Consider the following 230,686-nt stretch of genomic DNA (forward strand, 5'->3'; position numbering starts at 1 on the left):
GAAGGGACGCTGACGGGTAATTTGACCAAGGAAACCACGTTCCCGGAGGGAGATTGGCGGGGTACCTACTTTGTCCCGGAAAATCTATATTCTTCCGTTGAACATGCAGATGCCCTAAGGCCCCTTATACCACAAGGTATGACCATGGCGGAGATGGCCCTTCGTTTTATTTTGGAGAACAAACATGTGGGCACCACCATACCGGGTATGCGAAAACAGCGCAATGTTTTGGCCAATACGGCCACCAGTGATGGTAAATCCCTACCAAAGGAATTAATCAAGGAACTTAAAAAACACCGTTGGGACAGGGTCCCCACTTCTTGGTCACAATAGACTATTTGGCGAATAATTGCCCCATGTCCTTGAACGCCTTAAACTCCAAGGCGTTACCGGCAGGGTCCAAAAAGAACATGGTAGCTTGTTCGCCCACTAGGCCCTTGAACCGAATATAAGGCTCAATGACAAACTTTAAGCCTTTCTGTTTTAGTTCTTCGGAAAAGCTTTCAAAGGTGTCCCGGGGCAATACCACACCATAATGTGGAACGGGGACATCGTGTCCGTCCACGGGGTTGTGTTATAGGTATAGCATTTTTCAAGTTTGAATTTAACCGTAATTAACATTTAAGTTATATACTATCAAGGATTTTGGTTTGACATTATTAATCAAGTTCGTTTTAATTAGGGCATGTATAAAAAATTAAACACTTCGAACTTTAACGAGTATTGATGGTAGTTTATCGAAAATCGAATTCTCCAAAAGGTAACATGACAAATATCATAATTGGGCCTTTTAGCTAAAACTATTTTTACGACTAACATTTTGACTGTAAGCTTAGTAATTAGCCAACAACTATGAAAAAAAATCTACCTCAATTCAAATTACTTTATATATTCACGTTTGTTATATTACTCTTTTCCTTTATACCGTACTTTGCGGGACCAGGTTTAACAGATGCTGAGCCAATTGGCAGTTTTTTAAATGGAAATTTTCCAAGTGAACCTCTTGAAGCCAAACCATACAGAAAAGCATTTCCAAACCTGACATTTGATTCACCCATTACCTTTAATGCAGTCCCTAATAGCGACCGTATTATTATCGGGCAGCGCGACGGTAAAATTTTCTCGTTTCAAAATGATGAAACCACTACTATTAAAGAGTTGGTCGCTGATTTCTCATATGATGTGGGAACTCCTTTAGATGGCGGATTTTTAGGCACTGCAATTCATCCTCGTTTTGGGGAATTGGGTAAGAATCATCTGTATATGTGGTATTCCACAAGAGATTCATTAGGAGGTCATCAGCCTCATGGTATGGCCAGTGGATTTGGTTGTGATCAAGAAGAATGGTTTTGGGGAAACCATTTGGTGTTAAAACGCATTGAGCTGGATCCTGTAACTTTTATAATGGTGCCAAATTCAGAATTGACAATGATACAAGTACGTATGTATGGATCAACGCATCGAGGGGGTGGAATGGTATTTGGCGACGATGGCTTTTTATACCTTACGACCGGGGAGCAAACAGGCTATGCCAGAGCTCAAAATCTTGAAAATAATATTGATGGAGGAGTGCTTCGTATTGATGTGGATATGGACCCTGCAAAAAGCCATCCCCCAATACGGAAAATGCAGGATGCCTCCATTTATAATGATGAGTTTTCGGGCGTTGAATATTATATTCCCAACGACAACCCCTTCTTAAGCCCAAATGGCGCAACCTATGAAGAGTACTATACCATTGGTCACAGAAACCCTTATCGAATGACCAAAGACCGTGCCACTGGTACCCTCTACATAGGTGAGGTGGGGGAAAGTAATCATGAAGAAATCAACATTGTACAATCAGGAGCTAATTATGGTTGGCCAGTTTTTGAAGGTAATGACCCGGGTCCAGTAGGTGCTGAGGGTTGTACTACCTTATATAATGATATGGTCGATACCAAACCCCTAGTTTCATTTCCTAGACAAGATGCCAATTCCTTGATTGGCGGCTATGTGTATAATGGCACTGAAGTACCTAGTTTGGTAGGCAAATACGTTTGTGCGGATTTTGGAGTAGGCGAAGAAATCTGGAGCGTAGATACCAACTCTGGGACTTATTCTTTATTAACGCAGTTCTCGCCAACAGATATTATTTCTTTTGGTGAAGATCATTTTGGCGAACTGTATCTGTTAAGTTACGGTGATGGTGTTTCTTTATATAAAATTACTGAACCACAAATTGATTCGAGCCAAATACCCACATTGCTATCAGAAACTGGTATTTTTTCGGATATGATTAATTTAACACCAAGCGATGGAGTTTTGCCCTATAACATGGTAGAGCCTTTTTGGTCTGATGGTGGTCTTAAACGTAGATGGTTTTCTGTACCTAACGACGGAGCTTATGATACACCAGAAGAACAAATTCAATTTACTGAGAATGGTGATTGGGAATTTCCAATAGGTTCTGTACTGGTAAAACATTTCGATTTTGCCATAGATGAAAGGGACCCTACCGTTCTACGAAGATTGGAAACACGTGTTGAAGTAAGGGCCAATGATGGTTCTTATTATTACCTTTTGTACAAATGGAACGAGCAGGGTACGGATGCGGTATTGTTGGATGGGGCATATGAAGAGGATGTTGTAATTACACAGGCCGATGGTAGTACCCGAAACCAAACCTGGTACTACCCCAGTAGACAGCAATGTTATGAGTGTCATGGAAACTTTGGTGTATTAGGTCCGGCAACCCGTTATTTGAATACTGACGAGACTTATAAAACGGGCATTACGGCGAATCAATTGGTTACCTACAGTTATTTAGGATTGATAGAAGAAACAATAACGGATGGGATAGCGGCAACGTACCAAACTCACAAAGCGTCTAACGACCTAACGGCAAGTTTAGAGGAAAGGGCACTATCGTATTTGGATTTGAACTGCGCCTACTGTCACAGACCTGGGCGTTCAGGTGAACGGGCAGCATTCGATTTACGGTTGTTCAATACATTAGAACAGACAGGTTTATTGACAGCGGAAGCTAATACACCAATTTATGGCGTAAACGGTACTAAGATAGTAGAGCCGGGTAATGCGGCGCAATCCATACTGTTTCATAGGACCAATTCGGTAGACCCAACCATAATGATGCCTCCTTTAGGTAAGAGCGTAATTGATGTCCCAGGTGTTGCATTGGTAGAAGAATGGATAAACTCGTTAACCAATCAGACCACTGTAGTTGATATTCCTGAAGCTAATTATATCATTACCAATGTGGGTAGTGGTAAGGTCATGGAAATTGCAGGAGCCTCTCTGGATCCCGTTGCAGACGTTGTTCAAAATACTGCTAACGGTGCGTTAAGTCAAGAATTTACCATTGAAAAGTATGGGGATTACTACGGAATTAAGTCCGCGTACAGTAATTTTTATTTTGATACCGAAGCAGATGGGCAAAGCTCAGGTACCAATGTGATTCAATACTTTGGAAATGGGGAGGATAATCAACGTTGGAAATTTGAAGATGTTGGAAACAATATGTTTGCCATCAAAAACAAATCTAACGGCCATTATTTAGGAGTCCAGAATAATGTTGGTATGGATGGGGCGAGTGTAAGGACCTATTATAACGATGGCTCTGATTATATGCGATGGATCTTGGTACCTGTCTCAGGTGTTGTTAGTGTTACGGGTGTTTCGGTCGATCCTTCAAGTGTAGTTATCGGTGAAGGTGAATCTTTTCAACTTACGGCAATAGTATCACCTTCAAGTGCTACTGATACCAGTGTAGGCTGGTCCTCGAACAATGAAGCCGTGGCCACGGTAGGTCCCATCGGAACGGTTACGGCCGTATCCCCTGGCACGGCCACCATAACGGTCACAACAGTTGATGGCGGTTTCACGGCCACTTCAGAGGTAACGGTCAACGAACCATCTGTAGCGGTCACGGGCGTAAGCCTAGACCCGGCCGCGACTACCCTTCCCGTTGGGCAGTCCGTTGATTTGGTCGCAACGGTCGAACCTACGAACGCCGATGATATTTCGGTGACATGGTCCTCGGACAATGAAGCCGTAGCAACGGTAGGTCCCAACGGAACGGTTACGGCCGTATCTTCCGGCACGGCCACCATAACAGTCACAACAGTTGATGGAGGTTTTACGGCCACTTCAGAGGTAACGGTCAACGAACCATCTGTAGCGGTCACAGGTGTTACGCTAACTCCAGGGATGGCAAGTCTGAATGAAGGAGAAGTTATCAGCTTAATGGCTACAGTCACTCCTGAGGATTCGGATAATACTTCTTTGATATGGTCATCAACAGATGAGACCGTAGCAACTGTCGATCAAAATGGTTTCGTAACTGCAATTGCAGAGGGAAACACTACCGTCACTGTTATGACAAATGACGGAGGATTTGAAGCTTGGACTGTGATTACCGTTCTCTCATTGGGTGAAAGTAACGTTGGTAAGAACCCGGTTGTTTACCCGAACCCTACTAGCGGAATTTTACAATTGGATTTAAGTCCTTACTCAAATAAGGAAACGAATATATTTGTGTTTAACGAATTACAACAGTTGGTTTATACCAAAAAGTTTCCTCAGGACCACTTGGATACTGAAGAAATTGATATTGGGCAGTTTTCCGTAGGAGCTTATTATATGGTTTTTGAAACTGATACGGACAGGGAAGGAAAGATTTTTTTAATAAGAAAGTAAAAAAACATTATCGTGGCTATCTAAAACGTAGCAATGAATGTCTGGTTTAGCTTGTGGAAGTATGCTAACCGACTGAAAGGAAAAAGCGGTTTCAACAAGCTAAACCAGACAACATGGACAAATTAAACTTTTTAGATAGCCTATATATAAGGAAATTATTTAGCAAATAATTGCCCCATGTCCTTGAACGCCTTAAACTCCAAGGCGTTACCGGCAGGGTCCAAAAAGAACATGGTAGCTTGTTCACCAACCAGCCCTTTGAACCGAATATAAGGCTCAATGACAAACTTTACGCCTTTCTGTTTTAGTTCTTCGGAAAAGCTTTCAAAGGTGCCCCAGGGCAATACTACCCCATAATGTGGAACGGGGACATCATGACCGTCCACAGGGTTGTGGTGAAGCGCTTCCATTTCGGATTTAGGTTTGTAGTGGATGACCAATTGGTGCCCAAAGAGGTTAAAGTCGACCCAATGGTCGCTACTTCTTCCTTCTTCGCAATTCAAGACTTCTCCATAGAATTTTCTGCATTCCGCCAGGTTATGCACCGGAATGGCAATGTGAAAGGGTGAAACGTTGTTCATTGTTCAGTTATTTCTTAAGGCCGAAATTAACTCTTTTTTGTTCATTTTGGAACGTCCTTCAATTCCAATTTCGGTGGCTTTTTTATAGAGTTCCTTTTTGGTCCTTTCTTCATACTTGGGGGCTTTTCCGCCTTTCTCTCCAGAATCTGGCGTGTTCGCAATTCTTGCGGCCTTCTCTTTGCTGTACCCTTTTTCTACCAGCGCCTCGTACTGCTCCTCGTTCTTAATCCTTGATGTATTCTTTTCTTCAGCCATTTTTATTTTAAAATTAACCAAAGAAGTGGAGGTAGAAGAGGCTATTGGGCAATTGGGTTAATTAACCTTGTAAAAAAGCAATGATTTTCTTGTTGACCTCCTCTTGGTGCATGGAGTGGCCCAAACCTTCGGTGGAAATAAAAGTACTTTCTTTCCAAACGGCGTGCACCTTTTCTGAAGCGTGGTACGGGGTGATCTTATCCCATCGGTCGTGAAATAGCAATCCTTTTTTGGTGTTCGTCAATACGAATTTGGAAGACGAAAATTCCCGTATGGTAAATCCGAACCGATTTTTGACATACTCTTCAAGAGCCTTTAGCATTCTATCCGAAAGTCCCAAAAGTTCCTTAAAATGGCCAATGATTTCATGGAATTCCGAAGGGGAAGCGATGGTCACTATTTTTTCGATTATGTCGTTGGGATTTTCGTATTCGTTGAAAAGTATGGTCATACCCCCAACCGAGTGCCCAATTAGATGGACCGGTTTATAGGTTTGTATCATATGTTCCAATACTTCGGCATATAGAGGAACATATAGATATTCACCCGATGAATACCCATGTCCGGGGGCATCAAAAGCGATGACATTATAATCGGCCTTCGTCAATTTCTCCAGTAATTTGTGCCATCTCCATGTGTTGCTCTCCCAACCGTGTATCAAAAGAACAGTTTCCTTTTTGCCGGGCCAATTATACGTCTGTATCGAATGGCCGGATACATCTATTCGTTCGTGTTTTACGGGGTCTAGATATTCTTTCTGATGGGGCGAAACCCTGCCTTTTCTGACCTTTGTAAAGATGGTGAAGGCTTTTTGGGCGGCGTTTTTCGGACTTACATACACGTATACATTCAACAAAGCACCGTATAATTTGGGAATGAGCTTTTTATACAAGGCTTTCATGGAATATTTCTTTAAAGTTAGAGGCCGGAGGTTTTTGGCAACCGATACTTAATCCCAACCTACCATAAGGTATTTGATTTTTGCCGCATCGGGGATTTGAACGGCCTCAATGTTCGTATTCGCTTGATAGCGCAGGTTATCCGGCAATTGCGCTTTGTCGATCGTGAAATAGATGTCACTATCCTTAAGCAGGATGATCACATTGTTGATGGAAGAAATTATCTTTTTTATTTCATATTTCTCCTGAATATCCTTGAAGGTGCTTTCAATGCTGATACCTTTATCGGTCTTGAACCGTTTATCGTTGATCAAAACATTTTGGATCGTAGGAATACTATCCGTATTGGGTGTAAGCGTGAGCAGTAAGGCACCTCCTTTTTCATAAATTTTAATTTTACTGGAGCCGTTACCAAAGTTGGACTGTATGGTATCCCTAACCACGGAGTCGTTTTCGTAAATAAGATCTAGATCCCTGGCCAAGCTTGTTTTATCCAATTTGCCCACGGCATCTGTAGAAATCTTAAATGTTTTGTCATCTTCTTTAGTGCACTGCGCGATGATGATTATAGAAAAAAGGATCAGGATGGTTTTGATTGATTTCATGTATTTGTAGATACAGTTTATAGGTCATACTTCAACGTTGCTCATTATTAGGCTTATTATTTTGGGTGTCCCAGGTTAGTGTCATGGTCCTTTCGTATAATTAGCGCATGACTTTTTTTAATACACCCAAGACTCCCCTTATAAATGTTGCACTGGTGAGTACCTTGATTACCGGGTTCTGTCTGGTACTTCTTCTGGTAGGGGTACTTCTTCGTGGGGTCTGGGCTTTTTCTTTTTCCTTTTGGGCAAGTTCCTCCGCTTTTTCAATTTTCTCGTTTAATATTTCGTAGGCACTCTCGCGATCGATTACTTCGCTATATTTTTTTACCAATTTGGAATTGTCGATGAGCTCCTTTAGTTCAGATTCCGATAAGATATCCATCCGGCTCATGGGTGCCCTCAGCAAGGTGGCCGCCAAGGGTGTGGGCCTTCCTTTTTCGTCCAATGCTGAAATCAAGGCTTCCCCGATGCCCAAGGATGTTAGCACTTCCTTGGTGTCGTAATAATCTGAAATAGGATAGTTTTCGGCCGTAAGTTTAATGGCTTTTCGGTCCCTGGCTGTGAAGGCCCGTAGGGCATGTTGTACCTTTAAACCCAATTGTGCCAACACTTCGTTGGGTACGTCCGTTGGGTTTTGGGTCACAAAATACAGCCCGATTCCCTTGGAGCGTATCAGTTTTACGATACTTTCTATCTGATCCAAAAGGGCCTTGGAGGCTTCGTTGAAAATAAGGTGTGCCTCGTCTATGAACAAAATCAGTTCTGGTTTTTCGCTATCGCCAAGTTCTGGGAAGGTATCATATATCTCCGCCAATAAACTCAGCATAAAGGTGGAAAATAGTTTGGGCCTGTCCTGAATATCTGTAAGCCGAATGATATTGATATATCCCCGTCCATTTTCATCGATTCTGGTAAGGTCATTGACTTCAAAGGATTTTTCACCAAAAAACAGGTCGGCTCCCTGTTGTTCCAACTCGATTATTTTTCTTAGGATCGTTCCAGTGGAGCTGGTTGAAATTCGCCCATATTCCTCCGTAAATTCCGATTTGCCCTCGCCCGTAGCATATTGCAATACTTTTTTAAAGTCCTTGAGATCTAATAGCGGTAATTTATTGTCGTCACAGTACTTAAAGATTACCGCAACAATCCCTTCCTGGGTTTCGGAAAGATCCAGAATTCTTGAAAGCAGTATCGGTCCAAATTCCGAAACCGTGGCCCTTAGCTTTACCCCGTCCTGTTCTGAAAGGGATAGAATCTCCACGGGAAATTTTTTGGATTCGAACGGAATTCCAATTTTGGCATGGCGCTCGTCAATTTTTGGATGACCGGGACTTGGTTGGGCCAATCCGCTCAAATCGCCCTTCAAGTCCATCAGGAGAACAGGAATACCCTTGTCCGATAAATTCTCGGCCAATACCTGTAAGGTTTTGGTCTTGCCGGTTCCCGTAGCCCCCGCGATTAGACCGTGTCGGTTCAAGGTTTTCAAGGGAACCTTTACCAAAGCATTGGTCATTGCTTCCCCGTTCAACATTGCGGCACCCATCGTTATATAGTCGCCTTTGGTAGCATATCCGTTTTCAATATGTTCAAAAAATTCCTCTTTGGACGCCATACTCAAAATTTTTGCTAAAAATAGCGGATTTTTGAGCAAAAGAAAAAGGGAATGTATACCTTGAGGCAAAAAGGTGCCACGGTCTCCATTTCTGTCCCTTGTTTTTGGGACGCAATGTGTATCTTAGGGCTTGGGAAGTGTGGCTTTCCTTACCACAGGATTTGTTTAATAGTACTATTCTAGGGAGGGTCAAGGGGGATTTTCCACGGATTACCGATACATCATTTAAAAAGGGATAATGTCATTTTTTATACCAAAAGGCCATGTTTTAATGCTTTTGGGCCTTAGTTTCGCCTTTTTTTCGTGTAAAAGCAATGGTGAAAAGGATATTGCCAATACAGGAGACCAAGGGAACACCTACCGTCAGGATGAACTATCCGTACAGGAAGGCATGCAATTGTTCAATACACATTGTGCCAGTTGTCATGATTTTAATGCAAATAACATAGGACCAAGTTTGGCCGGTGTAACCGGAGAGGTAGATAAGGCCTGGCTTATCGATTTTATAAAAAATCCCAAACATAAAATAGAGGCCGGTGACGTAAGGGGTGTACGACTCTATGAAACCTATGGTACGTATATGCCGGGTTTTGAGTATTTTTCCCAGGATGATTTTGAAGCCCTATTAGGTTTTGTACATAAGTATTCCGAGGCGGAAAAAAAGAGTAAAAGAAAAAGGTCCGGTGCCATTACGGATCCCATTCCTGAAAAAATAACCCAGTCCAATCTCTTGCTGGTTTTGGAAGAGGTGCTTCAAGTACCCGCCAGTACAGATCATCATCCTAAGGCCCGTATCAATAAATTTTTTGCCTTGCCCACACCTGAAGGGGAACGACAGTTTATTGCCGATTTGAACGGTATATTATACGAGGCCAAGGAATCTACGGTCAGCAGCTATCTGGATATGGCCGTGGAACTACCAAATTTCATCAATGTTCCCGGTTTTGGTACGGGTCTTGGCAGTTTTGATTTTCACCCCAATTTTGATGAAAACGGACTACTGTATACAACCCATACTGAACCTGCCCATACGCGAAAGGCAGATTTCCCACTGCCTGATAGCCTAAAGGTTGCATTACAATGGGTACTTACCGAATGGAAGGCAGAAGACCCCTTATCCTCAAAGTTCAAGGGAACAAAAAGGGAACTGCTACGGGTTGATATGATAGGTAGCGCGCACGGATTTCAAGAGGTTTCCTTCAATCCCATGGCAAAAAAGGAGGATGCAGATTATGGACACCTATACCTCGGTGTTGGTGATGGTGGTGCTATTTATGCCGATCAACCTCAATTAGTAGGCCAAAAGGATCAGATATGGGGATCGGTAATCCGAATTGACCCTTTGGGAAGTAACAGCGATAATGGTCAATACGGAATTCCTTCGGATAATCCCTTTGTTGGGAATGGAGAAGGTATTCCGGAAATATGGGCTTATGGTTTCAGAAACCCCCATCGGATTTCGTGGGATGGCAAGGATCCGCGTCGCATGTATGTTTCCAATATAGGCAGGCATAGTATAGAAGAAGTGAACCTTGTGGAAAAAGGACGTCATTATGGTTGGCCTAACAGGGAAGGTACCTTTTTATTTGATTCCAGTGCCAATACGGAGGTCGTATATCCGCTGCCCAAAGATGACGAGGGCTATGACTATCCCATCATACAATATGACCACGATGAGGGCAATGCGGTTTCAGGAGGCTTTGTTTATCACGGTACGTTGGAAAAGCTCGAGGGCAAGTACCTTTTTGGCGATATTCCAAGGGGCACCCTTTTTATTGCAGATGTAGATAATGTCACCAACGGCCATCAGGCAAACATCCAAAAAATGGAATTTCTATTTAACGGGGAGACCACCACCTTTGATGCCTTGTTGGGTGGTGCCCGTGTAGATCTTAGATGGGGTATGGACAGTACGGGGGAACTCTATCTTTTTACCAAATATGACGGCAAGGTTTATAAGGTAGTAAATTGTATCGCCAAAGAGGGGCCTTCAAGCTAAAATTGCTCCCCTTGGCTGAAAACTATGCCCACGTCTTTTCCTATCTTTGCCAGATGCAACCCTCGCTGAGGGATTTTTTATGGCAATCTAAATAGTTCCAATAGTAGAATTCATTGATTGTCATAATAGTAATAAAAAATTAAACACGTGAGAACAAAGGAAACCATGGCATTGGTGGACCAGGGGCTGCTACTACCCTTAATGGAGGAGTTCTATACCATTCAGGGAGAGGGATTTCACAAGGGTACGGCTGCCTATTTCATAAGGGTCGGTGGATGTGATGTTGGATGCCATTGGTGTGATGTGAAGGAGAGTTGGAACGCTGAGACACATCCGCCTACAGATATAGATCACATAGTCGAAAATGCGGCAAAATACTCGGATACCATTGTGGTCACGGGGGGTGAGCCCTTGACGTGGGATATGGGACCTTTGACGGAAAAGTTGAAAGCCCGAAACCTGAAAACCCATATCGAAACTTCGGGGGCATATACACTGACGGGAACTTGGGATTGGATCTGCTTATCGCCCAAAAAGAACAAATTACCTGAGGGGCGGATTTACGATGAAGCCCATGAACTCAAAGTGATCGTTTACAACAAGCACGATCTGATTTTTGCCGAAGAACAGGCCGCCCAAACGAACAAGGAATGTATCCTTTATCTTCAGCCAGAGTGGAGTGTACGGGAGAAGGTGACCCCACTGATTGTTGAATACGTTATGAAAAACCCCAAATGGAAGGTTTCCTTACAGACCCATAAGTATTTGAATATTCCTTAGACAAAGAAACTATCTGGCCCCATTGCCTTGGATATCTTCAATACAAGCGGCATCCAAACCCGGAATTTCAACAGATCTGCCCGTTTTTGAGGGCTGCAAAAGGCGCATCACGGTAGTACCCGATAATACACATGCCGGATTGAGATTCGCAGCATAGGTACTTTTTTTAGGCTCTAAAATAGATTTTCCCGAAAGCGTAAATTGCAGTTCCGCGCGCATTAGGCATCCATCCACATTGCAGTGGTTTTCCGCAGCGGTATCCTCATGGTCTGACAAAGCCGGGGTGCCCAAATCGACCAGACCAAAAAGATGTCCGAATTCATGGTTCAGGGTAGCCGCCTCTACATCGGCATTGCTAACCAAGATACTTTGGGCGGCCAATCGCCGGATGGTGGCTTCATGAATGATCATCGAAGTATTTCTGTACACAGCGCCCAAAGTAACCAAACCCTCCTCCGGCTCGTCATCCTCCGCAGGAGCATCGGAAAAATAAATATAGACAGCCAAAGTAGAGCCATTACTGTAAGCGGTCCTGTTCTCACTTTCTAAATCTGCGATTTCCTGAAGGGTAAGATTTTCCTCATTTGGAGATTCCAATTCTTGGTATATAAATTCAATGTCCTCTTTGAAGGTGTGTAGCCTTAAAAATTTCGTAAAGTCCGAAATAGCCGTAGTCGTCGGCCTAAGCCCGGAAACATAGGCAATCTCTATTTGAAGTTTATCGTATGTGTCATTGGAGAGTATATCATTGGCGGAATCCCCCGTACCCTTTAAATTTAAGGTTTTGTCGATACGTACATCCGGTTCGGTAGTGTCCTTTGAACAGGAACCCAATAGGATAATAAGCACCAAAAGGGACACTATTTTAAACTTTTTCATAATCAACTTTTTCAATAGCACAACGTTAAAGATACTACAGAAGTATCACAAAAAGGTCAAACGGGCCAAATAGTCGTCGCTCTCGCCTTGTTTTACCATTTCGCAATTCAGACCGTTAAACGTAGCCGCTCTTTTTAAGGTATTAAAATCTACGTACAACCAATCAAAAGGTTCACTTTCCTCGTTTTTATAGCGCATCGTAAAAGTCACCTCCCCGTAATAGTCCAGGTGCTGCGGAATCCAGTAGCCTCCATCTTCTTCGTCTGATTCGTACATATATAAAATATCGCTGGAATCCAATAAAACCTGTCCATTGGGCTGGAGCAACCGCTTCATCTGGTTCAAATACGGATTTAGGTTTTTTAGTTTTCCGGTAATCCCGATGCCGTTCATCAATAGCAGAAGCGTATCGTATTTTTGTCCGTCCAAACGTAGAAAATCGGTGTGTATGGTTTTCAATAACCCTCGCTGTTTACAAACGGATATCGCACCGACGGATGCGTCAAGACCGGTTACTTCAAATCCTTTGTCCTGCAAATAGAGGCTATGGTTACCGGCCCCGCAGCCTACATCCAGTACGGTACCTTTGCAATGCCCCAAGGCAACTTGTTCCAAAAGGGGCATTCGTTTAAAATTTCTGAACATGAAAGGAAGTGGTAATTGGTCCTCCTCGTCCAAGGAAGAATAAGTGATGATATCTTCCGTATATTCCAGATTATGGTAATCCAAAAGGGCCCTGCCCAAAATATCCTTTGACAATTTTCTAAATTTTGTCCAACAAAAGTCCCCTTTTAAAAAGTACTTACCTAGTTTTGGAGCGAAAATTTGGATGATGGATAAGGTACTGAAACAACTTCCGCAATGGGCTTCCGATAAAAAGGGCGAGAACAAGAAATTCTTTGCCAAATTAAGGAAGAAACCGCCCAAGAAATTGGATTATGTGATGCAGGAATTGCACGAAACCGAATTTGATCGGACGGATTGTCTTACCTGCGCCAATTGCTGCAAGACCACGGGTCCGTTGTTCACCAATGCCGATATTGAACGGATTGCAAAACATTTTAGGATGAAGCCCCAGCAATTTATCGATGCCTATCTGCAAATTGATGACGAGAATGATTATGTGCTGCAAGAAGTTCCTTGTACTTTTTTGGATGCCGATAATTATTGCGCCATCTACGATGTTCGACCCAAGGCCTGTAGGGAGTTTCCCCACACCGACCGGAAAAAGTTCCAACAAATAAGCCACCTCACTTTAAAGAATGTAGCCATTTGTCCTGCAGCCTTCAATATTGTAGAGGAAATGAAGAAGCGGATTTCCCTATAATCTAGTTTAAAGAAACTGCTTGATTTCTTATATTTAATGCTATGGAACAATTAATTCAATACTTTGAAACGATTCCTTCGGCGCATCGTTCCCTGATTCTCGTAGGAGGTATTACCTTTTTTTGGGTTTTGGAAGGTATTGTTCCGTTATTCACGGTACGCTATAAAAAATGGAAACATGCCGTTCCCAATTTCTTTTTTACCCTTACGACCATCGTCATTAATTTTTTTCTAGCGTTTTTGTTGTTGAAAACTGCAGATTGGACCGTGGGAAATGATTTTGGCATTCTTAATTGGCTTCCGGCCATGCCCTTGTGGTTATACGTACTGCTTGGGGTGATGCTGTTGGATTTAATCGGGGCGTATTTGGCCCATTGGGTGGAGCATAAAGTAAAACCTTTGTGGATGGTCCATTTGGTGCACCATTCCGATCATCACGTGGATACGACCACCGCAAACAGGCACCATCCGTTGGAATCGTTTGTACGTTATCTATTTACGCTGCTTGGAGTGCTTTTGGTAGGGGCGCCTATTGGCATCATCATGTTATATCAAAGCTTGTCGGTCGTACTCTCGCAATTCAACCACGCCAATATCAAACTACCTACAAAATTGGATAAATATCTGAGCTACATCATTGTTTCTCCGGATATGCACAAGGTGCACCATCACTATGTATTACCTTATACGGACAGTAATTACGGAAACATTTTTGCCATTTGGGACCGATTGTTCGGCACCTATATGTATTTGGATAGGGAATCGATCGTGTACGGTGTGGATACCTTCCCAGATGAAAGGGAGAATTCCAGTATATCCGGATTGCTAAAACAGCCTTTTCATAAATACCGTAGGCCCACAACGGTTGGGGAATCCAAGTCTGCATTATAACAAACCCTTGTATTTTATTCTGAGTGGAGCCCTTTCACTTTTTGTTATTCTGAGAGTAGTGTTCTCTCTTTTTTGTCATTCTGAGTGGAGCATAGCGGAACGAAGAATCTATTGCATGTTCGGGGCTATCAACTTAGACTGCGATATCTTCGAGGATTCGTTGCTACAATAGATACTTCACTATGTTCAGTATGACAAAGAAACCAATACTACTCATACATCAAATACTTGGCCCGTATTTTCTTGAATTTCTCCAATTCCGGCTGCCAAGAAGCCTTTATTTCCGCTTCCGTAAGCCCCGACTCAATTTGCTTTTGAAGTACCGGGGTGCCGGCGTGCTTTGTAAATCCATCGGTCAAAAAGAACTTACTTTTATCTAGGGTGTTTTTATAGGCATCCAAAATCCATTGCAAGGAGACTTCGTTTATTCGCGGGGTATTGGAGAGGTCCTTACCATAACACTTCTTTCCTTCTTCCTTGGGATATTTACTACCAAAATTGGGTTCCGGAACATAGGAAAAGCTATAGGCGGTGGAATCCATAAAGGACGCTCCATACCGCTGAAACTGAAATTCCGTACCGCGACCTGCATTGACATTGGTCCCTTCAAAAAGACCGAGACTCGGGTAGAGATTTATGGAAACATCGTTCGGTAAATTGGGGGAGGGACGTATTGGGATTTGGTAAATTCGTTCGTGTGTCCAGTTTTCCAAGGGAATAACCCTTAGGTCACATTTCCTGCCTCCTTCCAACCAACCTTCTTCATTGATCATGTTGGCGTATTCGCCAATGCTCATGCCATACACCAAGGGAATTTCGTTCATGCCCAAGAATCCGGTGTGTTCCTTTTGCATGGTGGGGCCATCTACATAATGGGCGTTCGGGTTAGGTCGGTCCAAAACCAGAACGGGAATAGTATTTTCGGCACAGGCTTCCATAATCAATTGTAGTGTGGCGATATACGTATAGAATCGGGTTCCAACGTCCTGTATGTCGAATAGGACCACATCCAAACCCGCCAATAGTTCCGCCGAAGGTTTTCTGTTTTTTCCATAGAGGGAAACAATGGGAAGCCCCGTCTCCTCATCCGTACCGCTTTCCACTTTTTCGCCGGCATCGGCCTTGCCACGAAAACCGTGTTCCGGTGAAAACACCTTTTTTATATCGACATTTAATTGCAACAAGGAATCGACCAAGTGGGTATATCCGTTTTCCTTAAATATCACCGAGGTCTGGTTTGCCACAATGCCCACCGATTTCCCTGCCAACAGCGGAAGATATGCATCGGTTCTATTGGCCGCTACAATAATGGGTTCGGGTTCCTCAAGCAGCGTCTCCTCGGCCGAAACCTGAGAAGTGTCCGCATCTTTTTTGCCCGAGTTTCCACAGGAAATGCAAATCAAAAAAGATAAAAAAAGGGTATTTTTGAATCGGTATAAAAACAACATCATTTGAACTTAGAATATTTCATTGCCAAACGGCTTATTACGGGCAAGGAACATAAAATTAGTATTTCCGCGCCAATAATAAAAATAGCGATAGCCGCCATAGCCATTGGTGTTGTCATGATGTTGATTGCCATCGCTACGGGAGAAGGGTTAAAATATAAAATTCGGGAAAAGGTTACCGCTTTTAACGGCCACATTCAGATTTCCAACTATGACAATAATCGGTCCGAAGTATCGGTATCACCTGTATCCAAAAAACAGGATTTCTACCCCAGGTTTACAGATGTTGACGGAATTGCCCATGTACAGGCCGTGGCCACCAAGGGAGGGATTATCCGTACGGAGGACACTTTTGAGGGCATCATTGCCAAGGGTGTGGGGGCGGATTACTATTGGACGCCCATCCACGATTTTTTGGTGGCCGGAACCTTGCCGGATTATACAGGCGAACTCAATTCAGATGTGCTTATTTCAAACATTACGGCCAACCGTTTGAAGTTGGGGGTGGGGGATTCCTTTTTTACCTTTTTTCTGCGGGACGACGATACCAACAAAATGCCCAACCAACGTAAGTTCACCATTGTGGGGATCTATGACAGTGGTTTTGAGGAGATTGACGACAAGTATATTTTTGTCGACATTAGGCACATCCAACAGATGAACAAATGGGCCGATGATGAGGTGGGCAATTTTGAGGTGTTGCTGGACAATTTTGACGATATCGATGCCAAGAGCAATGAAATTTTTGGAAAGACCGTCTCCACCTTGGATACAAAATCAATACGGGATAAATATTATAAAATATTCGAGTGGATCGGCCTGTTCGATTTTAATACCGCCCTGATCATAGGAATCATGATTATTGTTGGGGGCATCAATATGATTACAGCCCTTCTGGTGCTTATTTTGGAACGTACGCCCATGATCGGAATCCTAAAGGCCCTGGGCACGACCAATTGGAGTATACGAAAAGTGTTTTTGTACAATGCGGCCTATTTGATCAGCATCGGACTGTTTTGGGGAAATTTGATCGGCTTGGGCTTTATTTGGCTCCAGGGACAATACCGTTTGTTCAAGTTTCCCAATCCGGAAGAATATTACATTGAGTACATTCCCGTGCACATCAATTGGATTACGGTGTTGCTGCTGAATATCGGGGTGCTTTTCCTGTGCCTGTTGATGCTGTTGATTCCCTCGTACATCATCACCAAGATTACGCCGGTGAAGGCCATTCGCTTTGAGTAATTCATAAGACCTCATTGGCAACCTAAACTATGGAGAATAGACCGTTGCACTGCTAGAACATAGAAAATAGACGCTTGAAAGACAGAATGCCGGGCTTTCCTGTTTTGACGGGTCATTGTTATTTTCCTGAATGTATCTTTATTGCAAAAAGTTTAGGTACATCAAAGAGACAAAGTGTTGGTCCGGTGGAAATAATTAAATCTATGTTCTTGGCTCTTAATGCTAAGCGGTGTTTTGTCAAACTTTCGGACACTTGTGATAAGACCTCAAACTTTCGATATTTCATTTTGATTTGGTTTTAGGTACATTTGACTCAAACCAAACGTTATGATTCGAAAAATCCTATTCGTCCTTCTCTTGTTCCCGATTTTCCAAAATGTAGCGGGACAAAAGTTATCCCGCACCGAGAAAAAAATCATCAAAAGTATCGAAGCCAATAATCCCGATGCCATCGGCTTTTTGGAAAAGGTGGTGAACATCAACAGCGGCACCTTGAATCTGGAAGGGGTGAAGAAGGTGGGTGCCGAATTCAATTCGGCTTTTGGCGACATCGGATTTGAAACGAATTGGATTCCAATGCCCGCGGAAATGAACCGAGCGGGACATTTGTTCGCCGAGACCAAAGGTTCCAAGGGTAAAAAGTTACTGTTGATTGGACATCTGGATACCGTTTTTGAGGAGGACAGCCCTTTTCAGACCTTTACCATGGTAAACGACAGTACGGCCCACGCCCCGGGTGGCAATGATATGAAAGGTGGCAATGTCATCATTCTGTATGCCTTAAAAGCCTTGCAAGAAAATAATTTGTTGGGCGATGCCCAGATTATTGTAGCCCTAACGGGCGATGAGGAAAGTGCCGGGGATCCTTTGGAGATAAGTAGGAAGGACTTGATAGATGCCGCCAAAAAAAGCGATATTGCCTTGGGTTTTGAAACGTCCACTGGGTTCAACTACGCTACCGTAGCGCGCCGTGGCTCATCCGGCTGGAAAGTGGAAGTGGAAGGGAAACGGGCCCATTCCTCCGGTATCTTTAGTGAAAATACGGGAGCTGGGGCCATTTTTGAAATGTCCCGAATCCTTCATGGTTTTTATACCGATGTAAAAGGGGAGGAACTTTTGACCTTCAATCCCGGGACGTTGTTGGGAGGTACTTTTGTGACCTTCGATGACATGACAAGCAAAGGCACCGTTTTTGGAAAAACTAACGTAGTCGCCCAACGGGCCGAGGTACGGGGTGGACTGAGGTTTATTTCCGAGGAACAAAAAGAACGAACCCGCGAGAAAATGAGGGCCATCGTTGCGAAAAACCTTCCAAAGACGTCGGCGACTATTTCCTTTTCCGATATGTATCCGGCCATGGCACCGACCGAAGGTAACCATGCCCTCTTGCAAAAATTGAATCAAGTCAGCCTCGATTTAAATCAGGGCGAAGTAGTCGCCTATGATCCCGGTAGAAGAGGTGCTGCGGATACCTCCTTTGTGGCGGAATATGTGGATTGCCTGGACGGATTGGGCACCATGGGCACGGGTGCCCATACACCCCAGGAAACCGTGAACCTGAACACCATTGAAGCGTTGACAAAAAGAACCGCTATTTTGATTTACCGATTGATAAACGAATAACATGACGATACTTACCTTACCTAAACAACAAGTACGGATTGACCAAGGGGAACTGGTGGGCTATCGGGTATATAGCCAGGAATTGATACATCAAAAAGGGAGTCCGGGTTGGCGAAATTCGGATACGGAGATGTTTCCCATCATTGGACCCACAAACGAGGCCGATTTCAAAGTGAAAACCCCAAAAGGGATGGCCGTCCAAGACCAGCATGGACTGCTCCGGGAACTGGAATATCAACTTTTGGAATCCACCGAAACAAAAGCTGTTTTTGAAAAGCGCTATAAGGCGAATACACGTATAAAAAATTCCAAATACCCTGGGAAGTCGGCCGCACCGGAACTTTTTTGGCCCTATGATTTTTCGTTTGTAAAGTCCTACTATTTGAAAGAAGATGGTCTGGAAATCCGTTTTGAAATCAAAGGGGAAGAAGGCATGCCCTTTATGTTAGGATACCACCCGGCCTTCAACCTTGTAACGGAGCAATCAATTATCAAGACCCAGGAAGAACAAATTTCCATCCCGGAAGTTATGGCGGTGGGGAGCAGGGCCCTTCAGGTACCCAAGGAATCCTCGATCATACTCAATGACCAATTGGAACTGACCATCAAGACCGAAGGTTTTGAACACTTTATGCTGTGGACGGAAGTCCCCAATATGGTCTGTATAGAACCCATCACTTTTTACCCCTATGCCGTGGAGCAAGCTAATTTGGATACCGGGTTTTCGTATCTTGAGGGAGGGACGGTCAAGCGTTTTAAAGTGTTTATATATCCTAGTTAGCTAACAAGTTTGAAAAAACAAAATGGATAAAATTAAAAAAGCAGAAAAGCACTTAAAAGAGTCAAAGTATTCCGAACACATAATTAACGGAATTAAGGCTATTCTTGCTAACTTTCCTGTAGGAAGTGGTATAGTATCTTTAATGTCCGATTATATTCCATCACAAAGGGAATTGAGGCTAATGGAGTTTATAGAAACTATAGCGAAAGACTTTTCGAAACTTCAAGACGAAATCAACGAGAATTATTTGAAGTCAGATGAATATGGTTTCATTTTTGAAAAGTGTTTTAAAGGAGCTGTTGAGAATTACCAAAAAGAGAAAATTCTTGCCTTTAGAGCAATTTTAGTGAACTCACTAACCGAATTTGAAATCACTCAAACGGAAAAGGAATACTACCTGAATTTAGTGGATAATTTCTCATCATTGCATATTCAAGTTTTGAGTTTTTTGGCTTACCCAAAAAAATATCTTGAATTGAACGGAATGGACGAATCGATAGTCTCTGGTGGATTTAGTTCTTTCTTCCCAAAAGTAATTCCCAATGCGAATGTGGAGATTATAAAATTAGCTTTTAGAGACTTACATAGTTACGGATTTACAAATACAGACAGTAGTATTTTCAACACTATGACAGCGAGTAGTGGTTGGAGTTTGCTGGGAGATAGAGTTTCAAAAAATGGACGGAATTTCATTCAGTTCATATCATTAAATAATTAAAGAACCTGTAGCTAAAAAGGGCTGCAAATCATGGCCGGACCGTTAGGCAAAATTATGCAAACACAAACAAAGCTACTTGTAATTTTGACTGCATTATGTTCATTTAATAGTGCTCAAGCTCAAATCGATTCAACTAATTTAAAAGAGCTTAAGGACAGAAAAATGAAAAGTAGAGATCCCTTTTGGAGTTATTGTTTTATTGACGGAAAGATTGAATCACAAACCTTAGTCGATTCGATAAACAAATACTCTATAAAAGTTCCTTCTAATTATGATTTAACGGTGTTTGCAAATGAAAAATTTGATACTTACCAACTGAAAAGCCACAAAAAAAAAGTAAAAAACACCTCCCCAATTTTTGAAATTAGAATAGGAAAATCAATCTCTGGGGATTTAGAAAAGTATTTTGATAAGGTTTTAATTAAGGTAATAGGAGAGAAAAGATTAGTCACATTTGGAAAGGAAAACACTAATGAAAATACTAGTTTTTGGATTGAAACATTGTCCCCTAAAAATGATGCAGATGTTAAAAGGGAATTAAACTATTATTCGATAAATCCTGAAAATCGTAAAATTTTTTATATCGCTATTAAATCTTACCAAAAGAAACGGTCCAATCCCGACTTGTGTGTTTTTGGAATGCTCATTAGGAATTTGAAATGGATTAAATAGGGTGATACAAAAAAGAACTGAGTTAAAAAACAAGTTCCTCCTCTTGCGCAAGCATCCGTGCTTGTGCCTTTCCATATACAGTTTAGAACAGAAGTACGAGGTGCTTCCTTATGATGTTATCGAATGGGTGCCTCGCCCTTTCAGGGCTTACTATGTATATGTGTTATTCGGTGGGACTGCTTCTCTAACTTTGGTCTTACCTAATTTTGCCACGTGGGATTTGTTTACTTTTGAAACGTGAAGCGTTTTCTACCATTTTTGGAATGGGCAGCTACCTATAAAAAGGCCTATTTTACAAAAGACCTGATCGCAGGGTTTACCGTGGGCATAGTTTTGGTCCCCCAGGGAATGGCCTACGCCATGATTGCCGGCTTGCCTCCTGTCTATGGTTTGTACACCGCCTTGGTTCCCGTGTTGACCTATGTGTTTATGGGTACCTCGCGCAAAGTAGCCATGGGGCCAGTGGCCATGGATTCCCTATTGGTGGCCGCCGCTTTGGGAACGTTAGCTATAAGCAATGTAGCGGACTATATTGCTTTGGCGGTCGTGTTGGTGTTGATCGTTGGGGCTGTGCAATTGCTGCTAGGTATATTCAGGATGGGCTTTTTGGTCAATTTTTTGTCAAAGCCTGTTATCAGCGGGTTTACTTCGGCTGCCGCAATTATCATTATGGTGAGTCAGTTAAAGCACTTGCTGGGAATCCCTGTCCCGAATAGCAATCATTTTCATGAAATTGTAGCCTTGACATGGCAGCAGCTGGGGAACACCAACCCCTATGATTTGGGATTGGGCATTCTAGGTATTGTACTGATTCTGGGATTTAAAAAATGGAAAAAAAGCTTTCCCGCGGTGCTTTTGGTGGTCGTATTGGGCATTCTAGCCGTTTACTATTTTGGTTTGGGTGTATACGATATGAAGTTAGTAGGCGAAGTTTCCAAAGGCTTGCCCTCCTTTGACCTGCCCAAAATCACCATTGAAACTATAAAAAGCCTTTGGCCCATGGGTGTCGCATTGGCCTTGGTAGGATACTTGGAGACCATATCCATAGGTAAGGCCATGGAAGAGAAAAGCGGGGAAGAGACCATAGATGCCAATCAGGAATTGATTGCCTTGGGGGCATCCAATATCCTAGGTTCTTTTTTTCAATCCTATGCTTCCACGGCCAGTTTTTCCAGGTCGGCCATCAATCAGGAAGCAGGTGCCAAAACCAATTTAGCGGGCTTTTTCAGTGTGGTCTTGGTTGTGCTTACGCTGTTGTTTTTTACACCTGTTTTCCAATACCTGCCCAATACGGTACTGGCAAGTATTATTATGGTTTCCGTTTTTGGGCTAATAGATTTGGACTATGCCAAGTACTTATGGGTAGACCGGAAGGATGAATTCGGGGTGTTGTTGCTTACTTTTTTGATTACGCTTTTTATCGGGATTACCCAAGGAATCGTTGTGGGAACGCTGCTATCATTATTGCTGATGGTGTATCGAACCTCCAAGCCCCACTTTGCGGAGTTGGGGAATCTGAAGGGATCGGATTATTATAAAAACATCAAACGGTTTAACGATGAGGTCATAATCCGTAAGGATTTATTGATTGTTCGGTTCGATTCCCAGCTCTATTTTGGGAATTCAGGCTATTTCAAAAAGAAGATGCTAAAGCAAATCAAAGGAAAGGGGTCCGATTTAAAGGCGGTTATCTTAAATGCCGAGGCCATGACCTACATCGATGCCACGGGTGCGGACGTGCTTTCCAAGCTCATCCATGAAATCCATGAAATGGGGCTGCAATTCTATATTGCAGGCGCTATCGGGCCCATGCGCGACATCATTTTTACCACCAATATCATCAATGAACTTCAAAAGGAATTTCTCTTTGTAACCACCAAGGAGGCTGTCGATTATTTTGATAATGCCAATCAATTGTCCACACTCGGTGCCAGAGTCGCCCATCAGAACAAAAAAGCGCGGTAGAAAATTTCTTTTATATGCCGATGTATATGACGGAAATCATAAAATTCCCTGTTCCTTCCATATATTTTTATTCCAATAATTAATCCACAACAAGGGGAAAGTGGGACCCTTCAAAGAGTAGTGCGAAAACAAAACTTTAAATTTTGGACTTATGAATACCATACTGCCATTAGTAAACTGGAGCAACGGGATTATCATGATCGGCGTTTTTACCGCTGTGGTGATTGCCCTTGTTGTGGTCACCCTTAGCCTTATGAACAGCGGAAAGGGAAAACAGTCTTAGGGTAATCCCTTTGATTGAACACATATTTTCGTACATTTAAATAAACCGGAATCAGGGGAGGGTTAGTTTCTGTTCCCTTTGCTTTCAATTTATTTAAAGTATGCTGAAGAGTTTTATCAAACGTATAGGGGTAATGAATTGTATTATGCTCCTAGTCGTGCTTTCCATTATAGTGGTATCCGAGGTCATGTTCCTGACAGGACAAAAGCTGGAGGCCATATTCATTGCATTTTGGGCACCTACTATCTTGGGCTTTATGAACTATTTAAAGTACAGGAAATAGTGGAGGTAGTATTGATTTATTCCATCATCGTAGGGATTGTTTTTGTCCTTTGGTTGTTTTTTGTGATCAAGATGTATCACAAACTAAAGGACTGACCGTATTCAATAGGTCTCCGCTCTCGTAAAGCTCAGAATGCCTTTCGGACTTTTCCTAACGAAAGCTTCCACGATACGTTGCGTTTCCAAGGTGTTTTTTTGTCTGGTTAGATAGGATTCAAAATCATCTTGGGTACTAAGTGGCGTGTCTTTGGGTATAAAGCCATATCCCGTATATAGGTTTTCCTGTACCAGCACAAAACCGTTCTCTTCCGGGTTTCTCCCTTTAAGTCTAATGGCGAAGTCCGATTTTGTTTCTCCCAGCGATTCTATGGCCTTCCTTACCCGCTGATTGTATACTTCCAAATGATCAATATCGGAACAAATCCCGATGCAATTTTTTATCCTAAAATGCGAACAGGTGTCCACGTTATCCTGGAGGTGGCAATATTTTGGACAGAGCCCAAAGCTTTCGCACAGTGCTTCCAAAAAGGTCCTACATTCAGAAATACTGTATAGCACCAGCAGGGGATTGGGCGCCATATTGATTTTGTTGTAGGCCAAATGCAGGATTCCGTTGCGGTCCTCATAACTAAATAGTGCGTACTGCTGAATTTTTCGTTTCTGGGCGCGATTGAATTTTGGATAGTGCTTCTTGATTTCCGCAGATTCCAGCAAAAGCGCGATTAATTCGTTTCCCGTTTCCTCAAAGTCCAGGTAGGCCGTTTCATTACACAACGCAATTTCCTTGTTGGATTTATCGTAGAAATGCCCCAACACCCTTTTTTTAATGTTGATGGCCTTGCCCACATATATGATATGACCTTTCCCATCCTTAAAATAATAGATGCCCGGAGTGGCGGGTAACTTTTCAAATTCGCTTTTGGGCAGGGAAGGGGGTAGCGTAGCTTCCTGTGATTTGGGGTTCAGGAAGGACTTAAATACTTTTTCGGCATCGTGGGACCGTAACAGTTTGTGGAACAAAAGCATGGTGGCATGGGCGTCACCACGGGCCCGGTGTCTGTTGGAAAGGGGTATCCCCACGGCGGAGCATAATTTCCCAAGACTGTAGGAATTATACCCGGGAAGCAGTTTTCTGGACAACCGCACCGTGCAGAGCTTCCTTCTTGAAAACTCGATTCCAAGGAGCTGCAGCTCGTTTTTGATGACATTGTAATCAAAATTGACGCTGTGCGCCACAAAAATGGCATTGGAAGTAATCTCCAGGATTTTTGGAGCTATTTCGGCCAATTTGGGAGCATTTTGTACCATATCGTTGTCAATACCTGTAAGTCCGGTAATGAAAAAGGGTATCTCACATTCGGGATTTACCAAGGAGGTAAATTCATCCACCACCTCATGCCCATCGTATTTAAAGATGGATATTTCGGTAATCCTGTTACCCTTGATTCCGTTTCCGGTGGTTTCTATGTCTACGATGCAGTACAAAATAGCGATTGAAAAAGGCCACCTTAAAGTTAGTTCAATTTAAGGAAAGGGAAATAGGGCATCATTAAGAAATACTTATTTCGATCGTTCCAAATGCACGATGATCGATTTACTGATGGGGGTGTTGCTTTTATCCGCGTAGTGGTTGTGGGGAACGACCATATTCGCTTCGGGGAAATAGGCTCCCAAATTCCCTTGCGGGATATTATAAGGGACGATTAAAAATTTTTGGGCACGTCGCTCTACCGAATCATAGTTGCTTACCAAATCCACGATATCCAAGCGCTTATAGCCGAATCGCTCCATGTCCTTCGGATTCATAAAAAGTACGCGGCGTTCGTTCTGTATGCCCCTGTACCGGTCGTTTAGGCCGTAAATGGTGGTGTTGAACTGATCGTGAGAACGTATCGTCATCAATAGGAATTCATTGGGCTTACGTTCATGTGACGCCATTTTGCAAATACTGAATTTGGCTTTTCCATGTTCCAATTTACTGAAATCCAGCTCCCTAACATTGTTAGGTAAATAATACCCAGATCCTTTGGAATCTTTTTGAACCGATTCAAAACCTTTCAGGATTTCGGACATTTTTTCACGGATGGTATCATAATCCTTGCCCAAATCTTCCCACGCTACGGGATGCTGGTTTTTAAAATACGCATTTGCAATACCCCCAATAATCTCCGGTTCGCTTTTTAAATGTTCCGATTTCGGTTGTAGCACCCCTTTGGTCCTGTGCACTTTGCCCATACTATTTTCCACGGTCAAGAATCTCTCTTTTCCGTTGGCATTGTCTTTTTCGGACCGACCCAATGTCGGTAAGATCAACGCGGTCTTACCGGTAATCAAATGACTTCGGTTCAGTTTGGTACTGATTTGAACGGTCAAGTCGCAGTTTTGAAGCGCTTCCGCTGCATAGTTGGTATCGGCCACGGCAGATGCAAAATTTCCTCCCAGCCCAATGAACACCTTGGCCCTTCCTTCGTGCATGGCCTCAAGGGCCTTTACCGTATCCAAGCCTTCTTTGTTAGGGGGTGTAAAACCAAATACCTTTTCAATACTTTGGTTCAGTTCCTTGGAAACATGGTGCATGATGCCCACCGTACGGTCTCCCTGGACGTTGCTGTGACCCCTTACCGGACAGGTCCCGGCACCCGGTTTTCCCAGACTTCCTTTTAGGAGAAGGAGGTTCACGCATTCCTTGATGTTGTCCACGCCATTTTTATGCTGGGTAAGACCCATGGCCCAACAGATGATGATTTTATTTTTTTCCGCTAGCAAGCTAACCGCTTCGTCAATCGTTTCTTCAGGAATACCGCAACGTTCCAAAAGTTCGTTTTCGGAGTATCGTTCCAAATCCTTTAGGAGTTGATCAAATTCCTCGGTATAGGTTTTAATGAAGTTGTGGTCGAATACGGATTTGCCACTTCGTTCCAGATGGGCCAACTTTTTCAGTAGTAATTTGAGGAGGGCTACGTCCTCATTGATTTTTACCTGCAGATGGATATCCGTGAGGGAAGTCCCTTTGGTAATCCCAGATAGGGATTGCGGGTCCTTAAACCGAATCAATCCGGCCTCTGCCAAAGGATTGATACTGATGATCTTTCCGCCGTTCTTTTTACATTTTTCCAGTGCGGACAGCATTCGCGGATGGTTTGTACCCGGATTTTGGCCCATAACGATGATTACTTCGGCCTCTTCAAAATCCTCCAATTTTACAGATCCCTTGCCAATGCCCAAGGTTTCGGACAGGGCAACGCCACTACTTTCGTGGCACATATTGGAACAGTCCGGCATGTTGTTGGTGCCAAAGGCCCGGACAAAGAGTCCGTATAGGAAGGCCGCCTCGTTGCTTGACCGTCCCGAGGTGTAAAAAATAGCTTCGTCCGGGGATGCCAATGATTTTAGATGTACGGCAATCGTGTCAAAGGCGGCATCCCAGGAAATAGGCTCGTAATGAATACTTCCTTCCCTTAAAATCATCGGCTGGGTCAACCTGCCACTTTTTCCAATATGGAAGTCGGACCATGTGGAAATTTCCTCAACGCTGTGTTTTTTGAAAAAATCGGCGTCCACCTTTTCGTACGTAGCCTCCTCCGCAAGGGCCTTTGCCCCGTTCTCACAGTATTCGCCAAGCTTGGAAGGTTTTTCCGGATCGGGCCATGCACATCCGGCACAGTCGAATCCGTCCTTTTGGTTCATTTTGGAAAGCGTGCCCAAGGCTTCCAAAGCCCCCATTTCCTTAAAAGTATGCTGAATCGCCACTTTAATCCCTGGAAATCCTGCGGCAAATTCCTTGGAGTCTGTCAGTGAGATACCGGTCAATCGTGTGTCACCGGTAAGTGAAATGTTTCGTTTGAATGGGGAAGGCATAGAAAATGTTTCCCACTAAGGTAATCCAAAGAAAGGAAAAAGAAGTCCGCGAAAAGGACGATTGCTGCACCAAAAAAGTTTCTTGATTAATTGGACTCCTCTACGGTGTCTATTTCTGCTAGCCTACCCGTATCGTTTTGGTCGATTGACGTCGTACTGTCTTTGATAACAAATTCAGAAACCAAGTCCGTTTCCTTGTTGCAGGAGGTTGAAAATATAATTAGAACAAAAGCAAGTAGTGCTAGGGTAGGGAACTTGGAAAGGCGTATTTTCATTTAAATTGCTATCAGTAAATGGGCATTTGGTCAATTGGGTCGGCCAAAAATAGATTTTGAAATTATTTTTACGATTAAAAGAGCAATTTTTTCGATGAAATGCATACATAAAGTTATTAAGATAGATTGTTAATAACTTTTTAAACGAGGTCCAAGACATTTTTTACTCTTCTTTTAAGAAAGTAAGCGGCTCCTGATTATAAAATATCATATCTTTGACAAAATTGTCAAGGTAATTATTTCAAGAAAATGAAGGAAACATTTGGGGAATATATTCACAAACTAAGGACTAATGCCTCTTTAACCTTAACTAAGCTTGCAGCAGCACTTGACATTGATCAATCAACACTATCCAAAATTGAAAACGGAAAAAGAAATATTCCAGAAGACATTCTCCCTAAACTTGCAGCCACTTTCAATTTGGACATTAAGCAATTGGAAAAAGAATATTACAGCGAGAAGATTGCAGAAATAATTTATCCAAGAGAAAATTCCGGTGAATTGCTGAAACTGGCTGAACAAAAGGCAGAGTACATGAAAATCACAAATTTAAAACAAGGAAAAATAGATTTCAATAATGCTTAGATATTCAAAACTTCGTAAGGATTTTAACATCGAAAATATGAATGGGAACGCCGAAGACTTGGCGTTTTTTACTCATTATTTACATAACAAATCAAATGGGATTTCTAAGTCATTTAAAAGTAGAGCTATTGAATATATCCAAAATAATAACTTAAGTAAATTATCCGAACCTGAACTGCAAGCAATGCTGCCGATTGACTGGGATATTCCATTTCCAAGCCCAAAAAATCCTGAATTTACTTTCATAGACTTATTCGCAGGGGTTGGAGGGTTTAGAATTCCAATGCAGGAAATTGGTGGGAAATGTGTTTTTTCATCCGAGTTCAACTATCACGCTCAAAGAGCATATGAGTTAAATTTTGGGGAAGTTCCATTTGGAGATATAACAAAACTCAATTTAGATATAGTTCCTAAACACAATGTTTTGTGTGCTGGCTTTCCCTGCCAACCATTCAGTATTTCTGGGAAAATGAAAGGTTTTGAAGACACCCGAGGAACTTTGATATATCACGTTTTTGAGATAATTGAAAAAAGAAATCCAGAGGTAGTTTTACTTGAGAACGTTAAACACTTGCTATATCACGACAAGCGAAGAACACTTTCAACAATTATTCGACATCTTGAGGGGTTAGGATATAAAGTCTCTCAAAAAGTCCTCAATGCTTCTAATTTTGGAGTTCCCCAAAATCGTGAAAGAATAATAATTATTGGACATAAAAAGAAGAAGTTTGACTTTACAAAACTTAATACTCAAGACAAACCTATTTTAAAAGATTTTCTAGACAAAAAGAATGATTTCGAATTTTTAGATGAGCCATACACCATATTAGACGATATGAAAGTTCAAGATTCAGGTTTAATTTTTGCAGGTTATAGAAACAAAACGATTCGAAAAGCTGGTGTAAGACCTAATACCGAGCATCTGTCAAGAGTCCACAAACAACCTAATAGAATTTATTCTACTGATGGTGTTCACCCAGCATTACCATCTCAAGAATCTTCTGGAAGATTTTGGATTTATCATAACAACCGAGTCAGGAAGTTAACTATACAAGAATGTTATAGAATTATGGGCTTCCCAAAAAAATTTAGGTTAATCAATAATCGTTCAGAACTTTACAAACAAGTTGGTAATTCTGTCGCAATTCCAATGATTAAGGAGGTAGCTTCGCAGATAAAGGAACAATTACTAGAACAAATTAAAATATTAGATGCCGAATTCATTTCTTAAAAAAGCATTTGAAGAATCAATGAAAATAGTTGGTTCTGATGATAAAATTAAATCAGATTTACCAGTTCAAATTACTGAACATTTGGATGTTATTCTTAGTAAATCTGAATCCTCAAAAGGTGTTCTTACAGTTTTATTGACAAGTTTAGTTTATAAATCTTTGAACCCCGAACAAGATATACGAAATCATCAAACTAGTATTGAGAATGGGTATTCGGGCAGGTCTTTCGACACAAAATATATTACACCATTTTTGAAAAGTGTAAAATTTCCTGCAATGGCAGAAAGTGGTTGGTTAACTCGTTCTTTAGAACAAAAAGTGCCGTATGATAAAGATTATTCTGGAGCTATTAAACCAAATGCTTTAAAAACATCTTTCTTAGAGACTATAGACTTTATCCAAAAAGGCAATGATTTAGACAAATGCTTAAGTTACTTAATGCAAGGATTGATTATCAAAAGAAATAGTCAAGAAATCGATCTTGCAAAACCTTTGAACCTTCCGATAGCAACTATAATTGATTTGCTAAAAAATCATTTTAATGCAACGTACGTAGCAGAAGGAGCTTCACGCCTTCCTGTGCTGGCTTTATTTGCGGCCTATGAATGCTTAATGAAAGAAGCAAAAAGATTTGAAGGCAAAGAGCTATTGGAAATAGAAAGCCATACATCTGCGGACATAAGGAGTGGAAGAATTGGGGATATTGACATTGTGGACGAAAGTGGAAGAGAATTTGAGGCGGTGGAAGTTAAACACGGTATACCAATAACATCACAATTAGTCCAGGATGCTTTTGAAAAGTTTAAAACAACTCAGGTAAAAAGATATTACTTGCTATCTACTGCTGATATTGACAAAAATGAATCAGAGAATATTGAAAAAGAAATTGAACGAATAAAGAATATTCACGGATGCCACGTAATTGCAAATGGACTTATTAATTCGCTAAAATATTATCTACGACTTTTATCTGAGACATCTGAATTTATTTCAAATTATGTAGACCTAATTGAAAGTGACACAGCCTTGAAATTTGAACATAAGAAAAAATGGAATGAAATCATTTCCAGTATGTAACTGAAATTTTTTGACATTTCTAGTTTGGTAAAATATTAAAGGAAAGTTCTAAATTGGTATGGAGATATTGTATTAGAAATAAGATTACTTAGAGTTTTACCTCAATATCCCGAACCTTTATGGCTTGTTCCCGCAACAGGTTCTGAAAAATGACCACCGTTCTCTCCTGATATTCCTCCGGAATCCTACCACCGATCATCCAATTCTTTTTGATAAACCGCTTGTCGTTCAATTTGAACTCATTGCAAAGACAGGTAAGGGCTGCCTCGCGGGTGGAGTCGTTCATGTTACTGAACATGGTTTTGATATTTTTTATCATCGGTAGAGATGGTCGGTTTTCAAATATAAATAAATATTGATCCCGTTCGCTTCTTTTTAATCAACAGGTTTTTAACAGTGTACGTTTTTCCCTCGACTCCAAACCGCTGATTTAAAACCATTAAGATTGCTACTTATGGAGACCAAACCTTGCCCCGAAACGTGATTTATTGCTTGAAATTATATTATGTGTTCGAACACATTTTTTGTATCATTGTTCTATTGAAGTTTAATATCGTGGAGAATGGCTTCGGATTTTAGACTTTGCAATGAGCGTAACGTTAAGAAATTGAACCTTGTTGGATACGAGAATACATATTGTGGCCCCCGGGAGGACCTGCCTTTTTGGCGACCATCAGGATTATCTGGGGCTTCCGGTAATTGCCTGTGCCATAAATCGGTATATATTTTTGAAGGCAACACCCAATGAGAATGGGGTTTTTAGAATTCAGATGGAGGATATCGATTCCAAAAGGGTTATCCCCATTTCTCAGGAATTCAAAACATTGGAACCCCGTGATTATTTTGGGTCGGCACTTCGGGTTTTAAAACGGGAAGGCTGTGTTCCTGTCCAAGGGTATAATGTGGAAATTACGGGAAATATTCCCATTAATTCCGGAAATTCCAGTTCCTCGGCGGTCTTGCTGGCGTGGATTTATTTTTTGGTGGAGGCCTTTGGCCTGGATAGACCGGTAACCAAGGAATTTTTGGCGGAATTGGGCTATTGGGCGGAAATTTTGGAACATAAGGAACCGGGCGGAATGATGGACCATTTCAGCATTGGCGTGGGTGGCGTGTTACATATCAAAACAAATCCGCCTTTTGAAAGCCAGACCATCGGTTCTCAACTGCAAGGGATGGTAACGGGCGTATCAGGGGTTCCAAAAGAAACGGTGGGACTTTTGGCAAGGGTAAAGGGGAACGCCCTAAAATCCATTCAACGGGTAACGAATAAATTTCCGGATTTCAATATTCAAAAAGCCACTATTTCGGACCTAAAAAAATATACTTCGATTCTACCAATGGAATTGGTGCCTTATTTTGAAGCGGCCATTGAAAACCATGATATTACCCAAAAGGCATTATTGGAATTTCAAAAACCGAATCTTAACCTACCCGAAATAGGTAGGTTGATGACCGCCCATCATATCATTTTAAGGGATAAATTGAAGATTACCGTACCTAAAATAGATGCCATGATCAATGCCGTTTTACAACATGGTGCTTACGGTGCCAAAATTGTGGGCTCCGGTGGCGGGGGAAGTATCGTTGTTCTTACGGAACCCGGTACCGAAGGTAAAATAGTTGAAGCCCTCCGCTCCGTTGGGGCCAAGGAGGCATACCCGATACAAGTCGATGCCGGATTGCGCATCCAAAATTCGACCCATTTTAAAATCTAAAATCTTATCAAAATGAAATCAAAATCCAGAAGAAATTTTATCAAATCAACGTCCCTTGCGGCCACAAGTGCGGCCCTTTGGCCACAGTTTTCCATGGGAATGAACTTTTCTGCCCAAAAGCTCAGGGTGGGTATGATCGGGGTAGGGCTACGAGGAACCAATCACCTGAGTAACCTATTGCAACGTGACGATGTTTTGGTAACCGCTATTTGTGACATCGACCAAGCCCGTATAAAGATTGCCCTGGACATGATTTCTGAAAAGGGAGATGCCAAACCACAGGTATTCAGTAAGGGCGATTTGGACTATAGAAATCTTTTGGAGCTTAAAGAGGTGGATGCCGTCATCATCGCGACCCCATGGTTGTGGCACACACGAATGGCCAAGGATGCCATGCTGGCCGGAAAGTATGCAGGATTGGAAGTGTCCGCAGCGAACACCATGGAGGAGTGCTGGGATTTGGTAAATACCCATGAGAGTACGGGAACCCATATGATGATTTTGGAGAATGTAAACTATCGTAGGGATATCTTGGCGGTACTGAACATGGTCCGTCAAAATGTATTTGGGGAGCTGGTACATTTTAGATGCGGTTATCAGCATGATTTACGGGGCGTTAAGTTCAACGATGGAAAGGAACCCTACGGTGTAGGGGCCGAATTTGGCGAGAAGGGAATTTCCGAGGCCAGATGGCGTACGCAACATTCCCTGTTGAGAAATGCCGATGTATATCCCACCCACGGTGTGGGACCCATTGCCGCCATGTGCGATATCAATAGGGGGAACAGGTTTGTGTCGCTTACGTCCCATGCCACAAAGGCCATTGGGTTGCATAACTATATCGTGGACAAGGGAGGTGAGGACCATCCAAACGCAAAATTGAAATGGAAGCAGGGCGATGTGATTACCACCACCATCGATACCTCGAACGGGGAGACCATCATCGTTACCCATGACTGCAACCTGCCCAGACCTTATTCCTTGGGCTTTAGGGTACAAGGGGCGAACGGCCTCTGGGAAGTGGACGGAAACCGAATCTATATTGAAGGTCAGTCCGAACCTCACCGCTGGGACGCCGCGGATGCATGGCTAAAAAAGTATGACCATCCACTTTGGGTAAAATATGGGGAATACGCCACCGGCGCAGGCCATGGCGGTATGGACTTTTTTGTAATCAATGCCTTTGTGGAATCCGCCAAGGCCAATATCGCTCCGCCAATGGACGCCTATGACGCTGCGGCCTGGAGTGCCATAACCCCATTGTCAGAACTATCCATCGCCAACAATGGAGAACCCCAGGATTTTCCGGATTTTACCCGTGGAAATTGGGTAAAAAGAAAACCGTACAACTGGATAAAGGATACGTATTAACGGTTATTCCATAATCTTTCACAAGACCGATTAAACACCTTTTTCGGTCCGGATTTTATTTTGGGCAAGCTATGGAAAAAAGAAACTTTACCATAAAGGACATTGCATCCATGGCGGATGTATCCCGTGGAACCGTAGATCGCGTTCTCAACAATCGCGGCAAGGTTTCGGAGAAGGCCAGAAGGAAGGTAGAGGAAGTACTGCAACGTATTGACTACCGTCCCAATTTGATCGCCAGGACCTTAAAGAACCATCGGCCGTTTACCATTTGGCTGCTCATGCCAGACCACACAAGCGATCGGTATTGGCAGCAAATGCATCAAGGTGTGATGGATGCATATGCGGAGTTGGAGCCTTTTGGGATTCGTATTTCGTCCGTTAGCATGGGAAGTACGGCAGATACCTATTACCAAAATTTTAGCTCCGTGCTGCAAAATAGCCCTGATGCCCTGGTCATTGTTCCTTTTTTTACGGATGCCTGTTTCAATCTATACCGAAAACTCGAGGAAAGGAAAATCCCCTTTGTTCTTTTGAATTCCCCAATAAAAGATTTGAATTTTGGCTGCTTTATAGGTCAGGATTACTTCATGAGTGGCCGTACCGCCGCCTATTTTATGGATATATTGACCCGGAGTGTAGCATATAAAAGAACTATTTTGATACTCCATATAGGTGTACAGACAGAAAATGCCACCCATGTAGAGGAAAAGGAAATCGGTTTTTTGGATTATTTCCGTGAAAGGGACGCTTCAAGTACCATTGAGATTATCCGGTTTGAAGCCGAATTGGATATGGGCTTATTAGATCATAAATTAAGCAAGACCGATGGATTGTTCATAACCAATTCAAAGACCCACGTAGCTGAGGACCTCTTAAGAAAACACCCATCGGTCAAAATTATTGGGTATGATATGATTCCAGAAAATATCGAACTTTTAAGGGAAGGCACCATCGATATGCTACTTAACCAAAACCCGAAACTTCAAGGCTATCACGGCATATCGATAGTGACGGAATATTTGCTCTACCAGCGGGAGATGCCCAAAAACAGACTACTGCCCATAGATGTGCTCACTAAAGAAAATGTTTCAGGGTACCTATAGTTTTTTAAACTTTTAAGAGGCGTTTTTGAGTTCCACTTCGTTCAGCAAAAAGCCGATGTTCTCAATATTTGCCACGTGATAACTTATCAATCGGTTTAAGGACATCATATAGCTCAGTTGCTTGGAATCCTTTTTGATTCCGGATTCTGAAAGGATCTCTTGCAAGTTCTCCGTAATCTCCTGTACGATGGAATCCGTCGTATTACCCGGATTTACATTGATGTGCCTAAGTGCTTGGGCAATGTCGTTTTCATATTTACAACTTAGCTTTAGGTACTCTTCCAGCATTGTTTTTCGGCGTTCGTTCAAAAACCCGATTTTGCTACCGTTGAAAAAATTGTTCACCTGTTTTGAAATGGCATAGAGGTTACTCAGTTCTTTCCCTAATAATTCTTCTTTGTCCATTATATTGTCTTTTTTATAAATACAATGTATGGGAAGACGCCGACATTATGTTGTGCAATAGCCAATTTTTATAACCCGAACGTTCCGTTCGTTGGACTGTCCCTAGGCCTCTAGTACATCGACCCGTTTTACCGTACTACCTCTTTTTCTTAGGAGTTTGATGTCTTCCAGAATCAAGTAGAGACAGGGTACTATAACCAATATGATAGCTGTGGCAAAAACAATTCCGAAACCTAATGAAATGGCCATCGGTATCAAGTAAAAAGCCTGACTGGATGTTTCCAGAATAATAGGTGCGAGACCACCAAAAGTTGTCATCGTGGTTAGGATAATGGGTCGGAACCTACGAAGTCCCGCTTCATGGATGGACTCGTAAATGGAGTCTCCGGCCAACCGGCGTTTGTTGGCAAAATCGATCATGATGAGCGAGTCGTTCACTACCACCCCGGAAAGTGCGATAACCCCCATAAGACTTACCAAGGAAAGGTCATAGCCCAACAAAATATGTCCTATGACCGCACCCACGATTCCAAAGGGAATGGCGGTCATCACGATCAAAGGCTGTGAATAACTGCTGAACGCGATGGCCAGTAGCGCATAGATCAAGAGCATGGCAATGGAAAACCCAGCTTTTAAAGTGTTGGTACTTTCGCGCATATCTGCCTGACTGCCTTCAAAGGTCCACGTGGTGCCCGGGAAATCGCTCCGCAGTTGTGGTAGGACTTCCTCTTGCATGGATGCCAATACCCGACTCACGGAATTGGCCGGTTCTACATCCATCCCAACGTTCACGACCCTTCTACCGTCCCGTCGATTGATGCTGGTGAAGGCTTCGCGCTCCTCAACTTCCACGACGTCCATGAGGGGTACTTCAATTCCGTCCGAAGTACGGATAAGAAAATCCTGTAGATTCTTGATGTCCTTGCGCTCCTCCAATGGAAGTTTTACCCGAACCTCGATTTCGTTCATGCCCCGAAGCTGTCGCATGGCCAATGCACCAAAGAATCCATCCCTCACTTGTCTCCCAATCTCATCGGAAGTTAGGCCTAGATTTCGCCCTTGTGGAAGGAGCTTAAAATCATACTGCAGCTTTCCTTTGTTATAATTGTCCGTAACATCACGCGTATTGGAAAATTCTTTCATCCGTTTTACAAAACTGGCACTTGCCCTTTCCAGCACATCGATATCCGAATGACTAAGGTCCACACTGATTGCCTGCCGGGCCCCGCCCGGTCCACGTTCCGCCTCAAAGGTAATTTGGTCCACGCCTTGAATGTCACCAATATTATCCCGCCAAAGGGCGATCATTTCCCCAGCGGTAATATCGCGCTGGTCCGGGGGCAGCATTACAATTTCCACATCGATAAAGTTCTGTCCCCTAACGTTGGTTTTTATTCCCTCGGCTACTTCGTATAGATTATGCTCCTCGAACATTCGCTGTGTAGCATCGGAGATTTCCTTCGCGACCTTGGCCGCTTGATCTGGTGTAGTTCCAACAGGTAACCGTACCCCGCACTCAATTTCATCGGCAGCGACTTCCGGCATCATGATCATTCCCATATGACCACTGTAACCGTATCCACCAACGATCAATAATAAGGTCACGGCCGCGCATAGGGTAATGTAGCGATACTGGAGGCATTTGTCCAAAACGGGTCGGTACTTATTTTCGATAAAATTGTCAAATCCGGTAGCAAAGGTCCGTTGCCAACCTTCCAGTTTACGAACCCATTTATTTTTGTTCTGTTCCTTTTTTAGATGTGCCAAATGGGAGGGAAGGATGAAAAGTGCCTCAATCAAGGAAACCCCAAGAATAACGATTACAACCGCAGGCAAGGGTTGCCAAAATTTGCCCGTTTCCCCTGGCATAAAAAGCAAGGGCACAAAGGCAATAATCGTAGTTACAATACTGAAAGTTACAGGTAGCGATACATCCTTGGTTCCCGCGATTGCCGCTTTCATGGGGCTGAGACCTTTTTGTCTATACTCATAAACATTTTCGCCCACCACGATGGCGTCGTCTACCACAATACCCAAAACGACCAAAAAACCGAACATGGATATCATATTTACGCTTATGCCGATCAATGGTAGTAAAATCATTCCACCAATAAAGGAAACGGTCATTCCCATCATGACCCAAAAGGCCAATCGGTATTCCAGGAACAAGGTCAGTATGACAAGGACGATAAGGATGGCCAACACGCCGTTTTCGGTCAAAAGGGAAAGTCGCTCTTCATAGTCGGCGGCGCGGTTGCTATCCGTTCTATATTTTATACCCGGAGGTAATTGAAAGTGGTCTAGAATACCTTGGACTTCCTCTGCTATCTTTAATGGGGATTGGTCCCCAATCCTAAAAATACGTAACTCCACATAATTTTCTTGGTTGAACTGACCGTGAAAACCTACTTCCTCAAAACCATCTGTAATCGTTGCGATGTCCTTGAGAAGGAGGTTGGCACCGTCTGCAGAGGAAACTATGGTGATGTTCCCATATTCCTCGGCCCATTGCTTTCGTTCCTGCATACGCAGTAAAATCTCTCCACTTTGCGTTTGTACGGCCCCTGCGGGAACGTCGTTGCTACTTTGCCGGATGATATTCGCAATTTGGCCAAGGGTAAGGTTGTACTTTTGAAGATTGCGTCGGGGTACTTCGATACGCGTTTCATATTCGGGCACATTGCCCAATTCCACTTGGGTAATCTCCGGATTGTTCAGTAGAATGGTCCTGAGCCGCTCTGCCAATTGCCGTAAGGTCCAGATATCGGCATTGCCATATAAGCCGATTTGTATAACATCGCGTTGTCTGTTTTGTAAGGTTACTTCGGGTTCTTCGATATCATCAGGAAAGGTGCGGATACGGTTAATGGCCTGATCGATATCCTGAAAGGCCTTCATTCTTTCGGTCCCGGCCACCAACTCTATGGTTACCTGTCCGGACCCCTCCCGGGCCTCCGATACGATTTCCTTGATGCCGTTGACTCCACGGACCGCCTCTTCCACAGGCTGTAGAATTCCCTGTTCCACTTCCGCAGGGGAAGAACCCGGGTAGGCTACCGATACTTCCACAAAATCCAATTGAAACTCCGGGAAAACCTCTTTTTGGATGGTGTACATGGTGAAAATCCCACCGCCCAACAATAGTAACATCAATAAGTTGGTAGCAATGGAGTTACGGGCCATATAGGCTATGGCACCTTCTTTTCTGGGACGCTTCTTTTTCGTTTTTTCTTTTTCTTCCATGAGATTTTATTCTGATGTTTCCTCGGTTTCCTGCCCTTCCGTACGAAGGCCGATGCCATTGCTTACGGTACTTAGATCGGTGGTGACCACCTTGTCACCCGTTTGTAATCCGTTTGATATATAGGCATACCGATCATCCGTGAGGACAACATCCACCTCCCGTATTTCCAATTTACGGTCTTTCATCACCCAAACGGTCTCCCCCGTACGGACAAGACCTTTATCTAAACGGACGACATTCTCAATGGGAGTTGCATTGATATACACTTCTACAAAGGAACCTATGATAAGCATGGGCATGTCTTCAGAAGTGGACTTTTGACCCAGGGGGTCTTCCACACGGACCAAAACCCGAGCCAAGCGTGTCTGACCATCCAAGGCCCCAATTTGTCCGTCCAAATAGCCCTCTCTATAGGAACCGCTGGGCCAGGTTGTTGAATTTTCTATCCGAACTAGGGACCCTTTTTCAGCACTATTCTGTGGAAATTTCAACCATTGTAGTTTGGAAACGGGAACCGTGGCGTTCACCCAATAATAATCGGTGCCAACGATTCTACCTAGATTATCCCCTTGGGAAACTTGCGAACCCGTAGAAACATTTTGGGTAAGGATATGGGCATCAAAAGGTGCTCGTATGGTGGTCCTTTCCAAATTAAGTTGGGCCTGTTTTACCGAAGCCTTGGAAGCCTCAATGGTCGCCTTTACAGCATTTAGCTGCGGTTTTCTAAGTACCAGTTGGCGTTCTTCTTCAGATAAGGGATTACTTCCGAACAAGGAATCGTCCACAATAAGCTGGAGATCTTGGGATGCAATTTGTTGCCGACCCATTTCGGTATCCAAGGATGTTTGGGATTGCATCAGCTCACTTCTTCTAAGCTCAAGTGTGTTTTCATAGTCCGATGGATCTATCTGCAACAATACTTGGTTCTTTTTTACGAAGCCACCAGGTGTGAAGGCAGGATCTCTTCTAATTATTTGACCGGGCACCAGCGGACTCAACTGAACGTCCTCTACGGGCTGCACGGTGCCCGTGGCCACGATAACAGGCTCAAAAGTGCCCTGTTCCACTTCCGTAATATCGACCAACATGGCGGTTTCCACGGTGGCACCTTCAGTTTGGGCCTCAGGTTCCGTTGAGAAAATAAGCGTGGTGATAGCAACACCTGCCAGTAAAATCCCCAAACAAATCCACAGTATTTTTTTGTTGGTCATAATTGTTTTGTTTTTTCCATTTCCATTTCAATGTCCAATTCACGGTCCGTTTCAAACCCTCCGGCCAATGCGCGGTACAGGTCTATTCGAATCTGAATCTGCTGCAATTGTGCGGCCAAGTAGTCCCTTCGCAACTGTTGCTCTGCATCCAGTCCAATGAGTACGTCCAGGTACGGGCTAAAACCGTTCAGGAACTCGACCCGTAGTTGCTTGTTGCTTTTCTCCGCTAGGTCCAATTGCCTTTCGATGTTCTCAAGGCGCTCTTTTTGCATGATGTCCCTAGTGACTCCGTTTTCCACTTCTTGAAAGGCCGTTAGGGTAGCCTGTCCGTATTCATATAATCTTTGACGTTTGATGGCCTCTGTTCGATTCACTTCGGCACTGAGTTGGCCACCATAAAATAAAGGCGCCAATAGATTTCCGGCGATGGAGTAGGCCCAATTTTTAAAGAGATTGTCAAAATTATTGGAACGCAGTTGTCCTCTGGCGCTCAATGAAAGCCTAGGATATTTACTTTTTACTGCGGATGCCATATCGCGATCGGCCGCCAACAACAAGGAATAGGATCTTTGTAAATCTGGCCGTCTTCTAACCATTTCCAGAGGCAGTCCCGTTTCCGGTAATTCATGTAATTGGGGCAATGATGGGGACTCCAGGTCCAAAGGTGACTGTGGCTGTTTTCCGAGCAGTACGGCGAGCTGGTTTTCCAGAAGCTCCACATTGGTCATGAAGATAATTCGCTGTTCCTTGGTGCTTTCCAATAATTGCGCTTGTCGCAAAATATCAACGGCCCTGATTTGGCCGCCAACGAACCTGGAACGAATCAGTTTGATGATGTCCTCGTTGACCGCAATCTGCTCTTCCGTTATTTCCAGTTGTTTTTTAGCGACGAGCAACTGATACCACGTGGAAGCTATTTGGGCGGAGAGCGTAATTGCCGCTGTTCTGTAGTCGTAAAGACTTGCGTCTGCCCGAAGTTTTTCCGCCTGTACCGCTGTACGGATCCTTCCCCATAAATCTACTTCGTATGAAGTGGAAAGTCCCAATTGGGTATTCTCACCACCCACGAAATCCGGTTCCGGAAAATTTCGTGCCGTTTGTGCGGAGGCATCTATCTGTGGCCATTTATTAGACGCCTGTCTACGCACCACTGCTTTGGTTGCCATAAACTGTTGCCAAATGGCCGCCAAGTCCATGTTGGATTGCAAGGCGCTATCCATGAGGACGTTCAATTGTTCATCTTCAAAAGCGGTCCACCACTTGTCTTTCAATACCATGGAGCCTGAAGTTGAAAACTCCTGAACATTTTCAATAGGGAGTGACACATTGGTGAATTTGGGTGAACAGCCAATGAAAATAAGTACAGAAATTAGTACATATGCAAGGGGATTCCCTTTTATGCTTATTTTTTTAAAAGGTGTTTTTTTTTGAAATATGTGGCAAGTTGGTCGCGGTATCTTTACCATATTCCATAAAGTACCTTTTTTACTGGAATTTGTGTACTAACAAAAACTTAAAAATCCGCCAAATACCCATATTGGGTTATATGAGTTAAAGATTCTACGGAAAAAGCACTAAGCGTAATCAGGTAACGGATTTGTAAGGGCATAAAGACTGTTTATGACTTGGAATCTCTATATTGTATCCTATCCCGGATCTCCCCGTTTTCCCTGTGGATAATGACATCTGCATTATATTTTCGTGCCAATCTTTTGGCTTTTTCCAAGGCCGTACTCTGTTTTCGGTGCTTGCTGGTAATACGCTTATTTCCTTCGCGGCGAACGGCCCAACCATCTTCGTAAGGAACCACATGTTGGTGCCAGGTCCTTGTTCTATTTAGGCTTCGGGAGCTATTAAAAAAGACTTCCAGAAGTTCGATTATAGTACGTAGAATGGATTTTTCCGAGGGCATTCTGATTTTTTTGTTTATATCGAAGATAGCATTAATACCTATTGTTACCATTTTTTCCTAGTTACTTTAAGCGTTCCTAAAATGCAGTATAGCAGAAAGCCACCCATAAGGTGGCTTTCAATGTATGGAAGTCAGATTTTTAGTTTTTTATGCTAATACAAAAACAAAAGATTCTGGTCCATTGGTTAAACACTTAATTCTTCATACTTTTTATCCTGTAAGGATGTATTTGCCCCATTTTTCTTTTTCTTGACCCATATCAATTGATCTGGTTTCCAGAGTATCTCATCATTTTTTCCAGGATCCATAATGATGAGGTGGAGCCATTCATTGGCAATCAAGGATTTTAACGATTCGTTATTATCCAATATTTTGTTCACTCTTTTAAGTGGGGCATTGATCACTACGGTTAGCCTTAATGGAGGGTGATACGGGGTATCCTTTTCATCATAAAGGGATTCCCAGGGCAACCCACGTTTAAGATCGCCACCATTGCCCTGCACCACACCGAATTTTCCCGTAACATTATGAGTGGTTTTGGTACCAGCGCCAAAGGCTTCGTTATCCACGGTGGAAAAGTAATAGTGGTTGTTGATCCATTGGGTGACGACCATGGGTCCTTGCATTATAGCTTCTAGGGCCTTTCCTTCAGGATCGGTTTGCCAATCGTAGGAGTGGAGAAAGCACCGCCCGTCCAGATTGTGGTTTTGCGTCAATTTTCTTGGTCCAATCACGAAACTGGCGTTTTTGGCAAGTCCCCATTCCGGCCTTGTTTCCCCCCAATTGCTTGCATTCAATTGTGCTTGGGAGACACTGTTTTTGGTTCGTCCCAATCTTTCCTGCGTCGCAGAAATCTGGGCTTTTTTCAGGTTTATCTTGAGACTTTCCAAGGCTTCTTGGTGCGATTGAGGTGCATCGGCATCAAAAAGTACGATCTCATCGGTGGTAGTATTGTGTTCCGCACCCATAAAATAGGTAGATTCAGGAACTTTCAGCCCATGATGATTCAAAAGTACTTCCCTAACCTCTTTTTCATTGGCGAGTTTTGCCAACATCCGTGCATTGTGCCTTCCCGGCGTTGCCGCGCAGGCACCACAGTCCAAACTGGAACCAAAGGGATTATTGGCAGAATGGCTTCCATGGCCCGCGAAAACTACCAAGGGCGCAAAGTTTTTCCAACCCATTAAATCAAAGGCGGATTTCACAATGGCTACTTTTTCCGTCAAGTCAATGGAAATGGTATGGGAATCCTTTTTGTTGGTATTTTTAATGTCCGGGGTACACACCGTTTCATACGTATTTCCAGTTTTGTTTTTCCATTGGTATATGGAATTAGAAAAAAGGGTGCGTGCCGTAAGGTTAAGTCCGTAAAGAAATCCAGAACCTTCCACAAAACCAAAGGTGGAGGGCAACATATTCTTCATCCGCTTTAGAAAATAGTTCCAAAAGGAACGTATCTCGTTTTTGTTGTCCAGATGATTTTTGGAAGCTTCCTTGTCTTCTTTGGCATTTTCCGAAACCAGATAACAGGATTCCAAAATGGGCGGACAGGCTTTTTGTGACAGGCCGTTCTTTGGGTTTTCGTAATCCATGGCTATACCAAAGAAACCCGCATACCCAAAGGTTTCGTAGTTACCCTGAAATTCCACATGTCTACGGATGAGTTCTGATCTAGTATCTATACAGAATACCATCTGTGCATCGGGCTTCGAATATTCGTTTTTTGAAACGCCGATATCCGACTTTTTTAGGGTCTGTAACAATTCTTTCTGCCAACTTCTTTCCCAAGCCATTAGCCATATATAGTGGAGTTCAGTGGTTTGGTCTTTCGTATTGTTCGATATATCCTTATGTACAAGTCCGAATCCCAACTTTTTATTCGCCCAAAGTCGTACGGCCAAATAGTCCTTAAGGTCGATCGGGGCCTCCTGTTGCCAAGCCTTGAGATTGTTCGCTCTGTGTTTAATGTAACCGGTCCATCCCGGCAAGGCTGCTAGATGTTGGGAAAAGGCTTTCAGGATCACTTCTTCGGGCAATCCATCCAACAACATTTCTAGGGCGTCATCACTGGTTTTGGGAATCATGGTCAACCGAACAATACCTAAACTATCATCGTACGGTGCCAATTTTCTCCAAGCTTGATAAAATCCTTCGGACTTATAGGGCATTTCCCATTCCGCCAGACCTTCGTCCATAAAGGAGGAAAGCCACTTTACCATGTAGCGGTCCAACGCATTTTCCTTAGACTCCGTTCCCTTAGGGGTCTTTTTTGTCATTAGCTCCAAAGAATGCTCAGGAGAATAGGAATACCCTTTCTCCCTTAAAATATCCTTTATTTCGGAAATGGCTATAGCTCCGCTATCCAAGGCTTTTTTGTAAACCGAAGCCTTAGGGAACATTTGCGCCCTTAAGAGGTCCCCGGCTTCTTGGGTTGCCTGTAAAAAATGTCGGCTTTCGAAACCACTTAGGGGATTGGAGGTCACAAACGAATAGAGGGGCCATGTGTTTCCTACGTATTCCGTGGCCCTATCTACTAGTATATCGATGTCCAATTGATTCATGGTGTTAGTTTTTATAATTTAATAAGGATTTTTTGGAGGGTTGGGACAGGCCCAGAAGTTTTACATAAAGCCAAGGGATCTTTCTATAGCTTCCAAGTTTCATGATAAAGAACCCCACTAAGAACACAATACCAAATACAATTTGAAAAGGTGTGATCTGGGTTGGTATAGCAATGATTTCCATCCCGGTCATAAAGGTGGTCACCAATTTATATACGAGGGCATATACCGCGATTCCTGAAATAAAAAGTAACGGGGGCAACACCATTTTCTGCCATCCTTTGAGTGGATTAAGCTTTACGAGATTGTAGGTCATTTGTCCCACGGTGATGGCCGCTATCAGCGTTAAGAATATGCCGCTGTCCCAAGTCAATCCTTTTCCGGTGAGTAGGGCGAAAAGGTAAGCCCCCAGTAAGCTGAATACTAAAACAATCAGCCCTTGGTACCATTTTATACGTATGGACGGCGGGGATTTTGGATGAAGTTTTTCAACCTCTTCCCCGCTGGAGAGAAAAAGGGATGCTTTATAAAACCCATGTAGGATAAGATGCGCGATGGCTGCATTGAAAAAACCAAGGCCGCATTGCATGATCATAAAACCCATCTGCGCAATAGTGGAACACGCCAAACGTTGTTTCACGTTGACTTGGATAAGTTTTGTAAACTGTGCTACGATGGCCGTAAGCCCGCCAATGATGAGCAGTATATCCAAGGTGTTGGATGCAACAATAATGGGCGCCAACAAGGTTAGGATTATTCCAGACCCGTTCACAAAACCTGCATGCATGAGGGCAGATGCAGGAGTAGGGGCCGTCATGGAAGATAGTAACCATTTGTGAAAAGGGAATATGGCAGACTGGATCAAAGCGGCAACAATAATACAAAAAGCTGAAAGCAATAGGATGTATTTTGGAGTTTGTCCAATGGCATCCGTCCAAGCATCCAAGTTGATACTGTTATGGTAGGCGGCGGGCACCAAAAGCCCGACTCCCAACAGAAAACTGCCCAACAAAAAATAGTTTCGGGATAGTTTTTTGGCCTCTTTGGCCTCTCCCCAATCCGCATGGAAGCCAATAAGTCTAGACATGACCAAGCCCATGAGCAACCATCCCAGAAGTAACAGCAGCAAATGTTCCGAAATGATAAAGAAAAGAACTGCAAATGTAAATGCTAGGCAGAGTACCATGAATTTTGACCGCTGCCCCCGTTCCTTAAAATAGAATTTGGCATAGGTACTTATGATGGCACTGAAAAATGATACGGTGGTGAATAGTAGGAGGGTAAAACCATTGGTTCTGAACAAGTCGCCCCATCTCCATTCTGGAATATTCGGGAAATTAACTAGGGTGAAAACTACATTGGCAAGGAATAGGATCCAGAATAAAAAAGGCACCATCCCGGTTACATCGGCTTTGCCTGATTGTCTTTCTGATAAGGTCGGAAAAGTTGTGTATTGTGATGTCATTCTGTTACTTTTTACGATTTCCCTGCGGCCCTCTCATTGTCCTGCTCCATCTTCTTTATGTCCCCCAATAGGTGCACAAGGCCGGTTAAGCCAATAATGAAGGAGCAAACCAATATCTGCTCCAAGAAAATGGACTTGTTTAGATAGGATACCCCAATAAGGATTAGAAGTGCCAGCGCACCAAGCAGCATAAGCGTTGTTTTTTTACTTAATTGCATTTTTTTGTTTTTGAATTCGGATTTTATTTGGTGTTAGTTTATGTGGACAGAAGGAAGGATCAATCCACAAATTTTAGACTTAAGGTACCGTTGATAATGATTTTGGTTCCTTTGGAACGCGCCTCGTTTATGATTTCCCGGGCCAATTGTTTTTCCTTCATCAATTGTTCGATCCTACCGTCGAGCCCATTGGTGTTGCACTTATGATTTCCTTCCCACAATTGTAATCTTTGAATTTTATGAAAATTGATTTTTTCATCGATCAAGGCGGTTATCACATCGGATGCCTCGCTGGGGGTGAACGTTCCGTCCACTAGTTGAATCGTTCTTTGCTCTTTTTTGACTTTGGATAATTCTTTGGTTTCCATGGATTGCGTTTTTAAATTTTACAGTGCAAAGATGTACCATTAAAATCATTAAATTTTATTTATATTTATAATGTTAAACATTAAAATATTTTATGAACTATACGTTGCACCAGCTTCAGATATTCCTAAAAATAGCTGAATTACAAAGCATTACGAAGGCATCGGAAGAATTGCATTTGACCCAACCTGCAGTATCAATACAATTAAAAAACTTTCAAGATCAATTTCCAATTCCATTAACGGAAGTGGTTGGGCGCCGACTTTTTATAACCGATTTTGGAACTGAAATCGCCCAAGCGGCCCAAAGAATCCTGGAACAGGTACAGGAAATTGACCACAGGACGGTGGCCTATCAAGGGAAGCTTTCAGGTAGGTTGAAACTATCTGTCGTATCTACCGGAAAATATGTCATGCCCTATTTTTTGTCGGATTTTATCAAGGAACATGATGGCATTGAGCTGATCATGGACGTGACCAATAAAACCAAGGTCGTACGAAGTTTGGAGGAGAACGAGGTCGATTTCGCCCTGGTGTCCGTACTTCCCGATAAATTAAGTGTTTCCGGAGTGGAGCTAATGCCCAACAAACTGTTCTATGTAAGCAATTATCATCGGGAATTGCCCAAAAAGGTCTCTAAAAAATACCTATTCGAAAAAATTCCCCTTATTTACAGGGAACCTGGATCGGCCACCAGAAATGCTATGGAGTATTTTATTTCCCAAAACCGCTATTCGGTCACCAAAAAATTGGAGCTTACTTCTAACGAAGCGGTAAAACAGGCCGTAATTGCCGGGTTGGGTTGTTCCATAATGCCCTTGATCGGCATCAAGAACGCCTTAAAAAGCAACGAACTCAAGATTGTTCCCGTTCAGGGACTCCCCATCACAACAACATGGAACCTCATTTGGCTCAAATCCAAAAATTTGTCGCCAGTTGCCTTGGCACTTTTGGAGTATTTGGAACAGGAAAAAGATGTCATTATCCAGAAAAAATTCGGGTGGGTGGATGGTTTTTGAACCCCTGTATGAATATCTTCTTATTAACTAAAATTCAAAAAAAAAGCTCCCTGTCTTCTCCTATTTTTGATTTCCCCCGAAACTCAAAATGGTTATCAACAAGGAGCTTTTTAAACTCACCTTTATTTAAGAGGTGCTATTGAAACTAACTCAAATATCCGCCGATAGTATGGACCAAGTTTGGAATTGGCCTTCTTCCTGGGCTTGACCTTGACCAAAAACCACGTAAATCTTGTCGTTAAAAACAGCCATGGAATGAATGGTCTCCAGATTCGGGCTGGAAAGATTGGTCTCCAATTCAGTAAAAACCCCTGTGTTTGTATCGTAGACGCCCAAATAAGGTTCCCGGTCCAATAACATGTTCTCAGGGGACATAGTTTCTATTCTACCTGCCACATATATTAGGTTTTGTGTCTTACCGGTAAAAGTAAAATCGATGGCTGTAGGCAACTGTTCCACTGTCAGTTCAGAAGTGTTTAGATCAAAAATATAAATGGTATCCTTGGCCGGTGGTGTAAAAAAAGCGGTCTGTCCACCAAAAATATAAAGCTTGTCGTTCACAATTTCGGCACGGGCTCCCGATCTAGGTTCTGGCATGGTAGCAAATTCTCCAAGGGTCTGTGTTTCCGTATCAAAAACCAGGATTTTATCTGTCAGGTTATTGTCTAGGTCACCGCCTACGATATAGATTTTGTTGCCAAGGACTGCCGTTCCAAATCGGCTAAGTCCCAAAAATGGAATTCCAAGGGCCGCACCGTAATCCTGTGTGCTTACCGGATCGTTCTGTAATTCCAAATCGTAAATGTTGATTCTTTGACCACCGGCCACATAAATTTTATCGTCAATGATATTTACTTGTTTGGAAACAAAGTCAAGTAGTGGATTAATTCTTTTGCTAAGGGATCCGCTGGAAATATCAAATTTTCTTATTTTTTCGATATTGGCATCAAGTGTAGGATCGTATTCCCTGTTTGCCAAGTAAAAACTATTGCTCGTAAGCGAACCAACCATTCCAGGAGCACCACTATCTATAAAGTTGGAGGCAAAAGTGAACGCTTCGGTAAATTCTAGCATGGAACTGGGCACCTGTTGGTAGTCTGTCGCCAATTTGGGAACCAATGTTAGTTCCATGCTTCTATTGTCACAAAAATCCCAAGTCGCCATTGGGTTTTGGGTTGAAAGATCCAACACAAAGTTGTTGTTAAAGGCCTCAATCTGTGTGGAACTGTTTTCGACGAAATCAAAGGTGCTCTCGGCAGGGCTCGCATAGAGTTCCGTCAATGCGTCCACTTCGCTTAAGGCACCAATATCGAATGCGAAACCAGGATTCCAGACTAAACTACCTTCAAACTCCGATTTACCGGTGGCGTGGACCGTGTTTTTAAATATAAACTCGTCGTCCACTATATTGAAAGCCCCCGTAATATTAAAACTACCATTGGAATTGGTCAGTATTGCCGAGGCTATACGCCACACCTTTTCATTGTCCGCTGTAATTTCGGTAATGATTTCAGCGCGTTCGGCGGACAGAATTTCCTCCGGACTTGGTTGGGGTTCCTGTTCTTCCTCTACTGTTTCCTCCTCGGTTTCTTCCGTAATTTCCTCTATGACACTGGGGGTATCATCATTGTTACAAGCTAAAATAAGAACTGCGGTAAGGGTCATTAGAAATAATCGTTTCATCTTCATTTTTTTGTGTTTTGTGGGTTTTGGATATCATTTTGCCTTTTAAGAGGTGCTGATTTTCCAAAAGCCGGATTTCAACAAAGGTTTATTGTTGGCAAACTAGATAGATGTATTAGGAAAGTAAATACCCAACAATGGGTATTTTAAAGCAATATTCATTTAATATAATAAGGAAAGAGAAAGGGTAAATTCTAAAGGGAAGATGTGGGGACTCCAATATTGGAACTTGAACTGGGGGATTACCTTCGGCTCTCCCTCCTTGCCGTAGTTGAAAATCAAAATTTCAATCCTATGAATCGTAAATGTTTTCGCCCAAAACAGCAAAACCGCACATAAATGTGCGGCTTTTTGCTTAATCGTGGAGCCGGGGACGGCCGAGCGTTAAAAAAAGGTCTTGTAGACCTTTTTTGCGCTTCGGCTACGCTCAGCATAAACTTAGGAGCGAGCTTGCCGCGCTGGCCTTCGGTGCTCGATGGCGTAACGAAAATAGCCACCTAAAATGGTGGCTATTGGAGTGGAGCCGGAGGATTGGCTAAAGCCTTGACCTCCTAACCGTAATTGAAAATCAAAATTTCAATCCTATGGATTGCAAATGCTAATCTCACAAAATGAAAAAGCGAGCTTTTTCATTTGCTCGCTTTCGCATTTAATTCTAAATTTTGACTTTAGTGGAGCCGGAGGGATTCGAACCCTCGTCCAAACAAGCAACGTCAGTGCTTTCTACATGCTTAGTATCTGTTTGGTTTTCGATGTGCACCTGACCAGAAACCGCCTAATGCACACTTATCTTCTTAAGGTTTTAGAGGCACCGCCAAAGCGAGCGGATACCCTTGTGTTGACTTTTCTGGTGCTCCTAAATGAATCGCCGTCAACAAGGGCTATTCAGGAACATCTCGCTTCCCTACCTTGTAGGGACGAGGCATATCTTACTATAATTCAGATTATGCGGCAAGAGCGTAATTATTTTCGCCAATTAAAAGTGTGAAGTATGATATTAACGAGCTGTACCCCAGCGCTCGGCATGCTTACATTGCCATTGGTCTCGCTGTCAAAACCAGTCGGCCCCGTAATGGGATGTCATTCCCGCACCGGCGGGAATCTATCACTTTTTTGTCAAAGAACTATAACGGTACGTAGTACGGTAAAGGGTTGGGCGTTTCCCTTTTCGTGAAACTTCAATGGGTCAGGCTTTCGGCTTTATCTTTTTCTGTTATTTTGAGCGGAGTCGAAAAACAGAAAAAGGATATCGCCTCAATCCTTAACGCAAATTTTCAACCAAGTCATCCTGGGCGTAGTCAAAGGATCTAACGCGCGGGACGCAAAGCTAACAAAAGTTTGGCATACGCTACAATTTTGGGAAAGCCTAATCCCAACTCTCCTTATTTACTTATTTTAGCGCAAAATCCATACCAAGAATATATGAAGTTCGGAATCATCAGAGAGCGTAAGAATCCCCCAGATCGCAGGGTGGTATTGTCACCACAGGCCTGTCAAAAAGTCTTGAGTACCTTTCCTAAAGCAAGGATTTTCGTGGAACCATCGCCCATTAGGGCCTTTGATGATGAATCGTACAGGCAATTGGGGATACCGGTTGAAAACACCATGGAAACTTGTGATGTGCTTTTGGGCGTGAAGGAAGTACCCATCAATGCCCTCATTCCCAACAAAAAATACTTTTTCTTTTCGCATACGATAAAAAAGCAGCCGTATAATCGGGATTTGCTACGGGCCATTTTGGACAGGAATATCGAATTATATGACCATGAGGTCATTACAAATCCCAAGGAACAGCGTTTGGTAGCTTTTGGGCGCTATGCAGGTATTGTTGGGGCCTATAATGGTTTCCGTACCTACGGATTAAAATTTGATCTGTTCAAGTTGCCAAAAGCAAATGCCTTGCCAGACCAGCAAGCATTGATCAGTGAATTGAGAAACATCAAACTGCCCAACATAAAGATACTACTTACGGGTAGGGGCAGGGTAGGGAACGGAGCCCGTGAAATGTTGGATGGCATGGGTCTGCGGCGCGTTAGTGTCGCCGAATATTTGGAGGAAGATTTTAATGAACCGGTCTATTGCCAGATCGATGCTGGGGAATACAACAAACGCAAGGACGGGGTGCGTGGAAACAAGGCCGACTTCTTTGCACACCCCGAAGAATATAAATCCAATTTTTTCCGGTTTGCAAAAGTGACGGACTTTTACATTGCCGGACATTTTTACGGCCAAGGGGCACCCTATCTCTATACCCGCGAGGATGCTAAACACCCTGATTTTAAGATAAAGGTAGTAGCAGATGTAAGTTGCGATATTAACGGTCCCGTGGCTTCCACAATCAGACCATCAACCATTGAAGATCCCATTTATGGGTACGACCCACAAACGGAAAGCGAAACCGATTATAAAAATCCCAATGCCATCGCCGTCATGGCCGTGGACAACCTTCCCTGTGAATTGCCCCGCGATGCTAGCCAGGGTTTTGGGGAGGCTTTCGTAAAAAATGTAATTCCTGCTTTCTTTAATGGGGATGCGGACGGTATTTTACAAAGGGCGCGGATGACGCAAAATGGCAAATTGACATCTCGATATGCCTATTTACAAGACTACGTTTCAAATTGAATTTGGGATTTATTGATAGATATTTAAGGGTAACTTTAGATAAACGACATTAATTCTAAGGATGTGTTCCTAAATTATACCTATTGTAATTGCTAGAAAACTAGGAATTCACTTAAGACTCATGAGTATAATTGACGATAAAAATCCTATTCAATCGATTTACGGAATTAACATTCTACAATAGTTTCTTTAAATCGCCTTCTCTATCTAAAGGAAACCGCGATTCATCGAAACAAATATCCATCTTGGAATTAACGCTCCTACAGGGGTTTTGGAAGGAGGTAATTTTATTCTTCAAATGGAAAGGATATGTTTAAAACCCTCGTTGCAATGGATGTCTTTGAGCTTAAGAGCTCACGTCCTGTTCTTTTGTTAATTTCGCCAGGTCTTTATCTTTATAGCATGGCTATTGGACAGCTAGACCCAGGGCGTGCGGAATTGGATTGGTCACCTGAGATTTTGAGTCTTTTTTTCTTGGGGGTGGGGTTAACCCCTTTTTTCTTTAAATCTTGGTGTCGAAAGTATTATGGATATATCGTTTTCTCCGTCCTATTGTTGTTCGCCCATTATTTGATAATAACCTCTGCCCTGAACCAATTTCATCTTTCCTATCTTTTGGGTACCTATGTGGTCCTTTTTGGAGGTATTCTTCTGCTGAACCATCGGATCTGGATAATTATTTATACATTTTCCTCCTTTGTTCATTTATTGGTTCAATTACGGTCGGCGGACTTTTCCCCATCCGATGGTGGAGCAATTTTGTTGTCGCTGGCGACCATTTTCATTTTTTCCACTTTTATCCAGAACGGTTTTATTCGGTATAAATATAAACTCCGAAAGCAAAATATAGATTTGGAGTTCGAGATAAAACAGCGTACAAAGGCCTTGGAAAAAAGGGCCCGTGAACTATCCGTCAAAAACAAGGAACTGGAGGAATTTGCCTATGTGGTTTCCCATGATATGAAAAGTCCGTTGCGCAATGTACATTCATTGGGCGCTTGGATTTTGGAAGATATAAACGATGGCCGATTGGAACAGGGCAAGGTCAACCTCCAACTTTTAATGGACCAAGTGGCTCAAATGGATATACTTGTAGATGGAATACTTAAATACTCACTAGGAATCGAAAAAAAGACAGTTACAACACTTTTGGATTTAAATGAGGTTTTGGATGGTCTCATTAGGGCCAATTCCTCGGATAAGGTTGTTATTGAAAAAGACAGCTCACTACCCCGCTTAGTGGCAGACCGAAGCCAAATGATACAGGTTTTCCAAAATATGATCCAGAATGCGATTACGTATAATGACAAGCCCATTGCATATATCAATATAGGTGTTATGGACGAAGTAGATCGCTTTACCTTTTATGTACAGGATAACGGAATAGGCATTGCACGCGAGCATTTTGACCGAATTTTTAAACTATTTCAAAAGTTGAACGAAGATAAAAGCGGCGAATCCGGTGGAATAGGGCTGGCACTGGTAAAAAAGATAGTATCCAAAAATGGTGGAGATATCTGGTTGGAAAGCAAAGAAGGAAAAGGAACCACTTTTTTCTTTTCCTTTTTTAAGGAGGATGTGCTTTTTAATTTTGGTAGCAAGAAAAACCTTAAGGAATCATTCGCTTGCGCTGAGGTTCCATGAAATTATGGGGTTCTTTCTGGGTGCTATATAAGCTCCTAGGGCCTTTAGTTTCAGGGTCATTTCTTCCATGCTTTCCAAGGTCTTGATAAGCAGCGTTTCAGAAGTACCGGCCTTCAACGTGAAAATGGCCGGTTTGCTATAAAACGAGTATTCCGTCGCATTCTCGAAAATTAGGTCGCTACTGCTCAAATTTTCCAGCACCACTTCCAATACATAGCTGTCCTTTATATATTTTACGGAGTTGACTTTAACACTATTTTGGATCAGAGGCACAAGATAGGCCTCCCTTCCTACCAAAAGATCATTGTAAATCGCTACGGTCCTTCCGGCAAAAAGGGCTTCCTTGATCGAGGGAAGCGTCTTTTCTTTCGCAAAAACCAAGGTGATGGGGCGGTGGTTTCCCTTTTCGGTATAGTCCCAATCGATGAGTCCGTGCACATCACTTGTTCCCATAATGGTAAGATTGTACTCCAAGGCGAGCGCAAGGGATTCCTCTGCGTAGTCCAAACTGTTAATGACTTCTATGCCATGCAGCTGTCCTTTCTCCACAAGGCTTTTTTGGAAATCGCTCATGATGGGCGTACCTTTTGGGCTTTGTGCATACCACGCTGGATGGTTCCAAAAAACATAGGCACCTTGTTTATTGGCCTCCTTAAAGGCATTTTCCGCTTTTTCCTGAAGAATTGGATTGGCGTCCTCGATGAAAACCGCGTTGTTATGTCCCATAGGTGCGCTTCTGGTTATTTCCGAACCGTGCACGATCAATAGGTCATGGTCCTTGGCTTCCTGAAGTGCAATTTCGTACGAACGGTTTCTGTCCGGATGGGGTATATCTTCAGAATGCGGCTGATACTCCAAATGCTCCGTCAAACTTATCACGTCCAAATTATCCCTGAGGGCTTCTTGCACACGGATATTTGGCCATACATTTCCATCCGAAAATACGGTATGCATGTGTAGATCGGTCTTTACGGTTATATAGTTAGGAATATCTGGGAAAGTTAATGGTCTGGAACTGCGATGCGTGTGTTCTTGTCCCGAAACCAAGAATAGGGAAAATAAAAAGAAGAGAACGGAGTAATTATTTTTCATGGTGTTTAAAAATAGAACTTTTTGTATTTTCAGTGGTTACCTAAGCGTATGCCCAAGATTATTAAATAATTAATTTGAAAATAGTTATTGGTTAGGCTCGAACAGATCTGTATTGGGCCAAGCATCCTGTCGTTCTATCATGTTGTTCATAAATGTATGGATAGCGTCCAAAACCGTGGCAAAATTCGATTCCCCACTATTTACAAGTACAACATAAGAAAATGGATGTCCAACATGCAAAGCTGCCAATGTTCCAGGTAATGCCCCGTTATGTGTCCAACTACTCCTTAAAAGGTAACTTACTCCGTTCCCTGCCGGTAATATATTATTAACATTGAATCTGCCATCTGATTTTACTGCAAGTAGGGCCAAGGATTTTGCATTGGATACCCATCCACCGGCAGCGTCCAATCGTTCTATATTGATGTTGTAAGGAGAAGCCCAAGAAGAATAATATTTGGTTTCATCAGGTAGTTTTCCTTCAAGAGTGCTTTTTCCCATGTAAACCTCATGGATTAAATTGGGTTCCAAAATGTTCTCTTTTACATAGTCTTTATAGCTTTGGCCGCTTTTGGCTTCAAAGATTTTTCCCAATAAGGCGTACCCAAAATTGGAATATTGAAAGCGGAGACCGGGTTCAAAGGTCAATGAGCGCTCATCCAAGACCCTGTCTGCTAGAACGTTAAAATTTAAATCGACTTGCTCAAACATGATATCGGTTGGTTCGTTAGCAAAACCAGCAGTATGTTCCACTAGGTGGTCAACGGTAATCTGCAACTCGTTATTTTCTATGGGAAGGTTGCCGTAAGTGTTTCCTAAGATTGAATTGGCCCCGAAAACACGCTCATCCAAACTGAGTTTTCCATCAAGTATCAATTTTGAGATTGCTAAAAGGGTAATGGGTTTTGATATACTTGAAATCCTGAACAAAGTGGAGTTGGAAACGGGTAAATTTTTCTCGACATCTGAAATCCCAAAAGCTTCGAGGTATACCAATTTTTCATTTCGGATAATGGCCATTTGGGCACCAGGAAAATTGTTTTGGGCCATGAATCTCTCAAAATCGGAAGTTATTTCACTTAGGGAAACCTGAACCGTAGGTGGTTGCCTTTGCTCCTCAATAAAGTCAATAGAAGGGGAAGTCTCTTTGATTTCATTAGTTTCCGGAGTCGCAATGGGCCTATCTGTGCTTTCTTTTTCACAAGAAAATATTAAAAAAGAGAGAAAGCTGAAAAGAAGTATTTTTGTCATTATACCTAGTTTCAATATGATTTAAAGATACTAATAATCTCAATTTGAAGCCAATTGAAACTACCTACAGATTAATTGGTGATTATTATAAATCATAGGTTTAGATAACCTTGGACCCTCAAGAACAATTTTGGAAAATCTTTGGTATACAAAAATTAAAGTATCTACCAAGAGTAAGATTCATTGGTTTTTGGAATAACATTTAGTATTGAACTCGATTTTAATTATGCCTTTCGATTTTTGAGGATTTCAATTTTATTTTCAGAAAATAAAAATATCGATATGTCTGAAAATATCTGGTTAACTTGTAACGGATATGAACCCGGCTGAATACTATATTTTAAACCAACCTGAGCCCTACAGAAGCATTTTGCTCCACATAAAGGCTGTGGTTGAACATTCTATTCCGGCAGCCTCCATGAAATATAAATGGCGTATTCCTTGTTTTTATATTGGAAAGACTCCTTTATGTTATCTGAACGTGTCCCTAAAAAAAGGGTTTGTGGATGTTGGTTTTTGGAACTCGGCCCACCTAAAAAAACATCTGGACAAAATGGTTTCGGAAAAAAGAAAAGTGGTTAAATCCCTTCGTTATAATACTTTGGAAGAAATTGACGAAACCATTCTCAAAGAGGTGCTCTTGGAGGCCGAATCCCTAAAAAGCAAAGGTTTTTATAAAAGGGAGGACTTAACCTAGAACGTATTCACTACCTCCCGTAAGGCTACCAAATCTGTCAGCAATTTTCCCATCAAACTTAAATCCAGCATATTGGCTCCGTCACTTTTGGCATTGGCAGGGTCAAAGTGGGTCTCGATAAAGAGTCCATCGACTCCTGCAGCAATTCCCGCTCTGGCCATGGTCCCTATCAAAGCCGGTCTGCCGCCGGTAACCCCAGAGGATTGGTTGGGCTGTTGTAGGGAGTGGGTAACGTCCAATACCACAGGGGCAAACTGTTTCATGGTGGGAACGCCCCTAAAATCCACAATCATGTCCTGATACCCGAACATAGTACCACGATCGGTTATGATAGCTTGTTGGTTTCCGGTTTCAGTGACTTTGTTTACGGCATGTTTCATGCTTTCCGGACTCATAAACTGTCCTTTTTTGATATTTACCGTTTTGCCGGTTTCCGCTGCGGCCACCACCAAATCGGTTTGGCGGGCCAAGAAGGCAGGAATCTGTAGAACTTCCACGTATTCTGCCGCCATTGCGGCATCCTGTTCCGTGTGAATGTCCGTAATTGTGGGAATCTTAAAGGTTTCGGACACTTTTCTTAGAATTTTTAGGGCCTTTTCATCCCCAATACCCGTAAACGAATCCAGCCGACTCCTATTGGCTTTTTTAAAACTGCCCTTGAAAACATAGGGGATTTTCAGCTTTTCTGAAAGAGAAACAATATGATCGGCTATTCGTAAAGCCATATCTTCACCTTCAATGGCGCAGGGCCCTGATAGCAGAAAGAAATTGTTGGAATCGGTGTATTTTATTTGGGAAATCTTGGACAAATCCATCTTATAAATTTTTCATAAAGATAGTACTATTCCCTGGTATTGTTTTTAGATTTAAATGCAACAACCATCAATCGAAATGTACAAAATTCTCTTTTTTCTACTCGTTTTAGTAGGGTTAACAGTGCAATCCCAAAGTTATGGGGTCACTGAAAAAGGGTTTGGAATTGTAAACCTGGAACGACATCAATTTAGGTTTGATTTGCTATCTCCTGGAATTTCCTATGAATTGGGGCTTTTTAAAAACGTGAGTGCATCGGGTGGCCTGGGATTGGGATATGCCACGTACGAAGAAGGGTATGCGGTTGGAGTAACCTTACATACAAGGGTTCGATATTACCATAATTTTAATAGACGCATCCGAAACAACAAAAATGTTTCTGGTAACTCCGGGGATTATTTTGCCGCTGCGCGAAGCATTTTCTTCTCCCAAGGTAGACTGGCGAGCAATATTGAAGGTCCGGACGATTTTAATTTGGGAGTATTTGGGGCGGTTTATGGCATTCAACGTACGTATCCCAAGGGTTTTAATTTCAATTTGGAGTTGGGAGCGGGTTATTACAGGGGCGATGGGGTTCCCAATGGTTACGGGCCTTTGGTGAACTTTACTTTTGGTTGGGTCGCTACCAAGCGGAAATCCAGAAAACCGACATTTGATTAAAGCATTATTTTTTTAATAGCATCCATATAGCCTCTACTTACCCTTACCACTTCATTGTTTTCCATGGTGATGTCGTAAGATTTACCATACTTGTGAAGCTCTTTCACTTTGTTCAGGTTGATTAAGGATGATCGGTGTACCCTCAGAAAGGATTTTGGATTCAATTTTTCCTCCAAAGCGGAAATACCGTAATTACTTACTAAAACATCCGAAGCGGTATGTAATTTGGAATAATCGCCATACGCTTCGATCCAGATAATATCGGCAACGGCAATGGTAATAAGTTTATCCTTTTTTTCTACCAATACCCGTTCTGGATAATCGGTTTTATCCATCAATAATGATTGAGTAAGCGAACCGACTTTTTCTGTCGTTTGATTCAATTTTTCAATAGCTTTTGTAAACCGTTCCTTGGTATAGGGTTTGAGCAGATAGTCGATTGCATGTACTTCAAAGGCCTGAAGGGCATACTTATCGTACGCCGTAGAAAAAATAATGTTGGGTATTTCCTCTAAGCGTGTTAAAACCTCAAAACCGGTAAATCCCGGCATCTGAACATCTAAGAAGACCAGATCCGGTTTAAACTCGTTAATTTCCTTCACTGCATCCACCCCGTTATTGACCTCGGAAATGAGAATCAAGTCAGGAAAACCTTCTAAATATTCCTTGATCAATTGGCGTCCCGCTTTTTCGTCATCGGCAATCAGCACCTTTTTCATCTTCTTGTCATTAGTTGTTCTTTGTCGGACAGCTGTAATTTGTCATTAACTATTCGTGAACATTCCATCTATTTTAGTTTCCGCGTTTTATATGGAAAACAATATTTTCAGTCCTTGTGGTTTATTATCCAGCAATTCCATCTGGGAATTGTACATTTTTTGGAGCCGTAATCGGGTATTGTTGAGGCCGATACCTTTTTCGAATGCTGCTGTCTTTTCTCGTATTCCAATACCCGTATCGGAAATCTCGAATTTTAATTTACCTTCTGTTTTTTTAATGTTGATGGATATGGTTCCTCCATTGATCAAACTGGCCAGTCCGTGTTTGACCGAATTTTCCACTAAGGGCTGCAATAGCATGGGCGGCACCATTTCATCCAACAGGTTTTCGGGTACGTTGATATCAATTTGCAATCGTTCATCAAACCGGGCCTTTTCCAGGTCTAAATATTTTTTTACAAATTCCAGCTCTTCCCGCAAGGGAACCAGCTCGGTTTGGGAGGCCTGCAATTGGTACCGGAAAAGATCGCTCAATTGTGCGATCATCTGTCTTGTTTTTTCATTTTCAGGGGGGAGCGAGGCATTTATCGTATTGAACACATTATAAAGAAAGTGCGGATTTAATTGCGCTTTTATCGCGGCAAGTTCACTTTTCAACGCGGCCTGCCGTAACTCCCCTTCCAATTTGATCTTTCGTTCGTTCTCCCTGAAATACCGGTAGGCAAAGAAACATCCGAATTGTATAAAAAGAAACAAGAGCGGAATGTACCAGTCCCAAATGGCTCCAGAACCTTCCAGATGATTCATTCCCATAGCCTCAACAATCATGTACCTTATTTCCCTTACGAAGTAGGTCACGATGGGCAATAAAAGTAAAACGGTTAAAATCTGCCATTTTCTGGATTTATTTCGGAAAAGATAATACCCAAAAAACCAAATTAAAACCGACGCCAATAATAGGAAGGCATATTGTTGTCCGGAGGCAAACCAAAATCCCCTCAAGTTTGTCCATCCCCAAATTCCTTCTTCTTCATACCACATCCCGTTATACCATAGTACGATACGGTATAGCCAAGCAAAAAAGAAATAGAAAAGAAAAATGGCCAATATTTCCTTTACTGTGGTATTAAAGAATGTAGTCTTGTTTTTATCGCTCATTTTTAAAAGTTTAATTCACTGGATATCGAAAACGTACCAAAACTCTCCATCGTATGGGTCAAAACTTGCTTTCAGAAGACCATCCGGTGTTTGTACAAGATACTGATTTGTAACCTCAATTTCTTCACTATTAAGCCAAGCCCTAACCACCCCATCCTCATATTTGAATACCAATCCGTTGTTGAATACGGCCAGAAGATTATAACTTTTTGGATTTACTTTCGAAAGCTTAATTTCTTTTCGCTCCAAACCCGGCTTATCTTCATGTTTATCGTACCAAACAATTTGAGAACCGTTTTTAAAATTTTGGGTCCAGTTGCGGCGCTCCGTGGGCAATATGAAAATTTCCAGTTTTCCGCCTTCACTTTTAATGATTTCTGGGGATGATTTCCAAAATGTTTTTATGGATAGGGTATAATCGCCTTCCAGGGTCACGGCTTCGTCCTTTCCTAGTATTTGTTGGCTGCCGCTTTCATTTATCAACGTAAATTCAGCACTCTCGGGATAATTGTACGTGGTGTTCTCATTTTTGACTACGACCGCAAAATAATCTTGGGCAGTTACATATTTGCCAATAAGTAAGGCTAAAATATACAATAAGACTTTCAGCATGAGTTCCAATTTAGGATTCGACCATAAATGTAAACCGGTACTGACACTATTTAAAATACTTTCAGACGAGCTGTCCTATACGCGGATGAATTGCCCAGGGTCCATTTAACGCTACACGGGTCTATTCATCAGTTTTTCCTTGAACTGAGGGAATCAAAGCCTGAATTTTGGATCAAATCAAAAAACGAACGATCATGAGACTTTTTTTCACACTTATGCTATGGACAACCTTTGGATTTGGATATGCACAATCCATAACAGGGAAAGTACTTTCACAGGAACAAGAAGCTATTCCCTATGCCACGGTTACGTTAAATCAACTACAAGATTCTAGTCTGGTAAAGGCTGTTATTACCAATGAACAGGGTTTTTTCGAAATCAAGGATGCATTCAGTGGAACGTACATTCTCAACATTTCCAATATCGGGTTTGTTGGTTATAGTAAGACAATCTTGGTTAATGATACTTCGTTGGACTTAGGCGTCATTATTTTGGAGGCAGCTACGGAAAATTTGGACGAGGTTACGGTCGTTGCCGAAAAACCGATGGTTCAGGTATTGGCCGATAAAACGGTATTCAACGTGGAAAAAACCATAAATGCTACCGGTACCAGTGCGTTTGAACTACTGCGTAAGGCACCTGGGGTTGTAATAGACAATAACGGTGGTCTTATTGTGGAAGGTAAAGCGGGCGTTCAAATTTTTATAGATAACCGGCCATCGGTCCTACAAGGCCAAGACCTGACCAATTATTTGGAAAGCCTGCAATCTACCGATATCGAGGCCATAGAAATCATTACCCAACCCTCGTCCAAATACGATGCTGCCGGTAACGCGGGTATCATCAATATCAAACTCAAGAAGGACAAAAGCCTGGGAACCAATGGTTCCGTAACTTCTGGAATTACTAATGGGGATTTTGCCCGCTACAATTCCAGTATCAATTTTAATTCGAGAGGAAAAAGGGGAAACCTTTATGGGACCTACAGTAACAGGTATGGAAAGAGTAGTAATTTTTTAAACCTTTTACGTACACAGTCCGGTACACAATTCAACGCGCGTACCAATAGTATTTACGACCAAAATAGCAATAACGTGAAACTGGGATATGATTTCTACGCCAACCAAAAAAGTACTATCGGAGCCATTTTTAACGGGAATTTCAACAACGGGTTTGGCAATAATAACTCCAGAACGCCCATTCGACCGGTCGCGAATACGGCAAATGATAGTGTGTTGGTTTCCAATAACCGAACCACCAATACAACCTATAATATCAATGCTAATTTAAATTATAAATATGCGGATACCCTTGGGCATACCCTGAATATGGATTTTGATTATGGGCGGTATTCGAGTGACCGGACAGCCTTGCAACCCAACGTTTATTTTAATGGGGATGAGACCCAGGTTATTCGGGAAAATGCTACAAGCCAGAATACCCCCACCGATATTGCAATTATCACGTACAAGGCAGATTATGAACAGGATTTGTTCAAGGGGAAACTAGGTCTGGGCTTTAAGTTTTCGTACGTAAATACGGCTAATACTTTTGATTTTTTCAATCAGATCAATGGCGAATTTGTTTTGAACACCATGCAAAGCAACCAGTTTGATTACACTGAAAAAATAAATGCCGCCTACATCAATTATAATTATAAATGGGAGAAGTGGAACCTGCAAATGGGGCTTCGGGCGGAGAATACAGTTTCAGATGGCAATCTGGTCAGCAATCAACAAAATGGGGATAGCCGGGTGGAACGCAACTATACCAATTTCTTTCCTTCTGGGGGATTGACCTTTCAACTGAACCAAAAAAATCAACTGGCACTTATCTACAGCAAGCGCATACAACGGCCTAACTATCAATCCCTAAATCCGTTCGAATATGTAATAGACGAGCTTTCCTTTAGCAAAGGAAATCCTTTTTTACAACCTCAGTATACGGACAATATTAAGTTTTCACATACCTATAACTATCGTCTAACGACCTCTTTGAGCTATAGTTACGTTTCGGACTTTTTTGCCCAAGTGACCGTGGCGGAAGGCGAGAGCCGTAACTTTCTTACCACTAGGAATGTGGCGGACCAGGAAATCGTTAATTTGGGAATCTCTTACCCAAAACAAGTGAAGGAATGGTGGAACATTTATTTTAGCCTCAATGCCTACGTGAGCAATTACAAGGCCAATAGTCCGGAGTTTTTGCCGGTGAAACAGGAAACCTTGAGTATATACGCCCAAAATACGTTTAACTTACCCAGGAAGTACACGTTGGAGGTTTCCGGCTGGTACAGTTCGCCCAGTGTTTGGGGAGGCACATACCGGACCAGTGCCTTAGGTTCTTTGAATTTGGCTTTCCAAAAGAGATATTTTAAAGAAAAACTTACGGCAAGGTTGGCCTTTAATGATATTCTATATACGGTTCCCTGGCGGGGAACCACACAATTTGGAGACTTATTTATTGACGGTAGCGGGGGTAGCGACAGTAGGCAAGTAGCTTTTAGTCTAACCTATGACTTTGGCCGGGACGAAATCAAAAAAGCCCGAAATAGAAAGACTGGATTAGAGGATGAAAACGATAGGATTGGAAACTAACAATATTTTTGTTGAAATCCTTCAAAATCAATAAGATAAAAATAACATTTGTTTGGTCGGAGGTACGAAAATTAAGACTATCTTTGCGCGCTTAAAATAAGGCCTTATGTCCAAGACAAAAAATATTGCGATCATCGCACACGTAGACCACGGTAAAACCACTTTGGTTGACAAAATCATGTACCACTGTAGTTTGTTCCGTGAGAACGAAAATGCAGGGGATTTGATTCTTGATAACAACGATTTGGAAAGGGAGCGTGGTATAACCATTGTATCCAAGAATGTATCCGTTGTCTATAAGGACACAAAGATAAATATCATAGATACCCCGGGACACGCGGATTTTGGTGGGGAAGTGGAGCGGGTATTGAACATGGCCGATGGTGTTTTGCTATTGGTAGATGCCTTTGAGGGACCCATGCCTCAGACCCGATTCGTACTTCAAAAAGCCATTGATCTTGGTTTGAAACCTTGTGTGGTCATCAATAAGGTAGATAAGGAAAACTGTACCCCTGAGGAGGTACATGAAAAGGTATTTGACCTAATGTTCGAGTTGGGCGCGGAGGAATGGCAGTTAGATTTTCCAACGGTTTACGGTTCTGCCAAGCAGAATTGGATGAGCGATGATTGGAAGAACCAGACCAATACTATTGAACCCTTATTGGATATGGTCATCGAACATATACCTTCTTTTGAACCCAAGGAAGGCAACACACAGATGTTGATAACATCCCTGGATTTCTCTTCTTTTACAGGTCGTATCGCCATTGGAAGATTGCAACGAGGTATATTGAAGGAGGGTCAGCCTATTTCTCTTGTGAAAAGAAACGGGACCATCGTCAAATCCAAGATCAAGGAATTGTTCACTTTTGAAGGCTTGGGCCGTAAAAAAGTACAATCGGTTGAAGCAGGAGATATATGTGCCCTAGTTGGTGTAGAAGGCTTTGAAATAGGTGATACCGTGGCCGATTTTGAAAATCCGGAAGGTTTGAAGACCATTGCCATTGACGAGCCAACCATGAGTATGTTGTTCACTATTAACGACAGTCCGTTTTTTGGAAAGGACGGTAAGTTCGTTACTTCCCGCCACATCAAGGAACGTTTGGAGCGAGAATTGGAAAAAAACCTGGCACTTCGTGTAAACGAGACCGATAGTGCCGACAAGTTTTTGGTCTTTGGCCGTGGGGTACTTCATTTATCCGTACTGATAGAGACCATGAGAAGGGAAGGTTATGAACTTCAAATTGGCCAACCACAAGTAATCATTAAGGAAATAAACGGCGTGAAATGTGAGCCCATCGAGCATCTGACCATCGATTTGCCCGAGGATGTTTCGGGGAAGGCCGTTGAAATGGTTTCCATCAGAAAAGGGGAGATGACCAGTATGGAGGCAAAGGGCGACAGAATGGTCTGTGAGTTCCAAATTCCTTCTAGGGGCATCATCGGACTTAGAAATCAATTGCTAACGGCAACCGCCGGTGAGGCCATTATGGCACATAGATTTTTGGAGTACCAACCCATGAAAGGCGACATACCACAGCGCCAGAACGGTTCCTTGGTTTCCATGGAAACCGGCAAGGCGATTCCATATTCTATTGACAAATTACAGGAGCGTGGTAAATTCTTTGTGGATCCCGGAGAGGATATTTACGAAGGACAGGTAATTGGCGAGAATTCCCGAGGGGACGATATGACCGTGAATATTACCAAGACAAAAAAACTTTCCAATGTACGTTCCTCCGGTGCAGATGATAAGGCACGGATCGTACCTGCCATCAAATTTTCCTTGGAAGAAGCCTTGGAATATATACAAAAGGACGAATATGTTGAGGTTACCCCTAAGCATCTTAGGTTACGAAAAATATACTTAACGGAAAACGACCGAAAACGGAATAAAATAGCTTAAAACAAAGCCCTGATTTTTCAGGGCTTTTTTTGTTTCTTTATTTTGTGTTCAAATACCTAGTTAATTCTGCACGACTCCGTTTTTAGCTAAAAAATGCTTTTACCAAACTGCTAAATTTTTAATATCTTTTTTCTTATTATCAAATAGAATTTGTTTAAAAAATAACGTTTTCGTAATAATTATATCAAGCCTAATTTTCTTTAATGCTACCGCATTTTTTTTTCTAATTTGAAGTCCCAAAACAACTTAGGCTAACTAACAAAACTCATAGGGACTAACATGCAATTAAAAGGAAAACGGGTACTCATAACAGGGGGTACAAGGGGTATCGGTAGATGTATTGTGCAAGAAATGATTGATGGCGGCGTAACGCACCTGGCCATCATTGCCAGGGACAAGAAAAGCCTAAAAGAATTGTCCGAGACATATCCTGAGGTCAAATTTATGAGGATTTCCGGCGATGTCGCAAATATTGATGTCCTTAGGGAGGCAGCGGCCCGTATCGAGGATAAATGGGGGTATCTGGATATCTTGATAAATAATGCAGGCATCGTTTCGGCGGGGCCTTTGGAAGAATTGCCCGATGAGGAAATCTACGATCAGGTGGCAGTCAACCAAACCGCCATTTTATTATTGACAAAATACTGCGTGCCTTTATTGAAATCGTCTGAGGAAGGGGCCATTCTCAATATTTCATCTGGATTGGGCCTCATAGGGATGCCGTTTTATGCAGTGTATGGCAGTACCAAGGCAGCAGTTAAACAGTTTTCAGATTCCATACGAAGGGAATTGGCTCCGTATAATGTTTCCGTTACGTGCTCCTTTCCTACGGCCACGGCTACGGATATGATGCAGAAGTTTGATGGAATGGAAATGGATTCCCCGGAGTTTGTGGCCAAAAGATCCATCGAAGGCCTGCTGAACAAAGAATTACATGTGATTTTTGGCGGGGAACAGCGAAAAAAGGATAGCGAGGTCAACTTTATGGAGCCCAAAAAATTCGATGCCAAAGTTGCCGAAAGTTACGAAGATTTTAAAGCGTCCAGTGAAGGCCATAAGGCTTTGTAGTATGGAGTATGGAAAGCAATTAAAAAATTAAACCTTGGGAGCCTTGTGGAGACTCGCCACGGCCGCACCTATAATTCCGGCATGGTTTTGCAGTTCTGCAGGTATAACGGGGGTTTCAATTTTAATTTTTTTCTTGAACTGTTTAAAGTCCTTTGAAGCGCCCCCTCCTAGAATGATAAGGTCGGGCGAAATAATCAGTTCCACATACTCCAAAAAAGTATTGAATCTTTTTCCCCATTTTTTATAGGAAAGCTCCTCACGCTCCATGGCGCTCCCCGCGGCCCATAGTTCTATTTTCTCGAATTTTTTATAAGGTATTTGGCCAAGCTCAAAATTGGGAATCAGTTCCCCGTTATAAAAGGCCCCGCTCCCCAGTCCCGTACCAATGGTGATCATAACGACCAGTCCTTCCTTACCTCTTCCTACACCATAGTTAATCGTGGCATATCCAGCGGCATCGGCATCATTTATTACGGTAAAATCCAAGCCTGTCTTTTTCTCCAATAGCTCTTCTACATTGACGCCTAACCAGCTTGGATCTAAATTTCCAGGCGATTTACAGACTCCCTTTTTGATAATGGTAGGAAACCCGCAGCCAACTTTACCGGAGTAGTCGAAATGTTGTACGATTTCTGCAATAACGTCAGACATGGCTTCTGGCGTTCGTGGTTTTGGTGTGGGAATACGGAACCTTTCGGTCAGCATTTCACCACTTTCAGAATCCACCAATGCGCCTTTGATTCCAGAGCCGCCTACATCAATACCAAGTAAAGTCATTACGAAAATTTATAAGAGACCACAAAGAAACAAAAAAGATTCCTTTCCCTGAATTTTCCGCCCTACTACCTTGTTTTTAGGGAAATTGTATAACAAAAAAAGGACCGAGGTCCTTTTTCCAAGAGTTTCGGGAATATGGGTTATTCAATTAATTTCAGGGCGATAATGGTGTTGTATTCCATTTCATCGTCCTCCCCCATTTCCAGGGTAAAGGTGATATTGAACAATTTTCCGATTAGCGCTTCGTCCATAAGGTCAAAAGCTTCAGATGCCTCTTCGGTAATGTCATGAAATTCATAGATTTCTCCCTCATCGCCCATAAAAAAATAAACGCCGTCCTCATGTCTGTCATAAGTACCGTTTACCTTTACGGTGTCCTGAGGAATACTTCCGTAAAATGTGGTCGCGAACATAGCGAACGCGATAAAAAGTGTTTTCATTTTGTATGTTTTTTCTGTTTTTTAATTCTTGTCTTGATTCTATTCCTGCGATGGACAGGATTGGAAATCCAACACAAATGAACTCAATTTTTTTGAATGTTCATTATTTTTTCAGTTTTTTCAAATTCAAGTTTTTTAAAAATGTAATGTACTGTAAAACAATTAGTTGTTATTTAGTTTGTTTTACTTTAGAAAGTATTGGTATTAGAATTTATCATTATCCTTTTATTACTGGGCGTTAGAGCTGGAAATAGAGGGTCGGTTCAAAAAGCTTTCTTTTTCGGATTCTTTCTTTTATATACGTTGCTTAGACATTTTTTTATTAAAAGCCGGTTAATACAACATCCATGAAGCAAGGCCTATATCTTTTGACCTCAAATTAACTTGTGGTTTTGGTAAATTATAATGGATTGTAAGATCAACAAAATAAAAGTCGGCCTACAATAATAGCAATACTTCAATAGTTGTATGCACGTTTAATAGTTGAACAAATAAATTTTATTTTTAACACTTTTATGGGCATCGCCTCTGGGTGTAATACCTAGTGGCCTGCCAACAATTGTTCAGGTGGTTTTGCTACTAAGTTGATAGTATATTTTTTCCGAACATCTAATGGGCTGGCCCCTAGGTTGTTCGATCTCTAACTGAAAGGGCAGGAAACATTTAAAAATAGGAGGTTTGCCAATGTTGTTCCATTTGATAATAAAGAATTCAGATTTATGACCAAAAAAAATGCCGAGCAGCAACGTCTTGCCGTTGGGGACAATTACAAGAATTGGAAACGCTGGGGGCCTTATCTCGCGGATCGCCAGTGGGGTACGGTTCGTGAGGATTACAGCGTAAACGGACAGGCATGGAATTTCGTAGATCATGACAAAGCCCGTAGCAATGCCTACAGATGGGGCGAGGAAGGCATCGGCGGATTCTGCGATTCCAGGGAAATCCTCTGTTTGGCACCGGCGTTTTGGAACGGAAAGGATGCGATACTCAAGGAACGACTCTTCGGTCTCACCAATGGTGAAGGAAATCATGGAGAGGATGTAAAGGAGCTGTACTTTCATCAAGTGTCAACCCCAACACATTCCTATAATAAATTCTTGTACAAATATCCTCAAAAAAAGTTCCCATATTCCGATTTGGTAAAGAAAAATAGGGCCAGAAGCAGGGAAGAAGCGGAGTATGAGATTCTGGATACCAAGGCCTTTAGGAACAATACCTACTTTGATTGCTTTATTGAATATGCCAAGGCAGATGTGGGCGATATCCTAATGAAGGTTACCGTAGTGAACAGGGCATCCAAAAAGGCATCCATCCATGTTTTGCCACATTTGTGGTTCCGTAATTTTTGGAAGCACAACAAGCGGTTTGAAAGACCTAGCATGAAGGCTATTTCGGAAGATTGCGTAATGTCCAGAAGCGTCAGGAACGGCCGTTATTATCTGTACCATGAAAAGGGAAATCAGCTTTTTTGCGATAATGAGACCAACAACAAGCGCATTTATAACGTGGACAACGAGGTTCCCTATGTAAAGGATGGCATTAACAACCACGTTGTAAACGGCATGGATACCGTAAATCCGGATAAAACAGGTTCCAAGTTTGCTGTTTGGCATAAATTGACCTTACGGGCCGGTGAGGAAAAAACGGTTAGGATTCGTTTGAGCAAAGGAAAATTGGACGACCCATGGTCTGGATTCGATGCTATTTTCCAGAACCGGATGCAGGAATGCGATGAATTTTACAACGATATTCTTGCCGATAGGAATTTGCCCAAGGAACATCGGGAAATCGTGGAGAAGGCATTTTCTGGCTTGTTATGGACCAAGCAGTTCTATTATTACGATGTTTATAAATGGCTTTTTGGTGGTCCTGGCGAACCAAAACCTTACAGGGAAAGCCCCCGAAATTTCAGTTGGCAGCATTTGACCAACAGACATGTCATTTCCATGCCCGATAAATGGGAGTACCCGTGGTACGCTGTATGGGACTTGGCCTTTCACATGGCCTCTTTCGTTGAGATTGACCCATATTTTGCCAAGGAACAGCTTATATTGATGTTACGCGAAAGTTACATGCACCCAAATGGGCAGATACCCGCTTATGAATGGAATTTTAGCGATGTGAATCCGCCCGTACATTCTTGGGCCGTTTGGAACGTCTACGAAAAGGACAAACAAAAGACCGGCACTGGCGATATCCATTTTTTGGAAAAGGCCTTTCAGAAGTTGTTAATCAATTTCACTTGGTGGGTCAATCAAAAGGATAAAAGCGGAACGGACCTTTTTGAGGGCGGTTTTTTGGGCCTGGACAACATTGGTGTCTTTGACCGCAACCATATGCCACCGGGAATTACCAGAATGCAGCAAGCCGATGCGACCAGCTGGATGGCCATGTTCACCCTGAACATGCTGAGAATGAGCTTGGAGCTCTCCAAAAGCAACAAATCCTATGAAGACCTGGTCGCTAAGTTCTTTAGGCATTTTTTGAATATTGCTTGGGCCATGCACCACATCGGTAAAAAGGATATTTCCCTTTGGGACGATGAGGATAACTTCTACTATGACGTAGTGGAGATGGATAGCGGTATGACCAATCGATTGAAAGTGAGGTCACTGGTGGGTATAATTCCATTGTTCGCAGTTGAGATCATCCACAAGGACCTTTTTGAGGAACTTAAGGAATTTAGGCGAAGGGCCGCGGATATCGTTAGGACTAGGCCAGATTTGGCATCCCTTATCTCCAATATTGAGGAAACAAATGCTGATGGCAATTACCTATTCTCCATCATGCGCGGATTTCGTCTGGAGCGTTTGTTGAGGCGTATGTTGGATGAGGATGAATTTTTATCGGATTATGGCATTAGGTCCCTTTCAAAATACCATGAGGAACATCCGTTCGTATTCAAACATCACGGTCATCATCAAATTCAGTATGAATCCGGGGAAAGCCGCTCCAACATGTTTGGCGGTAATTCCAACTGGCGCGGACCAATATGGTTGCCGCTGAATTATATGATCATACAATCCTTACGGAAATACTATCTATTTTACGGAGACACCTATCAGTATGAATTTCCATTCGGTTCCGGTAGGAAACTCAATTTGAAGCAGATTGCCAATGAACTGAGCAAAAGGCTATTGAAGCTCTTTGAACGCAATGAGGACGGAAAGTTCCAATATCATTCAGACGATGAAAACAAGTTCTTTACCAATGACCCTCATTTTAGGGACCATCATTTGTTCTATGAGTTTTTTGATGGCGACCATGGAAAAGGTTTGGGAGCGTCACACCAAACAGGTTGGACGGCATTGATCGCCAATTTGATTTTGGAGATGGATTAGGTTCCTTGGTTTTTTAAACCGGTACTGGTTTAGAGGTAGATGGATATTTTTAAAAAATCATCTTTTTGGGGCAATTCGATCTTCGAATTTGGATTATATTCATTCCAATTATTTAGATAAGAGATGGATCTGAAGGATGGTGTAAAAACCTCGGAAAATAAAGTTTCATCAGAGGCTCGTAAATTGAGTGCCTTTGTTCGTGACCGTTCCAAATCGCTCGTAGATCGATTGGAGTGTTATGAGGATATAATCAGTCTGGAGATAGGGGATACGGGGCTCAGCAGGGCAAAAACCTTGGAGAGGGAGTTTGACCTTAGGCAACTTTACATCAAATATGAGGGCGATAATCCAACGGGAACCCAAAAGGATCGGATAGCCTTTGCGCAGTTGTACGATGCCCTCAGAAGGGAATACGATACCGTCTCCTTGGCCACCTGTGGCAATTACGGCGTTGCCGTGGCCCTTGCGGCGAATTTGGCCGGGGTACGCTGTAAAATATACATTCCGGAAACCTATCATACCGATCGCATCACGGAGATGGAGCAGCTGAATGCGGAAATCATCAGATTGCCGGGAAGTTATGAGGACGTGGTTATGGAAAGTTCCAAACTTGCCGAAAAGAACGACTGGTACGATGCCAATCCTGGAGGTTCTAATACGCCTTTGCAAATTACCGCGTATTCACAATTGGCCTTGGAAATTTTTGAGGATTTGGGTGACGCTCCCAAATATTGCGCGGTTCCCGTATCGAATGGGACGCTCATTGCAGGTATTTTCAGGGGCTTTGTAACGTTATATAAACGAGGGAAGACTTCTAGGATTCCCAAAATGATAGCGGCTTCCTCTGCCAATAAAAACCCCATAGTGTATTCATTTTTACAAGGAATGGATCATTGTAAAGATTTAAAACCGGATATGATAAAGGAAACCAAACTCAACGAACCTTTGATAAATTGGCATAGCTTTGACGGTGAAGAGGCACTTTATGCCATAAAGGAGTCCAACGGAGAGGCTTTTAACATAAGTGATAAGAAATTGCGTGATATGACTACCCTTTTGAACAAAAAGGAGGGGTACAAGGTTCTACCTGCCGCGACCGCCGGATTGATAGCCCTATTGGAACTTAATGAAAGAATGAATTTTGATGCGGACCGTTTTGTGGCCGTACTCACTGCAAAAAACTGATTTTGATATGAAGAGAATAATAGATGGAAAGGCCTTGGTTTATTGCCAGGGCGCCTTTAATACGCCAAATGGAAAAACGGCACACGGATTGGTGAGGTTTACGGAACGCTATGAGATTTTAGGGGTGCTGGATTCTAATTATGCCGGGCAGGATGCTGGACACGTGTTGGATGGCAGACCTAACGGAATACCCATTTTTAGGGATTTGCAGGAAGCCATTGCAAATCTGGATGTTACTCCGGAATATTTGGTGGTTGGATTGGCCCCGGATGGTGGCCGATTACCAGTAGAGGCGAAAGGAAGTATAAAATTGGCCCTGGAGCAAGGGATGAACGTCGATAGTGGTCTGCACGATTTTTTAACAAATGATTCCGAGTTGGTTGCGCTTGCCAAAGAAAAGAATGTAACCATTCGGGATATACGAAAGACCCCGGACAGGGATAAACTGCATTTTTTTACGGGCGATATCGAAAAGGTGGATTGTCTTAAATTGGCCATTTTAGGAACGGATTCCGCTTTGGGAAAACGGACCACCGCTTGGATATTGGTACATGCGCTCCGCGAAGCGGGAAAAAAGGCCGAAATGATCGGAACGGGCCAGACCGCTTGGATGCAGGGAGCCAAATACAGTATGGTCATGGATAGTTGTATCAATGATTTTGTTTCCGGGGAAATAGAATATGCGGTGGTCAGTGCCTGGAAAAATGAACATCCGGATGTTATAGTCATTGAAGGACAAGGGAGTTTAATGAATCCCGCGTACCCCGGTGGTTTTGAAATTTTGGCAGCCGGCCGGCCGGATTATGTCATTCTGCAACATGCTCCCAAAAGACTGGAGTACGACGGATTTCCAGGATACCGTCTTCATTCCTTGGAAGAGCAGATCAACGCAATACAGGTAATTTCTGGAAGGGAGGTCATTGCCATTACGGTAAACCATGAAGGAATGGAAAAGAATGAAATACCAGAGGTCTGTAAACGTATCACATTGGAAACAAAGTTACCGTCGTTCGATGTATTGGAGTACGGCGCGAAGGAATTGGTAGACTTGGTAAGGGGTAAATTACAATGAAGATTACCAAGGTTAGCTATGAGCGATTGGACCTGGAACTTGCAGTTTCCTATACCATTGCCTACCAAAGGATTGATGCGACCACCAATTTCATACTAAAACTAGAAACCGATGGCAATTGGGTAGGTTATGGATGTTCCGTACCAGATATGGAGGTAACCCATGAAACTCCTGAGGACGTTCAAAATGCCTTGGACTCTATCATCATACCGTACCTAAAAAACAAAGATCCGTTTACCTTCGCCCTAATACTTTCCGAATTACGAACACTTTTAGGTAAAAAATCGAGTTGCTTGGCCATGGTAGATCTTGCACTATATGACTTAGTGTCCAAAAAGGCTCAGGTTCCATTGTTCAAGTTTTTGGGAGGCTATAGGTCGAGCATACCCACCAGTATAACCATTGGAATCCTGAATATGGGGGAGACCGTTCGACAGGCCTACGAATATACGGCTATGGGCTTCTCGATCCTAAAAATTAAGGGCGGCTTAAATCTCGAGGAGGATATCGCCAAGATGATCCGCTTACATGAGGCATTCCCCCATGTTAAGTTTCGGTTTGACGGTAATCAGGGGTACACCGTACAGGAGTCCATCGCCTTCGTAAGGGCAACGTCGACCATTGGCATCGAAATTTTTGAGCAACCTACCAAACAGGAATCGGACGAACACTTAGGGGAGGTCACCGGGCACGTGGATATTCCCGTTATGGCCGATGAAAGCCTAAAAACCTTGACCGATGCTTTTCGGTTGGCGCAGAATGAACGGGTGGATATGGTGAACATCAAACTTCAAAAAGTAGGCGGAATTCTTACCGCCAACCATATCAGTTCTGTTGCAAAGGCGGCCAAATTGGAGACCATGGTAGGATGTATCGATGAATGCGGATTGGGTATTTCGGCCGGACTGCATTTCGCCCTATCAAGACCTAATATTGTATATGCCGATCTGGATGGCCATCTAGACTTGGTGGGGGATCCTTTTAAAAATATTTTTCGGTTGGAAAAGGGCGTTCTTTATCCAACCGAAAGGTATGGATTGGGATATTCGGAATAATTCACGGAAAGATTAGACCGCCTTTTGGACCACTTCAAAAACTTTATTCGCGTCGCACTTTATGGTCTTTGAAGGATATTTGAGAATCAGTGCATAATCATGGGTCGCCATCAAGATGGTGCGTCCAGATTTGTTGATTTCTTGAAGTACCTTCATTACTTCCACGCTGGTTTGGGGGTCAAGGTTTCCGGTAGGTTCATCCGCCAAAATGAGTTCTGGGTCGTTCAAAAGTGCCCTGGCAATGGCAACGCGCTGCTGTTCCCCGCCCGATAGCTCATGCGGAAACTTGAAGCCTTTGGTCTTCATGCCAACCTTCTCCAAAACCTCCACCACCCGGGCGTCCATTTTGGCCTGGTCCTTCCACCCGGTTGCCTTTAGAACGAACAGCATGTTTTGGTTTATGTTCCGATCCGGCAGGAGCTTAAAGTCCTGAAAAACGATTCCCAGTTTTCTCCGTAGGAAAGGAATATCATTTTCCTTAAGTGTCTTTAAGTTAAAATCCACGATTTTCCCCTCTCCTTTTTGCAAAGGAAGGTCTCCATAAAGGGTTTTCATAAAACTACTTTTGCCACTGCCTGTCTTCCCGATGAGGTATACGAACTCCCCTTTTGCTACATGGATATTTACTTCGCTTAGCACCAGACTTTCCTTTTGGAAAATGGATGCATTCTTTAACTCTAAAACCGTCTCTTCCATAAATGCTCTGTTAATATAAAAGTAATAAGTTCCTTTTGATAACGGCGTACCCTAAAACAAATTCTTTTCTTTTGTAGGCACAACCCACATACTTAGGTACAATATTTGCCGTTATCCTTTGTGATACTTCGGTAATTCAAAATAGTAATAGAACACTATGTTTCATAAAATCACCGCTTTTCTTCCATTGGCCATGGGAGTTATTTGGATGGGAACTGCCCAGGAATCCAAAATCTACACACACGAAAACAAGGACTTTCAAGACGCCTTAACGCTTTATAACAATGAACAGTTTCAGGCGGCCCAAACCATATTCGAAAAAGTAAAATCAACGACCAAGGACGAGGAGATTGCCGCCAATAGTGCCTACTATGCGGCCAATGCTGCGGTTCGATTGAACCAGCCCGGCGCAGACCGAATGATGGAGGAGTTCGTTGAAAACTATCCAACATCCACCAAAACAAATTCCGCCTATGCAGATGTAGCGGAATACTATTTTGATACGGGAAAGTATCCATATGCCCTTAAATGGTACAACAGGGTAGATCAAAGCGCCTTGTCGCGGGGCGAAATGGACAAATTCAACTTTAACTACGGATATTCACTCTTTTCCTCAAGTAAGCCAAAGGAAGCGGAGCGCTATTTGGAAAAGGTGACCACGTCCCCGGTATATGGTTCCCAAGCCAAATATTATTTGGGATACATTTCCTATCAACAGGACGACTACGAGACCGCCAATGAGCGCTTCGACCAGATTACGGACCAGAACGTTCTCGAGGAGAAATTGAGTTATTATCAAGCCGATATGAACTTTAAACTTGGTAAGTTCGAGGAAGCGATCGCTTTGGCCAAGAAGCAACTTCCAAAATCGGACAGAACGGAAGTATCGGAGCTCAATAAAATCATCGGGGAGAGTTATTTTAACCTCGGTCAATATGAAAATGCCATCCCTTATTTGAAGGAATACAATGGCAAGCGTGGCAAATGGAACAATACGGATTATTACCAATTGGGATACTGCTATTACAAACAGGGGGACTATGCCAATGCCATTGCCCAGTTCAACAAAATCATTGGCGGTACGAACAGTGTTTCCCAAAATGCCTACTACCATTTGGCGGAGTGCTATTTGAAACAGGACCAAAAACAGGAAGCGTTGAACGCATTTAGGAATGCCTCTCAAATGGATTTTAATCCAGATATAAAGAAGGATGCCTTTCTCAATTATGCGCGATTGAGTTATGAAGTGGGGAATGCCTACGAGCCTGTTCCACAGGTAATAACGAACTATCTGGATGCCTATCCCAACGACGAAAACAAGGAGGAGATGCAGACCTTGTTGGTGGACTCCTTCATTACATCCAAAAATTTTGCCGGGGCGATGGAACTGTTGGAGCGGAACCAAAATTATGCCACCAAGGAAACCTATCAAAAGGTAGCCTACTACCGGGGTCTGGAATTGTACTTGGAAGGGGATTACACTGCGGCATCGGAAGTTTTGGGAAAATCCTTGGGCAGTGCCGTCAATGACTCCTTTAGGGCACGTGCAACGTATTGGAAGGCCGAAGCGGATTATCTGCTGAATCGGTTTGATGCCGCCGCAATAGGGTTCAGGGAATTCAAACAAAACCCTGCTTCCAGAAATGTAAATGAAGGAAATGACGTGGATTATGATTTGGCCTATGCATACTTTAAACAAAAGGACTACGCCAATGCCATTACCTATTTCAGCGCTTTCACAGATGCCCAAAAGGATGATGTTGAGAAGTTGCACGATGGCTATCTGCGATTGGGCGACAGTTATTTTGCGACCAGCAAATACTGGCCGGCCATAGAGACCTACAACAAGGCCTTGGCCTTGACCGGACCTGAAAAGGATTACGCGGCCTATCAAAAGGCCATGAGCTATGGTTTTGTTGATAGGACAGAAAGTAAAATTGAAAACCTCGAGAATTTCGTGGCACAGTACCCAAGGTCAACATTTAAGGACGATGCCCTGTTTGAACTCGGCAATACCTATGTATCCGCAGGGCAGGAGAACAAAGGGCTCCAGGCCTATGACCGATTGATCAATGATTTTAGGGGAAGTTCCCTTGTGCCTCAGGCCCTTATGAGGCAGGGGCTCGTCTTTTACAATTCCGGAAGGAACAATGAGGCGCTGGGCAAGTTCAAAACCGTGGTACGGGATTTTCCCAATACGCAGGAGGCCATTCAGGCAGTTTCCACGGCCAAGTTGGTATATGTGGATTTGGGAAGGGTGGATGAGTACGCCAGTTGGGTAAACGGACTGGATTTTGTGGAAGTGACCGATGCTGAACTGGACAACGCCACTTTTGAATCGGCCCAAAAACAGAATTTGGAGGGCAAGACCGATGCCGCAATTCGCGCCTACAAAAAATACATCCAGGAATTCCCCAACGGACTACATGCCCTAGACGCAAATTTCAGTTTGGCACAGCTCTATTTTGGTGCCGGGGATAAGGATGCCGCTTTGCCTTATTACAAATATGTGGCCGATAAGACTACCAGCGAATATGCGGAGCAGGCCTTGACCAGGGTCTGCGAGGTATACATCGGAAAAGATGAATATGCTACCGCGCTTCCCTATCTTTTGAAATTGGAGGACCAGGCCAACATCCAACAGAACAGGACCTTCGCGCAGTCCAACTTGATGAAAGGATACTACGAGCAAAAGAACTACCCAAAAACCTTGGAGTATGCGGATAAGGTTTTAGCTACCGCTAGTATTGATGACCGTATCAAAAGCGACGCCCAGATAATGATCGCACGCTCCGCTATAGCTACCGGTAACGAATCCAAGGCAAAATCGGCCTACGCACAAGTTTTGACCATTGCATCCGGGGCAACCGCCGCCGAGGCATTGTACTACGATGCCTACTTTAAGAACAAGGAGGGGGATTATGAATCGTCCAACATCTCCGTGCAGAAATTGGCAAAGGATTACGCCACTTATAAAGAGTGGGGCGGAAAAGGGCTGGTCTTGATGGCCAAAAACTTTTACGCTTTGGGCGACTCGTATCAGGCGACCTATATTTTGGACAGTGTGATATCCAATTTTAGTCAATATCCAGAAATTGTTGCCGAAGCCCAAGGAGAATTGGCCATCATAAAATCAAAGGAGTCCCAGCGCAATTCTTCCGTAGATCCAAATCAAGAGTAAACCCGCATAGCAATAGAACACGTATGTACAAAAGCATCAAAATAGGAATAGGATTGGTAATGTTGATGGTGGCCCCATGGGCCATTGCACAAGAAGAAACCGAGGATTTAGGTACGGAAACCGTTACGGTGACCAAGGCCTATACGCCTACGGTCTCAGATGCCTTCAAAATAAAGTCCATGCCCAATCTAAACGATTCCATCGTTTTGCAGAAAAAGAAAATCAACTACAGCATTTTTTCCGTTCCAGTGGCATCCACCTTTACACCATCCAAAGGAACCGCTTCACGGGTGGAACGAATTCCACCGCCGGAACTTTTCAATACCTATGCTTCGGCCGGGGCCGGCAATTATGGGAATGCAACGGCAGAATTCTATACGACCCGCGAAGTAGATCGGGACGCGACTTTCGACTTGGGTTTTAACCACAATTCTTCCAGGGGTGACATAGAAGGCGTTCAGCTCGACAATATTTTTGCCGATAGCCGTTTGGACGCATCCTTTAAAAAGCGGGACCGCGATTTTGATTGGGGTGCCAATGTTGCTTTCCAGCACCAATTATACAATTGGTACGGTCTTCCCTTAGGTGTTTATGATGAAGCTGCCGTTAACGGAATCAACGAACGTCAAAACTATTATATGGGAGAAGTTGGAGGTCACGTAAATGTTGAGGAGTCCTTTTTCAGGCGTTTGGACCTGAAATACAGAAGGTTTTTTGATGCCGTAAAGTCAGGGGAGAATAGGGCCATCTTGAATACGTCCTTTGAGGCCCCGTTAAATGATGAAGTCTTTGCGATAGGTGCTAAAGTGGATTATGTGGCGGGAAATTTTGAAAATGCCAGTGTCAATAGTGCCACCAACGATGAGGGGATTACATATGGCCATCTACAGGTGGGCGTCAGCCCTGGTCTCGTCATGCGAAGGGACGATTTTTCACTAAACTTGGGCGTGAACCTTGTATATGGAATGAACCTGGAGGCCAATGAGGGAAATTTTTATATCTATCCGGCCGTAAAAGCCTCATACCGCTTGTTGGATGAGACCGTCATCGCTTATGGTGGGGTTGAAGGTGAATTACGGCAAAACTCCTACTATGATTTTGTAGAAGAGAATACCTTTGTCTCGCCTACGTTGACCATTGCTCCAACGGATAGTCAGTACAATGCGTACATTGGATTGCGGGGACAGTTGTTACCTAATTTGAGCTACAATATCAAAGGTTCGTACACGGCCGAAAATAATACACCCTTATTCAAGCTAAATCCCCAGAACAATTTTAGGGACGATGAAAAGGGATATTACTTTGGTAACTCCTTTGAGGTATTTTATGACGATATAAAAACCATTGGAATATTTGGGGAGTTGAATGTGGACGTTAATAGGAATTTTACTTTGGGTATCAATGCCGAAGTATATGATTACAATACGGAAACGGACAACCCTGCTTGGAACCTCCCTAATTTAAAAGGCTCCCTGTTCATGGACTACCAGATAGGCGAAAAATGGTTCGCTGGCGCAAATTTGTTTTATGTAGGGGAAAGGGAGGATTTTTCAACGGTGGTGGTGCAAAATGCTCCCATAGCCGATTTTCCTGCAACCTTGATCAATTTGGATAGCTTTTTTGATGCCAATGCCCATTTAGGATATAGGGTAGACAATCAATTATCCATCTTTTTGAAGGCGGCGAACATTGCCAACAACAACTACCAGCGTTGGGCAAATTATCCCGTTCAAGGCTTGCAGGTTTTGGCAGGTGCTACCTATAAGTTCGATTTGTAGAGGGAATCCCATATAAATAACCCCCTTATTTTCTAAATTAGGGGAGTGGTGTGTCCTTTAAATCCATATTGGCGGTGTATCGTTCCAATTTTCGTTCTGATTATCGGGTGGCGCGGGTTGTATGGACAAAATCTTGTTAAAAATCCCAGTTTTGAGGAGTTTGTAAACTGTCCCAAAAAGTTGGGAAATCTTGAGGAGGATTTGGTCCATTGGAACATTCCAACCTTGGGATCCACGGATTACTTCCACGCCTGTAGTCAGGCTATGGGAACCCCTAAAAATTTTAACGGGGAACAACCGGCGGAATTTGGTGATGGTTATGTTGGGCTCTATCTCTATGCCCCGGATGACTACCGGGAATATCTGCAGGCCAGTCTCACCACAACACTTCAAAAAGATAAGCAGTATAGACTTTCATTTTATGTAAGTTTGGCGGAACTGTCAGATTTTGCGATCAAGGAATTCGGGATTCTCTTCTCTGAAAACCCACTAAAGGTAGCAACGAACAAAGTACTTTCCAGGATGCACCTGTCCAAAGTGCCCGGTGATGTTTCAAATTCCTTTGAGATCAGGTATTCCGATTTCTATTCCGATGATGCTGCTTGGGTGAAGGTAGAAAAGGAATTTGTGGCAAACGGAACGGAGAATTATCTGATTATAGGGAATTTCAAGGACAATAAAAGGACGCAGACCTTTAAGACCAAGCGCAGGGCAACAGAGGGTTCGTATTATTATTTGGATATGATCTCTTTGGTGGGTTCCGGGAGCGAATCCAAAGGGGGAAACCGTACGGTAGCAGGAAATTCGCGGCACTATAGTACGAACGAGGTACACAGGTTCAGCAGCCTACTTTTTGAATTTGACAGTTTTGATATATCCAATGATGCCATAGCTGAGTTGATGCGAATCGTATCCTATTTGAATTCAAATCCCACGGTGTCGATTTCGATTATGGGCCATACCGATGCCATTGGGACAGCAGCCTATAACCAATTTCTTTCAAAAAAGAGGGCTTCGGCCGTTGCCCAATTTCTAATGCAACATGGTATAGAAGCCCATAGAATAGATGATGACGGTTTTGGTAGTTCCCGACCGATAGGTACCAACGATACGAGCGAGGGCCGACATGAAAACCGCAGGGTGGAGTTTGTGTTTACGAAAATCGATCAATAATCGGAATAATCGGTAGGATATAAAAGCCAGATATCGGCCTTGTTCACATTGTTTTTGTATTTTTCCTCCCCTATAAGCTCCTGCCACTTATCCGATGCCACAAAAGCTTTCCAAAGGGCGTCCCTTTTTTCCATATTTTCATAGGTGGTCATGTACATGAGGTTGGGCATACGGTCTCCCGAAAGTACTTCGCCATAAAAAACGGCATTGGCATCTAGGCTTTCGAACAATTCAACCTCCTCGCCCTCGTTGAACATGGACACTTTGTTTATGTAAAAGGCCTCGGTAGGGGACTCATAACTTCGAAGTTCATAGACCCTGTCCTTGCGCGGGGACGCTACCGGGCTTGGTTTCATTTTCGGCATTTTTGAGAACGCCCGCATCAAGGTGGAACTGATACGTTCATAGGGAGGGTTGTCATGTGTTGCCGTGATATAGTCCTCACCGGCGGCTAGATGGGTTTTGTCCACGGCCAGGGAAGCTGCCATTTTCACAAATTCGTCCATGGAGGAAAATGGGATAAGCACAAAGATTTTATCGGCCTTGACGAATTTTCCAGGTCGGATTTTAAAAACGCCTATATTCCCAAAGCCCATTCTCTTTAAAGCTGGTAGATAGGCCTTTTCGAGATAATCATCCACCCTTTTTTCCTGGGCCTCGTTCTTAATGGTATATGTTTTCAGTTCGTAGTACTCCTGTTTTTGGTCCTGTGCAAAAACATTTGCAATACTTGTAAAAAAAAGAAAAAGGATAATGCCTATCGATGTAATTTTATTGTTCATTCCCATGCTTTGGTTTGTTAATTTCAGGGTATAAGTTACTAATTCTATTTAGTTTCGATGTAGGTTCCGATAAATTTTGGTAGTTTGGAATCTATATATCAAAGATGTCCAAAAGCGCACCCATTCTTTTCATAGTTTTCGTCTTTTGTTGGGGAAGTATTTTTTCCCAACAAGTGAATCTTCATATATCGGACAAAAATGCTGTATTCCTGGAAGGAAAGGACAGTGTACTCGTCTTTCAAAAAGAGCCAAAATCCTTGAATGGAAGCTATGAAAGGGCCAATTACATACATCCCTTATTTTCTTTGGACGGTGTTTCTATTACAGAAGATTTCCCGGACGACCATTTGCACCATAGGGGGATTTTTTGGGCGTGGCATCAGTTGTATATCAATGGAAAAAGAATAGGGGACGGTTGGGAACTAAAGGATTTTGAATGGAATGTAATCAATACATCCGAAACTGTAGGACGCAATGGGGCAATCACACTAAAAAATCAGGTGTTTTGGGAATCGGACGTGTATCTTGATGAAGATGGTGCCAGAATACCGTTTGTATCGGAAACAAATTGGATAACCGTCTATCCCAGAAAAGGCAATTATAGGTTGGTGGATATTAAGATTCAACTGTATCCGTTGTTCGATTCTATTTCTATTGGTGGCTCAGAGGATGAAAAGGGATATGGCGGATTTTCGGCCCGGGTACAATTATCGGGGGATGTGATGTTTAAGGATTCTGAAGGAAAAATAATTCCGGAAAACACGCCGGTTCCAGGTGTGAACTGGATAAACATCCTTAGCAGGGTAGGTAAAGACAAAACACCGTATGGTTTAACGATCATTCCTTCAAAGGACAATCCCGGTCATCCAAATCCGTGGATTCTACGAACCAAGGAGAGCATGCAGAACGCAGTGTATCCATTTCCTGGGGCCCACCCCGTACCCTTATCGCGAGAAAGCCCCCTTGTTTTGAAATATAGGTTGGTCGTTCACGATGGTTTTATTCAAAATGAAACCCTTTTCACTATACAGGAAGAATATTTTAATCAATAGATTTCCCCCGATGGCTTGACTCGAATGTCTCGTGAGGATGGTCAGTTTCCTAAAAAAAGAGTCAAGAACATGGAGCCAAGACAGGTAAATGTCTAATCTCTTGGTTCTTGTAGCCTGCCCTTGCCCTTCAGTCGGGCGCAGCGGTCTTGGGTCCGATACGCATACGAATTGCCAAACCTCTCCGCGTTTAGACGTCCCTCTAGGCGGTTCATTATATATGAATAGTCTTACAATTTATTACCCGACCGATGTTCAAACAGCGGGAAAACCCTGTAACTTTACACAAAACAACACAAATGGACTTAAACTTGGCCGTGCTTATCGATGGTGATAATATACCCGCCGGGTATGTTAAGGAAATGATGGAGGAAATCGCGAAATATGGCAATCCTACCATTAAGCGTATATATGGGGATTGGACCAACCCAAGATTGGGAAAATGGAAAAACCTGCTTTTGGAAAATGCCATTACGCCAGTACAACAGTACGGATATACACAAGGTAAAAATGCTACGGATTCTGCCATGATCATCGATGCCATGGATATTTTGTATTCCGGGAAAGTGAACGGTTTTTGTTTGGTAAGCAGTGACAGCGATTTTACACGATTGGCCACCCGTCTTCGGGAAGCCGGTATGCAGGTTTTTGGTATCGGGGAGCGAAAGACCCCCAATCCATTCATTGTAGCTTGTGACCGCTTTATCTATCTGGAAATACTCAAGAGTCAGTCGGAGGATACCACCTCGGCCAAAAACAGTTCAAAAACGGAAAAGAGCAATATTGACAAAATTACACCTAAGGACCTTCGGTTCATAGCGACAACGATTGATGATGTTGCGGACGATGACGGTTGGGCATTCTTGGGAGATGTTGGAAGTTTGCTCCAGAAAAAGCAGCCAAATTTTGATTCAAGAAACTATGGCTTTCAAAAGCTGACCCCTTTGATCAACTCCATACCACATTTTGAAATTGAGCGGCGTGAGGATTCCAAGGGTAGGAACAAGCTCATTTATGTGCGGATAAAGGAAAAGAAACATAAAAAATCGAAATAGAGCTATAGCATCCTAAAAACCACTGACCATGAATTGCAAAGGATTAATTTTAGCAATAATACTATTGCTTGGAGCCTGTACACCAGAGCGTAAAACTACAATAGAGGATACCGGGAACATAGATAGTCTTTTTGTTGCTTTTTACGATTTTCAAAAAGAAATTAATCCCATAGAGGCCACAAAAGCGGGAATTGATATCTATAATGATACTGTTGTCAATTATATTTCGGACGGGCATCAGGAATTTCTTAGGGATTCCTACACCTCGTTTTTATCCGAATTGGAAAAATATCCCGTGTCCGAGCTTTCAACGGAGGATGCCTTGAGTGCCCGGGTCCTGGAATGGGACTGCCGGATGAAATTGGAAGGGCTGAACAACTCCTTGGTAACCATGGCATCTCCCATTTACAACCTCCCCAGTTTTGAACTTATGCCCTTGTTCCAAGTACAGTCGCTCCATCTATATGTGGCCCAATTGGCCGGGGGTACCAGTGTACAGCCCTTCGCCACTAAAGAGGATTATGAAAATTGGTTACACAGATTGGAAGACTACCTTCAGTTTTTGGATACATGTATGGAACATATGCGGGAAGGAATGAAAAAGGAAATCGTTTTACCCAAGGTCCTAACATTAAAAATGCTACCGCAGATTAAGGCATTCATAGATATTCCCCTGGAGGAAAATCTTTTTTATCAGCCAGTGCTCCACTTTCCGGAAGCGATTCAGGAAGATGTTAGGGTAGGCTTGAAAGCCGATTATGAGAGAATAATTACCCAAGAAATCCTTCCCATGTACGAAGAATTGTATCAATTTTTGGAACAGGAATATCTTCCTGTCTGTAGGGAAACGGATGGACTGTCCGCCTTACCAAATGGGCGTGGGACCTATGATTATTTGATCCGTTTGCATACGACCACGAAGATGACTGCAGAAGAAATCCATGCCTTGGGTAAGCAAGAAGTAGAACGCATCACAGGCGAAATGGAAAAAGTTAAGGAAGATTTGGGGTTTGAAGGCGAATTAAATGATTTTTTCAATATGGTTCGAACCAAGAAAGAACTAATGCCATTCGAAAATCCAGAGGAGGTAATAGCGCATTTCAATGGGATACGTGAGCGGTTAAGCCTACGATTGGATAGTGTGTTCAATCTTCGTCCAAAGGCTGATTTTATAGTAAAACGTACTGAAGCCTTCAGGGAGGCATCGGCCAGTGCTGAATACGTTCCGGGTTCTAAGGATGCCAAAAGGCCAGGAACCTTTTATGTTCCAATCCCCGATGTCAAAAGCTACAATGTGGTTCACGATGAGGCCTTGTTCCTGCATGAGGCCATACCAGGTCATCATTATCAATTGAGTTTGCAGCAGGAAAACCAAGGTTTGCCTGAATTTTTGCACCCTGAAAGTATGGGTGTCTTTGTGGAAGGGTGGGCACTTTATGCGGAATCCCTTGGCAAGGAATTGGGGCTTTATGAAGACCCTTACCAATATTTTGGGATGCTCAGTATGGAGATGCACCGCGCAATTCGATTAGTAGTGGACACGGGAATCCATGCAATGGGTTGGACCCGGGAAGACGCCATTGCCTATTCCTTGGCCCATGAGGCGGAGTCCGAGGAAGGTATCATTGCCGAAATTGAAAGATATATGGCCACTCCCGGTCAGGCGCTCTCTTATAAAATTGGTCAATTGAAGATATTGCAATTACGTAATAAAGCCAAAACAGAATTGGGTCCCAAATTTGATTTGAGGGAGTTTCATGACCAAGTGTTGGGTTCGGGTAGTTTGCCTTTAATGCTCTTGGAAGAGAAAATAAATTCTTGGATTGCGAGTTATAAGTAGAAACCTTATCAAAATATTTTGAGGGATATTCCTATTTTACTATTGCTTTCGTTAGTGTTTTTCACAGGAACCGCCCAAGACGGGTTCATAAACACTGCAAATGATAAAACTTTAGAATCCATAGACCTTGTAGGTATTTGGAGTTACCGGGTGGCAGGCGTATATAATGGCTATAGTCGAGGTCTTTTGATAATTGACAAAACGGAAGGTAAACATGATTTGCTTTTTAAGTTGCCTAATGGTGAATCGCTGATTGCGCATGACCTTCTGGTAGCAGGTGACAAACTGCAATTTCATGTAAAACCTGATCGTGTGTAGCGTGTTGCCGTTATTCTTACTATGGAGGGAGACGCGCTTGTGGGGGAGGTTTTTGCAAAGGAGGTCAACTACGCGGTGAACGGAATAAGGAAATTACCGGAAAATTAAAAGTTAAGGACTTTATGCCATTGCCTTAAAATTAAAACAAAAAAAACGGACCTAAGTCCGTTTTTTATTTTTAAAAGTATGGTTACCATGTAATAGGAACCGCCACTCTTGTTTTGTCCCATCCCATGACCATATGAGCTCCTTTGTCCACTTCTTTAAAAGCGATGGAAAACTCTTCCAAGCTGGCAGAATCAGAACCGTTTGGTACGGATACTCTAGCAACATCTGCACTGTCTTCATAGAAATAAGAACCCCATTGATTTAAATTTTTGTTCAGGATGACGGTCCATTCTTCTTCACCGGGAATTGTGAACAAAGAATACGTACCTGCGGAAATGTCCCTACCGCCAAAATTAACATCTTGGTAAAAAGTGATTTCCGCGGCTTCATTGGCACCCGTTCTCCAAACTTCCCCGGCAGGGGCCAGTTCCGCCAAGGAACGATTTTTTAGTTGTGGGCGTCCATATATGATGCGCACTACTTTTTCAGATACTTTGTAATCTGTAGGATAAGAAGCCATATCCATGGGGCTTTTGTCCAATCCAGAGAACTTTTGCGCACTCAGGCTGTTTGAAAATCCTAATACGGCAATGAATAGGAATAGGTAAATAACTTTTTTCATGATTGAATTTAATTTTAGTGTTCCAAAGCTAAGCAGTTCACCTAGCTAATACTTTTAAAAAGTCGTTAAATTTTAACATACTTACAAAATAGTCGCGTAATTTTCATTTTGTGGGAATATGGTTTTTTTTTTATATAGAATATCTTTTATAGGTTTAAAAATGTAACCATATTTACACAAAGTGTTTTATATTATAAACATGTAGTTCATTTTTGTAACCAAATTATTATAAACAGTAGAATATGTGCGGAATTGTTTGTGCGTTTGATGTCAAGGAAAGTACGGAAGTACTAAGACCTCAATTGCTGGAAATGTCTAAGAAGGTACGACATAGAGGTCCTGATTGGAGCGGTATTTATGCAGATGACAAGGCCATTTTGGCCCATGAGCGTTTGGCTATTGTAGACCCTGCTTCAGGGAAGCAACCTCTATTAAGTGAAGATGGTAAATTGATTTTGGCCGCAAATGGCGAAATATACAATCACCGGGAGTTGCGTAAGCAATTTGCCGGTAAATATAATTTTAAGACGGAGTCCGATTGTGAAGTGATTTTGGCACTTTATAAGGAAAAAGGAGCAGACTTCATTGATGAAATGAACGGAATTTTTGGCTTTGCTATTTATGATTCCGAAAAGGACGAATATTTTGTGGCACGGGACCATATGGGAATCATTCCTTTGTATATGGGCTGGGACCAAAACGGCACCTTCTATGTGGCATCTGAGCTTAAGGCCTTGGAGGGTACTTGTACAAAGATAGAACTGTTTCCACCGGGGCATTATTTGCATAGTGCGGACGGGGAATTGAAGCGATGGTACAAAAGGGATTGGATGGAATATGATGCCGTGAAGGAAAACGAAACCAGTATCAAAGCTATAAAAGAGGCCTTGGAAGCCGCGGTACACCGTCAGTTAATGTCCGATGTTCCTTATGGGGTATTGCTTTCTGGCGGACTGGATTCCTCCGTTACTTCGGCCATAGCCAAAAAATATGCCCAGAAGCGAATTGAGTCGGGAGACACGGCAGATGCTTGGTGGCCCCAGCTGCATTCCTTTTCGGTGGGTCTGGAAGGTTCCCCAGATTTGGCCGCCGCCCAAAAGGTTGCGGACCATATCGGCACCGTACATCATGAGATCAAGTTTACCATCCAAGAAGGCTTGGATGCCATCAGAGACGTAATCTATAACCTGGAAACCTATGATATTACCACGATTAGGGCGTCCACGCCAATGTACTTGATGGCCCGTGTTATCAAATCCATGGGGATAAAAATGGTGCTGTCAGGGGAAGGTGCGGACGAGCTTTTTGGAGGCTATCTGTATTTCCACAAAGCTCCAAGCCCAAAGGATTTCCATGAGGAGACCGTTCGTAAGCTGGACAAGCTGCATATGTACGATTGCTTAAGGGCCAACAAATCCTTGGCTGCATGGGGCATAGAGGGCCGCGTACCGTTTTTGGACAAGGAATTTATGGATGTGGCGATGCGTATCAACCCTAAGGACAAAATGATTAACGGGGAGCGCATGGAAAAGTGGGTCGTCCGTAAGGCATTTGAGGATATGCTGCCGGAAAGTGTGGCCTGGAGGCAAAAAGAGCAATTTTCAGATGGAGTAGGCTACAGTTGGATCGATACCCTTAAGGAATTGGTGGCGACCGAGGTAACCGATGACCAATTGGCGAATGCCAAATTTAGGTTCCCGCTACAAACGCCAACTACCAAGGAGGAATTTTATTATCGCTCCATATTTGAGGAACATTTTCCTTCAGATGCGGCCGCATTGTGCGTACCCCAGGAACCATCCGTGGCCTGTAGTACCAAAATCGCATTGGAGTGGGACGAGGCATTTAAAAACATGAACGATCCATCCGGTCGTGCGGTGGCCAAAGTTCATGCTGATGCCTACGTAAAGTAGTTGATTTCATGATAATTCTGTTTACCTGTCTCGGAGAAGAGCAGGGCAGTTTTTATTTTTTAATTAGTCCTTGAGAGGTGCCATCCATTGGCACCTCTTTTGTTTTATCAATTTCTTATTTTTCAGCCCTTCCCTTACCACAATACTGAACCGTTTGTGGGGGTGAAAATAGCCGTAATTTTCCACAATTTTTGTTGATAACTTGACGACCCTAAACTCATAGAAAGGTCCTATTTCATAGGGTATTCCGTATATTTGTAAGATTGCAAAATTTGAAGTAAAAACAACTTTTAACTTATGAGCGAAGAAGCAAATAAAAAGCAATATTCTGCGGACAGTATACAGGCGTTGGAAGGAATGGAGCACGTAAGGATGCGTCCTTCCATGTACATTGGCGATGTAGGTGCCCGCGGTTTGCACCACTTGGTTTATGAGGTAGTGGACAACTCCATTGACGAGGCCATGGGTGGGCATTGCGATACCATCAGCGTGACCATAAATGAGGACAACTCCATTACCACAAAAGATAATGGTAGGGGTATTCCGGTAGATCTGCATAAAAAGGAAGGTGTGTCCGCCTTGGAGGTCGTAATGACCAAAATTGGGGCAGGTGGTAAGTTCGATAAGGATTCCTATAAGGTTTCGGGTGGTTTGCACGGTGTGGGTGTTTCCTGTGTGAACGCGCTCTCAAACCACTTAAAGGCGACCGTACATAGGGACGGAAAAATATGGGAACAGGAATATGAAAGGGGCAAGGCCTTATATCCGGTAAAAAGTGTTGGGGAAACAGATTATAGGGGCACCATCGTCACTTTTAAGCCAGATGATACCATTTTCACCCAGACTATTGAATACAGTTATGAAACACTCTCCAACAGAATGCGGGAGCTTTCCTTTCTGAACAAAGGCGTAACCATCACCATAACGGATAGAAGACGAAAGGACGATAAAGGGGAATTTATTTCAGAAACGTTTTTCTCCAATGACGGACTCAAGGAATTCGTCAAGTTTTTGGATGGTAATCGCGAACCTTTGATCCAAAATGTGATTTCCATGGAAGGGGAGAAGAACGATATTCCCGTAGAAGTGGCCATGATCTACAATACGAGTTATACGGAGAACCTGCATTCCTATGTGAATAATATCAATACGCATGAAGGAGGAACACATTTATCCGGATTTAGAAGAGGTTTGACTACCACGTTGAAGAAATATGCCGACTCCTCCGGAATGTTGGACAAACTCAAGTTCGAGATTCAAGGGGATGACTTTAGGGAAGGATTGACGGCTATTGTATCCGTAAAGGTGGCGGAACCCCAGTTTGAAGGTCAGACAAAAACCAAATTAGGAAACCGGGAGGTATCCTCTGCGGTGAGTCAGGCCGTTTCTGAAATGTTGACGGACTATTTGGAAGAACATCCGGATGATGCCAAGGTAATCGTACAAAAAGTGATATTGGCTGCCCAGGCCAGGCATGCGGCCACCAAGGCCAGGGAAATGGTGCAGCGCAAGACGGTAATGAGTGTGGGTGGATTGCCTGGGAAATTATCCGATTGCTCTGAACAGGATCCTGCACAATGTGAAGTGTTCCTTGTGGAGGGGGATTCTGCCGGTGGTACTGCCAAACAAGGTCGGGATAGAAATTTCCAAGCCATCCTGCCATTAAGGGGTAAAATTCTGAATGTAGAAAAGGCCATGCAGCATAAGGTTTTTGAGAACGAGGAAATCAAGAACATTTATACGGCCCTTGGCGTAACTATTGGTACCGAAGAGGATAGTAAAGCCTTGAACCTTGAAAAATTACGATACCATAAAGTGGTCATCATGTGTGATGCCGATGTGGATGGTAGCCACATTGAAACATTAATTTTGACGTTCTTCTTTCGATATATGCGGGAATTGATCGAAGGAGGCCATGTGTATATAGCAACACCTCCGCTATATTTGGTCAAGAAAGGTCAAAAGAAACAATATGCCTGGACCGATAAGGAGCGTGATGAAATTGCGGCCAGCTACAGCGGTGGTGTAAGTATCCAGCGCTACAAAGGTCTTGGGGAAATGAATGCGGAGCAGTTGTGGGACACCACAATGAATCCAGAGTTCAGGACATTGCGTCAAATCACCATTGAAAATGCGACGGAAACGGACCGCATATTCTCCATGCTCATGGGTGACGAGGTTCCTCCCAGACGGGAATTCATTGAGAAAAATGCCGTCTATGCGAACATTGACACATAGAAAAAGCCCATTACACAACAAAAACCTGCGCCAAAAACGCAGGTTTTTTAGTTTTAGGAAAAATTAAAAAAATGAAGAATTTACTTACTTGTTTTTTGTTGTGCGGTTTTAGTGCCGCTATGGCCCAGGACTTGAACGACCTTTTGGCGGCAGGTGTGGAAGACGCGGAACAATTTACAACGGACTATTTGGAGCCACTTTCAGAAAGTGCCGTATATAATTTTGCGACAGGTTGGTACAATACCGCCGATGCCAAACCCCTTGGGGGATTTGAAATTTCAGTGGTTGGAAACCTTACAAACTTTAAGAACAAAGCCGATAAAAAAGTGTTTGTCCTTGACCCTAATGATTATCAAAATCTAAATTTCGTTGATAATCCAGGAGTAGCCAGGGAGGTTTCCTCAGCTTTGGGAGATATTAGCGGGGTGGAGGTGTTTGTTGAAGGACAGGTTGCCGGTACCACGGTAAGACAAACTTTTGAATTGCCTTCGGGACTTTCTGGGGAAGGCATTGATTTTGTGCCTTCCGGATACTTACAAGGCAGCGTGGGTCTTATCAAGGGAACCGAGATTAAGGCCCGGTTTTTGCCTAAATTGGAGTATGAAGGTGCGGCCGTAGGCTTGATCGGTTTTGGATTGCAGCACGATTTTACTAAACTTCTGCCCGCGGACAAAATATTGCCTGTAGCCATTTCTGCCATTATAGGATATACAAAGGTGAACGGGGATTACGACCTAACGGATATTAACTTGGTACAAGGGAATGATCAGCGCATTGAGGCCGCTATCAGCACCTGGGCCTTCAATGCAGTGGTCTCCACCAAGCTTCCCATCATCAATTTTTATGGGGGACTGGGCTATGTAACGGGAAAATCGGTAACGGATGTTCTGGGAACCTATGAGGTCACTGCTGGTCCATTTGCTTCGGAAACGTACGAAGACCCCTTTTCAATTACCAAAAGAGTAAACGGTGTTACGGGCAATGTAGGTGCAAAATTGAAGTTGGGCTTCTTTAGATTGAATGCGGATTATACCCTTGGCGAGTTCAATACTTGGACCTTTGGCGTCAATTTCGGGTTTAGATAATCATCGGAAAAATACAAATAATGGACCCGGCAAATTGCCGGGTTTTTTGTACCTGTTTGGCAAATTTTGGTTTGGTCTTTTTTCATACATGAAGAGCCTGCCCAGATTTCTCCGAACAGGCTCTTTCCCATGGCCCTGTGAAAATTTTTATTCCCTAATGGCTACGTGTTCACCGTCTACCTTTTCTAAAATAGTACCTTGGTCGGTTTCGATAATTTTCAACCGATCAACAGGTACATTTTCAAGTCCCCTATATTCTATGGTATAAATGTCTCCTTCCTTGGACCACTTAAAATCTGTTTGTAGGGTAATGTTATTTCCGTTGATTTCATGATACCTACCAAGGTAGACATCATTGAAAATCCATTCTTTACGGAGGGTACTTTTGGAAGAACCGTTACTGATTTCCGTTCCGGTCTGAAACCAAATGCCAATAATGGGGTCGTTGTTCTGTTCTACACGGGAACAGTTGGCAGAAAAGATAATGGCACATATGGCCATTAACGAGAGGAACTTTTTCATTATTAAGTAGGTTTTGTTTGGATTTGGGATCCATAGCTATTAACGGGGCTTCTTTAGGGATATTACTAAAAATCGATGTATGGCAACTTTTTTACGATTTCTTCGTTGAAAGGTATCTTTTTTTAACGCGAGCTGCATTTTATCGATGTTTTTAAATGGTGGAAATCGGCATATATTACACCACTCTCGCCTGCTAAATTGTTAATAATTGAGTATTTTTGGCAAGCTTAAAAGGTGTTTTGAACCTTTTATTTTATCATAATCAATTTAAATCATAAAAATATACTAAAATGAAAGTTACAGTAGTTGGAGCTGGAGCGGTAGGGGCCAGTTGTGCGGAGTACATTGCCATTAAGGATTTTGCTTCGGAAGTAGTAATTCTGGATATAAAGGAAGGTTTTGCAGAAGGTAAGGCCATGGATTTAATGCAGACAGCATCATTGAATGGCTTTGATACCAAAATCACCGGAAGTACCAACGATTATTCAAAAACAGCCAATAGCGATATCGCCGTTATCACATCGGGTATTCCAAGAAAACCGGGCATGACACGGGAAGAGTTGATCGGCATCAATGCGGGTATCGTAAAGACGGTCTCCAGTAATCTCATTGAACATTCCCCAAACGTTATCATCATCGTGGTTAGCAATCCTATGGATACCATGACCTATTTGGTGCATAAAACAACGAATCTGCCCAAGAACAAGATAATAGGGATGGGCGGGGCTTTGGACAGCGCTCGTTTCAAATACCGTTTGGCTGAGGCCTTGGATGCGCCAATTTCAGATGTGGACGGAATGGTGATCGGTGGCCATAGTGATACAGGAATGGTTCCCTTGACTTCACATGCTACAAGAAACAGTATAAAAGCCTCTGAATTTTTATCCGATGAAAGATTGCAACAAGTAGCCGAAGATACCAAGGTTGGTGGTGCAACTTTGACCAAATTGTTGGGCACCAGTGCTTGGTACGCTCCCGGTGCAGCGGTTTCCGCTTTGGTACAGGCCATCGCCTGCGACCAAAAGAAAATGTTCCCTTGTTCCACTATGTTGGAAGGGGAATACGGCCTAAACGATATTTGTATAGGCGTTCCGGTCATCTTAGGTAAAAACGGTATCGAGCAGATTGTGGACATTCCTTTAAGCGATGCGGAAAAGGCCAAAATGAAGGAAAGTGCAGAGGGTGTTTCCAAAACGAATGGCTTATTGGAGCTATAGTTTTTAAGCACCTCATAACTTACTATAAAAACCTTTGGAATTTGATTCCAGAGGTTTTCCTTTTTTTAGGAAGGCCGCTCCGTATCATACGTATTGTCAATTATTTACTTTCAACAATAATCTTTCTTTTTATATTTGCGCCATGAATGCAAAATGGTGCATAAGTAGTTTATTGGTCATCTTTGCCCTATTGGGGCTGAGCCAACCGCATAAAAAGATTTCCAACCAGCAGATTTCCCTGCAGTTTGGCGATGTGGAAGTCGCCTCTGAAAACGCTCGTGAGGAGGTTTTATCGAATATCACGAATAAGCTGTTGTTCTTGGGTGTTGAGGGAATCGAGGTCTACGAGGACGTTTCTGGCCAGGTAAACATTCGTTATTACAGCGATATCGATGCGAGCGTTGTAAAGGAATTCCTTTCGGAGGAAAACGCGATGTCATTGGAACATGGGGAGGAACTTCCATCCAAATCACCAAAAGAACCCGTACCGGATAATTACAGTCTGGTAGTTTCAGATTTGCACCAACAAGGGCCCCAAGGTTTAAAAATCAGTGGGGATGTGGTTTCCAATCAGCAGGAAATATTCAGCGGATTTTACAATACCCTGGCGATAAATCCTACTAATACGTTCCATTTACGGCCGGTTTTCGACCAAACGGCTTTTAAGACGTACCATACTATTGCCATAGCCATAGACAACACTTCACGGAATATACCAGAGGGTAGGGCAGGACCTTTCCTACATGGCATTGGCTAATATCCAATTAGAATTTCACAAAGGCTTTCAATTACTTTCTGGCAGAAGTAGTTTGCCTTGTTTCAAATTATAAAATCAAAATCGACATAACTTAAATTAAACATTAAAATGCAAAATAAGGGACTTATAAAGCTGTTCGCTTTATTATTCGGGTTAGTTAGTATCTATCAGCTATCCTATACGTTCATCACCAATAAGGTTGAAAAGGAGGCGGAAGTATTCGCTGCAAGCCGAATTTCTGAGGCGGAAGAGGATTATATCTCAAAAAGGGAGGCCTTGGAAGCCAGTTATTTGGATTCCATTGGCAACAATACCATCTTAGGGTATACCAACTACAACGAGGCCAAAAAGAAGGAGTTGAACAAAGGTCTTGACCTTAAAGGTGGCATCAACGTAACGCTACAGATTTCCGTAAAGGATATCTTGAAAGGTTTGGCCAACAATACAAAAAATCCTGTTTTTAATAAGGCCTTGGCCGATGCGGATACCGCATCAAAGAACAGCGACGACACCTATATTGACTTGTTCTTCGAAGCTTTTGACAACATAAAGGGGGAAACAAAATTGGCTTCACCCGATATTTTCGCGAACAAGGGATTGAGCGATGAAATTAACTTTCAGATGTCTGATGATGAGGTAAAACCTATCATCCGAAGAAAAATCGATGAGTCCGTGGTTTCCGCATTTGAGGTATTGCGTGAGCGTATCGACGGTTTTGGGGTAACTCAGCCCAACATCCAGAGAGAAGGAAATTCCGGTAGGATTTTGGTAGAATTACCAGGAGCCAGGGATATTAACCGTGCCCAGGACTTGTTGTCCAGTACGGCGCAGTTGGAGTTTTGGGAGACGTACAAACAGAGCAACCCTTCCTTTAGTACCTTCCTGATTCAGGCGAATGAAAAGTTGAAGGAAATAGTGGATGTTAAAAAGCCGGAACCCGTAAAGGAAGAATCAGAATTGGATTCGTTATTGTCAGATGTTGCCGCTGATTCCTTGGATTTGGCCACTCAAGTAAACCCGCTTTACGAATTGTTGATTCCTGCAAATCCTGGAACTCATGCCATGTTCAGGGCGGCTATCAAGGATACGGCTACGATTGGTTCTTATTTTAGGATGCCTGAAATTAGAAGGTTATTGCCCGCTGATATCCAATTCGTAAAGTTCGTTTGGGAAAGACCAGCTACCGAGGATACGGAGGTTATCGACTTGTACGCTTTGAAATCGAACCGAGAAGGGGTGCCAAGGATCAGTGGTGATGTGGTGAGCGATGCCAGAGATGATTTTGACCAATTTGGCAAGCCTGCCGTTTCCATGACCATGAATACCAAGGGCGCCAAGGAATGGGAGCAATTGACTGGGGATGCCTATAACAACCAAACGGGGATTGCCATCGTTTTGGACAATAAAGTATATACAGCTCCAGGGGTTTCCAGTGGTCCTATTAGCGGAGGCCGTTCTGAAATCACGGGAAATTTTACCGTAAACGAGACCAAGGATATTTCTAATGTATTGCGAGCGGGTAAACTACCTGCCTCCGCAGAAATCATCCAATCTGAAATCGTTGGTCCGTCACTAGGTCAGGAAGCGATCGATAGTGGTTTTATGTCCTTTTTGATCGCCATGGCCATTGTATTGTTATGGATGATAGCCTATTATGGAAAGGCTGGAGCCTTTGCCGATGTGGCGTTGTTATTGAACATCCTTTTGATTTTTGGGGTATTGACAAGTTTGAACGCGGTATTGACCTTGCCAGGTATCGCGGGTATCGTTTTGACAATAGGTATGTCCGTGGATGCGAACGTCCTTATTTTTGAGAGGATCAAGGAAGAGCTGGCCAAGGGCAAAGGAAAAGGTCTTGCCGTTTCGGATGGTTTTGGAAACGCCCTTTCCTCCATTTTGGATGCGAACATTACCACAGGTCTTACGGCAATCATCCTATTTGTTTTTGGATCCGGTCCAATAAAGGGGTTTGCGACTACCTTATTGATTGGTATTCTTACCTCCCTGTTTACGGCCATTTTCATTACCCGATTGTTAATTGATTGGTACATCAGTGGCAAAGGTAGAAGTTTGGATTTCTCAACAAGTCTTACCAAAGGTTTGTTTCAGAACCTTTCTATCGATTTCTTGGCCAAAAGGAAGATTTCCTATGTGATATCCGGAATTTTGGTATTGGTTGGATTAGCGTCCTTATTTTTTGGACCAGGACTTCAGCAAGGTGTGGATTTTGTAGGTGGACGTTCCTACACCGTACGTTTTGAACAGGCTGTGAATCCGTCGGAAATCGCATCAGAATTGAACGATGTATTTGGAAGCGGCACCAATGTGAAGACCTTTGGTGAAGCTAACCAAATCAAGATCACAACGCCGTATAAAGTGGATGTGGAAGGGATTGAGGTCGATACTGAGATTCAGGACAAATTATACACTTCCTTACAAAAATACCTACCTGATGGCACTTCTAAAGATGCGTTTGCCATTGGAAGCGAAGGAAAGTCTATTGGAATTTTACAGTCCGTAAAAGTTGGGCCTACCATCGCAGATGATATTAAAAACAATGCTTTCTTGGCAATTTTGGGGTCCTTGGCCGTGGTTTTCCTTTACATCTTGATACGTTTCCGTAGATGGCAATTCTCCTTGGGAGCTGTTGTTGCGGTATTCCACGACGTGTTGATTGTATTGGGCGTGTTCTCTATTTTCGGAAAAATAATGCCGTTCAACATGGAAATTGATCAGGCCTTTATTGCGGCCATTTTAACGGTCATTGGATATTCCTTGAACGATACCGTGGTGGTTTTCGACCGTATACGTGAAACTTTGGCCGAAAGAGGTTGGAAAGGTGGGGAGAATGTCAATTCTGCCATCAACAGTACATTGGGAAGAACATTGAATACGTCCTTGACTACCTTGGTAGTATTATTGGCCATCTTCATCTTTGGTGGGGAGTCGTTACGCGGATTTATGTTCGCTATGATCGTGGGTGTGGTAGTAGGTACCTACTCCTCTGTGTTCATCGCGACACCCGTAATGTTCGATGCCTTGAGCAAGAAAATTACCAAGGTCCTTAATTAGGACTTTGACCACAACTAACTCGAGAAGGTCGCTATGTACTGCATAGCGGCCTTTTTTTATTGGCACCGCCAAAGGGTTTAATACTCCGAGGCTTGCCTAGAAATAAAAAATTTGTTTCCTGCGAATGCCTCCTGGGCTTGCCCCGAGGTAGTTTACTGGAATAGCTTAGTGTGCCCAGACCTAAAAGGTTTTGGAACCTGTTAGGTCTATTTTACAATGCCGATGGAACCTTTATCGGTATGTTTTAATTCAAGGATTTTCTTGGGGTTGAGTCCGGGTTCTTTTCGGTGGCTAACAAAAAGGATGGTGGTCTGCGTTTCTTGGGCTATTTTGTTGACAAGTTGGACAAGTATGCTGGCCGAAGCATCGTCCATGCCACTGGTGGGTTCGTCCAAAATCAATAATGGCGGATGTTTTACCATGGCCCGAACCGTCATTACAAGGCGCTGGTCCCCAAGTGACAAATCGTTGAATTGAACGTTTCTCCGCTCCCATAGACCTAAAAGTAATAGCCACTCCTTACAAATTCTTTTTTGCGTTTCGGTAGGTTTTATATACAATCCGATGGAATCCAATAATCCGGAAATGAGCATGTTTTCGACCGAATGTCTTCCGGAAAAGCTATCGGTCATGGCAGGGGAGAAGTAGCCGATCTTTTCCTTGATGTCCCAAACACTTTCCCCGGAACCTTTCTTGTTCCCAAAAAGGTATATTTCTTGTCCGAAGGCTTTTGGATTATCGCCGGTTATCATGGAAAGAATGGTTGTCTTGCCGGTTCCATTGTTTCCTATCAGTTGCCAAAATTCGCCGGTTTTCACTTCCCAGTCAATATCCTTTAGGACGTGTTTTTCACCATAGGAAACCGAGACTTTTTCAAAGGTGATCAATGTTTCCCCATTGAACGGTATTGGTTCAATGGCAGGAGGGATGCTTCCCAAGAAAATGGTCGCTTCCTTGTCTTCTCCTTGTATATTCTCGGTTAGTACTCTAAGTTGGCCATCAATGACTTTTGCAAAGTTGCGGATATTGGGAAGCATGTCAGACTTTCTACTGGCCAATTGTATCAGCAAGGTTCCGCTAGCCTTTTCTAAAAGAAGTGTTTTTAAATCATTTTGAAATGAAATATCCAAATTATCAAACGGATTGTCCAATAGGATATAGTCCGGTTTTTGGTCGAGGATATGAAAAAGCAAGGCCTTTTTTTGTTCCCCGCTTGACATGGTTTTCAATGCCTGTCCTTTTGTGGAAATATATTTTGTTCCATGTTTTTCCTCCTCTTCCATAAACCTTCTTACCTCCAATTGGGAAAATAGTTTCCCGGGTATATCTTTTAGGTTTACGATGTCTGAAAATTCGTTGTTTTGGAGCTTTCGAATGAGCTCTTTTTTGTTGGTTTGATTATCCGTAAAAATCCCTAAATGTTCCATACTAAAGGTCTATTCTAAAGATGTAAACGGGATTGTTCTTATATACCGTTCTTTTTTCCAAGTGCATCCCATTTTTAAGGGCCACTTTTTTTGACGGTTCATTATCGATATGGATAATGGATATAAGGCGATTGGCCCATCCATTTTTAAAGGCGGTTTCCTTGCATTTTTGGGCGGCTTCGGAAGCGAAACCTTTACCCCAATGCGTCGGTAGAACGGAATACCCAATTTCCAATTCTTCTTGGCCGTCCACAACTTGTATCAACAAGCCACACAAACCAGCGAGGTTATCCGTGGTTTTATCAATTAGGGCGAACATCCCGCCAAGACCTTTCTGATAGCGTTCAAAAACGCGGTCAAACTGTTGGGAACAGGCAGCAATTGGATTTTGAGGAATGCCCGACCAAAACTTCGACGATCTAGGGTCTTCGTGAAAAGGCAACCAGGCATCAAAATCGTCCCTAGATAATTTTCTGAATAGTAGCCTTTCCGTTTCGGCGCCTTCCATGGAATAGTTCATGGGCTATAATCTTTCGAACGAAATGCGGTCGCCAACTTCAACAGACCAAGCATCCGATAAGCCTGCATTGACCTCCAGTACATATTTTACGGGTACTTTGGAGGATAGACCGTTCTCATTGAACGGCTGTGCATTTTTTTGGATACTGGCCACTTTCAAGTCTTCATCTATGAATAGGATGTCCAAGGGAAACTCGGTATTCTTCATATAGAACGAATGCATGGCGACATCCGGAAAAATGAACAACATGCCTTGATTCGTTTCCATGCCTTTGCGATACATGAGTCCGGTCTGTGTCTCATAATCGGTTTCGGCAATTTCAATATCCAAGGAGGATATTAGGGAATCATTTTCCTGTTTGTAAATCTGTAAAGTACCTTCCTTTGTGAAGGTTACGGGCGTTGTTTTGATTACCTTTTTCGTTTCTTCTTTACAGGATGTCAAGCCAAACAATAAAACAATCGCCAAGCCTAAAAAATGCCTTGAAAGATGCATGTGTCTTATTTGTTTAGTTTGATTTTAAAGGTCTGAACATGAAATAAAGGCCTAACAGTATAAATGGAATACTCAACCATTGCCCGGTTGACAGTACCCCTAAAGATTCCTCAAAACCGCCTTGGCTTTTCTTAACGAACTCGACAAAGAAACGAACGGTCCATAATAAAATTAAAAACAATCCAAAAAGATATCCGGGCTTGTTCTTTTTATCGGTCTTCCAATAGAGATAATACAATAGCACAAAAACAAGAATATAACAAACGCCTTCGTACAATTGCGCAGGATGCCTATAGGGAATCTCCATTAAATATTGGGAAAATTGAGGGTCGTTCTCAATGGCATCATAGGCGGCGTTGAGTGTTCTTTCCTTGGTTACGCCCAAGGCTTTTGAAGGATGGAGATCGTCAGAATCCCTGATGAATTTTGTCGCAAAGATGAAGGACTCGTCAATGGTCTTTCCATTGATTTCAGAATTGAAAAAGTTGCCCAAGCGCACACAAAAAGCTCCAATAGCTACGGGGATCGTCAACCTATCAAATATCCATAGCATGCTGAAACCGGTATGTTTTTTGGTAAACAAATAAGTGGCAATTATAATTCCAATAGTTGCCCCATGACTGGCAAGGCCCGTAAAACCCGTAAATTCATAGCCATCGATAAGTCCAAAAAGGAGACTGCCCGTATCACTTTCCCTAATGGGTAAGAGTATTTCCAACAAGTGATTTTTATAATAAGGCCAATCATAAAAGAAAACGTGGCCCAGTCTGGCTCCTAACATGGTGCCCAAAACGGTATACACAAAAAGGGAATCCAATTGTTCCACCGGTTTTTTTTCATTGACGAATATCTTCTTCATGAGATACCAACCAATGGCAAATGCAATGATCCAAAGCAGGTTATAATACTTTATTTGGATAGGGCCTAAATTAAAGAGGGTCTCGTTGGGATTCCAGATAATTCCTAAGAAGTACATGCGAGTCGATTTTGAAGGGCTAATATACGTAAATAGGAGCTATTAGGGTTGAGAAAATGACGCATCTTACGTTTGATAACTTTCCGGTCACGGTACGGGGTCATACCCTTTTCCGCCCCAAGGATTGCAACTGAAAATACGTTTAATGGATAACCAGCCACCTTTAAAGAGACCATGTTTTTTCAAGGCTTCCAAGGTGTATTGCGAACAAGTGGGCGAGTACCTGCACGTGGCGGGCGTATAGGGAGAAATGGCCAACTGGTAAAAACGCACCAAAAGTACGAAAGGGGAAATCAGTATATTTTTAAATGTAGGTTTCAACCGAAAAATATTAGGATGGCAAGTTACGCAATTAAACAAGTTGAAAATGTGAAAGGCCCGTACAAGATACGGGCCTTAATTTAATCATATCTATAATTTAATAATTACTCCCCCATACGAACAGGTTCCAAGTTTTCCGCCTCTTCTGGCGAGTAGAGTCTAGATTTGATAATGAAACGAATGCCCATTGGTATTTCCAAGGAAAAGCTGGCCCCTCTACCCGGGGTGACATCGACCGTTAGTTGGGTGTGCTTCCAATACTCAAATTGATCTTTGGAAATATAAAATTCACATCCTTCAATGGTACCCAACCATATATCGTTATCGTCTATCATTAGTTCGCCCTTTGGAAAGCACATGGGGGAAGAGCCGTCGCAACAACCCCCACTTTGGTGAAACATAAGCTCCCCGTGTTTTTCCTTGAGTTCCTTAATGATCTCTACAGCTTTTTCACTGACCAATACCCTTTTGGTTTTCATTTTATTTCTATTAAAAAAATCCCATAGGCTTCTTATCGTAAGAGATAAGCATGTTCTTCGTTTGTCTGTAATGCGCTAGCATCATCTTATGGTTTTCCCTACCGATACCGGATTTTTTATATCCACCAAAGGGTGCATGAGCGGGATAGAGGTGATAGCAGTTCACCCATACCCTACCGGCCTTGATCGCCCTAGAAACCGTATAGGCCTGGTGTGTATCCCTCGTCCATACACCAGCGCCCAGTCCGTACAAGGTATCGTTGGCGATTTCAATGGCTTCTGCCTCATCCTTAAAGGTGGTTACACAAACTACGGGTCCAAAAATCTCTTCTTGGAATACGCGCATTTTATTATTTCCTTTTAGCACGGTTGGCTGAATGTAGAATCCGCCTTCCAAGCCTTCATTGTAAGCCTGTTCACCTCCGGTCAAGACCTCACAGCCCTCTTCCTTGCCAATTTGGATATAGTTGAGGATTTTTTCAAACTGGTCGCTGGAAGCTTGGGCCCCCATCATGGTATTTGGATCTAGTGGATGTCCCATTTTAATGGCTTTCGTTCTTTCGATTACACGTTCCATAAAGGCTTCAAAAATACTTTCCTGAACGAGCATCCTAGAAGGACAAGTACATACCTCACCTTGGTTTAAAGCGAACATATTCGCCCCCTCGATACACTTGTCAAAGAATTCGTCGTCTGCGTCCATGATATTCTCAAAGAAGATATTCGGGGACTTTCCGCCCAATTCCAGGGTTACAGGCGTGATGTTTTTGGAGGCATATTGCATAATCAATTGCCCGGTTGTAGTCTCTCCGGTGAATGCGACCTTATTGATTCTTGAGCTTGATGCCAAGGGTTTGCCTGCTTCGGCTCCAAAGCCGTTAACGACGTTAAGAACACCAGCGGGAAGAATATCCTGGATCAACTCAACAAGGATAAGAATCCCTACAGGGGTCTGTTCAGCGGGCTTTAGGACTACACAGTTTCCTGCTGCCAATGCTGGGGCCAGTTTCCAAACCGCCATCAAAATAGGGAAGTTCCAAGGAATGATCTGTCCAACTACTCCCAAAGGCTCGGTAACGTTTAAGGCAACGGTATTACTGTCCAATTCACTTACGGATCCTTCTTCGGCCCTGATAACCCCGGCAAAATATCTAAAATGGTCTATGGCCAATGGTAAATCAGCTGCCCTTGTTTCGCGAATGGCCTTGCCGTTATCCCACGTCTCCGCTCTCGCCAAAACCTCCAAGTTTTTTTCCATGACATCGGCTATTTTCAAAAGCATATTGCTTCGTTCTGTTGCCGATGAATTGTTCCATGAAGGTGCTGCTTTCCATGCCGCATCAATAGCCTTTTCTATATCCTCAGCCGTAGATCTGGGAATCCTTGTAAAGGATTTTCCGTCTACCGGAGAGGTGTTTTCAAAATACTCCCCCTTTACGGGTGCCGTCCATTTTCCTCCTATGAAATTCTCATATTGATTTTTGAATGTCGGTTTTTGTAGCACGTCTTGCGCCACGGTTGCAGTGTTGCTCATCTTTTAAAATGTTTAAAAATTAAAAATTGGTTATGTGTTTGTACAGTTCTATAAAATGATTCTTTTAAAATTACTTATTGGAAAATGGAATGGTCTGACCAATTCTATGAATAAGGTGAACAATCCTATCATATTTTGCCATAATGATTATTTTGGTTCTAAATATTTGTATATTCATTATTATTCGATTGATAATTATTAAGAAATGTTAAAGTTGTCGGATACTTTTTTGGAAGGGAGACGATTGGAGACCATGGTGGAGAACCAAACCTCCTATACTTTGAAAAATGCCACCATGCATGTTTTTGAAACCCATGAGCAAGCAGATAAGGTCTTACTGAAATTTGACCAACCTGTTCTGGCCAGCATGATAGAAGGAAAAAAAGTGATGCATCTTAGGGATTACGAATCCTTCGATTTTTTGCCGGGTGAATCCCTGGTGTTGCCTGCCAATGAAACCATGTGTATCGACTTTCCCGAGGCAAAATCCAAAAACCCGACCCGTTGTCTGGCCATGGCCATTTCCGAGGAAAAAATTAGGAATGTCCTTCAGTTCATGAATGAAAGCATGACAAAGGATGACGAAAAAGAATGGAGCTTAATGGATTACAACTTCCATTTTGTGAACGACCAGGGGATTTTTCAAATTTTACAGCGATTGCTTTTTCTTTTTTCCGAAAACCATCCCTCCAAGGACTTCTTTGTAGATAATATGTTACGGGAACTCATCATACGCATATTGCAGACCAACGAACGAAAAATCTATACGAGTTCCCAAATTGCCATCAATAGCAATAATCGACTCTCCTATGTCATTAGGTACATACGTGAAAATCTCCATGAACCTTTGAATGTGGAGGATTTGAGCAAAAAGGCTTACATGAGTCCCTCGCATTTTTATAGGGTCTTTAAAAATGAACTGGGTATTTCGCCCATTGAGTTTATAAACAACGAACGGATAAAACTGGCGACCGGACTGCTTCAAGACCCAGGATTGAATATCAAGGATGTGTATATGCAATGTGGTTTTGAAAGTAGGTCCTACTTTAACCGCGTTTTTAAGCACAGGCAACAGCTTTCCCCTAGTGAGTATCAATCTAAAATAAAAACGATACAGTATTAACCTTGGTTATAGGCTGTACGTAGTACCTTCCTTACCATCCTTTAGTTGGATGCCCAGTTCGGCCAATTGATCCCGAATTTTGTCCGAAGTAGCAAAATCCCTGTTTTCCCTTGCTTCTTTTCTTAACTGTATCAACAACTCTACGACCCCGCTCAATTTTTCCAAGTCCGCATTGGAGCTTTGCTTGTCCTCAAGGCCCAACACGTCAAAGACAAAACTCTTCATCGTATCAAAAAGAATTTCCTTGTCCTCTTTGGTAATCGTTTCGGAACCTTCCTTGATAAGATTGATATGCTTCACGGCATCAAAAAGTTTCGCAATGAGAATTGGTGTGTTAAAATCGTCGTTCATGGCATCGTAGCAGGAATGTTTCCAAGTTGGTACATCAAAATCCGACTTGCTTCCAATCGGCAGGCTATTAATGGATTTGATGGAATCCATTAGTTTATTGAAGCCTTTTTCCGAAGCTAGTAAAGCATCGTTGCTGATATCCAAAATACTTGTATAATGTGCCTGCATCATAAAGAAACGTACCATGGCCGGTGAAAATGGTTTGCTAAGAATATCGTTTTCACCGGAAAAAATTTCCCCGGGAAGGATGCTATTTCCAGTGGATTTGGCCATTTTCTTGCCGTTTAAGGTCAACATATTGGCGTGCATCCAGTATTTTACGGGCGACTTCCCATTACTAGCTTCAGCTTGCGCTATTTCACATTCGTGGTGCGGGAATTTCAAATCCATTCCCCCTCCATGGATATCAAAGGTCTCCCCAAGATATTTGGTGCTCATGGCGGTACACTCCAAATGCCAACCAGGAAATCCGTCACCCCAAGGAGAAGGCCATCGCATGATATGTTCCGGCTCCGCTTTTTTCCATAGGGCAAAATCCTGTGGGCTTTTTTTATCGTCTTGGGCCGTGAGTTCGCGGGTATTGGCGATCATGTCCTCCAATTTTCTTCCGCTTAATTTACCGTATTCGTTGGTCTCGTTGAACTTTACAACATCAAAATAAACGGAGCCGTTCACCTCATAGGCATAACCCTTCTCCAGGATGTCCTTTATGATTTCAATCTGCTCAATGATATGTCCGGTCGCCGTAGGCTCTATACTTGGCGGAAGAAAATTGAATTTTTCCAGTATATTATGAAAGTCCACGGTATAACGCTGAACGACTTCCATAGGTTCCAACTGTTCCAATCGTGCCTTTTTTGCAATTTTGTCCTCACCATCTTCCGCATCGTCCACCAAATGCCCGGCATCCGTAATGTTTCGCACATACCTCACTTTATAACCCAAATGACGGAAATATCTGAAAATCATATCGAAGGACATGAAAGTCCTACAATTTCCAAGATGCACGTTGCTATACACGGTGGGGCCACAGACGTACATACCAATGTGGCCTTCGTTTATGGGAATAAAAGTTTCTTTTTTGCCAGTAAGTGAATTATGGACCTTTATTGTTTGCTCTTGATACAATGGCATTTTATGAGGATGAAATTAAAATTGCGTGTCCATGTTTATATATTCGAGGAATTCATTCCTGATGGCCTCTTGCTTGAACTTGCCGCCATATTCCGCAGTTACGGTACTACTTTCAATGTCACGGATTCCCCGGGAATTCACACAGAGATGTTTGGCGTCTATGACGCACGCGACATCCTCCGTGCCCAAAACTTTCTGAAGTTCCCGTACAATTTGAATATTCAATCTTTCCTGAACTTGAGGTCTTTTGGCATAGTAATCCACAATACGGTTCATCTTGGAAAGTCCCACCACAGAGCCATTTGAGATATAAGCGACATGGGCCCGGCCCACAATAGGCAATAAATGGTGTTCACAGGTAGAGTAGAGCGTGATGTTCTTTTCCACCAACATCTCGCCATACTTGTACTTGTTGTCAAATGTGGAAGAATTGGGTTTTCTATCGGGGTGCAGGCCTCCAAAAATTTCCTTCACGAACATTTTTGCAACCCTATTGGGCGTGCCCTTAAGGCTATCATCCTCCAGATCCATTCCCAAAGTGAGAAGGATTTCCCTAACACTTCCCTTGATTCTTTCAATCTTTTCTTCATCACTAAGAAGGAAGGCGTCCTTACGTAAAGGGGTCTCTTCCGACGAGGAAATGTGGTCATCTCCCAACTGTTCAAAATGTTCCTCCAATGTACCCTCTGTTTTCATGTAAACTGAACTTTAACAAGGGGCAAAGATATGCATTATATAATACTTAATGCCATTTCAAGGCCCCATACCTATTATAAATAGATGTTAAGTTTGGGGGGGTCGTATTTTGTTGAAGGATGCCCAAATTCACTTGCGCTATATATTTTTTCCCTCAATATTTGGTACAGGTAATCTTCTTGTTAATAGGATTTTACAATTAGTTTAGAGTGACAGGACGTGCCGTTTATCGATTAAGTGTCCAAATAATCCGTTGAAAAATACTAAAGCCAGTATTACCCAGTTATTATATACGTTAAAGTATATTTCTAGCCCCATTAAAATATGCGAATACTAGTCGCTACTATTTGCTGTTTGCTCCTACTAATTTGCAAGGCAAATGCCCAAAACTCGCCAGATTGTAGAACCGCCATCCCTGTCTGTGCCGATGCCCCTATAATGGGATTGGCTGACGGTGGTGGCGATATAGATGATTTTGATCCGGAAGTTATTCGGCAAACCGGATGTTTGGAAAAAGGAAGCGTAAGCTCTGCGAACATAGAAAACAACACCTCTTGGTTTGTATTTAGGGCAGGTACCGGAGGGCAGGTAGGCTTTGATATTGAGGCTTTACCGTCCGGAGGAAATTCAACCCCAACGGCCGAATGGGATTTTGCCGTTTATGGTCCTTATGACCAATTGAGTGGACAGAATTTTTGTTCAATCATTGGTGATGGCACCTCGGAGCCCATACGGTGTAATTATGAAGTGAACAACACGAATTTTACGGGTATAGGCGTTAATCCCGAAAACGGTCAGGAAGGAGCTCCGTTTTTGGTGGGTAGCCAAAATACCTATGATGAATGGTTGGATGTTCAACCTGGTGAAATCTACTATATCTTAATCAATAATTTCAATACGAATTTCGATGGCAATCCTGAGCCTTTTATGTTAACGTTTACGGGTAATTCCGTAAACGAGAACCAAAATACGGCCTTGGATTGTACGTTGCGAGACGAGTTTTTGGGTTTGGATATCATAGCTTGTGAAGGCGACCCTGATATCGTTTTGAGTGCCTTGAATTCGCCAGCTGGTTCTGATATTGCAAATGTGGAATGGACGGTGGATTATGAAGACGATGGAGTTGTGGATGGCACTTTGGCCGGTTCTGGTCCTTTTGGAGCGGAATTAGTTGTTACCAGTCCAAATTCAGGAAGATATTTTGCCACTATCACCACAGCATCGGGTACTCCGCCTACGGTGGCCGACTTGGGCGGTATTCTAATTACCTTTTATGGAATTCCAATTTTGAATCGCGTGGAGGTTTTGGAGACCAATTTGTCCGTTGACCCAGATGCCAACAATGTTGAGATATTTGTGGATGGCGATGGTGATTATGAGTATGCCATTAATGGAGGGGCTTTTCAAGATGATCCCGTCTTTCTAGATATTCCACCCGGTATCAATACAGTGGTAATCAATGATAAGAACGGCTGCGGTATTACGGAACCGGTAGAGTTTTTAGTGGTTGGATATCCCAAGTTTTTTACGCCCAATGGGGATACTGTTAATGACGAATGGAACGTACAAGGAATTGAAACCCTTACGAATCCAATCGTATATATTTTTGATAGATACGGAAAACTGCTAAAACAATTGGGTGCAGTTGAAGGTTGGGATGGTACATACAATGGCAGACCCATGCCATCGACGGATTATTGGTTTCGGTTTGAGTACGAAGAGGACGATGCAGGAGTTCTGGTGGCCAAAACACGACAATCCCATTTTACCCTAAAACGATAAAAAAAGGACCGAATCATTCGGTCCTTTTTTAATTTTGTTTCATCGGATTAAAAATTCAGGGTGTAGCTCAAAGTACCAAAGGTGTTAGTCCTTGTAATCATGGAGGGCGTGTTCAGTCCTGTGTCAAAAAGCCTTTCGTTCATATCCTGCGAAGTTTGGCTTAGTGCCAGATCCAATCGGCTTCCTCCAAAATTAAAACCAACACCCGCCGAGAAACCGTTTAGGTCATTTATTGTATCTCCATTCACATAGGGACTTTGTTCGTATCTATATCCTCCACGTAGACTTACCATGCCCAATCGGTATTCACCTCCAAGTCGTATGGTGGAAACACCGCCCAACTCGTTTGAAATTTGATTGTTTACGTTTTGAAAGCTATTGTCATTTGCAGGTCTTAATTCCGCTTGTGAAAAATCCTGATAACCATAGTCCAAACTTAACAATCCATTTTTGCCAAAGACCAAGGCAACGCTACCGTTTAATCTGGCAGGGGTTTTGACGGTATATCTTTCGAACAGGTTTACGATGTTGAAATCGATAAAATTAATATCGTCATCGGCCAAATCGGAATTTATTCTTTGGGAAAAATCATCCGTAAGTCTATACCATGTAGGGGATTGATAACTAGCGCCCAAACGAACAAAATCGTTTAATTTGGCAATCGCCCCTAAACTAAATGAAAACCCGTTTCCTTCGGTGCTCAATAAATTGTCAAACGTTGTATTTTGGATAGGTGAATCCGTATCGTAACCATTTTCGGTGAACTGCGTCAACTGGTCGTAGATAACATTGTGAAAATTCAGGGAAGCCCCTAAATATAGGTTGTCCCTAAACTGACTGGCCGCATTTACGGTAAACTTACTATTGTATCCCGTAGTCGTTTTTAAAAATTCTTGGTTCACGGAGGAGTATCCTGTATTGCTTATGTAATTCGTGGTGGCGTCATCCGGACTTTCAGGATCTAAAATTCCGCCATAATAACCTAAGAATGCCTGTTGGTCACGAAAACCTTGAACCGCGCCAATATCAAGATAGGCATCTTCAATAAATTCATCCTCTTGAATAAGAATGGAGCCAAAGGGTACTCCTTGGGCAAAATTCAAGAAGTAATTATCGATGCCTTGATTGCTATTTCCTGTAATGAAGACCTCGTTCTCAAAACTTTGGGTCATGTCATAGTTGAAAGCCAAGGAAAACTTTTTCCAGTCGGAATTTTGATTGGTGTTGTTAAAGACAAAGGCACCCCCTATTTGGTTCAAATCGATTTCATTCCGATTTGTATTGGATAACGTTCCAAAATAATTTGCATCGTTTTCCCTTCTAAAATGTGTACCCGAAAGGGTCATTAAGCTATTGTTAAAAACCGCGGAACCAGCAGGGTTTATGTTTATGGCGGACATATCTCCTCCTAGTGCGCCAAAAGCGCCACCCATGGCCTGAAATCTTGCCGTGCCCGGAAGTTCCTCGAGACCGTAACGCAGGACATCGTTAATATTTTGTGCGCTGGCCGTAAGGCAAAGGCATAGTGTTATGAAAGTGAATATTCTTTTCATCTTGCAATCTTTTTAAAGTTGAACTGATTAGCGGTTGCTACGACCACCTGAAGATCTACCACCTCCGGAAGATCTACCTCCGCCACCGGATGAACGGGACGACCCGCCACCTCCTGAACTTCTGTAGCTTCCTCCAGAACTACTCCTTCCAGAACTATAATTACCTCCGGAACTACTTCTGCCGGAACTATAGCTTCTACCGGAACTATAGCCCCTACTGGAACCCATGCTCCTGGAAGTGCCATAAGAAGAACTACTTCTTCCAGAACTGGATCCTCTATAGGAAGAGGTTCTAGGGGTTACGGCCCTACTGGTCCTACCGGACATGTCACTTCTGCTATAGGTTGATGATGACCTTGCCGTTCCACTGTAATAGCCATTACTTCTTGAATTACTATAATATCTTGGTGTGGCCCGTGTGCTCCTACTGGTTCTATAGGCCCTATTCTGGTCAGCGCTTACCGTACGTCTGCTCAATGAGCTGCTTCTTGTGTTGGCAGAACTCCTTGCGGAAACCGCCCTATCCGAAGTTCTGTATCTAGGGGAAGTACCCCTCGTATTTACGTTTGATCTGCCACGCAATGCGGTTGAACCATTGTTTACGGTATTGTAATAGCCGCGTCTTGTCCTGTTGTTTGAGAACGCATAATTTCTTCTGAAGTTGTTGCCATAATAGCCTCCCCAGCCCCAATTACCGGCCCAGCCCCAATTGTTCCATCCGTTCCAGCCCCAATTGTTCCAGCCCCAACCAAAACCGCCTCCCCAGCCCCAGTTGTTCCAGCCCCAAGGATTGTTCCATCCCCAGCCCCAACGGTTCCAGCGATTCCAGCCCCAATTGTTCCAGCCCCAACCGAAGCCGCCACCCCAGCCCCAGTTGTTCCAAAGCCAAGGATCGTTCCAGCCCCAACCGAAGCCGCCACCCCAGCCCCAATTGTTCCAGCCATTATCATAAACATTTATAACAACGTTTTGGCCGTTATCGCCCCAACCTCCAAAACCTTGGTAGTCGTTTGGGCTATCATAATAATCGGTCAATTGATTTTGAGGAATACTATCGTTAAGGTCGTTACTGGAATACGAATCTACGTCCGTAAATATCTCGCTATCCAAGATTTGACCATATTGATCGGCCTTTTGTCCAAAATACTCCGTAAAGGTATCGGACTCCTCTGACCTGGTCGTAGGATTGTATTGCCTATCCGGTCTACGTTCCACGGTTCTAGGGGTATCATCGGCGTAGATTCCGTCGTTGTCGTAATAAGAAGCTTGTTGGTATGAACCACAAGAAACCACTAGCATTACCAGTGAAGCAACCATCAGTCCATATAAATATTTGGTGTGGGATGTGGAATATATCATCGTTCTAAAATTATATTGTTGAACATAGTAAAAATAACTAGTTTTACCGCATTATTTTCTTTAATAAGCACAAGATTTGTGCCAAACTCCGAACAATGGGTAAAAATTTGACTTCTAGAAGCGAGGATTATTCCAAATGGTATAATGAGTTGGTCGTTAAGGCCGATTTGGCCGAAAACTCCGGCGTAAGGGGCTGTATGGTCATCAAGCCTTACGGCTATGCTATTTGGGAAAAAATGCAAGCAGTCCTAGACAAAATGTTCAAGGATACGGGACACGAAAATGCCTATTTTCCGCTATTCATCCCCAAATCATATTTGAGCAAGGAGGCCAGTCATGTAGAGGGCTTTGCAAAGGAATGTGCCGTGGTAACCCATTACCGACTAAAAAATAATGAGGACGGAACCGGAATCATTGTAGACCCCGATGCCAAACTGGAAGAGGAATTGATCGTGAGGCCAACTTCGGAAACCATCATCTGGGATACCTTTAGAAAGTGGATCCAATCCTATAGGGATTTGCCTTTGTTGATAAATCAGTGGGCGAATGTTGTTCGATGGGAAATGCGCACCCGACTTTTTCTTAGAACCGCAGAGTTTTTATGGCAGGAGGGGCATACGGCCCATGCCACGGAACAAGAAGCGATCGAGGAGGCGGAACAGATGATGCATGTTTATGCCGAATTTGCGGAGGAACACATGGCCGTTCCGGTTATCAAGGGATTAAAAACCCCAAGTGAGCGATTCGCGGGAGCCATTGAAACGTATTGTATAGAGGCTTTGATGCAGGACGGTAAGGCATTACAGGCTGGTACGTCCCATTTTTTAGGTCAGAATTTCGCCAAGGCCTTCGATGTGAAATTTGCGAGCAAAGAAGGAAACAAAGAGTATGTTTGGGCCACTTCTTGGGGGGTTTCTACACGCTTGATGGGTGCGTTGATCATGACCCACTCAGATGACAATGGTTTGGTGCTTCCCCCAAAATTGGCACCAATTCAAGTAGTAATCGTACCTATTTACAAAGGTTTGGAGCAGTTGGATGAAATTTCCGAAAATGTAAAGCCTCTTGTAACCGAATTAAGGGCCAAGGGAATATCCGTGAAATATGACGATAGGGACACGCAAAAACCTGGGTTCAAATTCAACGAATACGAATTGAAGGGGGTTCCCATCCGTTTGGCCATTGGGCAGCGCGATCTTGCCAATGGTACTTATGAGGTGGCACGAAGGGATACTTTGGAAAAATCCACGGTACCCGCTAGCGAAGTCGTTGAGAAAATCGAATTTTTGTTGGAGGATATTCAAAAAACAATTTATAGGAAGGCCTTTGATTACAGAAAAGAGCATATTACAAAGGTTGAAACCTATGATGAGTTCAAGGATATTCTGGAAACCAAGGGAGGCTTCATATCCGCCCATTGGGATGGAACCGCAGAAACTGAGGATCGCATAAAGGAAGAAACCAAAGCAACCATTCGTTGTATACCTTTGGATGCTAAGGATGAGGAAGGTAGTTGTATTTTGACAGGTAAACCATCCTATAAGAGAGTGTTGTTCGCAAAGGCTTATTAAAAGATTTTAAAAAATCATAATTGGGAGTTGCGATAGTGAAAAATAATTGTATTTTTGCATCCGCAATTACGCAAAGTAATGGCCCGTTCGTCTAGGGGTTAGGACGCCAGGTTTTCATCCTGGTAACAGGGGTTCGATTCCCCTACGGGCTACGAAGATTTGGAACGTAATGTTCCGTATTGGCTTAATGGCCCGTTCGTCTAGGGGTTAGGACGCCAGGTTTTCATCCTGGTAACAGGGGTTCGATTCCCCTACGGGCTACTAGAAATAAATGGATACAGGAATCCACCAAAATATAATTAGGAAATAAGATGGCAAACCATAAGTCGGCATTAAAAAGAATCAGAAGAAACGAAGCGGTACGTTTACGTAATAGGTATCAGCATAAAACCACACGTAATGCAATCAAGAAATTGCGTACCGAGGAAAACAAGAAGGATGCCGAGGCATTATTGCCAAGTGTAGTAAGTATGATCGACCGTTTGGCAAAACGCAATATCATCCATAGCAATAAGGCCGCCAATTTAAAAAGCAAATTGGCAAAACATGTAGCTGCCCTTTAAGAATAGTTAAAAACATATTTTTTTTTAGACCCTCCATTATGGAGGGTTTTTTTATGATTTTTATCCAAAGGCCCTTTTTCTGGAAACAAAAAAACCAATGCAGAAACTCAAGTGCATGAGTATAATTAGAATGTGTAGAATTGACCGAAAACCATAGTCCAGCCAAAGCTGATATCTCAGATATCCGACTACGAAAAGTATTGGAGCGAAAATGTGAAAAATGATTAAACCCAGACTCACCCAGAAAACAAGGTTGTAGGGTTGAACAACGGGAAGATGCGATTTCCGTTTATCGTAGAAATATAGAAAAATGATGAATAAGAGCGTCCAAGAAGCAACGGCATTTGCATAGAAAAGGGTGGTATGCGTAGGATTTTGGAAAAAACAGGATATCAAATAGGTCAGCATTGCCAAAATACTTACGGTACGTATCCAACTTTTGTACTTCTTGTCTTTAATCAAATTCCAGTACACGTAGAAAAAGAAAGGAAAAAAAATCAAATCATAGATATTGTAAATAATATCGTTGAATCCTGTGTCCTGGACATTTGGAAAAAATGAAAAATCCGGATAGTATCTAATGAAATAACCCAAAATTTCATTCAACAGTGTATAGGCCAGTATTGCCGGTAGGTACTTTAAATACGTATCGAAATATTTCGGGTAGGCGATTATGGACAGGATTAAGGAAAAAATATAGGCAAAAATGAAATAGTCCCTCTGTAGGAAATCAACTAGTTCTTGTAGCATCTGTTAGAAGTCGGTTTTGGGTGGAGGTCCTCCATTCCCTCTATTTAAAGTCAGACTTGTTCCTCCTTGCAAAACCGGGGCGGCGTTTGTTTTAGGGATGAATGAGGCTTCGGATTTTTCCCTTCCCTCCTTTGAATTATCACCTTGTTGGGAAGCAATCCAATCGCGCACTAACTTGGCCTTCCCTTCTGCATCAATAAAAATGCCCCCGTAGGCCCCGTCAACTTGGGCTGTGGGTAACAGAAATACCGTGTTTTTATTAGGATATCTTCGGCTTGTGTTTCCATAATTTCCCAGATATATCCGAATGCTATCGGCCTCTGTACCTCCATTTTTTGCCTCCTGTTTCACATATTTGAGGTAGTTTTCAAGAACTTCTATTTCAAAAGAAATAAACTGGGTAGGTTCAAAAGGATTTTCGTCCTTTTGGTTTTCCGATTCCATTTTTTCTATGAAAGCGGCCCTTCTATTTTTGTAGTTTTCGTAAAGTGAGTCCGCTTCCTCTAGGGATATAATTTGTTTGGGGGCGGTAAGTACTTCTTCCTTGACTTCTGTAGGCGGTTTTTCCTGATTTTGTTTGCAAGAAACCAAGGGAATCAAAAAAATAAAAATCAGGAGAGGTTTGCATAAATTCTTCATAGGTTCAGGATATTGGTTAAATTCTCAGGGGAAACTTCTTTAAAGATAGGGTTTTATTTCAATTTAGGGTATAAAAAAGCTCCAGTGGTGACCCATTGGAGCTTTATTTTATTTGGTCCAGGATTACTGATTCATAGTCATTAAGAACTCCTCGTTGTTCTTTGTTTGTTTGAATCGTTGCTCTATGAACTCCATTGCTTCGACCGGGTTCATATCTGCAAGGTATTTGCGCATGATCCACATACGTTGTAAGGTGTTTTCATCCAATAACAAATCGTCTCGCCTTGTACTTGAAGAAGTAAGGTCTATGGCGGGGAATATTCTTCTATTGGCAATTTTACGATCTAATTGAAGTTCCATATTTCCGGTACCTTTAAATTCCTCAAAGATAACCTCGTCCATTTTAGAACCGGTTTCGGTAAGCGCCGTAGCGATGATGGAAAGGGACCCTCCATTTTCAATATTTCTGGCCGCTCCAAAGAATCTTTTTGGTTTATGAAGCGCATTGGCGTCCACACCACCACTGAGCACCTTACCTGAAGCGGGTTGAACCGTATTGTAGGCCCTTGCCAATCGGGTAATGGAGTCCAGGAGTATCACTACGTCATGACCGCATTCTACCAATCTTTTCGCTTTTTCAAGAACGATGTTCGCTACACGAACATGTTCAGAGGCTTCCTTGTCAAAGGTAGAGGCTACAACTTCGCCACGAACGTTTCGTTGCATATCGGTAACTTCTTCAGGTCGCTCGTCAATTAACAGTATAATTTGATATACCTCTGGATGATTTGCCGCAATACCGTTGGCAATGTCCTTCAATAACATCGTTTTACCGGTCTTGGGCTGTGAAACGATCATGCCCCTCTGTCCTTTTCCAATGGGTGAGAACAAATCGATGATTCTTGTTGAGATGGTACTTTGCTTTTCTGCCAAATTGAATTTTTCCCTTGGGAAGAGTGGGGTCAAGTGTTCAAACGATACCCGGTCACGAACCACTTGCGGATCGATTCCATTAATCTTATTGACCTTGATCAGTGGGAAGTATTTTTCGCCCTCTTTTGGGGGTCGGACATTACCCAATACCGTATCTCCTGGTTTTAGGCCAAAAAGACGGATTTGGGATTGTGACACATAAATGTCGTCTGGTGAGGACAGGTAATTATAATCGGAAGATCTAAGAAATCCGTAACCGTCCTGCATAATGTCCAGTACGCCTTCGCTGGTGATGATGCTGTCGAACTCATATTCGGGTTCTTTGTACCTATTTTTAAGGTCTTTGTCAAAATTACTCTTGTCATGGGTGTTACGCGAGTGATTTTGTTTTCGATTGTTCTGATTTTTATTCTGTTGCGAGCTTTTTTGAATGTCCCTTTTAGAATCGTTATCGTTACCTTTTTGACGGGGCTTGGTGTTCCTTTGCTCGTTGGAATTTGTTTTTGGGGTATCGTTGCTTTGGGCCTCGTTGGTTTCCGATGGCTTTGCGGAAGCATCCTTCTCTTCTTGTTTTTCGACCTTGCTTCTGGAAATCCTAGGTTTTTTGGTCTTTGGTTTTTCCGGTTCCGAGGGTGCCACGGTAGCCGCCACTTTTGGGTTTGCCGCCTGTAAGTCTAGAATCTGATAGACGAGGTCCAGTTTTTTTAAGGTCTTAAATTTGGGAACGTTTAGTTCTTTGGCAATTTCCTGAAGCTCAGGAAGCTTTTTTGATTTTAAATCTGAAATCTCAAACATTAAATATGTAAATAAGTTAAATGTATTTTCCAGGGATACGAAGAAATCTGACTCTAAATTAATAGGATAAAGAGGGATAAGGTTTCCCTTTGGTAAGTGTTAAAATCATTAACGTTACAATATTACAAATTATTTTCAATATTTGGTGGATAATTCTTAAAAAGACCTTTATTTTTGTGCCTCCAAGGACCATAAAGAGTATGATTCAAAGAATTCAGACCGTTTATTTAATTGTTGTTGCACTATTGTCCGGTGTGCTGCCGTTCTTTGTAAATCTGTGGTCAGATGCCAAAGGGCAGGAAATTTATGCGAGCAATGAGATTTTGGTATCCATATTGTTTTATATAATTGGGGCCTTGGCCTTATGGACCATTTTTTTATTTAAAAAAAGAAAGAACCAGTTTGTGTTGAACCGGTTGAACATGATATTAAACCTTTTTTTACTAGGACTTTTCGTTTATCGGTCCCTAAATCTATCCGGAGAGACTACAGTTTCTGAGAAGGGTATTGGGATGCTGATTCCTGTATTTTCTATCGTTTTTTTAGCCCTTGCCAATAGGGCGATTAAAAAGGATGAAGATCTTGTAAAATCTGTGGATCGTCTACGTTAAACCTAACATCTTAGTAGTATTAGTGCGAAAACCCGGGGTAGTTCCCGGGTTTTTATTTACAATACCAAAGGGTTTAAATATTCCGGTTTGAGTTACTTGCAATTAAGTTTTTTTCTGCCGATACTTTCCTTGGAATTGACCATCAAGCTCCCAATCCGTTTGTGCGGGCTTTCTAAACCTAGCTTACCTTTTTCCAAGCTCTATAACTTCCAAATCTTTAATTTCCTTTCCGTCTATGGTAAACCGTAACATGGTCCTCACTTGGTGAAACCCATGTTTGCCGCAGGCACCGGGATTCATATGTAACAGACCTACATTTTTATCCCACATAACTTTTAAAATATGGGAATGGCCGCAGATGAAGAGTTTTGGGGGATTTTTTTTGATTTCCCCGCGTGTGTTGGGGTTGTACTTGGGAGGGTATCCTCCAATGTGTGTAATCCAAACATCCACTTCCTCGCACATAAACCTATTGTTTAGCGGGTATTCCTGTTGGATACTGTGATCGTCAATATTGCCGTAAACGGCCCTTAACGGTTTTAAAGCGGAAAGTGCATCACATACCTCTAGCGAACCAATGTCCCCCGCATGCCAGATTTCATCCGCCATGGCGGCATATTTCAAAATGGTCTCGTCCAAATGGGAATGGGTATCGGAAAGCAAAAGGATTTTGGTCATAATTTTGGTATCGGCACAAAGGCCTTGTCTTCTAATTTTTGGTTTTTATATCTTTGTGAACTACAAAATTAGCGTATCCCTTTGAGATATTTTATTCAGTTCTCCTATTTTGGAAAGAAGTATCACGGGTGGCAAAACCAGCCCAACGCCATTACCGTTCAGGAAGTATTGGAAGGCGTGGTATCAAAACTCTTGAGGAGTCCCGTTGAAATAGTGGGTGCCGGAAGAACGGATACCGGGGTGCATGCCAGGGAGATGTTCGGTCATTTCGATTTTGAACCCATCGCCGATATAGAAAATCTTATCTATAGAATAAATGCATTTCTTCCAGGGGATATTGCCGTCCAAGGTATTTTTCCAGTTCAGGACGACGCTCATGCCCGATTTCATGCAATCTCCCGTTCGTACGAATATTGGGTTTGTCAGGAAAAGGACCCTTTTTTTAAGGATACGGCATATTTCGTGAAAAAACCATTGCACCTTGATCTAATGAATACGGCCGCTGAACTGCTCATGGGAAAGCAGGATTTTGAATGTTTTTCCAAATCAAAAACGGACGTGAAGACCTATTTTTGCGATATTAGAACGGCTCGTTGGGAACTAGGTTCCGATAAACTCATATTTAAGATCAGCGCAGATCGCTTTCTTAGGAATATGGTCAGGGCTATCGTAGGGACACTTTTGGATGTGGGTCACGGGAAGTACCCACCAAAGCATGTTAAGGCTATCCTAAATAGTAAGGATCGGTCGGAGGCCGGTGTTTCGGTACCTGCAAAAGGACTATATTTGACATCGATTACCTATCCAAAGAATATTTTCAAGCATGAGCGATAATACCGGCAATGCCTTTGATACAAGACTGTTCAAGCGCTTGATGAAGTATACACGGCCTTACAGGTTTACTTTTTATGGCGTGGCCTTGGCCGCAATCCTTTTATCGGCCTTTGCCGTGCTCACGCCATTACTTCTAAAGCAAATCATAGATGATGCCATTAAAGGTAGCGATGCCGATAAACTGTTACACCTAACACTGGCCATGCTGGCCGTACTTCTGGGGCAAGTCATTTCACAATTGCTGTTCAATTATTACGCCAATTGGTTGGGGGAATCCGTAATCAGGGACGTACGGATCAATCTATTCCAGAAAATGCTGGGATTCAAAATGAAGTATTTTGACAATTCCTCTTTGGGCGTTTTGGTGACTAGGGCGGTGGCGGACATGCAGCGCATTGGGGAGATTTTCAGTCAGGGTTTTTTTGTAATCGTGGCGGATTTGTTGAAAATGGTAGTAGCGGCGGGGGTAATGATCTACATTAATTGGAAACTGGCCTTGTTGGTCTTTTCAGTGCTGCCCATAATTTTATATGCCACCCGACTCTTCCAGAAGGCGATGAAAGTCGCTTTTACTGAGGTAAGGGCAGAGGTTTCCAACCTAAATTCCTTTGTGCAGGAACGGATTACCGGAATGAAAATCGTGCAATTGTTCACCAGGGAAAGGATAGAGAGTGAAAAATTCAGGGAAATCAATGAAAAGCATCAGAATGCCTGGCTACGAACGGTTTGGTACAATTCCATCTTTTTTCCTATTGCCGAAATCGTTTCTTCCATTACGGTAGGTTTGGTAGTTTGGTACGGTGGCTTGCAGAACGTTGCCAACATTACAAACGATGTGGCAGGTACGGTCTTTGCTTATATCATGTTGATCGATTTACTCTTTAGGCCCCTAAGACAGATTGCGGACAAGTTCAATACCCTACAAATGGGTATGGTCGCCGCGAACAGGGTCTTTAAGATTTTGGATACCGATAGTTCCATTGAGGATAATGGACAAATGGAAAAGACCGAGGTAAAGGGAACGATCCAATTTAAGGATGTCCGCTTCGGGTATCTGGAGGATGAGGAAGTATTGCACGGCATCTCCTTTGATGTAAAGGCCGGTGAAACCATAGCGATCGTGGGAGCAACGGGAGCTGGTAAATCCACCATAATAAATTTATTGAACCGGTTTTACGAGATCAATTCCGGTAAGATTCTGGTAGACGGAGTCGATATCAAGGATTATACATTATCCTCGCTTAGATCCCATATTGCGATCGTACTACAGGATGTCTTTTTGTTTGCCGATACCATTGCCAACAATATTTCCCTAAAAAATCCCGACATATCCGTTGGGGACATCGAGGAGGCCGCCAAGGCGATTGGCGTGGACGAGTTCATTGCAAGCCTTCCGGGCGGTTATGAATACAACGTAAAGGAACGAGGAAGCATGCTGTCCAGCGGTCAAAGACAGTTAATCGCCTTTTTGCGAGCCTATGTTAGCAAGCCCAGTATTTTGGTGTTGGACGAGGCTACTTCCTCCATTGATACCTATTCTGAACGTCTGATACAACAGGCTACAGAGCGTATTACCAAAGGAAGGACTTCTATCGTTATCGCCCATAGATTGGCAACCATAAAAAAAGCCGATAAAATCATTGTTATGGATGACGGTAAAATTGTGGAAATGGGATCCCACAAAGAGCTCTTGAAAAAAGGCGGATATTATCGCAACCTATACGAAGCCCAGTTCCTGGCAGAGGAAGTGGCATGATGGACAGTTCTAAGCAGAGGGTTTGAAATCCTCTGGCTGAATAGTTCCCGTGAGAAAAAGAATTATTGGGATGATAATGGAAAGACTGAAATAAAAGACGGTGAATAACATCCAAAATATCAGGACCTTTGACCAAAGCTCAATTCCTTTTTCACGTGCGATCCTTTTTATAACATAGGCAGAATACAAATACATGAAGAGAATTGCTATGAAACTAAATTTCATGTAGAAACTTGGTATGAAGGCCAAAATTATGAGGGATGGTATAAATATACCTAATGAATATTGCGCCAGGGTATAGGTGAATATGACAATCCTTTCGGAAAAGTTGTATTTTTTTGCCTGGAAATTCAGCCACCCGGCAATAGCCATCATCGGTATATATAAAACGAATAAAATGGCTTGGTAGTCGAGAATTGCGTCCCAGAATTTTCCCTGCCAAGCTTGGGACTGGCCCGTTCCTAAAACATCCATATCGAACTGCCCACTGTTCTTTCGCATAAAGAATACGAGAAGACCGGAAAGTGTAATGGCGATTCCCAAGTAACTGATTGGGTTTAAGTACTTTTTACGTATTCCTTCAATATAACCTACAATTACCGATTCTGGTTTTGAAAAAAGATGGGTAAATGTCCGTAAAAAAGTGTTGTCCACATTAAAATACCTTTCAATGGCATCATACCAAAGATTTTTTACGGTTAGCCTATTGCGTATCACTTGGGCTCCGCAATCCGGACAATAACTGTAGTCCGTTCTTAAAGTATTCCCACAATTTTTACATTGCATTATACAAGGTCTTTTTTCAAAAGCGTTATCAATTGTGCGCCAGACTCAAACAGTATAAATTCCCCGTTTTTTATATAGGAAATCTGTCCGGTTTCCTCGCTTACCACCAAACAGAGTGCATCCGTTTTTTCGGTTATGCCTATGGCGGCTCGGTGCCTAAGACCGTACCGGAGAGGAATACTACGTTCATTGGTGACGGGTAAAATGACCCGGGTCGCAACAATGTAATTATCCACGATTACCGCGGCACCGTCGTGTAAGGGGCTGTTCTTGTAGAAAATACTTTCTATGATGGGCTGGGTGACCTCAATGTTCATTCTGTCGCCCGTACTTTTTATAAAATCCAAGGAATTGCCCCTTTCTATGACCAAAATGGCTCCGGTCTTTGAAGCCGACATTTTTTCACAAGCCTTAACGATTGCCTCCACATCAATACTCGTAGTATCTCCCTCCTGTTTTAGGAATTTAAAATGCTTTACGAAGTTTCGTTTATTGGCAAAATTTGTGGAACCGATCATTAGAAGGAACTTTCGTATCTCCTGTTGAAAAACGATTATTAGGGCTATAAGCCCCACCTGCATGAAGGCACCCACGATGCTACTGATCATCTCCATGCCCAAAAGCTCTGTAAGTTTCCAGAAGGCCCAAACAATGACAATGCCAATGAAGATATTGATGGCCGCAGAACCACGGACCAGTTTATAAACATAGTAAAGGAGTACGGCCACCAAAACGATATCCAGGATATCCGTAATATTAAAATCGATAAAATTTAAAAAATCCAAAGAGTGCCGTTTCTGTAAAATTAACAAAAATAGATGAACAAGTATTCCCAAAATTAAGTGGTCAATTGCCTGTAAATCTTGATACATTCCATGGCCTCCGCAACATCGTGCACCCTTAAAATGGATGCCCTTTTTTCTAACGCTAACATATTGAGGGCGGTTGTTCCATTGAGGGCATGCTGGGCGTCCGTACCCAAGAGTTTGTATATCATGGATTTACGGCTAAGTCCAGCCAAAATGGGTCTATCGGCCATGGTCAACAAATCCAAGTTTTTCAATAATTCATAGTTCTGCTCCAGGGTTTTGGAAAAGCCAAAACCAGGATCGATGATGACATCGATGATACCCTTGGATCTTGCCACGGACAGCCGTTCTGAGAAATAGAACATGATTTCCTGTAGCAAATCCTCATAGAAAATTTGTTCCTGCATGGTTTTGGGATTGCCCCGCATGTGCATCATAATGTAAGGAACGTGGTATTCCGCTATTACTTCCATCATGGCTTCGTCCAAAAGTCCGGCAGAAATATCGTTGATCAATGCGGCGCCCCGTTCAAGTGCTTCTTTGGCTACTTTTGATTTGAACGTGTCTATGGACACCAGGGCGTCAGGAAATTTGCTTAGTACAAGTTCAAGTACGGGCAATAAACGTTTCAGCTCCTCATCGGTGCTGATTTCGTCGGCTCCGGGCCTCGTACTATAAGCGCCAAGGTCGATAAAAGTAGCACCCCAAGAGAGCATTTTTTCCACTTGTTCCAAAATGTCACGTTCATTTTTGTACTTACCGCCATCGTAAAAGGAATCTGGGGTAAGGTTGAGGATGCCCATCACTTTGGGATTTGTCAAATCAATAAGTTTTCCCTTACAGTTTATCGTCATACGGTCCTTTTGGTCATTGGGATGGTTTTAAGTTTGAACTCCCAATCTTGATGGTTACAAATTTTTGAGCGAAATTTACACAAATTACAACAACCACATGCAAAAAACGGAAGAGCAGTATAATGCCGTAATCAAGGTTTGTCAGGATCTTTACGAAAAGAAAATGCTTGATTACGGGTGCGCATGGCGCATTCTCCGTTTACCCTCCCTTACCGATCAAATATTTATCAAGGCGCAACGGATACGTAGCTTGCAGGAAAATGCCTTTCGTAAAGTGGACGAGGGCGAGGTTCCGGAGTTCATAGGAATAATAAATTATTCTGTGATGGCCTTGATACAGCTTGAGCTAGGCGTGGCGGAACAGCCAGACCTAGATCCCAAAACGGCCCTATCACTCTATAAAAAGCACGTGAACGCAACCAAGGAACTCATGCTCAATAAAAACCATGATTATGGTGAGGCCTGGCGGGACATGCGCGTAAGTTCCCTGACGGATTTAATACTGCAAAAATTGCTCAGGGTGAAATCCATTGAGAACAATAAGGGGAAAACCTTGGTGAGCGAGGGTATTGATGCCAACTATCAGGATATGATAAACTATGCTGTTTTTGCATTGATTCACCTAGGTTTGTCTGAAAATTAATTAAGAATTATGAAATGAGCCATAAGAAGTCTTATTGCCCACCAAGATGGTTATTGGCGAATTGCATCTGACCTATGGAAAACAATAAAAATAAACAGATGAAATATGTAATTGGAGTAGTTCGAATTTTTGTAGGGGTACTTTTTATTATCAGCGGGTTCATAAAATTGAACGATCCTGTTGGATTTTCTTTTAAGTTGGAGGAATACTTCAGTCCCGGAGTGCTCAATATGCCTTTTTTTGAACCGTATGCATTGACCATTTCCTTGGTAGTGGTCATTTTTGAAGTGCTTTTGGGAGTATTCCTTATACTGGGTATACTGCGAAAATTTACCCTATGGAGTCTTTTGTTGATGATCGTGTTCTTTACGTTTTTGACGTTCTATTCCGCATATTTCAATAAGGTAACGGATTGCGGTTGTTTTGGGGATGCCATCAAGTTGACCCCATGGGAATCCTTTTCAAAGGATGTAGTTCTGTTGGTACTGATACTTTTGTTGTTTTATGGGAAGGAATATATCACGCCACTTTTTAGGCCCTTCATTACCAAGGTACTGGTGGCCATCTCCATAGTTGGCTGCATCGGGTATGCCTACTATGTCCTGAATCATTTGCCGGTAATCGATTTTAGGCCTTATGAAATCGGAAAAAATATAGAAGAGGGAATGGGTATCCCGGAGGACGCACCCAAGCCCGTTTATGAGTATTCATGGAAATTTAAAGTGAACGGTGAAGAACAGGTCATAGTTACCAATGGGGATTATCCCACGGTAAATGGGGAATTCATAGGTGTTGAGACCGAAGAGATACAGAAGGGCTACGAGCCTCCGGTACACGATTTTACCATTGAACAGGAAGGCGAGGATTTTGCAGCGAGTCTATTGCAGGAACCCAAATTGGTCATGGTCATCGCCTATGATTTACGAAAGGCCAATACGGAGGTTTTTTCCGAAGTGAAAGAGGTTACGGACAAGGCCATGGAAAATGGATACAAGGTTATTGGTATGTCGGCTTCCGGGCCGGAGCAGACCCAGGTTTTGAAACAGGAATTCAATTTGGGATTTGAGTTCTATTTCACCGATCAAACGACCTTGAAAACCATTGTAAGGTCCAATCCCGGGGTTTTGGTCTTGGAAAACGGAACCATAAAACAAAAGGTGCATTACAATGATTTGGAGTACCTTACATTTGAATAATCGATAGTCATACCATAAATTAAACAAGCATAAATAGTATAACAATGAGAAGTAAGATAGTAGCAGGAAATTGGAAAATGAACAAGAACCTGGAAGAGACCGAAGCCTTATTGGTGGAATTGGCCGCCAAACTGCCGGATACCAAAGCGGAGGTTATGGTAGCGCCAACATTCGTAAACTTGGCGGCGGCGGTTCGCAATTTGGAAGCTTCTCAGATAGAAGTCATCGCACAGAATATGCATTTTGCGGAAAGTGGTGCATATACCGGGGAAATTTCTGCGGATATGCTATTGAATATTGGTGTGGATACCTGTATTATCGGACATTCAGAACGTAGGGCCTATTTTGGCGAAACCGATGAAATCTTGGCCAAAAAGGTGAGAACAGCTATGGAGAAAGGCATTAGGGTCATGTTTTGCTTTGGGGAGGAATTGGAGGACCGCAAATCTGGAAACCATTTCAATGTGGTGGAAAGCCAACTTAAAAATGCGCTGTTTTCTTTGGATAAATCCGATTGGAGCAAGATTATACTGGCCTACGAACCTGTTTGGGCCATAGGAACGGGAGAAACGGCATCACCGGAACAGGCACAGGAAATGCATGCTTTTATCAGAAAGGTTATTTCAGATGCTTATGATAGTTCCGTGGCTTCCAACGTTTCCATTTTATATGGGGGCAGCGTGAAACCTGGGAATGCAGAAGAGATTTTTTCAAAACCCGATGTTGACGGTGGTCTAATTGGTGGTGCTTCCTTGGTATCGGACGATTTTGTGGCAATTATCAAAGCGATTTAAAGAACCATAAAATTGATTGTTTTATAAAGAGGCTGTCTAAAAAGTCGCAATTCCATTCATATGTCACATAGAGCGCAGTCGAGATGCGTTAAAATCCAGTGAGTTATAATTTTCGACTCCGCTCGAATTGAAAGCAGAGATGACTTTTTGGACAGCCTCTTTTAAATACCGGGAAATGGACGATATCATTTACATGGAATACAAATTTTTGGTAGCACCGTTGCAACCTGCTTCGGACATCCTTATCGCCGAGTTGGGGGAAGTTGGTTTTGAAAGTTTCGTAGAGGAAGAAACGGGGGTTTTGGCATATATCCAAAAGGTGGAATGGGGTGAAAACATTTTGGATGGACTCTATATACTGAACAATGGAAATTTTGATATCTCATTTACCTATAAGGAAATCGCCCAGGAAAACTGGAATGCGACATGGGAAAGAAATTTCCAACCGATTTTGGTGGACGATAGATGCATGGTACGAGCGCCTTTCCACGATGCGCTTAATGTTGAATACGACATTATCATAGAACCCAAAATGAGCTTTGGCACGGGCCATCACGAAACCACCCATATGATGTTGCAGCATATCCTTACTTTGGAGCTGGATGACAAAACTGTATTGGATATGGGTTGCGGTACGGGCGTTCTGGCCATATTGGCATCCAAACGAGGGGCCAAAGAACTTGATGCTATTGATATCGATAATTGGTGTTATCTAAATTCCAAGGAGAACGTGGAACGAAATGGTATCGGGAATATTTCCGTATTTGAAGGCGATGCGGCACTTTTAGGTGAAAGGAAGTATGATGTTATCATCGCCAATATCAACCGTAATATACTCTTGGAAGATATTCCAACATATGTCCGTTGTTTGAAAAAGGAAGGTGTACTTTTGGTCAGTGGCTTTTATCTGGAAGATTTATTGTTAATTACGGAAAAGTGCCATGAGGTTGGCCTTCGGTTCGAAAAAAATCTTGAAAAGAACAATTGGGTTGCCGCAAAATATGTATTTTAGGCTATAGCAAAATCGATTGTAATGAGCACTAAAGAAAAAATTTCCGAAGAGCTCCTCTTGGAGGAAGAGACGGTCAAACAAAATGAGATAGTTCTTTTTAATGACGATGTAAATACTTTTGATCACGTCATAGAGACACTTATAGCGGTCTGTGATCATACCCCGGAGCAGGCGGAGCAGTGTTCCCTTATCGTTCATTACAACGGAAAGTGTACTGTTAAGACAGGTGAGTACAATGATTTGGCACCTCAATGTACAGGACTTTTAAATGCCGGTCTTAGTGCGGAAATTGTTTAGGGTATTCAACGGCATATCGGTAAATCTTCCAATTGCACTGGATTTTACAACACTTTCTTATAAAGAATAATCAATCCCATTGCAAAGCAAAAAATCACCACTATGGGTAGCACGTACTTTGCTGCCAAGTTTGACATTTTGGCCATTCTTTTTCGGGCCATTTCAGATTTTTTCTGGTCCTTTTTCATTTTTGGTTTGTTGTCCGGCAAAGTTCGCAGCAAAAAATGGGTACAGGTAAAATAATTGACAAACAGTATTTTAACTTGGATGTTTTGTAGTTTAATTCATGGCTTAAAGGACACCCAATAAAAAACCCCTTTAAGAAGGGGCATAATATGATTATTAAGAACTGGATTTAAACGAGAGGAACTCCATTTAAACGTTTCTCTATTTTTTTCTTTTTCTCTGTCAACCTTTTCATGACATCCATTAGGTTGGGATCTTTGGTTTCCTTATAAACTTCGTTTATACTCAATATTAAAGCTTTTGCTTCTCTGGACGCCTCCACCCTGTCACTGGTAGACATATTGCTCATTTTTCTGTTTTCAAATTCCTGAGCTTTTTCAAGTAAATCCATGTACGTTTTTTTTCAAAGTTAGCATAATAATCAAATTAAGCAATTCTTGACCAATAGTAACTAATTATGGCACAATTAGATTGATGTATTTATGATGAATTTAACTTTTTGAAAAGAGTGAAGCGGATAAATCGATTAATTAAAACACCATGCTTTGCGCATTTTAAATTTAAGGGTGCCAAGTTTCATGCTCCTTCATATTCAATATGGTAGGATTTAGTTTCTTTTTAAGATTTTTTTAGCATCTCCTCCGTATTATCTCCGTAGGTACGAGTGAAAGTTTAACCTAAAAAAAGGAGTAGTATGAGTAAAAAAGTTATTAAAGTGGATATGGCAAACAGGGCCAGAAATCGCAGGAGATTTCTAAAGTTAAGTGGTCTTGGATTGGCAGGAGCGGGTCTATTTGTGGCTTGTAGCGATGACGATTATAATGGAGGTATGATCCCCATGCCGCCCATGGAAGATGGGATCTTTGATCTGGGGTCAGGAGACTTGGGGGTATTAAATTATGCCTATGCCTTGGAACAACTGGAAGCCGATTTTTATACCAAGGTTGTAAATTCTTTTTACGCCAATATTTCAGATGTAGAAAGACAGGTTTTTACAGATCTATACAATCATGAAGTTAATCATCGGGAGTTTTTCAAGGCTGCTATTACCGCTGCCGTCGGATCAAATACGGAGCTCGTTTTACCGGAACTGGAGTTCGATTATGGTTCGCTGAATTTTGGGAGTCGGGATGAGGTTCTTGGAACAGCAAGGGTTTTGGAAGATACGGGAGTTGCCGCCTACAATGGCGCGGGAAGGTTGATATCGGACCCCAACTATTTACTGATAGCTGGTAAAATTGTTTCCGTTGAAGCGCGACATGCATCGGCGATCCGGTCACTGATCAATCCAGAAAGTGCCGATTTTTCCGGTGATAATATTATTGACGTAACAACTGGATTGGATGTGGCAATGGACCCATCGGAAATACTTGCGGCTGTAGGTGCTACAGGATTTATTACCACTCAGTTCACGGCAAACAATTTACCATAACTAGTAACATACAAATACAATAACATTATGAATATTATAAAATTTTTAGACGAATTTACAACGGATAATCTCATCGACGGAAAAACTTCTAGAAGGGACGTTTTTTCAAAATTGGGAGCACTTTCTAAAAAGGCTGCCATAGCCGCTGTACCTTTTGGACTTGCGAGCGTTCCAAAAAAGGCCTTAGCACAGTCAATGAGTGCAGACCCTGTAGGAGCACTGCAACTTGCCTTGACTTTGGAGTATTTGGAGGATGAATTTTATGACTTGGCACTTCAATCCGGTGTTTTGCCTTCAGGTAGGCCGGAGATTGTCTACATGCAGATATCAAAACACGAACAGGCCCATGTAGACTTTTTAAGGGCCGGACTGGAAGGTGCAGGTGTTACACCTGTGGAAAAGCCAACTTTTGATTTTACGGTAGGCGGTATGTTCGACCCCTTTAACGATAATGGAGTAGGGCAGGAAACGGCCTATGCACAGCTTTTGGCCTTGGCACAAGCCTTTGAGGACACCGGTGTAAGGGCCTATAAAGGCCAGGCCGGTAACTTGCTAGGTTCGGATTTTTTAACGCCCGCCCTGCAGATTCATTCCGTAGAAGCACGACATGCCTCCGAAATTAGAAGACTCAGAGGTTTGAAGGGTTGGATTACCAATAACGATCGGGGCATGGGCATGCCGGAAGCTACACAGGCCGTTTATGATGGAGAGGAGAATATCGTACAAGGTGGGGTAGATGTAACCACCTTGGGGTCCGATGGCCCATTTACTATGGAAGCCTCTTCAGAAGCCTATGATGAACCGCTTTCCGGAGATGATGCTACAGCAATAGCTAGTCTCTTTATTGTAAACTAATTTTGTTTAGGTTAGGTTGGTTGTTTAAGGGGTATCCATTTAGGATACCTCTTTTTTAAATCTTGAAATTGAAGCCCTCTTCAACCTTGCGATTGTACTTTTCCTCATTGAATTTGTACAGAAAGGCTCCTTTTTTGGAGGAGCTCATATCCTTTTCATCCAATTTGATGAGGATATCGAAGGAATTGAATTTGCTGATAAAGTTCCGCTTGTCCAGTTTCTTCCCCATGATGCCTTCGTACAGTTTTTGGAGCTGTCGCATGGTAAATTTCTCGGGCAGCAGTTCAAAACCTATAGGTTTGCTTAAGGCTCTTCTACGAAGTCTGGCCATGGCCCTTTCCACCATGTCGTTATGGTCAAAGATCAAATTTGGAGCCTCTTTTATGGGAAACCATTTTGCGGAATTTTGTTTTATCAGTTCCTTGTCGTGATTTGCAATATCGATAAGCGCATAATATGCAACGGATAGGGTTCGATCTGCAGGATCTCTATCAACCTTACTGTAGGTATAAAGTTGCTCCATATAGATATTGTTCAGGCCCGTTAAATGATAGAGTACCCTACTGGCGGCAATATCAAGGTCTTCCTCTTTCTTAAGAAACCCCCCAATTAGGGACCACTTTCCTTTTTCGGGTTCAAAGCCCCTTTTTACTAATAATATTTTCAGCTCTTCTTGGTCAAAGCCAAAAATGATACAGTCCACAGCAAGTAGAACCTTGTCCTCGTGGTCGTAATAAGCAAGTGATAAAATTTCTTTTTGGTCGGTATTCTGCAATGTTGTGGAGTTGTTGGTATATTTAGCTAGGAAATTTAGTTAAAATCAGGCTATTTTCATATACATTTCATTGCTTAAAATATATAATTGCGAAAAAATATTACTTCCAATTAAGATTAATGCTTAAATCAACTTGGAAAATTCAAATATCTGCTGTTTATTTACACGTGTTAAAAATACACTTTTAATAATCTGATTAAATTAGCGGTCATGAGTTATAAAGCGTAATAGCTCACTTGGTTTATCGGCGAACTTGGCATTTTAGAGAGGATCATGATGGCGGATTATTTTAAGTAGGGGTCAGAAACTGTAAATGATTAGGTGAACTCCAGCATTATATATTAATATAAAGGCCTGAAGCGACTATAAGAATTGAATTTTTTGAAAAAAAGTAATTATCGGAACACAAATAAAAACACTTTATGAAAACACTTAGATTTTATGGTTTAACAGCTTTGATTCTTTTTTTAGGTCATGGCGTTGTTATTGGTCAGTCCAAACAAAGCACTATTAAAATTGAAGATTTTGATGACGCTCCCATAATTAGTAAACATATCTATGGACATTTTGCCGAACATTTGGGTAGATGTATTTATGAGGGTTTTTATGTTGGAGATAACAGTATGATACCTAATACCGAAGGCGTACGAAACGATATCATCGATGCACTGAAAGAACTTCAAATCCCCAATTTACGTTGGCCCGGTGGTTGTTTTGCAGATACATATCATTGGAAAGATGGTATTGGGCCCCAGGAAAATAGACCAACTATCGTTAATACTTGGTGGGGAGGCGTTACCGAAGACAACAGTTTTGGAACCCATAATTTTTTGAACTTATGTGAGGTTCTTGATACGGAACCATATCTCTCCGGAAATGTAGGAAGCGGTACGGTACAGGAATTGGCGGATTGGGTACAGTACACCAATTTTAAAGGAAAAAGTCCCATGTCCGATTTGCGAAGAGAAAACGGCAGGGAAGAACCTTGGACAGTCAAATTCTGGGGAATTGGAAATGAGGCATGGGGTTGCGGTGGAAATATGCGTCCAGAATATTACGCTGATATCTATAAAAAATATGTCACCTTCATGTCCGATGCGGACGTTGAGGGAGGGCTATATAAAATTGCTTCCGGTGCCAGCAATGATGACTATAACTGGACAGAAGTGCTAATGAAAAATATACCTAAAAAAATGCTCCAAGGCGTTGCCTTGCATCACTATAGCGTGATTGATTGGAGCGCAAAGGGTTCAGATGTGGATTTTACCGAAGACCTCTATTTCAAGACCATGAAGGAGTCATGGCTTATGGAGGAATTGATTGTCAAGCATACTGCTATAATGGATAAATACGACAAAGAAAAGCAGGTGGACCTCATTGTGGACGAATGGGGCGGCTGGTATGAGGTTGCCGAAGGAACCAATCCAGGTTTTCTTTATCAGCAAAATACGATGCGCGATGCGATGATTGCCGGTATGAACCTCAATATTTTCAATAATCACGCGGACAGGGTAAAAATGGCAAATCTCGCGCAGACCGTGAACGTACTTCAGGCAGTTATTTTGACAGACAAAGAGAAAATGATTCTTACCCCCACATATCACGTGATGAACATGTACAAAGTGCATCAAGATGCCAAATTGATTCCGCTTTCCTTTGAATCTCCTGTGTACACTTATGAGGGAGAAAGTCTTCCTGCAGTAAATGCCTCGGCATCAATGGATGATTCAGGTAAGATGCATATATCTCTTGTGAATATTGATGCTCATAATGAAAACATGGTCTCCATAGATTTGAATGCATTGGGAATAAAGGAAGTTACAGGTCGAATTTTAGCATCGGATAAACTACAGGACCATAATACTTTTGACGATCCTAATAAAATAGAGCCTAAAGATTATAAGGGCTTTAAGTTCAAAAAGGGTGTTTTGGAGGTTGAATTACCGCCTTTTTCCGTTGTTGTATTGGAAGGAAGTAAGTAAACTAAAAGGTATAAAAGGATGAATAAACAAAAGCGGTTTTTTTATGGTATCATTTGTTTCCTTTTCATAATCTCTTGTAAGACTGAGGTCAAGGAATTTGCTTCTGATGTCAAAGAAAAAACGGCTGGTTATCCAATAACGCCCGTAAACATCCAACATGTTCGATTAACGGATAAATTTTGGTTGCCATGGATACAAAAGGTTCAGGAAAGGACCATTGAATACGCCATTGAAAAATGCAGGGAAGAAGGTAGGTTCGATAACTTTTTGATAGCCGGGGGCAAAATGGAGGGATCTGTTCGTGGGGTAATGCCTTTTGATGATTCCGATGTTTATAAAATCATAGAAGGAGCCTCTAATTCTTTGATAAGTTCTCCAAATCCAAAATTGGAAACTTTGTTGGATTCCTTGGTGGAAATCATAAAAATTGGTCAGGAGTCCGATGGTTATTTGACCACATGGCGTACCATAAATCCGGCCAAGCCACCCGCAACTTGGGTGGAGGTAAAGGAGGGAAAAAGATGGGAATCCCTTGCGGCAAGCCATGAACTTTACAATGCCGGCCATATGTACGAGGCCGCAGTGGTGCACTATAAAGCTACCGGAAAACGGAATTTCTTGGATATCGCCCTTAAAAATGCCGATCTAATGGTGGAAACTTTTGGAGAGGGAGTAGGGAAGATTGCCGCAGTACCAGGGCATCAGATAATAGAAACCGGACTAATAAAATTATACGAGGTTACAGGAAAAGAAGACTACCTAAATTTGGCCAAGTATTTCTTGGACAATAGGGGCAACCCAGATAATCATGAACTCTTCGGAGCCTATTCACAGGACCACGTTCCCGTGGTTAAACAGGACGAGGTCGTGGGACACGCCGTAAGGGCCGTTTACATGTACGCAGCAATGACGGATATAGCTGCTATGAAAAACGATTCTGCCTACCTGAGCGCCGTACATAAATTATGGGATAATATGGTGGGTAAAAAAATGTATATCACAGGAGGAATCGGTGCCAGGCATGACCAGGAATCCTTTGGCGAGAATTATGAACTGCCCAATATGACAGCCTATAACGAAACTTGTGCCTCCATTGGTGACGTGTATTGGAACCACCGGCTGCATAATTTGACCGGTGAAGTACAGTATTTTGATATTATAGAACGTACCCTGTATAACGGTCTTATTTCTGGAATATCCTTGGACGGTACCCATTTCTTTTATCCCAATGCCTTGGAATCCGATGGTAAATATGAATTCAACCAAGGGGCCGCCACCCGCAAATCTTGGTTCGATTGTTCTTGCTGCCCTACCAATGTAGTTAGATTTGTTCCGGCAATCCCCGGTCTTTTATATTCTAAGAGTGATGATACTGTTTTTGTAAACCTATATGCTTCCAACGAGGCAACAATCGACTTGCCAACACAATCTTTGGAGGTTAAAATGGAAACGAATTATCCTTGGGATGGAAGGGTCGGAATCAATGTTAAGGATAGCAAAAATCCCGATTTTAAAATGAAACTTAGGGTGCCAGGGTGGGCACGCAACGAGGTTTTGCCCAGCGACCTGTATCAATACAGAAATAATCTTTCTAGCCCCATCACGCTAAAAATAAATGGTGAAAATAGGAAGGTAGAATTAAACGATGGATATATTACTTTAGATGGCGCTGAGGTAGCTGGTAAATCCATCGAATTGGAGTTTCCTATGGAAGTCCGTTTGGCGGAGACGTCTGTAATGGTGGCTGAGAACAAAGGAAAGGTAGCCTTGGAATACGGGCCATTGGTCTATGCTCTAGAAGAGGTGGACAATAAGGCTGGTTTTGAAGATATTGCCGTTACGGACAGTTCTAATTTTTCGGTGACCATGGAAGAAAATTTTTTGGAAGGGGTGAATACCATAAATACCGAAAGTTTCAAGGCAATTCCATATTATGCATGGTCCAATAGGGGGGTAGGAAAAATGAAGGTCTGGTTGCCCGGGAAGAATTCAAAAAAACAAATCAAAAATTGAAGACATCATATGTTATTGGGTTGGATTACGGTTCGGATTCCGTCCGGGCCGTACTTATCAATACCCAAAATGGAGAGGAGATAGCCTCAGAAGTTTGTTGGTATAAAAGATGGAAGCAAAATAAGTATTGCAATCCGTCCATTAATCAGTTTCGGCAGCATCCCTTGGATCATATCGAAGGGCTGGAGCACACAGTAAAAGCGGTTATGAACCGGAGCAATATAGACCCGGCCGATGTAAAGGGAATCTGTATAGATACCACGGGATCGTCTCCGGTGCCTGTAACCAAAGACGGTACACCGTTGGCCTTGGTGGAGGGTTTTGCCGAAAACCCAAATGCCATGATGGTCTTATGGAAGGACCATACGGCCATTAAGGAAGCGGAACTCATAAACGAATTAGGGGTTTCATGGGGCGGTGAGAATTTTACGAAATATGTGGGCGGAATTTATTCTTCGGAATGGTTCTGGGCCAAAATCGCCCATGTTGTCCAGCAAGATGAGGCTGTTAGGAACAATGCCTATACTTGGATGGAGCATTGTGATCTAATGACCTACCTCTTGATTGAGGATAAAAATTTGGAAACCTTTAAACGCAGTAGATGTGCCGCGGGTCATAAGGCGATGTGGCATCAAAGCTGGGGCGGATTGCCCCCAAAGGAATTTTTGGGCAAAATACATCCTTATCTGGCGGATTTAAGGGACCGTCTATATGAAGAAACCTTTACATCTGACCAGGTAGCAGGCACATTGAGCCAAGAATGGGCAAATCGTTTGGGACTCAACACGGATACCGTTGTTGCCGTAGGCACTTTTGACGCGCATTCAGGGGCCGTGGGTGCAAAAATTGATGAGCATGCCCTGGTACGTGTTATGGGAACCTCTACCTGTGACATTATGGTGGCCACTGATACCGATATAGATGGTAAAACGATAAAGGGTATCTGCGGACAGGTAGATGGTTCGGTCATACCCGGTTTGGTGGGTTTGGAAGCGGGTCAATCCGCTTTTGGAGACTTATTGGCCTGGTTCAAGGACGTACTTTCATGGCCTATCGATAATTTGGTTTTGACTTCGGATATTTTATCGGAACAACAAAAAATAGATTTAAAGGAAGAAATAGAGCGCGATTTTATCAAAAAACTATCTGATGCGGCCGAAGCAATACCCTTGTCCGAAAGTATACCCACCGCACTGGACTGGATAAATGGCAGACGCACCCCGGATGCCGACCAAAATTTAAAAAGTGCCATATCACAACTCTCATTGGGCAGCAAAGCACCCCACATTTTCAAGGCCTTGGTAAACGCCATCTGTTTTGGTTCCAAGAAAATTGCCGACCGTTTTCAGGAAGAGGGTGTTCAAATCAATTCGGTGATTGGTATCGGTGGTGTAGCAAGGAAGTCACCTTTTATCATGCAAACCTTGGCTAACGTTATGAATATGCCCATTAAAGTGGCAGCCTCGGATCAGGCGCCGGCCTTGGGTGCGGCAATATATGCCGCCGTGGCATCGGGAATCTATTCAAATGTTGTTGAGGCCAGTACATATATGGGAAGCGAGTTTGAAGCGGAATATGATCCCCAGCAAGCTTCCGTTGAAACATACAGACATTTGATGGAATCCTACAATGAACTGGGAAATTTCATCGAAACAACCATAAAATCAAAATAAGGAATGAGTTCAAAATACGAAGCACTGAAGCACGAATGTTTTGAAGCAAATATAGAATTGAACAACTTAGGTCTGGTCATTTATACATTTGGTAACGTGAGCGCTGTGGACAGGGAAAATGGCGTTTTTGCCATTAAACCAAGTGGAGTGCCCTATGAGAAACTCAAACCTGAGGATATCGTCATCTTGGATTATGACAACACTATAATCGAAGGTTCTATGCGGCCTTCCTCGGATACCAAGACACATGCCTATTTGTATAAGAATTGGGAACATATTGGAGGTATAGCGCACACCCATGCGACATACTCGGTAGCATGGGCTCAGGCTCAAAAGGACATTCCGGTATTTGGTACTACACATGCGGATCATTTAACAAAGGATATTCCCTGTGCGGAACCAATGCGCGATGAACTTATAGAGGGTAATTACGAACACAATACCGGAATTCAAATATTGGAATGTTTCAAGAATCGAAATCTTTCCCCTGAAGAAGTGGAAATGGTGCTGTTGGGAAACCACGGCCCCTTTGCTTGGGGCAAAACGGCGGCCAAGGCCGTGTATAACAGTAAGGTTTTGGAAACGGTGGCCCAAATGGCCTATCTAACGTTGCAAATAAATCCCGAAGCCCCAAGACTAAAGGATTCCCTTGTAAAAAAACACTACGAACGTAAGCATGGAAAAAATGCTTACTACGGACAAAAATAACTAACAACAGATTTATAATTAAATATATGGCAGAGAAGGAAATTTGGTTTGTAACGGGAAGCCAACATTTATATGGACCTGAAACACTTCATCAGGTCGCAAAAAATTCACAGGAAATCGTTAAGGGATTGAATAGATCGGCATTTATCCCGTTGCGAATTGTATATAAGCCTACAGTAAAGACACCCCAGGAAATAACGGATATCTGCTTGGAAGCTAGTTCAAATAAAGATTGCATTGGCATAATTACTTGGATGCATACCTTCTCACCGGCAAAGATGTGGATAAAGGGTCTAAGTGTTCTCAACAAGCCTCTTTGCCATCTGCATACCCAATTCAATGCGGAAATACCTTGGGAATCCATAGATATGGATTTCATGAACCTGAACCAATCTGCTCACGGAGATCGGGAGTTTGGTCATATGATGACCCGAATGCGCAAAAACAGAAAAATTATTGTCGGGCATTGGCAAACGGAAAGGGTACAGCAAAAACTGGGAAATTGGAGTCGTGTTGCCCTTGGATGGAACGAATTTCAAAATTTAAAGGTTGCCCGCTTGGGGGATAATATGCGGGAGGTTTCGGTGACCGATGGTGATAAAGTGGAGGCCCAGTTTCGTTTTGGCTTTTCCGTGAATGGATATGACTCGTCAGATGTAGTCAAGCACATAAAGGGATTGGACCAAAAGGAGGTCGATGCATTGGTTGAGAACTATGAGCAGGCATATGAATTGAGTGATTCTTTGAAAGAAGGAGGAAATCAGCGAAGCTCCTTAATCGAGGCGGCCAAGATAGAACTTGGACTCAGAAAATTTTTGGATGAAGGCGGATTTAAGGCCTTCACAGATACTTTTGAGAATCTTGGTGAATTAAAACAATTACCGGGAATCGCTACACAAAGATTGATGGCCGATGGTTATGGCTTTGGAGCGGAAGGAGATTGGAAAACTTCCGCATTGCTCAGGGCAATGAAAGTAATGGCCGAGGGATTAAAGGGTGGAACTTCTTTTATGGAAGACTACACCTATCACTTTACCCCTCAAAAATCCTATGTTATGGGATCTCACATGCTGGAAATTTGTCCGACCATAGCGGATGGAAAGCCTTCTTGTGAAGTACATCCTCTGGGAATAGGAGGCAAGGAAGATCCGGTGCGTTTGGTCTTCAATTCTCCCGCTGGGCCGGCAATCAATGTTTCCTTGGTGGATTTGGGGAATAGGTTCCGTTTAATCGTCAATGAAGTAGAGGCCGTGGAACCAGAAGGTAAATTACCTAACTTACCGGTAGCTAGGGTACTATGGGATGCACATCCTAATTTGGAGGTAGCCGCTACGGGATGGATTCTGGCAGGAGGTGCACACCATACGGTTTACAGCCAAGCGCTGACCACGGAATTTATAGAGGATTTTGCGGAAATGGCAGGCATTGAATTGGTGGTAATCGATAAAAATACGACCCTTAGGGAATTAAAAAACCAATTGAATGCCAACGAGGTCTATTTTCAATTGTTTAAAAATAACTTGTAAATAACTTAAACATGAAAAAATCAACCAACATTTATTATACATGTGCATTGCTGCTTTCGCTTGTGGTCAGTGTAAATTGTAAGGATAAAAAGGATAAGGAAATGAAAGAAGAAACTCCCAAAGAGAATATATCCAAGGTCAGTATTACGGAAAGTAATTATGGAACGACCCAGGACGGTAAAAAAGTAACTCAATTTTTCATGAAAAATGAAGGTGGTATCGAAGTGGATATTATCACCTATGGAGGTCGGATCACTTCTTTGAGAACTTCAGATAAGGACGGAAACATGCAAAATGTTGTCCTAGGCTTTGATGATTTGGCACAATATGAAAAGGACAATCCCTACTTTGGGGCGCTGATCGGGAGATATGGAAACCGTATTGCCAAAGGAAAGTTCAGTATTGGAGAAGAAGTATATACCTTGGCGCAAAACAATGGGGAAAATAGCCTGCATGGCGGTATCAAGGGATTTGACAAACAGGTTTGGGAAGCCAAGACAGAAGTAGGTGAAAATTCAGCTTCACTCACTCTTACCTATTTGAGCAAGGACATGGAAGAGGGCTTTCCAGGAAATCTAAGTACCACGGTTACCTATACCTTGAATGACGACAATTCCCTGGATGTATTGTATGAGGCTACAACGGATAAAGCTACCGTTGTAAACCTTACACAGCATGCCTATTTCAATTTATCGGGAGATTTTTCCCGTACTATTTTGGACCATGTTGTTGAAATTGATGCGGACACTTTCTTGCCTGTAGATGGTGGTCTAATCCCAACAGGGGAGTTGAGGCCAGTTGAAGGTACGCCTTTCGACTTTAGGGAACCGAAACTAGTAGGTCAGGATATTTCCGAGGATAACGAACAACTGCAATTAGGTGGTGGTTACGATCATTGTTGGGTGTTAAATGGCCAACAGGAGGGCTTTAGAAAAGTGGCTAGTGCCTATCACCCAGCAACAGGGAGGTATTTGGAGGTGTCTACGGATGAGCCAGGTATTCAGTTCTACACCGGAAATTTCTTGGATGGTACCCTTCCTGCTCCAAATGATAGCAAATATGCCAAGAGAAGTGGATTTTGTTTGGAAACCCAGCATTATCCGGATTCTCCTAACCAAGAAGAATTTCCTTCTGTAGTTCTAAATCCTGGTGAGACTTATACTACCAAGACAACATTTACATTAATGACCAAATAACGGCACAACTAAACCAATTAATTATGCAAACACTTGACACTTTTGACTGGGTAGCCATTGTATTTTATTTTTTAATTCTACTCAGTATTGCCGTTTGGGTTATTCGAAAGAAAGAGGACAATACTGAAGATTATTTTTTGGCAGGAAGGAATGTAGGTTGGTTCGTAGTAGGGGCTTCCATTTTCGCTTCCAATATCGGTTCGGAGCACGTGGTAGGACTTGCAGGAGCTGGGGCCAGCGATAAGCTTCCCATGTTGATTTACGAAATCCACGCTTGGATCGTCCTCATTTTAGGTTGGGTTTTTCTCCCCTTTTATGCCCGTAGTGGTGTGTTTACCATGCCAGAATTCTTGGAAAAGAGATTTGACGCCCGGTCCCGTTGGGTATTGTCCATCTTTTCGATTGTTGCCTATGTGCTGACGAAAATATCCGTTACTATTTATGCTGGTGGGGTAGTCGTTTCCGCCCTATTGGGCATCGACTTTTGGACGGGTGCCATCGCCACCGTAATATTAACAGGTATTTACACCGTGTTAGGGGGTATGCGAGCCGTAGTGTATACGGAAACCTTACAGGCCGTACTCCTTGTTTTGGGAGCCGCAGTACTTACCTATCTCGGATTGGAAAAAGTTGGAGGTTGGGGTAGTCTGGTGGAAACTGTAAAGCCAGAGTATTTGAATATGTGGCGACCACCTAGTGACCCGGATTTTCCTTGGCCGTCACTCGTGATTTCTAGTACCATCGTTGGAATTTGGTATTGGTGTACTGACCAGTACATCGTACAAAGGGCCCTGACGGCCAAAAATATCAAAGAGGGTAGGAGAGGTACCATTTTTGGCGCGGTTATGAAATTGATGCCTGTATTTCTCTTTTTGATTCCTGGGGTTATTGCCTTGGCCCTAAAAATGAGAGGCGAATTGCATTGGGATTCTCCGGATGAAGCATTTCCCGTATTGATGAGCAATGTGTTGCCATCCGGTTTGCGTGGTCTGGTAGCTGCCGGTCTACTAGCGGCCTTGATGAGTTCCTTGGCCTCGGTTTTCAATTCCGTTTCCACACTGTTTACTGTTGATATTTACAAAAAGCTTAGGCCCAATACCCCAGAAAAGAAATTGGTGCGTACAGGTCAGTTGGCGACTGTGGTAGTGGTAATCATCGGCATTATCTGGATTCCTATCATGGCCAATATTTCGGGAGTGCTTTATGAGTATTTACAGAGTGTACAGTCCTATATTGCGCCACCGATAACCGCCGTGTTCCTTTTAGGTATTTTCCACAAGCGCATCAATGGATTGGGAGCTTTTGCTACATTGATTATGGGTATTATCGTTGCTGCCATCCGAATTGTTTTGGAATTGATAAAGGGGGATTTGGATCCGGATGGATTTTTGTACGAAATGGGCAGTATGAACTTTTTGACCTTTGGAGCTTGGTTCTTTTTGGTATGTGTGATTTTTGCGGTGGTGACCAGTCTTTTTGCTCCGGCACCATCTGCAGAGAAAGTGGCCAACTTAACCTTTGGAACCATTAGCGCAGAAGAAAAAAGTAAAAATAAAAATAGTTACAATTGGAAGGACGTTGTTATCTCCATATTGGTATTAGCAGTAGTTGTTGGTGTTATGATATTTTTCAATGGAAAGTAAATTATAATTACTTGACTTTGTTTGAAATAAGAATGGTAAAATTATGCCAGGCTCCTGAGCCTGGCTTTTTTATCTTGGATTAATTTCTCAACTATGACAAAAGACATATTATCAGAATTAAATTCGTAGTATTTTTAAAGGAATAATAAATGCTAAGATCTACTTTTATGCAATCAGTATCTACAACCCTAATCATTGCTTTTTTGTTTTTTGCAGGCACTCCTCAAGTAAAAGCCCAAAAGAAATTGGATCAACAGACCGTGGCGGATTTACAAACAACACCCAAATACGGTTTTATACTTACAACTGAAAGGCACTTTAAGGGGGTACTTGGCATGTATGACCTTTTGATTGAAAACGGATTGGAAATTGAGGAATATGAAATTGTGGTAAAAGGTATGGTGGTCAAAGCACTTACAAAGGGGTCAGAGTTGGAGGCCTTTTTTGAAAAGTACAAGGGAAAGATAAAGGTGAGTGTATGTAGTGTTGCCATGGAAAAACTGGGTGTGGAAGCAGAAACCCTTTTTGACGGTTTGGACATCACTCCAACCGCTTCCGTAAGAATGCTTCAACTTCAAGCACTAGGCTATAATACGCTAACATATTAGTTAAATTTTGTATTTAACGATAACCAAGAATTTATGATTTTGAAGATAGGATGTTGTCCAAAGTCATAATGAATTTTTTTAAGTTGTCAGGAGTAATAAATACATGGCTAAATTTCGGGTCGCATGTAAAATTTATTGTTAAATATCCGTAATGTCTATGTTAAGGGACGTTTGGCTTTATTGGAAATTCTATACAATCCATTTTCCCAAGTATAACATAAACTAGCTTTTTTTTTACTTATCTAAGAAATGTTCCATTCGCCATGTATGAAATGGGAAAAAGAAATCGTAGGATAGGTAAAACGGTAAGTTCGTATTATGTAATTGGATTTTCATATAATGAGTAGTCTTAAATAAAGAATTCAGTTTTTATTGATATTCTGTCATTTTGCAATTTACTTATGAGGTACATTGCCAAAAAAACACCTTCTATTTAGTTGGGATACCGGGTAAGGTCAGGATTCATATTTATCAACTTTAACAAAAAGTTGGGTTTTCATTGATCAAAATTAAGAATTCATCTTTTATATTTGTACATACAAATGTTGTATAGACATTAATTAATATATTTTTTAATCAATTATCAATTGTAATGGAAAAAATAAGTAAATGGGTAATAGACCCTGCACATTCAGAAGTAAGTTTTAAGGTAAAACATATGATGATTTCTACGGTTACTGGGTATTTTGAAAAATTTGATGCTACTATAGAAACTGAGAATGACGAATTTGAAAATGCTTCCTTATCGGTAGAAATCGGCATAGACTCGATAAATACTAAAAACAAGGATAGGGATGGCCACCTTATGTCCGATGACTTTTTTAAAGCGGACGAATATCCAAAAATGACATTTATCTCCAAGTCTTTCGCCAAGGATAAAATTATTGGTAATTTGACCATACGTGATGTAACAAAGGAAGTTGTACTGGATGTAGATTTTAACGGTATTGCAGTAGACCCTTATGGTCAGACAAAAGCTGGTTTTGAAATTAGGGGAAGTATCAATAGAAAGGATTTCAATCTAACTTGGAGTGCTGTAACGGAAGCAGGGAATGTGGTAGTGTCAGATCAAGTAAAAATGGTCATCGATGCCCAGTTTATCAAGCAAGCTTAATTACCGTTGGTTATATTAAAGTCATTGTGAAGGTGTACCTTCTTTGATGACTATAAATACCGGTAATTCTTAAACAATGTAAAAATCAACCAAAGGATATATAGCTTTTGGTTGATTTTTTAGTTTTAAAAAATAGAAAGCCCAAATGACTTTGCACATGCTTTTATTAGAATTTTTTACTTAAAACTTCATAAAGAAAATTCGATATTGAAAACGCAAAAAACAGTTATAGGATTTACATGCTTGTCGAATGAATCGTGACCTCTACAGATTTAAATCAATTCCATCTATCATCATATTTCAGTAGCTTCAATTTTATAGTAAAAACTTTTAGACCAATTTGTTGACGAATGAAACCAAATCAAATCAATTAAAATGATGGTCCAAAAACGACAAAACCTTGCAAATCATAGATTTTGCAAGGTTTTCCTTTTGTTTGGAGTTTCCTCCCAGTGACCTCGACAGGATTCAAACCTGTAACCTTCTGAGCCGTAATCAGATGCGCTATTCAGTTGCGCCACGAGGCCATATTTCAATTTTCCCTAAAGCGGGGTGCAAATATATTTCTTTTTACATTTACCACAAAATTAAGACCCTTTATAATATATGGATTTCAAAAGTTATATAAGAGATGTGCCAGATTTCCCAAAACCAGGAATCATCTTTAAAGATATAACTCCCTTATTACAGAGTCATTGGGCTTTAAGTAGTGCTGCTGATAGTCTTATTAAGGACTTGAAAAAGGAGGATATAGACAAAGTTGTTGGTATGGAAAGTAGGGGGTTTATTTTTGGACCTATGCTAGCGGAGCGATTGGAATCCGGATTTGTACCTATTAGGAAACCGGGGAAATTACCTTATAAAACCTTGAGCGAATCATATAATTTGGAGTATGGTACAGATACCTTGGAGATTCATGTGGACGGTATAACCAAAGGGGATAGGGTTTTAATTCATGATGACGTTTTGGCGACAGGTGGAACCGCTTTGGCAACTACCAAATTGGTCGAAAAATTGGGAGGTATCATCGTACAATGTAATTTTTTGATTGAACTCTCTTTTCTAAACGGAAGGGAAAAAATCAAACCTTTTAAGGTAAAATCCTTGATATCCTACTAATCCAAAGCGCGGGTAGTAACATAGTATCTCCAACCAATAATGGCCAGTTGGAATTTACTGGCTTTGGATAAATCCAATTGTTTTTCTGAATATGAGGGCAATATAGCCTTATTCATCTTTGCCAAAAATTTAAAAAAACTTTTTTTCAAAACAATGGTTTTGTCAAAAATACAAAAATTGGTTACATTCTAATTTGACCTTCTTTTATATTCTGTCAGTAATTACTATCCTTTCTCAAAATCTATGTTATACTCCATTTATGTAAAATTGTAACCGGACCCGGCATTTTAATTGGTTTCTACAAATTTTCTCAAAGATTGTGGATGACAATACTTATTATGAAGTATAGTATGAGCTTAAATAAATTAATCATTTTTAAAAGTTTTAGGTTATACAATTGTTGATTATAGTCGATTATTCGAATAATATATAATGGAGTTTCGCTTCCATCCAAGTAATTTTAGTTAAATCGATATATTTGAATACAAGTATGTAAGTGAAATAATGTGATATGTTGTAATATTTGGAATCAACCCTACATTGATGTGATAAAATGTAATAGCTAAACGTCTTTTATCTTACATTTTATAAATTTTATAGGGGTAAAATGGGAGGTTTCCAAAAGTTGTAGGGGCATTTCATAAAAATTTCTTCGGTTTTCTCCGATTTCATTTTTTTTTACAAATGAAGAATGGCTTATTTGAGAAGTAACTTTTCTTTTTTGGGAAGGTTCGTTAAAGTGCATGGGAATCATTAAAAGTTCGATTTGTCTTACTTATTTCAAATGCCCGATGTTCGTAGTGATTTTCATTCACTAACTACCATTCACGGTATTTTCGCCCAATGGGAATTTTATCAACTCCATTTTATCTCCTTTTGGGTATTAAAAACTATTGCTTTGAAATCTTGGGGCTTCATTTATATTTGTGGGTAAACGTGTTATATGCAAAATGTACTTTTTGTTTTAATAGGGCTCCTATTGTTAATAGCCGGAGGTAGTTGGTTGTTGAAGTCAGCCGTGGCCATTTCCTTGCGGTTGAGCATACCCAAAATTGTCATAGGTATGACGGTGGTCTCCTTTGCTACTTCCGCACCGGAGCTTATCGTAAGTATAAAGGCGGCCTTGGATGGCTTTCCGGACTTGGCCCTGGGAAACGTAGTGGGGTCAAATATCGCCAATCTCGGTTTGGTGTTGGCGGTGACAGTTATTTTGGGAAGTATAGATGTGCGAAAAAGTTTTTATACGACGGACTGGCCTGTAATGATGCTTGCTTCGGTACTGTTTTTCGGCTTTATCTATTTTGATGGCAACTTGAGCCGGGTAGAAGGAATAATTATGGTCTCTTTTCTATTCTTTTTTTTGGTATACCTCCTTCGATTCCAGAAAACGGCCGTGGTAGACGAAATGCCCGAAGATGATATATTACTACCTCTATATAAAACCGTGCTGTTTCTGGGTCTGGGCGGTGTTGCACTTTGGGGAGGGTCCGAGTTGCTCATAAAGGGTGCCGTTGGACTAGCATCTTCTTTTGGGGTAAGTGACAGGGTCATTGGTATTACGGTTGTTTCGGTAGGGACGAGTATTCCGGAGTTGGCAGCCTCCGTCATCGCGGTATTGAAAAAGGAAAAGGCCATTTCCGTAGGTAATTTGATAGGTTCCAATATTTTTAATCTATTGGCGGTTTTGGGTATCACGGCGATAGTCTCGCCTATTTATGTGGTGGATACGGGTCTTTTGGAGAACGATATCTTTTGGATGCTTGGAATCTCCTTCGTGATACTTCCATTGGTCTTTTTTCCAAAAGGATTGCGTTTGGGATGGCGAGATGGTTTAATCCTTTTAGGAATTTACGTATCTTTTGTGTACGTAACGATAACCTGATTCTATGCATTGCAACCGATGGCCCAACCTTTTCTTTCTTCTTATGGCCTCGGTCTGTTGGGCCCAGGAAGCGGGTTTTGTCAGGGGCAAGGTTTTGGATGGAGAAACCAATGAACCGGTGGTTTTTGCCACTGTCCGTATTTTGGGAAAGGCCAAAGGGGTCATTACCAACATGGACGGTAGTTTCCGTTTGCCCTTGGAATTTAGGAAGGCAGGGGAGTCTATAGTAATCTCCTCCATGGGCTTCACAAAAAAGGAATATGCCCTGCAAAATCTATCGCCAAAAGATGTTAACATTATCTATTTGGAGCCCGGAGTTTTGGGTCTTTCCGAAGCACTTGTAACCGCTAAAAAGCGAAGAAGATTGTCGGCGGCTCAGATTCTACGTCGGGCTATTAAGGCGATTCCTATGAACTATCCAACCCGTGAGTTTGCTGCAATTGGTTACTACAGAGATTATCAATTGAGAAAAAACGAGTATGTAAATATGAACGAGGCATTTTTGGAAGTTGTTGATGAAGGTTTTGGTTCCAATGACTACTCCAATTCCAAAATACGTATTTACAATTTTCAAAAGAATCAGGATTTTAAGCAAGATTTTGAAGGTGAGTTCAAATATGATTATAAGTTCTATAAAAAGTTCATTGATAAGGCATATCTATATAATTACGGAGGAAACGAGTTTACCATACTAAGGATTCATGACGCCATAAGAAACTTTCAAGTCAACTCTTACGATTTTATTAATGTTTTTGAAAAGGATGTGATAGATAATCATTTCCTTAACAAGGAACCGGATACTTCAATGGATGATGAGGTATATTACACTATTGGTCTTAGACAGTCCATGTTGAAATACCTGGCCTTTGGGAATGTGTACATATCCAAAAGGGATTTTTCAATTCGAAAAATGGAGTACGCAGTGTACGATCGCTTTCGCAAGTTAAAGGACGGGGGTCTTAACAAGCATGGTAATGATCACGAAGCCATATTTGAAGTAATAACGGAATATGCGCCCAAGTATGGAAAGATGTATCCAAACTATATTTCGTTCTACAACACTTTCGAAGTAAGTAAACCTCCGGAATTTAGTGTGGAAGATGTGCTCTTGAACGGTCCTAAAAGTTGTTTTGTATTTAAGTTCAATGACAGGGTAGAATATGAATCTGCCCTAAAAAAACAAAACTATGATATACGTTTAAGGGGGGAAAGGCTAAAAATAAAAAAGGTAATGGTTTTTGAATATGAGGTGGAGGTATACCCCGATCTGTCCAGCAAGGCCTTTACTGATTTGGTGAACGAAATGGAATCCAAACAAAATAAAAGAATCGATTTTCAGGATATCTTTTATGCGGAGGCGTCCAATGTTGAAAACTTAAAAGGAAGTAAAGTTAATGAAATGACATATAACACATACCGCCAGTTCAGGGAATTTTTTGTGCAAGAAATACGGCCTAATGGAAGCATATTGAATGATACACTTTTTATGAACAAAGCATTACCAATTTTCCAACAACCGTATATTTTCAAACCAGAAAATTTCAAAGACTATTGGATGAACACGCCGCTTCCCAACATCCAAAACTAAAAAAGCCTCGAAGAATTCGAGGCCTTTCTTATCAACAATTAATTTTTACTTTTTAAACTTTCGCAGACTTCACGGTTTTAACGATTCTTCCTGCAATTTTGTATGGGTCACCGTTCGAAGCTGGACGTCTGTCCTCCAACCATCCTTTCCAACCACTTTCCACGGTTGCAATAGGAATACGGATCGAAGCCCCACGGTCAGAAATTCCATAGCTGAAATCGTTGATGGAAGCAGTTTCATGCTTACCGGTCAAACGCTGGTCGTTGAACTCGCCATACACCTCAATATGCTCCTTAACCACAGGTCTAAAGGCCTCACATATTTTCTCGTACACTTCTTTTGAACCGGCAGTTCTCAATGTAGTATTGGAGAAGTTGGCGTGCATACCAGAACCGTTCCAGTCCATGTCCTTGCCCAATGGTTTTGGGTGGTATTCAATGTAATATCCGTAGGATTCGGTAAGACGGTCTAATAAATATCGGGCAACCCAAAGCTCGTCACCTGCTTTTTTGGCTCCCTTGGCAAACAATTGGAATTCCCATTGTCCACACGCAACCTCTTGGTTGATACCTTCAAAGTTGATACCGGCCGCGATACAAAGATCGGCATGCTCCTCAACAATATCCCTTCCATGTGTGTTCTTTCCACCTACGGAGCAATAGTATAGACCTTGGGGTGCGGGATAACCACCTATTGGAAAGCCCAATGGCAGTTGTGTGTGGGTGTCCATAATAAAATATTCCTGCTCAAAACCAAACCAGAAGTCGTTATCATCATCATCTATAGTGGCCCTACCGTTGGACTCATGAGGGGTACCATCGGCATTTAAAACTTCCGTCATGACCAACCATCCGTCTTTTCTTGCAGGGTCCGGAAACAAGGCTACGGGTTTTAACAAACAATCCGAAGATCCTCCTTCTGCCTGTCTCGTGGAACTACCATCAAAGGACCACATTGGACAGTCTTCCAATTTTCCGCCAAATTTGTTGACCACCTTGGTCTTGCTTCTCATGTTTTGAGTTGGGTAGTATCCATCCAACCAAATGTATTCTAATTTAATCTTGCTCATAATTATTGGTAGTTATATTACAATTTAAAAAGACGACCAAAAATATGTTTTTTTCAGGTATCTAGGTATTTTTTGGGGGTTAAATCTCCAAGATTTCAATAAATAATATGATACCCCTAATTTTTGTCGGGTATTTTGTCAAATAAATATTTTTTGCACTTAAATTTGTCGAATTAATAATTTACTATAGCATGTCCATACCCAGATTTGAAGCCATTGTCCAGAGCCTAAAAAGAGAGGCCATTACCGTAGAGGAAAAAGGAAGACGTTCCGATATTTTTGGTTTGAATGTTTTCAATGAGGCCAAAATGCTTCAATATTTGACCAAGGATGCCTATGAGAGCTTGAAGGATGCCATTGTTACGGGTTCCAAAATTAACCGTAAGATTGCTGACCAGGTTGCAGAGGCCATTAAAGGTTGGGCAATTACCATGGGAGCTACCCATTATACCCATTGGTTTCAGCCTTTGACCGGGGCAACGGCTGAAAAACACGATGCATTTTTCGATCTAACGTTGGACGGTAGGGCCTTGGAGAAGTTCGGTGGCGGACAATTGGTGCAACAGGAGCCCGATGCGTCCAGCTTTCCAAGTGGTGGTATACGCAATACTTTTGAAGCAAGGGGATATACCGCATGGGACCCTACATCTCCTGCATTCATATACGGAACTACGCTATGTATACCCACCATTTTTGTTTCTTATACTGGCGAGGCCTTGGATAATAAAGCGCCCTTGTTAAGGGCATTGAGCGCTGTAGATGAAGCGGCGACCAACGTGGCAAAATATTTTGATAAAAACGTCACAAAAGTGAACGCTACCTTAGGTTGGGAGCAGGAGTACTTTTTAATCGATAAGGCATTGGCACATTCAAGGCCGGACATAATCATTACCGGCCGAACCCTAATGGGAGTATCGGCGGCCAAGGGCCAACAGTTGGACGATCACTATTTTGGGGTGATTCCACGCAGGGTATTGGGTTTTATGAGCGATCTGGAAAAAGAGTGCACCAAATTGGGGATTCCGGTGAAGACCAGGCACAACGAAGTTGCCCCAAACCAGTTTGAATTGGCCCCTGTTTTTGAGGAGGCCAATTTGGCCGTGGACCATAACCTATTGCTGATGGATGTTATGGATAAGATTGCGGACAGACATCATTTGAAAGTATTGTTCCATGAAAAGCCTTTTGCAGGTGTAAATGGCTCCGGAAAGCACAACAACTGGTCCTTGGCCACGGATACGGGCGTGAATTTGTTGAGTCCGGGTTCCACGCCCATGAAGAACCTACAGTTCCTGACCTTTTTTGTGAATACGATAAAGGCGGTGGATACCTATGAGGAAGTCTTGAGGTCATCCATTGCATCGGCGAGCAACGACCATCGTTTGGGTGCCAACGAGGCCCCGCCGGCTATTTTTTCAATTTTTATCGGGAAACAATTAAGCAGCGTTTTGGACGAACTGGAAGGGGTTTCCCAAGGAAAACTATCTCCGGAGGAGAAAACGGAACTTAAACTGAACGTTGTTGGCAAGATTCCTGAAATTCTTTTGGACAATACGGACCGTAACCGTACCTCGCCCTTCGCGTTTACCGGGAACAAGTTTGAAATGAGGGGTGTGGGTTCCAAAACGAACTGCGCCAAGCCCATGACGGTTTTGAACACCATAGTGGCCAAACAGCTCAAGGATTTTAAAAAGGAGGTGGATATTCTTTTGGACAAGAAGGGGCTTAAAAAGGACGAGGCCATCTTCAATGTATTGCGCGAGTATATCAAGACATGTAAAAGAATTCGCTTTGATGGTGATGGATACAGTAAGGATTGGGAGAACGAGGCAAAAAAGCGAAAATTAAGCAACAATAAAAATACGCCGGATGCCCTCCGTGTACTTGCCTCCAAGAGTACGGTTGATTTGTTCAGGTCGATGAAGGTCATGAGCGAAGTGGAACTGGGGGCAAGAATGGAGGTGGAACTGGAAACCTATGTGATGCACCTTCAGATCGAGGGACATGTGTACAGGGATATGGTATACAATTCGGTGATACCATCGGCCATCGCCTATCAGAATAAATTGATTACCAATGTATCCGGATTAAAGGAAATCTATGGTGCTGCCCACAAGGCATTTACGGAAGCCCAGCTTTCCATGATCGAAGAAATAGGACAACACATTTCCGCTTTGAAAAAGGCAACGGATACTTTGACCGATACCCAGAATAAGGCCGATAAAATAAAGGATACCGCGAAAATGGCGGAGGCGTACTGCAATGATGTAAAACCCTATTTTGATACCATCCGAAGCCATGCCGATCAATTGGAAAAGTTTATCGAGGATCAACTTTGGCCACTGACCAAGTATAGCGAGCTATTGTTTATTAAATAATCCTGAAGCTAAGGGTTCAAAAAGGCGGATATGAAATTTTATGGGGGTTGATTTTAAATTCAATTCCCCTATTTTTGCCACAAATTAGATCTAGATGTCCTCATCCCACAGTGAAAGATACAACCAACGCGGGGTTTCCGCTTCCAAGGAAGACGTTCATAATGCCATTAAAAACATTGATAAGGGTCTGTTTCCAAAGGCCTTTTGCAAAATTGTACCCGACTATTTGACCGGCGATGAAGACTACTGTTTGGTAATGCATGCGGACGGTGCGGGAACAAAGTCTTCCTTGGCCTATATGTATTGGAAGGAGACCGGGGATATTTCCGTCTGGAAGGGTATTGCGCAGGATGCGCTCATCATGAACATTGATGATTTGATATGTGTTGGTGCTACGGACAATATCATGCTTTCTTCCACTATTGGTAGGAACAAGAATAAAATTCCCGGGGAGGTCATATCGGCCATCATTAACGGCTCGGAAGAACTGATTCGCGAATTGGAAGCTTTTGGTATCACCATCAAATCAACCGGCGGTGAAACTGCGGATGTTGGTGATCTGGTGCGGACCATCATCGTGGATTCCACTGTAACTGCTAGATTAAAAAGGGACCATGTCATTGACAATGCCAATATTCAGGAAGGGGATGTAATCGTTGGTTTGTCATCCTTTGGTCAGGCTACGTATGAAAAGGAATACAACGGGGGTATGGGCAGCAATGGACTGACTTCGGCAAGGCACGATGTTTTTGCCAAATACCTTTCCGAAAAATATCCGGAAAGTTATGATAACGAAGTTCCCGAATCTTTGGTGTACTCAGGAAAGGCAAAACTCACTGACAGTGTTGAAGGGTCCCCATTGGATGCAGGGAAATTGGTTTTGTCACCTACAAGAACCTATGCGCCCATCGTGAAGAAAATTTTGTCCAGGTATGGTAAAAAGGAGATTCACGGAATGGTCCATTGCAGTGGCGGTGCCCAAACAAAAATCCTTCATTTTATAGATAATCTACACATTATCAAGGACAATCTTTTTGATATTCCGCCTTTGTTCAAATTGATTCAGGAGCAGTCCGGCACGGATTGGAAGGAAATGTACCAGGTGTTCAATTGTGGGCACCGTTTGGAAATATATACCGATGAAACAACGGCGAAGGACCTGATTTCCATTGCCCAAAGTTTTAATGTGGATGCCCAAATCGTCGGAAGGGTAGCCGCATCTCAGACCAAGAAATTGACCATAAAAAGTCAATTTGGAATCTTCGAGTATTAAGGCATACGAATAGCCCGATACGATCGTTTGTATTATAAATATTAGGCTATGCAAAGAAAGGAGTTTTTAAAAAGTTTGGGTGCCGGAGCGGCATTCGCCATAACGTTTCCCTGCTTGGGGAGCTGTTCCAAGGATAACGGCGAAAACGGAAATATCGTTGAAGAGCCTACCAACGTGGATTTTACCATCGATTTAGACGCTCCCGAAGCTGCCAATCTAGCTACCAATGGAGGGTTTATCCTCAAGAATTTGGTGGTCATTGCCAGAAATTTACAGGGCGAACTGGTCGCTGCAAGTCAGGTGTGTAGCCATGAAGGGTATGATGAGGTACGGTTTATCAACCAAAACGGCGGAATATTCTATTGTGACGTTCATGGATCGCAATTTGCCCAAGATGGCAGTAATTTAAATGCTGGAAACGGTAGGGCCACAAGACCCCTAAAGGTTTATCAAACATCACTTGATGGTACTATTTTAAGGGTATTCGAGTAATACACTGTTTGTCCCAATTCTTACAGCCATTGAATTCAGCTCCCCCAATACTGCCAATAGTAGTAAAGTTCCCCTACAATCGTTTTTCAAACGAAAGCCGAGTAACAAAAATTTGTCCGAATTTTTGGAAAATCACCGCGCAATTTAGTCGAACTAAACACGCGAAAAAATGAGGTTCCAAGTAATCATTCTATCCTTTTTCGTTTTTTGCTCCTTGTATGGCCAGGAAAAGAAATTTATTACGGTGAAACAGACCGTGACTTTAATGGGAGGCCCTTTCGAGATTACGGTAGTTTCCACGAATGAGGATTTAGGTTATATTAATATACAGGAGGCAATTGGTGAAATAGCACGTATAGAGAAGCTCATCTCTTCGTGGGACGAGAACTCGGAAACACATGCAATCAATAAAAATGCAGGTATCAAACCAGTAAAAGTGAGCTTAGAGCTCTTTAAGCTGATAGAACGTTGCAAACAAATCTCCGATATAACAGATGGTGCTTTTGACATTTCCTTTGCCGCTTTGGACAATCTTTGGGATTTTCAAGGGCCAATGTCGGCTAAGCCAACGCATATAGAAATAAGTAAAGGGCTTTCAAGGGTCAATTATAGGGACATTAGTCTTGATGAAAATAATTTAACAGTGTTCCTTACAAAGCCAGGCATGAAGATTTCGTTTGGGGCCATTGGAAAGGGATATGCCGTTGACAGGGCAAAGGACTTGCTAGTATCAAAAAAGGTTATCGCAGGGATGATAAATGCCTCTGGAGATCTTACAACATGGGGCACTAAGGCCAGTGGGGAAAAATGGATGTTAGGGGTTGCAAATCCCAATAATAGGACCAAGGTATTTTCGTGGCTGCCCATTGTGGAATCTTCCGTGGCTACCTCCGGAAACAAGGAGAGATACGTACTAATAAATAATGAAAAATATAAGGATATCCTAGATCCAAGAACCGGTTACCCTATTAGTGACCAAATACAAAGTGTTTCAATTTTTTCCAAAAATGCTGAACTTTGCGATGCCCTGGCCACAGCCATTATGGTTATGGGCACCAATGCTGGACTTGCCTTAGTAAACCAATTAGGGGATACAGAGGTAATCATTGTAGACTCAGAAAACAAAATGCATAAAAGTACTGGATTGATTCTCAATCAAATTCCGTGAATTACAGTTTTCGAAAAACGCATTTTCAGACACTTTTTTCTTATTTAAAACTATGCAATGGTCAGATTATAATACTTGGGCCGATGTGTAATTCCTCAATGCGGTACATAAAATTATTGTAATTTCGCAGTACAAGTGTAGTTGATAATGATAGACAAATTAAATATTGTAAAACAGCGTTTTGACGAGGTTTCGGACCTGATTATTCAGCCCGATATAATTGCAGATCAAGACCGGTACGTAAAACTTACAAAAGAATACAAAGATCTTAAGCAGCTAATGGCCAAAAGAGATCTGTATATGGAATTTACCAATAATATTTCCGAAGCGGAGGAAATCATCGCCGATGGTTCCGATGAAGAAATGCTGGAAATGGCAAAGATGCAATTGGAAGAGGCCAAAAGCAGTCTTCCTGCACTTGAGGACGAAATTAAGCTCATGTTGATACCCAAAGATCCTGAGGATGCCAAAGATGTTGTGATGGAAATTAGGGCGGGAACAGGTGGCGACGAAGCCAGTATTTTTGCCGGTGACCTCTTTAGAATGTATACAAAATATTGCGAAAATAAGGGTTGGAAAACGAATGTCATCGATTTGAGCGAAGGGACCAGCGGAGGCTATAAGGAAATCCAATTTGAGGTAACCGGTGAGGATGTCTACGGAACCTTAAAGTTTGAAGCAGGCGTCCACCGGGTGCAAAGGGTGCCGCAAACAGAAACCCAAGGTAGGGTACATACCAGTGCCGCAACCGTAATGGTTTTGCCGGAGGCTGAGGATTTTGATGTGCAAATAGACCCTAAGGACGTACGAATAGATTATTTCTGTTCTTCGGGACCTGGAGGACAGTCCGTAAATACGACCTATTCCGCAGTACGGCTGACGCATATTCCAACGGGACTGGTGGCGCAATGTCAAGATCAAAAATCGCAACACAAGAATAAGGACAAAGCTTTTAGGGTTTTGCGTTCTAGATTATACGATCTGGAATTGGCCAAAAAACAGGAAGAGGATGCCGCTAAAAGAAATTCCCAGGTAAGTAGTGGAGACCGGTCAGCTAAGATACGGACCTATAATTATCCACAAGGGAGGGTTACAGACCATAGGATAGGTCTTACCTTATATGATTTATCCAATATCATAGATGGGGATATCCAGCGGATAATTGATGAATTGAGCCTTGTTGAAAATACCGAGAAACTGAAAGTGGCATCGGAGATTTTTTAAATATCGGGGTATTTTGGCCCTATTTATTGAAAAGTAGTTTGATTTTATGACCACCCAAGATTTGGTACAACAAATCCGTATGAAAAAGTCCTTTCTGTGTATTGGACTTGATACGGACCTAGAGAAAATCCCACCCCATTTATTGCAGGAAGAAGACCCCATTTTTGAATTCAACAAGGCCATTATTGATGCTACGAATCATCTATGCGTGGCCTACAAGCCTAATATTGCATTTTATGAAGCTTATGGTATAAAAGGATGGAAGTCCTTGCAGCGAACCATTGATTATTTGAACGAGCGGTATCCGGAGCAGTTTACCATAGCAGATGCAAAACGAGGGGACATTGGAAATACTTCGGCAAGATATGCAAATGCTTTTTTTGAGGATTTAAATTTCGACTCCATTACGATTGCCCCGTACATGGGCAAAGATTCCGTGGAGCCTTTTTTAAGTTTTGAAAATAAGCACACTATATTACTGGCATTGACCTCCAATGTTGGGGCCTTCGATTTTCAAACAAAAAAAATAAATGGCATTGAGCTTTACAAGGAAGTGCTAAGAACTTCCAAGACCTACAAAGGAGCCCATAATTTGATGTATGTGGTTGGGGCGACCAAGTCGGAATATTTGACGGAAATCCGTGAAATAATCCCCAATAACTTTTTGTTGGTCCCAGGGGTAGGTGCCCAGGGGGGAAGTCTTGAGGAGGTCTGTGAACATGGAATCACTCCAGACATTGGACTATTGGTCAACTCCTCCAGGGGAATCATATATGCTTCCACAGGAACCGATTTTGCCAAAGCCGCCGCAAATAAGGCAAGTGATTTACAAGTTCAAATGCAAAAAGAATTGGAGTCCAGAAACTTACTTTAAATAAGATTCTCCAGGGACTTTTGGATTTTTTCGGCCCTCAATTCAAAAAACTCGCTCAACTTGGTATTGGAATATCTCATTTTAGAGGCTTTCTCAATGAAGTTTTGGTATTGATATTCCAACAATGTAATAACGTTTGGTTTTGCCGCGATCGGGGTTACAGTTCCCACTTTACAATATTGCTTTTCCATAGTAGTAAATTTGTTCTTTCAAATATACGCGCACAATCGTCATTTGGATGTTACCTCTCTATGTGAAACAACTAATAATTGGGTAATTTGTCTTTTTTTTAACAGTGACCATGTTAAAAATTCAAAACATCCTAGAGTTTTAGCGTTAATTGTAAGATTGAAAGGTTTCAATTACGAAAGAATAATTACATTGTGGGGCTTTTCCTAAAACTGGATAAAACGAACCAATTGTTACATTACAAATCATACAGGAACGCCAGCTCATTGCCTTGGGTAACCTTCATAGATGGAGCAGGAGGAATCTTCCAGATATGGGACAAACAACTTCCCGAATTTAAACTTCATTATAACGTATTAATAATCGAATTAAAGGAAAAGAATGGCCTTTCCCATTCCTTGGATGAATTGGATTTAGATGCCATATCCAATGGCATTCTTCGCGTATTGGAGGATAACAATATTGCCAAATCCCATTTCATTGGCCTTTCCCTTGGTACTGTATTTGTCAACTATTTTTCTTGGAAATATCCTAAAAGTGTGGATTCCATGATATTGGCGGGGGCCATTACCAAGATAAATAGACGACTTCGTTTTTTATTCAAGGTAAGGAGTGCGCTCAAGTCCGTATTTTCTTCAACTGCCCAATTTGGGATTTTCTCTTATTATCTTTTGCCAAACAGGAACCATAGGGAAACTAGATTATTTATAAAACAACAGACCACGGCATGGAAGGAAGAAGAGTTTTTGAAATGGTCAGAATTTACACGGAAGCTAAACCCAGTGTTGAATTATCTATATTCCGATAAAACGGAAATACCCTCCTTATTTATTATGGGCGAAGAGGATAAGGTTTTCCTTCCTTCGGTAAAAAGAATAGCATCCAACAAATCCGATGCCTTGCTCTTTATTATTCAGGACTGTGGGCATATTGTAAATATGGAACAGGCGATGCTTTTTAATAGGATGGTCATTGGGTATTTGACCGGGTTGAAGCAGACCTCTCAAAATGGGAAGCTAGGTATAGAAGGCAGAATTGGCTTAATGCCTACAACGAAGGAAACCGTTGAAAAACAATCGCATTTATTATAAAGGTATTAAGTCTATAAAATCATTATAGGTCTTAATTTCTTGGTCATTGTCCTAAATGGAGTGGTTTATATTTTTCAAATTGGCTAAAAAATTCCAGAATTGCGCTTCCCCCGCATCATCTAGACACTCTCTTAAGAAAGCCCACAGGGTTTCCCGTTCGAGCGGCACTGTCCTATTCTCGCTTCTTAGCCCTGCTATGAAGCTCAAAAAAGCCTTTATCTAGGCAGATGTTTTCGATACCCGCCAACGTACCACAAGTAGGCAGGTTCGCTTGTATCCAAAAAATTAAACCATTTTAAATAAAAAAACCGGTGCTCCCACCGGTTTTTAACTAACTAACTCAAAAAATACTAACTCAAAAATTTGAAAAAATAAGAATTATCTATAGCGGTGAAAACACCTATAATAAACTGATTTATAAAAATTTAACGTAGAATAGTTTGATTTATTGTTTCCGCCGTAAAAAAATTAATCCTGCATGGCGAAAACCCTGCGGAGTAAATCGGTAGTTCTTGAAGCCACATTGGTTCTTATTTCCTTCTCTTCCAAAGCAATCATGGTAAAAACCCCATCCAACGCTTCTTGGGTGACATAATCCGTCAAATCGGGATTTACATCATTTGTCAAGGGAATAGCGTTGTACCTGTTTATAAGATTGCTCCAAATCTGGTCCGCGCCTACTTTTTGAAAAGAAGATTGGATGACCGGGTTGAACTTATTATACAGGGCTGTTCTAGTCCGCTGCGTCAAGTAGGTTGTGGCAGCATTGTCATCGCCCAACAAGATGGTTTTGGCATCGTTAAATGTCATGCCTTTTACGGCATCTACGAAAATGGGAGTGGCCTCGGAAACAGCGTCTTCGGCCGCCCGGTTCAATACCCTGAGTCCTTCATCGGCCAAGTTTCCCAGGCCAATATCCCGTAGTGATTTGTCCACTTTACGGAGCTCTTCCGGCAATAAAATCTTGACCAGTTCATTTTTAAAAAATCCGTCCGTCTCGGTTAGCTTGCTCACCTGTTCCGAAATTCCTTTTTCAAGTGCGGCTTTAAGACCATTTGCAACCTCAGCGTTCCCCAGTGTGGTGCCGGAAGGCAATTGATTTACCACTTGTTGCAATTCATTGCAGGAAACCGTGATGAATAGGAGGGCAATTATCCCAATTTTCTTAGTCATATTGAGTATATAATGGTGATTAAAAAGGTTTACGAGAAAATTACGGTTTTATTGTTGTACACCATCGTTTTTCTGAGCACATGCAGTTTAACGGCCCTGGATAGCACAATTTTTTCCAAATCCCGTCCTTTGCTAATAAAGTCCGATATGGAATGCATATGCGAAACCGGGGCAACGTCCTGCTCTATAATGGGACCCGCATCAAGTTCTTCGGTCACGTAATGGCTGGTTGCCCCAATTATTTTTACGCCCCTTTCAAAGGCCGCATGGTAGGGCTTCGCACCGGCAAAAGCCGGTAAAAAGGAGTGATGTATATTTATGATTTTATCTGGATACAAATTGATCAATTTCGGGCTGACAATTTGCATATACCTGGCCAATACGATAAAGTCAACCCGATATTCCCTGAGCAGTTCAATTTGTTTATTTTCTGATGCATCCCGGTTTTCTTTGCTTAAGGGCACATGATAGTAGGGTATATCAAATTGGTCCGCTACATACTTTAAATCGGGATGATTGCTAAGGATGAAAGGGATTTCCACCGGAAGTTCCCCGGAGTGAAACCTACTCAAAAGGTCATAGAGACAGTGATTGTACTTGGATACAAAAAGAGCCATTTTGGGCCTTTTGCTATCGGTATGGAGACTCCATTGCATTTTATACTTATGGGCTAACTGGCTCTCGAAGTTTTTTTGGAGTACGGCCAAATCCACCGTCTCAAAATCACTCTCCAATCGCATGAAAAAGACATTTGCCGTTTTATCCACATGTTGATCCAAATAAACGATATTCCCCTTGTGAGCATGAATAAATCCGGTAACCGAGCTAATGATTCCCTTTTGGTCTGGGCAGTTGATTAAAATAATGATTTTCAAAACAAAAGATTTAAAAATCAAAAATACGCCATTCACCTAAAGCAAAACTACCAAAAGCAAGTTTCGTTTATACGGTATGTAGATCGATTATGTGATTTTCCCTATCTATGGGATACCTTCCACTTCCTGTAATATTTTCGAAAGCTCTTAAGTTCGGAGCGAAGAAGGTTGATATATTCCGTTTCCTTGACCCCATCCATTTCCAATCCCAAACAATAGGAATTGATGTTTCTGATCATAATGTTAATAAAGGAAAGATTTTGCAAGCGTTCAGAGGTTGATCGTGAAGATTCCACCAAGGCAATTTTTTGAGGGATTAAAATGGCATCCGTGAGAATGGAATTTGCAATAATATCCCTAAGGCTGTTGCTTTCATACAGCCTCAAAAGGTCTTTGTTGAAGGATACGTAGGAGGCAATTTCCCTGCTCATTCTGCAGAGCTCCAAGGCCTTTCTGTAAACCGGAATGTTTTTAAGATTTTTGTGGGACATTTCAAGTACATTAAACTTAAACTATTATAAAATTACTACAGGTATATCTTTTGCCTCTTTTGTATTGAAAGCAAATTTTTTATATTACTTTATATTCGAAATTATATTTATTAAAAAGTTTATGGACATAAAGATTGATAAACTTAATTGGAAAATTCTGGAAAAGCTACAGGCAAATGCTAGGGAATCCTTTGCGAATATTGGCAGATCTATAGGTTTAACGGCACCCGCGGTTGGGGAGCGCGTCAAAAAAATGGAAGATTTGGGGATTATCACAGGGTATCATGCCAAGGTTTCCCATTCCCATACGGGTCATCAATTGAAAGCTATTATTACGTTAAGGGCCTTTATGGGCAAACTAAAGCCTTTTTTGGCAATTGTGGACTCCTTTGACGAAGTAGTCAACTGTTATAGAATTACGGGAAATGAAAATATTGTCATGGAGGTTGTTCTAAAGGACCAGTTTCATTTGGAAAAATTTATCGATAAATTGATACAATATGGTGAAACACGAACGAATATTGTTCTTTCCCAAGTAATATCGAATGCTCCTATGAATCCTGTCAGGAAATTGGAATAAGTAGATCGTATATCAAGTTAAAAAACATTAGAAGCACATTTTAAACATTAATTTTTGGCTAGATTTTTGTTGTAGATTTAAATATGAAATGAGCCATAGCAAGTCTTGATACCCACTAAGATAGTTTTTGGTGAATTGCATCTGACCTATAAACAACAATAGAAATAAACAGATGAAAAAAATACTACCTCTAATTTTATTGGTACTACCATTGACCATTTTTTCGCAGGAAGTTAAAATCGCCAAAGGAACCATCAACGATAGTTTAACGATTAAGGGAGAACCCAACGAATACTTTTCCCTGTACCTGCCTACAAATTTTAGCATGACACGTGCATGGCCCGTTCTCTTTCTTTTTGATATGAAAGGTGAAAGTAGGAATACAATGGCCATGTTTACGAATGCAGCTGAAAGGGAAGGTTACATTCTTGCGGGTTCCAACAATTTAAAGGATTCCCTGAGTCTCTCCCAAAATGTGTTAATCGCGAACCGAATGATCAACACCATATATGAAATGCTTCCGGTCCATAAAGAGCGAATATATGTAGGAGGTATAGGGGATGGAGGTAGGTTTGCCACATTGATGCCAACGTTTATTAAAGATATAAAGGGCGTTCTTTCATGTGGGGCCGCAATTGCGAATACGGAGGTTCTTACTCGCAAAAATACTTTTTACTTTATTGGTATTGCTGGCAGATCTGACTATAATTATAGGGAACTATTGGAAAGTAAAGTGATATTGGACAACCTTAAATTTCCCAATTTATTGCTATTTTTTGAAGGAGAACACCAATGGGCTCCTATTGATGAAAGTGCCTTTGCACTTAGGTCGTTTACCTTATCAGAAATGGCAAAAGGGACTATACCCAGAAACGATAGTTTGATCAACGATTATTTTGAAAGTTCCTTAATTAGAGCGAATGAACTTCTTTCAAATGATAAGCCCCTTTTGGCGGAAAATGTATTGGATAACGCCATACAGGTCTATTATCCTTTTGGGGATTTGGACTCTCTAAAAACATCCAAAAAGGTACTTAGAAGGAGTAAAACCTATAGAAGCAAAAAGCGTAACCAAGGGAATTTCTTTTTAAAGGAAACACTCACCAAGGAAGATTATGGCTATTATTTGGAGGAGGATGTTTTGACCTACAATTATAATAATTTAGGTTGGTGGAACTTTCAAATGTCGGAGTTGGACAAAATGGATAAAAGCGGTAACGAATTTGAGAGACGTATGGCAAGTAGGCTTCGCGGCTTTTTAAATGCATTGATTTCGGATAGCATCAACATCATAGCCACCGATAAACAAGTTGATTTGGAGGCACTGAACTTTCTCTACCAGCTAAAAACCATTACAGAACCAAGGAATCCTGAAAATTACCTAAAGGTCATTTCCTATAGTGGACTCGTTGAGGACTACGGTACGGGCATTTTCTATTTGGAGGAATTGTTGAAAACCGGATATAATAATAAGGAGGAGCTTTATGGTCTTGAGAACACGGCCCTCTTTAGAATTTCACCGGAGTTCAATGCCGTTGTTGCCAAATATTTAAAGGATGCCCGGTACGGACCTGTTGAAAAAAACTAAGAAATATTGGGATGAAGATGGGTATTATGCCGAACCGTTTAGTTTTCATTCTATAGGATTTCCGCTTCGGCTTTTAAACATTGAAGTTGTCCTGTAGTTCTTACCCCTTAAATCCATGCATGGTATAGTACGTTAAAAATCATGTGGTATTTTTGTATAAAAATAGAACGATGTATCGATTCACAGTTTTTATTCTTTTGGCCATTTTTGTTGTGGTAGGATGCAAGGAAGCAAAGAAATATCACGATGAGAAGCCAAATTTGGTCGCTAAGGCGCCTACGGATAAGATTGCCGATATCTTGGCCCACCAACAAAAGTTGAATGAAGAATTCAGAGATCCTGAGGAGTCGCCGTTACCTGATAGGTTCCGAAAAGATTTCAATGGACTTGATTTTTTCGCACCGGATACCAATTATGTAATCGAGGCCGATTTTATCAGGACCCCGGATGCAGTACCTTTTATGATGCCCACCACTACCGATAGGCAGTCTGAAGAAGTGGTCTATGCAAAGATCCGATTCGAACTTCATGGGAAGACATTTGAATTGGAGGTATATCAGAACGCTGATCTTATAAAGGAGAAAGGATACGAGGATTACCTTTTTCTACCCTTTACGGATCTAACCAATGGGGAGGAGACGTATGGTGGGGGGCGTTACATGGATTTGAGGATTCCAAACGGAAATAGGATAACGATCGACTTTAATAAAGCCTATAATCCCTATTGTGTTTACAACAAAAAATATTCCTGTCCTTTGGTTCCTGCGGTAAATCATTTGGATACAAGAATATTGTCGGGTGTTAAAGATTTTGATAAAAATTAAAACCCGGTGTATTCACCGGGTTTCTCAACTTAAACAAAAATCAATTAGTCCTTAATATTTTTGGCTTAGAATGAATAGATGGCTGCGAGCGCGAAAGAAGATAAGCTGTTAGTTGTACCTCCATTGCTATCGAAGAAAGGTTCGTTATCCTTGCCAAAACTATCCAAACGAATTTCTGGTTTAATTATTAAATTTTCTTTGCTATAACTTCCGGTTAAGGTAAGGGCTGTAACAGGAACATCATCGAAACCTTCTTGAGTATAGGCAAAATATTCACCTCGTAAGCCTATGGCAAAACTATCCGAGGTAGTAACTTGTGGATAAATTGCGGCTCCATAGAACCCGCTATTTGTTTGTGAATTGTCATTATATGCAGCATTGATTCCAAAGAAAAAGTTATCGGAAAGATCAAAACCTCCGGTATAGTCAATTTCAAAACCTAGACCTCCAGCTACATCACTACCACCATCATAATAAAGATTTATATACTGACCATAAAGACCTAATTGACCTCCTACGGCATAAACACCTGAAGCACTTATATCATTGGTATCCCAAGGATTGGTAATGGCAAGCATTAAACTTACATCATCCGAAAAGGCGAAATCAGCCTTAGCACCAAGGTGTGAAAAGGGACCGTTTGAGAACAAGTATGACACACTATAATTGAAGTTTGCCGCAGGAGCAATAACTTCATACCCTACCCAAGTATTGAAACGACCAATGGTTAAGGTAGTTTTATCAGAAACATTCCAATAAGCATAAGCTTGGTTTATGATTCCATTTAAAACATCATTATTGAAAGTGGCCTCTGTACCTCTAGGTCCAAATACCAAGTCCACGACGACACCCGTTTTTCCCATGTCATAGGTCCCAATTAAATTGGCCATACCCAAAGCAAATCCAGTTTGGTTCGCAAAAGATGTTGGTGTAGCAGTTGTTGCATCACCACCATCTTTAAAAGTAGTTCTGTAATATGCATCAATAGAACCGCTCAAAGTGAATTTTGAACCACTTTCCTCTTCCTGTGCCGTTAAGGTAACTGCTGAAAACAGCGCTAATGTTGACAAAAAGATATTTTTTACGAATTTTGTATTTATAATCTGTTTCATATGTTTAAATTTTCAATCCCTCTGGGATTATTTTTTAAGTGATTACTTGTAAATAAATGTGAAAAGGTTATGTAACGGAGCGTTTGGCAGAACGCTCCGTTTTTTGTTCAGAATTATTAGTGCTGGTTCATTCTAAAGTCGGCATAAGCATCCATTCCATGCTCATGGATATCCAGACCTTCCAATTCCTCATCCCTTGAAACCCTAAGGCCAAGTGTAGTTTTAAGCACTCCAAGAATGATACCTGCAGATACTACACAGAAGGCTCCTATGATCAATACGCCATATAATTGTGTCAATAACTGATCGATTCCTGCCTTGCTTCCAAAAATACCCACGGCCAAGGTTCCCCAAATACCACAGATCAAGTGTACTGCAATAGCACCAACGGGGTCGTCCAATTTTAATTTGTCGATCAAGGCAACACCAAAAACTATTAGGATTCCGGCAAGTACCCCAATGATTACGGCCTCATTGGGCGACATTAAATCGGCACCGGCCGTAATGCCTACCAAACCGCCTAGAATACCATTAAGGAACATGGTAAGGTCCAAGTTTTTGTAGAGGATGGTTGAAGTAATCATGGCGCCAAAACCACCGGCAGCGGCAGCCAAACTTGTGGTTACCAAAACCAAGGAAGTCAATTCAGGGTCTGCTGAAAGTACGGATCCACCGTTGAAACCAAACCATCCTAACCAAAGGATCAATACACCCGCTGTTGCCATTGGTATGTTGTGACCTGGAATTGCGTTCGGTTTGCCATCCTTGCCAAATTTTCCTATTCGTGCACCCAATAGGGTAACCGCTACCAAGGCTGCCCATCCACCTACGGAATGGACCAAAGTAGATCCTGCAAAGTCATAGAATCCCCAGGAATCCAAGAATCCGCCACCCCATTTCCAAGCACCTACGATGGGGTAAACCAAACCTACATAAACAATCGTAAAAATCATGAAGGAACCAATTTTGATACGTTCGGCAACGGCTCCGGATACGATTGTAGCAGCTGTGGCAGCAAACATGCCTTGAAAAAGAAAATCCGTCCACCAAGTGTAACCACCATCCGCATAATCAGGGGTCATACCACCTTCCGGGGCGGCAATTCCAAATCCTGCGAATTTTAGGAATCCTGCATCCCCATCCTCAAAACCGGGATACATTAAATTAAAACCAAAGGCATAATACAAGAGCAACCCTCCGGTGATGATAAATATGTTTTTGAATAAAATATTGATTGTGTTTTTTTGTCTGGTTAGACCTATTTCCAAAAAGGCAAAACCTGTATGCATGAAGAACACCAATGCGGTGGCCAACATCATCCATACGTTATTCGCTGTAAATAATCCTGCGTCCATTTTTTTAAGTTTTAGTTAGTTGTTTTTTTAGTTGATACCCGCTTGACCGCTTTCCTTTGTCCTGATTCTGTAGGCTTCGATGACATCGGAGACAAAGATTTTACCATCCCCAACATTGCCTGAGTAAGCTGTTTCCAAAATAGTGTTCACTGTTTTTTGTGCAAATTCATCGGATACTACAATGGTTAGATATCTCCTTTGTATATCTGTGGTGCTATAGGAAATACCACGATATACATGCCCTTGTTTTTCATTACCAACTCCCGTTACATCCCAGTAACTAAAGAAATTGACCTCAATTTGATGTAAAGCCTCTTTGACTTCATCAAACTTGGATTTTCTGATAATTGCCTCGATTTTTTTCATTGTACTGATTGTTTTAGATGGACCAAATGTATGTTAAAAATATTAACACCCTATAATTTGAAGGGGTAATGGTCCTATTTTTATGTTTATAATAAATAACCCCCCTAAAAATTATAGGTATATATATTTGCGAGGTGTTATTTTGTCAATTTGCCCGTCAAAATTTGCTGTGGATAGGTGTAAATTGAAAATAATGCAGAAAATCAGCTCTTTTTGACTTGAATTGTTTGAAAAACAATTAAAATGTCAAAAAAATGTTGAGATTTTAGAATAATTGGGGATACCGTTACAATTATAACAGTTTGCAGACATAAAGGCCTGCCGCTACGGCTAGTATACCTATTAGTATGCTCAAGGCTAGATAGGCCGACATATAAAAAATGGAATGTTCCTTTAACAGTATATGGCTTTCGAGGGCAAAGGTGGAAAATGTTGTAAAGCCACCACAAAAGCCGGTCGCCAATAATAACATATGACTTTCGGAAAGGAAATTGTTCTTTACGGATATGCCAATCAGTATACCTATTATAAAGCAACCGAGAATATTCACTAAAAAGGTCCCTAAGTAAAAATTGGGATAATATACATTTAAGGATTTGGAAATTATATAGCGAAGAAAGCTACCAAAACCACCGCCTAGAAATATCAGTAAAAACTGTTTCATGCAGTTAAAAATAATGCAAAAGTTGGAAAATAAAGCATTTTCTTGCCTGATGTGCTTGAATTGCCAAGACGAATCCCTACATGAAAATCAAAGTAATACGGTTTGGTTCAAATGACCTATCAGTATTGCCTGACTTTGTTAAAGAAAGGGTGATTCGACAATGAAAATCTTGATTGGAGTCAAAATGTGGATGTTTCATTGTTCATACCTACAAAAAATAAAACTAAACCGCTTTTTTGTAGTTGGAAGTAATTAGGTCAATTGGATAGATTACGGATTGGTTGTCTTCTGAAACCATTTTTGTAGGTCTTTTCGACTTTTTACTTGCATTTTGCAAGCTGGCTATGACCATGGCCACATTGAGTCCTATAAGTACCACCAAAATTGTAAAGAATGTCATCATAATGTTTGCCCCTTATAGATGAATAACGCAAAATTACGTTATTTGGTATATAAAACGTGAAAATCAGGGCTTTTGTTGTCAAAACGTTAATTTTTGTGGTGTACGTAAAATTTACGTTAATTCTTAAGTAAATACTTAATACAGAAAAGTATAATTATGAATATTATAAAGAATATTCCCACCCATTTTACACCTTTGTAATTTTTTTGATGCAGTTTTAGGTCCTTCTTGTACATCAGTATGATAATTATAAAGAATGTAACTGCAAAAAGAGTTGCAAATACAATTTGTCCCGTGCTAAACATAATTTCTATTTTTAGGCAAAACTAAAGTAAAACTCAAGAACTCTGATCAGTGGCCATTAAACTTGGTGAAAATGTTTTCGGGTGATAAACCCAATAAACGGAAAACCTTTGAATTTGATAAATTTGGGCAGATTCTCCTAAAATAAAATATCGATCGATGAAACATCCGTGACCGTTTTCGGGAACACATCGGAATTATTACAAGGATGTTGCATGCCAGTACTGATAAAAGCCGAAGTTTGATGGTTGAAAAACAATTAAAATAAACACATGAAAAGTAAGATTAACGCCGTACAATTGTTCCATGAGTCTTTTGGACTGGGTGTCTCTCAAGAAATGCGTGCCGATTTGGGCCAAACAAAAAACCAACTCCGTTTCAACTTAATGGACGAGGAGAATAAGGAATATTTGGAAGCCGCCACAAACAATGACCTTGTCGAGGTGGCCGATGCCCTTGGGGACATGCTGTATATTCTTTGCGGAACCATTTTGGAACATGGAATGCAGTACAAGATTGAGGAGGTCTTTAACGAAATCCAGCGCAGTAACATGAGCAAGCTGGGGGAGGACGGTAAACCTATTTACCGGGAAGACGGTAAGGTGCTAAAAGGTCCCAACTATTTTAAACCGGACATCGCTTCAATATTGGACAAATAAAAAAGGGCTAAAAAGCCCTTTTTTGTTAGTTGTTGACTTTATAGCGCCATCCGTATTTGTCCTCGGATTTATTGTACTGTATATCCGTAATCAATTTTTTTAATTTGGAGGCATAGCTGTTTTCCAGTTCTGGAAGGTCATAATCCGTTCCTTTGTAGCCAAAGGCGGCAATGGGCGAAATTACGGCGGCAGTACCCGCCCCGAACATTTCCTTCAAGGAGCCGTCCTTGGCGGCATTGACCACTTCGGTCACGGTAATTTTCCGTACTTCGGTAGGAATATTGTTATCCTTGGCAATTTCCAAAATACTTTTTCTGGTGATGCCGTCCAAGATTCTATCGCTCGTTGGCCCCGTTATCAAGGTGTCGTTAATACGAACAAAAATGTTCATGGCTCCGGCCTCCTCGATATACTCGTGTTCCGTATCGTCCGTCCAAATAACCTGATTGTACCCTTTTTCAATGGCCAATTGGGTAGGGTAGAACTGTCCCGCGTAATTTCCTCCAGCCTTGGCAAATCCCACGCCACCATTGGCAGAACGTGAATAGGTCTGTTCTATCAATACCTTAACTTTTCCGGAAAAGTACGATCCCGAGGGAGCGCAGGCAATGATGAATTTATATTCATCCGCAGGAGAGGCATGAAAGCCGTTACCCGATGCGAACATAAATGGCCTTATATAAAGGGACGAACCTTCCTGGGTTGGAATGAAGTCGCTATCCAGCTGTAACAAAGTGGTCAGGCCTTCCATGAAAATATCTTCGGGCAATTCTGGTATGGCAAGCCGTTTCGCCGAAATGTTAAGCCGTTTTTGATTCTCCAAGGGTCTAAAAAGAAATATATCGCCCTTGTCATCCTTATATGCTTTCATACCTTCAAAAATTGCCTGTCCATAGTGGAACACCTTTGCCGAGGGGTCCAATGCAATGGATTGATAGGGCATGATTTTAGGTGCCTGCCAAGCTCCGTTCCTGTAATCACATACCAACATATGATCCGTGTATACGGACCCGAACTTTAAATTGTCAAAATCGACTTGGTCTATTTTAGAGATCTTTGCCTTCTCAATACTAATAGTTACGTTTTTAGTTTCTACGCTCATTCCAAAATATGCTTTAGTAGGTTAAAATTAATCAAATATCCGCATGGCAACTTCTTTTTTAGCCTAAAAATGAGCAGTTTTGCAGCAGGATATTAATTTTTAAACATTATGAAAGGTTTTAACATTTTGCTTGTGTTTTTGTTGATGGGTTTTTGCGTCTTTGCTCAGGAAAAAGCATCAAAATCAGATACGGCGAACGTTTTTGGGGCGTGGGTCGATGAAACGAACGTAGGAACCTCCAATGATATGATGTCGCTTTATGACGGGTTAAGTGCCAATGATACGCTGACTACCAAGTTTGTGGGGAAGGTAAAGGAAGTGTGCCAGGCAAAGGGTTGTTGGATGAAGGTTGAGCTTTCCAATGGGAACGAGGCCATGGTACGATTTAAGGATTATGGTTTTTTTGTGCCAAGGGATATCGCCGGAAAGAATGTTGTAGTCGATGGACTTGCTTTTGTAGAAGAAATGAGCGTGGAAGACCAAAAACACTATGCAAAGGATGCCGGTGCCAACGAGCAAGAACTCTCCAAGATCACTTCGCCCAAAAAGACCTATGGGTTTGAGGCCAGTGGTGTACTTATCAAAAACTAGTATTGGAAAGGGAAATAGTTGTAACGGGCGATGGTTCAAAGACCATCCAAATAAAGGACTGGAACGAACAGTACCATTCCAAGCATGGAGCCATACAGGAGGCGTACCATGTCTTTATAAGTAACGGTCTGGAATTATTTGAAAACCAAGGGCTTACTATTTTGGAAATAGGCTTCGGGACGGGACTCAATGCTTTTATCACGCTCCTTGAAGCGCCCAAAAGAGAACTAAGGGTGCGTTATACGGGAGTGGAGGCCTATCCTGTTTTGAAAACTGAAATCGGTCAATTGAATTATGTAGAGGAGCTGGCGGCAATGGAACACAGGGAGGAATTTGAAAAATTGCACAGTTGTACTTGGGAAGAGAACACTTCTATAACGCCTAATTTTTCGCTGCTGAAATCCCAAAAGGATTTTAAGGAAATCCAAAACTCCTCAGAATTCGATTTGATCTATTTTGATGCCTTTGGGGCTCGGGTTCAACCAGAACTTTGGACAGTGGAAATTTTTCAAAAAATGTTCAGAGCCCTTAAAAATAAGGGTGTACTAGTAACCTATGCTGCAAAAGGCAGCGTTAGACGGGCCATGCAGGAAGTAGGTTTTCAGGTGGAGCGTCTTCCAGGACCTCCCGGAAAAAGGGAAATGCTTAGGGCGAGAAAGTTTTGATTTAGAGAGGTCGTACAGTTAATTTGTCTTAAAAACCAACCTTCTTTGTTAAATCGAAATTAAAGCGACCATCGGCCTTTGGGGAAAACAATATCTTTGAACTATGAAGGTATTAATAACAGGAGCGACAGGATTGGTTGGAACGGAATTGGTATCTCAATGTCATGCCAAAGGGTACGATGTACACTACTTGACCACAAGCAAGGACAAAATGGAATCTGCTTCCAATCTGAAAGGTTTTTATTGGAATCCCGGCAACGGTGAAATCGATATTCGATGTTTTAACGGCGTATCGGCCGTCATTAATTTGGCCGGGGCGAGCATTTCTAAAAGATGGACTCCTAGTTACAAAAAAATAATTCTCAACAGCCGGATAGATTCCCTGGCCACACTGTACAAGGCACTCGAAAAACTTCCCGATCATACGGTATCCGCATTGATAACGGCTTCTGCCATAGGTATTTATCCAAATTCACTCTCCAATTATTATGAGGAAAGCGAGCCCATAGTAGACGATAGTTTTCTTGGGGAAGTCGTAGCTGCCTGGGAAGAAAAGGCGAATGAATTTAAAAATCTAGGCTTGCTGGTTTCTAAGGTCAGGATAGGTTTGGTGTTGTCAGATAAAGGGGGTGCCTTGCCCCAAATGGCGAAACCGGTCAAATATCATGTGGGTGCCGCCTTTGGTACCGGACAACAATGGCAATCTTGGATTCACCTATCGGACTTGGGAAGGATTTTTCTCTTTGCCATGGAAAATGAATTGGAAGGAACTTTTAACGGGGTATCACCAAATCCGGTTACAAACACTCGATTGGTAAAGGAGATTGCCCAAGTTTTGAATCGGCCTTTGTTTTTACCCAACATACCTGAATTTGTGATGAAGGCTATACTTGGCGAGATGAGTTATATTCTTTTTGCGAGTCAACGGGTGAGTAGTAAAAAAATAGAGGAAGAAGGGTTTATTTTCGAATATCAGAATGTATGTTCGGCATTGGAAAATATCTATAATGGAAAGGAGTCCAACTCAAAGATATCCAATGATATATCCAAGGAATATGCGTCATAAACAACATACTGCAACCATACATAAAATTCAAATCCGCTTTTGGCGGATTTTTTTATAAAGTTTGGTGACATTTTGACATTTTTAAAGATTTGGCAGTACTTTTGCCGACTCAAATTCAAAGATTAAACAAAATTGAACATGAGCAAGAAAAATAAGACCGAACATATAGAGGACGAACTGTCCCAAGAGCAAGTGCTGGAGCAGGAAATGGAAAATGAGGAGGTACAGGAAGGTGAAATATCCGAAGAAAAATTGGAAATGACAGAAGAAGAACGTCTAAAAGAGGAACTGGGGAAGGAAAAGGACAAGTTTTTGAGGCTTTTTGCTGAATTCGAGAATTATAAGAGAAGAACTTCTAAAGAACGTATGGAGCTCTTTAAAACGGCAGGACAGGAAGTAATCGTTTCGCTTTTGCCGGTGATGGATGATTTTGACAGGGCCTTGAAGGAGCTTTCAAAAGCTGAAGATACGGAAATGTTCAAGGGCGTGGAACTGATAAAGGTAAAGTTCAGGGAAACCCTGAAATCCAAAGGTCTGCAGGAAGTTGAAGTTGCCGTTGGGGATACGTTTGATGCAGAAATTCATGAGGCCATTACGCAAATACCGGCACCTGAAGAGGCCATGAAGGGTAAAATAATCGATGTTATTGAAAAAGGCTTTAAGCTGGGCGATAGAATTATACGGCATCCCAAAGTTGTTGTTGGAAACTAATTGAATAGTATGAAGGAAGATTATTACGATATACTTGGTGTGAGCAAAAGTGCCTCCGCTGCTGAGATTAAAAAGGCGTACCGGAAAAAGGCACTGCAATACCATCCTGATAAAAATCCGGGGGATAGCAAAGCGGAGGAGATGTTCAAGAAGTCGGCCGAAGCCTATGAGGTATTGAGCGACCCCAATAAAAAGGCTAAATACGACCAATTTGGTCACGCGGCCTTTGAAGGCGGTGGCTTTGGAGGTGGCGGTATGAACATGGACGACATCTTCAGCCAATTTGGAGATATTTTTGGCAGTGCCTTTGGTGGTGGCGGCTTTAGCGGCTTTAGCGGTTTTGGTGGTGGTGGCCAGCGAAGGGTGAAAGGCAGCAACCTACGTATACGGGTTAAGCTTACCTTGGAGGAAGTAGCAAATGGTGTAGAGAAGAAAGTCAAAGTCAGAAGAAAGGTACAAGCTGAAGGCGTCACCTATAAAACATGTTCCACCTGTAATGGTCGCGGACAGGTCACAAAAATCCAAAATACCATATTGGGAAGGATGCAGACGGCCGCTACCTGCAGTACCTGTGGTGGAAGTGGACAGATTTTGGATGGAAAACCAGGTGATGCGGATGCACAGGGATTGAAAATATCGGAAGAGACCGTATCCATAAATATTCCGGCCGGTGTGGAAGAAGGAATGCAACTAAAGGTTCCGGGGAAAGGAAATGACGCACCAGGAAACGGTATTCCCGGGGATTTGTTAGTGGCTATTGAAACACAGGAGCACGAGACCCTGAAGCGCGAAGGCGATAATCTGCATTACGACCTTTACATTAGTATAGCCGATGCCATTTTGGGTACTTCCAAGGAAATAGATGCCGTTGGAGGTAAAGTACGGATTAAATTGGAACCGGGAATACAGTCCGGAAAAATCCTAAGATTGCGTGGAAAGGGTATCTCCAGTCTTAACGGTTATGGTAGTGGGGACCTTTTGGTACACGTGAACGTTTGGACCCCAAAGGAATTGAACAAGGAGCAGCGGGAGTTTTTTGAACATATGCAGGGCAATGAGAACTTTGAACCGAAACCAGAAAAATCAGACAAGTCGTTCTTTGAAAAAGTCAAGGATATGTTCTCTTAATTGTCAAAATATTTGCTGTTTAAATAAAAAACGTATATTTGAAACAATATTGGGAGACCAATATTAATTTTCTTTTTCATAGCAATTTTTTTCCCATCCTTGATTCTATTGAGGGTGGGTTTTGTTTTTAGGGCTATTTGAATTGCTGGCTTCAGTAAATTTTCAGAAATACTAGCAAGGGAAAATGGCTGTAAATAGTCAAGGGAACAGTTATGAGGAGCGGACAAATGGTCATTGTTCAAGCCATCCAAAAAAATAGAACCACTGATTTTTTTTACAAGGAAAACATGATGTGGCATGGAAGAACATTTGATTTTTTAACCCGGAATATGCATGAGGAGATCGTCTTGAAGGTAAAAAGCGCAATAAAATAAAGTGGTTTGGAAATTTTAGCATAGCACCGCTATGGTGAAACTGAAAATACAGCGAAGTGTTTTATTTTGAAGTGATTTTTAGCCGTAACTGTTTTTCTAAGGCATAATCCGGGTTTAATGGATATAAACAATGCAGCCCCAATACTAGTATTAAAAATCCATCATTTGGTACCACATGAAAACAATTCAATATCTTTGAACAAATTGCTTGCATGAATCATATTTTGGTCGCAAATAAGGTCTCCAAAAGGTATGGCGACCATACTGCTTTGCAAAATGTTTCCATAGAAATTCCCAAAAATAGTATTTATGGCCTGCTGGGTCCCAATGGGGCAGGCAAGACTACCTTGATACGCATTATCAATCAGATTACCTATCCAGACCAGGGTGAGGTATTATTTGAGGGGGAACCGTTAAGAAGCGAACATATTGCCCAAATTGGATATTTGCCGGAGGAGCGTGGGCTCTATAAGAGCATGAAAGTAGGGGAGCAGGCGCTGTATTTGGCCCAGCTAAAAGGGTTGTCCAAAAACGACGCAAAACAGCGGTTAAAATATTGGTTTGACAGGCTGGATATTGGCAACTGGTGGAACAAGAAAATCCAGGAACTTTCCAAAGGAATGGCACAAAAGATACAGTTTATTGTAACCGTACTCCATGAGCCAAAACTTTTGATTTTTGATGAACCCTTTAGCGGATTCGACCCCATAAACGCCAATATTATAAAGGACGAAATCCTTCAGTTGAAGGAAAACGGGACATCGATTATTTTTTCCACCCATAGAATGGAATCCGTTGAGGAACTATGTGAGCATATTGCGCTTATCCATAGATCGGAGAAAATTTTGGATGGTAAATTATCCGATATCAAACAGGCGTTCAAAAAGAATATTTTCAAAGTGGCTGTCGATACTACGGCTCCATCGGGATTATTGGACCAATTGAAAAATAGTTTTACCATATTGGATTCGGCTACCTCGCAAGGGCAACTGGATTTTTCGGTACAACTGGTAAACGGAACCTCCAATGAGTTGTTGAATTTTTTAGGAACACAGGGTACCATAAAAAGTTTCACGGAAACGATTCCGTCCGCTAACGAGATATTCATTAGAACCGTAGCAAAACAAGGTGTTGCAGATGAGTAAGCTTTCATTGATAATAAAAAGGGAATACTTCGCAAAGGTTAGGAACAAGTCCTTTGTAATCATGACGTTCCTGAGCCCTTTTTTAATGGTGGGAATGATCGTACTGATCGCATATCTTACAAAGCTGAATGACAACGAAAAAAGAATAATCGCGGTACTGAACGAAAGCGATTTTTTTGCCAATGAGTTTATAACCTCGGAAAGTACATCCTTTGTAAAGTTTAGGGATATCACTTTGCAGGAGGCAAAGGACTCCACCTTGAACATGGGGTATTATGGATTGGTGTATCTGCCTAATGAATCCGACCTGGAAAAAGTGAGCCAGCGTTCGTTTTTTTACAGTAAGGATGCACCTAGCACCACCACCCTAGAGCGATTGGAGCGTATTTTCAAGGAGCGCCTCAAACAGGAAAGACTAAGGGAATTTGGTATTTCGGCCAGTGAATATGCGGAAATGGACAGTACGTATGAACTGAACATCTCAACCTTTGATGGGGAACACAACCTAAAGGGGATCAACGAGATAAAGGCTATAATTGGTGGGGGTTTTGGTTATTTGATTATGATGTTCATTATAATCTACGGTGGCTTTGTTATGCGCAGTGTCATAGAGGAGAAGACGAGTCGGATTATTGAGGTTATCATTTCTTCGGTAAAACCATTTCAGTTGATGCTCGGCAAAATTATTGGGACCTCTTTGGCGGGTATAACACAATTTGGTATTTGGATTGTATCAGGGGGTGTTTTGTTGATAGTGTCCATGGCCATATTTAATATTGACCCGGCCGATCTTTCCAGTCGCGGGTCGGGACCTGGAATGGGCGCTGCCCAAAATCCCATCATGGCCTCCGCAGATTCTGATATGATATTATACGCCCAAGAGATTATGGACATACCCTGGGTTCTTTTGGTCTTCTTTTTTCTGATTTATTTTATTTTGGGTTATTTGATCTATAGTTCCATTTATGCGGCCATAGGAGCCGCGGTGGACAATGAAACCGATACCCAACAGTTTATTTTTCCAATAATCCTGCCTTTGATGTTGGCTATTTATGTCGGCTTCTTTTCGGTTTTTAGTAATCCGCATGGACCCATTGCCGTTGGTTTTTCGTTATTTCCGCTGACTTCGCCCATAGTCATGTTAATGCGGCTGCCGGGAGGCATCGGGGAAGGAGGGGTTCCCATTTGGCAGTTGGTATCGTCCATTTTGATATTAATATTTACCTTTATTGGTATCGTTTGGCTGGCCGCCAAAATATACAGGGTAGGAATCCTTATGTACGGAAAAAAGCCCAGTTATAAAGAATTGCTTAAATGGCTTAAATATTGATAATGGCCCAAGAGGAAAAAGAAAAAATTAAGGAGATTATTGAAGAGGATATCTGGGGTTCCATAAAGGAATTTCTGGACCTTGGGTTTCATTATACCTCCGGGGATAAATCAATTCAGGTTACTGTTGGTCTACTGCTATTGTTGACAGTAGCATTTTTGGTTACCAGTTTTGTATTGCAATGGGTCCGTAAGTTTTTCACCAGAAAAATGGAGACCGATGATAAGCTGAAGTTTATCAGTATTTTCAAATTTATAAAGTATGTCGTTTATATCGTGGTGATATTGTTTACCATGAGCGCCGCAGGAATAGACATTACCATACTTATAACAGCCTCTGCAGCCTTGTTTGTTGGTTTGGGACTTGCTTTGCAAGAACTCTTTCAGGATATCATTGGGGGAATTTTTATTATTGTGGATAAATCGCTTAGGGTAGGTGATATTATAGAGGTGGATGGAAAAGTAGGTAAGGTTTTTGAGATAAAACTGCGAACCACTAGGGCCATTACAAGGGACGATAAAATCATCATCATTCCCAACCACCATTTTATTAGTGATATCGTTTTCAACTATACCCAAAACCACAAGACGACAAGGGAAAGTGTAAAAGTTGGCGTTGCCTACGGTAGCGATGTCCAATTGGTCACTAGTATTTTGGAGGGCCTGGTAAAGGAGCAAAGAGGTGTACTTAAAAGTCCAAAACCCTTCGTTATTTTTGAGGATTTTGGGGATTCAGCCTTGCTTTTTTCCCTTAACTTTTTCATCAGCGATAGTTTTTCAGATCCACGGACAAAAAGTGAATTGCGCTACAAAATAGATGCGGCATTTAGAAAGAATAACGTGACCATACCCTTTCCTCAAAGGGATGTACATATTTTTCAGCAAACCCCTTTTCAACATAGTAATGTCCAACTAGATAGTAAGGAATGATGGGCAAAAATAAGTGGGCCCTATTTTTAGGAATCATGGTACATTTGACATTTTGGAGTCAGACACCAGATGTATTTCGGGCGGAGTATATGCTAATGCCGGAGAACAGCGGCGGTGTGGAGACGGCCAGGGTCAAATTATTGGCGAACGTTCCAATTCTGGTACGAAATAAAAAGGATTTTATCGTTTTGGGAAGCGAGTACAATCGGTATAATTTTGAAGTGCCGGACACCCTATTTCCAAATGCCGGGGACTTAAGAAAACTACATGTCTTTGATTTGAATTTCGCCTATGTCTACAAAGTATCGGAAGAATGGCGCATGGTTGGTGTGGTCACCCCCAGGTGGTCCTCCAATTTTGTGGAAGAGCTGCAGGAGGACGATTTCAACATAAACTATACGATAGGGGCCTATCAGGATAAAAAAAATATAGAAAAACCGTTCCGTTTGGTTTTGGGGGTTTCCTATAATTCCAACTCGCCAGTGCAGATACCTTTGCCTGTATTATATTATGAGAAACGTTTTCACCCCAGTTGGTCCTATGTTTTGGGAGTGCCAAAAACGGGTATGAAATATTTTACGCCCAAGGGCCATTTTTTTCAGACAGAACTGTTCGTTGATGGCTATTATGTGAATATCCAGAACAATATTCTGTTATCAAATAATATTTTGTCTACGGACGTTTCCTATACGGCACTATTATTGACATTGGGTTACCAGTATAAGATAACCAAGGATATGTCCGTTTACTTGGTTGGAGGGTATTCACTTTTTCAAAATGGAGCCCTTAGGGATAGTGATAGAAAGGATATTTTTACACTGAACGATGATGCCGGATTGTATTTTAGGACCGGATTTAGAATAGGAATTTAAAAATTAGTAGTATGTCAAGGATTTTAGTGATTGAAGATGAAGCGGCCATTAGAAGGGTATTGGTAAAAATACTCTCCGAAGAAAGTGATAGTTATATGGTAGAGGAGGCCGAAGACGGTTTAAAAGGATTGGAAACCATTAAAAACAATGACTATGACCTAGTACTTTGCGACATTAAGATGCCAAAAATGGACGGTGTTGAAGTCCTGGAGGCCGCCCGAAAAATAAAACCAGAAATTCCATTTATAATGATTTCCGGTCATGGGGATTTGGATACGGCCGTGAATACGATGCGCCTAGGGGCCTTCGATTATATTTCAAAACCCCCCGATTTAAACAGATTGTTGACCACCGTTAGAAATGCCTTGGATAGAAAGGATTTGGTTGCCGAAAATAAGATTCTAAAGAAAAAAGTCAGCAAAAACTATGAGATGGTAGGGGAGAGCCAAGAGATTTCCGCTATTAAGGAAATAATAGAAAAAGTGGCCCCGACCGATGCACGCGTGCTTATTACCGGCTCCAATGGAACGGGCAAGGAACTTGTGGCACACTGGCTACACGAAAAAAGTAGCAGGAGCAAGGCGCCGTTTATTGAGGTGAACTGTGCCGCTATCCCATCTGAATTGATAGAGAGCGAACTTTTTGGCCATGTTAAAGGGGCATTTACCTCTGCTGTAAAGGATCGGGCGGGGAAATTCGAGGCTGCGAACAAAGGAACCATATTTCTTGATGAAATTGGGGACATGAGCCTTTCCGCACAGGCAAAGGTTCTTAGGGTCTTGCAGGAAAATAAGATTTCTAGGGTAGGAACGGATAAGGATATCAAAGTGGACGTAAGGGTCCTGGCGGCCACCAACAAAAATCTACAAAAGGAAATTGAGGAAGGAAAGTTTCGGGAGGACCTTTACCACAGGCTAGCGGTTATTTTGATCAAGGTGCCTAGCCTAAATGATAGAAGGGAGGATATTCCCTTGTTGATTGAGCATTTTTCTCAAAAAATTACGGACGAGCAAGGTATGTCGCGCAAGACTTTTTCCAAAAACGCCATCGAACTTCTAAAGGCCTATGATTGGACCGGAAATATCCGTGAACTACGGAACGTTGTAGAAAGGCTAATTATTCTGGGTGGTGCCGAAGTTTCGGAAGAAGATGTGAAACTTTTTGCCAGTAAATAATCCAACTAGTTCGAATCACGGATTACGCTACTTTTTGTGTTCGGTTTTTTAGTGTTTGGAGCTCCTATTTTGCCAATATTAAGTATCTTCTTGGGTTTTTTTCACATAAATTTAGGTTTCACAGCAGTGCGAAATCCAAGTTTTTAGGTAATGGAAGGTTTTACCTTCCATAGCAATCGCGAAGCTTCTCCAAAGCATTTACAGTAATTTCCTTAGTTCTAAGGTAATAGTACTTTTTACCTTCGGTCAGGTTTTCCATCAATAACTGGTTTTCACATTGCTCGATGATGTTTTGCGCAAAACTACTGGCCTCCTTGCAGTTGACCGTTTCCACTACAGTATTAATCGATTTTCGGTATTTTTCCAGGGACTGGTCAATTTCCTTATAAATAGGACTAATGGACTGTTCCGTTTCTGCATTGTTCTGGTTGTCCTTAGAATTTTGGGATTGTGTCTTTGCCAAGGTTTCCCGCTTTTGTTCTATATGGTACTCATGTTCTGAAAGGGCATTCAATCCTTTCATGATGCTCTCTAAAGACACTAATAGTAGATCCTTGGCTTTGAACAGTTCTTCTTGTTTTGTTGCCAGTTTTAGGTTTTCAACACCTTTCGCCAAATCTTTTTGGGCGTGTTCGCAACCACAGTTGGATAGTTTTTTATCGGTTTTTTGAATGGCACTTATGGCCTTATAAACATGGTACTTTACAAGATTTATATCTGAGATTTCCAATGCCTTTTCCGTTTGCGTTTTGGCAAATTCGATATTGGCTCCGGCATATTCACATTCCCTAAGATTACCAAAGGAATTAAAGGAAATAAAGCATACTACAAGTATGAGGATTGTGTAGGTTTTGTTCATTCGATTAAGTTTGGTCGTAAAATTTGGGACTTTTACAAAGTTAAAGGTACATCGGGAGGCTGTCAAAAGCATTATTTTTTCGATAGGAGAGCTAAGTTGTTCGTTCAATAGTCCATTGGTTCAGTTTTTAGGTAGAACAGGCTTTTTTTTTAAAACCGATTCCCACTTCACCGATTAATATTCTATATTTCGGCATGGATTATATAAATACTGAAAAATACAGGGTACATGAAAGTATCCAAATTTCAAAAGTTCCCAGTTTTGAGGACTTTGGAAAAACCGATAAACAATTAAAAAAAGATCTTAGTAAGGTCAGGAGGGAATTGGGCGAATTTCAGGACATCCTTTATGCCCATAACAAATATAGTGTACTTATTTGTCTTCAAGGAATGGATACCGCTGGAAAGGATAGTTTGGTAAGGGAAGTGTTCAAGGATTTCAATGTAAGGGGCGTACAGGTACATAGTTTTAAGGTTCCCACAGAATTGGAGTTGGATCATAATTATTTATGGCGACATTATTTGGTATTACCGGCCAAAGGAAAATTCGGGGTATTCAATAGGACACATTATGAAAATGTACTTGTCACCAGGGTCCATCCGGAATATATACTCAATGAACGTATTCCCGGTATCCACATTGTTGATGATATCGACCAAAAGTTTTGGGACAAAAGGTTTGAGCAGATTAATAATTTTGAACGCCATCTACACGAAAACGGCACAATCATCTTCAAGTTCTTTTTACACCTCTCCAAAGAGGAACAGCGTCAGCGATTGTTGCGAAGATTGGCACATAGAGAGAAACATTGGAAGTTTTCCCCGGGGGACCTTAAGGAACGTAAATTATGGGACAAGTACCAATATTGTTACGAAGAGGCCATAAACAATACCACTAAAGAGCACGCACCTTGGTATACGATACCTGCGGACAGCAAAAAGGCCGCTAGGGTGATCGTAGCCAGTATTTTGCTGGAAAGGTTAAAAAAATACAAAGATATCAAGGAGCCCACACTGGAAGCTGAAATAATGGCTAATTTAGACGACTATGAAAACCAACTTCGCAGTGAAAAGAACGATTAAGTTAGGTGTTCTTTGCCTATTTTTTGTACAGATTGGATGGTCGCAACCTTCAGACCAAGAACAATTAAAAAACATCTACGATGCCGCTTTGACCAAGGGGAAATCCTACGATTGGCTGAATTATCTTTCCAATCAAATCGGTGGGCGGCTGTCCGGTTCCATCCAGGCCCAACAGGCTGTCAATTATACAAAGCAAGAACTGGATTCACTGGGATTGGACAGGGTTTGGTTACAGCCTGTCATGGTGCCAAAATGGGTGCGGGGAATACCGGAGTTCGCCTATTTTGAAACATCCCCGGGGGTTACTACGAACGTTCCCCTTACCGCACTTGGCGGATCGGTGGCAACCCCTCCAAATGGCGTTAAGTCGGAAATTGTTGAGGTAAAGGGCCTTGACGAATTGGCGGTTTTGGGAGCGTCTAAGATCAAGGGCAAGATCGTTTTTTATAATCGTCCCATGGATCCCACATTGATAAACACCTTCGCAGCGTATTCCGGGTGTGTGGACCAACGCTATGCGGGCGCCATGGAAGCAGCTAAATATGGGGCAATAGGTATAATAGTCAGATCCATGAACCTTAGATTGGATGATTACCCTCATACAGGCTCCATGAGCTATGGCGATTTGCCTGAGGACAAAAGAATACCAGCGGCCGCCATTAGTACGAATGCGGCCGAATTGTTGAGCGCCACGTTACAATTGGACCCCAAGACCAAATTTTTCTTCAAACAGAACTGTAAACTGTTCCCAGATGTGGAGTCCTACAATGTCATAGGTGAAATAAAAGGAAGCACCCATCCGGATGAAATTATTGTGGTAGGGGGACATTTGGATTCTTGGGATTTGGGCGACGGTTCGCACGACGACGGCGCCGGTTGCGTACAAAGCATGGAAGTTCTTCAGCTATTTAAGCAGATAGGGTATAAACCAAAACGTACAATCCGTGTCGTGCTGTTCATGAACGAGGAAAATGGCCTACGTGGAGGAAACGAATATGCAAAGGTAGCGATGGAAAAGAACGAAAATCACATTTTTGGTTTGGAGAGCGATGCCGGAGGATTTACCCCAAGGGGCTTTTCCTTTGATGGTCCCGACTCCAGTTTTGAAAAAATCATGGGCTGGAAGGACCTCTTTGAGCCCTATTTGGTCCATTTGTTTGAAAAGGGCGGAAGCGGGGCGGATATTGGCCCCTTGAAAAATGAACGAATAACACTTGCAGGCCTTAGACCCGATTCCCAACGATATTTCGATTACCACCACGCGGAAAACGATACGTTTGAACAAGTCAACAAACGGGAATTGGAGCTTGGTGCCGCCACCATGGCAAGTTTGGTTTATCTCGTTGATACCCATGGTCTAAATCCCTAATGGAAAGTTGGATTAGGGAACTAGGCTCCAATATATACTTTTAACTACCTTTGCACCTCATTAAAAACTAGTAAAATGGAAGACGGATTATACGCAAAATTCAATACCACAAAAGGTGAAATATTGGTAAAGTTGACCTATGACAAAACACCCGGTACCGTAGGGAATTTTGTAGCCTTGGCCGAAGGTAAGAAGAAAAACAAGGTGAAAGATTTGGGCGAACCTTACTATGATGGTTTAAAATTCCATAGGGTAATCCCAGATTTTATGATTCAGGGTGGGTGCCCTTTGGGAACCGGAACCGGTGATGCCGGATATAAGTTCGATGACGAGTTCCATCCAGAATTGAAACATAATGGCCCAGGAGTACTTTCCATGGCCAATGCCGGACCCGGCACCAATGGCAGCCAATTCTTTATAACACATGTTCCAACGCCGTGGTTGGATGGCAAACATACCGTTTTTGGTCATGTTGCCAGTGGACAGGAAGTAGTGGATGCCATTTCACAAGGGGATACCATGGATTCCGTGGAGATTGTAAGAGTAGGAGAAAAGGCAAAGGTATGGAATGCCGTGGAGGCATTTGAAAAATTTGAAACTACAAAAGTGGAGCGTCTGGCAGCTGCAAAAGCCGCCCAAAAGGCTGCATTGGACAAAATTGCCGCTGGCTTTGATGAAACCGACTCCGGTTTGAGGTACAAGTTGATACAAAATGGAGACGGGCCAAAGGCTGAAAAAGGGAAGAAGGTATCCGTACATTATGAAGGGGCTTTGGTAGACGGGCAAGTGTTCGATTCATCGTACAAGAGAAATTCGCCCATAGATTTTCAATTGGGAGTAGGTCAGGTAATCCCAGGTTGGGATGAAGGTATCGGCTTACTGCGCGTTGGTGACAAGGCTCGTTTTGTTATACCATCGGATTTGGCCTATGGAAGTGCCGGTGCAGGGGGTGTCATACCTCCGGATGCAACCTTGATTTTTGATGTGGAGTTGATGAAGGTCGGATAAATTAAAAATCGGACTAAAAACAAAAAACACCTCGGAATCTCCGGGGTGTTCTTATTTTGTCCTTAGATAACTTGATATCAGCAAAATAGCATTGAACAATATCAAAAGAAATATTATTGCCAGAAATGTTTTCATGTAACATTAGGGGTCAAAAGTTCAACAAATAGTATTCATTATCAATTGAACAACAATTTGCGTTTTCAAAACCCTACGTAAAAATCAGGGAATTTTAATTTTTTTTCCTTCGCAGGCTAGTTGCCAACATGGCAATATTTACAAAAATCAAAACGAGAAGAACTCCAAGAAAAGTATTCATAGGTCAGTTTTTAAAGTGGGGAAACTGAGATGCTTTATCTATAGACTCAAATATGTAGAATGGTTGCGTGTTTATATCAAAAAAAATAAAAGCCCGAACAAATGGTTCGGGCTTTTTAGAACTATAAAAAAGATAATTTGTAACCTAGTCAATAACTTTCACATTAACGGCATTCAATCCTTTTTTACCTTGTTGTAGTTCAAATTCTACAACATCACCTTCACGAACTTCATCGATTAAGCCAGAAATGTGTACAAAATGATCTGTGTTTGAACCATCTTCAGTGATGAAACCATAACCTTTGGAATCGTTGAAGAATTTTACTGTTCCTTTACTCATAATATAAAAATTAATTTAATTAAAGCGCGAAGATAGCGTTTAATTATTTATCAGATAGCTTTTTACCAAGTTATCTTATCATTATCTTTTTTTAACTTCTAAGTCAAGGTCACATAATTTAGGATAATTATGTCGTTGGGTCTGGAGTCATCCTTAGGTAGGGTTTGATTTCTTCCACCCCTTTGGTGAACATTCCTTTGGCCTCTTCGGTAGGAATTGCCGGACTCACCACCACGTCATTCCCATGTTCCCAATTGGCAGGTGTTGCTACTTTATGGTAGGCTGTAAGTTGTAAAGAGTCGACGACTCGCAACAATTCATAAAAATTTCTTCCCGTTGATGCCGGATAGGTCAAGGTAAGTTTAACGGTTTTGTCCGGAGCTATAATAAATACGGACCGTACTGTAAGATTATTGTCGGCATTAGGGTGTATCATATCATAGAGTGTTGAAACTTTTTTGTCCTCGTCCGCTATAATCGGAAAATTGACCGTTGTATTTTGAACCTCATTGATATCCTTTATCCACTCGTTATGGGAAGCGGCCCCATCCACACTTAACGCTAGCATTTTTACGTTGCGTTTATCGAACTCAGGTTTAAAATTTGCTGCAGTACCCAATTCAGTGGTACATACAGGTGTAAAATCTGCAGGATGTGAAAAAAGGATTCCCCAACTATCCCCTAAATAGTCATAAAGGTTTATAGTTCCCATGGAACTATCTGCTGTAAAATCAGGTGCTTTGTCACCTAAACGTATTGCTGCCATTTTATATCATTTTTAATTACTCTATAAAATTACTAGATTAATAATGGTTGAGTAGGGATTTATGGTTAAAACTCTATTAAATTTTTGTTGTACGAGATAGATGGAAAATTTACTGCCTCCTTTTACAAAGAAGGCGTGGGAAGGGCGTTCAAATCAGAACTACATTTTTTGAGAATTTTTATGTGGTCTGCGTTTATGTTTTCTACATTTATGTCATGGAAAACTTAGAAGAACTGCGCTATCCCATAGGACATTTTACTTGTCCTAAAACCATTTCCAAGGAACTTAGGGATTCTTGGATCAAGGAACTGGAAATTCTACCCCAAAAGCTCCGGGCCTTGGTGACTCCCTTACATGAGGAGCAGTTGGATACGTCCTATAGGCCCCAAGGGTGGACAGTAAGACAATTGGTCCATCATATCGCCGATAGCCATCACCATAGCTACACCCGATTTAAATGGGCGCTATCCGAAGACGCACCTTTAATAAAGGCCTACGAAGAAAAATCCTGGAGCAATCTGTTCGATGCCAAAACAGCTCCGGTATCACTTTCCCTGAGCTATTTGGACGCCTTGCACGCCAAACTGGTTTATCTCTTAAAAGGATTGGATGAAGCCCAATACGAGAGTTTTTACTTTCATCCTGATGGCAACGTAAAAGTCACCGTTGCCCAGAACATCGGAAAGTATGCCTGGCATGGAAACCATCATTTAGCCCATATCCAGAATTTGATAGTTAGAAAGGGATGGTAATTTAGATACCTTTCATTAAAACGTACATGGGTTTTTCCTCTTCAATCACATTCTCAAAGGGTACTTGGCTATTGGAGACAATGGTGAAATTATTGGCAAGGTAAAACGAAAGTGCTGGGCCTTTTTGCATGGATTCCAGGAATATGGCTTTTTTAGAAAGTTTTTTGGCGATTCCAACGATAAATTGAATGCATTTAGCGCCTATACCTTTGCCCGAATACTCCTTAAGAATATAGATTTTATCCAAATAAAGCGCATCGGATTCTATATAGGTCATCATTTTTTTATCAAAGGTAATTTTTAAAATACCTACATAAGTGTCTTCCAACTGAATCAGGTATAATTTGGTATTCGTATCCAATTCCTCTTTGTCCAACACCGGTTTGGTGAAACTATATTGAATATAGGTCGATGTGTCCCCGTTTGGCCATAAATGTCGGTAATGTTGGTTATAGGCCCGCGTACCTATTTGTATATACGTTTGGTAGAGATTAGGGACCAGCTCAACAAACTTTAGGCTATCTGTTATGTGCATACGAATTTAAATGAAACACAAAATTGGACAATCAGTTCACCTTCCATTTAATGTTACATCCAATACTGGGTTTTTGAAGTTCGTCCACTTTGGTTCCGTTAATGACAGCATCCATAGCATTGGATAAGTCTTTTCCAGTAAGAGGAACGCCATTCTCTGGCCTGGAATCGTCCAATTGTCCTCTATATACCAGTGATAAATCCTGGTCGAACAAATAAAAGTCGGGTGTACAGGCAGCGTCAAAGGATTTGGCGACATCTTGGGTTTCATCGTACAAATAGGGAAAAGGATAGCCTTCTTCCTTGGCCTTTACCGTCATAAGTTCCGGCGCATCCTGCGGATAATTTTTTATATCATTACTTGAAATGGCGATAAACCCAATTCCTTTTCTTTGATAGTCTTTGGCAAGCTCTGTTATTTTTGGATTTACATGGATTACAAAGGGACAATGGTTACAGATGAACATGATTACGGTTCCTTTTTCACCTTTCAGTTGTTCAAGACTTTTCGTTTCTCCCGATACGGTATCCAAAAGACTAAATTCAGGGGCTTTTGTGCCTAATTTCAACATATTACTTGGTGTTCTGGCCATGACAAACTTTTTTTCAAAGTTATAAAATCTTAAAATGTTGCGAATGGCATATTCTATTGGTAACTTATAGAAACTTAAAATCAGCACATGGAAAAATCATATATATCACTATCAGAAGCCATAAATGACTTAAAAAAGGAGGGGTATACGGAGGACTTTAATCTTTGCGATGCCGGTATAGAGAATAAGGCAAAAAAGAGAATCCACAAGGCTGTGGACCTCAATGTTGTCAAATACTATAGATTTGAGGGTGAGACCAATCCAGACGATAGCACCATTCTTTATGTTATAGAAACCAGCAACGGAGGAAAAGGACTCTTGGTAGATGCCTATGGCGTTTATGCGGGAAATGTTTCTAGGGAAATGATAGAAAAGCTCAGGATTCAATAGATATATCCTTAAAAAGGGAAATCTAGCTTTTTAACGCTATTTTAGTATATTGCTGTCTTGTCCGCTAAGCGGATTGATTTTAATCTTTATTACTTGACAGAAGCTACACTGGATAGTGTCCAAATAAATTTCGATAATGAGGCCCTTTGGCTCATGAACATTGTGTTGGCCTTGGTGATGTTTGGGATTGCTCTTGAAATATCGTTAAAGGACTTTAGACAATTATGGGTGAATCCCAAGCCTGTATTCGTAGGGGTTGCAAGTCAGTTCCTTCTTTTGCCAATAATTACGTTTTTATTGGTTTTCCTTTTAAAACCGTACCCAAGTGTGGCTTTGGGCATGTTTATGGTCGCGGCTTGCCCAGGAGGTAATATTTCCAACTACATTACCCATTTAGGAGGCGGCAATACGGCATTATCGGTTTGTCTTACGGCCATCGCTACGCTATTGGCCATAATCATGACACCTTTCAATTTGGAATTTTGGGGTTCTTTATATGGACCTACTTCTTCCATACTCAATTCCGTGGCGATAGCACCTTTTGAAATGGTCAAACTGGTGGCCTTGTTATTGGGTATTCCCTTACTCCTTGGTATGGGTCTGAATCATTGGAAACCGCTCCTTGCGTTACGAATGGCCAAATTTTTTAAGGTATTTTCCCTTGTGTTCTTTATTTTTTTGGTCTTCTTGGCCTTGTTCAATAATATTGATGTCTTTTTAGAGTATGTTCTTTACATTTTTTGGCTTGTGCTGCTCCACAATTTACTGGCTTTTATGGGAGGATATGGCATTGCCAAGGCCTTTGATTTGGACACTCAAAATACAAGGTCTATTACTATCGAAACCGGAATTCAGAATTCAGGGCTTGGACTACTGTTGATATTCACTTTTTTTGAAGGTTTGGGCGGGATGGCTATTTTAGCGGCTTTTTGGGGAATTTGGCATATGGTTTCCGGTTTGCTCCTGGCCACTTTCTGGAACATGAGACCCATAAAAGATAAAAACTTGCATGAAGAACCTTCTTTATAATTTGGTAAAGGTCTATATAAAAACCGGCCTTCATTCATATCATAAAAAAATAGTAGTTTTTGGACTTGAAAATGTACCCTTGGACAAACCGGTCATGTTTCTGCCCAATCATCAAAGTGCCCTTATGGATGTATTGTTGATTGCGGTGGACTGTAATCGGAAACCCTATTTTTTGACTCGTGCGGATGTATTTGGAAAGCCCTTGTTGAATAAAATATTCAAGTTCTTTCAAATGATTCCTGTGTACCGAATCCGTGACGGCAGGAGTTCCCTGAGTAAAAACGATGAAGTCTTTGACAAATGTTCCCAAATTTTGGGGCAGGGAAAGGCACTGGTAATGTTCCCGGAAGCAAACCATAACCTTAAAAGAAGGGTTCGGCCCCTGAGCAAGGGATTCACAAGAATTGTTTTTAGGGCCTTACAACAGCATCCGGAAATCGATTTGCAGATTGTTCCCGTGGGTCTGAATTATTTGGATGCGACCGGTTTTCCGGATTCCGTAGCGGTTTATTATGGAACGTCCATTAGCGCCAGGTCCTTATACGAAGAAGCGGATATCCAGAAATCCGAAAAAAGGACAAAATCTGCCGTTTCAAATGCCCTAAAAAAACTTACCACACATATTGCATCCGAAGAGGATTATGATACGATTCTGGAATATTTGGCAAGTAAAAAAATATCCTTTTTGAGGCCCAAGAAGGTCAATCAAGAAGTTTCAAAATTTGAATTAACAGTAATACCATGCGGTCAAACTTCAATTTCGAAACGAGGGCTCAATATCTTCAAGGTGCTAATTGCCCTTATTAATTTCCCTATATGGCTTTTATGGAAATTCATTATGAAACCTAAGGTATGGGAGGCCGAGTTTACCGCTACTTTGCGTTACGCAACGGCGCAAGTGGGCTTTACGGTCTATTTCCTAGTTTTATTTTTGGTTATTTCCTTTTTGGTGAATGTAAAACTTGGTCTTTTGATCGTAGGAGGAATTTTTTTACTGAACAGGATACTGGTTAAGTTCGCTTAAATGTTTTTGGAAAACGACCTAAAATAAATACGACCCTTAACAAGGGTCGTATTTATTTTTCTGAAGAAGTGTTTAAATGTCGTCAAAACTTACATCCGTAAAACTGCCACTTGAACTTGAATCGTTGGCAGTACTTGTTTCCTCATCCTCCTTCTTAAAATCCTTTTGATGTCTTTCAGAGATAACCTCCTGTCCCTTTTCATCGATGATAAAATCCATCATTTCCTCGACATTTTCCTTAAAGGCTTCAAAATCTTCTTTGTACAGGTAAATCTTGTGTTTCTTGTAGTGGAAGGAACCATCGTCATGTGTAAATTTCTTACTTTCCGTAATCGTTAGATAATAGTCGCCGGCTTTCGTGCTTCGTACATCAAAAAAGTACGTTCTTCTACCTGCTCTTAAAACTTTAGAGTGAATTTCCTCTTGATCCATTAAATCTCTTTCGCTCATTTCCTAATTATATTCTATGGTTAGTCTATCAAAAATGGAAAAAAAATAGTTATTCGGCAACAAAATTTTAGTTTTCTTTATCCGATAGCTGGTTCTTATAAAGCTCTTGGTAATAGCCATGTACCGCGTTTAATTCGTCATGCGTTCCTTCTTGAACCAGCCTGCCATCATCCAAGACCAAGATTTTATCGGCGTTCTTTGCAGATGAAACCCTGTGACTTACAATTAGGGTAGTCTTTTCCTTGGAAACTTTTTTCAGGTTGGTGAGGATTTCTTCCTCCGTTTCAGTATCCACGGCCGAAAGGCAATCATCGAACAAATAAATCTTTGGGTTTTTCAATAGGGCCCTTGCTATGGAAACCCGTTGCTTTTGGCCACCGCTCAAAGTGATTCCCCGTTCCCCCAAAACTGTATCATATTTTTTGGAAAACCCCATGATGTTCTCATGTACGACCGCATCCTTTGCAATGGAAATGATTTCCTCGTCCGTTGCGTCCACTCTTCCGAATTTGATGTTGTTCTTGATGCTATCGGAAAACAAAAAGGCATCTTGGGGAACGGCACCGATCGCCTGTCTTAAACTGGTAGTGTCATAGACTTGGATAGGCTTCCCGTCTATTTGTATTTCCCCGGATGAGACATCGTATAATCGGGCTACCAAATCCAAAATTGTAGATTTTCCGGAGCCTGTTTTACCTAAAATTGCAATGGTTTCTCCTGGATTTATAGTAAAAGATACTTGCTTCAAGGCATTGATTTCGGTATCCTCGTACGTAAAACTGACATCCTTGAACTCTATTTTGCCTGCAACATTTTTGAGTTCCAGACTTCCATTTTTCAATTCGGATTTTTGGTTCAAAAACTCGTTGATTCTTTTCTGACTGGCTTCGGCAGTTTGCACAATGGATGTAAGCCATCCCACGATGGCCACTGGCCACGTAAGCATATTGACGTAAAGAATGAATTCAGCAATAAGTCCTACACCAATTTTCCCGTTCAAATACTGTACACCACCTATATATATAACAAGAATATTGCTTATGCCAATTAGCAGAATCATTAGCGGAAAGAACCATGCGTTGACACGTGCCAAGCTCATACTTTTGTCCTTGCCCTCGTTAGCCAGGACCTTTAATTCTTGATTGGTCTGTGGCTCCAAGGTATAGGCCTTTATGACGGAAACCCCTGAAAACGTCTCTTGGGTAAATGTGGAGAGGGTGGATAGATATTGCTGAACAATGGTGCTCCTTTTGTGGATTACCTTACTGATTTTATAAATAAGTACGGACAATATGGGTAGCGGTAGTAGCGTGTAGGCCGCCAGGGTAGGGGCTTTAATGAACATGAGTGGAACAAGACATACGAACAGTGTAAGCGTCTGAATACCGTACATAATGGCGGGACCCGCATACATGCGAACCTGATTTACATCTTCACTGATACGGTTCATCAAATCACCGGTTCTGTTCTTTTTATAAAAGTTGAGACTTAGCTTTTGGTAATGGTCAAAAATTTCATTTTTAAGGTCGAATTCAATATAACGGGATACGTTGATGATGGTTTGCCGCATTAAAAACGTGAAAAAACCGGATAAAAGAGCGGCGCCCACGATTATTAAGATATACTCCAAAAGCAAGGAGGTGGCCTCCGTTTTGGGGAGTTTAGCGTCCAAAAACTGCTCTACCACGGTAATTATCTTGTTCACATAGGAAGGCATCACCAATTGAAATACCCTTGCGATGATGGTGATAAGAATCCCCACGAAGAGTTTAAGCCAGTATTTTTTAAAGTATTTGTTGAGGTGCCTAAGTTCCTTCATGAAGTGTTTGGGTCGTAGTTTTAAGTTTTCAAAGATAGGTTTTTTGACCACGATTCAACTGTTATATAATTCCTAAGTTGGGCTAGTATTTAATTAAAGGGCATCCCAATTGACAGAATCTAGGTATTGCATTGGAATTTAGGAAAAGGAAAGTTGTAAAATTAGCTTCAAATGGTTTGGTTGCGACTTAAATAGATCCGTACTTTTGCCCAGAAATTATTCATCAATACAAAAGTTCTTTACATGCTTACAAGAAGGCATATTAGGGTAAAAGTGATGCAGTGCATTTACGCCCTTATCCAATCCAAGGATGATTCACTTCAAAAACAGGAGAAATTTTTAGCGGTAAGCATAGAGAATACCTACACACTTTATCTGCTTTGGCTAAGTCTTTTAATCGAGATTCAACAAAAAGCTTCGGAACAATTGAACCTCTCCTCAAAAAAGTATCTTTCCGATGAAACAGATAATAAGTTTCCCAACAAGTCAAAGTTCGTAAACAACGGATTGCTGCTTCAGATCAAGGATAACGTCTTGGTCAAAGAGGAGCTTTCCAAAAGGAAATTGGACAATTGGTACTTGAACGAGGAATATGTTAGGCTTATTTATAAATCCATCATTGAGAGCGAAATCTATAAGGAATACATGGCAAAACCGGATGGAAGCTATGAACAGGACAAAGACTTTATAATTTCCTTATTCAAGGAGGTGGTCGCACCCAACGACAAGATTTACGATTATTTTGAGGACAATAAACTAACTTGGGTTGACGATTTGCCCATTGTAAATACCTTCTTGGTGAAACAATTTAAAAAGGTAAAACCTAACCAAAACCCTAAATTCTTTCTTCCCAAACTGTTAAAGGATCAGGAGGATATGGACTTTGCCAATAAATTACTGAAAAAGACGTTGTTGAAAAACGAGGTGTTGGAAAAGGAAATCGAGGGCAAGACCCCAAACTGGGATAAAGACCGTATTGCAGATGTCGATTCGATATTATTGAAGATGGCCATTTGCGAACTGCTCAATTTTCCTTCCATTCCGGAGCGTGTCACCATTAATGAGTATTTGGAAATAGCAAAGGAGTATTCCACCCCAAAAAGTAGCATTTTCATAAATGGTATTTTGGACAAGCTCGTGAAAGAATATAAAAAAGAAGGAAAGCTTAATAAAATGGGCCGTGGTCTGTTATAAAAAAATATTTTCTAATTTTGTTTCAATCTAAAAAAAATCAATAATGAAAAAAGTAGTTTTTGCCGCTGGCGTAGTTGCGATGTTCGCATTCACTTCATGTAAGGAAAATGCTTCCAGTAAAATTAAATCCGATAATGTGGCCGAAGCCGCTGTTAGGGACGAGGCCGCCAAGGCAGTTCCGGTGATGACTTTTGAAAAGGCCGAACATGATTTTGGTACCATTGAACAAGGAACGCCTCAGGAGACTTCCTTTAAATTCACCAATACAGGTAACGCCCCCCTAATCATTACTGATGCAAAGAGTAGCTGCGGCTGTACAGTGCCAAACCCACCAAAAGATCCAATTGCACCGGGAGAGTCCAGTGAATTGGTCGTCAAGTTCAACGGATCAGGACAAAACCAAGTAACAAAAACCATTACGGTTACTGCAAATACCGAAAAAGGTTCTGAACTTTTAAGGATAAAGGCTTTTGTGAATCCAAAAGGGGCCGCTCCGCTTGGACCAGTAAAATAAATTGGATTACATAAATTAAGAATATTTATATGGGTGATATTGGACAGTTTCTTCCAATGATTTTGATTTTTGTGGTAGCTTATTTTTTCATGATAAGACCACAAATGAAGAGACAAAAGGACGAGAAGAAATTTGCTGCGGAGTTAAAACGTGGAGATAGGGTAATTACAAAGAGCGGATTGCACGGTAAGGTCGTTGAATTGAACGATAAGGATTTTTCCTGCATTTTGGAAACAATGGCCGGAAAGCTTAAATTCGACAGGTCTGCCATTTCTATGGAAATGAGCAAAAAGCTAAATGCTCCCGAAAAGAAATAACCTTACCTCATGAATAAATTGAAAAGCACCAAAGAAAAATTGGTGCTTTTTTTTGTTTAAAATTCCTATATTCAAGCAACAAAATAAAAGGACATGTTTGGTAATAGAAGAGAATTTATTAAAAAGAGTACAGCAGGTTTGCTCGTATCAGGAGCTACATTTATGTTTCCCATGGAGCTTTTGGCGGCCATGAGAAAGAAAGTTGGTCCCAATGACACCGTAAATGTGGGGCTCATAGGTTGCAATGGTATGGGGTTTTCGGACCTTTCGTCGTTTCTTAAAATGAGCGACATCAATGTTATTGGTCTATGCGATGTAGATGAAACCGTATTGCAAAAGCGTACTGCCGATTTGGAAAAGGCCGGTATCAAAAAGCCCAAATGGTACAAGGACTATAGAAAACTGTTGGAAAACAAGGATATTGATGTGGTAATTATTGGAACGCCGGACCATTGGCATTGTTTGCAATTGACCGATGCATTACAGGCAGGTAAGGATGTCTATTGTGAAAAGCCCATTGCCAATTCCGTTCAGGAGGCGAATATCATGTTAAACTATGTTGGGGCCAGCGATCGCATGGTCCAAATAGGGCAATGGCAGCGTAGCCAGCCCCATTTTGTGGATGCCATTGATTTTGTGCATTCCGGTAAATTGGGCGAAATCAGGTTGGCAAAGGCCTGGGCCTATCAAGGTTGGATGAAACCCGTGCCCATTGTACCGGATGGTACCGCTCCTGCAGGGGTTGACTATGATATGTGGTTGGGGCCCGCCACCCAAAGGCCCTTCAATCCAAATCGTTTCCACTTCAATTTTAGATGGTTCTGGGATTACGCAGGTGGCCTTATGACGGACTGGGGCGTACACCTGATCGATTATGCCTTGTACGGAATGAAGGCCAGCACACCTAAGTCCGTAATGGCTTTGGGAGGGAAGTTTGCCTATCCGGATGATGCCTCTGAAACTCCCGATACCCTACAAACAGTTTATGAGTACGATGGATTCTCGATTTTATGGGAACATGCCACAGGGATAGATGGAGGTAACTATGGAAGGAACCACGGAATCGCATTTATTGGAAACAATGGGACCTTGGTGTTGGACAGGCAAGGTTGGGAAGTGATTCCCGAAACGGAGTTCCAAGGTTGGGGCAAGGATGGTATTCCTAAAATGGAAGCCATGAAGTTCGATAATGGCGGTCAAAGCGGGTTGGACCTACACACCCAAAACTTTATGGAGGCCGTAAAGAGTAGGGATGCTTCCAAGCTAACTGCACCGATCAAGGTAGGCTATGATGCCGCTTTGGTGTCTCACATGGGCAACGCGGCCTTTAAAACAGGTAACCGAATTTATTGGGACGATTCATCCGGTAAGTTCAAGAACGAGGAAGCGAATCAATACTTGATGGCCAACTATCAAAATGGTTGGAAACTGCCCATGATCTAATTCCTTGGTGGTGAATGGTTAACGATATTGGTCGTTAAGACCCTTGCCGACTGAAATCATAGGAAGAATTTTGGCCAATCTGGAAATTTTCGTCTTTTCCATTTTGGCCTCATTTATATACAAAGCATAATCCCGCTGTTTTGTCTGTGAAAGGGAGTCAAAGGCTTTTTTTGCTTCAGGGTTGTTGTTCAGCGCCTTTTGAAGTAATTCCGGTAAAATGAGTTCGGCGGTTTGTTTCTTTTTTATGGGTGTTATCTCAATTCCTTTTTTCTGATTTGCAATAGCTGCGTCAATATATTCTTTAATCTTTTCGGCATCTATTTCGTCCTCACCATTAAATTTCCAATGGCGCATGGCCTTGGTCTTCCCTTCTTGGACATTCTCCAGAAGATTATAGGGGTCTTTGAGGAGACCGCCATTAAAGAACCAAATAGCAAAATGATTTTTAAATTTCCCAATGGCCACTACATTCTTGTTATCCAAGGTGTAGGTAGGAAAACTCCATTTGTAGGTTTCTTCCAATCCCGATTCCAAAATTAGGCTCCTTAATCGTAAAACGGCCGAATTAAAAATATGTTCCTCTGAAAAGAATACATCCAGTTTTTCCGATATTTCCATGATCTCAACTTTTGGTAGCTGTAAGTTCGCAAATTTTAACGATTACGGCCACGGCCTTCTCCATACTTTCCACCGGAACATACTCGTACTTGCCGTGAAAATTATGTCCCCCGGCAAAAATGTTGGGGCAAGGTAGGCCCATAAAGCTCAGTTGGGAACCATCCGTACCGCCACGGATCGGTTTAATAATTGGCGTTATGCCAACGGATTCCATGGCCTCCTTGGCAATTTCAACAATATGAAAAACGGGTTCTATTTTTTCCTTCATATTGAAATATTGGTCCTTGATTTCCAAAGCAATGGCATCTTTATGGACGGCATTGAGTTGTGAAACGATATCCTGCAGAAGTTGTTTCCTTTTCTCAAAACGGGATTTGGAATGATCCCGAATTATCAATTGGATCTCCGCATGTTCAATTTCACCCTGCACGTGGTGCACATGAAAAAATCCTTCCCTTCCCGAAGTCTTTTCGGGAACCTCCGCTTCGGGTAGCATGGAAATGATTTTATTGGCGATGAGCAATGCATTGACCATTTTGTTCTTGGCATAGCCGGGATGGACACTTTTTCCCGCGACACTGATTTTTGCACTTGCGGCGTTAAAGTTTTCGTATTCCAGTTCCCCTATTTGGCTCCCGTCCATGGTGTAGGCCCAGTCAGCACCAAATTTTTCCACATCAAAATAATGGGCGCCACGGCCAATTTCCTCATCTGGGGTAAACCCTACTTTTATCGTTCCATGTTTTATCTCCGGATGGTTGATAAGATATTCCATGGCCGTTATGATTTCGGCGATTCCCGCCTTGTCATCGGCACCAAGCAGCGTAGTTCCATCGGTAGTGATGATGGTCTGTCCTTTGTATTGGAGTAAATCGTCAAAATAATCCGGGGAAAGCACAATGCCCTTTTCAGGATTCAGCACAATATGCTTTCCATCATACTCCTTGATGATCTGTGGGTTTACATGTGTCCCTGAAAAATCAGGCGAAGTGTCAAAATGGGATATAAAGCCAATGATGGGTATCTCGTAATCCAGGTTGCTGGGAAGTGTCGCCATGATGTAGGCCCTTTCATCGATGTATACATCGGTCATCCCTATTTCCTTTAATTCACTTACAAGTTTGTGTGCCAGGTCCCATTGTTTTTGGGTGCTTGGAGTGGATTTGGAGTTTGGGTCGCTTTGGGTGTCTATCTTCACATAATCCAAAAAACGCGACATTACGTCTTTCATATCTTCGGTTTTTATCCAAAAATAGCTTTTATATTGTATTTTCGTCATCCGTTAATAATCAATGTTTCCATGCGGTTTCAAGCTTTAAATACTTTTTTTTTGGTTCTGATTTCCTTTTCGGTTAGGTCCCAGGCAGATTGTCTTCTGGGGGTGGGAATCACTGAAAACGATTCGCTTGCGGATATTTTCCAGATGAACGATGTTCAAAAACAGGAGCTTTTGAATCTATCGGCCGAGTTGAAATATAGAAATGAGATATTGAACGTTCAGCTTGAAAATGTTTATAATAGGCACCCACAAAATACGGTGGAGGAATTGAATCAATTGGCTTTAAAGTACCGCAATGTCATGGATAGCATGCAGTCGGTTCAATCCATGATAGACAAAAAGTTACTCGCATTATTGAATCCGAAACAGTACCAATTATATTTGGATCTTTGTCATGAAGCCTCCCGTTCCCCTTTTGTGATAACACCAAAAGTGTATTCCGATAGCATTCCCCCAAAACAGAAATAGGCAGGATTGAATTTTAAGGGGATGACATCAGGACTATGAAGTTCGCACTTTGTATTTTTGCAAAAATCCAACCCAAGATGTATAAATCGGTAATACGGCCAATCCTGTTTTTATTCGACCCTGAAAAGGTCCATCATTTTAGCTTTGCGTTGATCAAGATCATTTCAAAAGTGGGACTTTTAGGGCTACTTAAACCAGTCTTCACCTTGGAGGACGAACGATTGGAGCGCGAGGTTTTCGGCCTTAAATTTAAAAATCCGGTTGGTCTGGCCGCAGGATTTGACAAGAACGCCGTCCTCTACAATGAACTTTCGGATTTTGGTTTCGGGTTTGTGGAAATAGGGACGTTGACACCAAAACCGCAGGACGGAAACCCTAAAAAGCGGTTATTTCGCTTGAAGGCAGATAGTGCCATCATCAACAGGATGGGCTTTAACAATGAGGGTGTTTTTGAGGCGGTGGAACGATTGAAAAACGAGCATAGGGTCTTGATCGGGGGTAACATCGGTAAAAACAAGGTCACACCCAACGACGAGGCCATTAAGGATTACATGATTTGTTTTGATGCCCTATTTGATTATGTGGATTATTTTGTGGTGAATGTAAGCTCACCAAATACCCCGGGCTTACGGGAACTTCAGGATAAGGAACCCTTGACAAGGCTTTTAAGGGAATTGGAAGTGACCAACAAGAAGATGGCTACCGATAGGTCCGTTAAACGTAGACCAATTTTATTGAAAATCGCTCCGGACCTTACCAACAACCAACTCTTGGATATCATCGATATTGTGGCCGATACCAAAATAGATGGGGTGATCGCCACCAATACGACGGTCGAGCGAAAAAACCTCAAATCCCACGGACTGCTCTTGGAAGAGGCCGGTGGCCTTAGCGGTAAGCCCTTGAAGGATAAAAGTACCGAGGTCATCCGGTTTTTAGTGGAACGTAGTAACAAAGCCTTCCCAATTATTGGGGTAGGGGGCATCCACGCACCACAGGACGCCTTGGAAAAACTACGTGCGGGGGCCGACTTGGTCCAATTGTGGACCGGTTTTATTTATGAGGGACCCATCTTGGTCAAGAAAATAAACCAAGCGATCCTGGCGGAAGAGGTTTAGAAAACTTTAGTTGGAAGTCCAATAATCCATCACGTGCACATCGTCCAAATACGGGCCTAGGACGGCCCCAAAGGCCTTATGATCAGGATGTGGTAGATAAATGGCCCTATCCTCCTCGCTTTTAAAGGACAAAAAGAACACATGGGTGAAACCTTTGTCCAAACCTTCCGGACTATTGTTTATGCCCCATTCGTATCCCGCAATTTGGGGTATCTTGGAAGGCAGGGCATGGAAGGCATCTTCCACTTTTTTAATATCCTCGGCAGAAGTTCCATCCTTGAATTTAAAAAGTACCACATGTCTAAGAATGCTGTCGTTAGCCTGTTCCATAGTGTTTTCCGTAATTGTGTTTGTATTGTTGTTGGTGAAGCTGTAGCTGACAAGGGCTATAACTACAAGTGTTACTAAAGATAGTATTGATTTTTTCATTTGTTATTCTTAAGGTTGATGAATCTGTATTTGAGCATATCTTTAACTACTGATTTGGATTTCAATAAATTTCCCTCGATGAAGGTTTTATTGGATCCAAATTTTGAACAAGATATAAAAAATCGGTTAGGGTATCATACCATTTCCAATTTAAGAAGGTGCCAATTTACTTGTTCATTTTCCCTTTACCTTCATTGTGAAAATAGCAAAGAGTCCGGGCTATTTACGATCTTCACGGCTTCGGCACAGAAAAAAGCAAAAGCGTAAATTTTGGCACATTCCTAAACCAGAACTGGTATTATTTGTATTTTTCAACGATGGAGAAAAAATGGGAAATTTGAATTATTCCGTACTGATCGCTTTTTCATTCGCGACGGCCGCATTGGCCATCTCACCGGGGCCCGATAATATATTTGTCCTGATCCAAAGTATGGTCAACGGTAAAAAATACGGTCTGGCCACCGTGGCCGGACTCATGACAGGCTGCTTGGTCCACACCACGTTGTTGGCTTTTGGTGTTTCCGCGGTCATTAAGGATAACCCAAACGTGTTTTACGGCATAAAGGTTTTTGGGGCTTTATACTTGCTTTACCTAGCTTTTAAAGTGTTTAAGAGCAATAGTGATATTTCTTTGAATAAAAGCGGAAGCAAAAAGAAAGGTATGTTTTCCTTATTCAAACAAGGTTTTATTATGAATGTTTTGAACCCAAAGGTCACCATATTTTTCCTTGCCTTTTTTCCAGGTTTTCTTTTTTCCGATGATATCAGTACCGTAGTCCAGTTTTATATACTCGGTTTTCTTTTCATTTTCGTGTCCTCCTTGGTGTTTGGTGGCATTGCGTTTTTATCAGGTAGTATAGGAACCTTGGTTCAGAAGAATGAGGTTATTGGCGTGGTATTAAAATGGCTGCAAATAGTAGTTTTTGTTGGCTTGGCAGTTTATTTGTTGCTGGGTTAAGTCTTTGAGATGTTTGTAGGTAATCTTCATCATTCAATTTGTATTTTTACAATATGTCCAACACCAAGGTAAAGCTAATAGAATGCCCAAGGGATGCCATGCAAGGTATCAAGACTTTCATTCCTACGGATGAGAAGGTGCGCTATCTGCAGTCTTTATTGAGCTGTGGTTTTGATACGTTGGATTTTGGAAGTTTTGTCTCACCAAAGGCGATACCCCAAATGGTGGATACGGCCGAGGTATTGTCCAAATTGGACCTCTCAAGGACCAAGAGCAAATTATTGGCGATCATTGCCAATGTCCGGGGGGCAGAGGATGCTGTAAAGCATACTGAAATCGATTATTTGGGATTTCCCTTTTCCATATCGGAGAACTTTCAGATGCGGAACACGCATAAGACCATTGCCCAATCGGTAGAAACGCTCCAGGAGATTTTTAATATTGCCGATGCCGCCAACAAAGAGGTGGTCACCTACATTTCTATGGGTTTTGGAAATCCGTACGGGGATCCATGGAATGTGGAAATCGTAGGGGAATGGACGGAAAAATTGGCCTCCATGGGTGCCAGGATCCTCTCCCTTTCCGATACCGTGGGAACTTCGGATCCAGAGAATATCGAATACCTGTTCTCCAATTTAATACCCAAATATCCGCTCATAGAGTTTGGGGCACACCTGCACACTACCCCCACTAAATGGCATGAAAAGGTGGATGCCGCCTACAAGGCCGGCTGTCGTAGGTTTGACGGGGCCGTACAGGGTTTCGGCGGTTGTCCCATGGCCAAGGACGAGCTAACCGGTAATATGCCTACCGAAAAAATGTTATCCTACTTGACGGCGCAAAAAGCGGAGACCAACGTAAACTGGATGGTATTTGAGGCCGCTTACAACAAGGCAACGGAGCTATTTGGTAAATACCACTAGCATAAAATGCTCGGTTTCATCCATCAATTTAGTACCGTAGTTCCAGACCACCAAAAACGCCAAATGGCATACCGGGTCTTAGGCCGGCAGGTACACGGGCTACCGCATACCTTTCATCCAAAAGGTTCATTGCATTGGCAGTTATCGTGATATGATCGTTGTAGCGAAATTTAGTTCCCAAATCCAAAACTATGTTGGAATCGACCTTCTCATTGGCGGGAATGGAACCCGTTCCCGCTTTGGTCCTGAACGCTCCGTTAAAACGTCCGTTTAGATGGACTTCAAATTTTTTATACTCGATACTGGCAGCGGCATTTAATTGGTGTTTTGATAAATAGGGCAATTCATCCCCTTCGCTTACCGTACCCCAAATATCGTTTTCACTACCAAAACTATTCTGGAATTCCGTGTCCGTAAAGGTATATCCCAAAGTAATGGGTATGGAGATATTTGTATTGGATGACAACAAATCGTAGTTTAATAGTACTTCAATGCCTTGAACAATAACTTCTCCCGCATTGAATTGGTCCAAGGAACCTGTACCACCGGTTGCTGCGAGATCACTTCCCAAAAGATTGCTATAGTCATTGTAAAAACCGACCAACTCCCCAGAGAGGCCTGAGTACGTAAAACGTGTACCCAATTCATAATTCACACTTTCCTCCGGTTTTTCCCCAACCTGATTGCTTGGAGGGGAAAATCCTTTGTGAATACCCCCAAAAAGGGATACATTATCAAAATTATAATTGAATCCGATGCCTGGTATAAAAACATCTACTTTATTTTCCCGTGTGGAAATGTTTGTACCTGAACGTTCCGGATCGCTACTCCCGTAATCTGTTCTTGCCAATTGAATATTTTCATATCGAATACCGGGGGTAAGTGTTAGGTTCTTGTATTTTAGCTTGTAAAGTGTATAGGTGGAAAAAGCACGCGCATCACTAATTCTATTTGCGTCCGTTCCTGCCAAACGATTGGTAACGAGTTCCATAATGCCATTGGTTATCCCGTAATCATCCACCCATTGAAATCGGTCTTCATCATCATAGTGGTAACGCATTCCCAACTCGAAATCGTGCACCGAATTTGTGGTACTCCAACGGTGGTTCAGTTTTGTTTGAATACCCGTGGATAGATATTCCCTATTGTTGGCTTTTACGGCAATGACATCATTATTCGTGGTATTTGAGTTTCCACTAATGACATCATAATATGCCTGTAGGTCGACCGGGTTTTCAATAATATTGGCGATACTTTGTCGCTCACCATTTACCGTTACATTATCTATTTTGTACCAGTTTCGGTTGAAATCATTGAGGTAGGCGGTAGTAGTAAGTGAGGTATTTTTGCCCAATCCAAGTACGTGGGTCAACATAAACTGAAGGTGCTCCGTATTCATTTCATCCCTTTGAGAGCCCGCGTACCTTCTAAAAGGGTTTAGGGAAAAGTCGGTCTCAGTAAGTCCCAAATATGTTTCGTTGGAATCTTCATTGGAATATTGGAACTTCAATTCAACGGATTGTGGAACTTTGGCATCGGCATTGGAATTGACCCTAAATTTTGCGACCAGGTCATTTTTATCAAAGCCCGTATTCTCTCCATTGTCCAAATCTTTGAAACCATTGGAATTATAGTTCAGGTATTCAATGGCATATCCAAAGTTTTTTTTCGTATCCCCTACCTGGGTATGGATTCGGCCACTGTTGAAGCTTCCAAAGCTCGAATTTAAAAAGATGCCAAAACTGTCTGGCACCTCCGTGGAAATCATATTTAATGCCCCTCCGGTAGTGTATGGGCCATATTGCACCTGACTACTACCTTTGAGTATCTCTACGGCCTGCATGCGGCCTATGGTGGGGAAATAATATGCCGAGGGAGCGCTATACGGAGCAGGTGCAATGAGAACACCATCTTCCATGAGTGTGATTTTAGAACTTCGCTCAGGAGAGGTACCCCTTAGACTGATGTTGGGTCTAAGGCCAAATCCATCCTCCTCGTAAACGTTTACTCCCGGTACCCCACGAAGTGTTCGATTGATATCGGTATAATTGAATTTCTTGATTTCTTTGGGAGAAATGTAAAAAGCCGATCCTGTTCTATTCTTTGCCTCGAATTTACTACCTAAAATGGCATTGGCTTTTAGGGTAACCTCGTTCAAATGGATGGAATCCATAGTTGTAGTTTGTGTTGGCTGTTGCCCTTTCAAGAATATACTTAGTAAGAGAATGGGGATAGCGATGCACTTTTTCATTTTAATTAGACTTATTCAAAATAATTTGGGCAAATGTATTGGGTTCTATTCTATTTGCAAAACTTATTTAGAACAAATAAAAATAAATTTGACTTCTATTCCTTGAATGATTTACCAAAGGCTTTTGGGGTTTACCGGGAACAACTTGCCAATCCATCAATATGGTTTTTTTTTAAGGAAGTGAGCCTATGCGACGTAGTATTTAATAACAATCCATTTTCAATTGCCCCTTGGCTTCAAAATCGCATAGGGACGTAGCGAGGTGTTCCAAGGTACTTTTTTCAAGAATTTCCAGTACATCTTTCTGCATACGTATTGCCCCACAAATCATGACGACCGCACCGTTTTTTAGGCTTTTGGAAATGAATTGGGAATCTCGTTTCACAAGGTCCTGGACATACGTATTGGAACCTTCGGTACGTGACAGGGCCACTTCTAGGGTCTTTAGTTTTCCGGCACTTTTGAGATGCTCCAAATAGGGGGTGTAGATTTCTAGGGAGGTTTTGTATCGGCCACCCCAATACATGTGAATCGGAATTTTCCTATTGTTTTCCGCAATGATTCCCAAAAAGGGGGCAATACCCGTACCATTAGAAATACAGATAATCTCCTTCGCCTTTTTTGGAAAATGGAAATGGGGATTTGCTTTAATGCCAGCTTTAAGGTTTTCCAAGGGTTTTAGAGAATCTAGGTAATTTGAAACGATACCAAATTCGTGTTTCTTGATGCTCAGTAGCATTTCCTGGCCTAGTTTGGCAATGGAAAACCATCTTGGGATTCCATCCTCCGTGGGTCTGTATTCCAACAAATCCCCAGATTGGAACTTGGCATTGCCTTTTGCTTTGAGTCGGATTAAAAAGGTATCGTCCCTATTGGGTTCGATTTTGGATACCACTTCAAATTCATGCAGTTTTGGAATTTTATTTTTGATGCCCATTGCCGGAAGTTCCAAATGCTCCCCCGTCGCTTTGCTCCATTGTATGGCCCATTCCCTAAAGGCATCATAGAATTGATTGTCGATTTTATAAAGGGGAATCGTTTGCTCAAAACCGGATGTTGCAGCCAGTCCTTTTTCAACATCGATGGCGTATTTGCAATAGTTGGGATAGAGGGTGGAGCCAAAACCGATGACAGCATATTTCAACGGATTTGGCTGTTGTACGGTCTCCAATAAATCCATAAACTTTCGGGCATTGGTGGGAGGGTCCCCTTCCCCGTAGGTCGCCGTCAGGATAATTAGATGTTCCGCTTTTTTAAACGTTTTATACTCATTGAGTTGACAAACAAGTACTTCCTTCCCCAATTTGTTAAATGCTTTTTCAAGTAACTTGGCGAAGCCGAAAGTGGTCCCGGTTTCGGAGCCTACCAAAATGACATGCGAACATACATCGGCATTTTTATGGTCAAATTTTACCGAGTTTTGGATGCGATTTCGCCACATCACAAAACCCGAGTAGATAAAAAACAGTAGGGAGGCACTGGCCAGTAATAACACCAAAGACCATAGCATTGAACCTTGTCCCGTGTGTAAGGTCAGGCTTAGTTTGCTTGCCAAGAATGTGAACGGATAGGATTTTTCGCTTAAAATTTCACCCGTATATTGGTGGACATAGATTTCCTTGTCCCGGAGTGCAATCTCAAAATAATCCTCGGGAAAAGGGGTGAAGGGAAAATTTACGTTTCGTACATCGGCCAAGGAAATTGTTTTGAAAATGTCTAATTCTTGGGGCCTTACCGATTCGTCCACGTCTACATCAGGTTTAACCCTTTCATGAACAACGATCGTGCTGGGAAGCAAGGAGAATTTTTCCGCGGATAGAAATGCTCCGGTAGCGGCCAAAATGAGAATCGGAACCAGAAACCATCGACCCAAAATGACATGGTATCGCAATTCAAAATAATCCTTTTGGACCTTGGAAAATAACTTTGAAATGCCTCCCTGTCTTTTTACGATAAGTACCAGGCCCGTAATTGTAATAAGGCAAAGTAAAAAAGAAACCAGTCCCACGAAGAAGCGACCTACGCTTTTTAAAAAGAGGGAGCGGTGCAGGTTCGTCGTAAATTGAAAAATAGGATGTTGCGGGGACGGTTCGCCCAGGGACTCACCAGTTTTTGGATGGATGTATAGCCGTTTGCCTTCGCCATCGTTGGTAAGTACATCGGCAAGGACAAAATCGTTCGCATCCATTTCAATACTCAAAACCTCCTCGTACTCCGCTTGAAGTGTACCTATAGTTTCGGCCAGGGTCACTTCCGATAACGCTACCATATTATAGGGTTTCAAGGCTCCCTGTATAGGCTCAAAAGCCAATATAATCCCAGTTATGGACGCCAAAATCAAAAAAAGGCCCGTGGATAGGGCCAAAAGTAAGTGACTATACCTCCAAATAGAGATGGTCATACACGTATTTTATTGTTGAATCATTCGTACATATCGGATAAAACCCTTGCCATCCTTTTTGGCCGATAGATTTTCCGTGGTAAGGTCAAACTCCAGATCGTCCTTGTAATATTCCTGGTCCTCTACGGCGGATTCGAATCGGATTTTGTATCCAGAGTCGATTTTATCCGTCGGGATGTTCAAAACGGTCATTTTGCGCTGGCCGCCCGTAACGGTCTCACCCACAATAGCATCTATGTTAGGCCGCCTGACGCCATATATATGCTTCCACCATTCTTCCAGGTCACGGTACCATTCGTTGTCATCGCCCTGAACATATAGGGTTTCCTCATAGTTGCCTTTGCCGTCCAAAATGGACACCACGATATAGGCCCCTTCACCCTCGTAATTGGTGAGCTGGATCATACATTTATAGGAAGTGGTTTCGGTGGCAGTGCCAAAGGCCAGCAGTGCTAAACTGACGATGGTCATTATCGGGATAAAAAACTTTTTCATCTGTATTCTTTATTGTATTTCATAGGTCCGATGCAATTCGCCAATAATTATCTCGGTAGGTATCAAGACTTGTCATGGCTCATTTCATTCTATAACTTATATTTTTAGAAAATCCAACGCTACGTTGTGCTTTTGCAACAATTCGTTTTCACTTGCCAGATCGTAGACCGTTTCTTCAAATTCGGTTTTAGATGAAATATCGGCACCTCTCTGAATTAAATACTTTAACATGTCCTCGTTATCGGATGACATGGCGGCAAAGTGAAGTGCCGTGATACCATCCCCATTTTTTTGATTGACGTCGATTTCCAAATACTCCAATCGCTTTAAGAGTGCCAGGTTGTTGGCCTTGGCCGCAAGATGCAACAGCGTGTTACCATTACCCTGATTTTCGCTCATAGTTAGACCGGCTTCTTGAAGTACGTTCCACTTTTCTTCAAACTGAGCGGTATTTTGGGGATTGTAATTTTGAATCAGGTAATAGGCAACCGAATTTCCGTCGGTATCCAATGCGCTTACGTCACCACCACTTTCCAATAGGAAATCGACCACCTCGGCATTATTCCTTTCCAAAGCCATCATTAGCGCATTTCTACCTTTGTCATCGGTTAGATTTATATCCTCCACATGTTTTGCCAAAAGCTCAACAACCTCAAGGACGTTTCCGGATGCAGCTATCATAAATGGGGTTTGGCCTTCCTTGTCCTTCAAATTTGTGGAAACCCCCGATGCTATAAAATGTTCGAACAAGGGAAGGTCCTTATTTCTTGCGGCAATTAAATGCAGCAGATTTCTACCTTCCTTGTTGATCAGTTGGTTGGAAAGGCCATGGCTCTCCAAATAGTCAAAGACCTCCTTGGTGTTTTGCTTCCGACGGGTTCCCCTGGCGGCCATGAAGAGGGCATTCTCTCCTTCCGTGTTCACTTTTTTGTACTCCAAACCTTTTTCGGCCAGGGTTTTTAACACGGAAATATTCCCGCCACGGGAGGCATACTGGAAGACCCCGTTACCAGTATCGTCCGCACTGTTTAGCGGTAGCCCTTTATCCATAAAATATTGGAGCAACTCAAAAGTATCAGCTCCAGAGGATGCCAGTAACAAAGCGTTTGCACCGTTGTGGGTGGTTGCTTTTACGTCCGCTCCATTTTCAAGAAGGGCATCAAAAATTTGGGTATCCGTTACTCCAGAATTAGCAGCAAAGTTGATTACGGAATAGCCATGGGCGTCCACTGCCGCGGCATCAGAACCCTGGTCGAGTAGATATTTGACCAATTCCAGGTTTCCTGCGTACGCGGCCCAGTGCAGGTAAATTCTGCCATCATGGGTCAATTTAGCAACACCGTTACCTTCTTTAGCGACGATATGTGCCATGGTTTTGGTATTTACCTTTTGTAAAATGGCGTAGGTGGGACCATCAAAATAGGCGGCGTTACGCTCCGTAATGTCATGTCCTTCCTGTATCGTAGCCTCAACTTCTTCTATGGAAGGATTATTGTTCCAATATTCCCTTTTCAAAAAAGGGTTTTCCTGTGCTGCCAAACCCAAACAAAATGCTGCCGTGAAGATGGCACTTAAAATGTTCTTCATGACTTATTTACTTTTAAGGGCTACCTTGGAATCTTTTTCTGTGACGAAGGAATCTATGATTGCTCCAATTTCATCGGCGCTTGAAACTTCATCTTCGAACAAGTGCTTGTAAAGTACTTTATTGTCCACTTTTTCCTTTAGCACCAAATCGGTATCCTTTGCAAATACTTCGTCCCATTTGTCACGTACCATGGCCCATTTGTCATCATTCGCCGTCCACCAATCGGCCGCAGCTTTGCAGCGCGCATCCGGAACCTTTACATAGGTATTGTACCCTTTTTCCTTGGCCAATAGGAAATCGGCCTCCCCATCCTTACGGACTATTTTGGAATTGTCCTGATCATGCAACCATCCATCGGCGGTAATTTCATGTCGGTTACCGCGCATGGTAAGGTTGTAATCGCCGCGGGTCGTGTATTCCCTTCTGGGCAATGGGGCAGGTGTTGTGTTTTCCCAATAACTGGTTCCATCCACATGCACCCAAGAGGCACTCCCTTCATACCTTGGACTGTCGTCTACCTGATAGACTTTTTGTGTCCACTGTCCTGCGACCACATTTTTAGGTTTTTGGGTGTAGTTCCATTCGTTATCACCATTGTATAAATAGAAATCCGTGTTTTCATACAACCAATCCTGTCTCCAGTGTTTTACGATCATGGGTTCTGCTGGATTGCCTACCTGTAGAATATGCTGAATTACGATCTTGTCGTCTTCATCAGTTACCAATTGGGCCCATTCCAGACCTTTATCCACCTTTGTCTTGGAAGGTTTGTACAAGGAATCCTGACTGTAATTAAAGGTTTCGGCAAAGTTGAAGGTTACTTCAAAACAGCCGCACATCTCCTTTATGGATTCTTGGTCCTTCTCCTTTTTGGTCTGGGCAAAAACGCTCGCTCCCACCAGAACGAACATTACGGTAAACAACTGTACTCTTTTCATTTTTTATAGATGTTAAAGTTTAGGATTCGTTGATTTTTTTATTCAGTTTATTTAGACTGATTTAAAATAATATTTATTTTTGAGCCAAATTTATACAGAATGAGTCTAAATAAAAATAATTTAACGTTAATTTTTTTCACCCTTTACCTAACATTCGCCCTAGGGCAGTTGGAAGAAAGAAGAGACTCCATTCTGATGCAAGATTTGGATGAGGTAGTAGTCACAGCTACCAGAACGGTTAGACAATTATCCTCACTGCCCTTGCCGGTTACCTTGATTCCCAAAACCCAATTGGAGCAAACAGGGGTCACTCGGTTGAACGAAATTTTGAACGAACAAACGGGAATCGTCATGACTCCCGATGCCACGGTGGGTGGGGGCGAGGGAGTACAGATACAAGGTATTGCCTCGGATTATGTCCTGGTGCTTATCGACGGTGTTCCCGTTGTTGGGCGTAGTTCCGGTAATTTGGACCTGAGTCGGTTCGCCATTGGCAACATCAAACAGATCGAGGTGGTCAAAGGCCCTTCCAGCAGTCTCTTTGGTTCCGAAGCCCTTGGGGGCGTCATTAACATCATAACCGAAAAACCATTGACTGAAAAAATAAGCGGACAGCTAAGCCATCGCATGGCCACGTTCAACCATCATAACAGTAATTTTAGCATCAACCAACGTAAGGAGGACCTTGGTTATTCCTTTTTTTTGGATAGGCTCAGTACGGATGGTTATGACCTCGCCTCCGGCGATGTAGGGCAGACGGTAAATCCTTTTGACAACTACACGTTGAGCGGTCGCCTTTTTTACGATGCTTCGGAAAAACTTGATTTCTTCGTCTCTGGCCGATTCTTTCATCAGGACTTTGACGTAGCCCCCAGTACCAGTATGGAACAGGATTTAAACCTATTGGTACGGGCCAACCACGACCCTTCTTCCAAAACGAATCTACAGTATGAACTTTACTATACCAATTATATAACCGATGAGGAATCGTTGGATATTTTGACCGATGAGGTGCTTTTGGCGAACGACTTCAATCAGAAACTGTTCCGTCCAGAGGTAAGGTTTAACCAAAAATTTGGGGAAAACACCTTTACACTGGGCGTAGGGGGCAATTTGGAAACCTTACAGCGAAACCTTTTCGCTAATAACGTTTCCTTTTTTTCGCAATATGTCTTTTCCCAGTATGATTTTACGCCTTTGGAAGGCCTGAATGTGATTGCAGGACTTCGGTTTGACAATCACAGCGAATACAATTCCCAACTGAGCCCTAAACTTTCGGCGCGGTATGAAATTTCGCCAAGCCTTGCCGTTAAAGGTTCTGTTGGCAGTGGTTTCAAGGCCCCGGATTTTAGGCAGTTGTACCTCGATTTTACCAATGCATCGGGTGGGGGGTACTCTGTTTTTGGCAAGGAAGTGGAAGCAGAGGGTATTCAGCGATTGCAGGAAAATGGTGAGATTGCCAATTTGGCCGTGAATCCTGCTCAATTGGGTCAACGGCTCAATGCGGAAAGTTCCATTGGATATAATTTGGGGCTGACCCTAAAATCGGGAAAATTAACGACCGAGGTCAACCTGTTCCGCAACGATTTCACGAATCTTATCGACACCCAAATCCTTGCCTCCAAGACCAACGGTCAGAACGTTTTTGGATACATCAATCGGGAACGGGTGTACACGCAGGGACTTGAAACCGATATTAAATTCAACGGCATTAAAAACCTGAGTCTTTCCAGTGGATATCAACTGCTATTCGCCTATGATAAGGACCAGGAAGATGCCTTAGTACAAGGGAACGTTTTTGCGCGCGACCCAGAGACTCTTCAGACCGTGCGTTTGGAGCGAAGCCAGTACTTTGGTCTGGAAAACCGTTCCCGCCACACCTTTAATTTCAAGGTATTTTATGAAATCCCAAAATGGGATGCCAATGCCAATTTAAGGGTCGTTTATAGGAGCAAGTTCGGACTTACCGATAGAAACGGGAACGACCTTCTGGACGATTTTGACAACAGTTTCGTGGATGGGTATTCCTTGGTGAACCTATCCTTTGGCAAAACACTTTTCAAGCATTACCAACTACAATTAGGGGCTAACAATCTTTTGGACTTTAAGGGGAGCAACCCCCTCGCTTTACAGGATAACGAGGTTCTGATAAATCCTGGTATTCAATTATTCACTCGATTAAACATTACATTTTAAATTTAGATTTTTATGAAAACAACGTTAAAACTTTTTACCTTTCTAATGGTGGTTTTTTCCTTTATGGCCTGTAGCGATGATGATGGCGACGCGGTATCGGAATTTACGGTAACCACTATTTCACCAGAATCCGGCACCGTGGGTACGGAAATTAGAATTACCGGAACCGATTTTCCTTCCGATATCTCCCTTTCGTTCAACGGGGTTCCCGCCGAAGTTACTTCGGTCTCCACTACCGAAATTGTAACCACTGTTCCATCCGGGGCAACTTCGGGACAGATTGAAATATCGGCAAACGGGTTCAGAAAAACATCGGCAGCCACCTTTACCGTGCTGTCCAATCTGGTTTCGGACACAGTGTCTAATTTAGAAGCCCCACAAACAGGGGGGCAGGGCGAACCCGTTGGCGGACCTTTTACAAAATTTAGTTTTGAGACTGGGGCCGTAACGGACAGTGAAACGGATTGGGATATTGCCTTTCGAGGTACGACCATAGCAGTGAATGGCGGTACGGCTACCGGTACCAATGAGGAGCCAACGAGGAACGGCGATGCCGGGGCAACGGTACAAAATGGGATTTTTTCCGATATCACAAGTGCCGATGGACTCTCCTTTGATCAGGATGCGGCAGGTTCCTTTGCAGTACCTGCGGGAAGCGGCGAAGGATGGTACAATTACAATCCGGCCACCTTTACCGTGACCCCTATACCGGGCAGGATTTTGGTATTTAGGACCCATGACGGGAAATTTGCCAAGGTTGAGATTATAAGTTATTATAGGGACGCACCCGCGGAACCGGATGCATTTTCGGATGAATCCAGGGTTTACACCTTCAATTATGTGTACAACCCCAACGAAGGCGAAACCGCGTTGGAATAAAATAGGTTGTCAGGAATCCTTACGACCGGGTAATTCTCTTTGGATTGCTCGGTTTTTTTTTCGGTTACATTAATTTGAGTTAAAAATTAGGAATGATAGAGTACTTTTTTAGGATTTTCAAGTTTAGTGTGTCTTTCGTAGCTACTTTGTTGGAATACCCCTTTCTATCGAATGAATTATCCCAATTAAAAAACGTATATTTGCACGCAATTAAATCCTTAATTGCATGGAAGCCCACCTAAATAAAATTCTCGGAGAAGGTCTTACGTATGACGACGTACTGCTTGTACCCGCGTATTCCGAAGTATTGCCAAGAGAGGTCAATATTCAATCAAAATTTACGAGGAACATTACAATAAACGTTCCCATTATTTCAGCAGCGATGGATACCGTTACGGAATCCCGTATGGCCATTGCCATTGCCCAAGAAGGCGGCATAGGGGTGCTTCACAAGAATATGACCATTGAGCAACAGGCGCTGAAAGTAAGAAAGGTCAAAAGGGCTGAGAGCGGAATGATTTTGGATCCCGTAACCATGCCATTGAATTCCAAGGTGAAGGATGCCAAGGCCAACATGAAGGAACATAGTATAGGTGGAATACCTATTGTGGACGATGAAGGTAAGCTCATAGGAATCGTTACCAATAGGGATTTACGGTTCGAAAAGAATAATGACCGACCCATTTCAGAGGTAATGACCTCGGAGAACTTGGTCACCGCGGGGGAAGGAACTTCCCTATCCGAAGCGGAGGACATCTTACAGGAACACAAAATTGAAAAACTTCCCGTAGTCGATAAGAACAATAAATTAATAGGTCTGATTACTTTTAGGGATATCACGAAACTTACCCAAAAACCTATTGCCAACAAGGACCAGTATGGCCGGTTGCGCGTTGCGGCCGCTTTAGGGGTAACCATGGATGCCGTGGATCGCGCGGAGGCCTTGGTGAATGCTGGTGTGGATGCCGTTGTTATCGATACCGCCCACGGACATACTAAAGGTGTGGTTACCATACTAAAGGAAGTCAAAAAGAAATTTCCGGATTTGGATGTGATCGTGGGGAATATTGCCACGGGCGAAGCCGCAAAATATTTGGTGGAGGCCGGTGCCGATGCCGTAAAAGTCGGGATTGGTCCTGGATCTATTTGTACCACGAGGGTCGTGGCCGGAGTAGGATTTCCACAATTTTCAGCCGTGTTGGAGGTCGCTGCAGCCATTAAAGGTTCCGGGGTTCCCGTTATTGCAGATGGTGGTATTCGTTACACAGGCGATATTCCCAAAGCCATTGCCGCAGGTGCGGACACTGTTATGTTAGGTTCGCTTTTGGCTGGAACGAAGGAGTCCCCCGGGGAAACCATTATCTACGAAGGCAGGAAATTCAAAAGTTATAGGGGCATGGGTTCCGTGGAAGCCATGAAGCAAGGTAGCAAGGACCGTTACTTTCAGGATGTGGAGGACGATATCAAAAAATTGGTTCCTGAGGGCATCGTGGGTAGGGTTCCCTATAAAGGTGACTTGTTCGAAAGCATCCATCAATTTGTTGGCGGGCTTAGGGCTGGTATGGGCTACTGTGGGGCCAAGGACATCGCGACATTAAAGGAGACAGGTCGATTCGTAAAGATTACAGCGAGCGGTATCAACGAGAGCCATCCACATGATGTGACCATTACCAAGGAGTCCCCTAATTATAGTAGGTAGATTATTTGGGTTATTATAGAAGATTAACTCTTGTGGTAGCTGCTCAAAATATACTTCCTTATTCCACGTTAGATTAAAAAATTAGTATAAAACTATATGGGCAGAAGTAGGTCTTTTTTTGTAATTAAATTTCTATGTGGAATATTCCTTTTCCTATCGTGTTCTAATGAAAATGATTCAGAGATAGGCAAAGATCTACAATTGATAGTTTCTCCGAACAATTTGGAGTTGTTACAAGGTGAATCAGGTACCATTTTTATTTCTTCCCAACCTGAAGGAAGACTCGAGTGGCGAATAGGTAGTAAGCCAAACTGGATTTCTTTTTCTCCTTCCAGTGGTATTTTGGACGGTACGATTGATGAAATTTTGGTTACCACGGAGGTTTCCGGTTTAAACGTTGGTTGGAACACTGGTTCGGTAGAAATAATTTCAAGTTCGGCTGGTAAAAAGTTGATGGATGTATCGGTATTTATAGAAACTCCTCAAATTTCTCAAATGGCCATATCAAAGAGCATTCTGGAATTTGATTATCAAGAAGATTCAACCGAGTTTTACATTAAAAATTCAGGTGGTTTGGACTTTAATTGGACCATTAACAATCAAAATGATTATTTAACAGTTTCTCCAAACTCAGGTTTTTTGGCTATAGGTGATTCTATTTTGGTAACCTCAACTGTTGATAGAACCGAGTTAGAAACGAATATCTATGAATATTCTTTAAATATTGGAAATAATCAACAGAACGCTTTGGAGCTGCCTGTCAATATAAAGGCCTATAAAGAGGAAAAATGGATATTGGATAATGGTCAAATTGTGGATGCTGAATATGATCGAAATTATGACAAAATAATTGCGGTTTCAGAATTTCCAAACCAAATTCTTAATATTAATCCAGTTTCTCAGGGAATTCAATCATTGGATTTGAACTTACCGCCTACCAGCGTATCTATTAGTCAAGATGGTAATTTAGCCGTAGTTGGTCATGATGGATATATTTCCTATATAAATTTATCATCTATGGAATTGATTCAAATGTACAGCGTCACAACGGACGTATTTGATATTGTTTTGGGACCAAACAATTGGGCATATGCCTTTCCACGTGTAGATCAGCATGAACGTATTAGGTGTATTGATTTGTCCACTGGAAATGAGACACAAAACACAGGAAATACCATTTATGCGGGGACGAGGGCCAAGTTGCATCCTAGCGGCAGTTATATTTATGGCGCAGATAACGGTCTTTCCCCATCCGATTTTGAAAAGTATGACATTTCTGGAGGGACTGCACATTATCTTTACGATTCTCCATATCACGGTGATTTTGAATTTAGCGGTAATATTTGGATATCTGAATCTGGGGATAAATTGTTTTCCAGGGCCAGGAATGTATTTAACGCTTCAGAGAATCAAACGAATGACATGACCTATAGTGGAAAATTATTAGGTGAACAGGGAAAACGCATTACGACTATGGATTCCCATGCAGAAGCAAATGTAATATATACTATTGTAGACGAAGGATTATGGAATTGGGATTATAAACCTGGTAGTGTTGTTAGAAAATACACAGAAGATTTTTACAACTTTCAAGGCGAAATAGAGTTGCCAAAATTTTTAGGAACGGATACGAATGGCAATTTTTCCCTTTTTGCGTCTCACGGGTATTTTGGCTTTTTTAATTCCACAGGTTCTGAGTTTTACGTAATAGTCAGGGCTAACGAGGAGAACAACTCGGCAGTTAGATGGGGTATTTCCACTATATCTGTTGATTAAGGTCAACTGATATCCTCTTTTTAGTTTATTGGGTCATCCTTTTGTTTAGAATTTGAACCCTCCTAAGGTCATCGGCAGCTTGCCATAACTTGTTTTTAAGGGAGGGGTTTAGTTCCGCATTATCCTTTAAATATTCCTGCATGATTTCGTAGGCTTCGTTTGAGGTATGATTACCTATGGTACTGCTCAACCAGCGTTTTGGAAAGAAAATATCGCCCGTTTTTTGAATTTCGTCCAACAGGTCCAAACTGCCCCTAAGATTTTGAAGCGCAAAGTTTGCATGCAAGGGATGGTTTATATTGTTCAATGCCGATGCCGTCCAGGCTTCCTTTGAACGGTTTTTTTCAAGTTTCAGGGATTCCATAAAGTCGCTTTTTACCGATGCATTCCGGGAAACGGAGGGTAGCAGGAAGTTGAAGCGTTCCAATTTGTCCGGATTGTCTAAGGCGTTTTTAGCCATTTGCAATATTTCCTCTGATTTAGGATGTTGGTAAAGTGCAAGGTCCAAGGCCATTTCGGTAAAGTCGTCCTTGTTCAGGCGCAAATTGGGTAGCGTTATTTTTTTGGACCATATATCGTACAATCGTTGGATGGAAGCTCCCGTGTAAGCCACCGACTGAAAGGTAGATAACAAGGTTTTTTTCTTGTTCGGGGATTGGTCCTTTTGCAGTTGGGACCACAAATTATCGGTGATTTTGGATTGCTCCAAGCGACGTTCCTCTTCCGTGAGGTATTTCCAGAACAAGCTTTTCAAATACCTCGATAACAAGTTCGATAACAATTCATTTTCTTCCAGATACAATCGGTTTTCATAAAAACGCAGGAGCTCCAAAGGTTTTATAGTTCCATTTAAAGCATTTTCATAGGCGTTTATGTAAAAGGAACCTCTAGCGACTTCATCACCTATAATCGCTATAGTCTCAAAAGCTTCTGGATGTATTGGAAAGACGCCATAACCCATACCATCGGAATTATAAAGGACTGCCAGTGGTTTTGGAAGTCCGAGGGACTCGGTGATTTCCAGTTTGTCTCCGGTGAATTCCAAGGGAATTCTTCGAACAGTATCGGGATAGACCAAGGAAATCTCAAAAATCTGGGGCCAAATTTGATTTGACCCATCTTCGGCCATTTGTCTCAATTCCAAAGAGGAAATCTTGCCGTCCTCCCTATATGTTACACTATCCTTGAAAATAGGCCTGCCGGAGCTGTTCACCCAGACATCGCTCCAAGAAAGAAGGTCTATATCCGTACGGTCATCCAAAATCTTCACGAGGTCGTTCCAATTCGCATTCGAATTTTGATAGGTTTTTATGTACTCCTGTATGCCCTCTTTAAAAGTTTCCTTACCCAAGACCGCTTCCAATTGGCGCATCATAATGGGCGCTTTATTATAGATGATACTGCCATAAAGTGAACCTGCATTGTTGAGGTTTTCCAAATCTTGCCTAATGGGATTCGTGCCTTTTGTGCGGTCTTCGCCGTATGCGCCGGGATAATGCCCCACTATAAATGCCAGTTCATGGTTTATGGAAGGAAATTCGGGATTTACAATTTTATCGGCCATGAAGTTGGCAAATACCTCCTTCATCCATACGTCATTGAACCAATCCATGGTAACCAAATCCCCAAACCACATATGGGAGGTTTCATGGGCAATCAGTTTGGCCCTCCCCAGTTTTCTGTTTTCCGTGGCACTACCGTCCAAAAAAAGCGAGCTTTCTTTATATTGAATGGCCCCTACATGTTCCATACCGCCATATTGAAAGCCTGGAATGGTGGCAAAATCCAATTTTTTAAAGGGAAAGGGAAAATCGGTATAGGTTTCCAAAAACTCTTTGGAACTGTGGTGCAATAGGAAAATGGAATCGATACTGTACCTGATTTTTTCTTCATCGGTTTCCCGATATAACATTTTCATAGGAAAATTGGCTATTTCCATTTCTTCGGATTTGAACTTTCCCGCCACGAAGGAAAAAAGATAGGTGCTCATTTTGTCCGATTCTTCAAATTCATGCACCGTACGTCCGTCAGAAGTGGTTCTATTGAGTTCCGGAGCGGCGCAAAGCACCTTCCAAGTTTCGGGTGCGGTAATTGTCAGCGTGTAGGTGGCTTTTAAATTAGGCTGGTCAAAGCAGGGAAAAAGAGTTCTTGCTCGATCGGGTACCAATAATGTATATAAGTATTCTTCATTTCGATTTAGCGAAAGTTCTCCCGCCAAAAAATCGATTTCCAAGGAGTTTTTCCCCTCTACCAAATTTGACTTTGGAATTCTTATATGCTCGTTTTGGTGCTGGATTTCAATGGGTCTTCCATTGACCACGATTTTTTTTACATGATCTGGATGCTCCTTAAAATCCAAATAGACATCCTTGTTGCCCAGAAGTTCAAATGTCAGTGTTTCACTGGCGAATATGGGTTTTTCCAAGGAATCGGGTATGTGAAAATGGAGTTTGTACTGTATGTTTTTGAAGGTCTCGGACCGTTCTTGAGCCAATTCCAAAGACACCCCCGGTTCAGCTTGTATAGGGTTGCTGCCATTCGGTTTGCAAGAAACTATTAGTAGGATACCAAGTAGGAAGGTGTAACGCATAAATTGATTTTGAGATAGAAAAGTAGCGATTAAAATTCCATGGTACAAGTCATCTTTAGTTAGGTTTCGGATGTTGGGAATATACCACGAACTTTTTAGTATCTTGTGCAAAATGAACTTCACCAACCAACCCCTTTTCGTATTTGCCATACTTTGTCTTATGGTGTGGCTATCGGTCAGGGCGGCCAAGACCTCTTGGGGCAAACCATTGGGAGGAGCCCTTTTGGTTATCTTGTTTACCGCAGTTTGTGCCAACCTCCAAATAATTCCTTCCGCATCCAACAGTATACCTTTATATGATGCGGTATTTACCTATTTGGCCCCGATTTCCATTTTCTACCTTCTTCTAGGAGCAAATATTAGGGCCATTAAAAAAGCAGGTGTACCCATGTTACTATTGTTTTTATTCGGTTCTTTGGCAACGGTGGCAGGTATTCTTCTTGCCTGGGTCATTGTTGGTCCCCAAGGTGTGTTGGGCCCGGGCGCCAAAGTTTTGGCGGGGATGCTAACGGGTACTTACACGGGAGGGAGTGTCAATTTTAATGCGGTGGCCCTCATATATGGTTTTCAGGAAAATGGGTTGTTATATGCGGGTACCATTGCCGTGGACAATGTGGTGACGGCACTATGGATTATGGCGACCATTGCCCTTCCGCCCGTGCTAAGAAGGTTTATAGCGGATCGGCGCTTACTGGAAAAGGAACCCTTGAAGGAGCAGCAGGGTACCACGGAAACACTGAAACTAGAAGGGTTGAGCCTTATCGTTTTTATGGGTGTGGGGGCCTATCTACTCTCGGATGTTTTACACACATTAATGCCTAGGATACCCAGTATTCTCATCATTTCCACCTTGGGGATTGTAATGGCCCAATTTCCTTTCGTCAAAAAAATAAAAGGAGCCCAAACCCTTGGTCTATATACCGTTTATCTATTTCTAGCCGTTATAGGTGCTTATTGTGAAATTGATGCCGTAGTTCAACTTAAGGAAGTAGGATTAATCCTTTTCTCCTTTACTGCTTTGGCCGTTTTCTTACATGGTGTCATTATTGTTCTTCTTGGTGGTCTTTTTTTAAGGGATTGGGATATGGTGGCAATAGCAAGTCAGGCAAATGTTGGAGGTGGCGCTTCTGCGATTGCCTTAGCGGAGACCTTTGGGCGCCAAGAACTTGTGCTTCCGGCAATTTTGGTTGGGACTTTGGGAAATGCCTTGGGAACCTATTTGGGTTTTTTGGTCACAACAATGCTGTAGCAACTTATTTTCCCGCTTCAGCGTAGGTTTTCCAATCCTTTTCCTTATAAATATCCTCACCAAAGTATCGGGCGATATTTAGGAAAGGTTCCGGTTTTTGGTAGCCGGGCACCGGTGAAAGCATATTGAATTTTTCATCAAGGAATATGGTGGTAGGATAGCTTAATCTTCCTTGCATCAAGGCAGCTGCAAGCTCATGGTAGCCTTTTCTGCCCGATGGCACAAACTTATAGGTTTTACCCTTGAATTCTATAGGTTCCGCACCTTCGCCGTCAAGCTTGACCATGTAGAAGTTTTCCGTCATGTAGGCGGCCACTTCCGGGTTTTGGAAGGTGTCCTTATCCATTTTTTTGCACCATCCGCACCAATCAGTGTAGACATCTACAAATACTTTTTTTGGATTTTTATCCGTAGCTGCCAATTCTGCGGCTTCGTTCCAAGAAAGCCATTTCACCTCTTGGGCCTGTAACCCAGCAGAAATCAGTAAAAACGCGACTAAAAATAGATTTTTGATATGTAAGGAAACGCTAGAGTTCATACTTGTTATGGAGTTAGTCCAACAATTATACCAAAGCTAACGTTTTTTTTGGGTCTTTATTTCACTTTCTCAGGTTGCTTTACCGCAAATAAGTCCTTTACATCTACCTGATTCTTAATTAAATCGTCAAAGGTCTCACGTTCCCGTATCAAAATCGCCTGACCTTTGTGCCATAAAACTTCCGGCGGTCTAAACCTGGAATTGTAATTGCTGGCCATGGTAAAGCAATAGGCTCCCGCATTCTTGAAACACAGAATATCCCCTTCTGATATCTCATTGATTCTTCTGTTGCTAGCAAAAGTGTCCGTTTCGCAGATGTAGCCAACCACCGAATAATAGCGCTCCCTTCCCTCCGGATTGGAAATGTTTTCAATGGAATGGGTAGCACCATAGAGCATGGGCCTGATCAAGTGATTGAAGCCCGTATCCACACTGGCAAAAACGGTAGAGGTCGTTTGTTTTACAACGTTCACTTTGGCCAAAAAGAATCCGGCTTCACTTACGAGGAATTTTCCGGGCTCGAAGGCCAGGGTAAGGTCTTTGCCATATTCTTTGCAGAATTCATTGAATCTTGAACCCAACTTTTTCCCCAGTTCCTCAACGTTCGTCTCAATATCGCCTTCTTTATAGGGAACCTTGAATCCACTTCCAAAATCGATAAAATCTAAATTTTTAAAGTTTTTGGCGGTTTCAAAAAGGATTTCCGAAGCATAGAGGAATACATCGATGTCCAAAATATCGCTTCCGGTATGCATGTGTATTCCGTTGATATTCATTTTAGTAAGCTCCACAATTCGCAATAAATGCGGTATTTGATGTATGCTTATACCGAATTTGGAATCGATATGGCCTACGGATATTTTCGAGTTTCCTCCAGCCATTACGTGCGGATTTATCCGGATACAAACCGGAATGTCCGGATGCTTGCTACCAAACTGTTCCAAGATGGAAAGGTTGTCAATGTTGATCCGAACGCCCAATTTGGCCGCCTCCTCAATTTCTTCCAAAGAGACGCCGTTGGGGGTGAAAATGATGGACTCTGGTTTAAAACCTGCCAATAGACCCAGTTGTACTTCCTGAATGGATACGGTATCCAGGCCACTTCCCAAACTGTTCATCAATTTTAAAATGGTGATATTGGATAGTGCCTTGGCAGCGTAATTCAACTTCAATTTCTTTACGGTACCAAAGGCTTTGGTAAGCCTATTGAACTGGGAGGTTATTTTTTCGGAGTCATAAACGTAGACGGGGTCTCCGTACGTTTTGGCGATTTTCAGTAAATCCGCATTGTTCATAGCGATATATTTTTGACAAAGCTAGTAGTAACAAAGGATTCCCACAAATATTTACCCTGTAAAATAGAATAATACAACAAAATGTGTCAAATGTAACAGTAAAATCCATCTTTTGCTTGTATGCTATATACAAGCTTTGTAATTTAGAAAGAAATTCAGTTTTTCATCAAGTATCAATGGATTAATAAACTGCATTGATAATCACATCATTTATATTTAAATGAAACTACCTCTTTTTCCTTTAAAATCCGTTTTCTTTCCCGGCGAAACTGTGCCCTTGCATATTTTTGAGCCCAGGTACAAACAGCTGATCCAGGATTGTAGGGAAGAGGCCATTACCTTTGGAATACCGGTTTTCCATAACAATCGATTGGAGTACGGGACGGAGGTGCAACTGGTAGAAGTGGTCAACACTTATGAAGGAGGGGAGATGGATGTTGTATGTGTGGCCAGACAAGTATTTAAGGTCGTTCTATTTGAGCCGCAAATGGGGGAGAAGCTATACCCTGGCGGACTTGTGGAATTATTGGAGTATGATTATATCTGTCCGGCCAGTTATAAGGCAGAGGTGGTGAAAAAGATTCGGGAACTTTATGCGATTATGGAAATTCCAAACACACCGATTGAGCTGGCCAAGTACAATAGTTTTGTGTTGGCACATAAAATAGGGCTTTCCTATGAACAGGAATACCAGTTATTAAAAATATCCAAGGAACAGGAGCGACTGGAATTTATTTATAACCATCTGGTGACAACGATCAATGTGCTATCCCAAGTGGAAAGAACCCGGAAAATTATTGAATTGAACGGCCATTTTAAGAATTTTGACCCCTTGGATTTCAAAAATATTGAAAGTTAATGTGGACAAGTTTGAACGAATTGGCAGGACCTTATTCATTTAATCAAGTTTAATTTTCAATAATTACCCTGTCTTTCCTATTTTTGCCCAACAAATAAAACTACCCTAATATGAACCTTCACGAATATCAAGGAAAAGAGATATTATCAAGTTTTGGCGTTCGCATACAAAGAGGAATCGTAGCGCATAGTGCCAAGGAAGCGGTTGACGCGGCCAAACAATTGACAGCGGAAACGGGAACCGGATGGCATGTGATCAAAGCGCAGGTTCACGCCGGTGGTCGCGGAAAAGGTGGTGGCGTTAAATTGGCCAAAAATTTGAAGGAGGTCGAGGAGCTTGCAGGACAAATTATAGGTATGAACCTGGTCACTCCTCAAACTTCCGCCGAGGGTAAAAAAGTACATCAGGTTTTGGTGGCCGAGGATGTTTACTATCCCGGTGATAGTGAAACCAGTGAATTTTATATGTCGGTCTTATTAAACAGGAGTACAGGCAGAAATATGATCATGTATTCTACGGAAGGCGGTATGGATATAGAAGAAGTGGCCGAAAAGACACCGCATTTGATTTTTACCGAGGAGATCGACCCAGCAACGGGACTTCTTGGTTTCCAAGCGAGAAAAATAGCCTTCAATTTGGGCCTATCAGGAACCGCATTTAAGGAAATGACCAAATTTGTTTCGGCCTTGTACAAGGCCTATGTACAGAGCGATTCCAGTATGTTCGAAATCAACCCTGTTTTGAAAACATCCGATGATAAGATCATGGCGGTGGATGCTAAGGTTTCCATTGATGACAACGCGCTTTATCGCAGAAAGCAATATGCCGAAATGAGGGATTTGCGGGAAGAAAATCCAATCGAGGTCGAAGCAAGGGCCGTAGGTCTAAACTACGTGGATTTGGATGGAAACGTGGGATGTATGGTAAATGGTGCCGGTTTGGCAATGGCTACCATGGATTTGATTAAAATGGCCGGAGGTGAGCCTGCAAACTTCTTGGATGTTGGCGGTACCGCCGATGCCAAAAGGGTGGAAGAAGCTTTTAGGATTATTCTAAAGGATCCCAACGTAAAGGCAATCCTTATCAATATTTTTGGAGGAATCGTGCGTTGTGACAGGGTCGCCCAAGGTGTAGTAGATGCCTATAAGAATATGGGCGATAGTATCAAGGTTCCCATTATCGTGCGTTTGCAAGGAACCAATGCGGAGTTGGCCAAGGAGATTATTGACAATTCTGGATTAGCGGTCCATTCCGCGGTACAGTTCAAGGAAGCTGCCGATAAAGTGGAGGAAGTATTGAAATAAGTATTCCTAAAGAATATTTTTTATAGAAAGGCAATGTTACCGTAACATTGCCTTTTTTTTATTGTTAACGCGAATTTGTCGCAAATTTTGCACAACATTTATTGAAAGGTTGACAATAATCGAAACCTTTTTTAACTCCCTTAAGGGAATCCCATGCATGTGGAAATGCCTATTTTAAATTTAGGTTCATCGCCGGCTTACTCATTTGAAGATTTGGTTAAGACTTGTCAGTAACCGTCACAGCAAACCTTTTCAATGTAACTTTGACTTGCTATTAGAAGCGATGATTTTGATTAAAAAAATGTTAAAACGATGTTCTGTTGTAACATTCTCATTTTTGAGGCGTCTTTTTAGCAAATCATCATCAATCAATTATTAATCAACTTTCAGAAATGGAAGTCAAAAAACAACAAGTCATGAGAAAATTAAGTTTAGTTTTTGTAGCAGCTTTGCTATTAGCAACAGGAAATGTTTTGGCCAACGATGCAACAGGTGTTGAACCTGAAAAGAGTCTTTCCAATCAAATTACCAAAATGTTGGAAAACAATTCCTTTACTGAAATGGAGTCCGACCTTACTGCACAAGTACGGTTCACCTTGAACAGTGCAGGGGAAATCGTTGTGTTATCCGTGGATACGGAATCCGTAAATTTGGAGCGATTTGTGAAGGGAAGGTTGAACTACCAAAAAGTGGACGTTTCGAATGTGGAGGAAGGTAAGCTTTATACCGTGCCTGTGAGGATTGCCTCTTAACAATTTAGAAATCAAACAAAAAATCCTGATGCCAGCATCAGGATTTTTTTTTGTTCTTGTATTTTCCGTGACTTAAGTTGGTATCCACGTTTTTCAATTGTTGTTTTTTAAAGCTTTTGGTTTTGTCGAAATTCTTGGTGGGTTCCTTGCCCAAGAGAACTTCACCTGGATTTTTAGGATTTTCCCGGGTCCCTCTCAGGTATATGACAAGTCCGTTCAGAAAATTACGAAGTATTTGATCACCACATTCCATATAGTTTGGGTGGTCCTCCTTTCTAAAAAAAGCACCCAATTCACTTTTTGAAATCTTAAAGTCGACCAGGGTCAGGATTTCCACAATTTCGTCATCCCGAAGCTTTAGGGCAACCCTCAATTTTTTAAATATATCGTTGTTTGTCATAAACTTTAAATTTCATGCAAGTTATCATTATTATTGGTTCCTGATCGCTGTACATGGACATAAAAGAATCCGTTGAACGGGAAACCCGATCATATTTGTTAAATAACTGTTTTTCATAGATTAAACTATACTATTCTTTCAATTTTGTTGTTATCTCCATAGAAATAAATGTATAAAGGAATTGCAGTGAACACCTTAAAGGAAAAATTGAGTATTCTCTCTGAAATGATCGCTTTTGCCAGGGTTGATAATACCTTAAAGCAATCGGAATATGACTTTCTTTTCAATGTGGCACAGAGCCTTGAAGTGAGTAAAAAGGAATTTGATGGGCTTTTTCAAAGAGAAGTGGAGCACATAATTCCAAAATCCCAAGCGGAACGGTTGGTCCAATTCAATCGGTTGATTCTATTGATGAATATCGATGATGAAAATAACCTCAAGGAGATTGAGCGCTTACATGATATTGGCCTACGTATGGGGCTGCCGCCATCGGCCATTGAGCAGGTGTTGTCCATTATGCACGAGTACCCCAACAAAATAGTGCCGCCAGAGATAATCATCAATATTTTCAAGGCACATTATAATTAGGACCATACATGAAATCCATCCCTCAGTTGGGTAAGGTCCCGTTGGTTTTTTATCATTTTTTCCATATCCTTTTTTAGATTATCCGTTTCCAATACTATGGCATCGCTTTGTTGTGAATTAACTGTTCTTTGGCGTAATGAAGAGAGCATGTTCAATAGTTTGCCGGTGACCATTATATCTTGGGCGCAATAGGGCCTGTAGGTTGCCAAGACATTGTACAGCACTTCAGGAAAGCTATTTCGTATGAATCGCACCTGATTTGTTCCATCCTCCTTGCTTAAGTATTCAAAATCCCTGGTCTGCATGAGAAAGGTGAACAATTCCGTAAGGTAGTCAATACTATTAAGGGCAGTCCCAGGGTCATTGATTCCCGGGGACATGGCCTTTATGCCGATTTCGGAAATTTGCCGAAAACCATAAATATAATTATCACCTGTAAGTTCTTCCTTAGAGATGATCAAGCACTTGAAAATCTTTGCTTTAATTTCTTCCGAAATGGATTTGTTCGTTAAAATTCCTACTTGATTACTCAGGATAAACTGGCCTTTTCGGATTATAAAGGCGATTTTTAGTTCGTTCTCAAGACAGATATCCAACAAATCATCTTTAAGTGCGCCCTGAAAATAGCCCGTTTTGTCCAGTTTTAAAGCCGCCCAATCGTGCATCTCTGGAAAATCGATAGCGTTTTTTACTTCGGTCTCCAAAACTTCCAATAGACTTTTCTTGGTTCTAGAGTGGATGGCGTAAAGAATCGTTCCAACCTGTATGGATTGGGATATGTTGTGAATGAAATAGATAAAGGAAGCCAAACATAGAACCGTTAGAATAATGGCAATCAGTACCGAAAATCCCGGGGTTTGGTAGGAGGGGTCGGTCGGTTCAATAGAGACCAGAATGAAAATATTGTATAGAATCACGGCCAGATAAAGCCCCAATACAATTTGGTGTTTCTCATCGGAAATTATACCAGGCAGCACTCTAGGGGAAAAGTTGCTGGAGGCTTGGTTCAGTAATATCATAACCATGGAAAAACTGAATACCATCAAGGAAATCAACCCGCCGATCAACGTGCTTAAAAGCGTTCTTGCGGTTTCCGTATTTTCAATGACGAGACCTGGGGCCATGTCCATTAGGTATTTGGAAATGCCCCTCTGTTCCAGATAAATAAACAGGAAGGCGACCAATATTCCGGTAACCGAAATAATTGTGGGATAGAAAGCGATCTTACTTCGTACCCTGTAAAATATATTCTTGATTCGGTTCATTGATTTATGTTGCTATAAATCTAGTCAGAGGGCTGACAATTCCTTACTTAAAAAGCATTTTAAACGAACTCAAAAAATAAAATAATGTCATATTGACATCATTGCTTTGAGTAATTAGGACATATTGACATAAAAGTTTCAGTGGTATAGGATTTGTCTTATGCTAGGCGTAACAAAGTTTAATCTAAAAAAATATAAAAGTTATGAACCTAATTAAAAGAAATGACGTGTTGTTTCCTTCATTGATGAACGAGATTTTCAAACCTGATTGGTTTGGTGGAATGGAAAATTTCAACAGTACCGTTCCAGCAGTGAACATTAAAGAAAATGAAACCGGGTTTGAATTGGAAATGTCGGTTCCCGGAAGGAAGAAAGAGGATTTTAACATTGAGATTGATGACAATCTTTTAACGATTTCCTCCGAAGTAAAAACAGAGAACGAGACGAAGGAAGGAAATTACACGAGAAGGGAATTTGGATACGCTTCTTTCAAAAGGTCCTTCACACTTCCTGAATCTGTTGATGCGGATAAAATCGATGCTTCCTATGAGAATGGAATATTGCGATTTGCCTTGCCGAAAAAAGAAGAGGCGTTGCCAAAGCCTAAGAGAATGATAGAATTATCATAAAAGAATTGTGCAATCCTTCAATGGATTTCATGATGTTTGGTTGAGTTGGTTAGTTGAAAAGTGTCCTGAGAGATCAGGGCACTTTTTTATTGGTGCCGTCAATAGAATCAATACCGCAGGGCTTACCTCAAATCTGTCATTTGGTTTTCTATGGTTGCCTAGTGGGCGTTCCCTTAGGTATTTATTTACTCCAGTTTTTCCGTGAGAATGGCCAAGCAGCTCATGATACCTTCCCTGTAATTTCCCAAACGTAAATTCTCGTTGGGCCCGTGGATGGCATTGTCAGGATTCGGAATGCGAATGGATACTGCGGGTATTTCCAAGGTTTTTATAAACGGCGCCATGGGTTGTGAGCCGCCAGTGGTACGCATATTTACGATGTTGTTGCCAAAAACCTTGTTCAGGGCGCTATTTAGAAAAAGGCCAATAGAACTATCTAGATCCGTCCGAAACGGTTGAGATCCCAATCGGTACTTGAAAGATGCCAGTTTAGGATAGGTTGCCCGTTCCGCATTCGAGGGTAGTGAATCCAGGAGGTGATACCCAAAATTTTCAATATGTTTCTTTAAAAGCTGCACTTGTCTTTCACCCGGAGTCTCTGGAACCAGGCGCATATCGATTTCGATGATTACTTCGGATGGAATAATGGTCCGAACTTCTTTTTCCACCCATGCCGACTTCATACCCCTAATATTTAAAGATGGATATTGCAATGCTTCCTGATAGGTGGGCGCAACTTCATCCGGTGCGGCAATACCTAGGTTTACAATGGTGCTGTCAAGATTTTCCGGTATTGCGGCCAAGCTTTTTTTGTCGCTTTCTGTGAGTTGAACGCCGTCATAAAATCCGGGTATCGTAACCTTGCCGTGTTCATCCTTCATGCTGGCAATGAGTCGGGACGCCTCAAAAACCGGATTTGGCGCGAAGTTTCCGTATTGTCCACTATGTAACCCGTATTTTGGTCCGAAAATCCTTAGGGTCACCGTGGCAATGCCCCTTGCTCCATACGTTAGTGTTGGGAAGTTGGATAGATGCCTTGTGCCATCCATTATAAAGAGCATTTCCGCATCCAAAAGTTGCCTGTTTTGAGCGACCGCTTTGGGGAGGTGGGGCGAGCCCAGCTCTTCCTGAAAATCCATGATGACCTTGATGTTATATTCAGGTTGTATTTTTTTCGATTGAAGAATTTGTAAGGCTGATATTAAGGACATGGCTGGACCTTTGGAATCTGAGGATGAGCGGGCAAAAATGCGCCAATCAAAATCAACGTTCTCCTTTAATTTTTCAAAGTCAATGATTTCCCATTTCCCATCCTTTTTTTCTTTCAGAACCGGTTGAAATGGATTGGGCTGAAACCATTTTGTAGTGTCAACCGGTTGCCCGTCGATTTGCAAATAGAACAAAACCGATTTCCCTTTTTTGCGAACTATTTTTTCAGCAAATAGGAGCGGGGCACCTTCCGTTTCTATCACTTGGGTCCTGAAGTTCAACGCGGAAAAAGCACTGTCGCACCAAGCCAAATTTGTAGCGATCTGATCGGGAAAATTACCATCGTTTGGAAGTGTTAAAAATTGTCGTAAATTGGAAACCGATTCAATGAAAACTTCATCGGTCATGGCTTCAATTTTTTCGGCCGACACTTTTTGGGACCAATTTTCTTGATACACCATAAAGCTGGTTAGAATCGCTATAAAAAACCGCTTTTTCATCTTAATTATCAGGAAATATTTCGTTTTAGTCTCGTCTAAAAATAATTATAAAAAATTGTAAATCAATTTTTTAATCGGTCTTATTTAATTGATTACTTTGCAACTATCGAAAACACGGAATTTTTGGTACAATCTTAGGTTTCCTGTTCCTGAAGCGCCTTTATTTCGTCCCTAAGTTTGGCCGCCTGCATAAAATCCAGCTCCTTTGCCGCCTTTTCCATGGCCTTTCTCTTTTCCCTGATAAGCTTATCCAATTGATCTTTGGTAAGGTATTCCAGATCGGGTTCCGCCGCTCTCAATTCCTCTTTTTGGTAATGATAGGTGGAGACCGAATTTTTGGATAGTACGCTGTCCAAATTTTTGTTCAAGGCCTTTGGCGTGATGTTGTTTTCGGTATTATACTGTATCTGTTTTTCCCTTCTGTAATTTGTTTCGTCAATGGTCTTTTGCATGCTTTCCGTAATCTTATCGGCATACATTATCGCCTTTCCATTTAAGTTTCTGGCCGCACGACCAACGGTCTGTGTCAAGGATCGATTATTTCGTAAAAACCCTTCCTTATCGGCATCCAAAATTGCGACCAAGGAAACTTCGGGTAGGTCCAATCCTTCCCTCAAAAGATTGACGCCAATAAGTACGTCAAAAATACCCTTTCTAAGGTCCTGCATGATTTCTACACGTTCCAGGGTATCGACGTCGCTATGGATGTACCGGCATCGAACACTTATGCGGTCCAAATACTTGGCAAGTTCTTCCGCCATCCTCTTTGTAAGGGTAGTCACCAAAATCCGTTCGTCCCGTTCAACACGTTGATGGATTTCCTCCACCAAGTCATCTATCTGATTCAGGCTTGGGCGGACTTCAATGATAGGGTCCAACAACCCGGTAGGGCGAATCACCTGCTCCACATAGATACCCTGGCTCAATTGTAATTCGTAATCCGCAGGCGTGGCACTTACATAAATGACCTGATTTTGTAGTGCCTCGAACTCCTCAAACTTTAAGGGTCTATTGTCCATTGCAGCGGGCAATCTAAAGCCATAATCCACCAAATTCACCTTTCTGGAACGGTCGCCACCGTACATGGCATGGACCTGCGGTACGGTTACGTGGCTTTCATCGATGACCATAAGGTAGTCGTTTGGGAAATAATCCAACAAGCAGAAAGGCCTTGTTCCCGGTTCCCTACCATCAAGATATCTGGAGTAATTCTCTATACCCGAGCAATAACCCAATTCCCGGATCATTTCCAAGTCAAAGTTGGTCCGCTCCTCCAGTCTTTTGGCTTCAAGCGGTTTTCCTATTTCCTTGAAATAATCGATTTGTTTTACCAAATCGTCCTGAATGTTGTGTATGGCATTTTGCAAAACATCCTGTGAGGTTACGAACATGTTCGCCGGATAGATATTCAGGCTATCATACACTTCCAAAATTGTGTTGTTGAATGGGTCAAAAGCTTCTATTTCCTCTATTTCATCCCCAAAAAAATGAATTCTGAAGGCGTGGTCCGCATAACTTGGAAAGACATCGACTACATCTCCCTTTACCCTAAAATTTCCATTTCTGAAATCCGCCGTAGTCCTTGAATAAAGACTTTGTACCAACTGATGTAAAAACTTGGTTCTGGAAATGACTTGATCTTTCTGGATGGAAATCACATTCTTTTGAAATTCGATGGGATTTCCAATACCATACAGGCAAGAAACGGAGGCTACCACCAGCACGTCCCTTCTTCCAGACAATAAGGAGGAAGTGGCACTGAGTCTTAGTTTTTCGATATCCTCATTGATGGAAAGGTCCTTTTCGATATACACTCCACTTGTGGGAATGTAGGCTTCCGGTTGATAATAGTCGTAATACGAGACAAAATATTCAATGGCATTTTTTGGAAAAAACTGTTTGAACTCGGAATAAAGCTGTGCCGCCAAGGTCTTGTTATGGGCCAAGACCAAAGTAGGCCTTTGTACTTCTTCGATAACATTTGCAATGGTAAACGTCTTACCCGATCCGGTTACTCCCAGCAGGGTCTGATACTTTTCACTCTCCTTGATCCCGTTTGAAAGTTGTTTTATCGCATTGGGCTGATCTCCTGTAGGACTAAATTCCGATACTACGTTAAATTTCATACTCTAAAAGTACGAAAGACTATAACTATAGTTAACTTGGTTAATAGAATTCTTGCCAAAAAAGGAATGATATTATGTTGAATTTAAGGTTCAACCTACCGTTTGAGGGTAAAATGTCCTTTTACCTCTTTCTTTGTAAATGAAATTGCCCTGAACCAATAATCAGATGCCGGCATTTCGCGCCCATTAAAAATACCGTTCCAACCTGTGGAGGTTGGGTCTATTTGCGCCAAAAAATTTCCGTAACGATCAAAAATATGAATGACCTCATAGGGTATTTCATTGGAATCCTCTGGTTTTCTGTACTGCCAAAAGTCATTGTAACCATCGCCATTCGGGGTAAAGAATACGGGAAAATCCTGTGGGGAAAGTTCTTTTTCAATCGCTCTTTCCACAACTCCACATCCATATCGGTCTCTTACATATACGGTTCTTTCCCCCGGTTCCACATTTCTAAAGATCGGACTATCTTGAAAATTCGAATTTGGACCATCCAGAGAAAATTCAAAACTTCCGCTACTCTCCGTTCTGATGTCCAATGTTAAACCTGAATTTTGCCGCGTTATCAAGACATCCGAAATTATCGGTGTTTCTGAATAAACCACCTCAAAATTTTTGGAAACAGGACACTCAATGGCGCCACCGAACTGGTTAAGGATATTGTAAAGCTCCAGTCTATATTGTCCTACTCTTTCATATCTAAGTTGTGAATCTTCCGAGAGAATAGTTTCGGATCCATCAGAATCGATAAAAATCCATCGGTATCCCCTAGCAATATCCTTGGAGTCAATGATGCCAAACCCTTGATCTTCGCAAAGTCCAATTTGGTCCGGTATGGTAATCGTAGGGAAATCAGAATCTTGGCAACTTACGGTAGGTATTCCTGTTGTAAAGCGCTCCTCAATACATCCTGTTGCCTCTCCATTTTCATTTAAAGGAACTATCAACACGAAATATTCTTGGTCCAATTCCAAAGGTTCCCCAAAACCATACACCAGTCTATTTCCCGTTAGTTGACTGTCAACAATATCATAGTTCCCTGAAGAGGTACCTACGGAAAGTCTATAGTCCGTTGCCCCGGTAGCATAATTCCATCTAAGGTTGCTATTTACCAGAACATCTGTTTCATTATTAAGCGGATTAATCAATTCCGTACAATCCGGGGCTGTCGTAACCGTTTCCGTTGTAAATATTCTTAAGGGACAGACTTTAATGGGAGCATCCGGGAGAAATAGGCTGATGGTTACATAAACCACCGTATTGGAAGGCAAACCTACTTCAGGTTGATAAAAATTATTAAGGCCGGAGGACCTTCTGTTTATAATTTCGCCCCCTCCGGGAGTGGTTCCTAAAGATACCAAATACCCTATGATACCATCGACGGCCGTCCATTGGATTAGATTGTCAACAGGAACGTCAGTATCACCATCCAATGGGGAAATTAGGGTAGGGCATTCTTGGGAATAGATTCTGAAGTTTAAACAAAAAGCTATTAGGAGAAGTATTGGCATGGCCAATACCCTACATATTGATGCGCCCTTTTTCATTTTCATAGCTTTAAACAATACAATATACTACAAAATGAAATTTTAGGCTAGTATGGATGTTAAATACAATATAACATCGATATCACGTAATTTTAAAGGTCACGCTTTTTAAGTAAAGCATAGGAAAGATAAATGAATATGGCAGTCCAAGCAATTACGATCAAGAATTCATACCAATGCACGTGATAATTTAGTTTTATGGATTCACCCACTTGGTCCGCAACCGTTTGAACAGCTTCCAAACGTGTAAAAGGT

The 230,686-nt window shown here is 42.0% G+C and carries 208 protein-coding genes, 3 tRNA genes, 1 other RNA gene and 1 pseudogene (2 of these 213 running past the window's edge); 119 read left to right on the forward strand and 94 right to left on the reverse strand.

Going from position 1 to position 230,686, the window contains the following annotated elements; all coding sequences use genetic code 11:
* Positions 1–333: the 3' portion of an aldo/keto reductase gene (locus ACZ41C_RS11445; RefSeq protein WP_464561514.1), read on the forward strand. 639 nt of this gene lie to the left of the window's left edge; only the last 333 of its 972 coding nucleotides appear in the window; its start codon lies off the left edge, out of view; the stop codon is at positions 331–333.
* 1 nt (position 334) lies between these two features.
* On the opposite strand, the pseudogene ACZ41C_RS11450 reads toward ACZ41C_RS11445, so the two are convergent.
* Positions 335–571 (reverse strand): annotated as a pseudogene (locus ACZ41C_RS11450) (VOC family protein); the annotation flags it as partial.
* A 281-nt stretch (positions 572–852) separates the two neighbouring features.
* On the opposite strand from ACZ41C_RS11450, the gene ACZ41C_RS11455 reads away from it, so the two are divergent.
* Positions 853–4,698, forward strand: coding sequence for an Ig-like domain-containing protein (locus ACZ41C_RS11455; RefSeq protein WP_464561516.1), 3,846 nt, complete (start codon positions 853–855; stop codon positions 4,696–4,698).
* A 155-nt stretch (positions 4,699–4,853) separates the two neighbouring features.
* Here ACZ41C_RS11455 and ACZ41C_RS11460 read toward each other — a convergent pair whose 3' ends face one another.
* From ACZ41C_RS11460 to ACZ41C_RS11480, 5 genes are all read right to left on the reverse strand, one after another.
* Complete coding sequence (locus ACZ41C_RS11460; RefSeq protein WP_138257374.1) at positions 4,854–5,279, reverse strand: VOC family protein; 426 nt, start codon at positions 5,277–5,279, stop codon at positions 4,854–4,856.
* A gap of 3 nt (positions 5,280–5,282) precedes the next feature.
* Positions 5,283–5,534, reverse strand: coding sequence for a DUF7218 family protein (locus ACZ41C_RS11465; protein ID WP_154917006.1), 252 nt, complete (start codon positions 5,532–5,534; stop codon positions 5,283–5,285).
* Between the two features lie 61 nt (positions 5,535–5,595).
* Complete coding sequence (locus ACZ41C_RS11470; protein ID WP_464561519.1) at positions 5,596–6,435, reverse strand: alpha/beta fold hydrolase; 840 nt, start codon at positions 6,433–6,435, stop codon at positions 5,596–5,598.
* Positions 6,436–6,483: 48 nt separating this feature from the next.
* Positions 6,484–7,038 carry a hypothetical protein gene (locus ACZ41C_RS11475; protein ID WP_464561521.1) on the reverse strand — a complete coding sequence of 185 codons (555 nt, stop codon included), beginning with the start codon at positions 7,036–7,038 and terminating at the stop codon, positions 6,484–6,486.
* A gap of 100 nt (positions 7,039–7,138) precedes the next feature.
* Complete coding sequence (locus ACZ41C_RS11480) at positions 7,139–8,650, reverse strand: helicase HerA-like domain-containing protein (protein WP_464561523.1); 1,512 nt, start codon at positions 8,648–8,650, stop codon at positions 7,139–7,141.
* A gap of 238 nt (positions 8,651–8,888) precedes the next feature.
* On the opposite strand from ACZ41C_RS11480, the gene ACZ41C_RS11485 reads away from it, so the two are divergent.
* Positions 8,889–10,649, forward strand: a complete 1,761-nt coding sequence (locus ACZ41C_RS11485) for a PQQ-dependent sugar dehydrogenase (RefSeq protein WP_464561525.1) — start codon at positions 8,889–8,891, stop codon at positions 10,647–10,649.
* A gap of 165 nt (positions 10,650–10,814) precedes the next feature.
* Positions 10,815–11,429, forward strand: coding sequence for a 7-carboxy-7-deazaguanine synthase QueE (locus ACZ41C_RS11490; protein WP_138257709.1), 615 nt, complete (start codon positions 10,815–10,817; stop codon positions 11,427–11,429).
* Positions 11,430–11,438: 9 nt separating this feature from the next.
* Here the strand turns inward: ACZ41C_RS11490 and ACZ41C_RS11495 are convergent, their stop codons facing one another.
* Entirely contained in the window at positions 11,439–12,308 is an 870-nt protein-coding gene (locus ACZ41C_RS11495; RefSeq protein WP_138257380.1) for a hypothetical protein, read from the reverse strand.
* A 45-nt stretch (positions 12,309–12,353) separates the two neighbouring features.
* Entirely contained in the window at positions 12,354–13,067 is a 714-nt protein-coding gene (locus ACZ41C_RS11500) for a class I SAM-dependent methyltransferase (protein ID WP_464561527.1), read from the reverse strand.
* A 73-nt stretch (positions 13,068–13,140) separates the two neighbouring features.
* On the opposite strand from ACZ41C_RS11500, the gene ACZ41C_RS11505 reads away from it, so the two are divergent.
* Complete coding sequence (locus tag ACZ41C_RS11505; protein WP_464565750.1) at positions 13,141–13,635, forward strand: YkgJ family cysteine cluster protein; 495 nt, start codon at positions 13,141–13,143, stop codon at positions 13,633–13,635.
* A gap of 41 nt (positions 13,636–13,676) precedes the next feature.
* Complete coding sequence (locus ACZ41C_RS11510; protein ID WP_464561529.1) at positions 13,677–14,525, forward strand: sterol desaturase family protein; 849 nt, start codon at positions 13,677–13,679, stop codon at positions 14,523–14,525.
* Between the two features lie 209 nt (positions 14,526–14,734).
* Here ACZ41C_RS11510 and ACZ41C_RS11515 read toward each other — a convergent pair whose 3' ends face one another.
* Positions 14,735–15,973, reverse strand: a complete 1,239-nt coding sequence (locus ACZ41C_RS11515; RefSeq protein ID WP_464565752.1) for an exo-beta-N-acetylmuramidase NamZ family protein — start codon at positions 15,971–15,973, stop codon at positions 14,735–14,737.
* A gap of 3 nt (positions 15,974–15,976) precedes the next feature.
* Between ACZ41C_RS11515 and ACZ41C_RS11520 the strand changes: the two genes are divergently transcribed.
* The 8 genes from ACZ41C_RS11520 (at position 15,977) to ACZ41C_RS11555 (ending at position 23,543) form a co-directional block, all read left to right on the forward strand.
* On the forward strand, positions 15,977–17,218 hold the full coding sequence (locus ACZ41C_RS11520; RefSeq protein ID WP_154916997.1) for an ABC transporter permease: 1,242 nt from the start codon (positions 15,977–15,979) through the stop codon (positions 17,216–17,218).
* A 327-nt stretch (positions 17,219–17,545) separates the two neighbouring features.
* Positions 17,546–18,841: a M20/M25/M40 family metallo-hydrolase gene (locus ACZ41C_RS11525; RefSeq protein WP_464561532.1), complete on the forward strand. Its 1,296-nt coding sequence runs from the start codon at positions 17,546–17,548 to the stop codon at positions 18,839–18,841.
* A gap of 1 nt (position 18,842) precedes the next feature.
* Positions 18,843–19,622: an aldose epimerase family protein gene (locus tag ACZ41C_RS11530; RefSeq protein ID WP_464561534.1), complete on the forward strand. Its 780-nt coding sequence runs from the start codon at positions 18,843–18,845 to the stop codon at positions 19,620–19,622.
* Positions 19,623–19,644: 22 nt separating this feature from the next.
* Complete coding sequence (locus ACZ41C_RS11535) at positions 19,645–20,340, forward strand: hypothetical protein (protein ID WP_464561536.1); 696 nt, start codon at positions 19,645–19,647, stop codon at positions 20,338–20,340.
* Between the two features lie 30 nt (positions 20,341–20,370).
* Positions 20,371–21,012 carry a hypothetical protein gene (locus ACZ41C_RS11540; protein ID WP_464561538.1) on the forward strand — a complete coding sequence of 214 codons (642 nt, stop codon included), beginning with the start codon at positions 20,371–20,373 and terminating at the stop codon, positions 21,010–21,012.
* A gap of 237 nt (positions 21,013–21,249) precedes the next feature.
* Positions 21,250–22,977, forward strand: coding sequence for a SulP family inorganic anion transporter (locus ACZ41C_RS11545; protein WP_464561540.1), 1,728 nt, complete (start codon positions 21,250–21,252; stop codon positions 22,975–22,977).
* Positions 22,978–23,128: 151 nt separating this feature from the next.
* Positions 23,129–23,260 carry a hypothetical protein gene (locus ACZ41C_RS11550; protein ID WP_464561542.1) on the forward strand — a complete coding sequence of 44 codons (132 nt, stop codon included), beginning with the start codon at positions 23,129–23,131 and terminating at the stop codon, positions 23,258–23,260.
* 100 nt (positions 23,261–23,360) lie between these two features.
* Positions 23,361–23,543, forward strand: a complete 183-nt coding sequence (locus tag ACZ41C_RS11555) for a hypothetical protein (protein ID WP_138257391.1) — start codon at positions 23,361–23,363, stop codon at positions 23,541–23,543.
* Between the two features lie 101 nt (positions 23,544–23,644).
* Here the strand turns inward: ACZ41C_RS11555 and ACZ41C_RS11560 are convergent, their stop codons facing one another.
* The 3 genes from ACZ41C_RS11560 to ACZ41C_RS11570 all read right to left on the reverse strand — a co-directional run bounded on the left by ACZ41C_RS11560 (position 23,645) and on the right by ACZ41C_RS11570 (position 27,675).
* Positions 23,645–25,027 (reverse strand): exonuclease domain-containing protein, encoded by a 1,383-nt coding sequence (locus ACZ41C_RS11560; protein WP_464561544.1) that lies wholly within the window; start codon positions 25,025–25,027, stop codon positions 23,645–23,647.
* A 75-nt stretch (positions 25,028–25,102) separates the two neighbouring features.
* Positions 25,103–27,400 (reverse strand): FdhF/YdeP family oxidoreductase, encoded by a 2,298-nt coding sequence (locus ACZ41C_RS11565; RefSeq protein WP_464561546.1) that lies wholly within the window; start codon positions 27,398–27,400, stop codon positions 25,103–25,105.
* A gap of 86 nt (positions 27,401–27,486) precedes the next feature.
* The gene (locus ACZ41C_RS11570) at positions 27,487–27,675 is read right to left on the reverse strand and encodes a hypothetical protein (protein ID WP_272636413.1); all 189 of its coding nucleotides are present in this window, start codon (positions 27,673–27,675) and stop codon (positions 27,487–27,489) included.
* 249 nt (positions 27,676–27,924) lie between these two features.
* Here ACZ41C_RS11570 and ACZ41C_RS11575 point away from each other — a divergent pair, with 249 nt between their 5' ends.
* Genes ACZ41C_RS11575 through ACZ41C_RS11585 form a run of 3 tightly spaced genes read left to right on the forward strand, consistent with a single transcriptional unit; the run spans position 27,925 to position 30,569 of the window.
* Positions 27,925–28,260, forward strand: coding sequence for a helix-turn-helix domain-containing protein (locus tag ACZ41C_RS11575; RefSeq protein ID WP_464561548.1), 336 nt, complete (start codon positions 27,925–27,927; stop codon positions 28,258–28,260).
* The gene (locus ACZ41C_RS11580; RefSeq protein ID WP_464561550.1) at positions 28,253–29,491 is read left to right on the forward strand and encodes a DNA cytosine methyltransferase; all 1,239 of its coding nucleotides are present in this window, start codon (positions 28,253–28,255) and stop codon (positions 29,489–29,491) included. The genes ACZ41C_RS11575 and ACZ41C_RS11580 overlap by 8 nt, the downstream gene beginning before the upstream one ends.
* The gene (locus ACZ41C_RS11585) at positions 29,472–30,569 is read left to right on the forward strand and encodes a hypothetical protein (RefSeq protein ID WP_464561552.1); all 1,098 of its coding nucleotides are present in this window, start codon (positions 29,472–29,474) and stop codon (positions 30,567–30,569) included. Before ACZ41C_RS11580 ends, ACZ41C_RS11585 begins: the two co-directional genes overlap by 20 nt.
* 88 nt (positions 30,570–30,657) lie before the next feature.
* On the opposite strand, the gene ACZ41C_RS11590 is transcribed toward ACZ41C_RS11585, so the two are convergent.
* Positions 30,658–30,855 carry a hypothetical protein gene (locus tag ACZ41C_RS11590; RefSeq protein ID WP_464561554.1) on the reverse strand — a complete coding sequence of 66 codons (198 nt, stop codon included), beginning with the start codon at positions 30,853–30,855 and terminating at the stop codon, positions 30,658–30,660.
* Positions 30,856–31,186: 331 nt separating this feature from the next.
* Here ACZ41C_RS11590 and ACZ41C_RS11595 point away from each other — a divergent pair, with 331 nt between their 5' ends.
* From ACZ41C_RS11595 to ACZ41C_RS11605, 3 genes are all read left to right on the forward strand, one after another.
* Positions 31,187–32,287 (forward strand): mevalonate kinase family protein, encoded by a 1,101-nt coding sequence (locus tag ACZ41C_RS11595; RefSeq protein WP_464561556.1) that lies wholly within the window; start codon positions 31,187–31,189, stop codon positions 32,285–32,287.
* A 12-nt stretch (positions 32,288–32,299) separates the two neighbouring features.
* On the forward strand, positions 32,300–33,658 hold the full coding sequence (locus ACZ41C_RS11600; RefSeq protein ID WP_464561558.1) for a Gfo/Idh/MocA family protein: 1,359 nt from the start codon (positions 32,300–32,302) through the stop codon (positions 33,656–33,658).
* A gap of 71 nt (positions 33,659–33,729) precedes the next feature.
* On the forward strand, positions 33,730–34,761 hold the full coding sequence (locus ACZ41C_RS11605) for a LacI family DNA-binding transcriptional regulator (RefSeq protein ID WP_464561560.1): 1,032 nt from the start codon (positions 33,730–33,732) through the stop codon (positions 34,759–34,761).
* A gap of 12 nt (positions 34,762–34,773) precedes the next feature.
* Here the strand turns inward: ACZ41C_RS11605 and ACZ41C_RS11610 are convergent, their stop codons facing one another.
* The 9 genes from ACZ41C_RS11610 to ACZ41C_RS11650 all read right to left on the reverse strand — a co-directional run bounded on the left by ACZ41C_RS11610 (position 34,774) and on the right by ACZ41C_RS11650 (position 46,145).
* Positions 34,774–35,166 carry a hypothetical protein gene (locus ACZ41C_RS11610; protein WP_138257400.1) on the reverse strand — a complete coding sequence of 131 codons (393 nt, stop codon included), beginning with the start codon at positions 35,164–35,166 and terminating at the stop codon, positions 34,774–34,776.
* Between the two features lie 102 nt (positions 35,167–35,268).
* Entirely contained in the window at positions 35,269–38,409 is a 3,141-nt protein-coding gene (locus tag ACZ41C_RS11615) for an efflux RND transporter permease subunit (protein ID WP_138257401.1), read from the reverse strand.
* 6 nt (positions 38,410–38,415) lie between these two features.
* The gene (locus tag ACZ41C_RS11620; RefSeq protein ID WP_138257402.1) at positions 38,416–39,621 is read right to left on the reverse strand and encodes an efflux RND transporter periplasmic adaptor subunit; all 1,206 of its coding nucleotides are present in this window, start codon (positions 39,619–39,621) and stop codon (positions 38,416–38,418) included.
* Entirely contained in the window at positions 39,618–40,946 is a 1,329-nt protein-coding gene (locus ACZ41C_RS11625) for an efflux transporter outer membrane subunit (protein ID WP_464561563.1), read from the reverse strand. The genes ACZ41C_RS11620 and ACZ41C_RS11625 overlap by 4 nt, the downstream gene beginning before the upstream one ends.
* A 293-nt stretch (positions 40,947–41,239) precedes the next feature.
* Complete coding sequence (locus tag ACZ41C_RS11630; RefSeq protein WP_138257409.1) at positions 41,240–41,533, reverse strand: DUF2188 domain-containing protein; 294 nt, start codon at positions 41,531–41,533, stop codon at positions 41,240–41,242.
* A gap of 185 nt (positions 41,534–41,718) precedes the next feature.
* Positions 41,719–44,094, reverse strand: coding sequence for a DUF2309 domain-containing protein (locus ACZ41C_RS11635; protein WP_138257410.1), 2,376 nt, complete (start codon positions 44,092–44,094; stop codon positions 41,719–41,721).
* A 4-nt stretch (positions 44,095–44,098) separates the two neighbouring features.
* Positions 44,099–45,559, reverse strand: a complete 1,461-nt coding sequence (locus ACZ41C_RS11640; RefSeq protein ID WP_464561566.1) for a proton-conducting transporter transmembrane domain-containing protein — start codon at positions 45,557–45,559, stop codon at positions 44,099–44,101.
* Between the two features lie 11 nt (positions 45,560–45,570).
* Positions 45,571–45,777, reverse strand: a complete 207-nt coding sequence (locus tag ACZ41C_RS11645) for a hypothetical protein (protein ID WP_138257412.1) — start codon at positions 45,775–45,777, stop codon at positions 45,571–45,573.
* 59 nt (positions 45,778–45,836) lie between these two features.
* Positions 45,837–46,145, reverse strand: coding sequence for a hypothetical protein (locus tag ACZ41C_RS11650; RefSeq protein ID WP_464561568.1), 309 nt, complete (start codon positions 46,143–46,145; stop codon positions 45,837–45,839).
* Positions 46,146–46,237: 92 nt separating this feature from the next.
* Between ACZ41C_RS11650 and ACZ41C_RS11655 the strand changes: the two genes are divergently transcribed.
* Entirely contained in the window at positions 46,238–47,161 is a 924-nt protein-coding gene (locus ACZ41C_RS11655; RefSeq protein ID WP_138257414.1) for a LysR family transcriptional regulator, read from the forward strand.
* A gap of 150 nt (positions 47,162–47,311) precedes the next feature.
* Here ACZ41C_RS11655 and ACZ41C_RS11660 read toward each other — a convergent pair whose 3' ends face one another.
* Positions 47,312–48,844, reverse strand: coding sequence for a Kelch repeat-containing protein (locus tag ACZ41C_RS11660; RefSeq protein WP_464561571.1), 1,533 nt, complete (start codon positions 48,842–48,844; stop codon positions 47,312–47,314).
* A 669-nt stretch (positions 48,845–49,513) separates the two neighbouring features.
* Positions 49,514–49,913, reverse strand: a transfer-messenger RNA (tmRNA) gene (ssrA, locus tag ACZ41C_RS11665).
* A 353-nt stretch (positions 49,914–50,266) separates the two neighbouring features.
* Here ssrA and ACZ41C_RS11670 point away from each other — a divergent pair.
* On the forward strand, positions 50,267–51,466 hold the full coding sequence (locus ACZ41C_RS11670) for an NAD(P)-dependent oxidoreductase (RefSeq protein ID WP_138257416.1): 1,200 nt from the start codon (positions 50,267–50,269) through the stop codon (positions 51,464–51,466).
* A 309-nt stretch (positions 51,467–51,775) separates the two neighbouring features.
* Positions 51,776–53,110, forward strand: a complete 1,335-nt coding sequence (locus ACZ41C_RS11675) for a sensor histidine kinase (RefSeq protein WP_464561573.1) — start codon at positions 51,776–51,778, stop codon at positions 53,108–53,110.
* Here ACZ41C_RS11675 and ACZ41C_RS11680 read toward each other — a convergent pair.
* Together ACZ41C_RS11680 and ACZ41C_RS11685 are read right to left on the reverse strand one after the other, a co-directional pair.
* Positions 53,084–54,202 carry an Sb-PDE family phosphodiesterase gene (locus ACZ41C_RS11680; protein WP_138257418.1) on the reverse strand — a complete coding sequence of 373 codons (1,119 nt, stop codon included), beginning with the start codon at positions 54,200–54,202 and terminating at the stop codon, positions 53,084–53,086. The genes ACZ41C_RS11675 and ACZ41C_RS11680 overlap by 27 nt on opposite strands.
* 84 nt (positions 54,203–54,286) lie before the next feature.
* Positions 54,287–55,453 carry a serine hydrolase domain-containing protein gene (locus ACZ41C_RS11685; protein WP_464561575.1) on the reverse strand — a complete coding sequence of 389 codons (1,167 nt, stop codon included), beginning with the start codon at positions 55,451–55,453 and terminating at the stop codon, positions 54,287–54,289.
* A 316-nt stretch (positions 55,454–55,769) separates the two neighbouring features.
* Here ACZ41C_RS11685 and ACZ41C_RS11690 point away from each other — a divergent pair, with 316 nt between their 5' ends.
* Positions 55,770–56,150, forward strand: coding sequence for a DUF1801 domain-containing protein (locus ACZ41C_RS11690; protein ID WP_138257420.1), 381 nt, complete (start codon positions 55,770–55,772; stop codon positions 56,148–56,150).
* Here the strand turns inward: ACZ41C_RS11690 and kdsA are convergent.
* Complete coding sequence (gene kdsA / locus ACZ41C_RS11695; protein WP_138257421.1) at positions 56,147–56,965, reverse strand: 3-deoxy-8-phosphooctulonate synthase; 819 nt, start codon at positions 56,963–56,965, stop codon at positions 56,147–56,149. The genes ACZ41C_RS11690 and kdsA overlap by 4 nt on opposite strands.
* Before the next feature lie 76 nt (positions 56,966–57,041).
* On the opposite strand from kdsA, the gene ACZ41C_RS11700 reads away from it, so the two are divergent.
* On the forward strand, positions 57,042–57,623 hold the full coding sequence (locus ACZ41C_RS11700) for a hypothetical protein (protein WP_138257422.1): 582 nt from the start codon (positions 57,042–57,044) through the stop codon (positions 57,621–57,623).
* Here ACZ41C_RS11700 and ACZ41C_RS11705 read toward each other — a convergent pair.
* The 3 genes from ACZ41C_RS11705 to ACZ41C_RS11715 all read right to left on the reverse strand — a co-directional run bounded on the left by ACZ41C_RS11705 (position 57,620) and on the right by ACZ41C_RS11715 (position 60,112).
* A complete protein-coding gene (locus ACZ41C_RS11705) occupies positions 57,620–58,342 on the reverse strand; it encodes a LytR/AlgR family response regulator transcription factor (RefSeq protein WP_138257423.1) in 723 nt (240 codons plus the stop codon). The genes ACZ41C_RS11700 and ACZ41C_RS11705 overlap by 4 nt on opposite strands.
* An 87-nt stretch (positions 58,343–58,429) precedes the next feature.
* Positions 58,430–59,500, reverse strand: a complete 1,071-nt coding sequence (locus ACZ41C_RS11710; protein WP_138257424.1) for a sensor histidine kinase — start codon at positions 59,498–59,500, stop codon at positions 58,430–58,432.
* A gap of 15 nt (positions 59,501–59,515) precedes the next feature.
* On the reverse strand, positions 59,516–60,112 hold the full coding sequence (locus tag ACZ41C_RS11715) for a hypothetical protein (protein WP_138257425.1): 597 nt from the start codon (positions 60,110–60,112) through the stop codon (positions 59,516–59,518).
* A 194-nt stretch (positions 60,113–60,306) separates the two neighbouring features.
* Between ACZ41C_RS11715 and ACZ41C_RS11720 the strand changes: the two genes are divergently transcribed.
* The 3 genes from ACZ41C_RS11720 (at position 60,307) to ACZ41C_RS11730 (ending at position 65,680) form a co-directional block, all read left to right on the forward strand.
* Positions 60,307–62,706, forward strand: coding sequence for a TonB-dependent receptor (locus ACZ41C_RS11720; protein WP_464561580.1), 2,400 nt, complete (start codon positions 60,307–60,309; stop codon positions 62,704–62,706).
* Between the two features lie 106 nt (positions 62,707–62,812).
* A complete protein-coding gene (gene typA / locus ACZ41C_RS11725) occupies positions 62,813–64,612 on the forward strand; it encodes a translational GTPase TypA (protein ID WP_464561582.1) in 1,800 nt (599 codons plus the stop codon).
* A 279-nt stretch (positions 64,613–64,891) separates the two neighbouring features.
* A complete protein-coding gene (locus ACZ41C_RS11730) occupies positions 64,892–65,680 on the forward strand; it encodes an SDR family NAD(P)-dependent oxidoreductase (RefSeq protein ID WP_464561584.1) in 789 nt (262 codons plus the stop codon).
* 27 nt (positions 65,681–65,707) lie between these two features.
* Here the strand turns inward: ACZ41C_RS11730 and ppgK are convergent, their stop codons facing one another.
* Both ppgK and ACZ41C_RS11740 read right to left on the reverse strand, forming a co-directional pair.
* On the reverse strand, positions 65,708–66,457 hold the full coding sequence (gene ppgK, locus ACZ41C_RS11735; RefSeq protein ID WP_464561586.1) for a polyphosphate--glucose phosphotransferase: 750 nt from the start codon (positions 66,455–66,457) through the stop codon (positions 65,708–65,710).
* 140 nt (positions 66,458–66,597) lie between these two features.
* Positions 66,598–66,897 (reverse strand): hypothetical protein, encoded by a 300-nt coding sequence (locus ACZ41C_RS11740; RefSeq protein WP_138257430.1) that lies wholly within the window; start codon positions 66,895–66,897, stop codon positions 66,598–66,600.
* Positions 66,898–67,616: 719 nt separating this feature from the next.
* Here ACZ41C_RS11740 and ACZ41C_RS11745 point away from each other — a divergent pair.
* The 4 genes from ACZ41C_RS11745 to ACZ41C_RS11760 all read left to right on the forward strand — a co-directional run bounded on the left by ACZ41C_RS11745 (position 67,617) and on the right by ACZ41C_RS11760 (position 73,550).
* On the forward strand, positions 67,617–70,238 hold the full coding sequence (locus ACZ41C_RS11745) for an MGH1-like glycoside hydrolase domain-containing protein (RefSeq protein ID WP_154916963.1): 2,622 nt from the start codon (positions 67,617–67,619) through the stop codon (positions 70,236–70,238).
* A 123-nt stretch (positions 70,239–70,361) separates the two neighbouring features.
* Positions 70,362–71,423, forward strand: coding sequence for a pyridoxal-phosphate dependent enzyme (locus ACZ41C_RS11750; protein WP_138257432.1), 1,062 nt, complete (start codon positions 70,362–70,364; stop codon positions 71,421–71,423).
* A 7-nt stretch (positions 71,424–71,430) separates the two neighbouring features.
* Entirely contained in the window at positions 71,431–72,495 is a 1,065-nt protein-coding gene (locus ACZ41C_RS11755) for a DUF1611 domain-containing protein (RefSeq protein ID WP_464561589.1), read from the forward strand.
* Entirely contained in the window at positions 72,492–73,550 is a 1,059-nt protein-coding gene (locus ACZ41C_RS11760; protein ID WP_464561591.1) for a mandelate racemase/muconate lactonizing enzyme family protein, read from the forward strand. Before ACZ41C_RS11755 ends, ACZ41C_RS11760 begins: the two co-directional genes overlap by 4 nt.
* A gap of 12 nt (positions 73,551–73,562) precedes the next feature.
* Here ACZ41C_RS11760 and ACZ41C_RS11765 read toward each other — a convergent pair whose 3' ends face one another.
* The gene (locus tag ACZ41C_RS11765) at positions 73,563–74,246 is read right to left on the reverse strand and encodes a cell division ATP-binding protein FtsE (RefSeq protein ID WP_138257435.1); all 684 of its coding nucleotides are present in this window, start codon (positions 74,244–74,246) and stop codon (positions 73,563–73,565) included.
* A 157-nt stretch (positions 74,247–74,403) separates the two neighbouring features.
* Between ACZ41C_RS11765 and ACZ41C_RS11770 the strand changes: the two genes are divergently transcribed.
* The 3 genes from ACZ41C_RS11770 to ACZ41C_RS11780 all read left to right on the forward strand — a co-directional run bounded on the left by ACZ41C_RS11770 (position 74,404) and on the right by ACZ41C_RS11780 (position 80,378).
* Positions 74,404–77,427: a tetratricopeptide repeat protein gene (locus tag ACZ41C_RS11770; RefSeq protein ID WP_464561594.1), complete on the forward strand. Its 3,024-nt coding sequence runs from the start codon at positions 74,404–74,406 to the stop codon at positions 77,425–77,427.
* A gap of 23 nt (positions 77,428–77,450) precedes the next feature.
* Positions 77,451–79,205 carry a TonB-dependent receptor gene (locus ACZ41C_RS11775; RefSeq protein ID WP_464561596.1) on the forward strand — a complete coding sequence of 585 codons (1,755 nt, stop codon included), beginning with the start codon at positions 77,451–77,453 and terminating at the stop codon, positions 79,203–79,205.
* A 180-nt stretch (positions 79,206–79,385) separates the two neighbouring features.
* Positions 79,386–80,378, forward strand: coding sequence for an OmpA family protein (locus ACZ41C_RS11780; RefSeq protein ID WP_464561598.1), 993 nt, complete (start codon positions 79,386–79,388; stop codon positions 80,376–80,378).
* Here the strand turns inward: ACZ41C_RS11780 and ACZ41C_RS11785 are convergent.
* Positions 80,372–81,160, reverse strand: coding sequence for an NIPSNAP family protein (locus ACZ41C_RS11785; protein ID WP_464561600.1), 789 nt, complete (start codon positions 81,158–81,160; stop codon positions 80,372–80,374). The genes ACZ41C_RS11780 and ACZ41C_RS11785 overlap by 7 nt on opposite strands.
* Before the next feature lie 104 nt (positions 81,161–81,264).
* Here ACZ41C_RS11785 and ACZ41C_RS11790 point away from each other — a divergent pair, with 104 nt between their 5' ends.
* From ACZ41C_RS11790 to ACZ41C_RS11800, 3 genes are all read left to right on the forward strand, one after another.
* The gene (locus ACZ41C_RS11790; RefSeq protein ID WP_464561602.1) at positions 81,265–82,212 is read left to right on the forward strand and encodes a DUF6807 family protein; all 948 of its coding nucleotides are present in this window, start codon (positions 81,265–81,267) and stop codon (positions 82,210–82,212) included.
* A gap of 296 nt (positions 82,213–82,508) precedes the next feature.
* Positions 82,509–83,264: an NYN domain-containing protein gene (locus tag ACZ41C_RS11795; RefSeq protein ID WP_138257439.1), complete on the forward strand. Its 756-nt coding sequence runs from the start codon at positions 82,509–82,511 to the stop codon at positions 83,262–83,264.
* 28 nt (positions 83,265–83,292) lie between these two features.
* The gene (locus ACZ41C_RS11800; protein ID WP_464561604.1) at positions 83,293–85,104 is read left to right on the forward strand and encodes a DUF885 domain-containing protein; all 1,812 of its coding nucleotides are present in this window, start codon (positions 83,293–83,295) and stop codon (positions 85,102–85,104) included.
* A 111-nt stretch (positions 85,105–85,215) separates the two neighbouring features.
* Here the strand turns inward: ACZ41C_RS11800 and ACZ41C_RS11805 are convergent, their stop codons facing one another.
* Complete coding sequence (locus tag ACZ41C_RS11805; RefSeq protein ID WP_464561606.1) at positions 85,216–85,401, reverse strand: hypothetical protein; 186 nt, start codon at positions 85,399–85,401, stop codon at positions 85,216–85,218.
* Between the two features lie 211 nt (positions 85,402–85,612).
* The gene (locus tag ACZ41C_RS11810; RefSeq protein ID WP_138257441.1) at positions 85,613–86,152 is read right to left on the reverse strand and encodes a DUF2911 domain-containing protein; all 540 of its coding nucleotides are present in this window, start codon (positions 86,150–86,152) and stop codon (positions 85,613–85,615) included.
* A gap of 242 nt (positions 86,153–86,394) precedes the next feature.
* Between ACZ41C_RS11810 and asnB the strand changes: the two genes are divergently transcribed.
* The 3 genes from asnB to ACZ41C_RS11825 all read left to right on the forward strand — a co-directional run bounded on the left by asnB (position 86,395) and on the right by ACZ41C_RS11825 (position 91,388).
* Positions 86,395–88,065 carry an asparagine synthase B gene (asnB, locus tag ACZ41C_RS11815; protein WP_138257442.1) on the forward strand — a complete coding sequence of 557 codons (1,671 nt, stop codon included), beginning with the start codon at positions 86,395–86,397 and terminating at the stop codon, positions 88,063–88,065.
* Between the two features lie 297 nt (positions 88,066–88,362).
* Positions 88,363–90,303 (forward strand): DNA topoisomerase (ATP-hydrolyzing) subunit B, encoded by a 1,941-nt coding sequence (gene gyrB, locus ACZ41C_RS11820; RefSeq protein WP_464561609.1) that lies wholly within the window; start codon positions 88,363–88,365, stop codon positions 90,301–90,303.
* A 71-nt stretch (positions 90,304–90,374) separates the two neighbouring features.
* On the forward strand, positions 90,375–91,388 hold the full coding sequence (locus tag ACZ41C_RS11825) for a DUF6588 family protein (protein WP_464561611.1): 1,014 nt from the start codon (positions 90,375–90,377) through the stop codon (positions 91,386–91,388).
* Positions 91,389–91,535: 147 nt separating this feature from the next.
* Here the strand turns inward: ACZ41C_RS11825 and ACZ41C_RS11830 are convergent, their stop codons facing one another.
* Positions 91,536–91,910 carry a hypothetical protein gene (locus ACZ41C_RS11830; RefSeq protein WP_272636461.1) on the reverse strand — a complete coding sequence of 125 codons (375 nt, stop codon included), beginning with the start codon at positions 91,908–91,910 and terminating at the stop codon, positions 91,536–91,538.
* A 290-nt stretch (positions 91,911–92,200) separates the two neighbouring features.
* Between ACZ41C_RS11830 and mdh the strand changes: the two genes are divergently transcribed.
* The 3 genes from mdh to secDF all read left to right on the forward strand — a co-directional run bounded on the left by mdh (position 92,201) and on the right by secDF (position 96,956).
* A complete protein-coding gene (gene mdh, locus ACZ41C_RS11835) occupies positions 92,201–93,127 on the forward strand; it encodes a malate dehydrogenase (RefSeq protein ID WP_464561613.1) in 927 nt (308 codons plus the stop codon).
* A 142-nt stretch (positions 93,128–93,269) separates the two neighbouring features.
* A complete protein-coding gene (locus tag ACZ41C_RS11840; RefSeq protein WP_464561615.1) occupies positions 93,270–93,884 on the forward strand; it encodes a hypothetical protein in 615 nt (204 codons plus the stop codon).
* Between the two features lie 108 nt (positions 93,885–93,992).
* On the forward strand, positions 93,993–96,956 hold the full coding sequence (secDF, locus tag ACZ41C_RS11845; protein WP_464561617.1) for a protein translocase subunit SecDF: 2,964 nt from the start codon (positions 93,993–93,995) through the stop codon (positions 96,954–96,956).
* Positions 96,957–97,162: 206 nt separating this feature from the next.
* Here the strand turns inward: secDF and ACZ41C_RS11850 are convergent, their stop codons facing one another.
* The 7 genes from ACZ41C_RS11850 to exaC form a co-directional block, all read right to left on the reverse strand.
* Positions 97,163–98,383: an ABC transporter ATP-binding protein gene (locus ACZ41C_RS11850; RefSeq protein ID WP_464561619.1), complete on the reverse strand. Its 1,221-nt coding sequence runs from the start codon at positions 98,381–98,383 to the stop codon at positions 97,163–97,165.
* Between the two features lies 1 nt (position 98,384).
* Positions 98,385–98,903, reverse strand: coding sequence for a GNAT family N-acetyltransferase (locus ACZ41C_RS11855; protein WP_464561621.1), 519 nt, complete (start codon positions 98,901–98,903; stop codon positions 98,385–98,387).
* Between the two features lie 3 nt (positions 98,904–98,906).
* A complete protein-coding gene (locus ACZ41C_RS11860) occupies positions 98,907–99,398 on the reverse strand; it encodes a DUF192 domain-containing protein (protein ID WP_464561623.1) in 492 nt (163 codons plus the stop codon).
* Positions 99,399–99,411: 13 nt separating this feature from the next.
* Entirely contained in the window at positions 99,412–100,374 is a 963-nt protein-coding gene (gene lgt / locus ACZ41C_RS11865; protein ID WP_464561625.1) for a prolipoprotein diacylglyceryl transferase, read from the reverse strand.
* Between the two features lie 87 nt (positions 100,375–100,461).
* Positions 100,462–100,695: a membrane protein insertion efficiency factor YidD gene (yidD, locus tag ACZ41C_RS11870; RefSeq protein WP_464561627.1), complete on the reverse strand. Its 234-nt coding sequence runs from the start codon at positions 100,693–100,695 to the stop codon at positions 100,462–100,464.
* Positions 100,696–100,799: 104 nt separating this feature from the next.
* Positions 100,800–101,174, reverse strand: a complete 375-nt coding sequence (locus ACZ41C_RS11875; RefSeq protein ID WP_464561629.1) for a DUF779 domain-containing protein — start codon at positions 101,172–101,174, stop codon at positions 100,800–100,802.
* Between the two features lie 10 nt (positions 101,175–101,184).
* On the reverse strand, positions 101,185–102,708 hold the full coding sequence (exaC, locus tag ACZ41C_RS11880) for an acetaldehyde dehydrogenase ExaC (RefSeq protein WP_464561631.1): 1,524 nt from the start codon (positions 102,706–102,708) through the stop codon (positions 101,185–101,187).
* A 205-nt stretch (positions 102,709–102,913) separates the two neighbouring features.
* Here exaC and ACZ41C_RS11885 point away from each other — a divergent pair, with 205 nt between their 5' ends.
* Entirely contained in the window at positions 102,914–103,831 is a 918-nt protein-coding gene (locus tag ACZ41C_RS11885) for an AraC family transcriptional regulator (protein WP_464561633.1), read from the forward strand.
* Between the two features lie 6 nt (positions 103,832–103,837).
* On the opposite strand, the gene cysS is transcribed toward ACZ41C_RS11885, so the two are convergent.
* Together cysS and folE are read right to left on the reverse strand one after the other, a co-directional pair.
* Positions 103,838–105,316, reverse strand: a complete 1,479-nt coding sequence (gene cysS / locus ACZ41C_RS11890; protein WP_464561635.1) for a cysteine--tRNA ligase — start codon at positions 105,314–105,316, stop codon at positions 103,838–103,840.
* A 15-nt stretch (positions 105,317–105,331) separates the two neighbouring features.
* On the reverse strand, positions 105,332–106,012 hold the full coding sequence (gene folE, locus ACZ41C_RS11895; protein WP_272636473.1) for a GTP cyclohydrolase I FolE: 681 nt from the start codon (positions 106,010–106,012) through the stop codon (positions 105,332–105,334).
* A 324-nt stretch (positions 106,013–106,336) separates the two neighbouring features.
* On the opposite strand from folE, the gene ACZ41C_RS11900 reads away from it, so the two are divergent.
* A complete protein-coding gene (locus tag ACZ41C_RS11900) occupies positions 106,337–107,794 on the forward strand; it encodes a T9SS type B sorting domain-containing protein (RefSeq protein ID WP_464561637.1) in 1,458 nt (485 codons plus the stop codon).
* A 47-nt stretch (positions 107,795–107,841) separates the two neighbouring features.
* On the opposite strand, the gene ACZ41C_RS11905 is transcribed toward ACZ41C_RS11900, so the two are convergent.
* Both ACZ41C_RS11905 and ACZ41C_RS11910 read right to left on the reverse strand, forming a co-directional pair.
* Positions 107,842–109,347: an OmpP1/FadL family transporter gene (locus ACZ41C_RS11905; protein WP_464561639.1), complete on the reverse strand. Its 1,506-nt coding sequence runs from the start codon at positions 109,345–109,347 to the stop codon at positions 107,842–107,844.
* A 27-nt stretch (positions 109,348–109,374) separates the two neighbouring features.
* Positions 109,375–110,706: a hypothetical protein gene (locus tag ACZ41C_RS11910; RefSeq protein ID WP_464561641.1), complete on the reverse strand. Its 1,332-nt coding sequence runs from the start codon at positions 110,704–110,706 to the stop codon at positions 109,375–109,377.
* 95 nt (positions 110,707–110,801) lie between these two features.
* On the opposite strand from ACZ41C_RS11910, the gene proS reads away from it, so the two are divergent.
* The 4 genes from proS to rpsT all read left to right on the forward strand — a co-directional run bounded on the left by proS (position 110,802) and on the right by rpsT (position 112,840).
* Positions 110,802–112,277 carry a proline--tRNA ligase gene (gene proS / locus ACZ41C_RS11915; protein ID WP_464561643.1) on the forward strand — a complete coding sequence of 492 codons (1,476 nt, stop codon included), beginning with the start codon at positions 110,802–110,804 and terminating at the stop codon, positions 112,275–112,277.
* An 80-nt stretch (positions 112,278–112,357) separates the two neighbouring features.
* Positions 112,358–112,429 (forward strand) — tRNA-Glu (locus tag ACZ41C_RS11920).
* 37 nt (positions 112,430–112,466) lie between these two features.
* A tRNA-Glu gene (locus ACZ41C_RS11925) sits at positions 112,467–112,538 on the forward strand.
* A 50-nt stretch (positions 112,539–112,588) separates the two neighbouring features.
* Positions 112,589–112,840: a 30S ribosomal protein S20 gene (gene rpsT / locus ACZ41C_RS11930; protein ID WP_100869334.1), complete on the forward strand. Its 252-nt coding sequence runs from the start codon at positions 112,589–112,591 to the stop codon at positions 112,838–112,840.
* Positions 112,841–112,900: 60 nt separating this feature from the next.
* Here rpsT and ACZ41C_RS11935 read toward each other — a convergent pair whose 3' ends face one another.
* The 3 genes from ACZ41C_RS11935 to rho all read right to left on the reverse strand — a co-directional run bounded on the left by ACZ41C_RS11935 (position 112,901) and on the right by rho (position 115,957).
* Positions 112,901–113,590 carry a hypothetical protein gene (locus ACZ41C_RS11935; RefSeq protein WP_138257463.1) on the reverse strand — a complete coding sequence of 230 codons (690 nt, stop codon included), beginning with the start codon at positions 113,588–113,590 and terminating at the stop codon, positions 112,901–112,903.
* A gap of 3 nt (positions 113,591–113,593) precedes the next feature.
* Entirely contained in the window at positions 113,594–114,229 is a 636-nt protein-coding gene (locus tag ACZ41C_RS11940; RefSeq protein ID WP_154916933.1) for a hypothetical protein, read from the reverse strand.
* A 123-nt stretch (positions 114,230–114,352) separates the two neighbouring features.
* Complete coding sequence (rho, locus tag ACZ41C_RS11945; RefSeq protein WP_464561646.1) at positions 114,353–115,957, reverse strand: transcription termination factor Rho; 1,605 nt, start codon at positions 115,955–115,957, stop codon at positions 114,353–114,355.
* Between the two features lie 200 nt (positions 115,958–116,157).
* Here rho and ACZ41C_RS11950 point away from each other — a divergent pair, with 200 nt between their 5' ends.
* A complete protein-coding gene (locus tag ACZ41C_RS11950) occupies positions 116,158–116,568 on the forward strand; it encodes a DUF4293 domain-containing protein (protein WP_464561648.1) in 411 nt (136 codons plus the stop codon).
* 183 nt (positions 116,569–116,751) lie between these two features.
* Here the strand turns inward: ACZ41C_RS11950 and ACZ41C_RS11955 are convergent, their stop codons facing one another.
* Positions 116,752–117,246 (reverse strand): metallophosphoesterase family protein, encoded by a 495-nt coding sequence (locus ACZ41C_RS11955; RefSeq protein WP_272636483.1) that lies wholly within the window; start codon positions 117,244–117,246, stop codon positions 116,752–116,754.
* A gap of 81 nt (positions 117,247–117,327) precedes the next feature.
* On the opposite strand from ACZ41C_RS11955, the gene truA reads away from it, so the two are divergent.
* Positions 117,328–118,080, forward strand: a complete 753-nt coding sequence (truA, locus tag ACZ41C_RS11960; RefSeq protein WP_138257468.1) for a tRNA pseudouridine(38-40) synthase TruA — start codon at positions 117,328–117,330, stop codon at positions 118,078–118,080.
* A complete protein-coding gene (locus ACZ41C_RS11965; protein WP_138257469.1) occupies positions 118,070–119,836 on the forward strand; it encodes an ABC transporter ATP-binding protein in 1,767 nt (588 codons plus the stop codon). Before truA ends, ACZ41C_RS11965 begins: the two co-directional genes overlap by 11 nt.
* A gap of 9 nt (positions 119,837–119,845) precedes the next feature.
* On the opposite strand, the gene ACZ41C_RS11970 is transcribed toward ACZ41C_RS11965, so the two are convergent.
* Genes ACZ41C_RS11970 through folP form a run of 3 tightly spaced genes read right to left on the reverse strand, consistent with a single transcriptional unit; the run spans position 119,846 to position 122,285 of the window.
* Complete coding sequence (locus ACZ41C_RS11970; protein WP_464561651.1) at positions 119,846–120,622, reverse strand: DUF3667 domain-containing protein; 777 nt, start codon at positions 120,620–120,622, stop codon at positions 119,846–119,848.
* Positions 120,622–121,407, reverse strand: coding sequence for a diadenylate cyclase CdaA (gene cdaA / locus ACZ41C_RS11975; protein ID WP_464561653.1), 786 nt, complete (start codon positions 121,405–121,407; stop codon positions 120,622–120,624). The genes ACZ41C_RS11970 and cdaA overlap by 1 nt, the downstream gene beginning before the upstream one ends.
* 53 nt (positions 121,408–121,460) lie before the next feature.
* The gene (gene folP / locus ACZ41C_RS11980) at positions 121,461–122,285 is read right to left on the reverse strand and encodes a dihydropteroate synthase (RefSeq protein WP_464561655.1); all 825 of its coding nucleotides are present in this window, start codon (positions 122,283–122,285) and stop codon (positions 121,461–121,463) included.
* Between the two features lie 97 nt (positions 122,286–122,382).
* On the opposite strand from folP, the gene ACZ41C_RS11985 reads away from it, so the two are divergent.
* The 6 genes from ACZ41C_RS11985 (at position 122,383) to ACZ41C_RS12010 (ending at position 126,470) form a co-directional block, all read left to right on the forward strand.
* Positions 122,383–122,928 carry a DUF1599 domain-containing protein gene (locus ACZ41C_RS11985; protein ID WP_138257473.1) on the forward strand — a complete coding sequence of 182 codons (546 nt, stop codon included), beginning with the start codon at positions 122,383–122,385 and terminating at the stop codon, positions 122,926–122,928.
* 98 nt (positions 122,929–123,026) lie between these two features.
* A complete protein-coding gene (locus tag ACZ41C_RS11990) occupies positions 123,027–124,124 on the forward strand; it encodes a BT_3928 family protein (RefSeq protein ID WP_464561657.1) in 1,098 nt (365 codons plus the stop codon).
* A gap of 44 nt (positions 124,125–124,168) precedes the next feature.
* Positions 124,169–124,918, forward strand: a complete 750-nt coding sequence (gene tpiA / locus ACZ41C_RS11995) for a triose-phosphate isomerase (protein WP_464561659.1) — start codon at positions 124,169–124,171, stop codon at positions 124,916–124,918.
* Between the two features lie 175 nt (positions 124,919–125,093).
* Positions 125,094–125,930 carry a 50S ribosomal protein L11 methyltransferase gene (gene prmA, locus ACZ41C_RS12000; RefSeq protein ID WP_464561661.1) on the forward strand — a complete coding sequence of 279 codons (837 nt, stop codon included), beginning with the start codon at positions 125,094–125,096 and terminating at the stop codon, positions 125,928–125,930.
* Positions 125,931–125,951: 21 nt separating this feature from the next.
* A complete protein-coding gene (locus tag ACZ41C_RS12005) occupies positions 125,952–126,227 on the forward strand; it encodes an ATP-dependent Clp protease adaptor ClpS (protein ID WP_154916921.1) in 276 nt (91 codons plus the stop codon).
* A gap of 102 nt (positions 126,228–126,329) precedes the next feature.
* On the forward strand, positions 126,330–126,470 hold the full coding sequence (locus ACZ41C_RS12010; protein WP_464561663.1) for a hypothetical protein: 141 nt from the start codon (positions 126,330–126,332) through the stop codon (positions 126,468–126,470).
* A gap of 112 nt (positions 126,471–126,582) precedes the next feature.
* Here ACZ41C_RS12010 and ACZ41C_RS12015 read toward each other — a convergent pair whose 3' ends face one another.
* Positions 126,583–126,804: a hypothetical protein gene (locus tag ACZ41C_RS12015; RefSeq protein WP_138257478.1), complete on the reverse strand. Its 222-nt coding sequence runs from the start codon at positions 126,802–126,804 to the stop codon at positions 126,583–126,585.
* A gap of 303 nt (positions 126,805–127,107) precedes the next feature.
* On the opposite strand from ACZ41C_RS12015, the gene ACZ41C_RS12020 reads away from it, so the two are divergent.
* Positions 127,108–127,845, forward strand: coding sequence for a ferritin-like domain-containing protein (locus ACZ41C_RS12020; protein ID WP_464561665.1), 738 nt, complete (start codon positions 127,108–127,110; stop codon positions 127,843–127,845).
* Between the two features lie 27 nt (positions 127,846–127,872).
* Positions 127,873–128,700 (forward strand): ferritin-like domain-containing protein, encoded by an 828-nt coding sequence (locus ACZ41C_RS12025; protein WP_138257480.1) that lies wholly within the window; start codon positions 127,873–127,875, stop codon positions 128,698–128,700.
* 55 nt (positions 128,701–128,755) lie between these two features.
* Here ACZ41C_RS12025 and ACZ41C_RS12030 read toward each other — a convergent pair whose 3' ends face one another.
* Positions 128,756–129,475 carry an NUDIX hydrolase gene (locus ACZ41C_RS12030; RefSeq protein ID WP_138257481.1) on the reverse strand — a complete coding sequence of 240 codons (720 nt, stop codon included), beginning with the start codon at positions 129,473–129,475 and terminating at the stop codon, positions 128,756–128,758.
* Between the two features lie 422 nt (positions 129,476–129,897).
* Between ACZ41C_RS12030 and ACZ41C_RS12035 the strand changes: the two genes are divergently transcribed.
* The 9 genes from ACZ41C_RS12035 to ACZ41C_RS12075 all read left to right on the forward strand — a co-directional run bounded on the left by ACZ41C_RS12035 (position 129,898) and on the right by ACZ41C_RS12075 (position 141,938).
* On the forward strand, positions 129,898–131,457 hold the full coding sequence (locus ACZ41C_RS12035) for an alpha-N-arabinofuranosidase (protein WP_464561668.1): 1,560 nt from the start codon (positions 129,898–129,900) through the stop codon (positions 131,455–131,457).
* 18 nt (positions 131,458–131,475) lie between these two features.
* Positions 131,476–133,470 (forward strand): glycoside hydrolase family 127 protein, encoded by a 1,995-nt coding sequence (locus tag ACZ41C_RS12040; protein WP_464561670.1) that lies wholly within the window; start codon positions 131,476–131,478, stop codon positions 133,468–133,470.
* Positions 133,467–135,143, forward strand: a complete 1,677-nt coding sequence (locus ACZ41C_RS12045; RefSeq protein ID WP_464561672.1) for a ribulokinase — start codon at positions 133,467–133,469, stop codon at positions 135,141–135,143. Before ACZ41C_RS12040 ends, ACZ41C_RS12045 begins: the two co-directional genes overlap by 4 nt.
* A 3-nt stretch (positions 135,144–135,146) precedes the next feature.
* Entirely contained in the window at positions 135,147–135,851 is a 705-nt protein-coding gene (locus tag ACZ41C_RS12050; protein ID WP_464561674.1) for an L-ribulose-5-phosphate 4-epimerase, read from the forward strand.
* A gap of 26 nt (positions 135,852–135,877) precedes the next feature.
* On the forward strand, positions 135,878–137,377 hold the full coding sequence (araA, locus tag ACZ41C_RS12055) for an L-arabinose isomerase (protein ID WP_464561676.1): 1,500 nt from the start codon (positions 135,878–135,880) through the stop codon (positions 137,375–137,377).
* A gap of 11 nt (positions 137,378–137,388) precedes the next feature.
* Complete coding sequence (locus ACZ41C_RS12060; RefSeq protein ID WP_464561678.1) at positions 137,389–138,573, forward strand: aldose epimerase family protein; 1,185 nt, start codon at positions 137,389–137,391, stop codon at positions 138,571–138,573.
* A gap of 23 nt (positions 138,574–138,596) precedes the next feature.
* The gene (locus tag ACZ41C_RS12065; protein ID WP_464561680.1) at positions 138,597–140,216 is read left to right on the forward strand and encodes a sodium:solute symporter; all 1,620 of its coding nucleotides are present in this window, start codon (positions 138,597–138,599) and stop codon (positions 140,214–140,216) included.
* Positions 140,217–140,383: 167 nt separating this feature from the next.
* Complete coding sequence (locus ACZ41C_RS12070) at positions 140,384–140,824, forward strand: hypothetical protein (RefSeq protein ID WP_464561682.1); 441 nt, start codon at positions 140,384–140,386, stop codon at positions 140,822–140,824.
* 592 nt (positions 140,825–141,416) lie between these two features.
* Entirely contained in the window at positions 141,417–141,938 is a 522-nt protein-coding gene (locus ACZ41C_RS12075) for a YceI family protein (RefSeq protein WP_464561684.1), read from the forward strand.
* A gap of 453 nt (positions 141,939–142,391) precedes the next feature.
* Here ACZ41C_RS12075 and ACZ41C_RS12080 read toward each other — a convergent pair.
* Positions 142,392–142,465, reverse strand: a tRNA-Arg gene (locus ACZ41C_RS12080).
* A gap of 79 nt (positions 142,466–142,544) precedes the next feature.
* Between ACZ41C_RS12080 and ACZ41C_RS12085 the strand changes: the two genes are divergently transcribed.
* Positions 142,545–143,057: an adenine phosphoribosyltransferase gene (locus ACZ41C_RS12085; protein ID WP_464561686.1), complete on the forward strand. Its 513-nt coding sequence runs from the start codon at positions 142,545–142,547 to the stop codon at positions 143,055–143,057.
* Here the strand turns inward: ACZ41C_RS12085 and ACZ41C_RS12090 are convergent.
* Positions 143,054–143,206, reverse strand: coding sequence for an SsrA-binding protein (locus tag ACZ41C_RS12090; protein WP_464561688.1), 153 nt, complete (start codon positions 143,204–143,206; stop codon positions 143,054–143,056). The two genes, ACZ41C_RS12085 and ACZ41C_RS12090, sit on opposite strands and share 4 nt — an antisense overlap.
* Positions 143,207–144,000: 794 nt before the next feature.
* Here ACZ41C_RS12090 and ACZ41C_RS12095 point away from each other — a divergent pair.
* Together ACZ41C_RS12095 and ACZ41C_RS12100 are read left to right on the forward strand one after the other, a co-directional pair.
* The gene (locus ACZ41C_RS12095; protein ID WP_464561690.1) at positions 144,001–144,939 is read left to right on the forward strand and encodes a calcium/sodium antiporter; all 939 of its coding nucleotides are present in this window, start codon (positions 144,001–144,003) and stop codon (positions 144,937–144,939) included.
* Between the two features lie 4 nt (positions 144,940–144,943).
* Positions 144,944–146,527, forward strand: a complete 1,584-nt coding sequence (locus ACZ41C_RS12100) for a carboxypeptidase-like regulatory domain-containing protein (protein ID WP_464561693.1) — start codon at positions 144,944–144,946, stop codon at positions 146,525–146,527.
* A gap of 52 nt (positions 146,528–146,579) precedes the next feature.
* Here the strand turns inward: ACZ41C_RS12100 and ACZ41C_RS12105 are convergent, their stop codons facing one another.
* Entirely contained in the window at positions 146,580–147,596 is a 1,017-nt protein-coding gene (locus tag ACZ41C_RS12105) for a glutamine synthetase beta-grasp domain-containing protein (RefSeq protein ID WP_099545290.1), read from the reverse strand.
* Between the two features lie 191 nt (positions 147,597–147,787).
* Here ACZ41C_RS12105 and ACZ41C_RS12110 point away from each other — a divergent pair, with 191 nt between their 5' ends.
* The 6 genes from ACZ41C_RS12110 to pyrF all read left to right on the forward strand — a co-directional run bounded on the left by ACZ41C_RS12110 (position 147,788) and on the right by pyrF (position 155,005).
* Positions 147,788–149,974 carry a glutamine synthetase III family protein gene (locus tag ACZ41C_RS12110; RefSeq protein WP_464561698.1) on the forward strand — a complete coding sequence of 729 codons (2,187 nt, stop codon included), beginning with the start codon at positions 147,788–147,790 and terminating at the stop codon, positions 149,972–149,974.
* A 94-nt stretch (positions 149,975–150,068) separates the two neighbouring features.
* A complete protein-coding gene (locus tag ACZ41C_RS12115) occupies positions 150,069–151,247 on the forward strand; it encodes an AIR synthase related protein (RefSeq protein WP_464561701.1) in 1,179 nt (392 codons plus the stop codon).
* A 48-nt stretch (positions 151,248–151,295) separates the two neighbouring features.
* The gene (locus tag ACZ41C_RS12120) at positions 151,296–151,739 is read left to right on the forward strand and encodes a QcrA and Rieske domain-containing protein (protein WP_138257500.1); all 444 of its coding nucleotides are present in this window, start codon (positions 151,296–151,298) and stop codon (positions 151,737–151,739) included.
* A 169-nt stretch (positions 151,740–151,908) separates the two neighbouring features.
* Positions 151,909–152,907, forward strand: a complete 999-nt coding sequence (locus tag ACZ41C_RS12125; protein WP_240042676.1) for an FAD:protein FMN transferase — start codon at positions 151,909–151,911, stop codon at positions 152,905–152,907.
* Positions 152,908–153,054: 147 nt separating this feature from the next.
* Positions 153,055–154,131, forward strand: coding sequence for a peptide chain release factor 1 (gene prfA / locus ACZ41C_RS12130; RefSeq protein ID WP_138257501.1), 1,077 nt, complete (start codon positions 153,055–153,057; stop codon positions 154,129–154,131).
* Positions 154,132–154,177: 46 nt separating this feature from the next.
* Positions 154,178–155,005: an orotidine-5'-phosphate decarboxylase gene (gene pyrF, locus ACZ41C_RS12135; RefSeq protein ID WP_464561712.1), complete on the forward strand. Its 828-nt coding sequence runs from the start codon at positions 154,178–154,180 to the stop codon at positions 155,003–155,005.
* Here the strand turns inward: pyrF and ACZ41C_RS12140 are convergent.
* A complete protein-coding gene (locus tag ACZ41C_RS12140) occupies positions 155,002–155,196 on the reverse strand; it encodes a hypothetical protein (protein WP_138257503.1) in 195 nt (64 codons plus the stop codon). The two genes, pyrF and ACZ41C_RS12140, sit on opposite strands and share 4 nt — an antisense overlap.
* 228 nt (positions 155,197–155,424) lie before the next feature.
* Between ACZ41C_RS12140 and ACZ41C_RS12145 the strand changes: the two genes are divergently transcribed.
* On the forward strand, positions 155,425–156,285 hold the full coding sequence (locus ACZ41C_RS12145) for an alpha/beta hydrolase (protein WP_464561717.1): 861 nt from the start codon (positions 155,425–155,427) through the stop codon (positions 156,283–156,285).
* Positions 156,286–156,753: 468 nt separating this feature from the next.
* Here the strand turns inward: ACZ41C_RS12145 and ACZ41C_RS12150 are convergent, their stop codons facing one another.
* The 3 genes from ACZ41C_RS12150 to ACZ41C_RS12160 all read right to left on the reverse strand — a co-directional run bounded on the left by ACZ41C_RS12150 (position 156,754) and on the right by ACZ41C_RS12160 (position 158,824).
* Positions 156,754–157,458: a DUF4197 domain-containing protein gene (locus ACZ41C_RS12150; protein WP_464561721.1), complete on the reverse strand. Its 705-nt coding sequence runs from the start codon at positions 157,456–157,458 to the stop codon at positions 156,754–156,756.
* A 29-nt stretch (positions 157,459–157,487) separates the two neighbouring features.
* The gene (purU, locus tag ACZ41C_RS12155; protein WP_464561725.1) at positions 157,488–158,333 is read right to left on the reverse strand and encodes a formyltetrahydrofolate deformylase; all 846 of its coding nucleotides are present in this window, start codon (positions 158,331–158,333) and stop codon (positions 157,488–157,490) included.
* Between the two features lie 101 nt (positions 158,334–158,434).
* A complete protein-coding gene (locus tag ACZ41C_RS12160) occupies positions 158,435–158,824 on the reverse strand; it encodes a hypothetical protein (protein ID WP_138257507.1) in 390 nt (129 codons plus the stop codon).
* Positions 158,825–158,945: 121 nt separating this feature from the next.
* Between ACZ41C_RS12160 and ACZ41C_RS12165 the strand changes: the two genes are divergently transcribed.
* The 3 genes from ACZ41C_RS12165 (at position 158,946) to ACZ41C_RS12175 (ending at position 161,816) form a co-directional block, all read left to right on the forward strand.
* Positions 158,946–159,404: an Lrp/AsnC family transcriptional regulator gene (locus ACZ41C_RS12165; RefSeq protein WP_272636546.1), complete on the forward strand. Its 459-nt coding sequence runs from the start codon at positions 158,946–158,948 to the stop codon at positions 159,402–159,404.
* Between the two features lie 172 nt (positions 159,405–159,576).
* The gene (locus ACZ41C_RS12170) at positions 159,577–160,992 is read left to right on the forward strand and encodes an alpha/beta hydrolase (protein ID WP_464561734.1); all 1,416 of its coding nucleotides are present in this window, start codon (positions 159,577–159,579) and stop codon (positions 160,990–160,992) included.
* A 170-nt stretch (positions 160,993–161,162) separates the two neighbouring features.
* The gene (locus ACZ41C_RS12175) at positions 161,163–161,816 is read left to right on the forward strand and encodes a DUF1684 domain-containing protein (protein WP_138257510.1); all 654 of its coding nucleotides are present in this window, start codon (positions 161,163–161,165) and stop codon (positions 161,814–161,816) included.
* Positions 161,817–161,881: 65 nt separating this feature from the next.
* Here the strand turns inward: ACZ41C_RS12175 and ACZ41C_RS12180 are convergent, their stop codons facing one another.
* The 5 genes from ACZ41C_RS12180 to ACZ41C_RS12200 form a co-directional block, all read right to left on the reverse strand.
* A complete protein-coding gene (locus ACZ41C_RS12180) occupies positions 161,882–162,928 on the reverse strand; it encodes an outer membrane beta-barrel protein (protein WP_154916838.1) in 1,047 nt (348 codons plus the stop codon).
* A gap of 116 nt (positions 162,929–163,044) precedes the next feature.
* Positions 163,045–164,283, reverse strand: coding sequence for an ammonium transporter (locus tag ACZ41C_RS12185; protein WP_138257512.1), 1,239 nt, complete (start codon positions 164,281–164,283; stop codon positions 163,045–163,047).
* A 27-nt stretch (positions 164,284–164,310) separates the two neighbouring features.
* Positions 164,311–164,649: a P-II family nitrogen regulator gene (locus tag ACZ41C_RS12190; RefSeq protein WP_125220969.1), complete on the reverse strand. Its 339-nt coding sequence runs from the start codon at positions 164,647–164,649 to the stop codon at positions 164,311–164,313.
* A gap of 292 nt (positions 164,650–164,941) precedes the next feature.
* Positions 164,942–165,313: a fluoride efflux transporter CrcB gene (gene crcB, locus ACZ41C_RS12195; RefSeq protein ID WP_138257513.1), complete on the reverse strand. Its 372-nt coding sequence runs from the start codon at positions 165,311–165,313 to the stop codon at positions 164,942–164,944.
* Positions 165,314–165,536: 223 nt separating this feature from the next.
* Entirely contained in the window at positions 165,537–165,716 is a 180-nt protein-coding gene (locus ACZ41C_RS12200; RefSeq protein ID WP_138257514.1) for a hypothetical protein, read from the reverse strand.
* Between the two features lie 575 nt (positions 165,717–166,291).
* Between ACZ41C_RS12200 and ACZ41C_RS12205 the strand changes: the two genes are divergently transcribed.
* Positions 166,292–166,678, forward strand: coding sequence for a pyrophosphohydrolase domain-containing protein (locus ACZ41C_RS12205; RefSeq protein ID WP_138257516.1), 387 nt, complete (start codon positions 166,292–166,294; stop codon positions 166,676–166,678).
* Positions 166,679–166,703: 25 nt separating this feature from the next.
* Here the strand turns inward: ACZ41C_RS12205 and ACZ41C_RS12210 are convergent, their stop codons facing one another.
* Positions 166,704–167,780, reverse strand: a complete 1,077-nt coding sequence (locus ACZ41C_RS12210; protein ID WP_464561754.1) for a branched-chain amino acid aminotransferase — start codon at positions 167,778–167,780, stop codon at positions 166,704–166,706.
* 108 nt (positions 167,781–167,888) lie between these two features.
* On the opposite strand from ACZ41C_RS12210, the gene ACZ41C_RS12215 reads away from it, so the two are divergent.
* From ACZ41C_RS12215 to ACZ41C_RS12260, 10 genes are all read left to right on the forward strand, one after another.
* Positions 167,889–168,371 (forward strand): DUF4920 domain-containing protein, encoded by a 483-nt coding sequence (locus tag ACZ41C_RS12215; RefSeq protein WP_464561758.1) that lies wholly within the window; start codon positions 167,889–167,891, stop codon positions 168,369–168,371.
* Positions 168,372–168,373: 2 nt separating this feature from the next.
* Positions 168,374–169,036 carry a tRNA (5-methylaminomethyl-2-thiouridine)(34)-methyltransferase MnmC2 gene (gene mnmC2 / locus ACZ41C_RS12220; protein ID WP_464561762.1) on the forward strand — a complete coding sequence of 221 codons (663 nt, stop codon included), beginning with the start codon at positions 168,374–168,376 and terminating at the stop codon, positions 169,034–169,036.
* Between the two features lie 103 nt (positions 169,037–169,139).
* The gene (locus ACZ41C_RS12225; protein WP_464561764.1) at positions 169,140–170,102 is read left to right on the forward strand and encodes a TIGR01777 family oxidoreductase; all 963 of its coding nucleotides are present in this window, start codon (positions 169,140–169,142) and stop codon (positions 170,100–170,102) included.
* Between the two features lie 138 nt (positions 170,103–170,240).
* Complete coding sequence (locus ACZ41C_RS12230) at positions 170,241–170,813, forward strand: nucleotide exchange factor GrpE (RefSeq protein ID WP_464561766.1); 573 nt, start codon at positions 170,241–170,243, stop codon at positions 170,811–170,813.
* Between the two features lie 9 nt (positions 170,814–170,822).
* A complete protein-coding gene (gene dnaJ, locus ACZ41C_RS12235) occupies positions 170,823–171,941 on the forward strand; it encodes a molecular chaperone DnaJ (protein ID WP_464561768.1) in 1,119 nt (372 codons plus the stop codon).
* Positions 171,942–172,527: 586 nt separating this feature from the next.
* Complete coding sequence (locus ACZ41C_RS12240; RefSeq protein WP_464561770.1) at positions 172,528–173,460, forward strand: ABC transporter ATP-binding protein; 933 nt, start codon at positions 172,528–172,530, stop codon at positions 173,458–173,460.
* Positions 173,453–174,790, forward strand: a complete 1,338-nt coding sequence (locus tag ACZ41C_RS12245; RefSeq protein WP_464561772.1) for an ABC transporter permease — start codon at positions 173,453–173,455, stop codon at positions 174,788–174,790. Before ACZ41C_RS12240 ends, ACZ41C_RS12245 begins: the two co-directional genes overlap by 8 nt.
* Before the next feature lie 2 nt (positions 174,791–174,792).
* Positions 174,793–175,719: a mechanosensitive ion channel family protein gene (locus ACZ41C_RS12250; protein ID WP_138257525.1), complete on the forward strand. Its 927-nt coding sequence runs from the start codon at positions 174,793–174,795 to the stop codon at positions 175,717–175,719.
* Positions 175,716–176,591 (forward strand): DUF6268 family outer membrane beta-barrel protein, encoded by an 876-nt coding sequence (locus ACZ41C_RS12255; protein ID WP_464561774.1) that lies wholly within the window; start codon positions 175,716–175,718, stop codon positions 176,589–176,591. Before ACZ41C_RS12250 ends, ACZ41C_RS12255 begins: the two co-directional genes overlap by 4 nt.
* 11 nt (positions 176,592–176,602) lie before the next feature.
* On the forward strand, positions 176,603–177,766 hold the full coding sequence (locus ACZ41C_RS12260; RefSeq protein ID WP_464561777.1) for a sigma-54-dependent transcriptional regulator: 1,164 nt from the start codon (positions 176,603–176,605) through the stop codon (positions 177,764–177,766).
* Positions 177,767–177,926: 160 nt separating this feature from the next.
* On the opposite strand, the gene ACZ41C_RS12265 is transcribed toward ACZ41C_RS12260, so the two are convergent.
* On the reverse strand, positions 177,927–178,625 hold the full coding sequence (locus tag ACZ41C_RS12265; protein WP_464561779.1) for a hypothetical protein: 699 nt from the start codon (positions 178,623–178,625) through the stop codon (positions 177,927–177,929).
* 194 nt (positions 178,626–178,819) lie between these two features.
* On the opposite strand from ACZ41C_RS12265, the gene ACZ41C_RS12270 reads away from it, so the two are divergent.
* The 3 genes from ACZ41C_RS12270 to ACZ41C_RS12280 all read left to right on the forward strand — a co-directional run bounded on the left by ACZ41C_RS12270 (position 178,820) and on the right by ACZ41C_RS12280 (position 182,084).
* On the forward strand, positions 178,820–179,707 hold the full coding sequence (locus ACZ41C_RS12270) for a PPK2 family polyphosphate kinase (RefSeq protein WP_464561782.1): 888 nt from the start codon (positions 178,820–178,822) through the stop codon (positions 179,705–179,707).
* Positions 179,673–181,076 (forward strand): M28 family peptidase, encoded by a 1,404-nt coding sequence (locus tag ACZ41C_RS12275; protein WP_138257530.1) that lies wholly within the window; start codon positions 179,673–179,675, stop codon positions 181,074–181,076. Before ACZ41C_RS12270 ends, ACZ41C_RS12275 begins: the two co-directional genes overlap by 35 nt.
* Positions 181,077–181,151: 75 nt before the next feature.
* The gene (locus ACZ41C_RS12280) at positions 181,152–182,084 is read left to right on the forward strand and encodes a peptidylprolyl isomerase (RefSeq protein ID WP_138257531.1); all 933 of its coding nucleotides are present in this window, start codon (positions 181,152–181,154) and stop codon (positions 182,082–182,084) included.
* Between the two features lie 460 nt (positions 182,085–182,544).
* Here the strand turns inward: ACZ41C_RS12280 and ACZ41C_RS12285 are convergent, their stop codons facing one another.
* Both ACZ41C_RS12285 and ACZ41C_RS12290 read right to left on the reverse strand, forming a co-directional pair.
* The gene (locus ACZ41C_RS12285; RefSeq protein ID WP_138257532.1) at positions 182,545–182,739 is read right to left on the reverse strand and encodes a cold-shock protein; all 195 of its coding nucleotides are present in this window, start codon (positions 182,737–182,739) and stop codon (positions 182,545–182,547) included.
* Positions 182,740–182,866: 127 nt separating this feature from the next.
* Positions 182,867–183,505 (reverse strand): peroxiredoxin, encoded by a 639-nt coding sequence (locus tag ACZ41C_RS12290; RefSeq protein ID WP_138257533.1) that lies wholly within the window; start codon positions 183,503–183,505, stop codon positions 182,867–182,869.
* Between the two features lie 215 nt (positions 183,506–183,720).
* Between ACZ41C_RS12290 and ACZ41C_RS12295 the strand changes: the two genes are divergently transcribed.
* Entirely contained in the window at positions 183,721–184,257 is a 537-nt protein-coding gene (locus tag ACZ41C_RS12295; RefSeq protein WP_464561787.1) for a YfiT family bacillithiol transferase, read from the forward strand.
* Position 184,258: 1 nt separating this feature from the next.
* Here ACZ41C_RS12295 and ACZ41C_RS12300 read toward each other — a convergent pair whose 3' ends face one another.
* The gene (locus ACZ41C_RS12300) at positions 184,259–184,792 is read right to left on the reverse strand and encodes a GNAT family N-acetyltransferase (RefSeq protein ID WP_464561789.1); all 534 of its coding nucleotides are present in this window, start codon (positions 184,790–184,792) and stop codon (positions 184,259–184,261) included.
* A 31-nt stretch (positions 184,793–184,823) separates the two neighbouring features.
* Positions 184,824–185,384 (reverse strand): thioredoxin family protein, encoded by a 561-nt coding sequence (locus ACZ41C_RS12305; protein ID WP_138257536.1) that lies wholly within the window; start codon positions 185,382–185,384, stop codon positions 184,824–184,826.
* Positions 185,385–185,471: 87 nt separating this feature from the next.
* On the opposite strand from ACZ41C_RS12305, the gene ACZ41C_RS12310 reads away from it, so the two are divergent.
* From ACZ41C_RS12310 to ACZ41C_RS12320, 3 genes are all read left to right on the forward strand, one after another.
* Entirely contained in the window at positions 185,472–185,774 is a 303-nt protein-coding gene (locus ACZ41C_RS12310) for a phosphoribosylpyrophosphate synthetase (RefSeq protein ID WP_464561791.1), read from the forward strand.
* A 93-nt stretch (positions 185,775–185,867) separates the two neighbouring features.
* Positions 185,868–186,803 (forward strand): bile acid:sodium symporter family protein, encoded by a 936-nt coding sequence (locus tag ACZ41C_RS12315; protein ID WP_464561793.1) that lies wholly within the window; start codon positions 185,868–185,870, stop codon positions 186,801–186,803.
* Positions 186,784–187,827 (forward strand): lysophospholipid acyltransferase family protein, encoded by a 1,044-nt coding sequence (locus ACZ41C_RS12320; RefSeq protein ID WP_138257538.1) that lies wholly within the window; start codon positions 186,784–186,786, stop codon positions 187,825–187,827. Before ACZ41C_RS12315 ends, ACZ41C_RS12320 begins: the two co-directional genes overlap by 20 nt.
* Before the next feature lie 72 nt (positions 187,828–187,899).
* Here ACZ41C_RS12320 and ACZ41C_RS12325 read toward each other — a convergent pair whose 3' ends face one another.
* Positions 187,900–188,277 (reverse strand): PUR family DNA/RNA-binding protein, encoded by a 378-nt coding sequence (locus ACZ41C_RS12325; protein ID WP_138257539.1) that lies wholly within the window; start codon positions 188,275–188,277, stop codon positions 187,900–187,902.
* Positions 188,278–188,344: 67 nt separating this feature from the next.
* Positions 188,345–190,096, reverse strand: a complete 1,752-nt coding sequence (locus ACZ41C_RS12330; RefSeq protein ID WP_464561796.1) for an ABC transporter ATP-binding protein — start codon at positions 190,094–190,096, stop codon at positions 188,345–188,347.
* A gap of 243 nt (positions 190,097–190,339) precedes the next feature.
* Here ACZ41C_RS12330 and nusB point away from each other — a divergent pair, with 243 nt between their 5' ends.
* The 4 genes from nusB (at position 190,340) to ACZ41C_RS12350 (ending at position 193,564) form a co-directional block, all read left to right on the forward strand.
* Positions 190,340–191,290, forward strand: coding sequence for a transcription antitermination factor NusB (gene nusB / locus ACZ41C_RS12335; RefSeq protein WP_464561798.1), 951 nt, complete (start codon positions 190,340–190,342; stop codon positions 191,288–191,290).
* Positions 191,291–191,333: 43 nt separating this feature from the next.
* The gene (locus ACZ41C_RS12340) at positions 191,334–191,804 is read left to right on the forward strand and encodes a DUF1573 domain-containing protein (protein ID WP_138257542.1); all 471 of its coding nucleotides are present in this window, start codon (positions 191,334–191,336) and stop codon (positions 191,802–191,804) included.
* A gap of 29 nt (positions 191,805–191,833) precedes the next feature.
* Positions 191,834–192,121, forward strand: a complete 288-nt coding sequence (gene yajC, locus ACZ41C_RS12345; RefSeq protein WP_138257543.1) for a preprotein translocase subunit YajC — start codon at positions 191,834–191,836, stop codon at positions 192,119–192,121.
* Positions 192,122–192,214: 93 nt separating this feature from the next.
* Positions 192,215–193,564 (forward strand): Gfo/Idh/MocA family protein, encoded by a 1,350-nt coding sequence (locus tag ACZ41C_RS12350; RefSeq protein WP_138257544.1) that lies wholly within the window; start codon positions 192,215–192,217, stop codon positions 193,562–193,564.
* An 18-nt stretch (positions 193,565–193,582) separates the two neighbouring features.
* On the opposite strand, the gene ACZ41C_RS12355 is transcribed toward ACZ41C_RS12350, so the two are convergent.
* Both ACZ41C_RS12355 and pepT read right to left on the reverse strand, forming a co-directional pair.
* Positions 193,583–194,182 (reverse strand): YdeI/OmpD-associated family protein, encoded by a 600-nt coding sequence (locus ACZ41C_RS12355; RefSeq protein ID WP_138257545.1) that lies wholly within the window; start codon positions 194,180–194,182, stop codon positions 193,583–193,585.
* Between the two features lie 4 nt (positions 194,183–194,186).
* On the reverse strand, positions 194,187–195,413 hold the full coding sequence (pepT, locus tag ACZ41C_RS12360; protein ID WP_464561801.1) for a peptidase T: 1,227 nt from the start codon (positions 195,411–195,413) through the stop codon (positions 194,187–194,189).
* A gap of 69 nt (positions 195,414–195,482) precedes the next feature.
* Between pepT and ACZ41C_RS12365 the strand changes: the two genes are divergently transcribed.
* Together ACZ41C_RS12365 and ACZ41C_RS12370 are read left to right on the forward strand one after the other, a co-directional pair.
* Positions 195,483–195,929: a hypothetical protein gene (locus tag ACZ41C_RS12365; protein ID WP_464561803.1), complete on the forward strand. Its 447-nt coding sequence runs from the start codon at positions 195,483–195,485 to the stop codon at positions 195,927–195,929.
* Between the two features lie 77 nt (positions 195,930–196,006).
* The gene (locus tag ACZ41C_RS12370; RefSeq protein WP_464561805.1) at positions 196,007–197,047 is read left to right on the forward strand and encodes a quinone-dependent dihydroorotate dehydrogenase; all 1,041 of its coding nucleotides are present in this window, start codon (positions 196,007–196,009) and stop codon (positions 197,045–197,047) included.
* 6 nt (positions 197,048–197,053) lie between these two features.
* Here the strand turns inward: ACZ41C_RS12370 and ACZ41C_RS12375 are convergent, their stop codons facing one another.
* Positions 197,054–197,476 carry a Dabb family protein gene (locus ACZ41C_RS12375; RefSeq protein ID WP_464561808.1) on the reverse strand — a complete coding sequence of 141 codons (423 nt, stop codon included), beginning with the start codon at positions 197,474–197,476 and terminating at the stop codon, positions 197,054–197,056.
* Positions 197,477–197,813: 337 nt separating this feature from the next.
* On the opposite strand from ACZ41C_RS12375, the gene ACZ41C_RS12380 reads away from it, so the two are divergent.
* Complete coding sequence (locus tag ACZ41C_RS12380; protein WP_464565754.1) at positions 197,814–198,434, forward strand: LysE family translocator; 621 nt, start codon at positions 197,814–197,816, stop codon at positions 198,432–198,434.
* A gap of 53 nt (positions 198,435–198,487) precedes the next feature.
* Positions 198,488–199,357, forward strand: a complete 870-nt coding sequence (locus tag ACZ41C_RS12385; RefSeq protein WP_464561809.1) for a hydroxymethylglutaryl-CoA lyase — start codon at positions 198,488–198,490, stop codon at positions 199,355–199,357.
* Positions 199,358–199,385: 28 nt separating this feature from the next.
* Here the strand turns inward: ACZ41C_RS12385 and ACZ41C_RS12390 are convergent, their stop codons facing one another.
* From ACZ41C_RS12390 to ACZ41C_RS12410, 5 genes are all read right to left on the reverse strand, one after another.
* A complete protein-coding gene (locus ACZ41C_RS12390) occupies positions 199,386–201,608 on the reverse strand; it encodes a TonB-dependent receptor family protein (protein ID WP_464561813.1) in 2,223 nt (740 codons plus the stop codon).
* Positions 201,609–201,810: 202 nt separating this feature from the next.
* Complete coding sequence (locus tag ACZ41C_RS12395; RefSeq protein ID WP_464561816.1) at positions 201,811–204,009, reverse strand: PepSY domain-containing protein; 2,199 nt, start codon at positions 204,007–204,009, stop codon at positions 201,811–201,813.
* A gap of 9 nt (positions 204,010–204,018) precedes the next feature.
* The gene (locus ACZ41C_RS12400; protein ID WP_464561818.1) at positions 204,019–204,504 is read right to left on the reverse strand and encodes a DUF2271 domain-containing protein; all 486 of its coding nucleotides are present in this window, start codon (positions 204,502–204,504) and stop codon (positions 204,019–204,021) included.
* 96 nt (positions 204,505–204,600) lie between these two features.
* Entirely contained in the window at positions 204,601–206,091 is a 1,491-nt protein-coding gene (locus ACZ41C_RS12405; protein WP_464561822.1) for an ankyrin repeat domain-containing protein, read from the reverse strand.
* 3 nt (positions 206,092–206,094) lie between these two features.
* Positions 206,095–207,030: a DUF6607 family protein gene (locus ACZ41C_RS12410; protein WP_464561825.1), complete on the reverse strand. Its 936-nt coding sequence runs from the start codon at positions 207,028–207,030 to the stop codon at positions 206,095–206,097.
* Between the two features lie 99 nt (positions 207,031–207,129).
* Between ACZ41C_RS12410 and ACZ41C_RS12415 the strand changes: the two genes are divergently transcribed.
* From ACZ41C_RS12415 to ACZ41C_RS12430, 4 genes are all read left to right on the forward strand, one after another.
* Positions 207,130–209,226 (forward strand): TonB-dependent receptor plug domain-containing protein, encoded by a 2,097-nt coding sequence (locus tag ACZ41C_RS12415; RefSeq protein ID WP_464561828.1) that lies wholly within the window; start codon positions 207,130–207,132, stop codon positions 209,224–209,226.
* Positions 209,227–209,238: 12 nt separating this feature from the next.
* Positions 209,239–210,105, forward strand: a complete 867-nt coding sequence (locus ACZ41C_RS12420) for an IPT/TIG domain-containing protein (RefSeq protein WP_464561831.1) — start codon at positions 209,239–209,241, stop codon at positions 210,103–210,105.
* A gap of 226 nt (positions 210,106–210,331) precedes the next feature.
* The gene (guaB, locus tag ACZ41C_RS12425) at positions 210,332–211,804 is read left to right on the forward strand and encodes an IMP dehydrogenase (protein WP_138257559.1); all 1,473 of its coding nucleotides are present in this window, start codon (positions 210,332–210,334) and stop codon (positions 211,802–211,804) included.
* A gap of 96 nt (positions 211,805–211,900) precedes the next feature.
* The gene (locus ACZ41C_RS12430; protein WP_464561832.1) at positions 211,901–213,580 is read left to right on the forward strand and encodes a BACON domain-containing protein; all 1,680 of its coding nucleotides are present in this window, start codon (positions 211,901–211,903) and stop codon (positions 213,578–213,580) included.
* Between the two features lie 25 nt (positions 213,581–213,605).
* Here ACZ41C_RS12430 and ACZ41C_RS12435 read toward each other — a convergent pair whose 3' ends face one another.
* Positions 213,606–216,170, reverse strand: coding sequence for a M1 family metallopeptidase (locus ACZ41C_RS12435; protein WP_464561835.1), 2,565 nt, complete (start codon positions 216,168–216,170; stop codon positions 213,606–213,608).
* Positions 216,171–216,282: 112 nt separating this feature from the next.
* Here ACZ41C_RS12435 and ACZ41C_RS12440 point away from each other — a divergent pair, with 112 nt between their 5' ends.
* Positions 216,283–217,419: a DUF819 family protein gene (locus tag ACZ41C_RS12440; RefSeq protein ID WP_464561838.1), complete on the forward strand. Its 1,137-nt coding sequence runs from the start codon at positions 216,283–216,285 to the stop codon at positions 217,417–217,419.
* 4 nt (positions 217,420–217,423) lie between these two features.
* Here the strand turns inward: ACZ41C_RS12440 and ACZ41C_RS12445 are convergent, their stop codons facing one another.
* Both ACZ41C_RS12445 and lysA read right to left on the reverse strand, forming a co-directional pair.
* Positions 217,424–217,957, reverse strand: coding sequence for a thioredoxin family protein (locus ACZ41C_RS12445; protein ID WP_464561840.1), 534 nt, complete (start codon positions 217,955–217,957; stop codon positions 217,424–217,426).
* Between the two features lie 56 nt (positions 217,958–218,013).
* Positions 218,014–219,252, reverse strand: a complete 1,239-nt coding sequence (gene lysA, locus ACZ41C_RS12450) for a diaminopimelate decarboxylase (protein WP_138257563.1) — start codon at positions 219,250–219,252, stop codon at positions 218,014–218,016.
* 220 nt (positions 219,253–219,472) lie between these two features.
* On the opposite strand from lysA, the gene ACZ41C_RS12455 reads away from it, so the two are divergent.
* The 3 genes from ACZ41C_RS12455 (at position 219,473) to ACZ41C_RS12465 (ending at position 222,167) form a co-directional block, all read left to right on the forward strand.
* Entirely contained in the window at positions 219,473–220,111 is a 639-nt protein-coding gene (locus ACZ41C_RS12455) for an LON peptidase substrate-binding domain-containing protein (protein WP_464561845.1), read from the forward strand.
* A 110-nt stretch (positions 220,112–220,221) separates the two neighbouring features.
* Positions 220,222–221,415 carry an ADP-forming succinate--CoA ligase subunit beta gene (sucC, locus tag ACZ41C_RS12460; protein ID WP_138257565.1) on the forward strand — a complete coding sequence of 398 codons (1,194 nt, stop codon included), beginning with the start codon at positions 220,222–220,224 and terminating at the stop codon, positions 221,413–221,415.
* 416 nt (positions 221,416–221,831) lie between these two features.
* Entirely contained in the window at positions 221,832–222,167 is a 336-nt protein-coding gene (locus ACZ41C_RS12465) for a hypothetical protein (RefSeq protein ID WP_138257566.1), read from the forward strand.
* 37 nt (positions 222,168–222,204) lie between these two features.
* Here the strand turns inward: ACZ41C_RS12465 and ACZ41C_RS12470 are convergent, their stop codons facing one another.
* Complete coding sequence (locus ACZ41C_RS12470; RefSeq protein WP_138257567.1) at positions 222,205–222,567, reverse strand: DUF1456 family protein; 363 nt, start codon at positions 222,565–222,567, stop codon at positions 222,205–222,207.
* A gap of 168 nt (positions 222,568–222,735) precedes the next feature.
* Between ACZ41C_RS12470 and ACZ41C_RS12475 the strand changes: the two genes are divergently transcribed.
* Positions 222,736–223,155, forward strand: coding sequence for a TerB family tellurite resistance protein (locus ACZ41C_RS12475; RefSeq protein ID WP_240042678.1), 420 nt, complete (start codon positions 222,736–222,738; stop codon positions 223,153–223,155).
* Here ACZ41C_RS12475 and ACZ41C_RS12480 read toward each other — a convergent pair.
* Positions 223,152–224,420: a DUF2254 domain-containing protein gene (locus ACZ41C_RS12480; protein WP_464561854.1), complete on the reverse strand. Its 1,269-nt coding sequence runs from the start codon at positions 224,418–224,420 to the stop codon at positions 223,152–223,154. The genes ACZ41C_RS12475 and ACZ41C_RS12480 overlap by 4 nt on opposite strands.
* A gap of 203 nt (positions 224,421–224,623) precedes the next feature.
* Between ACZ41C_RS12480 and ACZ41C_RS12485 the strand changes: the two genes are divergently transcribed.
* Positions 224,624–225,049 (forward strand): Hsp20/alpha crystallin family protein, encoded by a 426-nt coding sequence (locus tag ACZ41C_RS12485; RefSeq protein ID WP_138257569.1) that lies wholly within the window; start codon positions 224,624–224,626, stop codon positions 225,047–225,049.
* A gap of 185 nt (positions 225,050–225,234) precedes the next feature.
* Here the strand turns inward: ACZ41C_RS12485 and ACZ41C_RS12490 are convergent, their stop codons facing one another.
* The 4 genes from ACZ41C_RS12490 to ACZ41C_RS12505 form a co-directional block, all read right to left on the reverse strand.
* Positions 225,235–226,758, reverse strand: coding sequence for a M20/M25/M40 family metallo-hydrolase (locus ACZ41C_RS12490; protein ID WP_464561857.1), 1,524 nt, complete (start codon positions 226,756–226,758; stop codon positions 225,235–225,237).
* A gap of 134 nt (positions 226,759–226,892) precedes the next feature.
* Positions 226,893–228,884, reverse strand: a complete 1,992-nt coding sequence (uvrB, locus tag ACZ41C_RS12495) for an excinuclease ABC subunit UvrB (protein WP_464561859.1) — start codon at positions 228,882–228,884, stop codon at positions 226,893–226,895.
* 95 nt (positions 228,885–228,979) lie between these two features.
* Positions 228,980–230,431, reverse strand: coding sequence for a T9SS type B sorting domain-containing protein (locus tag ACZ41C_RS12500; RefSeq protein WP_464561861.1), 1,452 nt, complete (start codon positions 230,429–230,431; stop codon positions 228,980–228,982).
* 92 nt (positions 230,432–230,523) lie between these two features.
* On the reverse strand, positions 230,524–230,686 hold the 3' portion of the coding sequence (locus ACZ41C_RS12505; RefSeq protein ID WP_138257573.1) for an ABC transporter permease. Its footprint extends 671 nt past the window's final position; 163 of the gene's 834 nt are visible here — the last part of the coding sequence; its start codon lies beyond the right edge, outside the window; the stop codon is at positions 230,524–230,526.

This window comes from Maribacter sp. C-4077 (assembly GCF_055378385.1).

What these genes read in the sequence shown, in the direction of transcription:
- ACZ41C_RS11455 (WP_464561516.1), top strand. Translation starts at nt 853, where the DNA reads ATGAAAAAAAATCTACCTCAATTCAAATTACTTTATATATTCACGTTT.
- ACZ41C_RS11460 (WP_138257374.1), bottom strand. Translation starts at nt 5,279, where the DNA reads ATGAACAACGTTTCACCCTTTCACATTGCCATTCCGGTGCATAACCTG.
- ACZ41C_RS11465 (WP_154917006.1), bottom strand. Translation starts at nt 5,534, where the DNA reads ATGGCTGAAGAAAAGAATACATCAAGGATTAAGAACGAGGAGCAGTAC.
- ACZ41C_RS11470 (WP_464561519.1), bottom strand. Translation starts at nt 6,435, where the DNA reads ATGAAAGCCTTGTATAAAAAGCTCATTCCCAAATTATACGGTGCTTTG.
- ACZ41C_RS11475 (WP_464561521.1), bottom strand. Translation starts at nt 7,038, where the DNA reads ATGAAATCAATCAAAACCATCCTGATCCTTTTTTCTATAATCATCATC.
- ACZ41C_RS11480 (WP_464561523.1), bottom strand. Translation starts at nt 8,650, where the DNA reads ATGGCGTCCAAAGAGGAATTTTTTGAACATATTGAAAACGGATATGCT.
- ACZ41C_RS11485 (WP_464561525.1), top strand. Translation starts at nt 8,889, where the DNA reads ATGTCATTTTTTATACCAAAAGGCCATGTTTTAATGCTTTTGGGCCTT.
- ACZ41C_RS11490 (WP_138257709.1), top strand. Translation starts at nt 10,815, where the DNA reads ATGGCATTGGTGGACCAGGGGCTGCTACTACCCTTAATGGAGGAGTTC.
- ACZ41C_RS11495 (WP_138257380.1), bottom strand. Translation starts at nt 12,308, where the DNA reads ATGAAAAAGTTTAAAATAGTGTCCCTTTTGGTGCTTATTATCCTATTG.
- ACZ41C_RS11505 (WP_464565750.1), top strand. Translation starts at nt 13,141, where the DNA reads ATGGATAAGGTACTGAAACAACTTCCGCAATGGGCTTCCGATAAAAAG.
- ACZ41C_RS11510 (WP_464561529.1), top strand. Translation starts at nt 13,677, where the DNA reads ATGGAACAATTAATTCAATACTTTGAAACGATTCCTTCGGCGCATCGT.
- ACZ41C_RS11515 (WP_464565752.1), bottom strand. Translation starts at nt 15,973, where the DNA reads ATGTTGTTTTTATACCGATTCAAAAATACCCTTTTTTTATCTTTTTTG.
- ACZ41C_RS11525 (WP_464561532.1), top strand. Translation starts at nt 17,546, where the DNA reads ATGATTCGAAAAATCCTATTCGTCCTTCTCTTGTTCCCGATTTTCCAA.
- ACZ41C_RS11530 (WP_464561534.1), top strand. Translation starts at nt 18,843, where the DNA reads ATGACGATACTTACCTTACCTAAACAACAAGTACGGATTGACCAAGGG.
- ACZ41C_RS11535 (WP_464561536.1), top strand. Translation starts at nt 19,645, where the DNA reads ATGGATAAAATTAAAAAAGCAGAAAAGCACTTAAAAGAGTCAAAGTAT.
- ACZ41C_RS11540 (WP_464561538.1), top strand. Translation starts at nt 20,371, where the DNA reads ATGGCCGGACCGTTAGGCAAAATTATGCAAACACAAACAAAGCTACTT.
- ACZ41C_RS11550 (WP_464561542.1), top strand. Translation starts at nt 23,129, where the DNA reads ATGAATACCATACTGCCATTAGTAAACTGGAGCAACGGGATTATCATG.
- ACZ41C_RS11555 (WP_138257391.1), top strand. Translation starts at nt 23,361, where the DNA reads ATGCTGAAGAGTTTTATCAAACGTATAGGGGTAATGAATTGTATTATG.
- ACZ41C_RS11565 (WP_464561546.1), bottom strand. Translation starts at nt 27,400, where the DNA reads ATGCCTTCCCCATTCAAACGAAACATTTCACTTACCGGTGACACACGA.
- ACZ41C_RS11570 (WP_272636413.1), bottom strand. Translation starts at nt 27,675, where the DNA reads ATGAAAATACGCCTTTCCAAGTTCCCTACCCTAGCACTACTTGCTTTT.
- ACZ41C_RS11575 (WP_464561548.1), top strand. Translation starts at nt 27,925, where the DNA reads ATGAAGGAAACATTTGGGGAATATATTCACAAACTAAGGACTAATGCC.
- ACZ41C_RS11580 (WP_464561550.1), top strand. Translation starts at nt 28,253, where the DNA reads ATGCTTAGATATTCAAAACTTCGTAAGGATTTTAACATCGAAAATATG.
- ACZ41C_RS11585 (WP_464561552.1), top strand. Translation starts at nt 29,472, where the DNA reads ATGCCGAATTCATTTCTTAAAAAAGCATTTGAAGAATCAATGAAAATA.
- ACZ41C_RS11590 (WP_464561554.1), bottom strand. Translation starts at nt 30,855, where the DNA reads ATGAACGACTCCACCCGCGAGGCAGCCCTTACCTGTCTTTGCAATGAG.
- ACZ41C_RS11600 (WP_464561558.1), top strand. Translation starts at nt 32,300, where the DNA reads ATGAAATCAAAATCCAGAAGAAATTTTATCAAATCAACGTCCCTTGCG.
- ACZ41C_RS11605 (WP_464561560.1), top strand. Translation starts at nt 33,730, where the DNA reads ATGGAAAAAAGAAACTTTACCATAAAGGACATTGCATCCATGGCGGAT.
- ACZ41C_RS11610 (WP_138257400.1), bottom strand. Translation starts at nt 35,166, where the DNA reads ATGGACAAAGAAGAATTATTAGGGAAAGAACTGAGTAACCTCTATGCC.
- ACZ41C_RS11615 (WP_138257401.1), bottom strand. Translation starts at nt 38,409, where the DNA reads ATGGAAGAAAAAGAAAAAACGAAAAAGAAGCGTCCCAGAAAAGAAGGT.
- ACZ41C_RS11620 (WP_138257402.1), bottom strand. Translation starts at nt 39,621, where the DNA reads ATGACCAACAAAAAAATACTGTGGATTTGTTTGGGGATTTTACTGGCA.
- ACZ41C_RS11630 (WP_138257409.1), bottom strand. Translation starts at nt 41,533, where the DNA reads ATGCCCTCGGAAAAATCCATTCTACGTACTATAATCGAACTTCTGGAA.
- ACZ41C_RS11635 (WP_138257410.1), bottom strand. Translation starts at nt 44,094, where the DNA reads ATGAATCAATTGGACATCGATATACTAGTAGATAGGGCCACGGAATAC.
- ACZ41C_RS11640 (WP_464561566.1), bottom strand. Translation starts at nt 45,559, where the DNA reads ATGACATCACAATACACAACTTTTCCGACCTTATCAGAAAGACAATCA.
- ACZ41C_RS11645 (WP_138257412.1), bottom strand. Translation starts at nt 45,777, where the DNA reads ATGCAATTAAGTAAAAAAACAACGCTTATGCTGCTTGGTGCGCTGGCA.
- ACZ41C_RS11650 (WP_464561568.1), bottom strand. Translation starts at nt 46,145, where the DNA reads ATGGAAACCAAAGAATTATCCAAAGTCAAAAAAGAGCAAAGAACGATT.
- ACZ41C_RS11655 (WP_138257414.1), top strand. Translation starts at nt 46,238, where the DNA reads ATGAACTATACGTTGCACCAGCTTCAGATATTCCTAAAAATAGCTGAA.
- ACZ41C_RS11660 (WP_464561571.1), bottom strand. Translation starts at nt 48,844, where the DNA reads ATGAAACGATTATTTCTAATGACCCTTACCGCAGTTCTTATTTTAGCT.
- ACZ41C_RS11670 (WP_138257416.1), top strand. Translation starts at nt 50,267, where the DNA reads ATGAAGTTCGGAATCATCAGAGAGCGTAAGAATCCCCCAGATCGCAGG.
- ACZ41C_RS11675 (WP_464561573.1), top strand. Translation starts at nt 51,776, where the DNA reads ATGTTTAAAACCCTCGTTGCAATGGATGTCTTTGAGCTTAAGAGCTCA.
- ACZ41C_RS11680 (WP_138257418.1), bottom strand. Translation starts at nt 54,202, where the DNA reads ATGAAAAATAATTACTCCGTTCTCTTCTTTTTATTTTCCCTATTCTTG.
- ACZ41C_RS11685 (WP_464561575.1), bottom strand. Translation starts at nt 55,453, where the DNA reads ATGACAAAAATACTTCTTTTCAGCTTTCTCTCTTTTTTAATATTTTCT.
- ACZ41C_RS11690 (WP_138257420.1), top strand. Translation starts at nt 55,770, where the DNA reads ATGAACCCGGCTGAATACTATATTTTAAACCAACCTGAGCCCTACAGA.
- kdsA (WP_138257421.1), bottom strand. Translation starts at nt 56,965, where the DNA reads ATGGATTTGTCCAAGATTTCCCAAATAAAATACACCGATTCCAACAAT.
- ACZ41C_RS11700 (WP_138257422.1), top strand. Translation starts at nt 57,042, where the DNA reads ATGTACAAAATTCTCTTTTTTCTACTCGTTTTAGTAGGGTTAACAGTG.
- ACZ41C_RS11705 (WP_138257423.1), bottom strand. Translation starts at nt 58,342, where the DNA reads ATGAAAAAGGTGCTGATTGCCGATGACGAAAAAGCGGGACGCCAATTG.
- ACZ41C_RS11710 (WP_138257424.1), bottom strand. Translation starts at nt 59,500, where the DNA reads ATGAGCGATAAAAACAAGACTACATTCTTTAATACCACAGTAAAGGAA.
- ACZ41C_RS11715 (WP_138257425.1), bottom strand. Translation starts at nt 60,112, where the DNA reads ATGCTGAAAGTCTTATTGTATATTTTAGCCTTACTTATTGGCAAATAT.
- ACZ41C_RS11720 (WP_464561580.1), top strand. Translation starts at nt 60,307, where the DNA reads ATGAGACTTTTTTTCACACTTATGCTATGGACAACCTTTGGATTTGGA.
- typA (WP_464561582.1), top strand. Translation starts at nt 62,813, where the DNA reads ATGTCCAAGACAAAAAATATTGCGATCATCGCACACGTAGACCACGGT.
- ACZ41C_RS11730 (WP_464561584.1), top strand. Translation starts at nt 64,892, where the DNA reads ATGCAATTAAAAGGAAAACGGGTACTCATAACAGGGGGTACAAGGGGT.
- ppgK (WP_464561586.1), bottom strand. Translation starts at nt 66,457, where the DNA reads ATGACTTTACTTGGTATTGATGTAGGCGGCTCTGGAATCAAAGGCGCA.
- ACZ41C_RS11740 (WP_138257430.1), bottom strand. Translation starts at nt 66,897, where the DNA reads ATGAAAACACTTTTTATCGCGTTCGCTATGTTCGCGACCACATTTTAC.
- ACZ41C_RS11745 (WP_154916963.1), top strand. Translation starts at nt 67,617, where the DNA reads ATGACCAAAAAAAATGCCGAGCAGCAACGTCTTGCCGTTGGGGACAAT.
- ACZ41C_RS11750 (WP_138257432.1), top strand. Translation starts at nt 70,362, where the DNA reads ATGGATCTGAAGGATGGTGTAAAAACCTCGGAAAATAAAGTTTCATCA.
- ACZ41C_RS11755 (WP_464561589.1), top strand. Translation starts at nt 71,431, where the DNA reads ATGAAGAGAATAATAGATGGAAAGGCCTTGGTTTATTGCCAGGGCGCC.
- ACZ41C_RS11760 (WP_464561591.1), top strand. Translation starts at nt 72,492, where the DNA reads ATGAAGATTACCAAGGTTAGCTATGAGCGATTGGACCTGGAACTTGCA.
- ACZ41C_RS11765 (WP_138257435.1), bottom strand. Translation starts at nt 74,246, where the DNA reads ATGGAAGAGACGGTTTTAGAGTTAAAGAATGCATCCATTTTCCAAAAG.
- ACZ41C_RS11770 (WP_464561594.1), top strand. Translation starts at nt 74,404, where the DNA reads ATGTTTCATAAAATCACCGCTTTTCTTCCATTGGCCATGGGAGTTATT.
- ACZ41C_RS11775 (WP_464561596.1), top strand. Translation starts at nt 77,451, where the DNA reads ATGTACAAAAGCATCAAAATAGGAATAGGATTGGTAATGTTGATGGTG.
- ACZ41C_RS11785 (WP_464561600.1), bottom strand. Translation starts at nt 81,160, where the DNA reads ATGAACAATAAAATTACATCGATAGGCATTATCCTTTTTCTTTTTTTT.
- ACZ41C_RS11790 (WP_464561602.1), top strand. Translation starts at nt 81,265, where the DNA reads ATGTCCAAAAGCGCACCCATTCTTTTCATAGTTTTCGTCTTTTGTTGG.
- ACZ41C_RS11795 (WP_138257439.1), top strand. Translation starts at nt 82,509, where the DNA reads ATGGACTTAAACTTGGCCGTGCTTATCGATGGTGATAATATACCCGCC.
- ACZ41C_RS11800 (WP_464561604.1), top strand. Translation starts at nt 83,293, where the DNA reads ATGAATTGCAAAGGATTAATTTTAGCAATAATACTATTGCTTGGAGCC.
- ACZ41C_RS11805 (WP_464561606.1), bottom strand. Translation starts at nt 85,401, where the DNA reads ATGAAATTGCAGTTTGTCACCTGCTACCAGAAGGTCATGCGCAATCAG.
- ACZ41C_RS11810 (WP_138257441.1), bottom strand. Translation starts at nt 86,152, where the DNA reads ATGAAAAAAGTTATTTACCTATTCCTATTCATTGCCGTATTAGGATTT.
- asnB (WP_138257442.1), top strand. Translation starts at nt 86,395, where the DNA reads ATGTGCGGAATTGTTTGTGCGTTTGATGTCAAGGAAAGTACGGAAGTA.
- gyrB (WP_464561609.1), top strand. Translation starts at nt 88,363, where the DNA reads ATGAGCGAAGAAGCAAATAAAAAGCAATATTCTGCGGACAGTATACAG.
- ACZ41C_RS11825 (WP_464561611.1), top strand. Translation starts at nt 90,375, where the DNA reads ATGAAGAATTTACTTACTTGTTTTTTGTTGTGCGGTTTTAGTGCCGCT.
- ACZ41C_RS11830 (WP_272636461.1), bottom strand. Translation starts at nt 91,910, where the DNA reads ATGAAAAAGTTCCTCTCGTTAATGGCCATATGTGCCATTATCTTTTCT.
- mdh (WP_464561613.1), top strand. Translation starts at nt 92,201, where the DNA reads ATGAAAGTTACAGTAGTTGGAGCTGGAGCGGTAGGGGCCAGTTGTGCG.
- ACZ41C_RS11840 (WP_464561615.1), top strand. Translation starts at nt 93,270, where the DNA reads ATGAATGCAAAATGGTGCATAAGTAGTTTATTGGTCATCTTTGCCCTA.
- secDF (WP_464561617.1), top strand. Translation starts at nt 93,993, where the DNA reads ATGCAAAATAAGGGACTTATAAAGCTGTTCGCTTTATTATTCGGGTTA.
- ACZ41C_RS11850 (WP_464561619.1), bottom strand. Translation starts at nt 98,383, where the DNA reads ATGGAACATTTAGGGATTTTTACGGATAATCAAACCAACAAAAAAGAG.
- ACZ41C_RS11855 (WP_464561621.1), bottom strand. Translation starts at nt 98,903, where the DNA reads ATGAACTATTCCATGGAAGGCGCCGAAACGGAAAGGCTACTATTCAGA.
- ACZ41C_RS11860 (WP_464561623.1), bottom strand. Translation starts at nt 99,398, where the DNA reads ATGCATCTTTCAAGGCATTTTTTAGGCTTGGCGATTGTTTTATTGTTT.
- lgt (WP_464561625.1), bottom strand. Translation starts at nt 100,374, where the DNA reads ATGTACTTCTTAGGAATTATCTGGAATCCCAACGAGACCCTCTTTAAT.
- ACZ41C_RS11875 (WP_464561629.1), bottom strand. Translation starts at nt 101,174, where the DNA reads ATGAAAACCAAAAGGGTATTGGTCAGTGAAAAAGCTGTAGAGATCATT.
- exaC (WP_464561631.1), bottom strand. Translation starts at nt 102,708, where the DNA reads ATGAGCAACACTGCAACCGTGGCGCAAGACGTGCTACAAAAACCGACA.
- ACZ41C_RS11885 (WP_464561633.1), top strand. Translation starts at nt 102,914, where the DNA reads ATGTTAAAGTTGTCGGATACTTTTTTGGAAGGGAGACGATTGGAGACC.
- cysS (WP_464561635.1), bottom strand. Translation starts at nt 105,316, where the DNA reads ATGCCATTGTATCAAGAGCAAACAATAAAGGTCCATAATTCACTTACT.
- folE (WP_272636473.1), bottom strand. Translation starts at nt 106,012, where the DNA reads ATGAAAACAGAGGGTACATTGGAGGAACATTTTGAACAGTTGGGAGAT.
- ACZ41C_RS11900 (WP_464561637.1), top strand. Translation starts at nt 106,337, where the DNA reads ATGCGAATACTAGTCGCTACTATTTGCTGTTTGCTCCTACTAATTTGC.
- ACZ41C_RS11905 (WP_464561639.1), bottom strand. Translation starts at nt 109,347, where the DNA reads ATGAAAAGAATATTCACTTTCATAACACTATGCCTTTGCCTTACGGCC.
- ACZ41C_RS11910 (WP_464561641.1), bottom strand. Translation starts at nt 110,706, where the DNA reads ATGATATATTCCACATCCCACACCAAATATTTATATGGACTGATGGTT.
- proS (WP_464561643.1), top strand. Translation starts at nt 110,802, where the DNA reads ATGGGTAAAAATTTGACTTCTAGAAGCGAGGATTATTCCAAATGGTAT.
- rpsT (WP_100869334.1), top strand. Translation starts at nt 112,589, where the DNA reads ATGGCAAACCATAAGTCGGCATTAAAAAGAATCAGAAGAAACGAAGCG.
- ACZ41C_RS11935 (WP_138257463.1), bottom strand. Translation starts at nt 113,590, where the DNA reads ATGCTACAAGAACTAGTTGATTTCCTACAGAGGGACTATTTCATTTTT.
- ACZ41C_RS11940 (WP_154916933.1), bottom strand. Translation starts at nt 114,229, where the DNA reads ATGAAGAATTTATGCAAACCTCTCCTGATTTTTATTTTTTTGATTCCC.
- rho (WP_464561646.1), bottom strand. Translation starts at nt 115,957, where the DNA reads ATGTTTGAGATTTCAGATTTAAAATCAAAAAAGCTTCCTGAGCTTCAG.
- ACZ41C_RS11950 (WP_464561648.1), top strand. Translation starts at nt 116,158, where the DNA reads ATGATTCAAAGAATTCAGACCGTTTATTTAATTGTTGTTGCACTATTG.
- ACZ41C_RS11955 (WP_272636483.1), bottom strand. Translation starts at nt 117,246, where the DNA reads ATGACCAAAATCCTTTTGCTTTCCGATACCCATTCCCATTTGGACGAG.
- ACZ41C_RS11965 (WP_138257469.1), top strand. Translation starts at nt 118,070, where the DNA reads ATGAGCGATAATACCGGCAATGCCTTTGATACAAGACTGTTCAAGCGC.
- ACZ41C_RS11970 (WP_464561651.1), bottom strand. Translation starts at nt 120,622, where the DNA reads ATGCAATGTAAAAATTGTGGGAATACTTTAAGAACGGACTACAGTTAT.
- folP (WP_464561655.1), bottom strand. Translation starts at nt 122,285, where the DNA reads ATGACGATAAACTGTAAGGGAAAACTTATTGATTTGACAAATCCCAAA.
- ACZ41C_RS11985 (WP_138257473.1), top strand. Translation starts at nt 122,383, where the DNA reads ATGCAAAAAACGGAAGAGCAGTATAATGCCGTAATCAAGGTTTGTCAG.
- ACZ41C_RS11990 (WP_464561657.1), top strand. Translation starts at nt 123,027, where the DNA reads ATGAAATATGTAATTGGAGTAGTTCGAATTTTTGTAGGGGTACTTTTT.
- tpiA (WP_464561659.1), top strand. Translation starts at nt 124,169, where the DNA reads ATGAGAAGTAAGATAGTAGCAGGAAATTGGAAAATGAACAAGAACCTG.
- prmA (WP_464561661.1), top strand. Translation starts at nt 125,094, where the DNA reads ATGGACGATATCATTTACATGGAATACAAATTTTTGGTAGCACCGTTG.
- ACZ41C_RS12005 (WP_154916921.1), top strand. Translation starts at nt 125,952, where the DNA reads ATGAGCACTAAAGAAAAAATTTCCGAAGAGCTCCTCTTGGAGGAAGAG.
- ACZ41C_RS12010 (WP_464561663.1), top strand. Translation starts at nt 126,330, where the DNA reads ATGGGTAGCACGTACTTTGCTGCCAAGTTTGACATTTTGGCCATTCTT.
- ACZ41C_RS12015 (WP_138257478.1), bottom strand. Translation starts at nt 126,804, where the DNA reads ATGGATTTACTTGAAAAAGCTCAGGAATTTGAAAACAGAAAAATGAGC.
- ACZ41C_RS12020 (WP_464561665.1), top strand. Translation starts at nt 127,108, where the DNA reads ATGAGTAAAAAAGTTATTAAAGTGGATATGGCAAACAGGGCCAGAAAT.
- ACZ41C_RS12025 (WP_138257480.1), top strand. Translation starts at nt 127,873, where the DNA reads ATGAATATTATAAAATTTTTAGACGAATTTACAACGGATAATCTCATC.
- ACZ41C_RS12035 (WP_464561668.1), top strand. Translation starts at nt 129,898, where the DNA reads ATGAAAACACTTAGATTTTATGGTTTAACAGCTTTGATTCTTTTTTTA.
- ACZ41C_RS12040 (WP_464561670.1), top strand. Translation starts at nt 131,476, where the DNA reads ATGAATAAACAAAAGCGGTTTTTTTATGGTATCATTTGTTTCCTTTTC.
- ACZ41C_RS12050 (WP_464561674.1), top strand. Translation starts at nt 135,147, where the DNA reads ATGAGTTCAAAATACGAAGCACTGAAGCACGAATGTTTTGAAGCAAAT.
- araA (WP_464561676.1), top strand. Translation starts at nt 135,878, where the DNA reads ATGGCAGAGAAGGAAATTTGGTTTGTAACGGGAAGCCAACATTTATAT.
- ACZ41C_RS12060 (WP_464561678.1), top strand. Translation starts at nt 137,389, where the DNA reads ATGAAAAAATCAACCAACATTTATTATACATGTGCATTGCTGCTTTCG.
- ACZ41C_RS12065 (WP_464561680.1), top strand. Translation starts at nt 138,597, where the DNA reads ATGCAAACACTTGACACTTTTGACTGGGTAGCCATTGTATTTTATTTT.
- ACZ41C_RS12070 (WP_464561682.1), top strand. Translation starts at nt 140,384, where the DNA reads ATGCAATCAGTATCTACAACCCTAATCATTGCTTTTTTGTTTTTTGCA.
- ACZ41C_RS12075 (WP_464561684.1), top strand. Translation starts at nt 141,417, where the DNA reads ATGGAAAAAATAAGTAAATGGGTAATAGACCCTGCACATTCAGAAGTA.
- ACZ41C_RS12085 (WP_464561686.1), top strand. Translation starts at nt 142,545, where the DNA reads ATGGATTTCAAAAGTTATATAAGAGATGTGCCAGATTTCCCAAAACCA.
- ACZ41C_RS12095 (WP_464561690.1), top strand. Translation starts at nt 144,001, where the DNA reads ATGCAAAATGTACTTTTTGTTTTAATAGGGCTCCTATTGTTAATAGCC.
- ACZ41C_RS12100 (WP_464561693.1), top strand. Translation starts at nt 144,944, where the DNA reads ATGCATTGCAACCGATGGCCCAACCTTTTCTTTCTTCTTATGGCCTCG.
- ACZ41C_RS12105 (WP_099545290.1), bottom strand. Translation starts at nt 147,596, where the DNA reads ATGAGCAAGATTAAATTAGAATACATTTGGTTGGATGGATACTACCCA.
- ACZ41C_RS12110 (WP_464561698.1), top strand. Translation starts at nt 147,788, where the DNA reads ATGTCCATACCCAGATTTGAAGCCATTGTCCAGAGCCTAAAAAGAGAG.
- ACZ41C_RS12115 (WP_464561701.1), top strand. Translation starts at nt 150,069, where the DNA reads ATGTCCTCATCCCACAGTGAAAGATACAACCAACGCGGGGTTTCCGCT.
- ACZ41C_RS12120 (WP_138257500.1), top strand. Translation starts at nt 151,296, where the DNA reads ATGCAAAGAAAGGAGTTTTTAAAAAGTTTGGGTGCCGGAGCGGCATTC.
- ACZ41C_RS12125 (WP_240042676.1), top strand. Translation starts at nt 151,909, where the DNA reads ATGAGGTTCCAAGTAATCATTCTATCCTTTTTCGTTTTTTGCTCCTTG.
- prfA (WP_138257501.1), top strand. Translation starts at nt 153,055, where the DNA reads ATGATAGACAAATTAAATATTGTAAAACAGCGTTTTGACGAGGTTTCG.
- pyrF (WP_464561712.1), top strand. Translation starts at nt 154,178, where the DNA reads ATGACCACCCAAGATTTGGTACAACAAATCCGTATGAAAAAGTCCTTT.
- ACZ41C_RS12140 (WP_138257503.1), bottom strand. Translation starts at nt 155,196, where the DNA reads ATGGAAAAGCAATATTGTAAAGTGGGAACTGTAACCCCGATCGCGGCA.
- ACZ41C_RS12150 (WP_464561721.1), bottom strand. Translation starts at nt 157,458, where the DNA reads ATGACTAAGAAAATTGGGATAATTGCCCTCCTATTCATCACGGTTTCC.
- ACZ41C_RS12160 (WP_138257507.1), bottom strand. Translation starts at nt 158,824, where the DNA reads ATGTCCCACAAAAATCTTAAAAACATTCCGGTTTACAGAAAGGCCTTG.
- ACZ41C_RS12165 (WP_272636546.1), top strand. Translation starts at nt 158,946, where the DNA reads ATGGACATAAAGATTGATAAACTTAATTGGAAAATTCTGGAAAAGCTA.
- ACZ41C_RS12170 (WP_464561734.1), top strand. Translation starts at nt 159,577, where the DNA reads ATGAAAAAAATACTACCTCTAATTTTATTGGTACTACCATTGACCATT.
- ACZ41C_RS12175 (WP_138257510.1), top strand. Translation starts at nt 161,163, where the DNA reads ATGTATCGATTCACAGTTTTTATTCTTTTGGCCATTTTTGTTGTGGTA.
- ACZ41C_RS12180 (WP_154916838.1), bottom strand. Translation starts at nt 162,928, where the DNA reads ATGAAACAGATTATAAATACAAAATTCGTAAAAAATATCTTTTTGTCA.
- ACZ41C_RS12185 (WP_138257512.1), bottom strand. Translation starts at nt 164,283, where the DNA reads ATGGACGCAGGATTATTTACAGCGAATAACGTATGGATGATGTTGGCC.
- ACZ41C_RS12190 (WP_125220969.1), bottom strand. Translation starts at nt 164,649, where the DNA reads ATGAAAAAAATCGAGGCAATTATCAGAAAATCCAAGTTTGATGAAGTC.
- crcB (WP_138257513.1), bottom strand. Translation starts at nt 165,313, where the DNA reads ATGAAACAGTTTTTACTGATATTTCTAGGCGGTGGTTTTGGTAGCTTT.
- ACZ41C_RS12200 (WP_138257514.1), bottom strand. Translation starts at nt 165,716, where the DNA reads ATGATGACATTCTTTACAATTTTGGTGGTACTTATAGGACTCAATGTG.
- ACZ41C_RS12205 (WP_138257516.1), top strand. Translation starts at nt 166,292, where the DNA reads ATGAAAAGTAAGATTAACGCCGTACAATTGTTCCATGAGTCTTTTGGA.
- ACZ41C_RS12210 (WP_464561754.1), bottom strand. Translation starts at nt 167,780, where the DNA reads ATGAGCGTAGAAACTAAAAACGTAACTATTAGTATTGAGAAGGCAAAG.
- ACZ41C_RS12215 (WP_464561758.1), top strand. Translation starts at nt 167,889, where the DNA reads ATGAAAGGTTTTAACATTTTGCTTGTGTTTTTGTTGATGGGTTTTTGC.
- ACZ41C_RS12225 (WP_464561764.1), top strand. Translation starts at nt 169,140, where the DNA reads ATGAAGGTATTAATAACAGGAGCGACAGGATTGGTTGGAACGGAATTG.
- ACZ41C_RS12230 (WP_464561766.1), top strand. Translation starts at nt 170,241, where the DNA reads ATGAGCAAGAAAAATAAGACCGAACATATAGAGGACGAACTGTCCCAA.
- dnaJ (WP_464561768.1), top strand. Translation starts at nt 170,823, where the DNA reads ATGAAGGAAGATTATTACGATATACTTGGTGTGAGCAAAAGTGCCTCC.
- ACZ41C_RS12240 (WP_464561770.1), top strand. Translation starts at nt 172,528, where the DNA reads ATGAATCATATTTTGGTCGCAAATAAGGTCTCCAAAAGGTATGGCGAC.
- ACZ41C_RS12245 (WP_464561772.1), top strand. Translation starts at nt 173,453, where the DNA reads ATGAGTAAGCTTTCATTGATAATAAAAAGGGAATACTTCGCAAAGGTT.
- ACZ41C_RS12250 (WP_138257525.1), top strand. Translation starts at nt 174,793, where the DNA reads ATGGCCCAAGAGGAAAAAGAAAAAATTAAGGAGATTATTGAAGAGGAT.
- ACZ41C_RS12255 (WP_464561774.1), top strand. Translation starts at nt 175,716, where the DNA reads ATGATGGGCAAAAATAAGTGGGCCCTATTTTTAGGAATCATGGTACAT.
- ACZ41C_RS12260 (WP_464561777.1), top strand. Translation starts at nt 176,603, where the DNA reads ATGTCAAGGATTTTAGTGATTGAAGATGAAGCGGCCATTAGAAGGGTA.
- ACZ41C_RS12265 (WP_464561779.1), bottom strand. Translation starts at nt 178,625, where the DNA reads ATGAACAAAACCTACACAATCCTCATACTTGTAGTATGCTTTATTTCC.
- ACZ41C_RS12270 (WP_464561782.1), top strand. Translation starts at nt 178,820, where the DNA reads ATGGATTATATAAATACTGAAAAATACAGGGTACATGAAAGTATCCAA.
- ACZ41C_RS12275 (WP_138257530.1), top strand. Translation starts at nt 179,673, where the DNA reads ATGAAAACCAACTTCGCAGTGAAAAGAACGATTAAGTTAGGTGTTCTT.
- ACZ41C_RS12280 (WP_138257531.1), top strand. Translation starts at nt 181,152, where the DNA reads ATGGAAGACGGATTATACGCAAAATTCAATACCACAAAAGGTGAAATA.
- ACZ41C_RS12285 (WP_138257532.1), bottom strand. Translation starts at nt 182,739, where the DNA reads ATGAGTAAAGGAACAGTAAAATTCTTCAACGATTCCAAAGGTTATGGT.
- ACZ41C_RS12290 (WP_138257533.1), bottom strand. Translation starts at nt 183,505, where the DNA reads ATGGCAGCAATACGTTTAGGTGACAAAGCACCTGATTTTACAGCAGAT.
- ACZ41C_RS12295 (WP_464561787.1), top strand. Translation starts at nt 183,721, where the DNA reads ATGGAAAACTTAGAAGAACTGCGCTATCCCATAGGACATTTTACTTGT.
- ACZ41C_RS12300 (WP_464561789.1), bottom strand. Translation starts at nt 184,792, where the DNA reads ATGCACATAACAGATAGCCTAAAGTTTGTTGAGCTGGTCCCTAATCTC.
- ACZ41C_RS12305 (WP_138257536.1), bottom strand. Translation starts at nt 185,384, where the DNA reads ATGGCCAGAACACCAAGTAATATGTTGAAATTAGGCACAAAAGCCCCT.
- ACZ41C_RS12310 (WP_464561791.1), top strand. Translation starts at nt 185,472, where the DNA reads ATGGAAAAATCATATATATCACTATCAGAAGCCATAAATGACTTAAAA.
- ACZ41C_RS12320 (WP_138257538.1), top strand. Translation starts at nt 186,784, where the DNA reads ATGAAGAACCTTCTTTATAATTTGGTAAAGGTCTATATAAAAACCGGC.
- ACZ41C_RS12325 (WP_138257539.1), bottom strand. Translation starts at nt 188,277, where the DNA reads ATGAGCGAAAGAGATTTAATGGATCAAGAGGAAATTCACTCTAAAGTT.
- ACZ41C_RS12330 (WP_464561796.1), bottom strand. Translation starts at nt 190,096, where the DNA reads ATGAAGGAACTTAGGCACCTCAACAAATACTTTAAAAAATACTGGCTT.
- nusB (WP_464561798.1), top strand. Translation starts at nt 190,340, where the DNA reads ATGCTTACAAGAAGGCATATTAGGGTAAAAGTGATGCAGTGCATTTAC.
- ACZ41C_RS12340 (WP_138257542.1), top strand. Translation starts at nt 191,334, where the DNA reads ATGAAAAAAGTAGTTTTTGCCGCTGGCGTAGTTGCGATGTTCGCATTC.
- yajC (WP_138257543.1), top strand. Translation starts at nt 191,834, where the DNA reads ATGGGTGATATTGGACAGTTTCTTCCAATGATTTTGATTTTTGTGGTA.
- ACZ41C_RS12350 (WP_138257544.1), top strand. Translation starts at nt 192,215, where the DNA reads ATGTTTGGTAATAGAAGAGAATTTATTAAAAAGAGTACAGCAGGTTTG.
- ACZ41C_RS12355 (WP_138257545.1), bottom strand. Translation starts at nt 194,182, where the DNA reads ATGGAAATATCGGAAAAACTGGATGTATTCTTTTCAGAGGAACATATT.
- pepT (WP_464561801.1), bottom strand. Translation starts at nt 195,413, where the DNA reads ATGAAAGACGTAATGTCGCGTTTTTTGGATTATGTGAAGATAGACACC.
- ACZ41C_RS12365 (WP_464561803.1), top strand. Translation starts at nt 195,483, where the DNA reads ATGCGGTTTCAAGCTTTAAATACTTTTTTTTTGGTTCTGATTTCCTTT.
- ACZ41C_RS12370 (WP_464561805.1), top strand. Translation starts at nt 196,007, where the DNA reads ATGTATAAATCGGTAATACGGCCAATCCTGTTTTTATTCGACCCTGAA.
- ACZ41C_RS12375 (WP_464561808.1), bottom strand. Translation starts at nt 197,476, where the DNA reads ATGAAAAAATCAATACTATCTTTAGTAACACTTGTAGTTATAGCCCTT.
- ACZ41C_RS12385 (WP_464561809.1), top strand. Translation starts at nt 198,488, where the DNA reads ATGTCCAACACCAAGGTAAAGCTAATAGAATGCCCAAGGGATGCCATG.
- ACZ41C_RS12390 (WP_464561813.1), bottom strand. Translation starts at nt 201,608, where the DNA reads ATGAAAAAGTGCATCGCTATCCCCATTCTCTTACTAAGTATATTCTTG.
- ACZ41C_RS12395 (WP_464561816.1), bottom strand. Translation starts at nt 204,009, where the DNA reads ATGACCATCTCTATTTGGAGGTATAGTCACTTACTTTTGGCCCTATCC.
- ACZ41C_RS12400 (WP_464561818.1), bottom strand. Translation starts at nt 204,504, where the DNA reads ATGAAAAAGTTTTTTATCCCGATAATGACCATCGTCAGTTTAGCACTG.
- ACZ41C_RS12405 (WP_464561822.1), bottom strand. Translation starts at nt 206,091, where the DNA reads ATGAAGAACATTTTAAGTGCCATCTTCACGGCAGCATTTTGTTTGGGT.
- ACZ41C_RS12410 (WP_464561825.1), bottom strand. Translation starts at nt 207,030, where the DNA reads ATGAAAAGAGTACAGTTGTTTACCGTAATGTTCGTTCTGGTGGGAGCG.
- ACZ41C_RS12415 (WP_464561828.1), top strand. Translation starts at nt 207,130, where the DNA reads ATGAGTCTAAATAAAAATAATTTAACGTTAATTTTTTTCACCCTTTAC.
- ACZ41C_RS12420 (WP_464561831.1), top strand. Translation starts at nt 209,239, where the DNA reads ATGAAAACAACGTTAAAACTTTTTACCTTTCTAATGGTGGTTTTTTCC.
- guaB (WP_138257559.1), top strand. Translation starts at nt 210,332, where the DNA reads ATGGAAGCCCACCTAAATAAAATTCTCGGAGAAGGTCTTACGTATGAC.
- ACZ41C_RS12430 (WP_464561832.1), top strand. Translation starts at nt 211,901, where the DNA reads ATGGGCAGAAGTAGGTCTTTTTTTGTAATTAAATTTCTATGTGGAATA.
- ACZ41C_RS12435 (WP_464561835.1), bottom strand. Translation starts at nt 216,170, where the DNA reads ATGCGTTACACCTTCCTACTTGGTATCCTACTAATAGTTTCTTGCAAA.
- ACZ41C_RS12440 (WP_464561838.1), top strand. Translation starts at nt 216,283, where the DNA reads ATGAACTTCACCAACCAACCCCTTTTCGTATTTGCCATACTTTGTCTT.
- ACZ41C_RS12445 (WP_464561840.1), bottom strand. Translation starts at nt 217,957, where the DNA reads ATGAACTCTAGCGTTTCCTTACATATCAAAAATCTATTTTTAGTCGCG.
- lysA (WP_138257563.1), bottom strand. Translation starts at nt 219,252, where the DNA reads ATGAACAATGCGGATTTACTGAAAATCGCCAAAACGTACGGAGACCCC.
- ACZ41C_RS12455 (WP_464561845.1), top strand. Translation starts at nt 219,473, where the DNA reads ATGAAACTACCTCTTTTTCCTTTAAAATCCGTTTTCTTTCCCGGCGAA.
- sucC (WP_138257565.1), top strand. Translation starts at nt 220,222, where the DNA reads ATGAACCTTCACGAATATCAAGGAAAAGAGATATTATCAAGTTTTGGC.
- ACZ41C_RS12465 (WP_138257566.1), top strand. Translation starts at nt 221,832, where the DNA reads ATGAGAAAATTAAGTTTAGTTTTTGTAGCAGCTTTGCTATTAGCAACA.
- ACZ41C_RS12470 (WP_138257567.1), bottom strand. Translation starts at nt 222,567, where the DNA reads ATGACAAACAACGATATATTTAAAAAATTGAGGGTTGCCCTAAAGCTT.
- ACZ41C_RS12475 (WP_240042678.1), top strand. Translation starts at nt 222,736, where the DNA reads ATGTATAAAGGAATTGCAGTGAACACCTTAAAGGAAAAATTGAGTATT.
- ACZ41C_RS12480 (WP_464561854.1), bottom strand. Translation starts at nt 224,420, where the DNA reads ATGAACCGAATCAAGAATATATTTTACAGGGTACGAAGTAAGATCGCT.
- ACZ41C_RS12485 (WP_138257569.1), top strand. Translation starts at nt 224,624, where the DNA reads ATGAACCTAATTAAAAGAAATGACGTGTTGTTTCCTTCATTGATGAAC.
- ACZ41C_RS12490 (WP_464561857.1), bottom strand. Translation starts at nt 226,758, where the DNA reads ATGAAAAAGCGGTTTTTTATAGCGATTCTAACCAGCTTTATGGTGTAT.
- uvrB (WP_464561859.1), bottom strand. Translation starts at nt 228,884, where the DNA reads ATGAAATTTAACGTAGTATCGGAATTTAGTCCTACAGGAGATCAGCCC.
- ACZ41C_RS12500 (WP_464561861.1), bottom strand. Translation starts at nt 230,431, where the DNA reads ATGAAAAAGGGCGCATCAATATGTAGGGTATTGGCCATGCCAATACTT.